A 205675-nucleotide genomic window follows, 5' to 3' on the forward strand; every position below is an offset into this window, starting at 1 on the left:
GGGCGAAGCTAATGTCTTGCAACCAGCGTCACAAGCAGACCATAGGGCTGATATTGCCAATCACTGGATTTCTGTCATCAAGAAAACTCCACCGCCCTGCCCGGCTCCCGCGTTGGCAGCTTATGTCTTGCGCCCTAACTGGTTATTGCCACATCCGCTGGCACTGGACATTCATGAGCATCGCCCTTATTACGGCTCAGAACTCAAACTTGTTTCTCCGGCTGAACGCATAGAAGCAGGCTGGTGGAATGAGCAGATACAAACCCGGGATTATTACATCGCTGTCGATAAACGCCATGTGCGCTACTGGATTTATCGTGAACGTGCCAATGATCCTGACAGTGAAGAAGCTGTCTGGTTCTTACACGGCATTTTTGGATAGCATTTTGAATAGATCGACATGAGTGCCTTCTTGCCCGAATATGCCGAATTATTTTGCATGAGCAATTTCAGCTTCCTGCATGGAGCATCGCATTCAGAAGAATTGGTGGCGCGTGCGATTAAACTCGATTATCGCGCCCTGGCCATTACCGACGAGTGTTCCTTTGCTGGCTTGGCAAGAGCCTATACCGCAGCAAAAAATACCGGCTTGCATCTCATCATCGGTGCCCACTTCAAACTGGAAGATATAGAAGCACCTGAAAATAATGTACATCTGATTGCCCTTGCACAAAACCGCGAAGGCTATGGCAATCTCTCTGAAATGATCACTCTTGGCAGATGCCGGGCAACCAAAGGTAGTTACTTATTAACGCCCAGGGATTTCGTCACACCACCGTCAGGTTTGGAACATTTGTCTGGCTTGCCAGATTGCCTGCTGATACTGGTGCCAACCTACCCCTCAGAGAACAAGGCGCTACTGAAACAGGCCAAATGGATGAAGCAACACTTCCCTGGGCGCGCCTGGATAGGTTTGAATTTGCTGATGCAAATTGCAGATGAATATCAAAAGCAGCAAGTTGATAAGGTAGCTGAAGCCGTGCAATTACCCGTCGTTGCCATAGGCCAGGTCACTATGCATGTACGTTCACGCAAGCCCTTGCAGGACACGATGACTGCGATACGCCTGTGCCAGCCCATCACTGAATGCGGCTATACCCTGGCGATGAATGCAGAACAGCACCTGCGCTCACGCTTGCGGCTGGCGACGATTTATCCGCTGCATACCCTGGCCGAAACTGTGAAAATCGCAGACCTGTGCAGCTTTTCATTGAATGAATTGCGCTATGAGTATCCGCACGAACTGGTGCCTAAGGGATATACGCCTGCCAGTTATTTAAAGTTCCAGGTCTATAAAGGAGCTGATCTGCGCTATCCGCAAGGTTTGCCTTCATCGGTAAAAAATAAAATAGAACATGAGCTGCACCTGATTAATGACCTGGCTTATGAACCTTATTTTCTGACGGTATTTGATATCGTTAATTTCGCCAGACAAAAAGAAATACTCTGTCAGGGACGCGGCTCGGCAGCCAACAGTGTTGTCTGTTATTGCCTGCATATCACTGAAGTCAATCCAGAGACACATACCCTGCTGTTTGAGCGATTCCTTTCCAAAGAGAGGGGTGAGCCGCCAGACATCGATGTCGATTTTGAGCATCAGCGCCGCGAAGAAGTCATGCAGTATATCTATGATAAATACGGACGTGACCGTGCGGCGCTGGCTGCGGCTGTGCACACTTACCACCCGCGCGGCGCTTTGCGTGATGTGGGTAAAGCCCTGGGTGTAGACCTGGCGATTGTCGATGCCGTGGCAAAATCGCATCGCTGGTTTGATAGCAAACAAGAGTTATTCAAGCGATTCACAGAATGCGGCCTGGACACCAATTCCCCCATCGCCCAGCAATGGGCATTGTTGACAGGAAAATTATTGCGTTTCCCACGTCACCTATCCCAGCATAGCGGTGGCTTCGTCATCGCACGCGGCAAATTATCCAGGCTGGTGCCCATAGAAAATGCGGCGATGGAAAAGCGCAATGTGATTCAATGGGATAAGGATGATCTGGAATCCCTGGGTCTGCTCAAGGTTGATGTGCTGGCCCTTGGCATGCTGTCGGCATTGCGACGGGCTTTTGATTTGATGGCTAGCTTGCCAGGCAAACCTAAGTGTATGCAGGATGTTCCACGCGAAGATACTCTGACCTATGACATGATCTGCAAGGCAGATACCGTCGGTGTTTTTCAGATAGAATCCCGGGCGCAGATGAGCATGTTGCCGCGCTTGAGACCCAGAGAATTCTATGATCTGGTGATACAAATTGCCATTGTGCGGCCCGGCCCGATACAAGGCGGTATGGTGCACCCTTATTTACAAAGGCGTCAGGGCAAGCAGCCTGTAGAAATACACAAAAACCCGGGTATGCGGGCCGCATTGCAACGCACTCTCGGGATACCTATTTTCCAGGAACAAGTCATGCAAATTGCCATGCATGCGGCAGACTTTACGGCGGGAGAAGCGGATGGTTTGCGCCGTGCAATGGCTGCCTGGAAACGCAAAGGCGGCCTGGAAGGCTATGAAACCAGAATAGTAGAAACCATGGTCAAAAATGGTTATGAACGTGAATTCGCTCAAGGAATCTATGAGCAAATGAAAGGTTTTGGTGATTACGGATTTCCTGAAAGCCATTCAGCCAGCTTTGCCATCCTCGCGTATTTCAGTAGCTGGATCAAGCGCCATGAGCCTGCAGTGTTTTTATGCTCGCTATTGAATTCTCAGCCCTTAGGTTTTTATTCGCCTTCCCAATTGATACAGGATGCCCGTCGCCATGATGTGCAAGTCAGTGCGATTGATGTAACTTGCAGTAACTGGGATTCTTCACTTGAGGCAGAAACGCAGCTCAATCAATTTACCGAAACCCTGCAACCTACCGTGCGCATGGGTTTTTCCCTGCTGCATGGCATGTCCGAGGATGCCGCCTTGCGTATCATGCAGGCACGCCAGCAGCAGGCTTTTATTGATGTGCATGATCTGGCAAAGCGCGCACAATTGAACCAGCATGATTTGCATGTGCTGGCAGCTGGCAATGCCTTGTCATCGCTGGCGGGGCACAGAAGACAGGCATTATGGCAGGCTGTAGGGGCAATGCCGGACAAGGATTTGTTGCGTGTCACCAGCATACAGGAGCAAGCGCCGCAATTGAAAGCTCCTTCAGAGGCACAGGAAATTTATAGCGACTACCATGCAACCGGATTCAGTCTACAGCGCCATCCTCTTGCCTTGCTGCGACCACAATTGCTGGCCAAACGCTTTTTACCCGCAGAAATGTTGAATACTTTCCAGCAAGGGCAATTTGCGCGTGGCTGTGGCCTGGTCACAGTAAGACAAAGGCCGCAGACGGCCAAGGGTGTCATCTTCATCACCATAGAAGATGAAACCGGCCCGGTAAATGTGATTATCTGGCCAAATGTACTGGAAAAACAGCGTAGCGAAGTTTTGAGTGCGCCTCTGCTGGGCGTATATGGCATCTGGCAATGTGAAGCCGAAGTCAGGCATCTGGTTGCCAAACGACTGGTGGATATGTCACATCTTCTGGGACAACTGGAAGTGGGCAGCAGAAACTTTTGCTAAGCTCCTCTGCCCTGCTCTATATAGAAATATGCAGCAATTATTCCTGATTACCCTCAGGCAAAGTCAGGCGACCAGTATGATAATCATATTCGTAGACCTCGCCATAGCGCCCCCACTCGATGGCGACTTCGAGTACACGTTTTGCTTCATCAGATTTCAAAAACTCTTCCAGCAAATCTATCAGCGGTTCTTCAGACAGGCTGCCACTGGTTTCCGATTCCAGATTACGACGTATATGTGCCGCCAATGGAACATGAGTCAGCAATTGTTGACCAAACAATTCCTGCTTTTGCGCCTGCTCTGCTTCTACATATTTTTTACCCAGCGGCGTCAGCATGATGTCGCCTTTTTCCAGCACGGCAAAACCCAACAGGCTCAGGGCTTCATAGGTCGGGAATAATTCTTCATCCGACAATTCAGCTTCTTCTGCCAGTTGGGGCAAGTCGGCGCGGCCATTGAATGGTGCCTCTGCCAGCAGATCGAGAATACCTTCGATGCGGCTGACATCCGTCTCTGGCAATCGATAACCCAGGTGGCGGGTATTGGGTGTATCCGCTGCTGCTTCATGCGTCGCGCGCATGGTCATCAAGCCATACACTTCATCAATCAAGGCACGGACTTCCAGCGAATCCACATCACGCGGCCTGGGCAGGTCTATCTTGATTTCACATCTGACCGAGCCTGGATCACTAGACAATATGATGATGCGATCCGCCATCATGACGGCTTCTTCAATATTATGAGAAACGATCAAAATACCTTTAGTGGATATGCGGTCTTCTTCCCACAGCTCCAGCATGTCATTACGCAGGGTTTCACCTGTCAACACATCCAGGGCAGAAAAAGCTTCATCCATGAGCAGTACATCAGGATTGGTGACCAGTGCCCTGGCTATACCAACACGCTGTTTCATGCCGCCAGAAAGTTCACGTGGCAAGGCACCGCCAAAGCCTGCCAGACCGATCAATTCGAGAACAGCATCGGCTCTTTGTTCACGCTCTGCCGCTGGCACACCCTGGGCCTCAAGCCCCAGTTCTACATTCTGTTGCACAGTCAGCCAGGGGAATAAGGCAAAGGACTGGAACACCATCGCGATGCCTGCGACTGGCCCACCAATCGCTTTGTCGCGGTACGCCACTTTGCCTGCATCTGCCGGTATCAAACCAGCCATGATGCGTAATAAAGTGGATTTACCTGAGCCAGATTTGCCCAGCAAGGCGACGATTTCGCCATCTTTGAGTTGAAAATCAACCTTGTCCAGTATCAGGCGAGATTTACCATCTGCGGCTTTAAAGGATTTGGCGACTTGATTCAGATCGAGTAATAAATTTTGAGTCATCTTGAATTCCTTGATGAGTAATCCAGGTGTAAGCGCTATGGCTCAACGCAGATGGTCTTCGGCCAGCAAATATAATTTGCGCCAGAAAAAACGGTTCAGCAGCATGACGAATACGCACATCACGCCTATGCCCAAAGCGATACGATGAAAGTCACCCGTCTCGGTCATTTGCTTGATATAACTACCCAAGCCATCAGCCACCAGCGTGGTTTTACCCCAGGTGACATATTCAGCCACAATACTGGCATTCCATGAGCCGCCACTGGCAGTGATTGCGCCCGTAATATAGCTGGGGAACACGGCAGGCAAATATACGCGCTTCCATTTCAACCAACCTTTCAAACCCAGATTATCTGCAGCAAGACGCAATTCATTGGGAATGGTGGCAGCACCAGCCACGACATTGAACAGGATGTACCACTGCGTACCAAACACCATCAAGGGGCTGAGCCAGATATTTGGCGTCAGTTTAAACGTCACCATGGCAAACACCACCAGGGGGAACATCAGATTGACAGGAAACGCGGCCAAAAACTGCGCCATTGCCTGCACTTTTTGTGAATACTGTGGGCGCAAACCTATCCAGACTGCCACTGGCACCCAAAACAAGGAAGCCAGGGCGATCAATAACATGACGCGCACCAGGGTAATCAATCCCAGACCCAGCACATGTGCCACTTCAGCCCAGCCCACCACACTGTGTATAAAAATGAAAAGGCTGTACATGGCAGAAATTGAAGCCAGCAACAAAACTGCATCCAGAATCTTAGGCCAGGCTGGATGGCTAAAGCGCTGATTTACCTGCACAGTAGTACCATCACCTTGCACGCTAAACCATGACAAGCCACGTCCAAGAAAAAGCCAGAACCTGGCTATCCATGCACGGAATAAACGGCTGTTACGCATCCAGTCCAGCAACCATGATTGCTGTGCAGTGTCGCCTTGGGTTTCTTCAAAACGGAATTTATCAGCCCATGCCAACAAGGGGCGGAAAAATAATTGGTCATACAGCAATATCCCGATGAGCATGGCAGCAATCGCCCAGGTAATGGCCATGCCGTCCCTGGCTTCAATCGCTACTGCGATGTAAGAACCTATGCCGGGCAATTTAATGTCTTGCCCTGCCACAGAAATAGCCTCTGCCGCCACCAGGAAAAACCAGCCACCGGACATGGACATCATCATATTCCATAGCAGTCCTGGCATGGCGAATGGCAGTTCCAATCGCCAGAAACGCTGCCAGCCAGACAATCTAAAAATCTGTGCCGCTTCTTTTAATTCTGGTGGCACATTTCGTATCGATTGATACAGGCTAAATGCCATATTCCATGCCTGAGATGTGAAAATCGCAAAAATGGCTGCACATTCCACCCCCAGTAAATTACCAGGGAACAAGGCAATAAAAGGCGCAATAGCAATCGCCTGAAAGCCAAGAATAGGCACGGATTGCAAGATATCCAGCGCCGGTATCATGACTTTTTCAGCCGCGGCATATTTGGCTGCAACAGCTGCAAATATCAAACTAAAGATCAGGGAAAAAGCCAGTGCCGTAAACATGCGCAGGATAGTGCGCAATAAATAATAAGGCAGATAAGAGGGATCAAGACTGATTTGCAAAGCCTCGCCTACCGCAAAAGGACGGCTCATCTGCATGGCGGCAAATGCAAAAATACCCAGCAGCGCCAAAACCAAAGGGAGCAAAGCCCAATCCCAGCGATTTGGACCTTTGTCCCCGGTGACAACATCACGCCCTTGTTGGCGGAACAATTCAAACATGAATGCCCCTCAACACAATGAAAGCAATAGTAAAAAAACGGCACATAGCATACCTCCTGTCACAAACATCAAGTCTGGACAAAGATGAACTGCGCGGCTGCACACATGCATACTGACAATAGCCAGCGCCACGCAAAATTTAAAACAGGGGTAAAAGTAGAGAGCAGCAAGACTGCCGCGAAAGACTACTACCCGCCAGATGGCAAGGTAGCAAGAGAAAATCTGTGCTTACATTGCCAAGTTGAGTGATGATCGACAACTATAACTGTCCACAGATGTGCTCCGAAAATGAGATGCGCGAACTTTAACATAAACTTTGTTTTGCAGGCAAGATGTTGCAACGCAAAAAGACTATTTTTTAAGCGCTTGCATACGTTCTTTGAGCAAGGTAGCAATTTCCTTTTGCTCAAGCTCAGTTGCAAAATCGAGAGCTGTTAAACCCAATTCATTTTTCAAATGAGGGTCGGCCCCCTCATCAAGCAATAAGCTGACAATAAGCTCCTTGTTTGAGCGTGCTGCCATCATTAAAGGCGTAGTCTTGTTGGGCGACTCTGCATCGATATAGGCAGAATGTTCGAGTAGCAAGGCAACAATATCCTTGTTGCCGCCAGCCGCTGCATAGTGCAAGGCACACCATCCGACTTGATTAACTTCTGCATCATGTGCAAGCAAGGCTTTAACAGCAGGGAGATTGCCAAGATAACTGGCCAGCATCAAGACGGTGTCACCATTCCTGGCCCTTGCTTCCAGTTTGATATCCTTGCGCTCTAGCAAAGCTAAAAAAACTTTCTTTGAATTTTCTCGCAAGGCGATCATGAGCAAGGTCTCGCCACGGCTCGCTTCAGTGGCATTCACATTCATGCCTTGCTGTAGTAACTCTGTTACCTTATCCATGGCATCAAAGCGCACGGCAAAAATCAAATCATCGTTATCATCTGCAAAAGCGCAAGAGGAAGACAGCCACAATAGCAAACAAGCCAGCCCATGCAAAAAGGCTTTTTGATAACCATAAATTGCAAATGACTTACTTGTTCGCATATCAGTCCTCAATGGGCAAATTGAAACAATTGAAAGAAATTTTTGGTCGTGGTTTCCTGCACTTCTTTGACAGAGATTCCTTTTAAATCTGCCAGGAACTCCCCCACATGCCTTACGAATCCAGGCTCATTCATTTTGCCACGATGTGGGGCTGGTGCCAGATAAGGGGAATCAGTCTCTATCAAAATCCGCTCCAGCGGCAAGGCTTTGGCTACTGCCTGCAAATCCTTGGCGCTCTTGAAGGTCAGTATGCCTGAGAAGGAAATATAAAATCCCAGGTCCACTGCCGCTTGCGCTACTTCCAGCGACTCAGTAAAACAATGCATGACACCGGCAACCCCGCCCTGCGCTGTGCCAGCACCCTCTTCTTTCATGATGCGTATGGTGTCTTCAGCTGCTGCCCGGGTGTGGATGATCAGGGGTTTGCGACATATGCGCGAGGCACGGATATGCTGCCTGAATCGCTCACGCTGCCATTCCAGATCACCTTTCAAGCGAAAGTAGTCAAGCCCTGTTTCACCAATGGCAATGATTTTATCGTGATCTGCCAGCCTCACCAATTGCTCTGCGCTTGGCTCTTCTGTTTCTTCATAATCTGGATGCACGCCTACGGAGGCATAGATATGCGGGTATTGCTCTGCCAACGCCAGCACTTGCGGAAAATCAGGTAAATCAACAGAGACACACAGTGCGTGGGTCACCCCATTCTCTTGCATTTTGCTTAAAATTTCAGGCAAACGCTCAGCCAGTTCGGGGAAATTGATATGACAATGAGAATCAACGTACATGCTTGCTACTCTTTAGGAAATATGGCGCAATGGCCGACAGCAAACACCTGAGGCAAACCGCCTCAGGTTGCTGAGATCAATTGTAATACGGCTTGCGCCGAGACGTTGGCAGTGTCACGCAAGAGGGAATGGTGCATATCGACGAAGCGCTGCTTGAGGCGCTCCTGCAAAGCGTTGTCGCTTAACTGCTGCCACAAGGCATCAGCCATGGCATCTGGCCTGGCGGCTGATTGTAAAAATTCTGGCACCAAGAATTCACGCGCCAATATGTTTGGCAAACCTATCCAGGGCTGGTAACCCATGTGCCGCAAAATCTGCCATGAAGCTTCCATCATCTTGTAGGCAATCACCATGGGTTTCTTGAACAGCGCCACTTCCAGCGATGCAGTGCCCGATGCAACCAATACTGCATCTGCTGCTGCAATGGCAGTATGTGAGCGACCATCAATCAGCAAGACTGGGACATTATCCAACTTTGCATCAACTACTAGCTTGATGTAATAACTGCGCTGTTTTTCACCTGCCATAGGTACGACAATTTGCAAGTGTGGGTCACGCTGACAGAGTATTTTTGCTGTCTGGATAAATGCTTCAGTATTGTATTTGATCTCAGACATGCGGCTGCCCGGCAAGATCGTGACCACTCTGGCGTTTTTGTCCAGACCCAGTTCATCCCTGGCTGCAGCCATGTCAGTTTCCATGGGAATGACTTGTGCGAGTGGGTGACCTACGTAAGTCACTGGTATGCCAGCTTTGCGGTAAATCTCTTCTTCAAAGGGAAACACCACCAGCATGTGGGAAACTGCTTCAGCTATCTTTTTGATGCGGCCACCGCGCCAGGCCCAGATTGATGGACTGATGTAGTGCATGGTAGGAATGCCCGCACGCTTTAACTGGATTTCCAGATCCAGATTGAAGTCGGGTGCATCAACACCAATGAAGATATCCGGTTTTTCCAGCAATAACTGTTCACGTAATTGCTTGCGTATGCCACTGATTTCACGGTAATGCGCCAGTACTTCAAACAGGCCACGTACAGACAGCTTGTCCATTGACCAGTCATTGATGAAGCCATGCTCCGCCATACGCGGGCCACCTATGCCATGCATATGAGCATCAGGCAAGGCCGGGCGCAAGCCTGACAAGAGACGGTTGGCCAGCATGTCGCCGGAGGTTTCTCCGGCGACCATGGCTATAATTGGTCGATTTGTCACAATATTATTAGCGGACTATGCCACGGGTAGCAGCGTCCAGGAAGTGGCGCATGGATTGCACATGCAGAGCCACATCGGCTTCCAGCTCGGCGATCTGTTCATCAATAGCTGCTTTGGCTTCTTCCAAGGTCAGACCGGACTTGTAGATCAGCTTGTAAGTCTGGCGTATCGCCGAAATCTGCTCGCGGCTGAAACCACGGCGTTTCAATCCTTCGACATTGATACCATGGGCCGCAGCAGGATTGCCATTCAACATGACGAATGGCGGCACGTCTTGCAATAAGGATGTACCCATGCCACACATCGCATGTGCACCTATCTTGCAGAACTGGTGCACATTGGTAAAACCACCCAAAATAACCCAGTCACCGACATGTACATGGCCAGCCAAAGCAGCATTATTGGCAAATATAACATTATTGCCAACCTGGCAGTCATGCGCCAAATGCACATAGGCCATGATCCAGTTATCGTTACCCAGGCGCGTTACGCCATTATCCTGAACCGTGCCCAGATTGAAGGTGCAAAATTCGCGAATGACGTTATTGTCACCAATTTCCAGACGGGTAGGTTCGCCCGCATACTTCTTGTCCTGTGGTGCCGCACCTATGGAGGAAAACTGATAGAAGGTATTATTCCGACCTATCGTCGTATGTCCTTCTATGACTACATGCGGACCTATCTTGGTACCTTCGGCTATCCTCACATTGGGACCAATGATGGAATAGGCACCTACTTCAACGGTACTGTCCAGTTGGGCCTTGGGGTCTATCAGTGCGCTTGGGTGGATATGCATTTTGCTCTCCTAGGCTTCATCTTTCGTGCGCATGGTGCACATCAATTCGCCTTCTACCGCCAATTGGCCATCTACTGTGGCTTTGGCTTTGTATTTCCAGATGCCACGTGCAACCTTGATGATTTCTACTTCCATCTTCAACTGGTCACCAGGCTCAACCGGGCGCTTGAAACGTGCGCCATCAATGCCAAGGAAATACACGATGGTATTTTCATCCGGCTTTTTACCCATAGTTAAAAATGAGAGTATGGCAGCAGTTTGTGCCAATGCCTCTATCATCAATACACCAGGCATGACAGGTTTATTGGGGAAATGGCCATTAAAAAATTCTTCATTCGCCGTAACATTCTTGATGGCCGTAATGGTCTTGCCATCTTCCCAGTTCAGTACACGATCGACCAGCAGCATTGGGTAGCGATGCGGCAAATATTCTTTGATTTGATTGATGTCCAGGCTATTCATGATCTTTTTCAGTCAGTGTTTTCATTGTTTTTTCTAGGTAACGCATTTTTTCGCGCATACCCGATAAGTTGCGTACGATGGCAGCAGTTTTTTCCCAGTCAGCATTTTTTGCCAGAGGGTAGAAGCCCGTATATTGGCCTGCTTCCAGGATGGAGCGTGACACCATGCTGGCAGAAGAAATGTGGACATTATCCACGATGGTCAGATGCCCTAAAACCATCGCTGCACCGCCAAAGGTGCAATATTTACCTATCTTGGCACTACCTGCCACACCTACGCAGCCAGCCATGGCCGTATGCGCGCCTATGTGACAGTTATGGCCTATTTGTATCTGGTTATCGAGCTTTACGCCCTCTTCTATGATGGTATCAGCCAGGGCGCCACGGTCTATACTGGTATTGGCACCGATTTCTACATCGTCACCGATCAACACCCTGCCCGTTTGCGGGATCTTTATCCATTGGCCTTTTTCATTGGCGAAGCCAAAACCGTCCGCACCTATTACGGCGCCAGAATGAATGATGCAACGTTGCCCCAGCACGCAATAGTCGTAAATACTGACATTGGCATGTATCAGGCTATTGTCACCAATCACCACGCCACGGCCTATCACGGCACCTGGTTTGATGACGACATGCTCACCTATCACTGCCTCGGCGTCTATGCTGACATTGGCACCTATGCTGGCAGTGGCAGCGACAACAGCATGCGGGCTGACCCAGGCAGCGGGATGTACACCGATCAATGCAGGTATCGCATTGAGAGCAGCAAAATATTGCGCAGCCCTGGCAAAATACACATAAGGCTGCGGAACAATCAGACAGATACCGACATAGTCTTTACCGATTTGTTCAAAATCGGCCTGCGTCAGTATTAATGCAGCAGCTTGGGTAGTTGCAGCCTGATGACGTAATTTGGGATTGGATAAAAAGGTAATATGCTGCTCACTGGCTTCGCTCAGGGGAGCAATGCCAGTGACAGTAATATCAGGTGAACCAGTCAATTGACCACCGAAGCGATCGACCAATTCACCTAGCCGAATGCTTGCGGTCATAGGAATTATTTGGAGAGTGCTTTGAGAACTTTGTCAGTAATGTCAATACGAGCGCTGTGATAGACAGAGTCTTGCAAGACCAGATCAATTTTCTCGGCCTCTGCAATTTGCTTGATCACTTTTTGCGCGCGCTCTACCAGGGCAGCGATTTCCTCATTCTGACGCTGATTCACATCTTCATTGTAAGAGCGTTGCTTGCGCTTGAAAGTCTGGTCCAGTTCAGTGATTTCACGCTGACGAATAACGCGATCCGCTTCTGATAATAAAGGCGCATCTTTTTCATACTTCTCTGCTGTCGCCTTTAATTTTTTTGCCAGATTTTCCAGTTCTTCGCCACGCTTTTGAAACTCAACTTTCAGCTTGGCTTCTGCTGCCTTGGCTGGCAAAGATTCACGCATCACCCTTTGTGAATCAAAAATCGCTATTTTCGTGTCTTGCGCCTGGGCTTGAGCAACGCTAAAAACGCAAGCCGCACAAACCATCAAGCGTTGCAACAATTTGGTCGGGGTAGTAAGTTGACTCAAAATAATCTCCGTAACACGTACTAAAACAAATATAGCCTGCTCAAGCAATTAGAAGCCCGTTCCCATCTGGAACTGGAATGTTTGCTTTTTGTCTTCTGGCTTGGCATTCAAAGCCTTACCAAAGCTCAACTTCAAAGGACCGACAGGCGATATCCAGCTTATACCTATACCTGCAGAAAAACGTAAGTCTTTTGGTCTGATTTTTTGCCCCTCATCAAAAACATTGCCGCCATCCACAAACGTGAACCAGCGCAAGGACTTATCAGCACCAGGGAAAGGAATTTGTAATTCTACATTAGCCAGCACCCTGGTTGAACCACCCAGTGCATCACCATTTGGATCTCTGGTACCCAAAGAAGATGGTTCATAGCCACGTACAGAACCTATACCACCTGCATAGAAGTTTTTGAACAAAGGATAAGCCTTGCCGCCCAATCCATGACCATAATCAAATTCGCCATTCAATGCCAGAACGATGGAACGATAAACTGGCTGGAACAATTGCGCATTATAAATCGCACGGTAGTATTTAAAACTACCAAAAGCAGCAAGCTCCAGATTGGCGCGCTGATAGCGACCTATGGTAGGAGTCAAGACACTATCCCTGCTATCCCTTTGCCAGGCAGCAGTCAAAGGGTAGGAATTGGTCACTGCCTCGCCGATACCATAAAACGGATCACTGATATCTTTGCTGCCATTGCCATAGTCAGCAACGTATTTCAAATAGCGCGGCGGGCTCAAATAATAAGTCTCTACCTTGGTACGCTCAAAGCCCATACCAAAGAAAACAGTATCAACCTCAGAGAATGGCACGCCAAACCGCAAGGCACCGCCTGTAGTTTGAATTTTATAATCGCCAGCACTACCTATGATAGGGCGTGTAGTCCGTAAAAACATCTCGATACTTCTACTAACGCCATCGTCAGTGAAATAAGGATCAGTATGAGCAACCGCAATAGTACGATTTTGGCGACTGGTGTTAATGTCCAGACCTATCGTATCACCACTACCAAAAGCATTGGCTTGCTGGATAGAACCCGTCAAGGTCAGTTTTTCTGCGCTGGAGTAACCGGCACCAAACAGCAAGTTACCAGTAGGTTTTTCAGTTACAGTCAGATTCACATCCACCTGATCAACACTGGTTGGCACTTCTGGTGTTTCTATCGTGACATCTTTAAAGTAACCCAGACGTTCTACACGATCACGTGAAGTCTTGATTTTTTCACCGTCGTACCAGGAACTCTCAAATTGACGGAATTCGCGGCGAATGACTTCATCACGAGTACGTGTATTACCCGCCAGATTAATGCGGCGTACATACACGCGCTTACCAGGATCAACAAAGATAGTGAACGCAACTTCTTTTTTCTCTTTGTTCAGAATAGGATTGGCGTTCACATTAGCAAAGGCATAACCAAAGTTACCCATACGCTCAGAAATGCGCTTGGTGCTCTCGGTCAGACGGGCTGCATTGTAAATATTGCCGCTCTTCAACAGCAAAAGGGAAGCCAGCTCTTCTTCACGGCCCAAAGTATCGCCTTCGAGCTTGATGTCGGAAACCGTGTATTTATCACCCTCTTCCAGATTGATAGTGATGTAGATATCTTTTTTATCCGGGGTGATGGAAATCTGCGTGGACAAGATTTGCATTTCCAGATAGCCGCGGTTTTGATAAAAAGAACGCAGAGTTTCTATATCGCCCGACAGCTTTTGCTTGGAATACTGATCTGCCTTGGTGTACCAGGTAAACCAGCCTGGTGTCGTCAAGGTCAGCAAATCGCGGATTTCACCGTCAGAAAACGCCTTATTACCAATAATATTGATTTGCGCGATTTTAGCGATTTCGCCTTCTTCAACCGCGAAAGTGACATTCACACGATTACGCTCTATAGGTGTGATCGTGGTTGTGATTTGCATGCCATACAAGCCCTTGGACAGGTATTGGCGTTTCAATTCCTGTTCGGCGCGATCTACGGTCGCTTTATCAAAAATGCGTGATTCGCCAACGCCGATGTCTTTCAAGGCCTTGACCAGCGCATCTTTTTCAAATTCCTTGGTGCCGGTGAACTCCACGCCAGCAATGGTTGGACGCTCTTCCAGCAAAACGATCAGAATGCCATCTTGCACTTCTATCTGAACATCCTTGAAAAACCCCGTTGCATACAGGGATTTAATCGCAGTTGTACTTTTTGCGTCATCAAATTGCTCGCCAACTTTGACAGGCAAATAGCTAAATACAGTACCGGCCTCCGTCCGTTGCAAGCCTTCTACACGTATATCCTTGACGGTGAAGGGCTCAATCGCGAGCGCATTTCCGGTGCAGAGTGCAAATGCAGCCAAAGATAATGCATGACGACGAAAATGGGCTAAAGTGAACTGCTCGATATGTAATTTCATTGGGTATAAATTTCTTTCAATACTCTCAATATTGCTATCTGAAATGAGTTTCTGTCATCAAGCCGACTATTATGACATTAGTCGGGCAATGTCATTAAAAAAAGCTATTGCCATCATCATCAATAGCAAAAAAACTCCGGCACGCTGCCCCATTTCGACGTAACGGTCTTGCAAAGGTTTCCCGGTTAAAACTTCCAGCGAATAATACAACAAATGCCCCCCATCCAAAACTGGTATGGGTAGCAAATTCATCACTCCCAAACTAATACTGATTACGGCAATGAAGCCAAGGTAAGTAATAAAACCTGCTCTGGCAGTCTGTTCTGCATAATCAGCGATAGTCAGTGGTCCGGTTATATTCTTTAAAGAAACACTACCAGTCAGCATTTTCCCTATCATTTTCAGGTAAAAGATGCTGCTGTCCCAGGTTTTCTCTACCGATTTGACGAATGCCTCTACAGGATTTGCCTGAAGTACGGTCATTTCCGGTGCCATCGCTTGCAATTCCACCTTCAGCATGCCTATTGTCTTGCCACTCACTTCCTTGCTTGCGGGAATTACTTCTACTTCAAACTTCTCCTGCTTTCTTTGCACCAATAGCTTCAACGGCTTACCAGGATTGGCGTTGACGACTTGTATGAAATCTATGACATCCAGCAAAGGCTTTTGCCCAACTTCAAGAACGCGGTCGCCAGCTTGCAAACCTGCACCTAACGCCGGGCTTTCAGGCAAGAAGCCCTTCAAAACTACTTCCGTACTACGTGCAAGATTCAGGCCCAGGTAATTGAGAATGTCATTCTCAGTATCTTTAGGGTTAAATTGCCGCAAGGGTATTTCGATAGAAACTGGGCTTCCGCTATCACGCCCTACTTCGTCAAAGTGTTGCACCTCTAGAACAGGATTGCCTTCGGTCATACCCTTCTGCATCATTTTCCAACGGAATTCTGTCCAGCCCTGTACCCGTTCGCCATTAACGCTGGTAACCAAGTCACCATAACGCAAGCCCGCCTGATAGGCGATCGAATTGCCAGGCACAACCCTTAATTTTGCTGCAGGCTCAGGCACGCCGTGTACAAATAAAATCGTATAAAGGAAGATAGCCAATAGAAAATTGGCGATGGGGCCAGCAGCGACGATGGCGATGCGCTTCCATACTGACTGTTGGCAGAATTCGCGAGACAGTTCATTTGGGTCAATATTTTCTGCACCTAACTCACGTGCATCCAGCATTTTGACGTAGCCGCCCAGTGGCAGCATAGAGATGGCCCATTCAGTCTGGTCTTTACCCAGTCGTTTTGAATAAATGACTTTGCCCATACCTAAAGAAAAGCGCAAAACCTTTACGCCGCACCAGCGCGCGACAATATAGTGCCCCAATTCATGGATAGTGACCAATATGCCCAGGGTCACAAGGAAAGCCAGAGTTTTCTGTAAGACAATCATGAGGAAATCATTGCACTAGCAACCCGGCGTGCTTCAGCGTCGCAAGTGAGTATGCTCTCCAGGTCTGTTGTCTCACTCGCAGCAAGTTTGCTCAGCGTATGCTCTATGATCTGATTGATCATGCGGAAACCAATTCTCTTATCCAAAAAAGCTTGGACAGCAACTTCATTACTTGCGTTCAATATGGTTGCCGCAGATTTCCCTTCTTTCAGGGCGTCATAGGCCAATTGCAGACAAGGAAAGCGCTGAAAATCCGGTTTGATGAAATTCAAACTGGCCACTTTCAGCAAATCCAGTGGCTCGACACCGGAGGCTATACGCTCAGGATAAGCCATGCCATAGGCAATCGGTATGCGCATATCGGGATTGCCCATTTGCGCCAACACAGTACCATCGGTATAAGACACCATGGAATGAATCACACTCTGCGGATGTATGATGACTTCTATCTGTTCTGCCGGGGTAGCAAACAACCAGTGCGCCTCTATGACTTCAAGCCCTTTATTCATCATCGTCGCGGAATCGACAGAGATTTTGCGCCCCATGACCCAATTGGGATGGGCTACTGCCTGCTCGGGAGTAACATCGTCAAGTGTGCTCACATCACGGTGTAAAAAGGGGCCACCGGAGGCTGTCAGCAAAATCTTATGTATGCCATGCTCGCCAGGCTGGCGATTATAATTGCCAGGCAAACACTGGAAAATAGCGTTGTGCTCACTATCAATAGGCAGTAAAGCAGCACCACTGTCCCTGATGGCATCAATAAAAAGCTGACCAGACATGACCAGTGCTTCTTTATTTGCCAACAAGACTTTCTTGCCTGCTTTAGCGGCCGCCAGGGAAGCTGGCAAGCCAGCTGCACCAACGATGGCGGCCATCACGCTATCACACTCACTTGCACTCGCAACAGCGCACAAAGCCTCAGGACCAAACTGTATCTGGATTTGAGGCAAATGTTTTTCTTTTAATAATATAGACAGCTCGTCTGCTGCTTGCGCCGTACCAACAACAGCGACCTGTGGCAAGAACTGTGCACATTGCTCGGCCAGTTTTTTGACCTGCGTATGCGCAGTAAGCGCAAAAATACCATAGCGCTCAGGGTGACGCGCCACCACATCCAAAGTAGAAACACCTATGGAGCCCGTAGACCCCAATATACAAAGTTGCTGTTTTTTTTGCATGTAATTTATCGCCACAAGTCCACTAATGCAGCCAATGGCAGGACTGGGATCAGCGCATCTATCCTGTCCAGCACACCACCATGTCCAGGCAAGAGATTGCTACTATCTTTCATGCCAACACGACGCTTCAGGGATGACTCAAACAAATCCCCCACTACACTGGCAGCAGTGATCAAAGTCATGGCAGCAACAAAAATGAGCCAGCCTTTTCTGGCCAATAATTGCGCGGTAAACGTATTTTGCAAAGCAGGAACAAAACTGGTCGCTGTCGCCAGTATCAATACAAAAATCCAGCCACCAATGGCTCCCTCCCAGGATTTACCTGGGGAGATGGTAGGTGCGAGCTTGTGTTTGCCAAAGGCTTTGCCAGAAAAATAAGCAGCAATGTCAGCAATCCAGACGATCGCCATGACAGAGAACAAATACATGGGGGACTGCTGAAAGAAAACAGCAATTGCTACAAAGCAGGCAAAAATACTGATGCCATACAAGGTACTCAGTATACCGCTGGAAAAATTATGCGCTTGCGGCAAGCCCCGCGCCAAAGTCGGGACCAGTCTGAGCGCCCAGAAGGCAGTGCTTAGTGCGAATAGCAACTGATAGGAAAAATCCTTTAAATGGAACAGGCAATATGCCAGCAAGCCTGTCCAAAGTGTTGCCATGATGATGGTGCCTGGCTTCTTGAACAAGCGTTGGCACTCCCACATGGCTGCCGCAAAAAATGCCAGTGCCAGCCCAGTAAAGGCATAAAAATTCGCCGAATACAGCACTGGCAGCAAGATCGCCAATAGAACCAGGGCAGTCAATACACGGGTTTTCAGCATTACTTGCTTTCTTGTGTGGAAGTTTGTTCGGTCACCTGCGCACTGGTCCTGCCAAAACGACGTTCACGGTTTTGATAAGATAGTATGGATGTATCCAGTGCTGCCGCATCAAAATCTGGCCAAAAGGTATCCGTGAAATAGAATTCGCTATACGCAAGTTGCCACAGCAGGAAATTCGAAATGCGAGTTTCCCCACCGGTACGGATAAACAGATCTGGCTCAGGTGCATAAGCCATGGACAGATAATCAGCAAGCTGATCTTCCGTCACCTCCTGCTCCGCCTGCCCTTTGGCAAGCCGATCTTTTTGCAACCGGTTCATGGCCTGGATGATGTCCCAGCGGCCACCATAATTGGCGCAAATAGTTACCGTCAGCCCCTGATTATTTGCTGTTTTTTCCTCAGCAGCAATAATCATGTTTTGCAACTGCACATCAAAGCGAGTGAGATCACCCACCACTTTCAAGCGTATATTATTGGCGTGCATCTTTGCCACCTCTTTTTCAAGAGCCGTGACAAACAAGCGCATCAATAAGGATACTTCTTCAGCGGGACGACGCCAGTTTTCTGAACTGAAGGCAAACAAAGTCAGGTAAGAAACACCGCGCTTGGCACAGGCCTCAACCATACCTCTGACCGCCTCCACGCCTTTGACATGTCCTGCGACACGCGGCAAGAAACGCTTGGTTGCCCAGCGTCCGTTGCCGTCCATGATAATTGCTATATGTTTAGGAATTGCGCCAACTGCCGGAATTTCCTTGGTGGAACTTGTATGGGTCATGTAAATCCAGAATGTGTTGATACGCGGGCGACGACTTAAACTGTCAACACTTCTTTTTCTTTGTCAGCCAGCAGCTTATCTACTTCAGCGACAAACTTGTCTGTCAATTTCTGGATATCGTCTTGTGCACGACGCTCATCATCTTCCGAGCATTCTTTTTCTTTCAGCAACTTCTTCAGCGATTCATTGGAATCACGGCGGATATTGCGAATGGCGATCTTGGCGCTCTCACCTTCGGTCTTGACCAGTTTGACCATTTCCTTGCGGCGCTCTTCAGTCAATGGTGGTGTTGGTACGCGTATCAGCTCACCTTGCGAGGATGGGTTCAAACCCAGATCGGCATCACGGATTGCTTTTTCAATCGCGCTCAGCATCTTCTTTTCCCAAGGCTGCACACCGATGGTGCGGGCATCGATCAAAGTGACATTGGCAACTTGAGTAATATGGGTAGGGGTGCCGTAATAATCAACCTGAACATGGTCCAGAATGCCGGTGTGGGCACGGCCGGTACGGACTTTAGATAAATCAGCCTTCAAAGTCTCGATAGACTTTTGCATACGCTGGTCAGAACTTTTTTTAATCTCTGCTACGCTCATAGCGTTCTCCTGTACATCTGGACAAGAGCGACGGGCCTGGCCGCGCTCCTTGCCGAATTAATATGAAACAATCCGAAGTGCAGGATTATACGTGCACTAAGGTGCCTTCGTCTCCCCCCAGAATGACATTCTTCAATGCACCCGGTTTAATAATGGAAAATACCTTGATAGGCAGTTTCTGGTCGCGGCAAAGGGCGAAAGCAGTTGCATCCATGACTTGCAGATGACGGGCAATGGCTTCATCAAATGAAATCGTCGTATAGCGCGTTGCAGTAGGATCTTTTTTAGGATCTGCTGTATAGACACCATCAACCTTGGTTGCTTTCAAGACGATTTCGGCGCCAATTTCTGAACCGCGCAGAGCTGCTGCAGTGTCGGTAGTAAAGAAAGGATTGCCGGTACCGGCAGCGAATACAATAACTTTACCCTCTTCCAGGTACTGCAAGGCCTTAGGGCGTACATAAGGCTCGACAACCTGATCAATCGCGATAGCGGACATGACACGTGATGTCAGGCCAACCTGGCGCATGGCATCTGACAATGCCAGGGCATTCATGACTGTTGCCAGCATACCCATGTAATCAGCAGTTGCCCTGTCCATACCTTGCGCACCAGGTGCTACACCACGGAAGATATTGCCACCGCCGATAACGATGGCCAACTCCACACCCATTCTTGATACTTCGGCCACATCGGCCACCATGCGCTCTATCGTCGCACGGTTAATGCCAAACGGATCATCACCCATCAGGGCTTCGCCAGAGAGCTTCAAGAGCACACGCTTGTAAGCAGGTTTTGTCATGATAGGACTCCTTCTGGTAGTTTAAATAGTTTAAAAGAAATGCATACTGGATGAAACAGCCTTGATAAGACTCTTCAATAACCATTTGATTTGCAGACTAGCCCAGTCAGGCAATACACAAAGCAAATGGAGCACCACTCACTTATCACACACTCATATTTACACCTGAACACATCAATGTGATGCTCAGACACAAATACTTACAATCGCCGGGTTTAAAAAAACGGGCCTTTCGGCCCGTTTTTTTATTCCGCCAATTACGCTTGTTTTGCTGCAGCCACTTGCGCGGCCACTTCTGCGGCGAAGTCATCTTGCTTCTTCTCAATACCTTCACCAACTACGAACATAGTGAAAGCTTTGACAGTTGTATTAACAGATTTCAACATCTGTTCAACTGTTTGCTTATCATTCTTAACGAATGTTTGATTCAGCAAAGAAACTTCCTTCAGGAATTTCTGTACGGAACCTTCAACCATTTTTTCAGCGATATCTGCTGGCTTGCCGGATTCTGCTGCTTTCAGAGCTGCTACTGAGCGCTCTTTTTCGATCAGTTCAGCAGGCACCTGGTCAGAAGACAGGGATACTGGTTTCATAGCAGCGATGTGCATCGCTACGTCTTTACCAACTTGCTCATCGGCGCCATCAAATTCAACAACCACGCCGATACGTGTGCCATGCAGATAAGAAACCAGCTTGGCAGTTGTATCAAAGCGAACAAAACGACGGAAAGACATGTTTTCGCCGATTTTACCAACCAGTGCTGCGCGCACTTCTTCAACTGTCTTGCCATCCAATGGCAATGCGCCCAAAGCTGCGATGTCAGCAGGATTGTGTTCAGCGATCAGTTTTGCGCAAGTATTAGCCAGCGCCAGGAAATCATCATTCTTGGTCACGAAGTCTGTTTCGCAGTTAACTTCGATCAGGGAGCCGACGTTACCAGCGATATAGGAGGCAACAACGCCTTCTGCAGTAATACGGGAAGATGCTTTAGAAGCTTTGCTACCCAGTTTTACACGCAGAATCTCTTCCGCACGATCCATATCGCCTTCTGCTTCTGTCAGCGCTTTTTTGCATTCCATCATTGGCGCATCTGTTTTTGCGCGCAGTGCACCTACCAAAGCTGCTGTAATCGCCGCCATGTCATTCTCCTAGTTCAAGGGTGTTTAAAGAAACACCGATATCAAATTTTGTTTAAAAAAAAGGGCGAACGACTGTTGCCCCATTTTTTGTTACAAGCTGCCTAAGACAGCTTGTAACCATGTGCCAGAACAGGCAATTAAGCTTGTTCTACTTCTACAAACTCATCAGAACCTGGCTTAACAGCTTCCAAAACTTCGTTCACTGCGTTTGCACGGCCTTCCAGGATGGAGTCGGCAACACCGCGAGCATACAAAGCGATTGCTTTGGAGGAGTCATCATTACCAGGGATGATGTATGCAACACCTTCTGGGGAATGGTTAGTATCAACCACGCCGATAACCGGGATGCCCAGTTTCGCTGCTTCAGTGATAGCACCTTTGTGGTAGCCAACGTCGACTACGAAAATTGCGTCAGGAATGCCGCCCATATCCTTGATACCACCGATGGATTTTTGCAGCTTGATCATTTCGCGCTGGAACATCAGTGCTTCTTTTTTGGACAGTTTTTCAACGGAACCGTCTTCGATGGAAGCTTCCATGTCTTTCAAACGCTTGATGGATGTTTTGACTGTTTTGAAGTTAGTCAACATACCGCCCAACCAGCGTTGATCAACGAAAGGCATGCCAGCACGTTGTGCTTCTGCCGCGATGATGTCACGTGATTGACGCTTGGTACCAACCAGCAACACTGTGCCGCGATTGGAAGACAATTGACGGATATACTTCATCGCGTCCTGGTACATTGCCAGAGTTTTTTCCAGGTTAACGATATGAATCTTGTTGCGATGACCGAAGATGTACGGTGCCATTTTTGGATTCCAAAAACGGGTTTGGTGACCAAAGTGCACACCGGCTTCCAGCATTTCACGCATTGTTACAGACATAATAACTCCAGGGTTAGGTCTTGAATCCAGCCAGTGATCTGAGCGAATTAATAGTTACCACCATTAATTAAGCGCTGCAAGACACCCTTTTCGACCGGATTCGATTGATAAAAAATTAATTAGCCAGCATCGTATTTCTATACATCTACAAGCTAACCATCTATTCTACTATGAAAACCGCATTTCCCTCAAGTGCCGCGTTCAAGGAGGAAGTATAAGGGGCATACCAGGGCCATGCGACACTGCCTTTCATAGACTATAATTCCGGTTCTGCAACACTTTCGCAATTTTACTCAGATCAAGGCTCAGCCACTAAGCAAATCTGACCCCGCCAGGCAAAAATGCCGGGGCAAAGTCGGCACTGCATTATGCAAGCCTTGGCAAACGACAAGAAACGTATGGAAGCTATCACTATAAAGACGCCGGAAGATATCGCCGGCATGCGCATCGCCGGCAAACTGGCTTCGGAAGTCCTTGATTACATCACGCCATTTGTCAAAGTTGGCATCAGCACAGGTGAACTTGATCGCTTGTGCCATGAATTCATGGTTAACGTGCAAGGCACCATCCCTGCCCCGCTGAATTACTGCCCGCCAGGCTATACACCTTATCCAAAAGCCATTTGCACATCGGTCAATGATGTCATTTGCCACGGCATACCGGGCGATAAAGTGTTGAAAGATGGCGACTCTGTTAATCTGGATATTACTGTCATTAAAAATGGTTATCATGGCGATACCAGTCGCATGTTCCTGCTGGGCGAACCATCCATATTATCCAAGCGTCTGAATGCCATCACTTATGAATGCATGTGGCTGGGCATCGATAAAATCAAGCCGGGCGCGCATCTGGGTGACATCGGGCATGTCATACAACAGCACGCGGAAAGAGCTGGCTATAGCATAGTGCGTGAATTTTGCGGTCACGGCATAGGCAAGATTTTCCATGAGGCGCCACAAGTCATGCATTACGGCAAACCAGGCACCATGGAAAAACTGTTGCCAGGCATGATTTTTACGGTAGAGCCCATGGTTAATGCTGGCCGCCGTGATATCAAGGAAATGCCAGATGGCTGGACCATTAAAACCAAAGACCGTAGCCTGTCTGCCCAATGGGAGCATACAGTTTTGGTCACGGAAACCGGTTATGAAGTGCTGACATTGTCGGCAGGTTACCCGCCTATTCCTGATTTCATCAAACTCGCTTAAGATCCTGGCCACATGCAGACACCGGCACTCTCTTTTAAGGAAGAACTGAAATCAGCGCAACTGATCGTCATTAACGCCTTCAAGGACCATCATAAAGCAGAGCATTTGCTGCATGATTTGTGCCGCAATGTCGATCAGCAACTCAGCAAGATTTGGCGCCATTTTGACTTTCCGAAAGAGGCTGCCCTGGTAGCAGTCGGTGGCTATGGTCGTGGCGAGTTGTTTCCCTATTCTGATGTTGATGTGCTGATACTGTTGCAGCAAAGACCTGATGCTGCCTTGCGTGACAAGCTGGAAAAATTGGTGCAATTATTCTGGGACATAGGCCTGGATATCGGCCATAGCATACGCACGATAGAAGAATGCCTGCAAGAATCTGCCGCTGATATAACCGTACAAACCAGCTTGCTGGAGGCGCGCCTAGTCACAGGCAGTCGCAAGTTATTCAAAGACATGCAGCAGCAATATGCGGAAGCCATGAATCCGCAAAATTTCTTCCAGGAAAAACTACTGGAACTGCAGCAGCGCCATGTCAAATATGAAGATACGCCCTACAGCCTGGAACCCAACTGCAAAGAGAGCCCAGGCGGACTCAGGGACTTGCAAGTCATACTCTGGGTTGCCAAGGCGGCAAATCTGGGCAATTCCTGGCGTGAACTGGCCGAGCGTGGCCTGATTACGGATATTGAAGCGCGCCAGCTAAAGCGCAATGAGCGTGCATTCAAGGATATACGCATACGTCTGCATATTCATGCGGGCCGCCGTGAGGATCGCCTGATTTTCGACGTGCAGACCCCAATAGCAGAAACCTTTGGCTTCAAAACCACAGAGTCCAGACGTGCCAGCGAATACCTGATGCAACGCTATTACTGGGCAGCCAAAGCGGTGACACAGCTCAACACCGTGCTACTGCAAAACATCGAAGCCGTACTATTCCCCCAGCCGTCGGTACCACGCCCCATCAATGAGCATTTCAATGAGGTCAATGGCTTTATCGACATCGCCAGGGACGATACTTTTGAAGCCAATCCATCGACTATCCTAGGTGTATTTCTGGCCCTGGCCAAGCATGGTGAACTAAAAGGGATGACAGCCAGGACGCTGCGCGCACTCTGGCATGCTCGCCTGCTGATTGATGTTGAATTCAGGCATGATATCTTCAATCGCTCATTGTTCCTGCAGATTCTGCAATCGCCACAAGGGATTACCCATGCCTTGCGACGCATGAATCAAATGAGCATACTGGGCCGCTATCTGCCGAATTTCCGCCGCATCATAGGCCAGATGCAACATGATCTGTTTCATGCCTATACGGTAGACCAGCACATCCTTATGGTAGTGCGCAATTTGCGTCGCTTTACCATGCCTGAGCATGCGCATGAATATCCATTCTGCAGCCAGTTAATGGCGAATTTCAATCAACCCTGGGTTTTGTATATCGCGGCTTTGTTCCACGACATCGCCAAGGGGCGCGGTGGCGATCACTCATTGCTGGGTATGGCGGACGCCAAAAAATTCTGCTACGACCACGGCCTAAGCAAAGCCAATACCGAGTTGATTATCTTTTTGGTGGAAAAGCATCTGACCATGTCACATGTGGCGCAAAAACAGGATTTGTCCGATCCTGACGTTGTGCAGAATTTTGCCAATCTGGTCAAGGATGAGCGTCATTTGACCGCACTGTATTTACTGACAGTATCTGATATTCGCGGCACCAGTCCCAAGGTCTGGAATGCCTGGAAAGGCAAGCTACTGGAAGACTTGTACCGCATGACCTTGCGTGTACTGGGTGGCGAAACACCTAGCAAGGACAGGGAGCTAAAAAATCGCCAGGAAGAAGCATTAAAAGCCTTGCGGCTGTATGGCCTGGCACCTGATGCGCATGAAAAATTCTGGCAGCAACTGGATGTCGCTTATTTCCTGCGTCATGATGCATCCGATATTGCCTGGCAAACGCGTGCTCTGCATGATCGCATAGACAGCCAGACACCGGTGGTGAAATGCCGCCTCTCACCGATTGGTGAAGGCTTGCAGATTACTGTCTACGTCAAAGATCAGCCCGACTTGTTTGCCCGTATCTGCAATTATTTTGACGGCAAGAATTTTGGCATTCTGGATGCCAAAATTCACACCAGCAAAAAAGGCTATGCTCTTGATACTTTCCTGGTCATAGAACCGGCTTTTGCGAATAATTATCGTGACATCATTAATTTGATAGAGCACGAATTAACAGAAATCCTGACGCGCCAGACGCCACTTTCTCCACCTAATCGTGGGCGTTTATCGCGCATGTCGCGCACCTTCCCTATTGTACCCACCGTCGATTTGCGACCGGATGACCGTGGCCAGTATTATTTATTATCCATCTCCGCCAATGACAGAAATGGTTTGTTATATGCAGTAGCGAATATCCTGACCAAGTATAAAATCAATTTGCATACAGCCAAGATCATGACCCTGGGCGAAAGAGTGGAAGACGTTTTCATCGTCGATGGCCAGGCCCTGCAAGGTGCCCGCAGCCAGATACAGTTTGAAACCGACTTGCTGGACGCATTAAGAATTTAAGCACTGACTACGTACTACCACGACCGAATAATCAACACCCTCGCCTGATCTGTAAGCAAGCACAGACGAGATTACCATTTAAAAGCATCATGACTGAACTTGTAAGACTCTCCAAACGCATGTCCGAACTTGGCCTTTGCTCCCGCCGCGAGGCTGACGAATGGATAGCGCGCGGCTGGGTCCGGGTAGATGGCAAAGTCATCTCCGAACTGGGCAGCAAGGTATTGCCCCATCAAAAAGTGACGGTTGAGAGGCAGGCCGCAGCCGAGCAATCCAAACGCGTCACAGTCCTCATCAACAAACCTGTCGGTTTCGTCAGTGGCCAGGCTGAAGATGGCTATACGCCAGCAATCGCCCTGATCAAACCAGAAAACCGCTGGGCCGAAGATGAAGTGGATACCCAGTTCCACCCTACCCAATTACGCAGCCTGGTACCTGCTGGCCGCCTGGATATCGATTCAGTCGGTTTGTTGGTATTGACCCAGGATGGCCGTATCGCCAAGCATTTGATAGGTGAAACCACGGTTGTGGAAAAAGAATATCTGGTACGCGTGGAATATAGCAAACCAGGACGCTTGCCAGATGCTGAGTTGCGTAGACTGAACCATGGCTTGTCACTGGATGGAAAAAAACTATTGCCCGCTAAAGTCACCTGGCAAAATGAAGATCAATTGAATTTCATACTGCGTGAAGGCAAAAAACGCCAGATCAGGCGCATGTGTGAAATGGTAGGGCTGAAAGTTATAGGCCTCAAGCGTGTGCGCATAGGCAAGATCAAGCTGGGTAAATTGCCAGAGGGTCAGTGGCGTTATCTGCGTGAAGACGAGCAGTTTTAATTTGTATCTTACAAAAACAAAAGGGCAAGAATCAAAGTTCTTGCCCTTTTGCTTTGAAATCAATGCACTCAATCGTCGTCATTAGGGTCAAGTTCAGGGAACAAGACTTCAGTAAAACCAAATTGCGTCAGATCGCGTATGCGCATGGGGTACAAAATACCATTCAGGTGATCACATTCATGTTGTACGACGCGTGCGTGAAAACCATCTACATCGCGTGAGATGCGCGTGCCAAACTGATCATAGCCTTCGTAACGCAAGGCGCTCCAACGCGGCACCAGGCCGCGCATGCCTGGCACGGACAAACAGCCTTCCCATGCATCATCCGTCTCTTCAGATAAAGGTGTCAATACTGGATTGATAAGCACAGTCTCTGGCACTACCGGTGCATCAGGATATCGCGGGTTGTTCTTGAAACCAAAGATCACGAGTTGCAAATTCACGCCTATTTGTGGTGCTGCCAGACCAGCACCATTAGCTGCAATCATGGTTTCAAACATGTCCTTGATAAGCTCATGTAATTCTGGTGTATCAAAGGCCGTGACTTGCTCGGCAACTCTCAATAAGCGGGCATCGCCCATTTTCAGGATAGGATGAATCATGGTGCACCAGATTTTGTATAGATGATTTAGTGTATGACTTTATTTAAAAATAAGGCCAGGTGATGCCTGGCCTTATTTCACATTACTTATTTCAAGGACTGCAGGAATTCAGTGAATTCTGCGCTGGTTTCCTTATGTTTCAAACCCAGGGCAACACTGGCCTTCAGATAACCCAGTTTTGAGCCGCAGTCATAACGTGTCGCATTTGGGCGGAAGGCATACACAGGGAAATCTTTCAACATGGCTGCAATACCATCCGTCAACTGAATTTCACCGCCAGAGCCTTTACCCAGAGTTTCCAGGTAAGAGAAAATACGGCCAGACAGGATATAGCGACCAACTACCGCCAGCGTGGACGGGGCAACATCAGGCATAGGTTTTTCAACGATACCCTGCACTCTCTCCAGAGTATCTGTATATGGCGTGCCGCTGACGATACCGTATTGACGGGTGAATTCACGTGGCACGTTTTGCACGGCGACGATGCTACCGCCTTCTGCTTCATACTGACGCGCCATCTGTGCCATGACTGAAGGCTGACCAATGTCGGCATCCATCAAGTCATCTGCCAGCAAGACTGCAAATGGATCGTCGCCAATCACAGGACGGGCACACAAAACTGCGTGACCCAGACCGAGAGCGGCTGTCTGGCGTATATAGATGCAGTTGATATTCTTGGGAATGACGTTCCTGACCAGATCCAGCAAGGCTTCTTTGCCCGCTGCTTCCAGTTCACTTTCCAACTCATAGGCTTTATCAAAATGGTCTTCAATCGCCCGTTTATTTCTACCGGTGATGAATACCATTTCAGTAATGCCCGCCTCTACCGCTTCTTCAACAGCATATTGTATGAGTGGCTTGTCTACGATAGGCAGCATCTCTTTTGGTTGTGCCTTGGTAGCTGGCAAAAAGCGGCTACCCAAGCCTGCCACTGGAAATACGGCTTTTTTAATTTTTCTCATTTCAGCTCCCGGAACAAAGTTGAAGCAATTCTGCTTCTGTCAAAATATTGATACCCAATTCTTGCGCTTTCACCAGCTTGCTGCCTGCATCATCGCCAGCGACCAGATAACTGGTTTTTTTGGAGACTGAGCCAGATACTTTGCCACCCGCTTTTTCTATGACTTCAGTCGCCTGATCGCGACTCAGCGTGGGTAAAGTACCTGTCAGCACCAGCGTCTTGCCTGCCAGGACTTGCTCACCTTTTTCCTGCACTTCAATTGCTGGCCAATGTATGCCTGACGCCAGCAATTGCTCTACCAGTTCCACATTCAATGAATCTGAAAAGAAACGCAAGATGGACTTCGCTACGACCGGGCCCACATCAGACACTTCCAGCAATTGCTCTTCAGTTGCTTTCATTAATGCGTCGGTATTGCCAAAATGTGCAGCCAAATCTTTTGCTGTTGATTCACCCACATGGCGTATGCCCAGCGCATAGATGAAACGGGGCAAACTGGTCAGCTTGGAGGTTTCCAGTGCACTCAATACATTTTGCGCAGACTTTTCTGCCATGCGATCCAGCTCAACTAGCGCGCGCAGACCAAGCTTATACAAATCTGCAGCAGTTGTAACGACATTCTTGTCGACCAACTGATCAATGAGCTGCTCTCCTACACCATCTATATTCATTGCCTTACGTGAAGCAAAGTGTGACAAGCCCCCCTTGCGCTGTGCAGTACATTTTATCCAGCCACCGCTGCAACGGGCAATGGCTTCGTCTTCAGGTTTTTGTATGGGTGAACCACAAATCGGGCATTCCACGGGCATGACAAACTGACGTGAGTCTGCCGGGCGTTTTTCCAAGATGCTGGCAACGACCTCGGGTATCACGTCACCAGCGCGACGTACGGACACCGTGTCGCCTATGCGTATATCCTTGCGCTGTATCTCTTCTTCATTGTGCAGGGTGGCATTGGTTACCGTAACACCGCCAACAAAAACCGGGGCCAATCTGGCAACGGGTGTGATGGCACCAGTCCTGCCCACCTGTACCTCTATATCCAGCACGGTGGTCAAAGCTTCTTGTGCCGGGAATTTGTGAGCGATTGCAAAACGTGGCGCGCGCGATACAAACCCTAGCGACTGCTGGCTGGCAAAGTCATTGACTTTATAGACCACACCATCAATTTCATAATCCAGATTGTCGCGTTTGGTTTGAATTGCTTTATAAAATTCCAGCAAACCAGACGCACCGCTCACTACTGCATTTTCTTCACAAACAGGGATGCCCGCCTGTTTATACCAATCCAGCAAAGCACGATGCGAGGCAGGTACGCTTATACCTTCCAGCAGCCCTATACCATACGCAAAAAACCGCAAAGTGCGATGCGCTGTAATCTTTGAATCCAGTTGACGCAAGCTGCCAGCCGCAGCATTACGCGGATTGGCAAACTCTTTAGCACCAGCATCACGCTGGCGCTGATTGAGTTTTTCAAAGTCGCGCTTGAACATCAAGACTTCACCACGTACATCCAGTATCTTTGGCGGATTTTCTATCTGCAAGCGCAAGGGGATGCTGCGTATGGTGCGGATATTCTCAGTGACGTCTTCACCGGTAAAACCATCACCACGGGTTGCTGCCTGAGTGAAGACACCATCGACATAGCGCAGATTGATGGCCAGGCCATCAAACTTCAAATCGATCGCGTAGACAATTTCACTTTGCACATCCAGGCCTTCACGGGCACGACGGTCAAAATTGATGACATCATCATCTTCAAAGCCATTATTCAGCGACAGCATGGGCACGGCATGCTGAACCTGGCCAAATTCTGGCAAAGGAGCACCACCAACCCTGTTGGTTGGTGAGTCAGCGGTCTTTAATTCGGGATGCGTTTCTTCCAGTCGCTGAAGCTCTGAAAACAATCTGTCATATTCAGCATCGGGTACGCTGGGATTATCCAGCACATAATAAGAGTGTGCGTGCCTATTCAACTCTGCGCGCAGCTGTTCTGCCTGCGCGGCTATTGTTGAAGTGTCTGCCGCCTTGGCGGCAGCATCCAAAAGATCATTCTGCATGTCTACAATAATTAGCTAAATAGTCGTTGTGCACGCAGGGAGCCAGCAGGAATCTGCGCCTCTGCCATTGCCGCATAAAATTCTTGAACCTGGCCGGATATCTCATCCAGTGCCAGCTTGGAAATAGGCTGATTACCATCATCCACGACTGTGCCCCCCAGACGAGTCGCCAAAGAGCGTGCGCAAGCTGCCATGGCGCCGAAGCCATCGCGAGCAGGAGCAACGCAGGGTACGTCCAGCAACAGGGTAAGGCGGGAAGTCATGGTTTCGCTAACGCTGACATTGGTAGACAAGGTGAACAAACTACCACCGTCACCATCGGGCATCATCAGGCGACCATCTGGTCGTTGATCGAAGCCCATTTTCTCCAGCGCGGCAAGTAAAGTATTCAATGCCCAGGGCGCGCCATTGGCCGCGATATTGACACTCAACTGCGCATCATGTTCGGCGACGAATTGATGTAGTTCACGAGCGTGAACCATAACTTTATTCATGTCAGGAATATCAGGGTGTGCACTCAGATTGTCGGCAATTGCACGCAACTTCATAATGAACTCGGAATATTCCAGCTCATTCAAAGGGCCATTGCGACTGACCATTTGCACACCTGCAAACAGGCAAGTGTAAGCACCACCAACAGCAATCACATCACGCTCGCCACTATGGCTTTGGCCGATGAAATGTACCGGCTTTTTACCTACATATTTAAGCTCGGCAATTTCTGCCAGTATTTTCTCGCCACGTATAGGCGTTTCAAACTCCAGAGGAATCACGCAATCGATTAATTCGTCTACCGGCAATTCTTTGTCCTGAACTGCTATTGGGGTTTCCATTTCAGCAGCGACGTCTGCATGCATGGGCGCGTGCACTTGTGGCACTTCCTCAATTGGCTGCACATCGCCATCCAGGCTAGGCTCATGTCTGACGATGGATTCCACAGGTGCATCTGGATTCATGAGTACATCATCATGACCGTCACCAAATGCATTTTCAACGGTTTTCTTGGCTTTGTATTCTTGCCATTTATTAAAAATCAGGACGCCGACCACCAGCGTTCCACCTATTGCTAACAAACTGATTTGTAGATCTGTCATGCTGCTTGAACCTCAGTAGCAAAATTGACGGCAGATTCCATATCTACCGCCACGATTCGTGAAACCCCCTGTTCTTGCATGGTGACACCAATCAATTGTTGTGCCATTTCCATCGCAATCTTGTTATGGGAGATAAATAAAAACTGTGTGTTTGAGGACATGCGTTTCACCATATTACAGAAACGCTCGGTATTTGAGTCATCCAGCGGCGCATCGACCTCATCGAGTAAACAGAAAGGTGCAGGATTGAGCTGGAACATCGAGAAAACCAGTGCAGTCGCAGTCAGGGCTTTTTCACCGCCAGACAGCAAATGTATGGTTGCATTCTTTTTGCCAGGTGGCTGCGCCATGACTTGCACACCAGAATCCAGGATTTCATCACCTGTCATGATCAGTTTCGCCTGACCGCCGCCAAATAAAATAGGGAAAAGTTCAGCAAAATGATGGTTCACCTTGTCAAAGGTGTCTTGCAACAAGTCGCGTGTTTCAATATCAATCTTGTGGATGGCATCCTGCAAGGTCGTGATTGCTTCAGTCAAGTCGGCGTGCTGGGCATCCAGGAAAGTCTTGCGCTCGGTTGCCTGCGCCAGCTCGTCAAGGGCAGCCATATTCACGGCCCCCAAGGCTGCAATCGCATTGGTCAGGCGGGTAACTTCACCCTGTAAATAAGATGGTCTAAGGTCATCATGCAGCTTTTGCGCCAGAACTTCTTCATCGACTTCAAAATTGCGTAATTGTTCCGAAAATTGTTCCTGACTCAGGCGGGCAGCCTGCTCTTTCAATTGCAATTCAACGATACGATCCCGTTGTGGTTGCAGGCTGCGTTCCACCTGCATTTTGGATTCTTCGTGATGGCGCAGTTGCTGCGTCAGTTGATCCAGTTCATGACGGGCATTTGCCAGCGCCACTTCCTGAGAGCTACGGCGGTCCAGCAAATCTTGCAAGCCGGCTTGTGCGGTCTGGTCATCCATGGATTCCAGTTCAAGCTGACCTTGCTGCATACTGGCAAATAATTGTGCCGATTGTTCCAGCGCTGTCGCTATACTGCGGCGTAATTCCTCCATCTTGCTGCGGTGGGATTTTTCTGCAAAAGCGGCTTCTTGCGCAGCCAGCTCCAGATCGCGCAAACGCTGCCTGGCTTCATTCAGTTGCTGTTCTTTTTCCAGGTAAGCGGTCTGACCTTCTTCATGGCTTTCCTGCAACTCTGCCAGATCCATGTCCAGTTGCTCAAATTTTTGCTCGGACTCGGCCCTGATTTGCTGCTGCTCACCCTCTTGCGCTGCGATTTCCGCCAGGTCACTGCCTATTTGTGTGCTGCGCTGATTGAAGCGTTCCTGCACTTCAGACAGTTTCATGAATTCGATTTGCAGGCTATGGGTAGTTTGCGTCAGACTACCTACACGCTGGCGTAAGTCTTGCAATTGCTGGGTAGCCTGAGTATAGGCAGATTCTGCACGTACGGCGCGGGTCTTGGATTCATCCGCCAGCATGTGCTTGGCGCGGCATTGCTTGGTGATGTTTTCTATCTCTTGCTGACGGCCCAGCACACCATCCTGCTCAGAATCAGAGGCATAAAAGCGTACACTGGAACGAGCAATCACATGGCCTTGCTTGGTGATAAAACAGGCACCGGCTGGCAATTTAACCCTGTCCATGAAGGCAGAAGTAATATCTTCAGCGATATATACCTGGTGTAACCAGTCTTGCATCAAACCACGCAAACCTGCGTCATTGAGTTGCAGCAAATCGATAAAGGGCTTAAAACCAGGCAGAGGTACTGCGGTGTCCGCCACAATAGTGGGAGCACAAACAGCCAGTTTGGCAGGCGGCGCATCACCAAAAAAGGCCTTGGCCCACTCCAGGTTAGACATTTCCAAGGCGGCAGTGCGTTCGCGCAGAATAGATTCCAGTGCGGTTTCCCAGCCAGCTTCAATATGCAGTTTTTGCCAGATTTTTGGCAAGCCACTCAATTCGTGTTTTTCCAGCCATGGTTGGACCTTGCCCTGGCTTTGTACTTTTTCCTGCAATTGCTTCAGGGCCAGCAGGCGTGCTTCCAGTTGCGCATATTCAGCACTGTCCTGATTTACTTGCTGCTGCGCCTGTTTGCGCTCATCTTCCAGCAAAGGCAAGCGCTCCTGCGCTTCTTCCAGCTGCATGCTGAGTTCTTCCAGCACCTGCTTTTTCTCTTCCAGCTGCATGGAGAGATTGTCCAGATGTGTCGTATCCGGCAATACCAGGCCCTGCTTTTCCTGCATCAGGCGCTCACGCCTGGTTGTCAGGGTATTCAGAATATTTGAGGCATTGCGCTGATGGGCAGATTCCAGTTCTATCTGCTGTTGCATCTGCATGATCCTGGCGCGTGATTCTGTCGTCTTCAGTTGCGACTCACGCCATATTTGCTCCATCGCTGGCAGCTTGTCTTGCTGCTGCTGGCTGACTTCCAATGCCTGCTCGGCGCGCATGGCCAGCTCTTCGACATGGATTTCGCCTTCAGACAAATCATCCTGGAATTGGCGGCTCTGGTTTTGCCATTGATCGCGCTGTGCAGTCAACGATTGCAATTGCGATTGCAAACGGCTGCGCGATTCGATGACGAATTTAATTTGCGCTTCCAGGCTGCCGATCTCGGCATTGGTCTGATATAAATGACCCTGCGCCTGGTGCATGCGGTCGCCTACAGCATAGTGCGCCTGGCGCATTTGCTCCAGCTCCAGCTCGACATGGCGCAGCTTGGCTGTTTGCTCCTCGAGGTCGGTCTGGGTCTTTTCTATCTCGGCGAAATGCTTTTTTTGTTCGTTTTCTGCTTCTTTTTTACGCAGCAACCACAACAGTTTTTGTTTTTCTTCCTGATCAGTCTGCAATTCGCGGAATTTATTCGCAACAACAGCTTGCGCGCCCAACCTGTCCAGGTTGTTATTCAATTCGCGCAGGATGTCTTCGACACGCACCAGGTTTTCATGGGTGTCATGGATGCGGTTTTCTGTCTCGCGGCGGCGCTCTTTATAGCGGGAAACACCGGCAGCCTCTTCCAGGAAAATCCTTAATTCTTCCGGGCGGGCTTCGATGATGCGGGAAATCATGCCCTGGCCGATAATCGCATAGGCGCGCGGACCTAGACCCGTACCCAGGAAAATATCCTGGATATCGCGGCGGCGCACAGGCTGGCCGTTGATGTAATAAGTGGACGTGCCGTCACGCGTCAAGGTGCGCTTGACGGCAATTTCACCGTATTGGCTCCATTGACCAGCAGCTTTGCCCATGCTGTTATCAAAAACCAGCTCAACTGATGAGCGGCCAGCGGGTTTGCGGTGGGTAGAGCCGTTAAAGATAACATCCTGCATGGATTCGCCACGCAGCTCAGACGCTTTGGATTCACCCAAAACCCAGCGCACAGCATCAATAATATTGGATTTGCCGCAACCATTAGGGCCGACAACACCAACCAGTTGGCCAGGAACCTGAAAATGGGTGGGATCTACAAAAGATTTAAATCCCGACAATTTAATAGAAGTTAAGCGCACTTTATATAATTTTATTATCTTTTGTAGTCAAATCTACCGCGTATCGTATATATGCCGAGGCCGTCACTGCTAGCCGCGTTACTGTATCGCTGCATCATACCATCGTAAGAGCAAAATTTTCAGTTTTCAAACTTATGACACAATTTACATATTAATCAGTATTTCACACAAGTACAGCGGAAAGCCTTTCTCTATAGAATCCTCGGGACGCTATAATACGGATTGTAAATAAGAAGCAGCAAATTCAAGCAGACCAGACAAATAAGCTAAAAAGCCTGTTTAGCGTCGACAACAATTCGAAAAATGACATTTAATCCTTATCTCAGTAAGTTGCAGCCGTATCCGTTCGAGAAACTGAAGCGCCTGTTTGCCGATGTTGTGCCAAATCCCAAGTTTTCAGCGATCAGCCTTGGTATAGGCGAACCCAAGCACCCTACTCCCGCTTTGATCAAGGATGCCATTGTCGACAATATGGCAGGTCTGGCCAGTTATCCATCCACCGCTGGCTCAGACGCTTTGCGTAACTCTATCTCTGCCTGGCTGGGACGCCGCTACAATATACCGGCGCTGGATGCAGCAACTCAGATTTTACCTGTCATCGGCTCACGCGAAGCTCTGTTCGCCCTGGCGCAAACCGTCATTGATACCACCGCCTGCAAGGATGGCTTGCCGCTGGTGGTCTGCCCCAACCCTTTTTATCAAATTTACGAAGGTGCAGCCTATCTGGCCGGGGCTGAGCCCTACTTTGCCAATGCTGACCCTGAGCGTAATTTTGCGCCTGACTACAAAAGTATCCCCGAATCAGTCTGGCAGCGCGTACAACTGCTGTATATCTGTTCACCCGGCAACCCTACTGGCGCGGTACTGAACCTCGACGACTGGAAAGAGCTATTCGCTCTGTCTGACCGTTATGGTTTTATCATTGCAGCCGATGAATGCTATTCCGAGATTTATTTCAAGGCCGAAGCACCGCTGGGTAGCTTGCAAGCAGCACGTGAACTGGGCAGGAACGACTATCAGCGCCTGATTACCCTGTCCAGCCTGTCAAAACGTTCGAATGTGCCTGGCATGCGCTCCGGCTTCGTCGCGGGAGACGCTGAAATCATCAAGAAATTCTTGCTGTACCGGACTTATCATGGCAGTGCCATGAGCCCGAATATACAGGCCGCCTCAGTCGTAGCCTGGAATGACGAAGTGCACGTACAAGAAAATCGCGACAAATACATACGCAAATTTGCCCAGATCACGCCGATTTTGCAAGAAGTGCTGGAAGTAAAGCTGCCTGACGCCGCCTTTTACCTGTGGGCAAAAATTCCTGATGCCATGGGTTTATCAGACACAGAGTTCGCCCGCCGCCTGTACGAGGAATATAATGTAACAGTTCTGCCCGGCAGCTACCTGGCACGCGAAGCCCATGGCATTAACCCTGGGCAAAACCGCATACGCATGGCCTTGGTGGCCGAGCCTGAAGAATGCCTGGAAGCAGCACAGAGGATAGTCAGCTTTTGCAAGAATTTTACTCCGGCAGCAGCCTGACACGACAACTGAGCAGCGGGCACAAGATTATTTCGGTTTTTATTTTTTACATTTTCATTTGAAGACACTCAACATGACTCAACAATTACAGCAAATCATTGATCAAGCCTGGGAAGACCGCACAAATTTCTCGCCAAAATCTGCGCCTGCAGAAATCCGCGAGGCAGTTGCCCATGTCTTGAGCGAACTTGATGCAGGCACTCTGCGCGTTGCCCAAAAGATTGAAGGTAGCTGGCAAGTCAATCAATGGATCAAAAAAGCTGTATTGCTGTCTTTCCGCCTGGAAGACAATATCACTATGCCTTCTGGCGATCATATGCAGTTCTTCGACAAGGTACCGACCAAGTTCGCCAATTACACGGCTGAAGATTTCATCAAAGGCGGCTTCCGCGTGGTGCCGCCTGCAGTTGCACGTCGCGGCAGTTTTATCGCAAAAAACGTGGTGTTGATGCCTTCCTATGTCAACATCGGCGCTTATGTCGATGAAGGCGCTATGGTTGATACCTGGGCGACTGTCGGCTCTTGCGCGCAAATCGGCAAAAACGTGCACTTGTCTGGTGGCGTTGGCATCGGTGGCGTATTGGAACCTATGCAAGCCAATCCGACCATCATTGAAGACAATTGCTTCATTGGCGCTCGTTCAGAAATCGTAGAAGGTGTGATCGTTGAAGAAAATTCCGTGATTTCCATGGGTGTCTACATCGGCCAGTCCACCAAGATTTATGACCGCGCTACTGGCGAAGTCAGCTATGGCCGCGTACCTGCTGGTTCAGTCGTTGTTTCCGGCAATTTGCCATCTGCTGATGGCAAATACAGTCTGTATTGCGCAGTGATCGTGAAACGTGTTGATGCACAGACACGCTCAAAAACCAGTATCAATGAATTGTTGCGCGGCGCTTAAGTATTTTTGCGCCTTTTTTGCATTTTATTTTAATAATTAGCTCAGCTTAGGGACACATCATGGCAGCGATGGAGAGGTTATTTCAACTGATGAAGGAAAAACATGCATCCGACATGTTTTTCGCGATGAATTCGCCCATACATTTGAAAATTAATGGCAATCTGCTCCCTATCAATCAGCAGAAGATGGATCAGGCAAATATCCTCTCGCTGCTCAGCGAGGTGGTAGAGCCTGAACATATGGAGCAACTGGAAGCCGAAAACGAACTCAATGTCGGTATCGGTGCTGCAGGCATAGGTCGCTTCCGTCTTTCGGCCTTCCGCCAGCGCGGCTCGATCTCTGCGGTATTCCGTTATGTGCCTGGTGATATTCCCAAGCTGGATACGCTGCATCTGCCGCCAGTATTGGCTGAGCTGATTATGGAAAAACGTGGTTTGATCTTGCTGGTCGGCTCTACTGGCTCAGGCAAATCAACCACGATAGCATCCATGCTCGATCACAGGAATGAAGTCAAAACCGGCCATATCCTGACACTGGAAGATCCGATAGAATTCTTATTCCGCAGTAAAAAGTCCATCGTCAACCAGCGTGAAATCGGCAGCGATTCTGAAAGCCTGAAAACTGCGCTGAAGAACTCATTGCGTCAGGCACCTGACTGTATCTTGATTGGTGAGATCCGCGATCTCGAAACCATGATGGCAGCGATTGCCTATGCCCAATCCGGCCATTTGGTTTTAGCTACACTGCATGCGAATAATAGTTATCAGGCTTTGAACCGTATCATCAGTTTCTTCCCTATGGAAACGCGCAGCGCATTGCTGCTGGATTTGTCGTCTTCCATACGTGCGATTATCTCGCAGCGTCTGATACGTGCCAAAGATGGTGGCCGTGCACCGGCGGTCGAAATCATGCTCAATACCCGTTACGTGGCAGAGTTGATAGAACAAGGTGATATCTTCCAGATCAAGGAAGCGATCGAGAAAAGTTTGTCGCCTGGCTCGCAAACATTTGAACGCGCCCTCATGCATTTGATACGTGAAGGCCTAATTACGCAGGAAGAAGGCCTGGCCAACTCTGACTCTGCCAATAACTTGTTATGGTTGCTGAACAATGAAGCATCCACTGCAATAGCTGCAAAGCCAGAACCAGAACCAGAAACCAAAGAAGAAGCTTCTTTCACAGAATTTACCCTGAACGTATAAAGTATGACGCGAAGCATTACCCTGTTTGGCATTCCAAACTGTGACACCGTTAAAAAAGCCCGTACCTGGTTGCAAGAACAGGAACTGGCTTTTGAATTCCATGATTTCAAAAAACAAGGCTTGAACCGTGCCGCCATAGAAACATGGCTGGAACATCAGGGCCTGGATGTACTGATCAACCGCAAAGGCACTACCTGGCGCGCACTCAGTGATGTAGAAAAGGCCTCGGCCACCGACACAGAACAGGCAATTGCACTCATGCTGGATAAGCCATCGGTCATCAAACGCCCGGTATTGCTGATCAATAATGATGGTAAATCGCAAGTGAATGTCGGTTTTTCCGTGCCACAGTACCAGTCCATTTTTCATAAGTAAACATGAGTAAAACACTAGCCCTGACCGAACAGCTGATTGCGCTGGATTCAGTCACACCTGAAGACAAAGGCTGTCAAAACACTTTGATCGCCCTGCTGGAGCCTATGGGCTTCCAGTGCGAAACCATACAATCCGGTGATGTGACAAATCTATGGGCCAGGCGTGGCCAGACCCAGCCTTTGCTGGTGTTTGCTGGCCATACTGATGTCGTACCTACCGGCCCTGTCACACAATGGCAGTCTGCCCCATTTACGCCTACTCACAGGGATGGCAAGTTATATGGCCGTGGCGCCGCTGATATGAAAACTTCGATTGCGGCTTTTGTGGTGGCGACAGAAGAATTCATCGCGGCCCACCCAGATCATAAGGGCTCTATCGGCTTCCTCATCACCAGTGATGAAGAAGGTCCGGCTACGGATGGTACAGTCGTTGTTTGCGAAAAACTCAAGGCTCGTGGCGAGCAGCTCGACTACTGCATCGTTGGCGAGCCTACTTCCGTCGACAAACTGGGTGACACTATCAAGAATGGCCGTCGCGGCACCATGTCGGGCAAGTTGATCGTCAAAGGTGTGCAAGGCCATATCGCCTATCCGCAACTGGCAAAAAACCCCATTCACCTGGCAGCCCCTGCCATGGCAGAACTGGTAGCTGAAGTCTGGGATGAAGGCAATGAATATTACTTGCCTACTTCATGGCAAATGTCGAATATCCATGCTGGCACGGGTGCTTCTAATGTCATACCTGGCGAAGCAGTTATCGATTTCAATTTCCGATTTTCCACTGCCAGCACAGCTGAAGGCTTGCAACAACGTGTGCATGCCATACTCGACAAACATGGCCTGGAATATGAGTTGAAGTGGACGGTAGGCGGACATCCTTTCCTGACCCCAAAAGGCAGCCTCAGCGATGCACTGGGTGATGCCATACTTGCTGAAACTGGCATAGAAACCGAGCTATCTACTACTGGTGGTACATCTGACGGCCGCTTCATCGCCAAGATTTGTCCGCAAGTGGTTGAATTTGGCCCGCCAAATGCCAGCATACATAAAATTGATGAACACATAGAGCTGCAATACATAGATCCGCTCAAGAACATTTATCGCCGCACTCTGGAAAACCTGCTGACCTAAGCTTTAGTTCAGCTCACCACTGGCCGATATGGAAACAATATGACTACACCCGCTACTACCTTTCTGACCCTGCGCGATCTGTTGCGCTATGCCGTCACCCGCTTCAACAAAGAAAAACTGTTCTTTGGCCATGGCAGCGCCAATGCCCTGGATGAAGCAGCTTATTTGCTGCTGCATACTTTGCACCTGCCGCTCGACAAGATAGAGCCATTCCTGGATGCGCATTTATTGCCATCAGAAATAGATGCCGTATTGCGTGTGATTGACAGACGTGCAGTGGACCGTGTGCCTGCGTCCTACATCACTAATGAAGCCTGGCTAGGCACTTACAATTTCTATGTGGATGAACGCGTCATCGTGCCGCGCTCTTTCATCGCTGAACTAATCCCTGAGCATTTTTCGCCATGGGTGACAGATCCGGAAGCCATCACCAACATCCTTGAACTGTGCACAGGCTCTGGCTGCCTGCCCATCATGCTGGCAGATATGTTCTCAGAGGCGCATGTGGATGCTGTCGATATCTCCAAAGATGCGCTGGAAGTGGCCAAGCGTAATGTGGCAACCTATGAATTGCAAGACCGTATTACCCTGATCGAGTCCGACCTGTACAGCAATGTACCAGACAAAAAATATGACCTGATCATCACCAACCCACCGTATGTGAATTCTGGTTCCATGTCCAAGCTACCCAAGGAATACACGCACGAGCCGCAAATTGCTCTGGCTGGCGGCGATGATGGCATGGACCTGGTGCGCAAGATAGTCGCAGGTGCTGCACAACGCCTGACTGAAGATGGTTTGCTGATGGTGGAAATTGGCAATGAACGTGCCTTTGCCGAAGCTGCCTTCCCGGAACTGAACCTGACCTGGCTGAGTACCAGTGCTGGTGATGACATGGTATTTTTGGTAGAGGCTGAGCAATTGAGCAATTTCACTGCATAAATCAGTGCATAAGTATATTGAAGACGGGCAAAACCAGTTTTGCCCGTTTTTCCATTTTTTCGCATCAACAATAGCATTACCCATTAATTAAGTTTATATGATACGTCTTCAACAAGTCGTCCTGGCGCGCGGCATCAAACCTTTATTTGACAGCGTCGATGTGACGCTCAATCCCGGCGACAAGATAGGCTTGATCGGTTCCAACGGTGCAGGTAAATCCAGCCTGTTTGCCATGTTGCGCGGTGAATTGCATCCTGACCAAGGCAGCATCGATTTCCCGGCCAAGTGGCAGCTCGCTCACGTCGCACAAGAAACACCACCGCTGGAACGTAGCGCCATTGATTACGCAATAGATGGCGACGTCGCCTTGCGCAAACTCGAAGCACAGCTGGCTGAACTGGAAGCACAGCCAGAAAGCTATGAAAACGGTATTGCCATCGGCAATATGTATGGCGCATTGGCCGATGCCGATGCCTACACCGTGCGCCCTCGTGCAGAACAATTACTGCTGGGCCTGGGCTTCAAGATCAACGAACTCGAACAATCAGTCGCCAGTTTTTCTGGTGGCTGGCGTATGCGTTTGAATCTGGCACAGGCACTGATGTGCAAATCCGATTTGCTGCTGCTTGATGAACCAACCAATCACTTGGATCTGGATGCCATCATCTGGCTGGAAGACTGGCTCAAGCGCTATGAAGGCACGCTGATCATTATCTCCCATGACCGCGACTTCCTCGACGGCGTGGTAAATGTCATCGTGCATATTGATGAGCGCAAGCTCAAGCGCTATGGTGGTAACTATTCCGGTTTTGAACGCCAGCGTGCAGCCCAGTTGGAACTGGCGCAAGGCATGCTGGAGAAACAAAACCGCAAGCGCGCTCATCTGCAATCCTTTATTGACCGCTTCAAAGCCAAGGCATCCAAAGCCAAGCAGGCGCAAAGCCGTATCAAGGCCTTGGCACGCATGGAAGAAATGGCACCTTTGCGGGCAGCTGCCGAGTTCTCTTTTGAATTCCGCGAGCCATTGAGTGCCCCGAACCCCATGCTGGTGATGGAAGATGTGGATTGCGGCTACCGCGTAGAATCAGAAACGGATCACAGTTTCACCGAGAAAAAAATCGTCGGCGATGTCAAGTTCACCCTGCAAATCGGTCAGCGCATTGGCCTCCTGGGTGTCAATGGTGCAGGTAAATCCACACTCATCAAAACCATCGTTGGCGATATCGCACCATTGAACGGTGTCATGCAAACCGGCAAGGGTTTGTCCATAGGTTACTTCGCCCAGCATCAGGTTGAAATGCTGCGTCATGATGAATCACCACTGTGGCACTTGGCTCATATCGCCCCGGATGTACGCGAGCAGGAGTTACGTAACTTCCTCGGCGGCTTCAACTTCCCAGGCACGATGGTGAGCAGCCCTATCAAACCATTCTCCGGTGGTGAAAAAGCTCGCCTGGCATTGGCAATGATAGTCTGGCAGCGCCCTAACCTGCTGCTGCTGGATGAACCAACCAACCATCTGGACCTGGAAACTCGCGAAGCCCTGACCGATGCCCTGGCACAGTTTGAAGGTACCCTCGTCGTTGTTTCACATGACAGGCATTTGCTGCGCGCCACGACGGACCAGTTCATCATCGTTGCCGATGGTAAGCTGCAACCATTTGATGGCGATCTGGACGACTACAAAGACTGGCTGTTCAAAAACAAACTGGAAAAAGCCAACCCTGCCTTACCGGAAAAAACCAAGGCACAGGAAGCGGCTTTGCCACAAGCCAAGCCCATTCCAGTTGCCAAGGTAGATGACAAGGAGCAGCGCAAACGCGATGCCGACGAACGTACGCGCCTCACCAATCTGCGCAAACCGATAGAAACACGCATCAAGCGCCTGGAAGAACAGATGGCCAAGTTGAATCTGAAAAAGAAAGACATCGATGCGCAGTTGGAAGATGGTGATATCTATAACGATGCCAACAAGGAAAAACTGAAAACCTTGTTACTTGACCAGGCATACGTCGTCAAGGAACTGGGGCAGATAGAAGCCGACTGGCTGGAACAGCAAGAGTTTCTGGAAGCGGTAGAATAAAGCAAGAGGGCGCATTTAGCGCCCCTTGTTTTTTTGATTCAAGGATTAAATCCAGTCACATGGATCAACCTGGTAATAAGCCCGCAACTGTTCATACAAGGCAGCGTGATAGTGAGCAAGGTCGCGGCTTTTCTTGAAGAAGGCTTCAGTCACCACAGCAAAAAATTCTGCCGGATTAGTCGCACCATAGGGATCAATGACGGTAGCAATATCATTGGCGATCGCCTGATGCAGTTGCGCATACTCTCTTTCCATGAGAGCCGACCATGCTTTATAAGCTGCGGCAGACTTCAGGACTGGTGCGCCATTGGTCGTTCCCGTTTCACTATCAAGCTGGTGGGCAAATTCATGAATAACCACATCCTGCCCCCGCGCTTCATTGTCGGGATTATGCGCCACCTGATCCCAGGCAAGAATGACACGGCCATCACTCCAGGACTCCCCGCTCAACCCCTGATTGGTATGCGTAACGATGCCATCAGCATTCATTTGAGTTCGGGGTGCCACGAATGCCGATGGATATACCAGGACATGGGTAAGCTGCGGATACACATCGGATTCACGGTTCAACAGTAACAGGCAAGCCTTGCCCGCAATCGTTACCCTGATTTCATCAGTAATAAGCAAACCACCACAGCCAACAAAAGTCTTTTGATAGAGAAACTGGCGTATGCGTTTCTTCAACTGCATTTGCAGATCAGTCGGCATACGCGTATAGCCTGGCAGGTTTTTCCGTAGAATTTTAGAATAATTCAAGGGAAAAGCCTGTGATAACACATGACGCAAACGCAGCCTGGGCAAGACAACGATGCCAAGTACGAGTAAAACAATAATAAGGACTAACCATTCCATGTCGACAACCTAATCAGGATTGCGAATGTGATTTGCATCTGACATTCGTTGATCTGATGCAAATGGGCGCGACGAAGTCAAACTCAATAGCAATTAATATATAAGGTCATAGCACTTGAAAATCAGCTTATCAGAGCACATGACATTCAATAATATGAATAAGATAATTTCGTGAGAAGATGCGTTGCATCGATTTTTCCTTCGCAAGCCTGAACCTTACTATGAAACCCTGGGAAACTTTAAACTCAAAAATACTAATCAAAGATGATTGGATAACACTGAGCTCAGATACATGTAAGCTCCCTAATGGAAGCACAATAGCCCCTTACTATGTGCTTCATGAGCGAGACTGGGTGCATGTGTTTGCCCAGGCAGATGATGGCCGTATATTGACGGTAAAGCAATTTCGTTACGCGGCGAGACAAGTCTGCATAGAATTGCCCGGCGGCGTCATTGATGAAGGTGAGACAGCTCTCCTTGCCGCGCAAAGGGAGTTATTGGAAGAAACAGGCTATACAGCCAATTACTGGCAGACTTTGGGAAGCATGTATGCCAACCCAGCCCGCCAAACCAATAGCATCCACCTGTTCCTCGCCACCGGACTAAATTTAATGGGTAAGCAGCAACTGGATGTATCTGAAGAGATAGAATTCGACTTTCTGACTATTCCGGAAATACAGCAAAAAATAGAAACCAACGAGTTCTCCCAAGCGCTGCACATAGCCTCGTTTTACCGAGGGCTGCACGCATTAACCTGAATATGAATAAATGATGAGAAGCACTCTCCAAAAAAAGATCATCGAAGTATGCAATAACAAGATAGAGCAAAAAGGCAGCAATGTTGGCCTCTCCTTTTACGCCTTCTTTGCCAACAAAAACGATGACCCGCAATTGCTAATGGAAGCTGCCACATGGTGGATTATGGAAAACAAGTTTGATCACTTTGAAAAGGCAGTCAAGATCAAAGCAATCGTTGAAGCACTGGAAGAAAGCTGAAGAATTGGCAGCCCCCTGCAGCAAAAGAAAAGCGCAGGCATAATGAAGAAATCAGATTCTCTTCTCCATTCAGGCATTTTCAAAGACATGAGCGCTCTCTTCTCTCCCATCAAGCTTGGTTCGCTGAGTTTGAAAAATCGCATCATCATTGCCCCCATGTGCCAGTACTCTGCCGAGGATGGCAAGGCAACAGACTGGCATCTGATACATCTAGGTGGGCTGGCCTTGTCAGGGGCCGGCTTATTGATACTGGAAGCCACTGCGGTTGAAGCCATAGGCCGCATTTCTCCTGGTGACCTGGGACTATGGTCAGATGAGACAGAAGCGGCTCTGGCTAAAGTATTGGTATCGATACGCCAGCATTCTGCCATGCCTATTGCCATACAACTAGGCCATGCAGGGCGCAAAGCGTCGAGTCAGGCGCCATGGCATGGTGGTCAATTGATTGCACTGGAGGACGGTGGATGGCAAATGGTTGCCCCATCTGCCCTGCCGCATGCACAAGTTGAACGTGCACCACTGGCATTGGATGACGCTGGCCTGCAACGCGTGAAACAGGCCTTTGTTGATGCTGCGATACGTACACATCGGCTGGGTATTGATGCAATTGAAATCCATGCAGCGCATGGTTATTTGCTGCATCAATTTTTATCTCCCATTGCTAATCAACGTACTGACCAATATGGCGGTTCAGTGGAAAATCGTTTACGGTTTCCACTGGAAGTATTTGATGCGGTGCGGGCGGCAGTTCCTAAAGACAGCATGGCAGTTGGGCTACGTCTATCAGCAACAGACTGGGTAGCAGGTGGCCTCGATATTTCGCAAAGCAAGCTCTTTGTCCAGGCACTTGAGGCAAGAGGCTGCGACTTTATCCATGTGTCCAGCGGCGGCGTCTCACCTGAACAAAAAATCCCACTCGGCCCTGGCTATCAGGTTCATCTTGCTGAGGAAATCAAGCAGCACTGTAGCTTGCCCGTCATTGCAGTTGGCCTGATCACAGATGCTCAACAGGCAGAAGGCATCATTGCCAATGGCCAGGCTGATGCCATCGCCATTGCACGTGGTATTTTGTATGACCCGCACTGGCCCTGGCATGCTGCCGCCCAACTGGGTGCAACTGTAGACGCACCACGACAATACTGGCGCTCACAACCGCGTGATCAGAAAAACCTGTTTGGCGATACCAGGATAGGGCAACGCTAGCACCTCTGCTTACTTTCTGTTTTGGCAGGAAGTGAGCCTGCATCATAGACTAGCCCTGCTCAGGGCTGTCAGATTGTAGTTGCATGAAATTTTCAATTTGCGCGTAATAGCCAGGTAAAACCTTGTATAAGCTTGCCTTACCTTGCGCAGTAAGTCGCAGTAATTTAACGCGTGCATCCGTGTCGCCATCCATGAATTCCAGCAATCCATCCGTTGCCAGGGTTTGCAAGGTACGCGTCATCACCGGGCGTGACACGTCCAGGCGTGCAGCCACTTCGCTAGGCATCAAACCCTTGCGTTCAACTTCACGATCGAGCACGATCAGAATGAGGAATCGCAGTTGAGACAAATCATGACTAGCGAAATAAGCATCCAGTTCACGCATCAACAAGCTGGCTTGCCTGAGCATGCGCAGCGCTGCCTCCACAGTGTCTATTTTCATTTCAGGGAAACGCTGCTGATAGGTCTTCAGCATCTGGCGTGTTGGCAATTCTTTTAAAAAGAACATTTTTCAGGCTTTCAGCAAGCGCACCAGTTCGGCGGCATCAGTCCCACCACCAAAGTGATGCAAGATATGTTCATGGAAGTATTCATCCTGGGCGCGCGTGAACGCGGCACATGCATCGCTCACGACATAGACATTCAAACCAAGATCATGCGCTTCGCGCAAGGTGGACTCTACACAGACATGGGTGGCAAAGCCCATGAGGAAAATAGTATCAATACGATTATTGCGTAAATATGGATCCAGACTGGAATTTTTGAGCACGCTGGCACCCGAACGGCCATGCATAATAAACTCACCCTGTTCTGGTATAAAGGGTGCGACAAATTCTGCGCCAGTACCTGTCCATGTCTGCGCTTTGGGGATCGCTGAACGTAAGCCCAAGACTTGCTTGCCCTTGCCAAACAATTGATATCCAGGGTCGTCACGCAGGTCGAGCCCGGCATGCGCGATTCTTCCATCATGCTCACGGGCGGCTTTCAGGACTAGTGCGGCTTGCGTAACCGCATTTCTGAAAGCGGGCTTATCCTGGACCAGTTTCTCAAATAGTACGCCGCTTTCATCCAGCCATTCAGACTGGAATTCTATGAAGACAAAAGCAGAACGATCTTTATCAAAAGTATCTTTCAACTGTGCAGTCATGACATTCACCTCACTTAGTTATCATGGTAACTATTATCAAAATAAAAAAGAGCAATGTCAAGGTATTTACCTGTATTACGCTGGTAAAACCTTGGCACTTCTCTGGAGGTAAGAGAGTTTGGGAAGATCTAATTCAATTTCTTTAGCGCATCCTTAACATAGCTGGCATTCGGACTATTCGGTGAAAGTTCCAGAAAACTGGTGTAGGCTTTTTGCGCTTTTTCATTCTCGTGCAAAAGTGCCCTGGCATCACCCAGATTCAAGTAGGCAATCGCCCTGGATGGATCTATCTGCAAGGTATTTTCAAACCAGCGGGCTGCCTCGGCATATTTTTGCTGCTTGAAGTAAACAAAGCCCAGGTTATTTGCTGCCAGGCCAAAGTCAGGGCGATATTTCAAAGCCTCGGTAAATGCTGCTTCGGCTTGTGCATATTGTTTTTCTTTGTAGAGTTGCAGCCCATGATCATTAGCTCTTTGCGCCAATTGACGCGATGAGCCATCGACTAATTTTGGCGCAGCAATTTTTTGTTCTCCGCCAGTCAGATTTTTGATAACGATGGGCGTGTCACTACCTGCCTTGACGACTGCACCATCCAGTTTGTTATTGAGCGCAATGGCATCGGCAGATAATTGATTGCTTTTTGCACTGAGGAATTCCCCTTCGCCGCGTATTTCGAACACAAATTCGCCTCCCTCAGAACCTGGCAAGCTACCAAATGCCGGTGTTTGCTGCGACACGCTCGATACTGCTGGTGCTATATAAGCTGCCAACTCTGTTGCTGTAATCATGCCGTCGCCATTCATGTCGGCCTTACCACTCAAGGCTTGCAGCAAAGTCCAGGTAAAGACCGAATGGCCATTCGGGCCACCATCAGCCACCAGTTGGTCGGCACCACCAGCGGTCAACATTTGACGCCCTATGCGCTTGCCATTTTCACGCAAGAATGCGCTGGTGCCACCACCACGCGTCAAGCCGAGACCGCTATAACAGGCATCCATGACAAACAGGATGTGCTTGGCATTGAGGCTCTCGGCAATATTCTGTAAATCCGTCATGGGTATCGCATCTACCGATAATTGCTCGGGATCAGAGTCGACGGGAATGATGTAACCCAGGCTACGGCCAGAACTCAGTTTCCTGGTAGCGCCATGACCGGCGAAGAAGACAAAGACTCTGTCGTCTTTCTTCAGTTGCCCATGTCCCAGTTTGTCATGGAATAAGGCAAGGATATTATTCCGGGTCGCATCTGCATTGGTCAATGTCAATACCTTATCGCCAGCAAAGCCCATGTGATTGATCAAGGTATCGCGAATTGCATTGGCATCCTGCACTGCATATTGCAGCTTGGGCCATTTCGCATAATCATTGATACCAATCACGATAGCCCAGCTGTTTTGATAGTCCGTAGTGATACTGACTTTTTCTGGCGTAGGCTTGCCACCTTTGGCAATCTTGAAGTCTGTGCCATCCCAGGAGGCAAAACTATAGCCATCTGCAATCAATTTATCCAATACCAGAGGCAAGGCCTTGACCGTGCGCTCGTGAATATCATGGAAGAGAATGATGCCACGTTGCTCTTTTTCCAGAGTACCCAATACACGACCAGCAATGGAATTTGGCACAGGATCGGCCCAATCCAGGGAATCTATATTCCAAATGACAGAACGCAAGCCCAGCTTGTTCAGGATTTGCATACCTTCTTTGTTCTTGGCACCATAAGGGAAACGGAAAAGGGATGAGCGCGCCGGGTCTATGGCTTTCAACAGTTTATCTGTCTGCTCGATTTCCGCATTCAAGTTATTACCACTTTGCTTGGACAACAAAGCATGGCTGAAGCTGTGATTGGCCAACACATGGCCTGCACTCAACAGTTTTTTGCTGGTTTCTGCATTCTTATTCAGCAACTCCTTACCTTGTGCATCAATACTGCCAACGTTCTTGCCAACCTGGAAGAATACGCCGGGTACATTGTATTGTTTGAGTATCGCCGCAATTTCATCGGTATAGGTGGCATGCGGACCATCGTCGAAAGTCAGGACCACGGTTTTGGGAGGCAAGCCCTGGCCGAAAATCTCTTTGTCTTTTTCATCCGCTGGCCCTGGCTTTTCTGGGTAAGGCAGGATAATGCCGTAGTCCTTGAGGATTTGTTCACGGTTATATAGCTTGCGCAGTTTGCTAATATAGTCATCCCAGCGCTCACGCTTAAGCTCTATGGAACGTGATTCAAAGCGGGAGAAAATTTCTTTGAGTTCTTTGTCATATTCCTTTTCTATCTCGCTTAAGGCATTCAAGTCTTCGCTTATGCGCTTATGCAATTTTATGGATGGCAAAGTCTGCTCACTGGCGATCAGTTTTTGCATCTTGAGCAAAACTTCACTAAAGGCAAGGCGATCAGCATCATACAAATCTTCGCCAGATTCTATATAAGTCAATATGGTGTCGAAACTGGCTTCACGCTGGGCATTATGCAGTGACTTCAATTTACTGAAATAAGTATCCAGCTCATTGAGTCTGACCAGATTTTCATGAAATAAAGCCTGGCCTACACGGTTTGCTTCATTGCGTTCCTTGGCATTGAGTTTTTTTTCATCGGCTAACAAGATGATGATTTTGCGATAAGCCACCAGTAAGCTATTCAAGTCCTCAGGCAACCTGGCGGGGTCAAATGCCTCTTTTTGTTCTATCTGTGCACTACCAGCTTGACTGCCTGGCGTTTGATTTATCTTTTGTAATACGAAATACGAGCCAATAACCAAGCCAACTACCGCAAGGGCAAACAAAATAATTTTTTGAGGTTTCATCAGGAATAATGCAAACAGCGGAGTAAAAATAAGCCGATATCATATTGCAAATGCCGTATGGCATGGTTGCTCAAGCAAACTACTTAAGTAATAATTGCGTATTTTTTGTAACTAATTCCCAAGTTTATCCAGGTTTTTAGCCGCCTCGCGCAGAGTCAGCCCAGAGAATTTATCTTTATTCTGATGCAGAAAAGCACGAATAGCAGCCGGATCATGCCAGGCATAGTCACGCAAGGCCCAGCCTATGGCCTTACGGATGAAAAACTCTTTTTCATCCGCTAACGCAAGAGCATAGTTAAACAGCCTGTCCACATCTGTTTGTTCACGCCAGCCCAGTTGGTGCAGTATGGCGATACGCTTTACCCAAAAATCTTCATGCTGTAGAGCCTCATCCATACTGACTTGTATCTGCCTGCCCTCTTCTACATTTTTCCGCAGCACATCGCCGATGACGCCAGCCAATCCATCGACGCTATCCCACCAGGATTTTTGCTGCACGAGCTCTAATAGTGCAGGCAAATCTTCAGCCCCCAAGCGACGCCAGTGTTTGGCCAAAATATCAATGGCCAGATATTGATACTCACGCTCCGAGCATTCCCACAGGGCTCTGGCAATTTCCAGTAATTGTGTGGCAGTTGCTGTCTTTAAATCCTTGATGCCTGCAGCGCTAGCTTTGCGTCTTTCTGGTGCGGAAATACCCAAAAATTCAAAATGATTTTTCATATAGGCGCGCATGGCGATGGCGCGTCCGGGATCTGCAATTCGTGACAAGAGGTCTTGAAAATTGATGATTACTTTGCTGATATCCATCGTTGCCCCTATGTTTAAGCATGCAATTAAAAAATCAGTTTTTCAGGGTAAACCCTGAAAAACTGATGCATGCTTCAATAACAGATTTTAATTGGAATTCACGACCACTGATTGATTACCCTTATTCAATAAATCTTTGGCTGCCAGCGCGAGAAAAGCGTCTACTGCAGAACTGCTGCCACTACCACCTGTCTGTATGCTGGGTACCATGGCGATATGGCCTTTTTCTATGGCTTCTGCAAATCGCAGCAGCACAGTTTGCTGGAATTGCAGCTCAGGGCCGCCATAGGCTTCTACATTCAACTCGGTTGCTTTCGCTTGCGCTTCACCTATCTGCTGGATTTGATAAGCCTCGGCATTGGCCAGTGTACGTTTTGCATCGGCAGCACCAGAAGCGACCTGGCGCGCCTCTTCGGCTGCCTTGATGGCTTTTTGCACTGCTGCACTACCCTGGTTCTCTGCAATTTTGACTGCCAATTCTGATTCAGTAATTGCCGTTTGCTGTTTTGCCTTGGCTTCTGCCTCGCGCAAAATACGCTCTTGCACGGCGGCAGTTTCCTTGGTTTTATAGGTTTCCAGCTGCTCTCTTGATACCTGACGTTCACGCAATTGCTTGAGGATGACTTCTATCTGGGTATCGCCATTCTTGGCACGCGGTGTGCCGATCAGGACTTCATTCAGGGTCAGGTTATAACCTTCAAAATTCTTGCGCATTTCTGCTTTGGCGCGCTCTTGTATATCTGAGCGTTCTTGCAGCAATTCAATCAAGGTCTTGCCCTGCCCTATGTTTTTGAAATAGGCAGCCACCATGGGGTCCAGGGTTTGTTCTACCAGTTTTTGGATATCGCCAAATCGCTGTATCACTAGCGGCGCCATCTTATAGTCAATATTGACGACGACCGACAAAGGCAGATCGGGCTCGAATGCATCTTTTGTGATCAGCGATACTTCGCTCAAGTGTTTGTCCAGTTCATGCGAACCGACCTGGCCAGATTGCCATTTCAAAATGAAGTTGGTGGTAGGCACATCGATGACACGTTTGGCATAAGGATTAAGCGCATATTTGCCAGGCAAAAGTGGTGTTACCTGCACACCTTTTTCATCACTGCTGACCAGTTCACCATGGCGATAAGCGTCACCTGTCACATCATTGCCAGCCTTGCCGGTATAAGAGACCACTACGCCAACATAACCAACTGGCACTACACGTTTCTCCACTATTTCGTAGCTGGCGAAACGTGCGTTCAGATAATAAGTACCTTCGACCAGGACTTGCAACTGACGGCCCTTGTAGCCACCCGCTTCAATAAATACTTCCGGATTTTGGAAGTCGTGATGATAACTGCTACTCACATGCGGATCGGCACCAACGACGGGCGCAACGATCGTGCCTTCTGGCAGGGATTGCCCTTCATGTGTAGTAATCACCGCCAGTTTGTCATCCCGTATCACCAAGGGCAGGAAACCATTGCGCAAACGCAGTTCATTCAACATTTCTGCCAGTTGTCCAACTACTACGCCATCATTGCTGACATTGCCATCACCAGGCAAGGGTAATGCATAGACACGGTCAGCAGTCAGCACGACAAATTGTGCCAGATTGATGGCATAAGTACCTTCACGCAAAATTTTGCGCTGCAGACCTTTTTGACCAGCATTGGTGAGAAAGCCGCGGACATCGGTAAAGTCATTTGCAGCCTTATTACAAGCCAGATTTTGTGTGGGCGACATGGCTTGGCCGTCACGGGCAAATACATAGGCCAGGGTACCCTGCTGTATTGTCACCAAATCATGTCTGTGGATGGCGTATTGGAATGGGAAAAACATATGAAAACCACCGCGCAAGACTTCAGGCTGAAAACCTGCTTCACCATTCAGGGCAATAAAACCATGCTGGACAGAACCACTGCCTGACCATTTCTTTTCTACGATACCGATTTTCTCATTCGAGATATAAACCAAGACATTACTGCTATACAACAATAGGATAATGACAGCAATGATGACTGCCAAAATAATTTCAAACATATTTAGCCTCTTTTAAAAATATCCGATTATTCGGAAATGCAGCAGCGCTACTGGCATCTTGTGGATGCCAGCACTACAGCTGGATGGTGTTTATATGGGGTGTTGATGAGGAGTCTGTCACACTCCTCAACTGACTAGACGGGTCGTCGTGGCGACTCGATAACGGTAGGTTTTTGAGATTTGACTACTTGCATGGCAGTTGCGATCAGGCCACTCATATCGCCGAGATTGGCCGGGACGATAATGGAGTTATTGGTTTTAGCCAGGTTGCTGAACGCATTCACATATTGTTCGGCCACTTTCAAATTAACAGCATCTGCACCGCCTGGTGACTGTATCGCCGCGGCAGTTTTACGGAGAGCCTCAGCACTTGCTTCAGCAATCGCCAATATCGCTGCAGCCTGACCTTGCGCACGGTTGATCGATGCCTGTTTTTCACCTTCAGATTTGGCAATCGATGCTTCGCGTTCACCAGTCGCGATATTGATTTGCTCTTGCTTGCGACCTTCAGATGCAGCGATCAGGGCACGCTTTTCACGTTCAGCAGTTATCTGTGCCTGCATCGCATGCAAGATTTCTTTAGGTGGTGTCAGATCCTTGATCTCATAACGCAAGACCTTGACACCCCAGTTGGCTGCAGACTCGTCAATCGCATTCACGATGGTGGTGTTGATGTGATCGCGCTCTTCAAACGTCTTGTCAAGTTCCATTTTGCCGATGACAGAACGCAAGGTGGTTTGTGCCAGTTGTGTTATCGCCGCAATATAGTTTGAAGAACCATATGAGGCGCGCATGGCATCGGTAATCTGGAAATACAAAATACCATCTACTTGCAATTGCGTATTGTCCCTGGTGATACAAACCTGCGGCGGAACATCCAGCGGGATTTCTTTCAATATGTGTTTATAAGCGATGCGATCAACAAAAGGCACCACGATATTTAAGCCTGGCCCCAGCGTGGCATGATATTTACCCAGACGTTCCACTACCCAGGCATGCTGTTGTGGTACGACATTGATGGTCTTGAAAACGAATACCATAGCCAACACTAATAAAACCAGAGCGACGCCACCTATATTTTCCATATCCTTACCTTTATTGTTATTTAGATTGTCTTATATATTTCAATTATTATTTGCACTACTACGACGGTTTTACGATCAAACGACTACCTTGTATTTCTTCAATGATATAAGCACCGGGATAGCCTGCCGAGTGCTGTAATTCCACATCCCACATGGCTCCACGGTACATGGTTCTTGCCGCATATTTGCCATTTCCTATGTCTTTCCATTCATTGACTTGCAGAGTCTGCCCTATATCCATATTCACATTCGGATCACGTGCTGCATTTGCGTTTTCTTTCCAGCCATATTTACTCTTGTGCAAGGCCAGTGTCGCAACAGCACCAACAACAGCTGCAACGATCATTTGGCTTGCTGATCCCAGTTGAAAAATGGCAGCCAAAGCACCCGCTACTAAGCCAATGGAAATCATCAGCAAATAAAAAGTGCCAGTAAACAACTCAAATATCACGACCACACCTGCCAAAATCATCCACATCATCCACGCATTCATATTATTGTTCTCCTTATCAGTTTTATACTTATTGATACTGCTACATAGACATTTTCTACGACAGGCTTATATTTTTCATCGGTAATCGCCGTAGAAATTTACCCACAAAAAAGCCCTCGTTACCGATGCCGGTAACGAGGGCTTTTCCAGGAATTTTGTTGAAGTATTGATTTTCTTTTTCTTAAGTTTCGACACCGGTAGTCTAGTCCTAATTTAAAAAAATACAAGGGGTCGCATTCGATTTATGTTGCGGCGCACCAACAAGAAAAACGGGAACCCTTTTGCAAGGAATTCCCGTTTTCTCACTTCAAGAGCAGACTATTTATTTTCCAACTGCTGCCAGTTTCTGCCATGTATCAATGACTGAATCCGGGTTCAGGGAAATAGACTCTATCCCTTCTTTCATCAGCCATTCAGCAAAGTCTGGATGATCAGAAGGCCCCTGGCCACAGATACCGACATATTTATCAAGCTTGCGACAGGCAGCGATGGCGCGTGACAGTAAAGCGCGTACAGCAGGATCGCGCTCATCAAAATCAGCAGCCAGCAATTCCATACCGGAATCGCGATCCAGGCCCAGGGTCAACTGTGTCAAGTCATTGGAGCCGATAGAGAAACCGTCAAAGAATTGCAAGAACTCTTCTGCCAGAATTGCATTCGATGGTACTTCGCACATCATGATCAGGCGCAAGCCATTTTCACCGCGCTTGAGGCCATTTTTTGCCAGCAGATTCACGACTTTCTCAGCCTGTCCCAGAGTGCGCACGAAAGGCACCATGATTTCCACATTGCTCAGACCCATTTCATTGCGTACGCGCTTCATGGCCTGGCATTCCATTTCGAATGACTCGGCAAAATCAGGGGCCAGATAACGCGCAGCACCACGAAAGCCTAGCATAGGATTTTCTTCATCCGGCTCGTAGCGTGAGCCGCCTATGAGTTTCTTGTATTCATTCGATTTGAAGTCAGACAAGCGCACGATGACTTTCTTGGGCCAGAATGCAGCAGCGATAGTCGCAATACCTTCTGCCAATTTATCGACATAAAACGCTCTTGGGGAAGCATGTCCACGGGCAACGGATTCAACCGCTTTCTTCAAGTCAGCATCAATGTTCGGATATTCCAAAATTGCTTTTGGATGTACGCCTATATTATTGTTGATGATGAATTCCAGACGTGCCAGACCCACACCTTCGTTCGGTACGGACTGGAAGTCAAATGCCAGTTGAGGATTGCCGACATTGAGCATGATCTTCAAAGGCAGCTTGGGCAATTCACCACGCAACTCTTCAGTGATCTCCGTTTCGAGCAAGCCGTCGTAAATCTTGCCTTCGTCACCTTCAGCGCAAGACACTGTGACCAGAGTGCCATCTTTCAGCACATCAGTGGCATCTTCACAACCGACTACAGCGGGCACGCCCAATTCACGCGCGATGATCGCAGCATGGCAGGTACGACCGCCACGATTGGTAACGATGGCCGCAGCACGCTTCATGACGGGTTCCCAGTTAGGGTCGGTCATGTCAGCTACCAGTACGTCGCCTGGCTGCACTCTTTCCATCTCGGATGGGTCATGAATGACGCGTACGCGGCCTGCGCCTATCTTCTGACCTATTGCACGGCCAGATACCAGTACGGTACCACTGCCTTTGAGTTTGAAGCGCTGTTGCGCGTCAGTGGCTTTTTGCTGGGATTTGACAGTCTCTGGACGTGCCTGCAGGATGTACAACTTGCCGTCGCGACCATCTTTGCCCCATTCTATATCCATAGGACGGCCATAATGCTTCTCGATGATGGTCGCATACTTGGCCAGCTCTACTACTTCTGTATCATTCAGCGAATAACGATTGCGCAATTCCACGGGTACATCCACAGTTTTTACCGAGCGACCGGCCTTGGCTTCGCCGGTAAATTCCATCTTGATGAGTTTGGAGCCTATATTGCGGCGAATGACAGGCAATTTGCCTTGCTCCAGCATAGGTTTGTGGACATAGAATTCGTCAGGATTGACTGCACCCTGCACTACCGTTTCACCCAGGCCATAACTGGAGGTAATAAAAACCACATCCTTGAAACCGGATTCGGTATCTATGGTAAACATGACACCGGCAGCACCCAGGTCTGAGCGCACCATACGCTGCACACCGGCAGACAAAGCGACCTCGGCATGCGTAAAACCTTTGTGGACACGGTAAGAAATCGCCCTGTCGTTATATAGTGAGGCAAATACGTGTTTCATTGCCTCCAGAATATTGTCAATTCCGACAACATTTAAGAAAGTTTCTTGCTGACCTGCGAAAGAGGCGTCAGGCAAATCTTCTGCAGTAGCAGAAGAACGCACCGCAAATGACATTTCCGCTGTCGAGTCTGACACCAGCTTGTTGTAGAACTCTTCTATCTCTGTCAGCAAACGTGGCTGGAAAGGTGTGTCTATGATCCATTGACGTATTTCTGCACCCGCTTTTGCCAATTCCTTGACGTCGTCTATATTCAGGTGCTCAAGCCGATCGGCAATGCGTTTTTCCAGAGGCAAGCCGCCATCCACACTATGTGTCAGAAAATCGCGGAAAGCCTGGGCTGTGGTGGCAAAACCACCTGGAACGCGAACACCAGCTGTGGCCAGCTGGCTGATCATTTCGCCTAAAGAAGCATTTTTCCCGCCGACGGATTCAACATCCGTCATGCGTAAATGCTCAAACGAGGCAACATAAGTTGCTTCAGTAATTGCTGCGTTGGACATAACAACCTCTTTTTGATGGTAAGAAATCTTTGCTGTTTAATGCCGTGTTGCTTCGTATCCCGCTGGCTTTTTGTTATTCTTGAGGCGAGCCACGTATGACATGCTGTTGCAGCATTTTACATTGTGTCCTGCAAGATTTATCTAAACGAAATGAGAATTTGCAGTCTTTTTTGTAGCAGAGACTGTAAATATATTTCGACCAGTCTAATGTACTTATTTATATAAAACTATCATGTCAGATACCCCCCAGCAAGCCAGGCCAGCAGCTAACCGTACCGTCTTTTTCGTATCAGACGGCACAGGTATTACTGCAGAAACCTTTGGACATTCGGTATTGACGCAATTTGACCTCAAATTCAAGCAAATTCGCCTGCCATTTATTGACACCCTGGAAAAAGCCCACGACGCTGTGCGCAAGATCAACGATGCCTATACAGCAGAAGGCAGTCGCCCCATCGTATTCTCTACCCTGGTCAAAACTGACCTGGCAGGCGTTGTCTTCAAATCCAAGGGCCTGCACATGGATTTGATACAAACCTTTGTGTCACCACTGGAGCAAGAGCTGGGCGTGAAGTCCACCCATACCATAGGGCGTAGCCATAACATCACCGATTCTGAGGAATATAAAAACAGGATAGAAGCCATCAATTTCTCGCTGGCCCATGACGATGGGCAATCCAATAAAAATTTATCGGCGGCAGATGTGATATTGGTAGGCGTTTCCCGTTCTGGCAAAACTCCTACCACCCTGTATCTGGCGATGCAATATGGTATCAAGGCGGCAAACTACCCTTTGATACCCGATGATTTTGAACGCGGCAAGCTACCTTCAGCATTGCCCGAATTTAAGGGAAAGATTTTTGGCCTCAGCATTGCACCAGAACGTCTGTCAGAAATTCGTAACGAACGTCGTCCAGGCAGCAAATATGCATCCCTGGAAAACTGCCGTTACGAAGTCAACGAGGCAGAGTTAATGATGAAGCGTGAAGGCATACGCTGGCTTTCATCGACAGCCAAATCAATTGAAGAAATATCAACGACGATTTTGCAGGAGATTAAATCCGACGTCAGGATTTATTAAACCTTGCAAGCCAACCGCTGCCGCACCTGCTCAAAGAAGCAGATGGCAGCACTGGCAGCGACATTCAATGACTCTATGGCAGCTTGCTGCGGTATGGTTACTGTATTGCTGGCCATCGCCATCAATTCAGGTGCGACCCCCTGCCCTTCATGACCAAATAACCAGACAACTTCCTGATTCAAATCTGTTTGATAGATGGTTTGCTTGGTGTGCGAACTGGTAGCTAGTACCGGTATGGTGGTCTTGCTCAACAATTCAGCTAAATCGACATTTTCAAAAATATTCAACAAGAAGTGCGCACCCATGCCTGCTCGCATGACTTTGGGCGCCCAGGCGAAGGCTGTGCCAGAGCTGCAAAATACATTTTTAATGCCAGCCGCTGCTGCACTGCGCAAAATGGAGCCCAGATTGCCAGGGTCTTGCAAATTGTCGAGGACTACTGAAGAGCTTGATAAAGCCGCAGGAAAATCTGGAGCTGGTGTAGAGACCACAAACATCAAGCCAACCCCATGCTCGACCTGGCTCAATGCGTTATACAAGGCATCTGGCAAAGTGATGCCTGGTGTGCCCTGCTGCTCACTATGCGCCAAGACATCCGCCACTTCTGGATGATGCAGGCTGCTCTCAGCGACGATGCAATACTCAGGTGCACCAAAATGCTGGGAATATGCTACGCAAAGGTGCACACCATCGAGCAAGGTACGCCCAGCCTTGCGCCTGGCTTGAGAACTGGTGGCAAGAAGCTTGATTTCCTTGTAAAGAGGATTATCGCGGGAGGTAATCGATTTCATTTATTTAAGCAAGGCTTTCACAGGCGCATAAGATTTTCTGTGTATCGGTGATACGCCATGCTCACGCAAGCGTTCCAGATGCAAGGCTGTTGGGTAACCCTTATGCTGATCCAGTGCATATTGTGGATAGGTTTCATGTAACTGCATCAAGACATGGTCACGTGCAGTTTTAGCGAGTATGGAGGCAGCCGATATTGCTGCCACCTTGTCATCCCCCTTGACAATGGCTTCCGAGGCGATGGACATGACCGGGCAACGATTACCATCTATCAATGCCAATGTAGGCTGGACAGACAAACCCTCGACCGCGCGACGCATGGCCAGCATGGTGGCTTGCAGGATATTGAGCTCATCAATTTCCTGTTCAGAACATTCTGCGATGCACCAGGCCAGGGCATGCTCCTTGATTTCCACAGCCAGCAATTCACGTTTTGCTTCGCTGAGTTTTTTTGAGTCTCGCAAGCCAGCTATCGGGCGATTTGGGTCAAGGATTACTGCAGCAGCCATGACAGGGCCTGCCAGTGGGCCCCTGCCAGCTTCATCGACACCACAAATCACTTCATTTTCATAATCAAACAAAGGTAGGCCAGGTATCAGATCATGCATGGAAGAAAGCTTTCAATGCTGCAGGATCAAGGTAGTAATGACAGATTCTTTGCTGGTTTTGACCTGCTTTCTGGCCAACCAGTACTGGCACCAGCTCGTCATAGAGCGCCAGCAATTCGTCATCCTGATCAACATCAGATACCTTGACGGTAAAACCGTATTCAGGGCTATAGGCCTGGAGTTGTTCCAGCATATCATCGCAGAGATGACAATAACTGCGTGAATAAAGTGTAAATTGAATCATCATTTTGCCTAAAGTAATGGGGCGTGGACATCATGTACGTAATCCCTATGCCTGCATTATAAGTCGCTCCCATCGGGCCTACAAAATAAAAAAGGCCACCTGAAAAACAGGTGGCCTTGGCACTACTTGAGATGTTTATTGATTTGTCGGGCGAACTGCCACAAATTTGGACACATCGCCACGCTTGACCAATAACAAAACTGGTTTCTTCTGATCAATTTTTGCCATGGCTGCTGCAAATTCCTTGGCATCCTTGACATCTGTGTTAAAGACGCGTGTGATGATGTCACCAGCTTGCAAGCCTGCTCTGGCCGCACCACCCTCAGCATTTTCAAGTATCACGCCACCAGTGACATGGGCGTCACGTTTTTGTGCCTCAGTAAGATCACTGATGGACAAGCCAAACACATTGGTCGCAGGTTCGGCTTTTTGTTTACCTGTTTTTACCGGTGTTTTTTCTGCATCGGCTTCTGCCACCGTAATCACGATATCCTTGGCACCGCCTTTGCGCCATACGGTTACAGTTGCCTTGCCGCCAGGTTTGATATCGCCAACAATACGATTCAAATCAACAGCCTTTTCTATGACTGTACCATTCACTTTTTGAATCACATCACCAACTTCAATGCCCGCTTTTTCTGCAGGTGAACCTGGCATGACGCGCTGTATCAATGCCCCCTGCGCTTTTGTCAGGCCCAAACCTTCTGCCACCTCTTTAGGCACGTCGATGCGCTCTACACCCAGGTAGCCACGCACCACTTTACCGGCAGACTTCAACTGCTCGACGACACGCATGGCTTCATCTATCGGGATGGCAAATGAGATACCCATATAGCCACCAGAGCGACTATAAATTTGCGAATTCACACCGATCACTTCGCCACGCATATTGATCAGCGGACCACCAGAGTTACCAGGGTTCACTGCCACATCTGTTTGTATCAATGGCAGATAATCGCCCGTATCACGCGCTTTGGCAGAGATAATGCCTGCCGTAACCGTATTGTCGAGATCAAATGGAGAGCCAATGGCGATCACCCATTCACCAGCCTTGATTTTGTCAGAATCACCAATAGTGACGCGAGGCAATTTTGCCCCATCTATTTTCAAGACAGCAACATCGGTGCGACGATCTGCGCCAACCACTTTTGCCTTGAATTCACGCTTGTCTGTCAGCTTGACATAGACTTCGGATGCGCCATCAACTACATGGGCATTCGTCAATATAAAGCCATCCTGAGAAATGATGAAGCCAGAACCTACACCGCGCGGCACTTCTTCCTCTTGCTGCTGCGGAGTTTTACGGCCCTTAGGTGTAGGCTGCTGCTTAGGTACGGGCATAGGAGTACCAAAGAAGCGGCGGAAAAACTCCTGCATCTGCTCATCTTCAGCGCTACTGCCGTTTTGATTTAATTGAACCTTCTCTGTCGTCCTGATATTGACGACGGCAGGCCCGGATTTCTCAACCAATTCCGTAAAATCAGGCAAGCCTACCGTAGACGCGGCCTCAGCCACAGGATTGGCATTGATCGCCGCTGGCGCAATAAAACCTACGCAGGCACTCAAGACCAGGGTAGAAGCAATTTTTTCAATTGGAAAAAGTTTATTTGCTCTCATGATGTCACTCGCTTATTTAGATTTAAATTCAATTGAGTTCATTACTTGCCGGATTGCGCTGGCGGGTACCTCACCTACCACTGTCAACCAGTACTCAGCATGGCGCTTGCCCATAATGGTCATGGCCCCTTGCTGCAAACTACCTTCGGTACGGTTTTCGCTATCTGGTTCAATAAATACGGAAATTGCTGCCAAACCATCAGAAAAAATCATTTGTATGACCTGATGTGATTTGATCGCTGTACCGTCACTGTTTTTCGCATTACCAGCAGCAGGGATCAGGCGTTTCATTTCACGGATTTTTTTGAACCCGGCAGGCAAGGATTTCACAATCCAACCAGAATGAATATTGGATTGCACCGTCAAATTTTCAACCTGCCATTGTGCAGTATTTTGAAAAGTTGGTTTTACTCTCTGTTTATCTACGTCCCCAATAGTCAATTGGGTAAAAGCGATTTGCTCTATGACTTCATTTTTGGTATTGACGGTTTGTGCACGCAACAATAAGCCAGAATTTTTTTCTACGCACAGACGATAACCATAGCGATAACCATCACGCGGATCCAGTAAATACGTCTGGCAATCAATGCCAGCAACGCGACCAAGCTCAGCCTTTTTTATTGCATAAGACTCGGGAAGGGATTGAGCATTCGAGGTCAGCAAGGCGGGAAATACTTCTTGCGTGGCATTTTTTTCCACCTGCAAGGTCTTGCTTTCTGGCAGATAGCAGGTGACCTCTTCGTTTTTTCGTAAATACTCTCTGGGTTGCCCATCTAGAATTTCCAGTTTTTCCAGCTCATTAACTCCATCAAGAACATGGGTAATTCTGGAAGTCCTGATCTGGCTGGCTTGCTGATAAACAAAGGTGCCTGAATAATTCAACTTTTGGGCAGACGCTTGCATTTTACGCAATACACTATGCACCTCACGCTTATCATCTATCGTATCTTGTGCCATTGCTGTTGATAGCAAGCCCAACAGGCAGGCAGATCCGGCCAATGCGATATTAAAACGCCATACGCACATCATATTTATTTTTCCGAAGCAGATGAAACAGCGTTAGCGTGGGTAACGTATTGTGCTCCGTTATTAATAGCAGGAGAAAAGCGCTGATGTGCCATCAAATAACTATCTATCCTTGGGTCGCGCAGCATATCGATTTCTGCAGGCTTTTTGTCATTGCTTTGTGAACTCTGAACAGCTGGATTGCCTGGTGCATTCACAGCCAAAGTATTCATGCCAGCACTTTCAGTATGATTAGCCAACTGTACATTGCCTGCACTCGCGGCTTTGCTACTGATTTGTGTCGCAGCATCAGGGTTAGTCTGGAAAGGCTGCAATTGTGGCAGCATGATAAAAGCAAACGCAGCGGCAGCAGCCATGCTGGCAACAGCGGCATATGCACCCAAAAACTTTTGCTTGCGCTGTGTTCCAGTATCGCTCTTCTTTTGCATTGCAGCAGGTGCGAGAATGACTGGTTCAGCATCAAGCTTTTCAGAAAAACGTCGAGAGAAATCTGCGCTAAAAGTAACCGCCAACTCTTCCGAACGAAGCACGTCACCGATCTGGTGGTAAATTTCCCATGCATCCTTGCTTTCTGCTTCATTCAAGCTCGCAAGCAAGGAATCCAGTTGAGCATCGCTCATTTCGCCATCTGCCATGGCGGAAATGCTCTCATGTTGATTTGTGCTTTTGTTCATAATTTTCACCTTTTACCACTATTTTGAATTCGTTTGTACTGCATTTTTGCCAGGTATCGCTGCTTACCAGCGTTGTTCCAATGTGGTACCCAACAAGGGTCGCAATTTCTCTGCTATTGCTTCGCGTGCCCTGAATATTCTGCTTCTCACCGTCCCTATTGGGCATAACATGACTTCTGCGATTTCATCGTAGCTCAAGCCTTCAATTTCGCGCAGGGTAATTGCATTTCGCAATTCTTCCGGCAAAGTCGACATGGCTGAATTGACTGTTTCCGCTATTTGTTTGCTGGCCAGCAGAGATTCAGGCGTATTGATATCCCGAAGTCCTTCTGCATCCACAAAAGATTCGGCTTCATCCACATCGGCATCCGTCGACGTAGGAGCTCTTCGTCCTTGTGTTACCAGGTGATTTTTAGCAGTATTGACCCCTATCCTGTATAGCCAAGTGTAAAAAGCAGACTCACCACGAAAATTGGGCAAAGCTCTATATGCCTTGATAAACGCTTCCTGTACTACATCTTCCGCCTCAGCATGGTCATAGACGAGCCGGGACACGAGCCGCATCAGTTTCCTTTGATATTTGGAAACCAGAAGCTCGAATGCTTTTTTGTCACCACGCTGGACGCGCTCAACCAATAGCTGATCAATTTCGCGTTCTGTCGTCACTCATTCATTCCTAAGTTTGCAAGGGGGGCAGCAAAGCTCATCCCAAATGCATGTTATTACCGTCAACATACGCGATTTATATAGTGTCAGAGTCCGCATGTTTCCTAAAAGTTCCTGGGAAGAAGTAACATTTCATTTCAAGCTTACCCATGTTGGCTAATCCATATCAGACTAACCCTCAATGAGCGAAATGCAGCAGGGCTCAATGAATCTGGCAGTATAAGCAACTTATGTTCCTTGCCAAGCTCATCGACTAGAAATAGTGATAAAAAGTATGGCCAAATACGACTTTTGTGACTTAAATGCACACTCAGTCCCGTTAACTGCTCCTCTTTCTGACTTTCCAGGCACAAGATCATTTCACCAGTTGCAGAAATACTTAGCTGCTGGCTTTGCTGAATATATTGCCAATATTTGAAACTCAAGTAGAAAGTGCTGAAAAATGAACAAGCGAAAACAATCCCAATCAACATAAGGGAATCCGTACCTAGCCTCAGTAATAACAGAACACTGAGATGCACCAGTAGCAGCATGCAAAAGCCTGCCAGTAACAGCAGGCGCGAGGCACGGGTAACAATATGCAGGGCTATCGTCATGGCAAAAAAAATGGCACTTCATTTCGATTGAAATGAAGTGCCAAGACTAATTTAGAAAAATCAGACTTTTGCAAATATCAGCGTGCCATTCGTTCCGCCAAAGCCGAAGGAATTTTTCACTGCATAATCCATGCGCATATCACGTGCAACATTCGCACAATAATCGAGATCACATGCCGGATCCTGATTAAAGATATTCATGGTAGGTGGTGAAACCTGGTTATGCAGGGCAAGAACTGTAAACAAAGACTCAAGACCGCCAGCACCGCCCAGCAAATGCCCTGTCATCGACTTGGTCGAATTGATGGTCATTTTATATGCGTGGTCAGCAAAAGTAGCCTTGATTGCATCCGTTTCGTTCTGATCACCGATTGATGTAGAGGTACCATGTGCATTCAGATAACTGACTTGCTCAGGATTAATCTCAGCATCTTTCATGGCATTGATCATACTGCGACGCGGACCATCCATGGTAGGTGTAGTGATGTGATAAGCATCACCACTCATGCCAAAGCCGATGACTTCAGCATAAATTTTGGCGCCACGCGCTTTGGCATGTTCATATTCTTCCAGCACCATGACACCTGCACCTTCACCCAGGACAAAACCATCACGGTCTTTATCCCAGGGGCGTGAGGCGGTTGCAGGATCATCATTTCTGGTAGAGAGTGCCCTTGCTGAAGCAAAGCCACCCAGACCCAAAGGAGAAATCGTTGATTCGGCACCGCCGGCAATCATGACATCAGCATCCCCATACTCAATCATACGAGCAGCGGAGCCTATGCAATGGAGGCCGGTAGTACATGCAGTTACTATCGCAAGATTAGGTCCTTTCAGACCGTACTTGATCGACAGATTGCCTGAGATCATATTGATAATCGAGGCAGGAACAAAGAAAGGACTAATGCGACGTGGACCACGTGCTATCAGGGTTTCCTTGGTTTCTTCTATCAATGGCAAGCCACCAATACCCGACCCGACGATGACACCTATGCGCTCGGCATTTTCTTCAGTGACAGTGATACCGCAGTCCTGAAACGCCTGCATCCCTGCGGCAATGCCGTAGTGGATAAAGGTGTCCATATTGCGCGCTTCTTTTGCCGGAATATAATCCTCGACATTGAAGCCTTTCACCTCACCTGCAAAATGCGTGGTGAAAGGAGTTGCATCAAATTTGGTAATCGTTGCAATTCCGGATTTACCTGAAGTGATGGCACTCCAGGCATCTGCAACAGTATTGCCGACTGGCGAAACACAACCCAGCCCGGTTACAACGACTCGACGTTTAAGCGAACGACTCAAGCGCTTCTCCTGGATTTGAAAAAATTCGACTATTAAGCCTTCAGATGGGCTTTAGCGTAGTCAATCGCTTGTTGAACAGTAGTGATTTTCTCAGCTTGTTCGTCAGGGATTTCCATTTCGAATTCGTCTTCGAGTGCCATCACCAGTTCAACTGTGTCCAAAGAGTCTGCACCCAAATCATCTACAAAAGAAGATTCGATTTTGATGTCAGCTTCAGCGACGCCCAGTTGTTCAGCGACGATTTTCTTAACGCGTTGTTCGATATCGGACATGTGTGTCTCCAGTGAAAAAATCAAAAAAATAAGGGCCTACAAAAGGTGCGCGCATTTTAGCAGGTTTGCGGGCAAAAAAAGCAAGCCTCTGAATTTCAGCAATAACTCCCGTCATTTTCACCGAAGTTACTGACAAAAATCAAGAACATGAATTACGCCAGATACATGCCACCATTTACATGAAGGGTAGTACCTGTAATATATCCCGCATCAGGTGACGCTAAAAACACGGTTGCAGCAGCAATATCTTCTGGTCTGCCAAGTTTGGCAAGTGGAATTTGCTGCAAAATGGCTGCTTTTTGCTCATCATTCAAGGCTCTGGTCATATCTGTATCGATAAAACCCGGCGCAACACAGTTAACCGTAATATTGCGGCTACCAATTTCCCTGGCCAGTGCGCGGCTCATACCGGCCACGCCTGCTTTTGCAGCAGCATAGTTCATTTGCCCCGGATTGCCAGATGAGCCGACTACAGAAGTAATATTGATGATGCGTCCATGTTTGGCCTTCATCATGCCTCGCAATACAGCGCGCGACAAACGGGCAACGGAAGTCAGGTTGGTAGAGATAACGCTATCCCACTCCTCTTCTTTCATACGCATGGCCAGTTGGTCTTGGGTAATACCGGCGTTATTGACAAGGATGGACAAGCTGCCAAATTCCTTCTGGATTTCATCTACCAAACTGGCAGTACGCTCCAAGTCATTGACATTGAAAGCAACGCCTTTGCCTGAGCCTGGAGCCAGCTCTTCCAGATAAGCAGTGATCGCCGCCGCACCAGATTCTGTCGTTGCAGTACCGATGACTTTAGCACCAGCCTTAGCCAGGCCAATAGCAATTGCCTTGCCTATACCGCGAGATGCGCCAGTGACCAGTGCCACCTGATTCTCTAATTGTTGTGTCATTTCAAGAGTTCCAATACTTTTTCCAAACTTGCCTGATCAAATACAGTGTCGCCTGTCAATTCAGCCTGAATGCGCTTGGTCAGACCGGTCAAGACCTTGCCTGGGCCGCATTCAATGACATGCGTAATGCCATCGGCATGCATCTTATTGATGGTTTCTACCCAGCGCACCGGACTGGCAGCTTGCCTGACCAATGCATCCTTAATGGCAGCGACATCATTTACAACTGCAACATCAACATTATTGATTAATGGAATTGCCGGCGCAGAAAATGGAATGCCTGCCAGATATTCGCGCAATTTGTCTGATGCAGGTTTGAGCAAGGATGAATGAAAAGGTGCAGAAACAGCTAAGGGCAAAGCGCGCTTGGCACCCTTGGCTTTGGCGATTTCGCAAGCACGGTCCACAGCAGCCTTACTACCCGCAATAACAACTTGCGCGGGCGCATTGAAATTCACGGCCTCAACGACTTCCCCTGGCACAGCTGCCATTGCCTCAACACAAGCCACCTGCACATCTTCATCCGACAAACCTAAAATTGCAGCCATGCCACCCTGCCCCACAGGCACGGCATCTTGCATGGCTTGCGCACGGAAGCGCACCATAGGCACAGCATCCTTAAACGCGATGACACCAGCAGCGACCAGGGCGGAATACTCGCCCAGACTGTGACCAGCCACCAGCTTGGGTGCTGCGCCACCTGCAGCAATCCAGGCGCGATAACAGGCGACAGCCGCTGTCAGCATGACAGGCTGGGTATTCGTGGTCAGATCCAAGGCTTCTTTTGGGCCCTCATTAATCATCTTGCCCAGATCCAGTTGCAGCGCATCGGATGCTTCAACAATGGTTTGCTGCACAACAGGATTATCGGCAAAGCCATTCAACATGCCTATCGCTTGCGAACCCTGCCCTGGGAATACAAATGCAAATTGCGTCATTTCTTATCTCAAATGTTTATTATTGATTGTTTCATTCTTTTTTGCCGAACTACTTACATCTTGACGATGGCCGCACCCCAGGTAAAGCCACCACCCACGCCTTCCAGCATCACTGTATGGCCAGGTTTGACCCGACCATCACGCACAGCCAGGTCCAGTGCCAGCGGTATCGAGGCAGCGGATGTATTGCCATGCTGATCAACCGTGACAACAACCCTGTCCATGGGCATGCGCATTTTTTTTGCCGTGCTTTGCATGATGCGTATGTTTGCCTGGTGCGGTATCAGCCAATCGATTTGATCTGTCGTCAGGCCAGCGATTTCCAGCGCCTCGTTGGCGACCTTTTCCAGCAAATTGACCGCCAGCTTAAATACGGCCTGGCCATCCATATACAAAAATGCGCTACCCTCAACGACGCCACTCTGGACATTGCCCGGAACACATAAAATATTGGCGTAGCTGCCATCTGCATGCAGTTTAGTAGCCAGTACACCGGGCTCTTCCGAACGAGACATCACAATCGCACCAGCGCCATCACCAAACAGGACGCAAGTTGTGCGGTCTTCAAAATTCAAAATCCGGGAAAATACTTCCGCACCGATGACCAATACGTTTTTATGATTGCCTGCCTTGATCATGCTGTCAGCGATAGACATGGCATACATGAAGCCACTGCACACCGCCTGCACATCAACCGCTGCTGCACCATTGGTGATACCCAGTTTGTTTTGCACTACGCAGGCAGTACTGGGGAAACCACCGAGAAAATCGGGGGTTGAGGTTGCCAGCACGATCAGGTCAATGTCATTGCCCTGCATTCTAGCGGCATCCAATGCACGCTTTGCTGCTTCCACCGCCATATCACTGGTTGCAACATTGGGTTCGGCATAGTGACGGAAGGAAATCCCGCTACGGGAAAATATCCACTCATCCGAAGTTTCTATGCCCTTCGCGGCCAGTTGATCCGTTAATTCCTGATTACTTACTTTTTTGGGTGGCAGGTAACTGCCCGTACCGATAATTTTGCTATAGAAAGTCATGCGCTTTTCTGTACCAAGGTTTCATTGTTGTCTGGAGCGACTATTTCGGCAACTGCCTCAGCATCTGCCATCGGCATCAATTTTGCCATTGAAGTCGCAATGCGTGACAATACATCATTTTTAGCGGCATCGAATGCACGCTGTATTGCCCACTCGTAACTATACTTATCTGCGCTACCGTGACTTTTAAATACCAGACCACGCAAGCCCAATAAACTGCCGCCATTGTAGTTGGATGGATTCATGGTGCGCGAGATGGATTTCAAGGCACCGCGTGCCAAGATGGCGCCTAGAATATTCAGGGGATTGCTCTTGAAGGCGGCAGTCAGGGTGGTTTTTACAAAACGTCCCATACCCTCAGCTGCTTTCAGGGTGACATTGCCGACAAAGCCATCACAGACAACGATATCGGTCGTGCCTTCAAAGATATCATTACCTTCAACATTACCATAAAAATTCAGCAAACCACGCTCATGATCGGCACGCAGCAATTGCGCCGTTTTTTTGACGACGTCATTACCCTTGATATCTTCTTCACCTACATTCAATAAACCTATACTTGGCTTATCCTTACCTTCCAATGCGGAAACCAAGGCAGAACCCATGATGGCAAACTGATGCAGATGCAGGGGCTCGCAATCCACGTTCGCGCCCAAGTCCAGCATGTAAGTAGGAAGATTTTTTTGATTTGGCAAGATACTGCAGATCGCAGGACGGTCGACGCCCTGCATGGTTTTGAGCACATAGCGCGACACAGCCATTAGCGCACCAGTATTGCCGGCAGAAACACAGGCTTGGGCAGTACCCTCTTTCACCTGACTAATGGCGACACGCATGGAGGAGTCTTTCTTGCGACGCAAGGCAACTTCTATCGGGTCATCCATCTCCACCACTTCTGTGGCATTAATAATTTTCAAACGTGCATGCGCACCGGCATGCAGTTTCTTCAGCTCGGCTTGAATGATAGATTCAGAGCCCACCAGGAGAAATTCGACATCAGGTTCGCGATTGGCAAAAGCAACAGCTGCTGCCACTGTAACTGCCGGGCCATGATCTCCGCCCATGCAGTCTATAGAAATTTTAATTGTCATGTAGTGATACGAAACTTCAATCTGAAACAATGAGTGTATCAAACCGGAACAGACATCATCCCGAATTAATTTTTTCAAAAACAGGATTATCTCAAAAATTCAAAGACTCACCGACACAATTCAATCAAAAAAACGAATTAAAACCCTACTCAGCTCCACACTCACAAATCCAACAAGCAAACACGGGCAGGTTAACGCAAAAAAGCGGCGCCAAGTCAAAGACTCGTCACGCCGCTTTTTTACCAGGAACAGAGATTACTCGTCGTTCTTGGTTTTCAATACTTTACGACCACGGTAAAAGCCGTTAGGGCTGATGTGGTGACGCAGATGTGTTTCACCAGTTGTTGGCTCGATACCCAGTTGTGGAGCAACCAGGAAATCGTGGGAACGGTGCATGCCACGCTTGGATGGGGATTTTTTATTTTGCTGAACTGCCATGATAACTCCTAATACTTCAAAAAATGTTTCTAAAATTTAACACGCCTGGTTGAAGAATGCGAACATCAGCAACCAAGAATCCCTAACAATACTTCGACCTGAGTGTTTTTTCAGAATAATGCCACTAGGTACGCCCATTAATTTTTCTTCAGCACGGCAAAAGGTGAAGCTTTCTTACCGACTTCCGCGTCAATCGCTGCAGTAGTATCTGCTGAAGCCAACGGTAGATCCGGGCATACTGCATGTTTGGGCGATTGGGGTATTGCCAGTAGCGCCTCATCCTCTATCAAATCCATGACATTGAATGTTTTGCTACCTACTACAACATCGACCTCGTCATCTTCGAGCAATGCCTCAATTTCATCAGCATTTTCTTCGTTTTTGGCGAGTATCAATATGGATTCAGAGTCAATATCAAATGCAAGCGGTGTCAAACAGCGCTGACACATCAACTGCACCGTACCATTCACAGACAATTGCAACTGCGGATGACCCAGCTCGTCTTTCCCACCCCGCAGAGACCAGTCCAACGCACCTTCGGTGCTTGCACTTTCTTCTGACAGACGCGGCAAATCTGCGACTAAAATGCTTCCCGAACGCTGCTCTTCGAGCCGGGAGAACGTGAAAGCGTCAATCACAAATGCTTGCATAGGATTATTTGAACCCAGAAAACCTGCGATAATAACAGGATTACACCTAACTAGTCAAAGAATTGACGCGTTTTTTTCACAGCATAGCTATGAAAATCACGGAAAATGTTTTCACAATGCAAACAAATAAGCAAGCAAACAGATTGATATTGGCATCGAGTTCGGTTTACCGCCGTGAATTACTGGCAAGATTGCAATTCGATTTCGAAAGTATAGCACCCGAACTTGACGAAAGCCCTAGGTCGGGCGAAAGTCCCGAACAAACAGCCCTGCGTCTGGCGCAACAAAAGGCTGAGGCAATAGCAAAAGATCAGCCTGAAGCCATTATCATAGGCTCAGACCAGGTCGCAACGCTGGACGGCTTGCAAATTGGCAAGCCAGGCAATCACGCAGCCGCTTTACAGCAACTGCAATTGATGCGTGGGCGCGAAGTGGCATTTCATACTGCCTTATGCGTTCTGGACAATCGTCAACATGCCCCCTTCCCTGTGCAAATTCAGGATATCTGCACGATGGTCAAGTTCAGGGATTTAAGCGATGTAGAACTGGATGCCTATTTACGTATAGAACAGCCTTATGATTGTGCTGGCAGTGCCAAGAATGAAGGCCTGGGCATCGCCATCATAGCCAGCATTCAAAGTGATGATCCAACCGCATTGACCGGCCTGCCACTTATTGCTCTGACCAGCATGTTACGCAATACCGGGCTAAGTTTCTTCCATCTTTAAATTTATCGTTTTATCCATTTCATAAAATAAAAATCAAAACCATGACAGGCACGCTTTACTTAATTCCCAACACCCTGGGTCTGAACGATGATCAGCAAGTTAATTTGCTTGCCAGCATCATCCCTGATACCGTACAAAAAATGACGGCAGAGCTCAGTCATTTTGTCGCTGAAAATGCCAAGACCACACGCGCTTATCTGAAATACCTGTCGCAGGCCCACCCTCTGCAAAAAGCCATGCAGGACATCCAGATCAGTGAATTGAATATCAACACGCCTGCGCAAGCATTGGAAGGCCTTTTGCAACCGCTGCTGCAAGGCCATGACGTAGGCTTGATATCTGAAGCTGGCGTGCCTGCTGTTGCCGACCCGGGTGCCAATCTGGTCAGGCTCGCTCATCAGCGCAATATCAGGGTGCGCCCACTGGTTGGCCCTTCTTCACTGTTGCTGGCCTTGATGGGCAGTGGCCTGAACGGGCAAAGCTTTGCGTTTCACGGTTATTTGCCGACTGATGCAGCGCTCAGGGCAAAACGCATTAAAGAACTCGAAGAGAGATCAAAAAAAGAAAAGCAAACGCAATTACTCATAGAAACCCCTTATCGCAATGCAGCCATGCTGGAAGCACTAAGCAATCACTGCAATCCAGGGACCCTGATATGCGTAGCAACAGATTTGAGCCTGGAGACAGAATCACTGCAAACAAAAACTGCTACTGAGTGGAAAAACAGTTTAAGCAAACAGCAAGGTCCTGATTTTCATAAAAAACCGACAGTTTTCTTATTCTTAAGTCATTGAAAAGTGCACGACCGGTCGATTTTTTATATTTGCGCTAAGATGTCTTTTTTCTGGAGGAATGCATATGCTGAATTTTGATTTTTACAACCCTACACAAATTCTTTTTGGCAAAGGGCGCATAGCCGACCTGAACAAAGTTATTCCAGCCGAAGCCCATGTGCTGATGCTCTACGGCGGTGGCAGTATCAAACAAAATGGGGTTTATGAGGAAGTCCTTGCTGCACTTGGCACTCGTCAAGTGACAGAATTCACTGGCATAGAACCAAATCCCAGCTACGAAACCCTGATGAATGCTGTTGAACTCATCAAGCAAAACAAGATAGATTTTCTGCTTGCAGTTGGTGGCGGCTCTGTCATTGATGGCACCAAATTCATTGCAGCGGCAGCCTTGTTTGAAGGCGATGATCCCTGGATCATCATGGAAAAGCGTGGTAGCAATGTAACCAAGGCCATGCCATTTGGCAGCGTATTGACCTTGCCAGCCACAGGTTCAGAAATGAATAATGGCGGCGTCGTCACCCGCAAATCCATCAAGGCAAAAATGGCTTTTTCCAGCCGCCATTGCTTCCCACAATTCTCGGTGCTGGACCCGACCAAAACTTTTACCCTGCCAGTACGCCAGATAGGCAATGGTGCCGTTGACGCCTTTGTCCATGTCATGGAACAGTATCTGACCTACCCGGTAAATTCACCAGTACAAGACAGGTTTGCTGAAGGCCTGTTACTGACATTGATAGAAGAAGGCCCGAAAGCCCTGGCCAACCCTGAAGATTATGACGTGCGCGCCAATCTCATGTGGTGTGCCACCATGGCCATGAATGGTCTGATCTCGACTGGCGTGCCTCAAGACTGGGCAACGCATATGATAGGTCATGAACTGACAGCCCTACATAACATCGACCACGCCCAAACCCTGGCTATCGTCCTGCCTAGCATGCTGCGTGTACGCAAGGAAGGCAAACGGGCAAAGTTATTGCAATTTGCCGAACGTGTCTGGGGCCTGCATGAAGGTGATGAAGACAGCCGCATAGAAACAGCCATTAGCCGCATGCAAGATTACTTTGAACAAATGGGCGTCAAAACCCGACTCAGCGACTACCAGCTTGGTAGCAATGATATTGCACCTATCCTGTCAGCACTGGAAACCCATCGCATGGTCAGCCTGGGTGAAAAACGTGACGTGACGCTGGATATCAGTCGCCAGGTATTGGAATTGAGTTTGTAATTAAATTGCGGCCATTTATTCCCCCCGGGATGGAATGGCCGCAGATTTATTTTTTTACCGTTTTCTGGATATGACAATTCGCATCCAGAAAGCGCATGGCTCCTGTGTAATTGGTATCCCAGTCATCCATTAAATAATTACCAGCTTCTTCCACAAAATTATTCCAGTCTTCCAATAAACCTTCCTGCTTTTCATGCGGTGCGGCGGTTTTAATCCAGTCTGTTGCCAATCCTGAATTGAAACCCTCATCACGAAATTTTTTCACCAGACTTTTTGCGGTCTTTTCTGGTAAAGTTGTTTTAGGTGTTATACCACCAACAATACAGACGAACAGGGTCAGGAGTGAATCGATATCTGTTTTACCCTTGGTCAGTTTCGTCCATTCCTTGGATACCAGGGCATCGTATTCCGAAGTATCTTCGACTTCATGGTCGCGCAGGTAATAGCGATCCTTGAGCTCATACACGAGCTTGTCGAGAGATGCGGATTTATCTTGCAATTGTGGCAGATCATGGGATTTGATTTCGCCCAGTACGCGCTCAACAATGACATGAAATTTCTCGGGGATATCCGCCAGATCAATGACAGACAATGCTTTTTTCAACTTCGCCGCGGTATATGCGCGGATAGCGTCAATCAGGCTGGCAAACTCCACCTGATTTTGTAATGTTGCCTCAGGCTTGCCAAACATTTGCAACAACAAGGCTGTGCGGACTACCGACACAGCCTCCACATCTTCTTCTTTGAGGTAACTGGCCGACAGGCCCAGCTCTTCACCAAACCAGTAGCCAGCCTCAATTTCCAGCGCATTCATTTGCCGGTGTTCTAGCGTGTTTCTGTACTCAATCGGCTTTTCCTTGAGTGACCAGGCTTCCAGAAAATCTTCTACCTTGCCCTTGGCTTCATGACCCAGCAAGGCGTATTCGGGCATGGCAAACAAGGCTTTCAGCAAGCCTGAACCACCGCGTGACAAAGTCAAAAAGGTATTATCGCGTATCAACTTGGCGGCCAGCTCAAGGTCACCTTTGGTGGTTTCGATCAGATACAAGCTGGCGAGATTGACAATACGTTTTCGTGCAGCTTCAATTTCAGGGCGCAGATATTTACTGCCAAAAGCATCCGCTATCTGCACCATGCCTTTTGGGGCTTCTGCCTCAATCGCAGCAATCTTGGTGGTGGAGATAATTGCCTTTTGCACACCGTAACGCAACGCCGATTCAAAGTAGGGGCGATTATCAAGCAGGGCAATTTCAAAAGTATTTTCAGGCATAAATACCAGAATAGAGGCAGTCTATAGAAATGAAAGGCAGACAGAAAAACTCCTGCCTGCCCCGCGCATCAAAAAAAATCAACAATTACAAGGCAGACTCTTCGTCATCATCCTTGTCATCGCCATCATCATTGTTTTTAGGACGTTCTTCCTGCTCTTCTTCAGCAACGCCCTCGCCACCTTCCAGCAATTCGTCTTGCGCCAGGCTAGCTTGATAAGCTTTGTAACGTGCGCGCAATTTCATCAACACTTCGCGGAAAATTTCTGGCAATTCATAGCGCAGGATGTAAGTCACCTGCATCCAGTCATGATCTTCCAGATTCGCCATATCCAAAGGCGATGCCAGGCTCTCGGTGTCGCGTGTCAGATTCAGCAAATCATCATCACGTGCCTGGGTTTTGTTATCGTCACCATATTCATACAAGTCGAAAGTCGCATAGCGGTAGAAATGCTCCACCATTTGCGCCCTGTCGAGCAGATAATCGACGAGAGCATCATAGCCCCCCTCCACTTCGGCGATTTCATACAAAAATTCAGCAGGGTCAGCACCTTCACGGAAAATGACGGAATTGACCATGCCACGCAATTGCTCATGGGTCTGGTCGCCATAGCGACGCTCCAAAACCACGGCCTGGGCAAATTGCTCAGGCGTGACCAGCAGGTTCACCAAAGACTCTTTGGATGCGTCGTATTCACGGATAATCGCAAGCAAATCCTTGGCGGGAAATTCATCCAGGGCGGCTACCAGTGCTTTGTCGCCTTCGGTTTCGGCCAGATTGGCCAGTGCATGCTCAGCACCGGCGATATCGCCCGCCTTGACCAGGCTTTGGGCTTCGATTAATGCAGGATAATTCATCTGTACTCCTTATTCTTTGCGGTCAAAACCTTGCTCAGCCAACCAATCTGCACCGGCTTCGCCCAGATCATAATCATCACCATCATCACCATCATCGCGACCATGCCTGCCATATTGGCCATCAAGATCGCCATGTTCTTTCAATTCTTCATTTTCCTCATTGGTTTCTTTATCTTCATCCTCGTCAGCACCAGCCGCATCGCTGGCACCAGCCTTGCGTGTGGTGTTGCTACGGTTCAGATATTCGAGCGCCGCAGCCGTCACCAGGAAAGCTTCGCCATCCGGGTCTTTCAGGACGATGCGACTCAAAGGCTCAGCCCATGGTTCCAGCTTGACTGCTGCCGACAGAGTTTTCCAGGAAGGGAATCTGTCTGCTTCTTTGGTAATCAATGATTCCATCGTCAGCGGGTTCATGAAGATGAAGCCCTCATGAAAAGCCACTGCCAGCATTTCAGGATTACTGGCCATCATAGGCAACAACATAGGCAATTGCTCCGCCTTTTCACGCAACCTGGCCTTGAGCACGTTTTTGCCCTCGGAATCGGATTTCAAATCCTCCAATTCAGCCTTATAGAGCGGAATAATATCTTCAAAAAAACGCGACAATTTCACTGCAATACTCCTGATAAATAATTTTTCCAGATTTCGGTCGCTGTCTCGATAGGAGAGTCCAGCAAATTGCGCCGGCGATTTTCGTCATAGGCAGTACGTGCTGCTTCATCCGACAAAATATCGTAAGCTTCTTTGACCGCATGGAATTTTTCCGGCGCCAGTTCAGAATCATTTCTGTCTGGATGAAACTCTGCAGCCTTTTGACGAAACGCCTTCTTGACGTCTGCCAGACTCGCATTAGTGGCGATACCGAGAATAAAATAATAGTCTTTCATACACACCTTTGGCTTGCACTTGGACTTGAATTGACACTGCAGATCAGCAGCGAAGAACAGGGGGAGCCATCTGCATGGATCCCCTATGCAGGAACAAGCCAGAATTCAGCTATTCCTGTGTATGCATATTAATGATGATGGCCGTGTTCGCCATGCACGTGACCATGCACAACTTCTTCATCAGTAGCTTCACGTACTTCCAGTACTTCTGCATCGAAACGTATGGTCATGCCAGCCAGGGGATGGTTACCATCCACAGTCACCACACCTGCATCGATTGCAGTAACACGGAACTGCATGGTTTCGCCAGTTTCTGGCTCACGTGTTTCAAACATCATGCCAACTTCGATATCCGGCGGGAAAGCGCTGATATCTTCTTCACGCACGAATTCTGGATCAAATTCGCCAAAACCTTCTTCTGGTGCCAAAGTCACAGAGACTTTGTCGCCAACGGCTTTACCATCCAGCGCGGCTTCCACTGCTGGCAAAATATTATCATACCCACCATGCAAATAAACGATAGGCTGCTGATTCTGGTCTATGACCTCGCCCTCAGCACTGAACATAGTGTAATTCAAAGTGACAGCGGTATTTTGTGTGATTTGCATGACAAATAAATAAAGTAATTGCGCATTATTGCGACAAGATTGAAATGAGAAGCCCATGAAAAGCCCTGATACCTAGGCATATATAGCCTACAAGCACCCATTTCAATAGGCTAACCGCGTATTGTAGCAGAGCTGCTCTCTATTTTTTGGAGTTTGCTGCCTTTGTTCTTTTATCTCTTTTGCTTGCAATCCTCATTCTTCATAGATGCCCGGAATTTAGTTTGGTTATAACACAATCTTATTTTCCAATAGGCAATAAAAAACCGCCAGCGGCGGTTTTAAAAGTGAGGCTGGATTGATAGAACCCTCTCAAACTCCAATTTTTTCAAGCATAGTACCTAGTTCACGCAGAGCTGGTTCCAGCTTGGGATGCTGTGCGGCAAATTTTGCTGACAGAGCCTGCGACCTTTCACTTAGCGCGGCGAATACGGGATCATCATGATTTTGCGTGGTTGCCAGGACATGTTGAATATCCTCATTCAATTTCTCCAGCAAGGATTTCAATTCATCATCAACAACCTCCGTGCTTGCCAACTCTTGATGCAAGAGACCTAGCAGATGTTTCAATTGTTCTTGTTTCATATCATATCTCCTTGATGGAACATACTCAGCTTTTTGCAGCTTAGCTTAGTTTGCAGTTTAGTTGCTGACTCGAGGAAAAACCAGTACCACGGCTTCGGCAGCTATCCCCTCTTCCCTACCCAGATAACCAAGGCGCTCATTGGTTTTTGCCTTGATATTGACCTGATTGATATCGACCTGCATATCTTCTGCAATATTTGCCACCATGCTTACAATATGCGCTGCCATCTTGGGAGCCTGGGCGATGATGGTGGCATCCAGATTACCCACTTCATAACCTGCAGCATGAATACGTTTGACTGCTTCGCGCAACAACACGCGCGAATCGGCACCGGCAAAACGGGTGTCGGTATCTGGGAAATGCTTGCCTATATCACCCAGGGCGACTGAACCAAACAGCGCATCGGTAATCGCATGCAATAACACATCCGCATCTGAATGCCCAAGCAAACCAGTGGTATGCGGAATAGTCACCCCACCAATAATCAGTTTGCGACCGGGTACCAATGCATGACAGTCATAACCCTGACCTATTCTGAAAGGTAACATCTTATTTTGCATCAAGCTTCCTTTATTCTTGCTGGCTATTCAAATACTGGGCGATTAATGCCATGTCGCTGGGCAAAGTCAGCTTCATATTGCGAACATGTCCTTCAACCAGTATGGGGGCATGGCCAGCAGCTTCAATAGCGCTGGCTTCGTCAGTAACCTGATCTGCCGCATCCAGGGCGTCGCACAATAACTGATAACGGAACATTTGCGGGGTTTGTGCCAGCCACAAGCCATCACGAGGTATGGTTTGTACTTTGCCGTTTTCTACTCGCTTGACGGTATCCACGACTGGCAGGGCGAGCAAGCCGCCGACTGCATCGTCAGCGACACTATCAATTAAATGTTGTAGCAAACCAGATGTCAAACCCGGCCTGGCTGCATCGTGTACGAGTACCCAGTCCTTACCGGTTAGTTGCCCGGCTATTTTGCTCAAGCCATTTCTGACAGTATCTCTACGACTGGCACCACCACAACGCAAGACTGTCAGGTTTTCTGCTTTTGGTAGATATTCATCAACATAAGCATCATCCGGGCTGACGACGACATAAGTGTGCTGTATTTTGGAAAACTTGAGAAAGGCATCAACAGTGTGCTGCAATACTGATTTGCTACCGACTGACATATATTGTTTCGGCGTCGTGGCTCCCATACGAGAACCCACACCCGCTGCGGGGATCAGCGCAACATAATGAGGCGCAGCTACCACCTTTTCAGTGTCAAAATGATGTTCTTGCAATTTTTTTCCCATGAATGCCACAAGCTCTTGAAGCTGCCCCGATAAGAAAGAGCCCCTTCGTTTATAATTAGGCGCTCATTTTAACCGCGTATCTTGTTCCGTAAGCAGCTTTTACGGCATCCCACATGTATAGCCGCAATGTCATTTGATTTCAGCAAATCCTTAGCAAAACCCGGCCATAAACTGGCACTCCCCAATTTGCATAGTTCTTCCGATGCTTATGCCCTGGCGCAAGCAGCGACGGCGCTCAAGGCTGACAAGCGCATGCTAACCATTTTTGTCGCCAACCCGGGAGATGCCCAGCGCCTGCTGGATGAAATCCCCTGGTTTAATGCAGAACTGCGCTGCCATTTACTGCCAGACTGGGAAACCCTGCCTTACGACGCCTTTTCACCGCATCAGGACCTGGTCTCTGAACGCCTGGCCAGCCTGCATGAAATCCAGAATGGCAATTGCGATGTCTTGCTTGCCCCGGCGACTACGGCCTTATTACGTATGGCCCCGCCCTCTTTTCTGGCAGCCTACACCTTCTTTTTCAAAAAAGGTGACCGTCTTGATGAGGTGAAGCTAAAAACCCAGCTGACACTGGCAGGTTATAGCCATGTCAATCAGGTCATGTCGCCGGGTGAATATTCTGTGCGCGGTGGTTTGATAGACTTGTTCCCCATGGGTTCGGCCCTGCCTTACCGCCTGGATCTGTTTGGCGACACCATAGAAACCATACGCACCTTTGATGCCGATACACAGCGCTCACTCTACCCTGTGCCTGAAGTGCGCTTGCTGCCCGGGCGCGAATTCCCCATGGATGAACCAGCGCGCGCAGCCTTCCGCAGCCGCTGGCGTGAAACCTTTGAGGGTGATCCTTCGCGTTCCAGCATCTATAAGGACATAGGCAATGGCATACCTTCAGCCGGTATAGAATATTATCTGCCACTGTTCTTTGAGCAAACCGCCACCCTGTTTGATTATCTGCCGGAAGCGCCGCATTTTGCATTGATAGGCGATATCGATGATGCGATCAGACGCTTCTGGAACGATACACGATCACGCTACCAGTTTTTAAAGTCTGACCGCGAACGTCCGGTGCTGGCACCGGAAACTGTATTTTTACGCGACGAAGACTTCTTTGCCGCGCTAAAACCGCTGGCACGCTGGACTATCGCAAGCGCAGACAAAACCGCGGCTGCCTCAGAAGTATCCAGTTTTTTACCAGATATCGCCGTCAATCGTCGTGCTGATGATCCGCTGACGAATTTGCGTTCTTTCTTGTTGCAAACAGACAAGCGCGTGATGATCTGTGCCGAGACGCTGGGCCGACGCGAAACCTTGCAGCAGTATTTCACTGAATATGATATCCGCCTGAGCCTGTGCGAAGGCTATACCGACTTTGCCACGGCAGACGCCAAGCTGATGCTGGGCGTTGCCCCCCTGCATGCTGGCTTTGTACTGGCAGATGGTCTGGCTTTCATTACCGAAGCCGAGCTTTATGCCGGCAGTGGCAAACGCATAGGCCGTAAAAAGCAGGAAGCAGTCACCCAGGTTGAGCACATGGTGCGCGACCTGTCGGAACTGAAAATTGGTGATCCTGTCGTCCATAGCAACCATGGTATAGGCCGCTACATGGGCCTGATCAGCATGGACCTGGGCGAAGGTGAGACCGAATTCCTGCATCTGGAATACGCCAAAGACACCAAGCTGTACGTGCCAGTATCGCAACTGCATGTCATTTCTCGCTATTCCGGTGCTTCGCCAGATGATGCTCCCTTGCACAGCCTGGGTTCTGGCCAGTGGGAAAAAGCCAAGAAGAAAGCTGCGCAGCAAATTCGCGATACTGCCGCCGAACTGCTGAACCTGTATGCCCGCCGCGCTGCGCGCCAGGGCCATGCCTTTGAATATTCTGCGCGCGACTATGAAGCCTTTGCCGACAGCTTTGGCTTTGATGAAACACCGGACCAGGCAGCCGCTATTACCGCTGTCATTGGCGATATGACCTCAGGCAAGCCCATGGACAGGCTGATTTGCGGAGACGTTGGCTTTGGTAAGACAGAAGTAGCCTTGCGTGCCGCCTTTGTAGCCGTCATGGGTGGCAAGCAAGTCGCCATCCTGGCACCTACCACCCTGCTGGCCGAACAACATGCCCAGACCTTTGCTGATCGCTTTGCCGCCTGGCCAGTGAAAATTGCCGAATTATCGCGCTTCCGTTCCGGCAAGGAAATCAGCATCGCCATGAAGGGCATGGGCGACGGCACTGTTGATATCGTCATCGGCACGCACAAACTGCTGTCTGGCGATGTCAAGTTCTCACGCCTTGGTTTGGTCATCATTGATGAAGAACACCGCTTTGGTGTACGCCAAAAAGAAGCCCTGAAGGCCTTGCGTGCAGAAGTTGATGTATTGACGCTGACAGCAACACCGATACCACGTACTCTTGGCATGGCACTGGAAGGCTTACGTGACTTTTCTATCATCGCGACAGCGCCGCAAAAGCGTCTGGCGATCAAAACCTTTGTACGCGGCGAAGATGATTCTGTCATCCGCGAAGCCTGCTTGCGTGAATTGAAGCGTGGTGGTCAGGTTTATTTCCTGCACAATGAAGTCGAGACCATAGAAAACCGCAAGGCCATGCTGGAAGCCCTGCTACCAGAAGCACGTGTGGTCGTAGCACATGGCCAGATGCATGAACGTGACCTGGAAAAAGTCATGCGTGACTTTGTGGCCCAGCGCCATAATATTTTGCTGTGTACCACGATTATCGAAACCGGTATCGACGTACCGACCGCGAATACCATCATCATGCATAGGGCAGACAAATTCGGCCTGGCGCAATTGCACCAATTGCGTGGCCGCGTCGGTCGCTCTCATCACCAGGCTTATGCCTATTTGCTGGTGCATGATGTACAAAGCCTGACCAAACAGGCGAATCGTCGTCTGGAAGCCATCCAGCAAATGGAAGAGCTGGGCAGCGGCTTTTACCTGGCCATGCATGATCTGGAAATTCGTGGTGCTGGTGAAGTGCTGGGCGATAATCAGTCTGGCGAAATGCATGAGATAGGTTTTCAGATGTATTCCGACATGCTTAGCGAGGCAGTACGCTCACTGAAAAATGGCAAGGAACCTGATCTGGCCGCACCATTATCGACTACGACAGAAATCAACCTGCACATCCCCGCTCTGCTGCCAAATGAATTCTGTGGTGACGTACATGAACGCCTGTCCATCTACAAGCGCCTCGCCAATTGCAATAGCGCCAATGGTATTGATGACATGCAGGAAGAAATGATAGACCGCTTTGGTAAATTGCCAGAACCCGTTAAATCACTGCTGGAAACGCATAGATTGCGCGTCGCAGCCAAACCCCTGGGCATCATCAAGATAGATGCGCATAGCGAAGCTGCGACTTTGCAGTTTGAACCCAAGCCACCAATAGACGGCATGCGCATCATAGAGCTAGTGCAAAAGAACAAGCACATCAAACTCAATGGTCAAGACAAGTTGCGCATCACAGCCGCCATGCCCGACCTGGCCAGCCGCGTAGCCCAGATCAAGGCTACCATCAAGGCACTGCACTAATTAATTGAATAAAATAAGTGAATAAAAAGAGATCACCATGCATTTGACCATACAAGGCCTGAACGACACGCTCGGCAATAACACTGCACTCATTGAGGATATCGCCAACCAAACCAGGGCAAAATTGGTGCAGCTAAACGCCCAGGCAGTGCGTCTCGACGATGCAGAATGCGATGAGCAGAACTTGAGTGCAATACGAGAACGCTGCTTCACTGTCCAACTGGATGTCACGGCACTGGACCAGCAACTTGCCATGGCAGATTTCAAGCTGGTGGCCATGGACATGGATTCGACGCTGATCACCATAGAGTGCATTGATGAAATCGCGGACATGCAGGGCTTAAAACCGCAAGTGGCAGAAATTACCGAGGCCGCCATGCGTGGTGAGCTGGAATTTCAGGAAAGCCTGATCCGTCGCGTCGCCCTGCTCAAAGGCCTGGACGCCAGTGCGCTGCAGCGCGTGTATGACGAGCGTCTGCAGCTGTCATTGGGCGCAGAGCAGATGCTGAAGGCCATACAGCAAGCTGGCCTCAAGACTTTGCTGGTATCCGGTGGTTTTACTTTCTTCACAGACCGCATGAAGTCGCGACTGACTCTGGACTACACCCACTCCAATGTACTTGAAATCCAGAATGGCAAACTGACTGGCAAAGTCATAGGCACCATCGTTGATGCGGATGAAAAACAAAGGACCGTGGAACGCGTCTGTTCTGAGATGGGTATTTCCACCAGCCAGGCTATCGTCATGGGTGACGGCGCGAATGACTTGAAGATGATGAAGATCTCTGGCCTCTCAGTCGCCTTCAGGGCCAAGCCTGTAGTGCGTGCGCAAGCCGATGTGGCTTTGAATTTTGTCGGACTGGATGGGGTGTTGAACTTGCTTTAAACCCACGGCAAACCAAGCTTGCATTTGCTTAACGGCCAATACCCCACTGAACAGCAAATGCAACTGCAATGCCAACCAGAATACCAGCTGCGATTTCAGTGCGTGTATGCCCCATACGCTCACGCAATTTCTGATGGTCAGTAGAGGCCGCTGCCAATTTATTGATAGCTTCAGCATGTTTGCCGACCTGGCGGCGCAGGCTATTGGCATCCAGCACTACGATAAAGGCCACGGTTACCGCTACGCCAAAAGCCGGGTGAGCTATGCCTTCCTTCAAGGCGATCAGTGCTGCCATGCTACTAACGATGGCACTGTGGTTGCTTGGCAAACCACCATAGCCAATCAAACCAAAGGCCAGCTGCCTGGCCTTGATGCTATTGATAGTGAACTTCATGATTCCAGCCACCAGCCAGGCAAGGAAAGGTGTCAGTGCATACGAAAAATCCATCTTCATCCTTGTGCTGGCCACAAAGCCCAAATGCAGGCTGCCACCCACAATACGACGGTTAATAAGAGCTGCCAATCTGTTAGTAAAGCCTCAGTTGGTGACTCTCCACCATCGAGTTCTTCAACGCCATACCAATAACGGAATAAACCAAACAAAACCTGGGGTACAGTGATAATCAACTGGGGTTTGCTCGACATCACAAACATACCATAAAAAACCAGCGCACAAATTGCAGACATTTCAGCATATCTATCTATCAGTGCCACCGAGTATTTTTTAAGCACTTTGCGGCCTTCAGTGCCGCTTTGCATTAACTCTTGCCGGCGCTTTATTGCAGCCAGGTAAAGAGCGAGACAAAGTGTGGTGACAAACATCCATGCCGATACTGGAACGGCCAAAGCCACGGCACCTGCATACACACGCAACACAAAACAAATGGCAATCGTAAAAATATCCACGACTGGCTGATGTTTCAACACAAAAGTATAAGCGACATTTAATACCATGTAAGCTGCAATAACCAGCACCACCTTAGGCGCGATAAACCAGCCCCATATGACGCTTGCATAAAGTACCGCAAGCAAAACCAAAGCCATGGGAATGCTGACTGTGCCTGCCGCGAGAGGCCGCGTCCTGGATTTTTTTGGATGAAGGCGATCTTGCTCTATGTCGTGTATATCGTTGATGATATAGGTCGCAGAAGAACCAAGGCAAAAAAGCAGCATCGCAAACAAGGCATGCCCCACTGCAGCGACATTCAAAAATTCGCCAGAAAACATCAGTGGCGCAAGGACGAAACCATTTTTGATCCATTGCCTGGGCCGCATCAACTTGAGCAAGCCCAGCAAGCGTACTGGTGTCGTGTGAGTTATTAAGTTATCATGCATGAATTTATCCTACTTAAATTCATGGTAATGTTTCCCTCATGAACTTGACAATAATGTACTCAATTTTCGCATTAATTGCGACGATAGTAAACATCGCGACACAAGATATTGTTATACGTCATTACAATGGCATGTTTGCTATCCTTGCCTCTCTCATCATTGGCACAGGTGCTGGTTTGGTCGTCAAATACGTTCTAGATAAACGGTATATTTTTCGCTTTCGCGCCGACAGTGCAGCCCATGACGGCAAGACCTTTGTCCTTTACACGCTAATGGGCGTGATCACAACAGTAGTTTTTTGGGGATTTGAGTTTGGTTTTGACTTTTTTTTCAAGACCAAGGAAATGCGCTATGTAGGGGGCGCCCTCGGCCTGGCAATAGGCTATCTGTGTAAATACAAACTGGACAAACGCTATGTTTTTCGCACGGAGCCTGCATGACACAGGTCAGCTCCTGGGGACGTCTTAGTGCAGATACCCATCATTTGCTGAGTCTCAATGATCCCGATAAAACCAGGGATTTGATCTGCCACTCCCAATTCCCTGGCCTGGCTCATGGGATGGGGCGCAGCTATGGTGACGCCTGTCTTAATCCTGGTGGCTCGCTTTGGCTCACCACAGGTTTGGATCACCTCATCCATTTTGATGAGGCTTCTGGCTGCCTGACTTGCGAAGCGGGTGTACAACTCAGAGACATACAACAGTTAATGATACCGCGTGGCTGGATCTTGCCAGTTAGCCCTGGAACCCAAATGGTGACGGTTGGTGGTGCCATCGCCAATGACGTGCACGGCAAGAATCATCACATGCTTGGTACTTTTGGCGATCATGTCAGACGCATCAAGTTGCTGCGCACGGATGGAGAAATCATCGTTTGTAGCCCGACAGAAAAATCCGACTGGTTTGCAGCCACAGTAGGAGGTCTGGGCCTGACAGGTCTGATCATCGAAGCAGAGTTACAGTTACGTCCGGTAATTGGCCCGTGGTTAGATACTGAAACTATCCCCTACAATAGTCTGGAAGAATTCTTTCATCTTGCGGATGAGTCTGAGGCAAATTGGGAACATACTGTTTCCTGGGTGGATTGCATGTCCGGTGCTGCCAGTCGGGGAATATTCATGCGCGCCAATCCGGGGGCAAGCGTGATACGCCCTGAACCCAAGGGTGGCAAACGTAGCATGCCATTCCCCCCCCCGTTCTCCCTGGTAAATCGTCTGTCACTACGACCTTTTAATTTTGCCTATTACTATCTAAAAAACTGGCAAGCAGGTAAGGGCTTGGCTCATTATCAGTCATTCTTTTATCCACTGGACAATCTGCTGGAATGGAACCGTATGTATGGGCCCAAAGGCTTCTTCCAGTATCAAAGTGTAGTACCCCGCGACGTTGGCCAAGCAGCTATTCAGGACATGCTAAAAGAAATTGCCCGTTCTGGTGATGGCTCTTTTCTCGCCGTACTAAAAACCTTTGGTAACCGCCAGGCTGTGGGCATGCTGAGCTTTGCGCAAGCAGGCGTGACCCTGGCGCTGGATTTCCCCAATCACGGAGAACGAACGCATCAATTATTTGAAAGACTGGATGCTATCGTCCGTGAAGCAGGTGGTCGAATTTATCCGGCCAAAGATGCACGCATGCCGCGTGAACTTTTCGAGGCAGGCTATCCACGTCTGCATGAATTTTTAAAATACCGTGATCCTGGCATCAGTTCCGGGCTTTCACGCCGTTTGATGGGAAGCTGAATTGAATAGCAAAAAAAGAATCGTCATTGTAGGGGCAAGCTCCGCCATGGCCGAGCATTGCGCCAGAATATGGCTGCAGACACAAGCCGCACACCTTACATTAATAGGACGCAATGCCGCCCGCATACAGCGTGTAGCAGATGACCTGAAAGTGCGTAGCCCTGAGTCAGACTTTGACATAGTAGAAGCAGATTTTATCGATCCCGCTGCCATTCAATCCCTAGTGGATGGCATTGTAATCAAGGGAACGGTGGACATCGTCTTGATAGCGCATGGCTCACTGCCAGAGCAAGCCGATTGTCAAAACAATTTGCATGCCTGCAAAGAGGCACTGGAAATCAATGGTATTTCACCAGTCTTGTATGCAGAAGCATTTGTAAAACATATGCTACAAGCACAACATGGAAATATTGGAGTGATAGGTTCTGTCGCCGGCGATAAAGGCAGAAAATCCAACTATGTGTATGGCGCAGCAAAAGGCCTGGTGACTCGTTATGTACAGGGACTGCAGCATCGTCTCGCTGGTACTGCAGTAAAAGTGACCTTGATCAAACCAGGTCCAACTGACACCCCGATGACCAGTCACTTGAAGAGCCAGGGCGCGAAGCTGGCATCGGTTGAAGATGTAGCGAGACAGATAGTAAAAGCCATCGAATCAGGGAAGCCTCTTATCTATGCCCCTGGCAAATGGATGCTCATCATGATGGTCATTCGCCATTTGCCCAGATTCATATTTAACAAGATGGATATATAAGCAATGAGAGTATCCCCATTAGCAAAAATTCTCTTCGTTTATTTACTGCTCTCCTTGCTGACCTTCATGAATTGGGAAAGAAAGGATGCCAATTATGTTACTGGTGATGAGCCACATTACCTGGTCATGGCCAATGGACTTGTGAAGTACGGCGCTCTGGAACAAACAGAAATATACAAAGAAGAATTCGCAAGCAAGAAAATATTCAGGTATGGCCTGGCTCCGGCAGGCTCTGAGCTGACACCCGCCAACTCCCATACAGTGTCGGGTCCGAACGGCATATTTAATGCTCATAATATCGGGCTTCCTATATTGTTAGGCATCCCATTTCTACTTGGAGGGACGTTAGGCGCCAAGCTGTTCATGATTTTTAGCAGTGCAATCATCATCATCCTGGGATGGAAGTTCAGCGGTCTGTTCTCTAAAAACGAAAAACATAGATTCTGGACGGTCTTCGCTGTTGGGATAGCGATGCCTTTTATTTCTGGATCCAGTCAGGTATATCCAGATATGATGGCTGGCCTGATCTCCCTGACTGGCCTTTACTGGTTTATCACAAGCCAGCAAAAACGCTCCAGCATTCATGAATTGCTACTGGCAATTGCCATCGTATTCTTGCCGTGGCTACAGGTGAAATTTGCAGCAAGCTGCATGTTATTGGTAATTGCAATAGCAAGTAAAATCTATCTTGAATCCAAAGACGTCCCCAGGATTTTGAGGCTAATGTTCGTCGCCGGAGTCTCTTGTATTTTGCTGGCGACCTACAATTACTATGCTTTTGGAAAAATATCTGGACCTTACCAATCCGGTGCACTGGAGATCAGCAAAACCAGTCTGATGGTCTTATTCGGCCTCCACTTTGACCAGAATCAAGGTTTTTTACTACAAAATCCTCTCAATTTGATCGGCATACTTGCTATCGCCTGGCTGTACCGATTCAATCGCCAATTTGCTGTCCTTTGGGGTCTGGTTTTCCTGTCCTTGATAGTTCCCAATGCACTACACCCAAACTGGTATGGAGGATGGAGTTTTTCCGGTAGATTTGCCTGGGCCGCCACAATAGTGTTTGTCGTTCCGACGATTTATGGCTTGATCAGATTTGCAGAAGTGAAAGAGAAATTATTTCGAATAGTCGTCGGGCTATCGATGCTGCTGCAGTTAAGTTTCTTTTATTTTTATGCGGCACGGTGCATTAACTCTTATAACAAAGCAGTCGATACCTGGTTTGATAGTTATTCAATCTACTATTTGCCGATTAAATCCTGGCTGCCCATGCTATATGACTCGAAGTGGGCATTTAGTTACACACCCAATTATGTCTGGCTAAGCATAATCACCGTCCTTTTTATGATGGGTTTTTTACAGAAAAGAAAACTACTTGCCATATCAATGTATGCAAGCATCATTTTTAGTGCCAGCATTGCAGTTGGCGGAGTCTTTAACAATTACCCTAAAAATGAGATCCTGTACCACGCAAATGACTTGCCATCTGATTCTGGCAGAGTGGCAGGTACAGAACGCTACGCAGAGCAAGGAATTGATCATCCAGGTTTTCTGACTTATGGCCCGTTCTTGAACCTGGGCAAAGGTGAATATGAGATCGTCATTCAATACAGCAGTCCAGGTACAGCGAAGCAATCCGTAGGATGGCTCGATGTGTACGATGCAACAACTGGCAAGCAAAATTCATTGGTTCCTTTGTATGGGACAGAGGGCAATATCAAGGAATTGAAACTGGAATTCACTAGCAAGTTCTGGCGTCCGCATACTTATGAATTCAGGAATCAGTGGGACGGCATATCAAATCTGAAAATTCAAACCATACATTTGCGAAGAATTTGAATTTAAATGCTTGCCAGGATAGCAATTTCGTCGTGGCAAGCCCTTCCTTAAATCCCACTCCGTATTGCGCAAAATGCGTGCTTTGACATGGCAGGTATAGCGCCTCATAAATAATAGTACGAACGTTCTATTATTTGAGTTAGAATTGTTTTAAGCGAGCAGGCATATTCATCCATGCCAAGGGTAAGATGATACTAAAACCTAAACGATGGGGAGACAGGGATGTTTGAAGAATTCATGGGCACCATGCCAGTGGCCGAGCGTCAAAAATTTGATGTAGCGGCACTGGCAGACTACATGCGTCAGCATGTTGAGGGGTTTGACGCATCATTGGCAGACAAGCTGGTAGTTGAGCAATTCAAAGGGGGCCAGTCAAATCCCACTTTCAAACTCAGTGCAGGTCAGCAACGCTATGTCCTGCGTGCCAAACCTGGCCCGGTCGCAAAACTCTTGCCTTCGGCCCACGCCATAGAACGTGAATTCAAGGTTATGAATGCCTTGAACAAGGCAGGCTTCCCCGCTGCACGTCAATATGCCCTTTGTACCGATGAGGATGTCATAGGCCGCGCCTTTTACATCATGGAATTTGTCGATGGTCGTGTGTTGTGGGATCAATCCCTGCCTGGTATGACACCAGCTCAGCGCGGCGAAATCTATGACGAAATGAGCCGCGTCATCGCCCAATTGCACACTATCGATTATGCTGCCATCGGCCTGGCAGACTACGGCAAGCCCGGCAATTATTTTGCCAGGCAGATAGACCGCTGGACCAAACAGTATCGTGCCTCCGAAACTGAAAAAATAGAGGCTATGGATAATCTTATTGAATGGTTGCCGCACAATATCCCACCTGGTGACGACACCAGTATCGTGCATGGGGACTACCGCCTCGACAATATGATGTTCCACCCCACTGAGCCGCGCATCATGGCGATACTGGATTGGGAGCTATCCACTCTCGGTCATCCTCTGGCTGATTTTTCCTATCACTGCATGAGCTGGCACGTCACCCCTGGCCAGTTCCGTGGCATTGCCGGCCTCGATCACCAGGCCCTGGGCATACCCGGTGAGCAGGAATATATTGCCAAGTATTGTGAGCGTACTGGTAAAACCATACGTCCTGAAGATTTCAATTTCTACCTCGCTTACAACCTGTTCCGTATGGCGGGGATTTTGCAAGGCATCATGAAGCGTTATGTTGATGGCACTGCATCCAGCGCACAAGCCAAGAAATCTGGTGAAGCCGCACGCCCCATGGCAGAACTGGGTTGGAGTTATGCTCAGAAGTAATCGTCGACGCAGGTAGCAAATTCTTGCAGTTCCAAAGTAGCGCAAAACAAACAAACTCATTGGAGACAATATGGAATTCGAATACTCAAATCGCTGCAAAGACTTGCAAGGCCGACTTTTGCGTTTCATGGATGAGCACATCTACCCAAATGAAAAAGCCTATAAGGAAGAAATCGACCGCAATGGTCTGGAAAAAGGCAATCGCTGGATCGCCACCCAAATCATTGAAGACTTAAAGCCCAAAGCACGCGCACAAGGTTTGTGGAATTTATTCTTGCCAAAATCAGTACGTGCACCAGAAGGCTTGTCGAATCTGGATTACGCCCCGCTATGCGAAATCATGGGGCGGGTGAGCTGGGCGCCGGAAGTATTCAACTGTTCTGCGCCAGACACCGGCAATATGGAAACCATAGAACGTTATGGTAGAGAGGAACACAAGAAGCAATGGCTGGAACCACTCTTACGCGGTGAAATCCGTTCTGCTTTTGCCATGACAGAACCTGGAGTCGCCTCATCAGATGCCACCAATATAGAAACCCGTATAGACCGCGATGGTGATGACTATGTCATCAATGGTCATAAGTGGTGGATATCTGGCGCTGGTGATCCGCGTTGTGCTGTATACATCCTGATGGGCAAGACTGATTTCAATGCCGCCCGCCACTCGCAACAATCGATGATACTGGTGGATGCCAAAACCCCTGGCATCACCGTGGTCCGCCCTCTTCCTGTCTTTGGTTATGACGATGCGCCACATGGTCATTGCGAAATTCTGTTTGAGAACGTACGTGTCCCATCGTCGAATATTCTTTTAGGTGAGGGCCGAGGTTTTGAAATTGCCCAGGGCCGTCTTGGCCCTGGGCGCATCCATCACTGCATGCGCGCCATAGGTGTGGCAGAACGTGCACTGGAATTGATGTGCAAACGTCTCAATAGCCGCACTGCCTTTGGCAAAAAAATCTCAGAGCAAAGCATCTGGCGTGAACGCATTGCCGAATCACGCATACAAATCGATACTGCGCGTCTGCTCACGCTAAAGGCTGCCTATATGATGGACACCGTAGGCAACAAACATGCGCAGGCAGAAATTGCCATGATCAAGGTCTTGGCACCCAACGTCACCCAGCAAGTATTGGATTGGGCCATACAAGCCCATGGTGCTGGTGGTGTTTCTGGCGATTTTCCGCTGGCGGCGCAATGGGCTGGCAATCGCACCCTGCGCCTGGCAGATGGCCCGGACGAAGTGCATAGAAACGCGATCGCAAAACTGGAACTGGCCAAGCACATCAGTCTGACGGAGGATTTGGGTTTGCCGATTACCCGCTCTTGAACAAACAAGACCAGTGTGAAAACCGTGCACAAATCAATGACTTCATGATTTGTGTACGCTTACCGGTACTCTACTTGCACCTTTACTTGCCTTCAGTATTACCTGGTGCGAAAAATCACATTGACGGTTTTTTTGTACATCAATACGCCAGGTAAAGACAAATCACTCATGGTAGGCTTATCACTGGCAGTCGCATTCGTTTGAACGATTTTAGCCCCATCTAGCCCGAGCTCGCTTTCCACCCGGCTCAAAGCCTGTTCCGACACTGCCGTTGGCCCTAGCAGTTTGACAGAGAAACCGGCCGCTAATTCCTTTGCCCTGTCTCTGGCATTTTCAGCCGCTTTGAATGTCAGATCGGTTTCAATTTGTGCATAATCCGTGCGCCCAAAGCGCATAGAGAAATTGCCCAGGCCAGGCCTGGAAAGCAAGAATTGCGTCAAGACATTCCAGTCATCAAAATTTTTCACATACACGTGAAAAGCTCTGATCAGACGATAGCGCTGCAAACTCATATTTGAATTAGCCATTTCATCCCCACTGACCATCTTTTTGGTATCGTGGGCAGCAATGTCAGTGCCTGCAATTTTATGATCGAGTAAAAATGCAAGTACCAGCTCTGATTGCGTATTCAGTAATGCCAGTGATTCATCCGCATTCGACGTCAGCGCAGTCAATTCAAAATCCAGCTCAGCCATGTTGGTTGGCAAAACAATGCTAGCACTACCATTGACATGAATAAAAGGATAGGCAGGCAAGGTCCCTGCTTCTCCGTACATGGGAATGAGAGCGAAAATCAACATCAGCAAACAATGACGCATCATGGTTTCTTATTTTTTATGGACATCATGCCCAGGATTAAAAACGGGCGTTGGTCAAACCAATGCCCGTATATTTTTTATTCCAACACCCAGACGAACTGCACCTTCGCCCAGAGATCCGTTTTTTTTCCATTCACTTGCCCGGGCATCGCCTTGGCCTTGCAATTTTCAAGTGCATCAACCACGGCATTATCCAAGTCAGGAAACCCTGCCGACCGATCAACTTTAGCCTTTAATATCTTGCCATTTGCGGCAACCAGAGCCGAGGCATAGACGACACCAGCCTCTGCACGCTGCAATGAGGCTTTGGGATATACAGGTCTGCACTTATTAAAATCGATAAGCGGATTCTTATCTCCGTTTCTTTCATTGACAACCAGGGCGTTTTCTATCGCCTGCCTCTTGGCATCAGCTGCTGCAATTGGTGCATTTGCCTGGGCATACAAGGCAAGACAGCTGGTCGTCAGACCCACAATGGCGAGCGCCGCCTTCCAATTCACTGATTTCACTTCGGGTTTGACCAGACGTTTGATACGAGACATAAGATTTCCTCCATGTGCCGCTTGGGCTAGTTGAGGGGTGATGAATTGGAAGTTGGCCAATTCAGAAAGTGCAAGAGCAAGACGCCGCGGTTCGCCTGTTACTCTTGCGGCAAGTTCATCCGCAATTTCTTCTCTGTCATTACGGATTTGTTTTGATATCCACCATACTGCCGGGTGATAGAACAGCAGCGTTTCTATGGCAGACTGAATCAGGTTCAACAAATAATCATGCCGTTTAATGTGCGCCATTTCATGCGCCAGCAGCATTTCCAGCAAATCAGCTGGCATGCCACTTAGCATGGCTGTAGGCAGTAAAATCATGGGGCGAAAAATGCCTACCGTGACAGGGCCAGCCAATTTATCGGCAAGTCTGAATAAGACCCTGCCACGGACATGAAATTGCTGACTTAATTGATCTATACGCATTTGCCAGCGCAGGTCTGACTTGTTATGCCCGACATTCGCATAAGTACCTATCCAGAATAAACCTCCCACCATGCGCATTGCGAGTAAAACCACACAGCTCAACCATACCAAAACAATCGTACTCAAGTGCATTTCCAACCAAGCTGACAAATTTATCCAGCTGGACTGGTTCAAAACCAGCCCCGGTAACATAGTACTCACTCCCTCAGTCTCAATACCTGAATGAGTAGTGGTCTTACGCAGAGAAAATTCCCTGACAAATACCAGCAAACAAACAAGTAGCGCCATATAACTAGCCGCATAACGAGCTCTGACCTTGGTAGCACCGATAAAGCTCAAGAACAAGGCCAAAAACAGGGCGACCACCAACCCCTGCCATAAGAAATGCAATAAAGCCCAACCCAGGGCATTGATAATGGACGGAAAGAGTTGGCTCATTTTTTTTCCTCATTCAGCAATTTCTGTATCTCGTCCCTCTCCTCCTTGCTAACGTGTCCACGCAAAGCCGCCATGACCAGGTCTTTGGCAGAACCGGAAAAAGCTTTATGGATCAAATCCTTCAAAAGATTGGTCTGCAAGGAATCTTGCGCCTGCGCTGCCGCATACACATGCGAACGCTGGGTCTCATCCCTGCCGAGCAAGCCCTTAGTGTGCATGACTTGCATGAGCCGCAAGACCGTCGCATAAGACAAATCGGGTCTGTCCTGTACGGCTGCCTGATGGACGTCTTTGACAGTGGATGGTCCTAGCTGCCACATCAGCCGCAATAAATCCAATTCTGCAGTGGTGGGCTTGCGCGAACTAATTTTGCTCATATTTTGCTCTCGTAGATAATTGCTTAGAATGTAGATTATATTGTCTAGATCAATTTGTCTAGATTATTTTGTCTACTTCTTTATGCAGTTAAAACGAGTGCTAAAAAGCTACAAATTAAAGTTGAGATGGAAAAGCCAAAGACAGGATAAGACTGCTAACAAGTCAGTGCCCTTGATGTTGATAACTGGCATAAGCAATAGCCGCCAATATGATGAAAGCACCACTTAATTCACATAGGCCAGGTGTTTCATGTAAAAGCAGACAGGCCAGCAACATGCCATACACTGGCTCCAGCGAGGTCATGATGCTGGCAAAACTCGTTGATAATTTTTTCAGGCTGAACATGAACAAGCCATGTGACAGCGCGGTAAATACAACACCAAGCAAGATCAATCCCGACCAGGTTTGCATGCTTTTCCCTACCATATCGCCCGTCAGCAACACTAAGGGCAAGAGCAATACGGCTGCCACACCATTTTGCAGACATGCCTGTTTGAATGGAGACATTTGAGCGCCCTGCCAGCGATTCATCATTGCCAGCAAAGCGAAACTGAAGCCGGATAAAATTCCCAGGCCCAATGCATAGATCGCGCCGTCACCCCAAGACGTTGCGCTAACCATGGTTAGCATACCTATGACGACAAATAAAGCAGCCCAGGCATCATGTGCTTTTCTTGGCTCCTTAAAAAACCATGGTTCCAGCAAGGCGACAAACAAAGGAAAACTGGCGAAGCCCATCAGGCCAAAAGCAACTGGTGCAAAATTGAGCGAGGCGAAAAAAGTCAGCCAATGCATGGCCAACAAAAAACCGCACAGGACAACGCTCTTTGATACATCGCGAAAATGCAATTGTCTCTGGTACGCCAGCACAGGTATCAGGCACAAGGCGGCAAACAGAGTGCGCCCAAATACCAGCAATAAAGAGCTGACTGCCAGCATCTTGCCCAGTACACCGGCAGCGCCAAATAAAAATACGGCAATATGCAGGGCAAACAGGGAAGACAAGGCGGTTTTTTTCATATTGTGCTTATGCTTGAAGAGCGTCAAGTATACAGCCGAAGTATAAAGTCGTTGATGCAACATGTCGGATGAGGGTGTGCACATTTATTTTGGATTAAAGCGCAAACGCATTAATCTATGCATAATAGATACCTGCTGTTTTCATCAACCCATTGAAGAGGGAAGCAATGATAGACGTTTATTCCTGGCCGACACCAAACGGACACAAAGTACACATCATGCTGGAAGAATGCGGCTTGCCTTACCGCGTTATTCCTGTGGACATCGGTGCTGGCGATCAATTCAAAGTCGATTTCCTGGCGATTTCACCCAACAACAAGATACCTGCCATCGTCGATGCAGATGGTCCTGACGGCAAACCTATCGCCCTGTTTGAATCGGGTGCGATTTTGATTTACCTGGCTGGTAAAACTGGCTTATTCCTTGGGAAGACAGACAGGGAAAAATATGAAGCATTGCAATGGCTGATGTTCCAGATGGGCAGTGTTGGTCCTATGTTAGGTCAGGCCCATCATTTCAGGATCTATGCACCTGAAAAGATAGAATATGCCGTTGACCGCTACACCAATGAAACCAGGCGCATCTACGGTGTTATCGACAAACAACTGGAGAAAACCACTTATCTGGCTGGTGAAGAATATGGCATTGCAGATATCGCCACTTTCCCATGGACACGCTCATTTGCCAATCAGGGTGTAGACTGGGCAGAGTTCCCGCATGCCAAACGCTGGTTTGATGCCATCAGCCAACGACCTGCCGTACAGCGCGGCGTGCAAGTTTTGGCAGATGCACGCAAGCCACTGGACAACGACAAGGCAAGAGAAGTTTTGTTTGGAAAAACACAATACGCAAAGAAATAAACTCATTTACCGGGGGTGAAGCCAATTGCCGTTACAATGGGCTTACCCCCTCTACTCTATTTCAGTATGCGTCGCCCTATAAAAAGAAACCGTCTTAAACTCGCCGCTGAGAGCCAGCGCGTTGCCAACCTTGCGCTTGCAGTTGCGCAGTCGGCCAGCCGTGTGGAAGATCTTGACTGGCAAGCCAAACTGGATGCACTTGTCACCAAGAGTCTCAGGCAACATCATCAGGACATGCTGGAAGCTGCAACTGAACACTTGTTCCAGACCCACCCCAATGGCTATGAAGTATTGACCGAAACCCTGGAGTCCGTCAGTACCAGTACCCAGTTTGAATACGAAAATCAGACCTATGTCAGCTTGCTGATCGCTGCCCCCATATTGGCCTGGACCCGCTTTGAAATTGCTTCTGGCAGCATACCAACAGAAGCACTGGCAATATTGCATACCCAATTAAGCGCGCATTTACTCGCTGACCAGGCACAACTGCGCTTGTTGCCTGGCCTGTATTCGATAGACCAGTTACCGCGCAACCATGTAGAAACCTATGCCTTGCTTGAACGGCATGGTCTTGCCATGTTGAAAAATCTTCCGTCGCCTACAGAAGCGGAACGTGCACACACCATTCCTTTTCTGGCAGATATCCGTTATGTGCTGGGCGTCATCCTGGTCAAAAAAGATGCTCCACTTTTCCAATGGCAAACCATAGATGCGCCTTATGACAGCGTAGAAGCCAAAAACCAGGCATTACTTCAGTGGCAACAGCAAACAGACGCCACGATCAAGCGCCTGGTGCCCGGGTGCGGTATAGAACTTTTATTGCCTGAAGCTTATTACACAGCTTGCCGTGAAGCTGATATCAAGATACGCCCGGCCACCATACGTTCTGCGATGTTCTACCTGACCCAGAGCCTGGGCAAGGAAGCAGATCAGTTCAGCGTCATCATCGCCTCTTTTGGTGAGCAGGAAAATCCTGGGCAAGTCGATGAATACCGTATCAGTTTTTGCTTGCGCGATGCCCCTGAAGTTATTTATGGCGTGGTCTGGCCCTTATATCAGGCAGAAGATCAAATCATTGCTATCAATCTGGATGAGAATGAGCAACTTGCAGGAGAGATTCCTGGCATATTGCAAGAATGTGGCGTGACTGAAATCATTCAACTCGAAGAAATTTTTGCCATGGAATTCTGCGATGACTGTGGCACACCACTGTTTGCAGACCGTGACAGTGATCTGGTACACACTGAAATGCCAGATGATGCACCAACGCCGGGTGCCACGCATTTTCACTGAGTTTTCACTGATTATTAAGCTCGATTTAGACATGGCTCCGACTACTTTTCACTTCCGCACAGCGACTGATGGCGATGCATTCGCCATCAGTGCTTTAATTGCTGACTTTACGCAAGATTTTTTTGTGCATGCCGACGGTGCAGGAACTGAAATTTTTTTAGAGTCGGTCTCAGAAAAAGCAGAGCAAGTTTATATCCAGGACCCACGCTACCATTTCATCCTGGCCCTAGAGGATGAAAAACTGGCAGGCTTCATTGCCATGCGCGACCTCAGCCATCTATACCACCTATTCATTGCAACAGAATTCCAGGGCTTAGGACTAGCCCGCGAACTTTGGCAAAGGGCGCAGGCTTTTTCCACATCCAGTGGGCATACTGGACCATTTACGGTCAATTCCTCCGTCAAGGCCATACCTGTTTATCAGCGTTTTGGCTTTGTCGCGACTGGCGATCTCATAGAAATGCATGGCATCGCTTTCCTGCCCATGCGGTTCTGCGAAGATATCTAAAGCTTACGCCACATTGATGGCATGAAGCTTTTATTGTAATCAATAGATAAAAGGAATCATGCGCCAGGTTTTTTGTGCGTAATCTGCATAAGTCTTGCCAAAAGCATCCTGGAGCACTGTCTCTTCAATACGAATCCGGTAACGCAAAGCCAGGAAAACCGGCAGCAACACCAGTAATAAAGAAAAAGCATTCGCAGAGCAAATACCCATCCCCAAGAACATCAAAAGCAAACCAGTATAGGAAGGATGACGAAGATAACGGTAAGGGCCATGATCGACAATTTTGTGGCCACTCTCTATCGCCACTTCCACTGTGAAAAACCGACCCAAATAGGCAATGGCAAGCCAGCGCAAACTTATTCCGGCAAAAAATAGAGCTACACCTGGCCACGCAAGCTGTTTCAAAATATCGAATTCCATTTGAGGGAAAATCAGTTTAGCCAGGCTGGCGAGCGCGATGCTCAGAAAAACTACACGTATCAGCACAGTTAAACTCCCGCCATCCCGGTCTGCCGTATGGCCAGAAGAATGATTCAGGCGTATCACAAAAAATTCTGAAATACTATAAATAGTGACTAAAAATGCAGGAGAATAGAGTATGGAAATCATGTGGATCCAGCTTTCTGTAAGTGTTTAACACGATCAGAGTATTGACCATAGCCTTACATGATGTATTGAACAAATGCGACATCCAGTAGCTATTGAATTCAATTTATGACGCTTGCCCCAGCAAAAACAAATGTAGCCAATAGCAGCATCAGTAGCGATACGCTGACTAGCCTGCATGCGCCCAGCCTTTCACTATGTCATGTCATTCGTGCCTATATCACGCGCAATACTATCAATGCCGACACGCTCACGGAACAGCAGCGTCTGAATCATTTCCCTGTTGCTGCCGTCTGTATCGTCACCTGGTATTTACAAGGGCAGGCTGAAATCGTGCAAGTCGGTGATACCAAGTGCAAACAAGCACTGCCTTGCCCTATTGTCTTCAGCGGGCCGCGCAGCGAACCTGTCACCACCAGCAACCCGGGGCCGGTCGACATTTTCATCCTGGTTTTATCGCCAGAGACTCTGCATCTCTTAACTGATATTGACGTCGCTTTTCACAATAATCGAAGCTCGGCGTTTTCAGCTGTATTCGATACTGAATGGCAAGCCATGGCACAAGCGGTGTTACATGCAGCAAATCATGAGCAGCGCATAGAATTGCTGGAAGATTTTTTTGAACGCAAATGGCAAAGCCATGCTCCGCGCAGACATCTGAGTATGCATCTGTTCACCGATCTCATACAGGGCATGGCAGTGCAAATGCTTGCTTCAAAGTGGCTGCGCAGTGTGAGGCAAATAGAACGCCAGATAAAAAGCCTCAGCGGCATGTCTTTCCAGCGCCAGCATGTCTTGCGCAGAGCCGAAAGACGATTCATTACAACCCGCGACATGGTATTAAATAGCAAAAAGTCATGGGCGGATATTGCTGCAGAAACGGGTTATGCAGATCAAGCCCATTTATGCCGTGAAACACGTAAAAGCACGGGTTTATCGCCTGAAGAACTCAAAATCCGCATCATGAACGATGAAAGCTATTGGCTATACCGGATTTGGCTATAAAAAATCTGAATATCACACAAGAGAAAATCCGTTGTACAATTGGTTTTGAACGGTCGTGCTTTTTTCTGCTTTTTTTCATTGCATTGCTGCGGCCATCATAAAACAGGAGACAACATGGATTTGAACTACACGGCAGAAGACCTTGCCTTCCGGGATCAGGTGCGTACCTATCTGGAAGCCAATCTTCCACAAGACCTGCAGCAAAAAGTACTGAATCATAAACGCCTGTCCAGGGAAGACTTTGTCCGCTGGCACAAGATATTGGCCAAACAGGGCTGGGTCGCCACAGGCTGGCCTATAGAATATGGTGGCACAGGCTGGACAGCAACCCAACGCCATATCTTTGAAGAAGAATGCGCCCGCGCTGGCACACCTGCCATCCTGCCATTTGGCGTAAATATGGTAGCCCCCGTCATCATGGCCTTTGGCAACCAGGCACAAAAAGACTATTACCTGCCGCGCATACTGAGCTGCGAAGACTGGTGGTGCCAGGGTTACTCAGAACCAGGCTCAGGCTCTGACCTTGCATCCCTGAAGACCCGCGCTGAGCGCGAAGGTGACCACTACATTGTCAATGGCCAAAAAACCTGGACCACCCTCGCCCAGCATGCCGACATGATTTTCTGCCTGGTGCGCACTGACACTGGCGTACGCAAGCAGCAAGGCATCTCCTTCTTGCTGATCGACATGAAGACACCAGGCATTACCGTGCGCCCAATCATCATGCTGGATGAAGAGCATGAAGTGAATGAAGTCTTCTTCGACAATGTCAAAGTCCCGGTAGAGAACCTGATAGGCGAAGAAAACAAGGGCTGGACTTATGCCAAATACCTGCTAGGCCACGAGCGCACGAATATTGCTGCCGTAGGCCGTGCCAAGCGCGAATTGCAATTCCTCAAGCGTATCGCTGCCAAACATCAAAAGAATGGCTTGCCGCTGATTGATGATGCAGTGTATGCCAGCAAGGTCGCCAGCCTGGAAGTGGAATTGATGGCGCTGGAAATCACTGTACTGCGCGTCATTTCCCAAGATAGTGGCCGCCCTGGCCCGGAAGCATCCCTGCTCAAGATCAAGGGCACGGAAATCCAGCAAAGGCTGACGGAGTTGATGGTAGAAGCAGTTGGCCCTTACGGCCTGCCATTTGACCCTGCTTTCCTCGAAGGTGAGACTGAACATAGCATAGTCGGTGACGATGATGCTGCGCCTTTGGCACCGTATTACTTCAATTTCCGCAAGACTTCCATTTATGGCGGTTCCAACGAAATTCAAAAAAATATCATCACTCAGATGATTCTGGGTCTGTGAGGAGAGCACAATGGATTTCAACTTAACACAAGAACAAACACAGTTTGCTGATGCCTTGCGTCGCTGGGTAGAAAAAGACTATGGCTTTGAACAGCGTAAACAAATCATAGAATCGGCTGAAGGTATTTCTTCAAAAGCCTGGGCTGGCCTGGCAGAGCTGGGTGCACTGGCCTTGCCTGTGCCGGAAGAACAAGGTGGCTTCGATGGTTCTGCCATCGACATGCTGGTCATCATGCAGGAGCTGGGGCGCGGCATTGTTATCGAGCCTTACTTCGCTACGGTTATGGGTGCAGAGTTTTTGAAAAAATCTGACAAACACGCAGATGTACTTGAGCAAATCTCTGCTGGTGAAGTCAAGCTGGCGAATGCACTGGGCGAAAGACAATCACGTCACGACCTGTTTGACATTGCCACCACCGCCAGCAAAAGTGGCGATGGTTTTGTACTCAATGGCAGCAAAACCGTGGTACTGCACGGTGCCCAGGCAGACAAACTGATCGTCTCTGCACGCAGTAGTGGCGCACAACGCGATACGTATGGCATCAGCCTGTTTGTCGTTGATGCCAATGCAGAAGGCGTCAGCCATCGCGATTACCGCACCATCGATGGTTATCGTGCCGCCGATATCAGTTTCAGCAATGTACAAGTCGGCGCAGATACGCTGTTAAGCGCAGTAGATGGTGGCTGGGAATTGCTCGATGCGGTGGCCGATTACGGTGTGACACTGCTGTGTGCAGAATCGATAGGCATCATGGAAGCAATTACCGCAGCCACACTCGATTATCTGAAAACCCGCCAGCAGTTTGGTGTGCCTATCGGCAAATTCCAGGTCTTGCAACATCGCATGGCAGAAATGTTCATGGAAATGGAACAGGCGCGCTCAATGGCGACGCTGGCTGCCGTCAAGATAGCCTCTGATAATGTAGAAGAACGCCGCCGTACGGTATCCGCCGCCAAGGCAAGGATAGGCCAAGCCGCCAAGTACATAGGCCAGCAAGCAGTGCAATTGCATGGCGGCATGGGCGTCACCAATGAGCTGCCGGTTGCCCACATGTTCAAACGCCTGACCACGATAGAGCTGACACTGGGTGACACTGATCATCACCTGGCCAGATTTGTCGCACAACCCGGCTTTAAAAACGCAGCCTGATTGCTGTCAAAAAATCCCGACTGTGTTCGGGATTTTTTTTGCCTTTTGAAACAATAAGGAAACAACGAGGACACACTATGAGCATCAAAACAGACCGCTGGTATTTTGAAGACTTCATTCCTGGCACAGTCATAGAACTTGGGCAACGTACAGTAACAGAAGAAGAAATCATCAATTTCGCCACACAATTTGATCCGCAATCTTTTCATGTCGATAAAGAAGTCGCCAGTCATTCCATCTATGGTGGTGTCATCGCCAGTGGCTGGCACACTTGCGGCATTATTATGCGTCTGGTGGTTGATGGCTTCCTGGCTAATTCTTCTGGCATGGGATCTCCAGGCACAGATGAAATCCGTTGGATATTGCCGGTGCGCCCAGGTGACACACTAAGAGTCACGGCAGAAACTACAGGCAGCAAAGTGTCTACATCAAAGCCGGACAGAGGCGTCGTGAACACCCTCTGGAAAGCCTATAACCAGGAAGGCAAGCTGGTCTGCACGATTACTGGCATGGGCATGTTTGGTCGCCGTCCTGTCTGATTAAAAAACTAGGGGGCATGATGAGAGAATTTAATAGCCTTGCAGAATTAAAAGACTTGATAGGCCAGGAAGTTGCGCATTCAGAATGGGTAGAAATCAGCCAGGAAAGGGTGAACACTTTTGCTGATGCCACAGGTGACCATCAGTGGATACATATTGATGTAGAAAGAGCCAAGCGTGAATCCCCGTTTGGCGGACCGATTGCGCATGGCTTTTTGACTTTGTCCCTGCTACCCATGCTGGTTGCCAATGCCATCAAGCTTACTTACGTCAAAATGGGTGTCAATTATGGGCTCAATAAAGTACGCTTCCCCTCTCCTGTTCCTGTCGGCAGCAGGGTACGCGCCCGCTTGAAACTGCTGGAAATCGAAGACATCAAGGATGGCGCGCAATTCACCTGGGAAGTGACGATAGAACGTGAAGACCAGGATAAGCCGGTATGCGTAGCAGAATCAATTTCACGCGCCTACTAGTTCTGCTAAACCTCATCTTTCAGAGACCAAGTTCATGCCCAGCCAAGACACATTAAAACGCTTCATCGCCAAGGTAGAAGCAAACCAGCATGCCGCAGCATGTGAAGAGTTTTATACTGAAAATTCCAGCATGCAGGAAAACCAGGCCAAGCCCAGGATAGGCCGCGCGGCACATGTGTACGCCGAACATGCCGTCATGTCGCGCGCCAGGTCAGTCACATCTACCTGCGTGCATCCGGTATTGGTGAATGGCGACCATATCGTTATTCGCTGGATTTTCAGATTTGAGTGGCTGGATGGCAGTGTCACGCAGATGGAAGAACTTGCTTACCAGCGCTGGGAAGGTGAATGCATAGCGGAAGAAACTTTCTTTTATGATCCAGCGCAGCGCATCCCACAAAGACCCAGTGTCTGAAATGCAATAAGGCCAAAGTACATACTCTGGCCTTATTGCCTCATGTGGAGCAGATTAGTAAAATTTAACGGCGTAAATCGGCGGCAGATTAGCTGATATCTGATACCAGTCATCTCCCTCATTCTCACTCGCCCATAAATTGCCGGTAGTCGACGCCATCAGCAAGTTTTTGCCATTTTCTGACACAGCCAGACCATGGCGATACACCAGGTCATAGCAATCCTGTTGTGGCAAACCATTTCTCAACGACTCAAAGGACTTGCCGCCATCCCGTGTACGCGTGACACTCATGGCACCATGCAAGGGCACACGTTTTTGGTCCGCCAAGGCTGGCACAAACCAGGCAATATCGGGGTTGCGCGGGTGAGCGGCTACAGCAAAACCAAAGTCTGGAATACCTTCGGGCAAATGCAATTGCTGCCAGCTTGCTGCATCATCTTCACTGCGCCAGATGCCATTATGATGCTGGCACCATAGAACATGGCTGGCGAATTTGCTACGCGCGATCAGGTGTGGGTCCTGGATATTTTGTTTGTCTGCCAGATCAGGTGGCATATAAGCGGCATGCATACCAGATGCGGACAATACCCAATTCTTGCCGCCATCCTCTGTTTTCCAGGCACCGCCACAGGAGATACCCAACAAGATATGCTGAGCGTTACGCGGGTTGATGCATATCGAATGTATGCCAGGCGTGTCATAACCACCGCCCATCCATTCCTTACGCTCTTCCCTGTCCCATAAACTACGCACCAATTCCCAGCTATTGCCACGATCTGCTGAGCGGAACAAGCCACCCGGCAAGGTTCCGGCCCATAGCACACCAGGCTCGTCACCACCACCCGCTTCCATAGACCAGATGGCCTTGAGCTTCCATTCGACGTCGTCTTCAGTCTTGGCATGTTCAGGGTAGGCTGGCACGGCAATCTCAGTCCAGTCGTCACGGCCTTCATCGCGTCTGTGCAGCTTTACCCCAAAGTGCCCCAGGTTCAATGCCGCATAAACAGCACCATCGCGCTTGTCATGCAGGCACATGCTCAAGGGCTCCCCCAGAAAACTGATCTGATCCAGCTTCCAGCTGCCATCCATATGGATCAATTCAAACAAACCCTTGCGGGTCGCTACCATTGCTTTCATTATTAGCCTCCTGAAAGAGCTTGCAAGACATAGATCTGGCTATTTGAACCTAAAGGGTCGCGCAAGCCACTGCGCTGCATGACGCGCTTGCCATCGATAAAAACAACTACATGAAAACGCAGATCACCCTGCTCATCCAGGATATAGCCGCGTAAAGTGGGGTTGAGCTCGAATGCTGCTTCCAGCGCATCGTGCAAATTGTCAGCCACAGTTTCCACCTCAGGAACTTCAGTAAAGCGACTGAGTTGCTGGGTGAAAATCAGCCTGGCCATGATTATGCCCAGTCCTTGTAGGGGTGCTTGAGCAAATTCGCATTTGCATAACGCCGGTCATGACTGACTTCTTCACCTAGCCACGCCGGGTGTTCAAATTGCTGCTGCTCGGATTCAAGCTCAACCTCAGCCACGATGAGGCCCAGATTATCGCCAATGAACTCATCCACTTCCCAGATCAAACCTGCGAGAGGAATGCGGTAACGTGTTTTTTCTATGAGAGGTTGCTGGCAGACTGTATCCAGCAAGATTTGTGCGTCAGCCAGTGGAATGGGGTATTCCCACTCGCCACAACTGATGCCAGTTGACATACCCTTGATGGTCAGCATCGCACTTTCTGCTTCTATGCGTACTCTTACGATGCGACCAGGGTCAGAACATATATAACCCTGGCGCAGAAATGTACCCTGCCCCTGCTGTTTAAAATCCTGATTCACAACAAGGAACTTGCGTTCGATTTCTACGCCCATTACTACTCCGATCAATAAATATCGGAATTATGCACTCAATGTAGCCAAAATCGGTTGCAACATTGCTTCACCGAGTTTGATACTGCGTGAACCGTCCCAGCCCACTTCTGCATCTGGCAAATTGGCATTATCCTTGAATGGCAGTTCCAAAGTCAGTGAAACGCATTTGAAGGTGTGACCAATATACTTGGACGCCAGTTTCAACACATCTTCATTGTATTTGGATGCTTCGTAACCGTATTTGGTCTGGAAGTCTGGGCTGGCCAGGCAGAAGCTATTCACAAAATGCTGCTGCTCCTGCATCTGCTTCTCGCTAAAACCTGCCAGCATTTCACTGCCAGCCACGAAAATATAAGGCAAGGCTTCATCACCATGAATATCCAGGAACAGGTCGCAGCCAGTTTCATGGATTTTGTTCTTGACGTAATACACTTCTGGACTGGTTTCCAGTGATGGTGTCATCCATTCACGGTTCAGGTTGGCACCTGCTGCATTGGTACGCAGGTTGCCGCGTACAGAACCATCCGGGTTCATGTTCGGCACAATATAGACAACCGCTTTTTCCAGGATGCTGCGGGCAATTGGATTGGATGGGTCCAGCAAGGCATTCAAAGTCCCTTCCACCAGCCATTCAGCCATGGTTTCACCCGGATGCTGACGCGCAATGATCCAGACTTTCTTTTCAGCCGCGGGGTCACCGACGACGATCAGGTTCAGGTCACGGCCATCAACGGTATTACCCAGGTCTTCAACGCGGGCAACGGAGGAATTCTCTACCCCGCCCAGCAAAGCCAGGTGACGCTCCCAGGTGTAAGGCTCAAAATAAGCGTAGTACACGCTGTCACGCTCAGGTGTGTGGCGTATGGTCATGACCTTGCCATCAAACTCGGTATCCACGCGGAACCAGTTGGCCCGGTCATAACTTGCTACTGCGCGATAGCCTTCCCAGCCCTTGGCATAGGTGGCATCACCCGCATTCAGGATACGCATGACGGTCTCTTGACCACGTGCGCCCTGCAAGCGAAAGTGAAACCATTGCCAGATAGCGGCATGGCTATCCTTGCGTAAATTTAAATCGATGGCCCCCGCCTGTTCCGCCTTGACGACTTCGATCGCTCCCGCGTCGAAGTTCTGACTGATTTTAATTGTCATGTTGTATTTATTCAGAAATGTTTTTAAGCACCGTAGTAATACGGCGACCTAGGACTGGTATTTTCACAGTTTTTCCCGAATTATGAAAATATTTCAGTCAAATTAATGCCTAAAATCGTACAAATATTTTCACCACGGCAAGCATTTAAGAAGTTTCTGGTCAAACATAGCAATATTCGCCACGATATACTATAATCTTTCGCTCAGTGTCGGGGCGTAGCGCAGCCTGGTAGCGTACGTGCATGGGGTGCACGGGGTCGGAGGTTCGAATCCTCTCGCCCCGACCAAAAATTTGATTTAACATTTAAAGGTTACAGTATTTATACTGTAACCTTTTTTTGTTTGTGGTCAAGTTTGCGTTTGAAATTTCTGAGATTTCCACATTTCCATTTTTGACTGTTTCTCTTAACATCTACCGTATGTCAGTGATTTGTCGTTATATTACTTAGCATAAAGTTCTTTTTCATTTCCAGCTACATCCCCTGCAGCTGCAAGTTTTTCTGGTTTTTCTCTCAGTTGCCCCTCAACGCAAGGAGTTATCCATGAAGATTTTAACCGCACCCACACCTAGCATACCGTTCCTGCCAAGCTCGCTGATTTGTTGCATCTTGTTGAGTTCCCCCTTGATTGCAGTATCGCAAAGCAAGCCAGCTGCAAGCGCACCAGCGAAAGCTGCGCCAATCAAACCTGGTGCTACAGGAACGCAAATTACCAAGCCCCCAATTGCATTAGCCTATATAGACCTGGCAACCAATGCCAGCGATATGCCCAGCGGGATGGCGGGTGCCCAGTCTGGTGGTTTCCTAGGTGCACTGGGTGGTATGGCGCGCAGCGACAGTGGTGGCAACAACCGGGGCAATGTGTTTGGCAATACCCATTCCATGGGTTTTACCAGCGGGCGATTTATGGATGTGTCGGTATTTACCGGCAAAAATACATCTCTGACCGATGCCAGCCAAATGCTGCCGCCAGGCATGAACCTGGGCGATAGCTTGAAGCTGATTGCCCCTTTGTCAGACAAGCCAGTAAGCTACACACCAACAGAAGAAAGCCCTTCTGATCCCAGCTATGAAAAACCGAAAGGCAAGATTTCGATTTACTGGGGTTGCGGCGAAACAGTGAGACCCGGCCAGCCTAGAACTCTGGATGCCGCCAAGGCCACGCCAGAAGATTATGCAAAATTTTTTGTCATGCGTGGCAAACTCACCAAGGGTGCGCGCTCGCAAGCAGGTAATCCAGCCTGGCCAAACAAGACGGATGACAGGAAAGTGCCGGTCAACGCCTCATTAGTGGGTCAACACCAGTTTGTCGGCAATGGCATACCTGAAAGCTTTAAATTGAACCTGGGCCCTGGTCATGATTTGATGGCTGCAATCGAACTGCTGCAAAGCCGGAAAAATGGTGGTGTTAGCCTGGAGTGGAAAACCATACCCAATGCGCGAGGTTATTTCATCAGTGTCATGGGTGGCCAATCTGGTAAAGGCGATAGTACTGAAGTCATCGTGTGGACATCCAGTGAATTACCGGATTTTGGTTTTGGTCTGGTGGAGTACCAGGCAAATGCCGATGTCGATAAGTGGCTGAATGAAAAAGTCATTTTGCCTGCCACTACAAGCAAATGCGATGTTCCCAAGGGTATTTTTGGTGAGCAAGGTGCAGGCATCTTGCGCATGATCGCCTATGGATCTGATGCTTATTTTGCCTATCCGCCGCGCCCTGCTGATAGTAAAGTCGCCTGGGAACCAGACTGGCAAACCAAACTACGCATGAAATCCACTTATAGTTCCATTCTGGGTGGCATGGGCGATATGGCTGACATGGGAGGACGCAGGAATGACAATACTACGCAAACAGAACCACAACAAAGGCCAGAGCAAAAAGAAGAGCCCAAAGTGAAAGCCACTGATGTGCTGAAAGGCTTGCTAGGCTTTTAATTGTCAAACCCATCAATTAAAGTTCATGTCAGTAAAGCGGTGGGAGTTTCAATACTCCCACCTGCAATCAATAGAAGTAAGTGGTAATCGCTGGTTTATTATCGCTGGCTTATTTATAGACACCACAAGCAAACATGACATCATCCACGATTTCGTTATACATGGATTTTTGTGTCATTTCCTTGGTCAATGGATGTGGCCATTTATAATTCACCCATCCGGCATTCTTGCCTTTCGCAGCCGCCAATTGTTCTTTCATGATCATGACGCCATCAGAGTCCTTGAGGTCAATGATGTTCTTGCCTATCAACTTCTTGTTAGCGCCATGTGCGACCACCGTGCCTGTGAGGTCATAGGCGACAACATACAAGTCGCGTTCATTGAAGGGGCCTGCAGCATCGTTGACGGCTTCCAAAGTCTTCTCTTTTCCATTGGTTTTGTAATAGGCGATCGCTTTTTTCACCATTGCTTTTGCCTGATCGGTACTGCTATTTTCTGCTGCTAACAACAGTGCTGGTTGCGACAAAGAAAAGATGGCAAACAAAATCAGTGAAAAGAATTTCTTCATGATGCGTCTCCTGGAAGTACAAATATTATTGAAACCATAGGAACTGCAAACCTGAGCCAGTATATTGCTGAGTGGAAAAGCTGTCCAGAATAGTCTTGATCAACAATTCATCAATAACCTCTTGTAATATCCACAGTCTTTGGTAACTCGCCACTGAGGCGATATAACCGTATGTTTTCTGCGACGATAGCCGAGGCAGTTTTTCTATCCGTAGGTGCTGAACAATGTGGCAAGACCGACACATGTGGATGATGCCATTGCCAATCTGACACAGGCAAAGGTTCAATATCAAACACATCCAGGACTGCATGAGAAATGTGCTCACTCTCCAGGGCGGCATGCAGATCATCATCATTGACGATGGCACCACGGGCAAAATTGATCAGGGAGGCACCTTGCGGCAATTGTGCCAGTATGCGTGCATTGATCAGGCCCCTGGTGTCCGGTGTTAAGGGGAGCAGACACACCAGGATATCGGTCTTTGCCAGCATTGCAGGCAACTCATTTTCGCCGTTAAAACATTCGACCCCGGCGATCAATTTCGGGCTGCGGCTCCAGCCACAAACAGTAAATCCTGCCTGCAGCAAACTTTGCGCTGCCGCTTCGCCCAAGGCCCCCAACCCTAGCAGACTAACCGTTCTTTGACTGGCTGCAACATATTCCCGCGGCTGCCATTTTTTTTGCACCTGCTGCCGGGCATAAACTGGTATCTCTCGATGTAGGTAAAGTACCCAGGTCAGTACGGCTTCTGCCATAGTGCTTGCCAGCTGCGGGTCAACCAGGCGCACGATTTCCAGGTCAGTTTTGCCCAAATCCGCGACCAGGCGCTCTACTCCGGCCCAGACACTATGCACCCATTGCAGTTGCGGCAATTGCTGCAACTCTGCCGGGTTGGGATTGGCGACGATGGCGACTTTACATGCGGCTTTTGCGGCATCGCTCATGTCACCAAAGGCAACTAACTGCTCTTCAGGCATGGCTGTCTGCAGAGCCTGTACCCAGGCTTGTGTGTGGGCATAGCCAGGCGCGGCCAAAAAGGGAATGACATTCGGGATCAGATTCGATTTCATTTATCGTAAACGCTATCAAGATGATTAAAACCCTTGATTTCTATGGGATTACCAGAAGGATCAAGAAAAAACATGGTGGCCTGCTCACCAGACTGCCCGGCAAAGCGTATTGCTGGTGCCATTACAAATTCAATTTGCTGAGCCAGTAAGCGATCTGCCAATGCCTGCCAGTCTGACATGGCAAGTATCACGCCCAGGTGCGGCATAGGCACCATGTGCTCGCCTACCCTGCCAGTGTTAGTTGTGGCAAATGGCTGGCCCAGGTGCAAGGATATCTGATGTCCAAAAAAATCAAAATCTACCCAGGTAGCCGTGCTGCGTCCTTCTGCGCAACCCAGCACGCCAGTATAAAACTGCCTGGCTTCATCAAGGTCTCGCACATGGTAGGCGAGGTGAAATAAGGCTTTCATGACATATATCTCCTGATCGTCAAAGTGCTATAGCAATGGTCATACGGCAATAGTGATGCAGTACAGGTAGATGCTAGCGCCTACCATCCAAAAGAGATAGCATATAATTTTTAATGCATTCAAAAGAAATTTTTATGGATAGCCGTTATTTGCAAAGCCTGATCGCTACCATAGACCATGGGTCCATCGCCGAGGCTGCACGTGCTGAAAACCTGACTGCCGCCGCCATCAGCCAACGCATCCAGGCTCTGGAAAGGGAATTCGGCCTCCCCCTGCTTTCCAGGTTAGCGCATACGGCAAAGCCAACGGAGGCTTGTTTGCACTTGTTGCCACGGGCGCGTCATATAGTCCGTGAAGTGGCTTTACTAGCCGGTGACACTGATATTAACGGCTTGATTGGCACGATCAGGATAGGTGCCATTTCAACTGCCATGACAGGTATGCTCCCCCAGGTATTGCGGCATTTGACACAAAACGCCCCCAATTTAAAACCTGGCATCGTCCCCGGCACTTCGCGCTCTTTATATCAGGCCTTAGTCAATGACGAGATAGATGCAGCGATTTTGGTGGCTCCTGTTTTTGAGTTACCTAAAAGCCTGCAAATGTACAAGATCAGGAGTGAAGCTTTGGTTTTGCTATCCAGACGCGCGCCGCAAGATGGCATACCGACCGCATTGCAGTCCCGGCCTTATCTGCGCTATGACCCCAGTGCCTGGGGTGGGCGATATGCTGAAAAGTACCTGAAAGATCAAGGTTTAACACTGGAAGCCATGTGTGACCTGGATGCGCTGGAAACCATCGCCATGCTGGTTGCCGATGATGTCGGCGTCAGCCTGGTACCACATTGGTCAGGGCTGGAAAAACTGGCGCAGGATTGCATACTCACACCCATCTCAGACCCCGGCTATGCACGCGATCTGGTCTTGATGAGCAAGCTCCAGCATCCGCGGCCCAGCATGCTGACACTCTTGTCGCAGGCATTGGGAATCAAGCTGTAGAATGCGAGCCCATTTGCGTCAAGGCATCTGCCATTTGATTTTTGTGGCGCGGCACCCAGCACACCTGCAATTGCTCAAAGGCTGCGGCCAGAGTCTGGGCCTGTTGGCGATACTCCAGCAGGCGGGCCAGTTTGCTAGCCTTTCTCTGATTAAAATCGTCAATCACCACCTGGCTGTCACCATGTACGAGCAAGTGCCGCACCTGATGCTGTCGCGCCTGCTCCAATACCAGTAACAAGCTGCTATATTCTGCGTCGCAACTATCGCCATATTCGAAATTCCTGACATATTTAAAACTATGGCCATCCGGCGAGGTCAGTACACAGGCGATCTGGCACTTGCCTGGATTCGGCAAAGCTGAACCATCAAACCATGCCAGCCATGTGTCTGCTGTTTTATGCGCGGACTGCTGCGAAGATTGCTGAGTCAATCTTTGCTGTAGCTTCTCTGACTTTCTTGCCAGCTTTTGGGCCTGGTCCACACTTTTTATCTCACTGCGTTGCTCAGCCAATTGCGATATGTCTTGCAAGCCTGCATGCTGCATGCTTTGCTCCAGACATATCAGCAAGGCTTGTTCAATGGGGAACTTTTGTAGTTTTACCAATCGTCGGCTTCGCACTTGCTCCTTGCGGGTGGCGATTGCTTTCAATTGCTGGTAGGTGAAAATGACTGGCATAGCGCTTCTAAAATTGGAGTATATTGATGTCCTGATGTGACCGCCACTGGTCGCAATCATGGCTGGCGTCAGGTATTCAAACTGGTATTCTGCATGATATTGACTTACTACATAAAGGAAATACATCATGCTTGAATTAAGACCCAATTGTGAACGCTGCGACTGTGACTTGCCACCAGATTCTGCCAGGGCACGCATCTGTACTTTTGAATGCACCTTCTGCGCTGATTGTGTGGATGGCCCCCTGCAAGGAATATGTCCGAATTGTGGCGGAAACTTTGTTCCGCGTCCGATTCGGCCCCAGAACAAGCTGACCAACAATCCCGCATCCACCAAACGCGTGCATGCAAAGACGAATTAAAATTTATAACGCGAAACCTTCACCATGTCCAAATCTGTCCTTAGTCCACGTCATATTTTGATTGCTGCCATCGTCATCCTGCTGTGGGGGATGAATTTCGTGGTCATCAAGATAGGCTTGAAAGGTATACCACCTTTTTTGATGGGGGCTTTGCGTTTCCTTTTGGTGGCGTTTCCGGCAATTTTCTTTTTACCGCGCCCCAAAGTATCTTTCAAATTACTGGTGGCCTATGCCATGTTCATCAGTCTGGGGCAGTTTGCTTTTCTGTTTTCTGCCATGGCGGTTGGCATGCCCGCTGGATTGGCTTCACTGGTCTTGCAGGCACAGGCTTTCTTCACGGTAGGCTTGTCTGCCATGGTGTTTGGTGACAAGTTGCGACCCAGCAATTTGCTAGGCATGCTGGTCGCCAGCACAGGCTTGATACTGCTGGGTAGCGCCAGCATTGCCAGTTCAGCCAGCCAGGTGACGCTGGCTGGTTTTGCCCTGACTTTATGTGCGGCATTTTCCTGGGCCAGCGGGAATGTCATCAATAAAAAAATAGGTGTGACCAATGCATTGAGCCTGGTGTCCTGGAGCGCCTTGATCCCTATATTGCCCTTCTTTTTGCTTTCTTACCTGTTCGAAGGTGGCGATGTTATCTTGCATAGCTTGCGCAATATGAGCTTGTCATCCGGTCTGACGATAGTGTATCTGGCTGTCGCAGCGACCCTGATAGGCTATACCTTATGGGGCAAACTCCTGGCCAGCTTACCCACTCACCTGGTGGCACCGCTGACCTTGATGGTGCCTGTAGTGGGCCTGACTGCGGCATGGGTATTACTGGATGAAGCATTAAATCAAACACAATTATTAGGGGCTGCTACGGTGATGCTGGGTTTAGTTGTCAATGTCTTTGGCAGCAAACTTGCGTATGGCGTGCGCCGCATATTTGCCTGATTCATCCCGATATCATGCCTCGCACACAAGCAGTTTACTTTTTATTACTACCGGATACCTTGTTGCTGGACATAGCCGGGCCAGCGGATGCGCTTTTATTCGCCAACCGTTATCAGGATGAAGTAGGTTTTGAGCTGCATTTCATCAGTCCGCAACAAAATATCAATTCATCCGTGGGCTTGCAGCTTGGACCTCTGCAAGCTTTGCCAGCACAATTTGACGCAGATGCGATTCTGGTTTTACCTGGCCTGATTGGCGGCAATGAAGTGTATGCACTACCCGATGCACAAGTCGCCATCAAATGGCTGGCGCAACACGTGCAGACCAGCCACAGACTGGTTTGTATTTGCTCTGGTGCCTTGCTGGCAGCGCACGCAGGCTTATTGCGCGGACATAAGGCGACTACCCATCACAATCATTGCCACGAACTGGCCAGCATAGACAGCTCTATCAAGGTAGAAGAAAACCGTATTTTTGTTGAAGATGGTCGTATTAGTAGCAGTGCCGGTGTCACTGCGGGCATAGACCTGGTACTGCATCTGGTCAGTGAGCTGACCGGGCCACTGACAGCCAGCGCCGTTGCCCGCAACCTGGTGGTGTATATGCGCCGCTCCGGGAATGATCCGCAATTATCCCCCTGGCTGAAACACCGTAGCCACCTGCATCCTGCCGTGCATAAAATGCAAGATGCGATGGTGAAAGACCCGGCACATTCATGGAATTTAACTGAGCTGGCCAATATTGCCTGCAGCAGTAGTCGCCATGCCACACGTGTCTTCAAGCTACATACTGAAGTATCAATACAAGCCTATCTGACTTCACTTCGTTTATCATTGGCGAGTAAATTCTTAAGCAATACGGATTGGTCGATAGAACGCATCGCTGAGGCATCTGGTTTTGGTTCTGCAAGGCAATTCAGGCGCATTTGGAATATGCACTTCCCTGCCCCGCCTTCAGCTTCGCAATTCAGATAAACTGTCGCGTTGACGATTTATCCGGGCCAGACTTGGATTATTAATTTACCCGGATTAATTTTTATAGATAGATAGTATGCTGCGCATCTGCCCAAAATGTAGTTATATACGCAAGGAAACCGACGATTGTCCTGAGTGGCAATGTCCATCCTGCCAGGTCGCCTACAATAAAGCGGGCGACCTGCCTGGAGCCCATAACAGAAGTCCCGCCCGCAGCAACAGGAATAGTCAGGTAAATGAAGCTTCGTCTTCCAGTGCCGGAAAATGGCTGATCGCACTGGTCATTTTTAGTGGCATTAGCTTGCAGGGCTATATCAGTTACAAGAAAACCAAAAAACAAGAGGCAATTGCGGCACAAAATCTGGCGGAAGCAAGAAACGCAAGGGCATCCAAAACTACCGGGCAAACCCTGCAACAGCCAGTCGTCACATTGTATGGCACTGGCTGGTGTGGTTATTGCATTGCAGCCAGAAGCTTTTTCAAAGCGAACGGCATAGCATATACAGACCTGGATGTGGAAAAAAGTAAGGAAGACTACAATTCTTACAGTAAATTTGGTAAAAAAGGTATCCCGGTCATCACCATAGATAATGATGTTATTGAGGGATTTGAAGAGAGCGAAATCCGTAAAAAACTGGACCAGTGGTTAAACAAAGCTTGATACCCTGATTGGAGGCTATATGCGACTGAAATCCATGCTGTTCTTAAGCATCGGTATGTTATCTTGCAGTACCAGTTGGGCAGGAAATAGCATACAAGATGTGCAATGGTTACAAGGCTGCTGGCAAGCTGCGGGGGCTGAAACGGGCTCTGAAGAACATTGGCTGGCCCCTGCCGGTGGCAGCATGCTGGGCATGGGGCGTACAGTGCGCAAAGGCAAAACAGTCGCCTGGGAATTCATGCGCATACTGGAAAATGCCGACAGCCTGACATTCACGGCTATCCCTTCTGGCAAGCCGGAAGCCAGTTTTCAATTATTGTCACTCGACAAACAAAGAGTGGTCTTTGAAAACCCCAGACCAGAATTCCCGCAGCGCGTCATTTATCAGTTGAATGCAGATGGCAGCCTGCTGGGACGCATAGAAGGGAAAATCAAAGACCAGGAAAAAGGCATAGACTTCCCCATGCAAAAAATACCTTGCAGCAGATAAGCTCTCATCGAATACATCTGGCAATAAAAAACCGCATCTCTGCGGTTTTTTATTGCCATTCAAACGGGAGAAGTGACAATCACAGCCCGGTATGTTTTGCGATAAAGGCTTTCATCGCAGTCACATCAGCAGTCATGACTTCAAAGCGTTGCGGCAAAGCTTCGATATTCTCAAAGCCTGCTGGGCGCTCCGCGTCGCGACCTAAAGCTTCCTTGATGGTTTCATTGAATTTTGCAGGTAAAGCAGTTTCCAGCACGACCATGGGGACGCCTTCTTGCAAATGTTCAAGGGCAACCTTGATGCCATCTGCGGTATGGGTGTCAATGGTGATGTTAAATTCTTTTTCTACCTGGCGTATGGTTTGCAAGCGGTCTGCATGCACTGATTTGCCAGAAACAAAACCAAACTTGGCGATCTTGCCAAACTCGTTACCGTCGCTGCCTGGTTTGCCAGACAAATCAAAACCGCCTTCGGTTTCGACTTTTTTGAACAAAGCCGCAACGCGGCTAGCATCCCTATCCAGTAAATCATAGATAAAGCGCTCAAAATTCGAAGCCTTGGAGATATCCATGGATGGGCTGGTGGTATGCCAGGTTTCAGCCGATTTACGTACACGGTAAATACCTGTGCGGAAAAATTCATCCAGCACATCATTTTCATTAGTCGCCACGACCAGCTTATCAATAGGCAAACCCATCATGCGGGCAATGTGGCCAGCGCAGATATTGCCGAAATTACCAGAGGGTACAGTGAACGAAACTTTTTGTTCATTGCTGGTCGTTGCACTCAGATAGCCACGGAAATAATACACAACCTGTGCCACCACACGCGCCCAGTTGATGGAATTGACGGTGCCTATTTTTTGGCGGTTTTTGAATTCCAGATCATTTGAGACTGCCTTGACCATGTCCTGGCAATCATCAAAGACGCCTTCGACAGCGATATTGAAAATGTTCGGATCTTGCAGGCTGAACATTTGTGCAGTCTGGAAGGCGCTCATTTTCTTGTGCGGGGACAACATGAAAACACGTATGCCTTTTTTGCCGCGCATTGCATATTCAGCAGCGCTGCCAGTGTCACCAGAGGTTGCACCAAAAATATTCAGTTCTGCGCCATTCTTTGCCAGGGTGTATTCAAACAAATTACCCAGCAATTGCATGGCCATGTCTTTAAATGCAAGGGTCGGGCCGTTGGACAGGGCTTGCAATACCAGCTTGCGGCCATTCTTGTCCTGCAATACACGCAAGGGCGTGATTTGCGCAGCGGATTCATCGCTACGTGCATTTTTATACACATCCGAGGTATAAGTCTGTTCTGCCAGTGCTCTCAAATCTGCTTCCGGAATATCCGTTGCAAATTTTTTCAAGACTTCAAATGCCAGCCCGGCATAAGACAACTTGCGCCAGGCATCCAGCTCGACATCAGTGACTTGCGGGTAGCTTGTTGGCAGGTAAAGGCCGCCATCAGGAGCCAGACCACCTAAGAGTATTTCCGAGAAATTTTGTGCTGCGGTATGCCCGCGTGTTGAAGCGTATTGCATAAGTCGACAGGATGAGGGAAAGATTGATGGGAAGAATAAAGCGAATATTCTTCCTATTATAACTTTCCTAGGTTCTTGAAACCTCTGTAAATTTGGCAAAAATCCATTTTCATGCCTGCTTCATTCGGCCTGCAGTCTTTCCGGGTGAGAATAGACCACAAAACCATGCTCGCGGACAAAGCCTAACAGGCAAATGCCCGCTTGCCCGGCGAGATCAATCGCTAACGAGGTGGGTGCAGACAATGCAGCCAGAATGGCAATATTGGCGCGTGCTGCTTTTTGCACCAGTTCATAGCTGATACGGCTACTCATCAAGAGAAAGCCTGGATCAGATGCTTTAGGAGCAGTTTTGGCGTTTGCCAAAGCGCCAAGCAATTTATCCAGGGCATTATGTCGCCCCACGTCTTCGCGTAAGGCCAGTATCTCACCTTGCATGTCTACCCAGGCAGCAGCATGGACTGCGCCTGTTTGTGAATTAATAACTTGTCGTGCATTCAACGCCTGCAAGGCCTTGTATAAGCTGGCTGATGATAATTGTTCGACAAGTGCAGTCTTGATCGCCGGTAGTTGCATGGGCAAAGCCTGCAAGCTGTCTTTCCCACACAGGCCGCAACCAGTATTGCCCGCCAGACTGCGCCGCCGCTCTTTCAGGGTCGCAAAGCGTGCTGCCGAGATACGCATTTGTACTTCTATGCCAGGCACATCTGGATTGGAAATGCATTCAATCTCATAAATCTCACTGGTATCGTCAACAATCGCTTCAGATAAGCTAAAGCCCAAAGCAAAGTCTTCCAGATCCAAAGGTGTAGTCAGCATGACTGCGTGGGAAATACCGTTGTAAATTAGGGCAACCGGCACTTCTACTGCCACCTGATCCAGCAGCGTCATGCTTGCCTGGCCATGAAAACTGACTCTTTGCACCTGATGTTGCCTGACGCCCGTCGAGACGGCTTCATCCTCTGCAGGCGCGGCAATTTCCTGGCATACCTGCCGACCAGCTTCTGTCAGGCTCAGCATACTGCGCTCACCATCTTGTTCCAGCTTTACCCAGCCAGCCCCCTGATGCTGCCCCACACTTTGCTCACCAAGATAGGCGATACAGCGTAACAAGGAGCTCTGCCTCACCCCCAGACGCTTGCACAGGCGAGGCAAGGACACTGCCTCAGTATGATTGCTTAACTCAGCCATGAGTTCAAGGCCGAGTTTATCTTGCAAATTATCCAGTGAATTCATTTAACCCCGCATTAAACCTGGGCGTGATGGGTATGTATGATCACAGGTATCGATTTCGAGGTAGGTGTACGTGCATGATCGGCAAAACTGGACAAGGGCACCAGGCCATTGGTTTCCGGGAAATAGGCGGCCAGACAGCCCTGGGGAATATTGTATTCAACCAGCATGAAGCGCTTTGCCCGTCGTTGCACGCCATCATCGCACAGGCTTTCCATATCTATCCAGTCACCTGCTTGCATGCCCAGTGCCTTGATATCATCTTTATTGATGAACAAAACACGACGCTCACCAAATACACCGCGATACCTGTCATTCATACCATAGATGGTGGTATTGAATTGATCATGTGAACGCATGGTCGCCAGATTGAAGACTGGCGATTGTCTTTTCCTGCGCGCCTGATGTATGGGCAAATCAACAGGTACAGCATGAGTATTGAAATTGGCCTTGCCTGTAGCCGTCATCCATACGCGCTCAGATGCAGTATTACGCAAATGAAAACCACCTGGTACTTGGACGCGCTCATTGAAATTGGCAAAATCATCGAACACAGCAGCGATTTTGTCGCGTATGCGGCTATAGTCGGCCTGCAACCAAGCCCACTGCGTTTTGCTGCGATCTTTGAGTGTCGCCTGCGCCAGACGAGCAACCACCGCCACTTCAGACAACAAGTCTGCCGATGCGGGTGGGTTAATGCCAGACGACAGATGCACCATGCTCATGGAATCTTCAACCGTCACGGTTTGCGGCCCGGTTTCCTGGATATCGATTTCAGTACGTCCCAGGCAAGGCAAGATAATGGCACTCTCGCCGCAGATCAAATGGCTGCGATTGAGCTTGGTTGTCACATGCACTGTCAATACACAGTTTCTCAAGGCCTTGTGCGTCACTTCAGTATCCGGGGTGGCCGTTGCGAAATTGCCGCCCATGCCAAAAAACACCTTACCACTTTCATTGAGCATGGCCTGTATGGCGCCTACGGTATCGTAGCCATGTTTTTGCGGTGGCTGGAAATCAAATACCTGGCCCAGACGCTCAAGGAAGGCTGGCTTCGGTTTTTCCACTATGCCCATGGTACGATCACCCTGCACATTACTATGGCCCCGGACAGGACAAGGCCCAGCCCCAGGACGGCCAATATTGCCGCGCAAGAGTAAAAGGTTGACGATCATCTGTATAGTTGCTACGGAATGCTTGTGCTGGGTTATGCCCATGCCCCAGCAAGCGATGACCTTGCCAGCGCTCATATAGGTATCTGCAGCGCGTTGTATCTGCGCCCTGTCGAGGCCAGACTCCCTGACAATCACGTCCCAGGGTTCTGCAAGTGCTTGAGCAGCAAATTGCTCAAAATTGGCGGTATGTTCGGCGATGAATTCGACATCGATAATTCTGTGTCGCCCTTCAGCTTGCGCCAGTTGATCTGCTTCCAGCACACATTTGATCATGCCCTTGACTGTCGCCAGGTCACCACCAATTTTCAATTGAAAATAGTCAGACGAAATAGTGGATGCCTGATCTGTCAGCATATCCAGCGCATTTTGCGGGTTCTGGAATTTCTCCAGGCCACGCTCGCGCAAGGGATTGAAAGAGACAATGGCAGCACCACGCTTGGACGCAGCGCGCAACTCACCCAGCATGCGCGGATGATTGGTCCCTGGATTTTGTCCAAAAATCAAAATCGCATCAGCCTGCTGGAAATCTGACAGCAATACCGTGCCCTTGCCTATGCCGATAGCTTCACGCATGGCAAAGCCTGATGGTTCGTGACACATATTCGAACAATCAGGGAAATTATTAGTACCAAATTCACGTACAAACAATTGATACAGGAAAGCTGCTTCATTACTGGTGCGACCTGAAGTATAAAAAATCGCATCGTCAGGCTTGGGCAAGGCATTGAGATGCCTGGCAATGGTGTCAAAAGCCTGGTCCCAGTTAATGACCTGATATCTGTCGCTGGTGCGGTCATAGAGCATGGGATGAGTCAGGCGGCCCTGGGATTCCAGCCAATAATCTGACTTTTCTGACAATTCACTGACGGTATAGCTGGAAATCACTTCCGGCGTGGCACGCCTGGCGGTCGACTCAGCAGCAACTGCCTTGGCGCCGTTTTCGCAAAACTCAAAGGTAGAAGTGTGATCCGCATCTGGCCAGGCACAGCCCGGACAATCAAAGCCATCGGGCTGGTTGGCGGACAACAGAGTCAAAGCGCCCTTCTTGGGTATGCCTTGCTCAAATATCTGTTGAGCTACACTTTTTAACGCGCCCCAGCCACCTGCTGGCCTGTTATACACTTGAATTGTTTTATTCTTGCTCATACTTGCTTATTATCTCCACACAACAAAGGCTATTACCACAAGCATAATTGCAGCCCTGCGGCAAAATATTATGTGGCAAACAAGATTACAGGCTAAATCTTACCAGAATCCGCATAAGAGTATGACTATGGCTATTAGCGATGAATGACGACGAGCAAGGCTTTGGCTTCAGTTTTACCGAGATTGCGGATAGCATGATTTTTGTCTGCTTCATAACGTGCCGTAGCACCCAGCTTGAGTTTCTTGCGCGTGCCTTCCACTTCAACCTCGACACTGCCATTGAGCAAAGTCAAGTGCTCTGAAGCACCCGGATCATGCGAATTTGACACCAGGGCGCCGCCAGGTGCGAGGGTCAGTTCATACCATTCATATTTACCCGCCAGCTCCATAGGTCCCAGTATGCGCAGCACATAGCCAGCATGCTCACCTGGCAATGTCGGTGTTTCGTGTGCTTCCAATACTCGGATGGGGTCAAGTTTGGGTGACTCAGATGACAATAGTTCCGCAATGCTGACACCCAAAGCATTTGCCAATCTCCATGCAACAGCTATAGTGGGATTAGCCTTTTCCCTTTCTATCTGCGACAACATGGACTTCGACACGCCAGCCGTACGCGATAAATCTTCCAGCGTCAAACCACGCTCCAGACGCATTTTTTGCAAAGTCGCGCCAACTTCTGGCGGCGTATTAGGTAGAACTTTTTTCATAAAGGCTCTTGCATCAAGTGTATAAGCTAGCTTAATATTCGATATATCGAACTTTAGTTCTAGATATTGAATTATTCAAATATTTTAGGAATTTCCAACAATAGTGTAACAGTGCCTTTGATCTATAGATAAGGAATTGCCAGCATTTCATCAAAAACTGGCAAACAAAGATCAAAGTGCACAGCAACACACCAGATACACGGGGGACACCACCATGAGTCAAACCACTTCCAGAACAAACTTCATCAACGGCTTGGCCAGCAATCTCGACAATTTGCGCGAGCAAGGCTTGTACAAGCCAGAACGCGTGATTGCTTCCCGTCAGGGTTCTGAAGTCACTTGTGATGATGGCCGCAAACTCATTAATTTATGCGCGAACAATTATCTGGGTCTGTCTGGTGATGAATCCATGGTACAGGCATCTATAGCCGCTACTGAGCAATATGGTTATGGCCTGTCCTCAGTACGTTTTATTTGCGGTACGCAAACCGTGCACAAACAACTGGAAACAGCCTTATCTGCCTTCCTGGGCACGGAAGACTGCATCCTTTATGCTGCCGCATTTGATGCCAATGGTGGTGTATTTGAACCCTTGTTCGATGAAAATGACGCCATCATCTCAGATGCACTGAATCATGCATCCATCATAGATGGCATACGCCTGTGCAAGGCAGCTCGCTTCCGTTATGCCCATAATGATATGGCTGACCTGGAAAAACAATTGATAGCTGCTGCTGAGAAGCGCCACCGCATCATCGTCACTGATGGCGTGTTCTCCATGGATGGCACTATCGCCCAGCTCGACAAGATCTGTGATCTGGCTGATAAATATGATGCACTGGTCATGATCGATGAATGCCATGCATCCGGCTTCATGGGCGCGACTGGGCGTGGCACCCATGAACACCACAATGTTCTGGGCCGCATAGATATTATTACTGGTACTTTGGGAAAAGCACTGGGTGGTGCCATGGGTGGTTTCACGGCCGCACGCAAGGAAGTCATCGACACACTGCGTCAAAAATCCCGCCCTTACCTGTTTTCCAATACCCTGGCACCCTCGATAGCTGGTGCCTCCCTTTCTGTACTGGAGCGTTTGTCCAGCTCGACTGAATTGCGTGACCGCCTGCATGCCAACACTGCGCACTTCCGTCGTGAAATCGAAGCACTGGGCTTTACCATCAAGCCGGGTACCCATCCTGTCGTCCCCGTCATGCTGTTCGATGCACCGGTTGCGCAAAAATTTGCCGCGCGCCTGTATGAACTGGGCGTGCTGGTGACTGGCTTCTTTTATCCGGTCGTTCCCATGGGGCAAGCCCGTGTGCGTGTACAACTGTCCGCTGCCCATACGACTGAACAATTGAATACTGCCCTGGCTGCATTTGCCCAGGCTGGTCGCGAATTAAACATCATTAAGTAAGGGATATCCATGGAACGTATTTTAGTGATCGGTGCCAACGGCCAGATCGGCAGTGAGTTGGTGGAAGCATTGGCAAACCAGCATGGCGCAGACAATGTAGTCGCCGCCGATATCAGGCCTGAAAGCCTGTATGGCGCAAAAATCTATGAAGTCATTGATGTCTTGAACCCTGAGAGACTGGCGCAAGTCGTGGTGCAATACGATATCACCCAGGTGTATCAACTGGCAGCCATGCTGTCCGCCACTGGCGAACAAGCACCGCTGAAAGCCTGGACACTGAACATGGATGGCTTGCTCAACATCCTGGAACTGGCACGCACCCGCAATGAAGCCGGCAAACCACTGAAAGTATTCTGGCCATCATCGATTGCCGCATTTGGCCCAAATACGCCAGCAGTCAATACGCCGCAATATACGATAATGGATCCCAGCACTATCTACGGCATCAGCAAACTGGCTGGCGAACGCCTGTGCGAATATTATTTCCAGAAATATGGCGTCGACGTGCGCAGCATACGTTACCCTGGCATCATCAGCTATAAATCACCTCCGGGTGGTGGCACTACGGATTATGCGATCGCCATTTTCCACTCGGCACTGCTGGGCAAGACATATGAGTGCTTCCTGGAGTCAGAAACCACCCTGCCCATGATTTATATGCCGGATGCCATACGCGCCACGATCTCATTGATGGATGCACCGGCTGCCAAACTTTCTATACGTTCATCCTACAATGTTGCAGGTTTAAGCTTTAATCCACGGGAATTAGCGTTTGCAATCAAACAAAATTTGCCCGCATTTGACATACACTACGCGCCTGACAGCCGTCAGGCCATCGCCGCCTCCTGGCCACAAAGCCTGGATGACAGCGTAGCGACCGCCGACTGGGGCTGGCAAGCACAAGTAGGCCTGCAACAACTGGTGGAAGACATGCTGAAAAACATTCGTGTCGATCAAAAGGCGTTGAAGGAGTTGGGCCAGGCGGCATAAATAATTAACAGAGACAAGTAAAGAGGTGAATTGATGGACATGCGTGTATTCGAATTATTTAAAATAGGCGTGGGCCCATCAAGCTCCCATACGGTCGGCCCCATGCTGGCAGCCCGCAGGTTTTTACTTGAATCTGCCGATTTGTATAAGGCGTCCAAAGTACAGGTCGCCTTATATGGTTCTCTCGCACTGACTGGCCATGGCCATGCAACAGACAAGGCCGTTTTACTGGGTTTGATGGGTGAGACACCGCAGGACCTCGTTCCTGAAAGCGTGGATGAAAAGCTGGCAGCCCTGGCCAGTTCAGGCAAAATGAATTTATTGGGTGAATACCCGGTCAAATTTGATGTTGCCGCAGATATACTCTGGTTCAAGCAAGAAGTATTGCCCGGCCACCCGAATGGCATGAAATTCATACTGACGCGCAATGATGGCAGCAGTTTTGAAAAAATATATTATTCCACAGGCGGCGGCTTTATCTATTCGGCAGAAGAACTGGCAAATCCTGACTCTGACGAGAGTGGCGAAAGAAAACCCCTGCCCTACCCCTTTGGCACCATGGCTGAATTGCTGGCCCATGGCAAACGCACAGGCTTGTCCATCACCGACATGTTGCGCGCCAATGAAAACGTACACTGTAGCGACGAAGAACTCGATGCTGGCCTGGATAAAATCTGGTCAGTCATGAAGGGTTGCATCTCTCGTGGCTTACAAACGTCTGGCGAATTGCCAGGTGGCTTGCATGTCAAGCGTCGCGCTGCCAAATTATGGCGTGCGGCTAATGAAACGGCTGATGTATTGCCACATGATGGCCTGCACCGCGTGAGTCTGTATGCCATGGCCGTCAATGAAGAAAATGCCGCTGGCGGCCGCGTGGTCACTGCGCCCACCAATGGTGCTGCTGGCATTATCCCGGCTGTGTTGCGCTATTACGCAGAAGACTGCAAACCCAGTCATCCTGAGCAAGGCATACGTAATTTCATGCTGGCAGCGTCTGCCATAGGTATGCTGTGCAAAAAGAATGCCTCGATCTCCGGTGCTGAAATTGGTTGCCAGGGCGAAGTCGGCGTCGCCTGCGCCATGGCGGCGGCCGGTTTGACAGCTGCCCTTGGTGGTAGCAACGAGCAAATTGAATCGGCAGCAGAAATCGGCATAGAACACCATCTGGGTATGACTTGTGACCCTATCGGTGGCCTGGTGCAAATCCCCTGCATAGAGCGCAATGGCATGGGCGCAGTCAAGGCAATTACTGCAGCATCATTATCCTTGCGTAGTGATGGCACGCATCATGTCAGTCTGGATGATGTAATAGAAACCATGCGTGCGACAGGTTTTGACATGCAAGCCAAGTACAAGGAAACCTCCCTGGGTGGCCTGGCTGTGCATGTAGTCACCGTCAATTACGCAGCTTGCTGACAAATAAGAAATCATACTGAAGCACTGCAAAGTGCTTCAGTCTTTTTCTGTCCCGCCAAAACTATAACGCAAACCCAGCCAGATCATGCGCGGTGCGCTGGGCGTGTAAAAAGTCGTCCCTTTCACATCAGAATTACTGTATCCGCCATTCGGCGTAACAGCATATGGCCCGAGTTGACCCGCCGTGTAGTAGTGCCGATCAAACACGTTGCTGACATTGATGGAAAATTTCAAGCCTGGAACAGGTCGGTAGCTGGCAGACAGGTTAATTACTGCATACGCAGGCAGAGTTCCGGTGCCAAAACCTCTTAGACCATCAGATACATGAGCATTGTTCTCATTGCCTCGCACAAAACTCTTGCCAACTGCTAGCATCTCCATCCCCGTAGAAATGTGAGTATTGAATTCATAATCGGCATGCGCTTTAAAAACCTGTTGCGGGATCAGCGGTATCAAGTCGCCTGGCTTGACTGAGATGCTGCCATTAACATTTGCAGCGCTATTGTTTTGCGCACCTAAGATGTCTGCGCTCTGGTAACTCGCCTTCATCCAGGTGTAATTCAATCCGTAATTGAAATTATCTTGTTCACCGGAAATGCCCAGCTCCAGCCCTTGACGTCTGGTTTGCCCGAAGTTCTTGAAATAACCAGTCGCGGCAGAATTAGCGACGAAAAGTATATCGTCCTGATTCTGCCCCCAAAATATTCCTGCATTCCATGAAATCTTTCCTGGCAACTTGCCGCGCAAGCCAGCTTCCCAGGTTTTGGAAATCACTTGCTTCAGCGCCGGGTCACCTGCCATGGAATTCGGCAGCCTGCATCCAAAATCAGGATCAGCGCAACCCAGCTCTATGGAAGTGGGTGCTCTGCTGCTTTCACTATAACCAGCATAAAGATTCATGGAAGGATTTGGCACATAGCTGAGGCCAACAGCCGGATTGAAACGCCGGAAACTATGTTCACCATCGAGAGAACCGCGCTGGCTACCCTTGGTCGTGGCATTATTATAGGGATAAAGTTTGTCAGTATTTTTCAGACTGGTTTTATTATAGCGAGCCGAAAGCGTCAAATGCCAGGCATCTGCCACAGATAAAGTATCGCTACCAAACAAGCTCCAGGTAGTTGTTTGCCCATCCAGAGCTACACGCTGGTCAAAAGCATTTTCAGAGTTCTGTGTGCCGTCAGCATAAGCATTGACAGTGGTAATGCTACGATCAGGATTGAGGTAGCCAAACTGGCTGGCCTGATTAAAACTGGTACGACTGGCATCATAGCCAGCGCCAACGACTACCTGATTGCCATATCCAGCAACTTTACTCACTGAACTAAGCTGAGCACTCAGACCATAGTTTTGCTGACGGGTATTAGTGTTGGTCACAATACCCGTACACTTTTCATTTGGCTCAGCACTCGTGCCCGCCTGGGCAATACAGCGTAAACGAGGGAAAGCAAAAGTCGCACTGGTCCTGCTATTACTGCTTTCATTCACTGGGCTATAGCCATGCGCCAGCAACCAGTTTTTATCGGCCGCCTGTCCCGTGTAATACACGGACTCTCCCAGGGCATCTTCATTCAGGTCACCATTCGTGGTCGCTGTGCGGGTATTACGGTAGTAGGCATTGCCAGACAATAGTAGTTTGTCGCTAAGATTGCTTCTGGCTTCCAGGTTCACAAAACTGGCCCGGTTTTTTGTCACGTCAGGCAGGGTAAATACGCTAGCATAGCGTTCATTCAGCAACTGCTGCTCCTGCGAGCCATTGCCTGTCATCTGGGTGTTGGCCCAGGCATAACTTAACTTGAGTTCAGTTTTTTCATTGTGCCAGCCCAGCATGCCAAAGAATTGCTGCAGCCGCGAAGGCGAGGCATCGCGCCAGCCATCTTCCTGATATTGGTTCGCGGCAAAGTACCAATCCCAGCCCTGCTGATTAGCCCCACCGTGTTCCATGCTGATCATTCTGCGCGCATAAGACCCTGCACCTGCTTCCAAAGATGTTCCAGCATCATGTCTGCCATCCTTGGTTTGCAGGGAAAGCGCGCCACCCAGTGTGTTCAATCCAAATAGTGGATTTGATCCTGACATCAGGGTTACAGAAGAAATCGCTGCCTTGGGAATCAAATCCCACATAACAACATCTCCAAATGGCTGGTTCAGGCGCACTCCATCAAGATAGACTGACAAACCCTGAGGCGTACCCAGCAAAGGAGATGCGGTATAACCGCGGTAATTTACATCATTCATGTAGGGATTACCCTGAACATCATTGACATGCACGCTACCCAGGTAGCGATTGAAGAAATCCGAAATATTCAGTGCGCCGCTTTTATCCAGGTCTTTACTGGTGGCCGTTTGTATCGCAGATGGAATTTGTTCCTTGCTTAAGCCCATTCCCGGTAAAACAGTAACGCCTATGATTTCAACTGTAGGGCTGACTATGGTTTCATTTGCGGCTCGCGCAAGCTGGGTGAAGCTGCCAAGAAATACAGCAAGGGCCATCAGGGGCCAGGTAATGTGCCTGGGAATAAATAAGGAATTCATAGCCTCACATATTTGCTATTTTCATAATTTAATTATAGATAATACAATAAATATGAAATAAGCAAAAAGATATCATCGCTAGTGTGGCCCCGGGATGACATTAGTGAATCACGGGCAATCTGCCCGCGAATACTACAGCTACATGATTAGATGGCCGTTCAGGGCTGGATAGCGTATCCCTTATGCCCAGTTTGCCACAGCAAAAATGCCCAATTATCTGCCTGCTCAGCTAATGCATCGTATTTCCAGCTATTGGCGAAGTCCGTACGAAACAATGCTGGCCTGGTTTTTTTAGCATTTGCTGTCTGTAGGCGCGCAATGAACTTGCTGCTCATCCAGATTGGCGTATCAGCCTGACCGAAACGCGCAGATAACAACGTGGCGGGATAAGCCTGTCCATCACGCAAACTCAAGTAGGGGCTGGCATTTATCAATCTGGCCTTGTCAGCCACAGTCGACTTGCGAGACTTACTCATGCCCGAAGATTCAGATTGCATGGATGCACTTTGCACTGCTGCAAATAATTCCGGGCGCTGACTGATGGCCTGTACCAGCCAGCGTTTGCCTGGGTTAGGTTCTTGCGCTACCAATTTACTGGGGCTGGTATAGCCTTCATTCACGAGGTAATCAGCCACGACAAGGAACTCATCAAGACCATCACCAGAGGTTTTCTGCTTGGAATTTTCACTTGTGGGAAGAGAAATGATGCCCATTACCGCATCCTGCTCCAGCCAGGCAAGGCGTAAGGCATCAAACCTGGCCAGCTTGGATAAACCACTGCCAGTTTCGATTGTCAGCAACAGAGGTCGTTTACCATCGAGTTCCATGCCTTGCGGATATAAAAGCGTCAGCGCTATTGGTTGGTTGCTGCCCGGTTTTGCAATACTCAAATTCTTGCTGGCAATACGATGAAAACCGACTTGCGGCGAACGAAACACTTCCACGTTCTTGATTTGTCCGCCAGCCAGGGCACGATAAGATAAAGCTGCGGAATTGGCAGCCTCCAGCACAAAAAGTACGCCTTCATTCTCACCATCCGCATTTAATTCAGTAACGCGCCCTGCATATGGCAAGTTCAGCTCTTCCCTTTTCGTGCCATCCAGCTCAGTTTTCATGAGTTTGCTATAGCCAGCCTCTGCTGCATGGATGTATAAACCGTTTTTTGCGACTGCCATATCCAGCAATTCATCACTACTGGCTGGCAATATTTCCTTGGCGGCACTCAATTGCGGCGTTTTCAAATCCAGTTTGAGTATGGCTCCTGTGTTTTTTTTCTTCCTCGATAACAGGTATAGCTGCTCACCTGCCAGCCAAAAATTTCTGACTTTGTCAGTAGGACTGGCTAGCCTTTGCCATGCAGTTGCAGCGCCTTTTAACTGATCTTGCTTGACAATGTAGAGGCTACGATCCTGGTTCTGCCCATGCTGTACCTCAGCCAATAGATAAGGAGAATTTGCGCTGGCTTTCATCGCCACGACATCGCTGACAGTAAAGCGCCTGCTCTTGCTCACTCCAGGGCCAATGACAGGCAAGTCCGTTTCCAGCTTACTTCCCAGCAGGTGCTGCCAGATTGCGCCGCGATCACTAACTGGCTTTGCTGAAGATTTGCGATAATAAATGGTACTGGAGTCAGGCTTCCAGGCGATGTCTTTACTGTCTGCCGCAATATTGTCCAGACTATCCTTGAGCATGCTCGCATCGCTGGTCTTGATAATGCGCAAGCCATGCCTTTGACGCCCTGCGCTCACCAAATCAACGGCAACATAAGCAGCATCAAGCGAAGGTGTAAAAAACCCCAGGCTTTGCCCCGGCTCTGTCAATATCAGCAAACGCTCGGCATTGGTTGCTGCATTGCGCATGAATAACTGCTGTCGGTTATCTGCAGTGGTGCGAGCAAAGAACTGCATACCACGCACCTCCAGCAAACGGCCGGCTCCAAATTCCGTTGCTTGCAAGGCTTTGAGTCGCTTCAGCAAGGCATCGCGCCCACTGATACGGGTCAGTGTCGAGTTTGCGAAATCCGTTTGCCTTTTCATCCAGGTGCGCACTTGTGGATCACTGAGTGACTCCAGGAAGCGATAAGGATCAGCGTCTGCTTCGTTTTGTCCTGTAGGAACCAGCTTGGGTAAAGCGGGGTAATCACCCCAGGCTGGCAATTGCGCATGAACTAGCGCGGGCCAAGCCCCAAGTAGCAAAAAAAATTGTTTTATCTTTCTTTTCCCCAGCATGCGCACTCCTAGCCTTCAATTTCTGACAAGCTGACAGTATCCATCAGCAACGCCTCAAATAGCAAAAATCACCAGTCTTTTTTAAGGAAAGCGCTACTGTTCATGTTCCATTTTTTGAATCTCATCACATAGTTTCTGCATTTCGTCGCATTGCTCTAGCTGATATGGAGCCACTTGCTTAAAGTGTCTACATTGCAAGACCACATGAAACTCTCAGGAGAGACGGCATGAATAGCATCAAGAAAACTAATTTAACACTCTTAACCATTTGTGTATTTGCTGCTACCATAGTGTCAGTGGCTACCTATATCAATAAACTTGCTTCGAAAACAAGTCTACTTACAGTCACGATAACAGCGCAAAGACTGACAGAACAGCAAAAAATTGCTTTTGATGTCGAACAAGCTGGCAATACGATGCAAACGGTCTTCATTGCGGCGAAACGCCTGACGATTGAAGAAAAGCTTGCTCTTGACCAGCACGACAGACAGATACAGCAAGCAAAAGTACGGGTACATAAGAAACCACAATTGCTTGTTTAATATCAACCATTCAAAAATCTACTTTTTGCACAATTTGCATCATTGAATTGTCGTGTAGCTACTCAAGGTAGTTACTCTTGATACTCGCAATACTTAGTCGCAGCACTCATTATTTTGCAGGCAATCATGTTAAAAAAATCTATATTCTTGTGTTTACTGTCGTCAAGCCTGCTGGCGGGCATTGCATTTTCACAAGATTTCATGTTCGCGGCTTCCGTCCCCACTCAGAATGAAGCTCAAGATAAAACGACAGAAGTAATACAAGAAGCACCGATACAAACAGCAAACACCCCAGCCCCCTTACAACTCGACAGGAGTGGCGTTGATCGTGCGTCTGTGCACCTGCAAATATTGCAGCAATCCAATCAACGATTTTCTGATAATGCACAGCCAGCACCAGTAGCACCAGCCGCGTCCAAAAAAACGGCTTCAGACGATAAGAAATCTCACGCCAAATCGGCTAGCAGCACTTAATTGCATTAGGCTATCCCCGAATGTCCTGAAATTCGGGGCCATGCTTAGTTTATAAGGCGCCTCGGTCGATTCTCTTACTGAGGATGATCGAAGTCGAAGTCTGCCTGACGCCATCCAGCGCCCCTATTTGATCCAGTAACTTGTCCAGTGTTTCCGTGTTGCTGCAACGCAAGGTCAACATATAGTCAATTGCGCCACTGACTGCGCATAGGGTCTCAGTCTCTGGCAATTGCTGCAAATACTTGATCAATCCAGCAGCGTAGCGCGCCTCTACCGACAAACCCACGTAAGCCCGCACAGCAGGTTGCACCATTTTCTGGTTCAGCTTCAAGCCATAACCGGCGATGACACCACGCTTTTCTAAAGCCGCGATACGGGCAATCACCGTTGTTCGCGCTATGCCCACCAATTTCGCAATTGTAGTCACAGGCAGGCGCGCATTATCCATAAGCATAGCCAGGATTTTGTCATCTATCTCATCAAGATCAGGTTTCATTTCGTCATTTTGTCTGAATATTTAGACATATTATCTCGCAAATACACAATATGACGATAACTTTGCTGCTATTAACTGACAAAACTAAGGCCTAGACTTCAGTATCAATCTTACATTTCCTTTCATAACATAAACATACACTGGAGACAGACATGGCAACTAAATTAATCCTCCTGGGCGCAGGCAAAATTGGCGATGCGATACTCAATTTGCTGTCCCACACTGGCGACTATCACATCACCGTAGCAGACCGTGACCCTGAACGCCTGAAATATGTAGAACAGGCTGGCTTCCCAAATACCCGCATCGTCCAGGCTGACCTGGGCGACAAAGCAGCAGTGACAGAGTTAATCCGTGGCCATAAAGTCACGATGTCTGCGTGCCCTTACTTTTTGACGCCTATCATCGCAGGCGCAGCGCGCGAAGCCAATTCCCATTATTTTGATTTGACTGAAGACGTGGAAAGCACACGTATCGTCAAACAATTGGCTGAAGGCGCAGATTGTGCCTTTGTTCCGCAATGCGGTCTGGCACCAGGCTTTATCTCCATCGTGGCCAATGATGTAGCCAAGCGTTTTGAAACCCTGCGTGATGTCAGCATGCGCGTCGGCGCCCTGCCTACCTTCCCTAACAATGCATTGAAATACAACCTGACCTGGAGCACTGATGGTCTGATCAATGAGTATTGCAATCCTTGCGAAGCGATTGTTGATGGCCAATTGCGCGAAACTGCTGCCCTGGAAGAAATCGAGCATTTCTCTTTGGATGGTATTGATTACGAAGCCTTCAATACTTCTGGTGGCCTGGGTACTTTGTGTGAAAGCCTGGAAGGCAAAGTACAAAACCTGAACTACAAAACCGTGCGTTATCCTGGTCACCGCGATATCGTCAAAGTATTGATACGCGACCTGCAACTGGGCAAACTGGAACGCCGCCCTATCTTGAAAGAAGTCATGGAAACCGCCATTCCTATGACTAAACAGGACGTAGTATTGGTGTTTGTCAGCGTCGTCGGCATGCGTGATGGCCGTCTGGAGCAAGAATCCTATGCCAAGAAAATCTATGCGCAAAAAGTCAATGGTCAATTATTGTCTGCCATACAATTGACGACTGCATCTGGCATTTGCGCCATGGTTGATCTGGTAGTTACTGGTAAATTGCCACAACATGGTCTGGTACGTCAGGAACAAGCTGTTTTGGCTGACTTTTTGGCCAACCGCTTTGGTCAATACTACGCCGCGTAATCAAGCAGTAATGCTGAGCTGGGCATAAAATCGCTGCCAGAGCTACAATACACCGAAGGCATTGCGCCCACCTAATAAACTGAACAAAGGCAGACTTTCCAAAAGAAAGCCTGCCTTTATAAAAACGTACCGAGGCAAACAAGATGGAAAACACCACTTTGCAAGCAATCCTGAAAGAGCTTGATATCAATTTGAGCGACTATCAGGGTAGCGACATCCACAGCATCTCCCCCATAGATGGCAAGAACCTGGCCAGCCTGCGCGCTGACACAGCCACTGAAGTCAAACAGCGCGTAGACCGCGCCCATGCTGCATTTTTGCAATGGCGCAATGTGCCAGCGCCGCGCCGCGGCGAACTGGTACGCCTGTTTGGTGAAGAGCTGCGTACGCATAAAATGGCACTGGGCCAGTTAGTGACCCTGGAAGCAGGCAAAATCTTGCAAGAAGGCTTGGGCGAAGTACAGGAAATGATCGATATCTGCGATTTCGCCGTTGGTCTGTCACGCCAGTTGTATGGCCTGACGATCGCCTCTGAGCGCCCTGGTCACCGCATGATGGAACAATGGCATCCAATAGGTGTCGTTGGCGTGATCTCCGCCTTCAATTTCCCGGTTGCCGTCTGGGCCTGGAATGCTGCGCTGGCTTTTGTCTGCGGCAATAGCGTAACCTGGAAACCATCTGAAAAAACGCCATTGACAGCCATTGCTACTCACGCTCTGTTCATGAAGGCAGTCGCCCGCTTTGGTAGCGATGCCCCGGCTGGCCTGGCCGAATTGATCATAGGTGCACGCGATACTGGCGCGCAAATGGTAGAAGACAAGCGCATTGCCCTGGTCAGCGCCACCGGTAGCACCCGCATGGGGCGCCAGGTTGCTGAAGTCTGCGCCAAGCGTCTGACACGCACTATCCTTGAACTGGGCGGCAATAACGCGATGATCGTTGCTCCTAGTGCCGATCTGGAAATGGCCGTTCGTGCCATCACTTTCTCTGCAGTAGGCACTGCCGGACAGCGTTGCACTACCCTGCGTCGCCTGTTCGTGCATGACAGTATTTATGACACCCTGGTACCACGCCTGAAGAAAATCTATGCAGGCCTGCCGGTCGGCAATCCTCTGGAAAAGACGACACTGGTCGGCCCATTGATTGATGCAGGCTCTTTTGATGCCATGCAAAGCGCATTGGCAATTGCCAAATCCGAGCAGGGCCAGGTATTTGGCGGTGATCGCATAGTCGTTGCTGGCAATGAAAACGGCTTTTACGTCAGTCCGGCCCTGGTAGAAATGCCAAGTCAGACTGCATCCATGCACCATGAAACCTTTGCGCCTATTATGTATATCGTGCGTTATAGCGATTTGCAGCAAGCTATCAGCTTGAATAATGAAGTGCCACAAGGCTTGTCATCTTCTATCTTCACGACAGATCTACGTGAAGCCGAGACTTTTGTCTCAGCTGCAGGCAGTGACTGCGGTATTGCCAATGTCAATATCGGCCCTTCTGGCGCAGAAATCGGTGGTGCATTTGGCGGTGAAAAAGAAACTGGCGGTGGCCGTGAATCTGGTTCTGACGCATGGAAAGCTTACATGCGTCGGACGACCAATACCTTCAACTACAGTAATTCATTACCGTTGGCACAAGGCATCAGCTTTGATATTTGATACAGATCAAATTAATTAGGGGTAGTTAGCATTAAGAAGACCGCCTATTGGCGGTCTTTGACTTTATAGGAGTAGAAATTAGTCTTAGAATTTCATATTCAGCGAACCGACCAGTCAGGGCAACAAAAGACTTATGAAAAAAGCACTCACATGCAAGGACATCAAGCGCTTGGAGCAACTGCCAAATGTAGGCAAGGCAACGGTTGCCGACTTGCACCTGCTGGGTATTACTGCACCACAGCAACTAATAGGGCGCAATCCCTACCAGATGTATGACGAGCTTTGTGCTGTGACCAAGGTCAGGCATGACCCCTGCGTCTACGACGTTTTCATTTCCATAGTAAAATTCATGGATGGTGAACCACCTCAGGCATGGTGGCATTACACCGCAGAACGCAAAGCCCATCTGGCATCTCCCTCTTCACTATAAGCCTATTCCTGACAAGATTACTCAAGTTTGCTATACTTGACTAAAATGCTCAACAACTCAGGGCATTCAGCTTTTTCTAGCGTGGAGTATCCCCGGAGTAATATATGCGACTGACCACCAAAGGACGTTTTGCCGTGACGGCCATGATAGACCTGGCCCTGCGTCAGGATAAGGGACCTGTGACCTTGGCTGCCATCAGCCAGCGCCAGGACATTTCCCTGTCCTATCTTGAGCAATTGTTTGGAAAACTGCGTCGTCATGAAATCGTTGAATCCGTGCGCGGCCCCGGTGGCGGCTATAATCTTGCCCGCAAGGCACAGAATGTCACCGTTGCCGATATTATCATTGCTGTTGATGAGCCTCTTGATGCAACGCAATGTGGTGGTAAAGGCAATTGCCATGGTAGCGACCATGAAAATGGCTTGCATTGCATGACGCATGACCTATGGGCGACGCTGAACGCCAAAATGGTCGATTACCTGGATTCTGTTTCACTCCAGGATCTGGTCAATCAGCAAAGACAGAAAGCATCAGAAAACCATGTAGTCGTCATGCACCATACGCATGCCAGCCACATTGCCTCTTGAATATTTGGAGTTTTGAATGAACGCCCCCTTGGAAAAAAGCCTGCTCGACACGCTGAAGTCACCGCATTTCCCTATTTACATGGATTACTCGGCGACAACGCCGGTCGATCCTCGTGTTGCTGACAAGATGATCCCTTTCTTGCGCGCACAATACGGCAACCCTGCCTCGCGCAGCCATATGTATGGCTGGGATGCAGAAAAAGCGGTGGAAGATGCACGTGCGCAAGTGGCTGACCTGGTCAATGCTGATCCGCGTGAAATCATCTGGACTTCTGGCGCGACAGAGAGCAATAACCTGGCACTCAAGGGTGCGGCTAACTTTTACAAAGCCAAGGGCAAACACATTATCACGGTCAAGACCGAGCACAAAGCTGTTCTCGATACCGTGCGTGAACTGGAACGCCAGGGCTTTGAAGCCACCTACCTGCAACCTGGTGACAATGGCCTGATTACAGTAGAACAGTTGAAAGAGGCTATCCGCCCTGACACCATCCTGGTATCCGTGATGTGGGTCAATAATGAAATTGGCGTCATCCAGCCTATCGCTGAAATTGGCGAACTGTGCCGTGAAAAAGGTATAGTATTCCACTCCGATGCAGCACAGGCAACTGGCAAAGTGCATATCGATCTGGAAAATACCAAGGTTGATCTGGTATCTTTCTCTGCCCACAAATCCTACGGCCCGAAAGGCATAGGCGCGCTGTATATCCGCCGCAAACCACGTGTACGCCTGGAAGCTCAGATGCACGGTGGCGGTCATGAACGTGGTTTCCGTTCCGGCACACTGGCAACTCATCAAATTGCTGGCATGGGTGAAGCCTTCCGTATCGCTAAAGAAGAAATGGAAAGCGAACTGGCACACGTACGCGCCATGCGTGACCGCCTGGCAAAAGGCTTGCAAGAAATTGAAGAAACCTATGTCAATGGCGACATGGAACACCGTGTACCGCACAACCTGAATGTCAGCTTCAACTATGTTGAAGGCGAATCCCTGATCATGGCGATCAAGGATATTGCAGTATCTTCCGGTTCAGCATGCACCTCTGCCAGCCTGGAACCGTCCTACGTCCTGCGCGCACTGGGCCGCAGCGATGAGCTGGCGCATAGCTCCATACGTTTTACCATAGGCCGCTTCACGACAGAAGAGGACATCGACTTTACGATAGATCTGCTGAAGACCAAGGTTGCCAAGTTGCGTGAATTGTCACCCCTCTGGGATATGTACAAGGACGGTATCGATATCTCCACTATCCAGTGGGCTGCACATTAATTCAATATTGAATGCGTATTTAAAAAACGCATTTGAGAAACACATGCAAGAAACGCACGTAAGAAAATAAGGAGCATCAAAATGGCTTATTCTGAAAAAGTTTTGGATCACTATGAAAACCCACGCAATGTCGGCGCTTTTGAAAAAGGCGATGACACAGTAGGTACAGGCATGGTCGGCGCACCTGCTTGCGGCGACGTGATGAAATTGCAAATCAAGGTAGGCGCTGATGGCGTTATCCAGGATGCAAAGTTCAAGACTTATGGCTGCGGTTCGGCGATTGCCTCTTCTTCCCTGGTGACTGAGTGGGTCAAGGGCAAGACACTGGATCAAGCCCTGGAAATCAAGAACACGGCGATTGCTGAAGAACTGGCACTGCCTCCGGTGAAGATCCACTGCTCCATCCTGGCGGAAGATGCGATCAAAGCTGCTGTGCTGGATTACAAAAACAAGCATAGCGCTGAACAAAGCGCCTGAAATTAGTTTCAAGATTCGCTTCAAGAAAACCGGCAACAAAAGTTTAGTAGCAAAAAACTGGAATAAATATGGCTATCACACTCACAGAAAAAGCGGCAAAACATGTGACCCGTTATATGGAGCGTCGCGGCAAGGGCATAGGCCTGCGCTTTGGTGTACGTACAACTGGCTGCTCAGGCATGGCTTACAAGCTTGAGTATGTGGATGAAATTGGCAGTGATGACCAAATTTTTGAATCGCACGGCGTCAAGGTATTTGTAGACCCCAAGAGCTTGCCTTACATCGACGGCACTGAGCTGGACTTTGCCCGCGAAGGCTTGAATGAAGGCTTTAAATTCTACAACCCCAACGTCAAGGACGAATGCGGTTGTGGCGAAAGCTTCAGGATTTAAGGCTGGCGCAGATGCAGAATCATTTTGAGCTGTTTCAGTTACCGCAGCAGTTTGCACTTGATCAGGGACAATTGGATGCAGCTTACCGTGAGGTGCAAAATCAGGTGCATCCCGATAAGTTTGTGCAAGCCAGCGAAGCTGAAAAACGCGTTGCCATGCAATGGGCAACCAGGGCCAATGAAGCTTATCAAACCCTCAAGAAGCCACTGAAGCGCGCACGCTACCTGTGTGAATTGCAAGGCGTGGATTTACAGACAGAATCCAATACTTCCATGCCCGGCGCATTTTTGATGCAGCAGATGGAATGGCGCGAAGCTTTTGATGAGGCGCGTCAGGATAATAACGAAGCTACCTTGCTACGTCTTGAGCGTGAACTGAATAGCGCCTTAAGAACGCAATTGCATGCGGTTGGCAACTCGATAGACCTGGGTAATTTTGAAGAGGCTGCATTGCAAATCCGCACTTGCATGTTTCTGGAAAAATTTATTGCCGATATCGCTGCGCTCGAAGAGTAATTTCGAATAACCCGGCAAATCTGCCATTGCTGATTTGCCCTTTTTGGATGCTTAGCCATCCCCTCTCACCATGGCACTACTGCAGATTTCTGAACCTGGCATGTCCACCGCTCCACACCAGCACAGGTTGGCAGTAGGCATAGATCTGGGCACTACCAACTCACTGGTTGCGACTGTACGCAATAGCATTCCCGAAGTGTTGAATGATGAGGAGGGGCGCCCTCTGCTGCCGTCAGTAGTGCGCTATTTGCCAAATGGCCATGCCCATATCGGTTTCAAGGCCCAGACTGAACAAAGCAATGACCCCAGGAATACCATAGCCTCGGTCAAACGCTTCATGGGCCGCGGCTTGAAAGACATCGCCTATGCCGAGAATTTACCCTATGATTTTCATGATGAGCCAGGCATGGTGCAGATCAAGACTGTGGCTGGCATCAAAAGCCCGGTAGAAGTATCCGCACAAATTCTGGCTACGCTGCGCCAGCAGGCAGAAGATGCCCTGGGTGATGATCTGGTTGGCGCTGTCATTACCGTTCCAGCCTATTTCGATGATGCACAAAGACAGGCAACCAAAGATGCCGCCAAGCTGGCAGGCCTGAATGTCCTGCGTTTGCTCAATGAGCCTACCGCTGCAGCAATTGCCTATGGCCTGGACAATTCTTCAGAAGGTATCTATGCCGTCTATGATCTGGGTGGCGGCACCTTTGACATCTCCATCTTAAAAATGAGCAAAGGCGTATTTGAAGTTCTGGCTACTGGTGGCGATTCTGCCCTGGGTGGTGATGACTTTGATCACCGTCTGTTTTGCTGGATCTTGCAGGAATCCAAACTCGCACCTTTGTCTGACGAGGATACCAGCGCCCTGATGATCAAGGCACGTGAAGCCAAAGAAATCTTGTCTAACAAGCCCTCTACCTTTATTGATGCAAAACTCAATTCTGGCGAATCTGTCCACTTGCAGATCAGTGCAGCGGCATTTGCCGAGATGACACAAAACCTGGTAGTAAAAACCACCACTCCTTGCCGCAAAGCCCTGCGCGATACTGGCCTGACTGTGGACGATATTGATGGCGTCGTGTTGGTAGGTGGTGCAACACGCATGCCACATGTACGCAAGGCTGTCGGCGAATTTTTCCAGACCACGCCATTGGCCAATATTGACCCTGACAAAGTCGTGGCACTGGGCGCCGCAATACAAGCCAATCTGCTGGCAGGCAATCGCGCTCCTGGCGATGACTGGCTACTGCTGGACGTCATCCCGCTGTCACTGGGCGTGGAGACCATGGGTGGTCTGGCTGAAAAAGTCATCCCACGCAATTCCACCATCCCCTGTGCGCGTGCGCAAGAATTTACCACTTTCAAGGATGGTCAGACTGCCATGGCCATTCATGTCGTGCAAGGCGAACGTGAACTGGTGAGCGAGTGCCGTTCGCTGGCACGCTTTGAACTGCGCGGCATACCTCCCATGGCTGCCGGTGCTGCCCGCATACGCATCACTTATCAGGTGGATGCCGATGGGCTGCTGTCAGTGTCAGCGCGCGAACTACGCTCTGGCGTAGAAGCCGCAATCACGGTCAAACCATCATATGGCCTGGCCGATGATGAAATCACACGCATGCTGCAAGATTCTTTCACATCAGCAGATGCCGACATGCAAGAGCGCGCCTTGCGCGAAGAAGTCGTCGAAGCTGAACGTATTTTGCTGGCGACCCAGTCCGCCTTGAGTGGCGATGCCCAGTTACTAAGCAGTACGGAGCAAGAACAGATCAAGGCATTGATGGACCAGGTCGCCGGGTTAAAAAATGGCAAAGATCATCAATTACTTCATGCCGCCATCACCGCTCTTGCCGATGGCACGGAAGAATTTGCCGCGCGCCGTATGGATCAAAGTGTGCGCAGTGCACTGGCCGGAAAAAAACTGGATGAAATAGTCTGACCGCTCACAGCGGCGCACCTACATCTTCAAATAGCTAGATTACGAGAACAACATGCCACAAATTATTGTCTTGCCTCACCCCCAGCTTTGCCCAGAAGGAACTGTCATTGATGCGCCTGAAGGCAAATCGCTGTGCGAAGCCCTGGTTGAAAGCGATGTCGAAATCGAACACGCCTGTGAAATGTCTTGCGCTTGCACCACCTGTCATGTGGTAATACGTGAAGGCTTTAATTCATTGAATGAATCTACTGATGACGAAGAAGACTTGCTGGATGCAGCCTGGGGACTGGAAGCGACTTCACGCCTGTCATGCCAGGTTAAGCTGGGCAAGCAGGATATCACGATAGAAATCCCGAAATACACGATCAACCACGCACGCGAAAATCATTAATACTGGTTTGTTATGCGCTTGCTTTTAAGTGAGGCTCAGGATGAAATGGACAGACACCTTCAGAATCGCCGAAGCTCTCAGCGATAAATTCCCTGATGTTGACCCATTGAAAGTACGCTTCACTGACTTGCACAACTGGATCGTCGACCTGGAAGAGTTTGATGACGATCATGCACGGGGTGGTGAAAAGATACTCGAAGCCATACAAATGGCCTGGATAGAAGAGAATAAATAAATCTGTCCTTTTTTATAAACACATACCAGTTCATTCAGGGTCCCGGCAATCATTTCATTGTTTTTGGACATTTGGATACACAGAGCAAACACGCAAGAATCATAACTTGCTGAAACGCAAAAAACCTTTTAGTATTTTAGAATTGTTTGTGCGATCATTAAACTGTGTATCCGTGTCTGATCTGTAAATGAATGTCTGGCGAGAAATAACACTTAAATTCGCCGGCTATACCTACCGGGAAGTGTTGCACAAGGACCTTGCAATGCAGTTTCGACATCTTTTATCTGCGCTACGCAGTCGAATTACGCTGAGACTGGCGATTATTCTGGCTGTCGTATTCGGATTGACCGTCCCGGCTGCCATACTCATCCCTTACCATCTGCACACCATAGAAACTGCGGCCCAACTCAGAAACGCAGAAGATCATAATCGCCTGGTCGAAATTCTCTCTGTGATCTTGAGTGAACCCCTGTGGCAGATCACGCCTGAGATTGCCAATATCTCCAGTGAAGTCGTGTACTCTGACCCCAGGGTAGCCACCATCGAAGTCATTACCCTGCCCGACCGCAAGGAATTCATCAAGAACGATACACGAAAAAAGACCCAGAAAGGCCCGTTCACCAGCATGGTCAGAGAGATCAAGCATGGCGGGCAAGTCATAGGCCAGGTCAGGCTGACTTTGGCGGAAGACTTGCTGCAAGAAAGTCTTGCTTCTGACTTCCGCCGTTATGTGACGACTGCCGTCTTATCGCTGATACTGGCCATCCTGTTTATCCTCGTTGTCCTGCAATGGCGCTTGGTGCAACCAGTAAGAATATTGATGGGCCAGTCTGATCGCCTGGCCAATGGCGAGTTGAATGATCCTATCGCACTGAATCGCGAAGATGAATTGGGTCATTTGGCCACCAGCCTGGAAGCAACGCGCCAAGCGCTGCAAAGATCTTTTGGTGAACTGGAAATCAAGAATCAGCAATTGCTGGAATATTCGGGCACCCTGGAGTCCAAGGTCAGGCAACGCACGCAAGAGCTGGAAACAGTTAATCAAAATCTGGAAGCCGCCTTAACCAATGTCAATTCTGCGCAAGCAGAATTGGCCAGGGTAGAACGTATGGCGGCGCTGGGCTCCATGGTGGCTGGCGTTGCTCACGAACTCAATACTCCCCTGGGCAATTGCCTGCTTGTCGCCAGTACACTGGAAGAAGAAACCCGCAATCTGGTCAGGATGGTAGAAGAAGGCAAGATGAAACGATCTGACCTGACGCGTTATGCGACGACCGCCGTTGATTCAACAAAATTGCTATTGCGCGGCCTCCAGCAATCCGCGCATCTGGTGGGTGACTTCAAGCAGGTTGCAGTCGACCAGTCCAGCGCCCAGCGCAGGCAGTTTGCCTTGCTGGTTATGTTGCAGGAACTCACAGCCCTGCTCCACTCCAGCTTGCGCAAGACGCCCTTCACACTGGAACTTGATATTCCATCAGAAATACAGCTCGACAGTTATCCAGGCTTGCTGGGTCAGGTTTTCACCAATCTGGTCAATAATGCAGTCGCGCATGGTCTCGAAGGTCGTGAAGAAGGTCATATGCGTTGCACTGCCGAACAACAAGGCGACCATGTCACCATCATCTTTGAAGACAATGGCAAGGGAATTTCGGCAGAAATTATTAACAGAATTTTTGAGCCCTTCTTCACCACCAAATTTGGCCAGGGTGGCAGTGGCCTGGGCTTGAGCATCACCTTCAATATCATTTCCAATGTACTTGGCGGCAGCATCCACGCGACCAGTGTAGTCGGACAAGGCACACGGTTTGAAATCAAGCTACCACTGGTGGCGCCAGGTGAGCCTGAATCCAGCAATCCCCTGTTGAGCAAGCGCTAGTCCAAATAGCCTTCTTTGCACTAGCTGGCTCCGCCAGGAGCCAGACTATTAATGATCTCCGAGTGTTTTTTCTTGCCCTAAGGTATACTAGCGCCTTGGATAAGATAGCAATTCAACATAATAATTAATTAAGCACCATGCACCAATACCTTGATTTCATGCGCCATGTGAAAGAACACGGCACTCAAAAAACTGACAGAACCGGCACAGGTACTGTGTCCGTATTTGGCTATCAGATGCGTTTTGACTTGAGCCAGGGTTTCCCTTTGGTGACGACCAAAAAACTGCACCTCAAATCCATCGTCCATGAACTCATCTGGTTTTTGGCAGGTTCAACCAATATCAAATACCTGACTGACAATGGCGTCTCGATCTGGAATGAATGGGCAGATGCAAATGGTGACCTTGGCCCTGTATACGGCTCCCAATGGCGCAATTGGCCTACACCCTCTGGCGAACACATAGACCAGATCAAGCAAGTTGTAGAGCAGATACGCAGCAACCCAGACTCGCGCCGCCTCATCGTCTCTGCCTGGAATGTCGCAGACATACCGCAGATGAAGCTACCACCTTGCCACATGATGTTCCAGTTTTATGTTGCTGACGGCAAATTATCTTGCCAGCTATATCAGCGCAGTGCCGATATCTTTTTGGGCGTACCCTTCAATATAGCGTCGTATGCCCTGCTGACCCATATGGTGGCGCAACAAACTGGCCTGGAAGTGGGTGATTTCATCTGGACAGGCGGGGACTGCCACTTGTATTCGAATCACATGGACCAAGTTAACGAACAATTATCACGTAGCACTTTGCCATTGGCTCAATTAGTGATCAAGCGCAAACCAGAATCCCTGTTTGACTATCAATTTGATGATTTTGAGTTTGCCAATTACCAATTCCACCCCGCAATCAAAGCACCTGTTGCAGTGTAAACCCTGGATTCATGAGCATGTCATCTTTAAGTATTATTGTTGCAACGGATAGCAAACAAGGCATAGGCATCAATAACAAATTGCCATGGCATTTGCCTGAGGATCTCGCCCATTTCAAGCGTACCACCAGCGGCCACGCCATCGTCATGGGCAGAAAGACCTTTGAATCCATAGGTCGGCCATTGCCTAACAGGCGCAATATTGTCGTTACGCGCAATCCTGACTGGCAACATGCGGGGGTTGAAGTTGTTGCCTCTTTGGATGAAGCCCGTGCTTTGTTAAGCAATGAATTGGCCTTCATCATTGGTGGCGCACAGATTTATCAGCAAAGCATGGATCTGGCTGCCGAGATGATCGTGACTGAGATACAACAGGAATTTGCATGTGATGCTTTTTTCCCAGTAATCAATCCGCTAATATGGAAAGAGACGGGAAGAGAAAAACATTACTCCCAAGAAAATAATTTGCACTTCGCATTTGTCACTTATAAAAAGATTTAGGATTACTATGTCAGGACATGGATTTCACGTACACGGCCCGCATGACCACGAACTGGAACATGCAGCCCACGGCAATGATGATTTTGCCAGTAAAATTGCGGTAATGACTGCCATTATGGCAACTGTAGGTGCCTTGTTTGGCTACGAGGGTGGTGCGACACAGAATGATGCCGCCATGTACAAAAATGATTCTGCCATTAAAAAGACAGAAGCATCGAACCAATGGAATTATTACCAGTCCAAGTCCAGTAAGCAAAATCTGGCAGAATTGGCAATGGTTATCCCTGGCTCGGATGCGACAAAGTACAAAGCTGAAGTTGAACGCTACAAATTAGAAAAAGAAGACATCAAGAAAAAAGCAGAGGCACTGGAAAAAGAAAGCCTGGCATTTGAAGAGAAGTCTGAACAAGCTTTGCACCAGCACCATCGTTGGGCCCAGGCAATGACAGCCGTGCAAATTGCCATTTCCCTGGCAGCAATCACTTTGCTGACCAAGAAAAAATGGCTGCAATATGCCTCCTATGGCGTGGCTGGCGTGGGTGTGGTATTAGCTGGGCTTGCCTCGCTGCATATATAGAAATAGTAGAATAGTAGAGTGAGAAAAAAATAATGAAAAAACTACTGGGTATCACATTATTGGCGGTGGCTTGCTCTGCAGGAGCGCAGACCGCACAATTTGTGCAACTGGTTCCTTCTAGCTACTTACCCAAGGATGTGAATTTCTCCCTGGGTGCGGCGGCACTTAGCTTACCTAAGTACACTGGCTCTGATGAGCGCCGTCTGGCCGCCTATCCCATGTTCGATGCGCAATGGAAAAATGGTGCCTTCTTCAGTGCAGTGAATGGCCTGGGCTATAATTTTTCCAAAGATGCCAGTGTGCAGTATGGCTTGCGCATGTCACTGGAGGCCCCTCGCGACGAATCACGCTCAGTCAAGCTTCGCGGCCTGGGTGATGTCAATACCACAATCGAACCTGGCGCATTCCTGAATTTCAACCTCGATCAGAATTTCTCTTTAGCTTCATCGATACGATATGGATCAGGGGTTGACCACAACGGCGTGCAAGTCAGTTTCGGCGCACGTGCAACCACCTTGATAAGCCCGCAACACCGCTTATCTGCCAGCATAGGCGCAAACTGGGTTAATAGCGCCTATATGCAATCTTATTTTGGCGTAAATGCAGCACAATCTGCAGCCAGTGGCTATGCGCAATTCACTCCATCGTCAGGCATCTCAGACATTAAACTGGGCGCAAGCTGGCATTGGACGATAGACAATAACTGGTCATTGACCACAGGCGCATCGGTAAGCCGTCTCAATGGCGATGCAGGCAGAAGCCCTTTTGTCTTCCAGAAGAACCCAGTTACGATCTTTTCTGCAGCCAGCTATCGCTTCTGACAAGCTATACGGAATATGTTGTGAAAAAGAGTGCTCGGCGATGAACTGAGTACTCTTTTTTATTGCACACTTTGTTCATGCAACTATCTGGGTTTATTGAATAAAATTTATCTCCATGCGCTTTTTACTAAGCAAGATATGGCGCAATTCCTGATTTGATGACAATCAGATGAAATTTTACATTTCCAGCCAAAAACCTGCGATTTTTTCACATTAGCCAGCCCATATCTGAGAGAATTCGCTTCTTTGAATTTTTCGGCGCGCAAGCGGTTGATTTAACTTGCCCAGGCGTCTCCCTTGTAACAAGCTTTTTTGGAGACCTCCATGAAATTCCGCTTCCCCATCGTCATCATTGACGAAGACTTCCGTTCTGAAAACACCTCTGGTCTTGGCATACGCGCACTTGCTGATGCCATAGAGTCAGAGGGCATGGAAGTATTGGGTGTCACCAGCTATGGTGACTTATCCCAGTTTGCCCAACAACAATCACGTGCTTCCGCTTTTATCCTCTCGATTGACGATGAGGAATTTGGTGATGGCACCGATGAAGAGACAGATTACGCATTGAAATCCCTGCGTGCCTTTGTAGAAGAAATTCGCTACAAGAATGCGGACATCCCGATTTACCTGTATGGTGAAACCCGCACTTCTCGCCACATCCCAAATGACATCCTGCGCGAATTGCATGGTTTCATTCACATGTTTGAAGACACGCCAGAATTCGTGGCGCGCCATATCATCCGCGAAGCCCGCTCTTACCTGGATGGTCTGGCACCGCCGTTCTTCCGTGCGCTGGTGCACTATGCCAATGATGGCTCTTACTCCTGGCATTGCCCCGGTCACTCCGGTGGCGTAGCCTTCCTGAAGTCACCTATAGGCCAGATGTTCCACCAGTTTTTTGGTGAAAACATGCTGCGCGCCGACGTGTGCAATGCGGTAGAAGAACTGGGCCAATTGCTTGATCATACTGGCCCGGTCGCCGCGTCCGAACGCAATGCAGCGCGCATTTTCAATGCAGATCATTGCTACTTCGTGACCAACGGTACTTCAACGTCCAACAAAATGGTCTGGCATTCCACGGTAGCTCCGGGCGATATCGTCGTGGTGGATCGTAACTGCCATAAATCTATCCTGCATTCCATCATCATGTGTGGTGCGATACCAGTTTTCCTGATGCCTACACGGAATCATCTAGGTATTATCGGTCCTATCCCGCTGGAAGAATTCAGCATGGAAAGCATACAAAGGAAGATAGAAGCCAATCCTTTTGCGCGTGAAGCCAAAAACAAGAAACCGCGCATCCTGACCATTACGCAATCCACTTACGACGGCGTGCTGTACAACGTCGAAGTATTGAAAGACTTGCTGGATGGCGAAATCGACACCCTGCATTTCGATGAAGCCTGGTTGCCACATGCGACTTTCCATGACTTTTATAAAGACATGCATGCCATAGGCAAAGACCGACCACGTGCCAAAAAATCGATGATTTTCTCTACCCAGTCCACGCATAAATTGCTGGCTGGTATTTCGCAGGCATCACAAATCCTGGTGCGCGAATCCGAGACACGCAAACTCGATCGCGACAGCTTCAATGAAGCTTATCTGATGCACACCTCGACATCGCCGCAATATTCGATTATTGCCTCTTGCGATATCGCCGCAGCGATGATGGAAGCACCGGGCGGTACAGCACTGGTAGAAGAATCCATACTTGAAGCACTGGACTTCCGCCGCGCCATGCGCAAAGTGGATCAGGAATGGGGCAAGGACTGGTGGTTCCAGGTTTGGGGGCCTGAGGAATTTGCGGCAGACGGTATAGGTTCACGCGAAGACTGGATGATACGTGCCGAAGATGACTGGCATGGCTTTGGCAAACTGGCGGCAGGCTTCAACATGCTCGACCCGATCAAGGCTACCATCGTGACACCTGGTTTGTCACTGGAAGGCAAGTTTGGCGAAACGGGCATCCCCGCTTCTATCGTCACCAAATACCTGGCTGAGCATGGCGTTATCGTTGAAAAATGCGGCCTGTATTCCTTCTTTATCATGTTCACCATCGGCATTACCAAGGGCCGCTGGAATACTTTGCTGACTGCTTTGCAACAGTTCAAGGACGACTATGACAAGAACCAGCCTATGTGGCGCATCTTGCCAGAGTTTGCTGCTGCAAATCCCCGCTATGAAGGTGTGGGCTTGAAGGATCTGTGCCAAGGTATACATGAAGCCTATAAAGGGCATGATGTGGCACGCCTGACAACAGAAATGTATTTGTCCGACATGCAGCCAGCGATGAAACCATCCGATGCTTTTGCCATGATGGCGCACCGCGAAACTGAGCGGGTATCGATTGATGAGCTAGAAGGCCGCGTTACTGCCATTTTGCTGACGCCGTATCCACCTGGTATTCCACTGTTGATTCCTGGTGAACGCTTCAATCAGACTATTGTTGATTACTTGCGTTTCGTGCGCGACTTTAATGAACGCTTCCCTGGCTTCGAAACCGATTGCCATGGCCTGGTCAAAGCAGAAATTGACGGCAAACGTGGTTACTTTGTTGATTGCGTCAAATCCACGGCTGAAACAGGCAAATGAAGCGGCTTTAGTCATTTAATCGTCAGATCTAGCTCCTTAAAAAGCACTTATTGTCAGAGAAAGGCAATAAGTGCTTTTTATTATACAAACGAGCAACATCGCACTTAATTTGCTCTGACTTTCGATATACAATCAAATCAGTACGTTACATTACGGATACAAGACATGGGTGGTGCAACAGGACTAATGCCAATCAAGCACGCTGAGATCAGCGTGGGTCAGGCCGTACCCTGGCCTATCTATGACGAGCAAGGCCATTTGTTGATGGCTTCTGGTGTCAAGGTAGAAAGCCAGCATCAATTGGACGGCTTGCTGGAGCACGGCTATTGCAATCCAGACGCCATGTGGGACACTATACCGTCCAAGATGACGCCAATTTCCAAGCCCGTTTCATCGCAGTCAGGCTCTCCAGGCAGTAGCACCCCCTCCCCGCAAGATGCCCATAAAGATATCTTGATGGAGCTTGATAGCGTGCGCTGGAATGTGGGCGAAACACTCTACCTGCAAGTCCATGACCATACTGCCATGCGTTACACAGTCAGACTGATAGGTTTTGTCAAAAACATGTCCATCATGGTCACGGCACCAAGCATGGATGGCAAGGCAGTCATCATTCGAGACGGTCAGACTTTTATCGTACGTGCTTTTCCTGGCAAGAAAGCCTATGCATTCACAGCCTCGGCCATCAAATCCGTCTATTCACCTCACCCTTACCTGCATATTTCTTACCCTAAACAGGTACGGTGCACGACGATACGCCAGGGCTCACGGGCAACTGTGAAAATTATCGCCTCCCTGACCATAGGAGATCCTGAGCAAATGGCGGCCGCCACGATAGGCGACCTTAGCATGGGTGGTGCTGCCGGCGTCATCAAAAAAGCGGTAGGCAAGAAAGGTGATGTGGGAACACTGAAATTTAAGGTTAGCGCAGCAGGTAATGATGAATACCTCAGCCTGAATGTCATTTTGCGATCGCAGGCCCCTACCGAAAATGGCCTGGAATACAGGCATGGTTTTGAATTCATCGATGTTTCTGCCCAATCAAAACTGATACTTTCAGCATTCGTTCACCAAACCCTGGCTGAAATGGATTAAACCAATCGACCAGATGCCTCAAAAAATTACCATTTAAGCAAATTACAGTTAAGAGAAATAGCAATCATTCCGGGTCATTACATCTTCTTACTTCCTATGCACAAATTAAGCTGGGCCTAACCGTTTGTTACACTTTATGGCGATTGCTGTCATAGGCATGGATTAGAATTGACTTTCCGGGATGAAATTTTCTGGGAATGGACAATAGGAGTTACCATGCCAACAATCAGGCTTACCACATTCAAGCGTTGCTTGATCGTTATCGCTGTTTTCGCCCTAAGCTCCTGCGGTGGCGACCAAAAGACTGCCTCGTCTGGTGCAAGCACGCCAGCGCCTGCACCAGCGCCGCTTTCATCACTGCAGCAATTGTTTGCGCCGGCCCCAGCTGGAAACAACACGGTGGCCAATTTTAATGGCAGCCGCTCCAACTACACAATCAGCCTGAACAGTAGCGGTTACTCAGTCAAAGACAACGTCGGAACTGATGGTGCCGTTGGCATTCCCCCCGGTGTCCAGCAACTGGTTTTCAAGGACGTTTCTGTTAATCTGCAAATTTCCGATCTGGCCTCCAGCATTTCTGCAAATGACTTGAATGCCATTGTCGAACTATACATTGCCTATTTCAATCGCATCCCGGATGCAAATGGACTGGCATACTGGATTACCCAGTTCAAAAATGGCATGCCTATCAACAAGATCAGTGATTCTTTCTACACTGCAGCCATACAAGACTCGGCATTGACAGGCTATGCGCCCAATGCAAACAATGTCGATTTCGTCACCAATGTTTATCGCAATGTATTAAGCCGTACACCCGATCAGCCTGGCCTGGATTACTGGACCAGCAACCTCGCCAGTGGCGCAGTAAACCGTGACATCGTCGTGCGCTCCATGCTCATTGCCGCACACGGTTATGCAGGCGACCCTGTGTATGGCTGGGTAAGTAGTTTGCTGGACAACAGGACCAGTGTCGCCAAGAACTTCGCCATACAGCAAGGCCTGACTTATCTCAGCAGTGCAGATTCCATTACCAAAGGCATGGCACTGTCCTCTACAGTGACGCCTACAGACACCAGTGTCGCCAACGGTTTGATACAAGCCTTGGTGGGTTTTCAAACCAACAGCAATGCACCAACTCCGGCACAGGCATCCCGCTTCCTTGCGCAAGCCAGTTTTGGTGCTAACAATGCCGACATCAATAGCCTGACCGGCAGTAGCTACAGTGCCTGGATAGACAAGCAATTTGCCATGCCACAGAAATTGCACCGCAGCTATATGGATGCCCAGGCTGCTGGCTTTATCAACGGTTTGAAAGATCTCAGTCAAAACAATTTCTTTGAGTCTTACTGGCAGCAAGCAATTAAAGGGGATGATCAGTTAAGGCAGCGTGTCACCTTTGCACTGTCTCAAATTATGGTGGTCTCCTTCCAGGATAGTAATGTCGCCAACTATCCGCGCGGCGTCGCAGGATATTACGATACGCTGGCAGCAAACTCTTTTGGCAATTTCCGCAACCTTCTTGAAGCCGTCAGCCTGCACCCCATGATGGGCACTTACCTGACCTCCTTGCGCAATCAGAAGGAATCTGGAACCCAGGTACCAGATGAAAACTATGCGCGCGAAGTCATGCAGCTTTTCACCATAGGTCTGTATCAACTGAACCAGGATGGCAGTAATGTTATCAATGGCGGCAAACCAGTAGAGACTTATACCAGCTCGGACATTGGCGGCCTTGCCAAAGTATTTACAGGCTGGAGCTGGGCTGGGCCGGACAAGAGTGACACGCGCTTTTTTGGCGGCAATGCTGATGCCAACCGCGATTGGTTGCCTATGCAAAGTTATCCCAAATATCATTCTGTCTCGGCTAAAACCTTTCTGGGTGTGACTATCCCTGCACAATCACCGGCCAATCCAGAGGCCAGTTTGAAAATTGCGCTGGATACCTTATTCAATCACCCCAATGTCGGTCCCTTTATAGGCAAGCAACTGATACAACGCCTGGTCACCAGCAATCCTAGTCCGCAATACATATCCAGAGTGGCTGCTGCCTTCAATAATAATGGCTCAGGTGTCAGAGGTGATATGCGTGCCGTCATCAAGGCCATTTTGCTGGACAATGAAGCCCGCACCGATACCACTTTGGCTTATGCCAATACTGGCAAGTTGAGGGAACCTGTCTTGAGATTGGCTAACTGGATGCGTGCATTTAACGTCAACTCCACATCCGGTCGCTTCCTGATGACTAGTATGGATGATCCATTGAGTGGCTTGTCTGAAACACCGATGCGCTCACCCTCCGTATTCAACTATTATCGCCCGGGTTATGTACCGCCAAATTCAGGTATTGCCAATGCTGGCCTGGTATCACCAGAAATGCAGATTACTGGCGAGACTTCGGTAGTTGGTTATCTGAACTTCATGCGCGACGTCATTCCAAATGGCACAGGCTCCTCACGCGATGTCAAAGCCGATTACACCAGCCTGATCGCGCTGGCAGCAACACCGGATTTATTGCTGGATCAATTGAGCCTGAACTTGATGGCCAATCAAATGAGCAGCAACTTGCGTAGCCAGATTTTGACGGCAGTGAATTCTGTCGCCATCCCAACCAACAATGCAGCCAATGCAGATACGGCGAAAAAGAATCGTGTTTACCTGGCAATTTTCCTGACTATGGCTTCACCTGAATACCTGGTCCAAAAATGAAGGGGATACATCATGACTAAAGTTAACGCTTCACGCCGCCAGTTTTTGCGTGTCTCTACCGCCTTGGGCGCTGCGGGTGCCGCAGGTAGTGCCAGTCTGCCATTTGCGCTTAATTTAGCAACCATGGGGTCTGCTGCTGCACAAACCTCGCCTGGTGGCTACAAGGCGCTGGTCTGCCTGTTTCTATACGGTGCCAATGACCATGCCAATACCATCCTGGCAACAGACAGTGGCTCCTGGAGTCAATACACCACGGTGCGCACCACCAATGAGGCTGGCTCGATTGCTTTGCCCCCAGTAGGTAGCAGCGGCGGCGTCATCGCAATTAACCCCAGCACGACACAAGCAGGCCGCAGCTTTGCCCTGCATCCGCAACTGGGTCCTTTGAAAACCTTGTTTGATAATGGCCGCGCAGCCATACTGAGCAACGTCGGCCCATTGATAGTGCCTACGACACTGGCACAATACAAAGCCGCCAGCGTACCCTTGCCACCAAAACTGTTTTCGCATAATGACCAGCAATCCTTATGGCAAGCGTATGCACCTGAAGGAGCCACCTATGGCTGGGGTGGTCGTATGGGTGACATGCTGGCATCAACCAATGCTTATCCGGTATTTACGGCGATATCAGCATCGGGCAATGCCGTGTTTCTGGCTGGCCGCTCTGTCAATCAATACCAGGTCAGTGCCTCTGGTGCAGTGCCCATCAATAGCTTGAGCGGCAGCTTGTTTGGCTCCAGTGCTGCTGGCAATCCCCTGAAAAATATCATTTCTGCAGATAGCGCCAATTTGTTCCAGAAAGAGCATGCTGCAGTCACCAATCGTTCCATCAATGCACAAACCTTGCTCAGCCCGGCTATGGCTGCGGCTGGTGGCAATGGCGTGCCCAATCCTACTCAGTACACCAATCCCAATACAGGCAATCTTGCTAACAATGCCCTGGCTTCACAATTGCAAACTGTGGCGAGAATTATTGCTGGACGCAGCACCCTGGGCGCACAACGACAAGTATTCTTTGTCAGCCTGAGCGGATTTGACACCCATGATTTTCAACGCACCAATCATGCCGACCTGATGGCAAGACTGGCGCATGCCATCAGTTATTTCGATGGCGTACTTGGCAATTTACAGGGCAGCGACCTGCGCAAGCAAGTGACCCTGTTCACTGCCTCTGATTTTGGCCGCACCTTTACCAGCAACGGCGATGGCACGGACCATGGCTGGGGATCGCACCATTTCATCGTTGGTGGTGCAGTCAAGGGCAATAATATTTATGGTGAATTCCCAGTCACAGGCCTGAAGCACAGCCTGGATGTAGGTTCGGGCAGCCTGCTGCCGCAGATTTCGGTTGATCAGTATGGCGCTACCCTGGCCAACTGGTTTGGACTTAGCACGACACAAATTAATGATATCTTCCCAAATATCACTAATTTTTCCAATCGCAATTTGGGATTTCTTGCCTGATTAGTGATTGCAACTGCTGTAATGGCGACTGCTGTCCGGTCTTGAAAACCGGACAGACAGTGCCCACACCAGGCAATCAAAATATCGATCTGGCGGTCAGCGTCGTGAAACGTTCCAGCGCATAAGTACCCGCCAGCGAATTGCCGGTTGCATCCAGGCCCGGCGACCATACAGCCACAGCCAGCTCGCCTGGTACCAAGGCTAAAATACCGCCGCCCACCCCGCTCTTGGCTGGCAAACCCACGCGATATGCAAAATCGCCTGCCGCATCATAAGTGCCGCAAGTCAGCATCAGTGCATTCAAGCGTTTGGATGAACTGGCATCCAGAATTTGTTGCCCGCTCCAGGGTATGGAGCCATGATTGGCGAGAAAACTGCCTGCCTTGGCCAATTCAGCACAAGTCATGGTCAATGAGCATTGTCTGCAATAACTGTCGATGACGGTTTTGACTGGGTTATGCAAATTGCCAAAATCTTTCATCAAATGAGCGATGGCATAATTGCGGTGCGCAGTCTGGCGCTCAGACTGGGCAACTGCCATATCAAAATCGATAGCAGGTTCGCCAGAAATAGTTCGGGCAAACTGCTGGACTGCAATATCCGACTGTACAAAGCGCGCCGACAAAATATCCGCAATGACCAGCGCACCTGCGTTGATAAAAGGATTGCGCGGCTTGCCACGTTCATATTCCAGCTGCACCAGGGAATTGAAAGGGTTACCAGACGGTTCACGCCCTACCCGCTCCCAAATTGCATCGCCTTCACGGGAAAATGCCAGCGCCAGGGCGAACAATTTGGTGACGCTTTGCAGTGAGAACTTTTGCTGGCTGTCACCTATGTTGTAAGTGCTGCCATCCAGACAATACACAGCCATACCAAAATGCTGGGCTGACACTTTGGATAACTCAGGGATATAGGAAGCCACTTTCCCTTGTGCCAATAAAGGCTGGACTTCTGCAAAAATTGTCTGAAGTATGGCTGCGTAATCCGGCTGCATCGTTTGTTAAATTCAAGTCTTTGGAAGAGTCACGCCAACCTGGCCCTGATATTTGCCGCCGCGGTCTTTGTAGGATGTTTCGCAAACTTCATCACTCTCAAAGAATAATACCTGGGCACAACCTTCACCTGCATAAATCTTGGCTGGCAACGGTGTGGTGTTAGAAAATTCCAGCGTCACATAACCTTCCCATTCAGGCTCAAACGGCGTGACATTGACGATAATGCCGCAACGCGCATATGTGGATTTACCCAGGCATATTGTCAATACACTACGTGGAATGCGAAAATACTCCATCGTGCGTGCCAGCGCAAATGAGTTTGGAGGAATAATGCAAACATCGCCCTTGAAATCAACAAAGGATTTTTCATCGAAATTTTTTGGGTCAACGATGGTGCTATTGATATTAGTAAAAATCTTGAATTCGTCGGCGCAACGTATATCGTAACCATAAGAAGAAGTGCCGTAGCTGACGATGCGATTACCATCACGCTCACGCACCTGACCAGGCTCAAACGGCTCTATCATGCCGGTTTGCTCTGCCATGCGGCGTATCCACTTGTCTGATTTGATACTCATATGCTTCTCCTGCCAAATTAATATTGGCGCGATTTTACGCGAAAACAGCTATATCTAATATGGAAATAGCTCTTGAAAGTGCAAACAAATTCGAGGAAATTTCTGTGTGCGAGCACTCATGGCAGGCATCAAGCATTTTACTGCCCTGTCAGGTCTGCTATCCAAAATCGAAAATCATTAATTAAAAAACCATATCATTTTCATGCAAGCTTTTGATTTTTCAGAAGAATTTCCTCGTCATCGCGCAAAACCAGCAGCTTTCCGGTACAATTCCGCCAATGAACGCTCAGCCTAAAAATCTATTCTCTTTCCCTCGTTTCCGCCCAGAAGTTGGCGGAAAAAATACTGCCGCTTTTCTCCCCATGTCACGCGCCGAAATGGATGTGCTGGGCTGGGATAGTTGCGACGTTATTCTTGTCACCGGCGATGCTTATATCGACCACCCCAGCTTTGGCATGGCTCTGATAGGCCGCCTGTTGGAACATCACGGTTTCCGTGTTGGCATCATCAGCCAGCCAGACTGGCAATCTGCCGACGCATTCCGTGCACTGGGCAAACCAAATCTGTATTTTGGCGTCACTGCAGGCAATATGGATTCCATGGTGAACCGTTACACTGCTGACCGCAAGATACGCTCTGAAGATGCCTATACGCCAGATGGCGACCGCACCAAGCGCCCTGACCGTGCCCTGGTGGTTTATGCCCAGCGCGCCCGTGAAGCTTACCCGGACGCCAATGTCGTCGCAGGCAGTATAGAAGCCAGTCTGCGCCGTATTGCCCATTATGATTATTGGTCTGACAAGGTAAGACGCTCCGTCCTGCCAGATTCCAAGGCCGACATACTCTTGTTTGGCAACGCCGAACGCGCATTGATTGATCTGACGCATAGACTGGCACAGGGCGAAGCCATCAAGGATATCCGCGATCTGCGCGGCACTGCCTTCATGACACCAAAAGGCTGGCTGCCAGATGAAGAATGGACAGAAATCAACTCTGTCAAAATTGATACGCCGGGCAAGATAGAAGCGCATACCGATCCATATGCCATGGTGCCAGAGAAAGAAGCCAAATGCGCCACGGGTGATGCACCTGCGACCACCGCAATCTCTGCTGAAGCCAAGCCTGAAGTCAAAGTCGAAACCAAGGCCGACGTTGTGCAGTTACAAGCCATACGCATTATGAGCCGTGAAGAACGCCAGCTCATGCTACGCAACAAGCAACACAAATCCGTGATACGCCTGCCTTCCTTTGATGAAGTCAAGGGAGATGCTGTTCTGTATGCCCATGCCTCGCGCGTATTCCATCTGGAAGCCAACCCCGGCAATGCCAAGGCATTGGTGCAAGGTCATGGTGATCGTGACGTCTGGTTGAACCCGCCACCGCTGCCGCTGGCTATGGACGAAATGGATGGCGTATACGACCGCGCCTATGCACGTGCACCGCATCCAGCCTACGGCAAAGCACGCATACCAGCCTGGGAAATGATACGTTTCTCGGTCAATATCATGCGCGGCTGCTTTGGTGGCTGTACTTTCTGCTCGATTACCGAGCATGAAGGTCGCATCATACAAAGCCGCTCTGAACCTTCAATTTTGCGCGAGATAGAAGAAATACGCGACAAGGTCAAAGGCTTTACCGGCACTATCTCTGATCTGGGTGGCCCTACAGCCAACATGTACCGCCTGGCCTGCAAAGACAAGAAGATAGAAGAATCCTGTCGCCGCCTGTCTTGCGTCTACCCAAGCATATGCTCAAACCTGGGTACCGATCATAGCAAGCTGATTTCGATTTATCGTAAGGCACGCGCACTTCCTGGCATCAAGAAAATACTGGTCAGCTCCGGCCTGCGCTATGACCTGGCAGTACGCTCACCAGAGTATGTAAAAGAACTGGTCACCCATCACGTGGGCGGCTTGCTGAAGATCGCGCCTGAGCATACTGAGGCTGACACTTTATCCAAAATGATGAAGCCCGGCATAGGCAGCTATGATGAGTTCAAGGCGATGTTCCAAAAGTATTCGAAAGAAGCTGGCAAGGAACAATACCTGATCCCTTACTTCATCGCGGCCCATCCAGGCTCTACCGATGAAGACATGGTCAACCTGGCTGTCTGGCTCAAGAAAAATGATTTCAAGCTCGATCAGGTGCAAACCTTCATGCCCACACCCATGGCGCTGGCAACCACCATGTACCATACCCGCAAGAATCCGCTCAAGAAAGTCACGGCTGATTCTGAAGTGGTAGAGACGGCTCGCTCAGGCAAGATACGCAAGCTACACAAGGCACTGTTGCGCTATCACGCTCCGGAAAACTGGGAAATCATCCATGAAGCCCTGGTACGCATGGGCAGGCGCGACTTGATAGGTAGCGGGCCAAGGCACTTGATCCCACTGCGCCAGCCACATATCGCGATTACCATCGATGAAAGTGGCGTCGCCAATGGCAAACGGGTAGCGGCACCAAAAATTGATACTTTTGGCAAAAAGTCATATGCACGTGCTGCTGCAAGTGCAAAAACAACACCAGGCAAACCTGCATCCACAAGTCCGGCGCGGCCTGGACTGGCATACAAGTCGGCCAAACCCAAAGCAGCACCTAGCAAGACTGGCAGACGTTAAGAAATTAGGAATAAGATTAGAAATAAGCAACAATAATCTTGAAAAAATGAAAGCTGTGTAGCCCTGCATCGGTCGACACAGCTTTTTTTTGCGCTTGCCCTTTTCATGTCCTGCCACTGATGTAGAATCAAATCATCACTTACCACCAAGTCCAGCTTATCAACACTACAGGGAGGAAGTATGAAACACATGAAAACAGTATTAATACTTGAGCATACTGAAGAGGTTTTCGACAAGCTCACCTGTGATGTGTGTGGCGCAGAATCAAAATGGGATGAAAACTGGGCAAGCAAAGAACACGAAAAATCCATCACTACCCTGCAACTGGAAGAGGAAGAATCTTTCCCCCACGGTGGCCAGTCTACTCAAACGCAGTACCATATTTGCCCATCCTGCTTCAAAACTCACCTGGCAAAGTGGATGGAAAGCCACAGAGAATCGAAACCCACCATCACCAACTCAGTCTGGTAAAGGCGCGCACCATATTCAATGCCAACTTTGGCAAGTGATCAATAAACCCAGGCAAATCTTCCAGGGTTTATTATCATTTAAGCATATCCAAGTGAGCAATTTATATCAAGTGCGCTACAGCAAGCGCGTCACAGCAAGGTATAATGCAAGGTTTGATTGCATTAGAAAAGTATAAAATCATGGAAGCTGAACGCCTCAATAGCCTGTCTGCCCTGCTCGCCGATCTGACCGTCCGCGAAGCCGAACTTCGGAGGTATCTTTGACTTCGATATCAAGTCAGAGAAACTGGAACAAGTCAACGCCGAACTAGAAGACCCTGCCGTCTGGAATGATCCCAAACGCGCCCAGGAACTAGGCAAAGAAAAAAAATCCCTGGAAAACGTCGTCAACACGCTAGTCAAAGCGGATAGCGGCCTGCGCGATGCGAATGATCTGTTCGCCATGGCGCGCGAAGAAAATGACGACGATACCCTGGAAGCCATAGAAGTTGACGCACAAGGCTTGCGTGAACTGGTTGAAGGCATGGAATTCCGTCGCATGTTCAACAACCCCATGGACCCGAATAACTGCTTTATCGACATCCAGGCTGGTGCTGGCGGTACTGAGGCGCAGGATTGGGCGTCAATGCTATTGCGTCAATATCTGCGGTATTGCGAACGCAAGGGTTTCAAAGTCGAAATCATGGAACAGTCTGACGGCGACATCGCTGGTATCAAGACTGCCACTTTGAAAGTCGAAGGCGAATACGCCTATGGCTTCCTGCGTACAGAAACTGGCGTACACCGTCTGGTACGCAAGTCACCATTCGATTCCAACAATGGTCGCCATACTTCTTTCTCCAGCCTGTTTGTCTACCCTGAAGTAGATGACTCGTTCGAGATCGACATTAACCCAGCGGATGTACGTACCGATACTTACCGCGCCTCGGGTGCTGGTGGTCAGCATATTAATAAAACCGATTCCGCTGTTCGTTTGACGCACGGCCCTTCGGGCATCGTCGTGCAATGTCAGAATGACCGCAGCCAGCACAGGAACCGTGCTGAAGCCTGGGAAATGTTGAAGGCCAAGCTGTTTGAACTCGAACTGCGCAAGCGCATGAGTGAAAAGCAAAATCTGGAAGATTCCAAGACCGACGTAGGCTGGGGTCACCAGATCCGCTCCTATGTACTGGATCAATCCCGCATTAAGGATTTACGCACGAATTTTGAATCTGGCAACACCAAGGCAATTCTGGATGGTGACCTGGATGAATTCATCGCGGCATCCTTAAAGCAAGGCGTTTAAGTTTAATACCGTGCGCAGGCGACCGCCTGCGCAGCCTTAAAGAATCAAAACCCGCAGGCCCGATGCCTGCCCTCCCTTAGGGAAAATTATGTCTGATATCAATAACACGACAGCAGGTGAATTGCCTGTTGATGAAAATTCCATCATCGCCGAACGTCGCGCCAAACTCGATGCTATTCGCGCTAAAGGCGTCGCTTTTCCCAATGACTTCCGCCCACAACACAAGGCTGCGGAACTGGCAGAGAAATACGGCTCAATGAGCCGCGAAGAACTGGAGGCACTGAGTGTTGAAGTCAGTGTCGCTGGTCGTATGATGTTGAAACGTGAAGCCGGCAAAAAAGCTGCATTCGCGACCTTGCAAGATGCATCCGGCCTCAAAGCTGATGGCCGCATACAGTTGTACGTCACCACAGACAAAACCGGCGAAGCTGAGATGGAAGCCTTCCGTCATTATGACCTGGGCGATATCCTGGGCATAGAAGGCGTCCTGTTCAAAACCAAAACGGATGAGTTGACAGTCAAGGTCACCACCTTGCGCATGCTGACCAAGTCTCTGCGCCCTTTGCCTGACAAATTCCACGGCCTGGCCAATCAGGAAACCAAATACCGCCAGCGTTATGTCGACCTCATCATGAGCGAAGACACACGCCGCACTTTCAAGGCGCGCACCGCCGCCATGAACTCTATCCGTACATTCATGAACAGCAATGATTTCATGGAAGTGGAAACACCGATGCTGCACGTGATACCTGGCGGCGCAGCAGCCAAGCCTTTCATCACCCACCACAATGCGCTGGACATGCAAATGTATCTGCGTATCGCGCCTGAACTGTATCTGAAGCGCCTGGTGGTTGGTGGTTTTGACCGCGTGTTTGAAGTGAACCGCAACTTCCGCAATGAAGGTGTATCACCACGCCACAATCCAGAATTCACGATGATGGAATTCTATGCAGCCTATGTCGATTACAAATGGCTCATGGACTTTACTGAACAAGTCATACGCAAAGCCGCTGAAGATGCGCATGGCACAGCCGTATTGACTTACCAGGGTCGCGAACTGGATTTGAGCAAGCCTTTCCAGCGTCTGACCATCGTTGGCGCCATCAATAAATATGCGCCGGGTTACACTGACGAGCAATTAAATGATGCTGAATTCATCAAAAAAGAATTGGTGAAATTTGGCGTCAAACCTTTTGCTACAGCTGGTCTGGGTGCATTGCAACTGGCTTTGTTTGAAGAAACGGCAGAAGCACAATTGTGGGATCCGACCTATATCATCGATTATCCGGTCGAAGTCTCGCCACTGGCACGTGCATCCGACACCGTTGCAGGCATCACTGAGCGTTTCGAGCTGTTCATGACAGGCCGTGAAATCGCCAATGGCTTCTCGGAATTGAATGATGCAGAAGACCAGGCAGCGCGCTTCCAGGCACAGGTCGCAGCAAAAGATGCTGGCGATGAAGAAGCCATGTACTACGACGCTGATTATATCCGCGCCCTGGAATATGGCCTGCCACCGACTGGCGGCTGCGGCATAGGCATAGACCGTTTGATGATGTTGATTACAGATTCGCCTAACATCCGTGATGTGATTTTGTTCCCGCATTTGCGCAGGGAAGATTAATAATTGACATAGTCAAGCATAAATAACGAAGGGACTGTAAAATTTACAGTCCCTTTTGCTTTATATCGCATCCCTCTTTTACATTTACCCATGTCACCTGTTCATCCACTTAAGAAACTATTCCAGTATGCCAAGGCCTATCGCAGTGATTTTCGTCTGGCGACTATTTATTCCATATTAAATAAATTCTTTGATGTTTTGCCGGAAGTCTTGATTGGCGTCGCGGTTGACATCGTTATCAATGGCGACAAGAGTTTTTTGGCAAAGCGGGTACTCGGTAGTTTTGGTATTACAGACACCTGGCATCAGCTGATGTTGCTTGGTGCTGTGAATGTATTGATCTGGGGTGGCGAATCCTGGTTTGAATATCTGCTGTCCATCAAATGGCGCAAGCTGGCGCAAAACCTGCAACATGATTTGCGCCTGGATACCTATGATCATGTGCAAAAACTGGAGATGGCTTATTTTGAAAACCAGCGCACTGGTAATCTGATGTCCATCCTGAATGAAGATATCAACCAGATGGAACGTTTTCTGAATGGCGGTGCAAACCAGATCATCCAGGTCATCTGCTCTTCTATCATGGTCAGCGCCGTCTTTTTCGCCTTACAGCCATCGCTGGCCGTGATCTCTTTACTGCCAGTACCATTGATATTAATAGGCGCTTTCTGGTTTCAAAAACGCCTGGCACCACGTTATTCTGAAGTACGTGAAGCTGCTGGCGATGTCAGTGCTCGCTTGAATAATAATTTGCTGGGCCTGGCCACGATCAAGGCTTTTGCCACAGAAAGCTTTGAGAAAAATCACATCGCAGAAGCCAGCAATGCCTATCGTCAGGCAAACAGCCAGGCGATTGCCATCAGCTCCGCCATCACCCCCGTCATCCGCATGGCGATTCTGGCTGGCTTTACCGCTACCCTGGTGTACGGCGGCTGGTTGACCTTGCAAGGTCAACTCGCAGTTGGTGCTTATTCGGTACTGGTCTACCTGACGCAACGCCTGCTATGGCCTATGACAGGCCTGGCTGAAGTGGCGGATATGTATCAGCGTTCGATGTCCGCCATAGACCGTGCCATGGGCTTGCTGGATACCAAAATCAATATCCCTTACGAGGGCAAACATATTGCACCAGCACAGGTCAAAGGTGATTTGTACTTCAATCAAGTCGATTTTGCTTACGGAGACCAAAAGACCTTGCAGCAAATCAGCTTGCATATACCTGCGGGCAAGACTGTGGCCTTTGTTGGTTCTACTGGCTCCGGCAAATCGACCCTGGTGAAACTGCTTTTGCGTTTCTATTCTGCGCAAGCTGGAAAAATCACACTGGATGGCATAGAGATCAATGACATCAATCTGCAAGACCTGCGTCGCTGCATAGGCTATGTTGCGCAAGACAGCTTTCTGACCGATGGCACGATAGCGGACAATATTGCCTATGGCATGCAAGATGCTGATGAAGTCGCGATCAGGGATGCAGCGCAGGCGGCAGAAGCCATGGAATTCATTACCAAACTGCCATTGGGCTTTGCCACCCGTATCGGCGAACGCGGGCAAAAGCTCTCTGGCGGCCAGCGTCAGCGCCTGGCATTGGCCAGGGCAATCTTAAAAAATCCGCCGATACTGATATTGGATGAAGCCACCAGCGCCGTCGACAATGAAACTGAAGCAGCAATCCAGCGCAGCCTGGATGTCGTCAGCCGCAACCGCACCACGATAGTCATTGCGCACCGTCTATCCACCGTCCGTCAGGCAGATTGCATACATTTGCTGGAAGCTGGCAAGATTATAGAGAGCGGCACACATGACGAGTTGCTGGCTCTCAATGCTGGCTATGCCGCCTTGTGGCGCTTGCAAACTGGTGAGCGGACTCATGTATAATCTTTATTAACACAACTACCACATGCTAAGCTATAGCAAGCATGTGCTGCCGAATAGTTGCGTGTCATTTAACTTTGTTTTTCATCGTGTATGTAAGCTCAGTGTTACTCTTATAACATGGAGAGTATAAAGCATGAAAAAATCACTAACGATAGGCCTGGCAGCAACTTTACTTACCTTGCTGGGCGTAACGTCTTATCAAGCCATAGCCTATGTGACGCAAGTACAGCCTGCCAGCACAGCAGCCTTGCATTCGCCCGTCAAACCTTTTGAAGTTGATCCCAGCTGGATCAAGGAAGGCACGCCGAATTTCAGGGCGACCGAATTCTTTAAGTCACATGATGGCAAGACCAGTTCAGGTATTTTTGAATGTGATGGTCCATCCACCTTTGAATGGCAGTATCAGTTCGATGAAACCATTTATGTGCTCGATGGTGGTGTGGACATTGAGTATCAGGGCAAGAAGTTTTCCCTGAAACCAGGTGAAACCGCATTATTTCGCGCTGGCACGACAGCCTTGTGGCATGTCCCCAAAGGCATACGCAAGGCCTGGACCCTGCATGATGCTGGCAAACCCGCACGCGGGCTGGCCAGCATACTTAACTGATCAGGATATTGCCTTTGCCAGTGCCAGCGCACTGAGAAAGGCATTTTCCACCTTGCCAGCACCTTCAAGGCCCGCCGCAAACCAGTCGCCACAGACACCTATTCCCTGCTTGCCATTCCATAAGAAATCAGAATCCACTGGCTTTACTGCTTCAGCATAACGCCAGCGGTGTACCACGGCATGGATAGGTTGTATCCATGAGCCCGTAGCTTCGTGGAAAGCCTTGGTCAATTTTTCTTTGACCCTCTCATCATCATCTTCGAGATGCTCAATACTCCATGCCTGGGTTGCGTGACAAACCCAGCGCTCACCGGCTCTATGCAAAGGTTTGGCATCGTCATGCGCAATCCAGCCAAGACGGGAATTGTTAACCCAGGCACCGTCATAAGCCAGGTCCAGCGAAGTCTGGAAACCCAGCATCAGTGTCCAGCATGGTGCCAGGTGTGCCTGCCTGGCCTGTTTGGCCAGCGCGGGTGCAACACTCAACAAAGGCTCAGCCTGGTCTGCAGGTACCGCCAGTATCACTGCATCAAATGGACCAGCAGTCGCAGCTATTGGCACCGTTGCTGAACGGATGGACAGGAGCCACTGCTTGCCATGCGCCTCAAGCGCAGTTACCTGTTGCTCTGCACGCACATCAAGACCATGGGCAAGCTGCTTACCCAGGGAGCTCATACCAGGTACGGCAATATATCGCGTCGCACTGCGCCCTGCCGGTTTGCTGTTACCAGCTTCCAGCGTAGCCAGCTTGGCAGTCCAGGGAACTACCCAGCCAAATTTTTTCCAGTCTGCAATTTCTTTTTTGAAGCGGTCTGAGCTGGCAGTGAAATATTGCGCGCCGTGATCAAAACCACCTAATTCCGTATGTCTGGTACTCATGCGGCCACTGACGCCCATGCTTTTTTCATACACAGTGACATGATGACCTTGCGCCTGCAATTGACGCGCAACTGTCAAACCTGCTAATCCGGCACCAACAACAGCGATATGCATATTATTTCCCTTATCTAGCGTCCAAACAGACAATAAAAAACGCCCGCTATACAAGCTTGCGGGCGTCGATTTGGTTTAGTGCATATCGATATCTACTTTAGGAACAGCGTTTTCGCGGCCATGCAGGCTGGCGCGGCGTGCAGTGCAATCAGGAACACTACCCCTGACCAGACGCAACATCCTGCAAGCACTGGAATCCAGTTCGCGCGGCATGGCCTTCATACAGCGGGAGCCGTATAAGTCTGGCTTTGCTACACAACTATCTGGTTTCATTCGCTATCCTGAAATAGAGATCAACGTACTGTATTTAATCCATTACCTCGTTCATTACCTCAATCACTTCAGTCAGTGGTATTGAGACTGAGGATCACTGCTCGTTTTCTTCAACTGGCCAGTCACGGATATAGGCTTTCAACATCTTGTTTTCAAAGCTTTGCGCTTCCAGCACGGCTCTGGCCACGTCATAGAACGAGATCACGCCCAGCAAGGTCTTTGCATCCATGACAGGCAGATAACGGGAATGTTTTTCCAGCATCATGCGGCGCACTTCATTGACTTCGGTTTCCGGCGTCACGGTGAGTGGATGGTCATCCATGTATTTGCGCACCGTACCATTACCAAGTGAGCCCTGGTTTTTATGGATCGCGCGTATGACTTCACGGAAAGTCAGTATGCCAACCAGGTCGCCATATTCCATCACGACCAGAGAACCGATATCTTTCTCTTCCATGACGCTGACGGCTTCGGTAATAGGGATATCAGGTGTGATCGTGAAAAGGATGTTGCCCTTCACTTGAAGTATCTCTGAAACTTTCATGATGTCCCTCCTCTTATACATTTATATGAACCTTCTTTGCAATGTATCGCAAGCCTTGCAAAAAATCCAGCATGTAAAATATTTTATTCATTAATTCACCTGCATTTCGTCTGTCCTTTGCACCATCAGCATCAGCGATGGTAGCATTGCTGCCTCACAATATGGAGACTCTCACCAATGAGCGGCCCTAAATACCACGGCTTTGACACCCTGTCCCTGCATGCTGGCGCTGTGCCTGATCCAGCCACAGGTGCACGTGCCACCCCTATTTACCTGACATCCTCTTTTGTGTTCAAGGATTCAGATCATGCCGCGTCGCTCTTCAATATGGAAAGAGCGGGCCACATTTATTCGCGCATATCCAACCCCACCAATGCTGTACTGGAAGAAAGAATTGCCGCACTTGAGGGCGGCGTGGCAGGCATCGCCGTTGCCAGCGGGCAAGCTGCCATGCATCTGGGTCTGACCACCATAGCCGGAGCTGGTTCCCACGTCGTCGCTTCGCGTGCTTTGTACGGTGGCTCGCAAAATTTGCTGGCCTATACCATGAAGCGTTTTGGTATAGAAACCAGCTTTGTTGATCCTCGCGATCTGGATGCCTGGCGCGCTGCCATAAGACCAAACACCAAAGTTTTGTTTGCGGAAACCCTGGGTAACCCGGGACTGGATGTATTGAACATCCCCGCAGTTGCAGAAATTGCGCATGAGCATCATTTACCGTTAATGCTGGATTCGACCTTCACTACCCCCTATCTGCTAAAACCATTTGATCATGGTGCTGACCTGGTCTTTCATTCAGCGACCAAGTTCCTGTGCGGCCATGGCACTGCCATAGGCGGTTTACTGGTTGATGGCGGCACGTTTGACTGGCAGGCAGCCTATGAAAAGACCGGGCACTTTGCCGAACTCTGCGAGCCTTATGATGGCTTCCAAGGCATGGTATTTAGCGAAGAATCAACTGTTGCGGCATTTTCACTCAGGGCCAGACGAGAAGGCCTGCGTGACTTTGGTGCCTGTATGAGCCCGCACAATGCCTTCACTATCTTGCAAGGCATAGAAACCCTGGGTATGCGTATGGACAGGCATGTGGCAAACACCCGCAAAGTGGTCGAATTTTTGGTATCGCATCCAGCGGTCGAGTCAGTCTCTTATCCTGAACTGGAAAATCATCCTGATTATGAGCTGGCAAAGACACTGCTACCCAAAGGTTGCGGTGCAGTATTTTCATTCAACATCAAGGGTAACCGCGCAGCCGGGCAACGCTTTATTGAATCTCTCAATATCTTTTCGCATCTGGCCAATGTCGGCGATGCCAAGTCCTTAGCCATACATCCTGCTTCGACCACCCATTTCCGCGTGCCTGCGGAGCAATTGCTGGCATCTGGGATTAGCGAGGGAACCATGCGCTTATCCATAGGTCTGGAAAATATCGAGGACCTGATCGAAGACTTGTCACGTGGCCTCAAAGCTGCACAGAAAGGAGCCTGAGATGTTATTTGAAGTCTATGGCCATGCAGCCTATTGCTATACCGGTGGCAAGCCCTACAACCCTGCCCTGCCCACACTCGTATTCATCCACGGCGCACAAAACGATCACTCGGTCTGGGGTTTGCAGACCCGCTATCTGGCGCATCACGGCTTCAACGTACTGGCAGTCGATTTGCCCGGCCATGGCCGTAGCAAAGGCCAGGCGCTGAGCAGCGTAGAACAAATGGCAGACTGGCTGCTGGCTTTGCTGGATATAGCAGGCATAGCGCAAGCCACGCTGATCGGACATAGCATGGGCTCACTGATCGCACTGGAGACTTGCTTCAAAGCGAACTCACGTATCAGCAAACTCATCATGGTTGGTACAGCCTATCCCATGAAAGTATCAGACACCCTGCTCAATGCCGCCCGTGATGAAGAGCAGGCAGCAATCGACATGGTGAATATCTGGTCACATACCTCCATCGCACACAAACCATCCTGTCCTGGACCAGGGTTTTATGTCATGGGAGTCAGCCAGCGCCTCATGCAGCGTATTTCTGCCATCAATCCTGATAAGGTTTTTTACACAGACTTTGCTGCGTGCAATGCGTATGTCAATGGAGAAGCGGCCGCGCAATCAGTGAGCTGCCCCAGCCTGTTCATACTAGCAAAAAAAGACATGATGACACCAGCAAAAGCTGGCTTAGCGTTGAGCAAAGCCATCGTGAATAGCCAGCAAAAGATCATAGACAATTGCGGCCATTCACTGATGTCTGAACAAGCTGGCCAGGTTCTGACAGCCATCCATGATTTTGTGAAGGTATAAGCAGCGATGGCAATGAATCTGGAAAGCTGGGCCTTGTTTACGGCAACCGAAGCAGCCTTGTCACTGTCACCCGGTCCTGCAGTGATGATGGTGGTTGCCTATGGCATAGCAAGAGGGTGGCGTACATCTCTGTTTGTCACGCTGGGTATCTTGACGGGTAATGCGATTTACTTTGCAGTATCGGCAACTGGTATAGGTTCGCTGATACTGGCCTCGCCCAAAGTATTTATGGCGATCAAATACCTGGGGGCGGCTTACCTGGTCTATCTTGGATTGTCAGCCATCTTCGGCAAACCCTCACCGTTGACGATTTCCAAGCTGGATGGCGTAGCACTCAGTGGCAGGAAGATATTCAGCAGCGCACTGATGTTGCAATTGATGAACCCTAAAACCCTGTTGATGTTTGTGGCGATACTGCCGCAATTCATAGACCCCAAGGAACCAGTAGGCGTGCAGATGCTGATACTGGCAGCCGGCTCTATCATTCCTGAATTTTTTATCCTGCTGGGATATGGCATGCTGGCCAGCAAAGCCAGTCACTGGGCGACACAGGAAAGATATGCGGTGATCACTGAAAGAATAGCCGGCACACTGGTGACAGGCGCCGGCATCATGGTTGCATTAGTATAGCAATCAGCCTCTAAGCATGTGTGGGCAGGCGCTGGTTCAGGCCAGCGAGGTAATCTGCCCTGAAGCGACGCAAGACATAATCCTTGTAATTGTCATGCTTCAGGCTGTCCCAGGCTTCTACCCTGCCCTTGCTGGATTTGTCCTTGGCCGCTGCCAGCACTTCGGGGCTCAATTCCAGACTGGCATCGGTCATCATTTCATAACCATACAATTGCATGAATTCCTTGGTCAGGCTTTCTATGACTTCAATTTCCTGCATGCTCAGTTGCTGCTTGAACTTGTCCTTGTTCGCCATAACAGGCGGGAAACGGTTGCTTGCCCACAATGCCGACATCTGGGAAATTTGCTGCGCTTCGCTGGAATGAGTGACATCCAGCATCTCGGGCAAGAACTGCATGCCAAAGAAGTCACAAATCGCCCTCAGCACGGTTTCCTGGTTACTCAGGAAATCTTCATAGCGTATGGTCAGCACCCTGTCCGGATGGCGATTGATGATGTCGCGCGATAACTGATGCGCCTCCAGCCAGGCCATGGCGTTCAGTGTGGAATCATAATCATGAATAATGGCCTTGTTCATTGAGGCAACCTGCGCCCTGGGGTCTCTGACTACATTCAGGAACAGCATATTCGGAAATAACTGCAAAAGCTCTTCAGCATAGTGCACGCTATCGAGCGATTTATCCATGACGATGCTGGCATGATGATGTTCGCCCGTGCGTAACAGTAACTCCCACAATATCCTGTGCACGCTGCGTTGATCGTTCTTGATGGATTCAAACACATCCACAGGATCAAACACCATACCCTTCCACTTCACCATGCTGGCTGCCTGCAAGCCTACGACATCGACGACCAGTCTGAAATAAGATTCATCATCATTCAGATCGCCATAGCGTGGTACCAGAGGCATGAAGTCTACGATATGCAAGGGATAGGGTGAATAGAATTCCTTGCTATTATTTAAACGCAAACGCAGGGCATGGCTACCGCAGCGGCGCAGGGGTATCATCAGCACGGGAGTCGGTCGTTTATTCCTGGCAGCCACTTTTTGTACGCTGGTCACACTATCGGATTCTGCCATGATGCTCTCCCCATGCTTGAAGGTATGAATCTGGAAGACCGCCTGACCTGTCAGGTCATGACAGGCTGAATTGCGGTTTTTCCATTTTCTCAAAATAAGCTATAAAAGCTTGCACAAAATGATCCACTTCAGTTGCTGCCAAATTATTAATGCCACCAGCACCGCGCCTCCCACCACCAGTAGAAAATGCAGTGCAAAATTGACTTGCCGGGCAATTATCTGCATCACCGGAACGCACACTGACAACATAACTGCCATCTGGCTTTGCGGTCAGCACTGCAAAGGATTTTCCTGGCTGCTCTTGCGTTAATTGATTTGCCAGAATGCCTGAGATGCGCCTGGCCCATGCCTGGGCAGGCAAGATATAAATGGACGTTAATTCACTTTGACGGTAGGCGCGCAAACCCTGCATGAAAGCCATATCACTGGCATAGGCATTATGCAGTACTACAAATTGTGCGGCACTATTCAAAAAATCAAAGGGATCGACATAGTCATGTACAGCCTGATACAAGGCCGCAGGATGAAAATGCAAGTCATCCACTGATTCACCGTAGGCGTTGTAGTTGAGCAAAGTGCCCAGTTCTTGCAATTGCTTGCACTGTATTCCGTTCAGGCCAGCTTGCATGCCCATAGTACTTGCGACTTCAGGCAAGTTATCGCCATACGCTGCCACTACTGCCCATTGCCAGTATTGGCCGTTTAAATAGCGATTAACCAAGATACTGCTACATACATCCGCTGCCATATCGCAATGCAAGTTCAGATGCACATGCTCAAAGGCTTGCGCGGCATTGTGATGATCGAAATAAATAATCTCTGCACCCGCGGCAAGGTGTTTGCGCAGAGCTACAATATTGCTGTCCAGTGAGATATCCAGGACAGTCAATTTATCCCCCTGTCGGGAGGCAAAACGGCCTAGCAAATCAATATCCCGTTTGGCACCGGTCACCAGAACTGCTTTGCGCGGATCTGCCAATCTAAGTTGATGCAAGGCGCAAATACCATCAGCGTCGCCATTGAACACATCATAGGCTTGCACTACATTATTGATCTCTGCTGACATGATATTTTCGCTATTTGATATAGCATAATCCTATCAGGTGTTTATACAGTTTCTCTGCGGCTTCCTCTATGGTATGTTGCTCGGAATTGATTTCCAGGTCAGGGTCCAATGGCATCTCATAAGGTGCTGAAACACCGGTGAATTCAGGTATTTCACCCCTGCGTGCTTTCGCATACAGGCCTTTGGGGTCACGCCTTTCACAGGTCACGCCGGGCGTGCTCACATGCACTTCAACAAAACGCTCTTCGCCTATGATCTCTTTTGCCATCGCTCTGTCGTCCCTGAATGGCGAAATAAAAGCGGTAATGGCGATTATCCCCGCTTCATTCATGAGGTGGGCAACCTCGGCCGCCCGGCGTATATTTTCGCGCCTGTCATTAGCAGAGAAACCAAGATCACTATTTAAATGATGGCGTAAATTGTCGCCATCCACGACAAAACAGCAATGGCCGCGTTCCAATAAAATCTTTTCAAGGGCATAGGCCAAGGTAGACTTGCCTGCGCCACTTAAACCCGTCAACCACATCGTGGCTGGGCTTTGCCGCATCAAGCGTTCCCGCGCATTGGAATTGACGACGCCATAATGCCATTTGATATCCACCCCACTCGTATGTGGATTTTGCACAAAACGTCCAAATTGTGTTCTGCGCTCTACCCTGACTGCGGGTTGCTCGGCCTGGGCTTGCTCGACTTGAGGCTGCTTTTCCAATATGCTCGTGCTCGCTTGCATACGACGCTCCTGATTTTACTGCTGGTATCAAAAAATTGATTTTGCGAATTTAACTCATTAAAACTCTTCCCAATCAGCATTGCCGGGCTGAGGATTATTGCTGGCATTTGCCACCCGCCTGATCTGTTTTACGGGGGCTTTATTTTTATCCTGTGCCGTGACTTTCTTTATCAGCGGGACAATTTTTTTATCAAGCATTGCTGGTTCGCGCCAGTTGGGTTCTGCAAATTTTTCTGTAGCGATCTGGAAGGTGCTCACCAGCTCAGACAAGTCATCTGCCTGGTTTTGAAGTGCCGCGGCTGCGGCTGCGGCTTCTTCCACCAGGGCAGCATTTTGCTGAGTGACATCATCCATCTGTACGATGGCTTCATTGATCTGCTCTATGCCTGCAGTCTGCTCCTGGCTGGCCAACATGATTTCACTCATGATATTGGTAACCTTCTTGATGCTCACCACGATTTCATCCATGGTGACACCCGCCTGATCAACCAGTTTTGCACCAATATCTACCTTGGTCACCGAATCATCGATCAAGTGCTTGATCTCACGCGCTGCTTCGGCAGAGCGTTGCGCCAGGTTTCTGACTTCCGTCGCCACTACTGCAAAACCCCGGCCTTGTTCACCAGCGCGAGCAGCCTCAACTGCAGCATTCAGTGCAAGTATATTGGTTTGGAAAGCAATGCCATCAATGACGCCAATAATATCGACAATTTTGCGTGAAGAAGTATTGATGGAACCCATGGTCTGAACAACTTCAGAAACCACAGTGCCGCCTTTGACAGCCACATCAGAAGCGGATTTGGCCAGCACATTGGCTTGCCTGGCACTATCTGCATTTTGCTTGACGGTAGAAGTCAACTCTTCCATGGATGAAGCAGTTTCTTCCAGAGAGCCTGCCTGTGCCTCAGTACGTGAAGATAAATCCATGTTACCTGAAGCAATTTGTCTTGATGCAGTAGCAATCGTATCTGTGCCGGAACGTACCATACCAACGATGCTTGCCAGACCTTTTTGCATTTCATCCATGGCATGCATCAGACTATGTGTGTCTTTTTCAGCCAAACGGATAGGAACAGACAAATCACCTGCTGCAATTCTTTCCGCAATTTGCACGGCATAGCGTGGTTCGCCGCCTAGCTGTTTCAGCAAACTCTTAACGATGAGCCAGGCTGCCAGCACGCCTACAAATAGGGCGGCAGCACCAAACATAAACATGAGTTTTTTTGCGCTGACATAGTCTTGTTCGGCCTGGATAATTGCTTCGGCATTTTGTTTATCTTCATCAGAGATAAATTCGTTCAGCAAATCCCACCATTTCTTTTGCACAGGTCGGAATTCGAAACGTAGTAATTTATACGCTTCATCCCCTTTTTTCTGTACACCCAGATCTGCCCCTTTGGCGATAAATGGCTCAGCCAATCTGGCCTGATCCCGGATTCTTCCCAGCAAGGCAATTTGTTCAGCTGAAGCATTTGGGTCCGCTTTGAGCATTTGCGTCAGCTTGTCTTCGGCTTCAGTATATTTTTTTGTTTGCGCCGCTATCCTTTTTACTTCAATCTGGATTTCAGCTTCGTCAGACAAGAGGATGAGATTGCGTAAAGCCAGTGCTCGTTCAGTCACTGTCAAATACATGGTGGAAGCGAGTTTGGACTGCACATTATTGACGTTGGCAATTTCTTCCAGACGTTCATGCATCTTCGCCATATAGGTAGTCCCCAATAGGAGGACAACTAGCAACAAACCCAAAACCAGGCCAAAACCAGTGATAAGACGGGTTGAGACTTTCGAATTCTCGATGTTCATGATTCCCCCAAAACATTGTCAGTTATAAGATTTTTGACGTGGTTTGAATAATCAGGGCTTGCATAAGTTTGTTCGACAAACTCATATTGCCACACAGATTTTAATGCCACAAGGAAATTATTAAAGATTGTGTCTTTTGAATAAAGCTTTTAATATCAAATACTTATCTCATTAAATATAACTATCACCAAACTGTAATCAGTAGCAAAAATCACATATAGTTATTTATTTAATGTATATCAACTTGAATAATAGTAGCTATTTTTACAATGTCAATATTGTAAATTATCACTATTTCTTGCAGGATCTGTCCCTTCTACAGATATTTTGATAAATCATTTGAAGATTTCAAAATTTACCGGCACAAGACCCAGCACATGACCTAATATGGCAAAAATAAAACTATTTGTTCAATGACAGAGATAGAAATCGGATGGAGACAAACATGGCAGAGAAATACAATGATTTTTCAGCATTTTATGTTTTTTATCTGAGCGAACATGGCAACAAGACTTGCAGGCAATTGCATTTCCTGGGAAGCAGTCTGGTTATCCTGTGCATGGCGACGTTCATCTTCACAGGCCAGCTTGCTTATTTGCTCGCCGCACCTATCTGCGGCTATGGCTTTGCCTGGCTAGGCCATTTTGTGTTTGAAAAGAACCGCCCCGCCTCGTTCAAGCAGCCTTTGTTTTCTTTCATGGGGGACTGGGTCATGTACTGGCAATTACTGAGCGGAAAAATCAGTTTTTCTCAGCAAAATAAAGCGCGCAAAGCTTAAAGGCCTGCACACACGCAAATTAAGACACAGCCCAGGCATAGGGCTGGCCGTGTTTACAACAAATCAGGCAAAGTGATAGATCATGCTGACATGGGGAATACCAGCTTCTTCAAAAATCTCACCATCACGGGTATAACCTTCTTTAAGATAGAAATTCTCTGCCGACTGTTGCGCATTCAAACGCACGGCTACCTCGCCCCTCGCCTGCGCCTCTTGCATCAGAGCACGTAAAATCTTTGCACCTACACCCAGACCACGCGCCGTTGCCAGTACAGCCATGCGGCCAATATGTGCATCTGGCAAAAGGCGGCCGGTGCCCACGGCCTTGCCATCGCCATCATAAGCAACTGCATGCAGGCATAGTGCATCAGCAGCATCCCACTCCAGTTCGGCTGGAATTTTTTGCTCAATGACAAAAACATCATAGCGTATTGCCTGGGCATCTTTTTGCAGCGTGGCCCAGTCAGCAATGACCAGGCGGAGATTTTCAGTATTCATGTTCGGGTATCAGCAGGTAAATGCGTTTCAAAGGCTGAAATTATCGCACGCCAAGCATCGGTGACGGCAACAGCCTTGCGTTTTTCTGTATCAGCATAGACATACACAAGTTCACCAGATATCAAATGCTCTTCACCAAGATAAATTTCGAGGATGAACTGCAAGGAAGACCTACCTATGCTGGCACAACGCACACCGATATCCAGTTCATCATCAAACCTGGCTGGTGCCATATATTCTATCGCCGATTTGCGGGCAAACAACTCCTTGCCTTCGGTTGCCTGAGCAATCACATTCGGCAAACCAGTGGCGCGCCAGTATTCGGTAAACGCCACATCAAAATAATTGAGGTAGTTCCCATTAAAGACTATGGCTTGCATATCAACCTCTGACCAGCGCACTCGCAAGCGGTGAAAGAAAGCAAAATCTGCTTTGGCCATAATCCTTAACTCTGCAAAAATTGACGGATGAGGCGGTTAACACGCTCAGGCTGTTCATGGATGACCCAGTGAGAACCTTCAGGAATGCGCTGTATCTGGATATCATCGACAAAATTCTCCAGACCATCCAGCAAGGTCTTGGGCAAGGCTTTATCGTTCTCGCCCCAGATGACACGGGTAGGCACTTTCACCTGGAAGTCAGCCGGGTTCAGATTCAATTGCAGCGGTCCCGGATTTTTCTCTGTCGGTGGATGTAATGGCGAAGCGCGGTAGTAATTGACGCCACCGGCCAGGCCACGCGCCCAGCAAGCATGATAAGCCGCCTGGGTCTCAGCATCAAACCATGTAGCTTCGCCCTGCCCCATGCCATTGAAGAAGCCATCCATGAGCGCGAAGTTATCTTTGACCAGTGCTTCTTCAGACCCTGGATTGCGCAACCAGTTCATGTATTCGCTGGAAGCCTTTTGTGCAGGGTCAGTCGCCAGCGCCTGCATGAACAAGTAAGGATGAGGAGAATTGATGATGATCAGTTTTTCAAACAAAGCTGGCAGGGCAATCGCCATATTCCAGCATACCGCCCCACCCCAGTCATGCGCGACGACCGTGGCTTGCTGATAACCGAGGTGAGCGATCAACAAACGCAGGTCATCGACAATATGCCTGGCTTTGTAGGCAGCAACATCTGCCGGCATGTCTGACAGATTGAAGCCGCGTAAATCCGGTGCGACAGCAAAATAATCCTGTCCAAACTCAGCCAGTTGTGCCGACCATTCATACCAGAACTCTGGAAAGCCATGGACGAACAAGATCAATGGCCTGCCGCGCTCACCCGCACTGGCGAAATGAAGGCGAGTTCCATTGGCCAATGTGGCAAACTGATTACTTAGTATTTCTGCTGTCATCTGTGCTTCTCCCTGATGCTTGAAAGTGGTAATCAGGCCTTGAGCTTAGCTCTGAGCATGTCACGGATATGTGGCGCAGCCTTGTAGGGGTCACCTGGGTTGCGTTGCAGGACAATGTCTTCCATGCGTTCCTGCACATTACCCAGGGCGCCGGGATGAGAGAAGATGTAGAACTGTTCATCAGCAATTGCCTTGAAGGTGTTTTCAGCAACTTCCTCGGCTGTCACCTTGCCAGAATTCACAGCCTTGTCTGACATGGCCTGTGCAGCTCTTTGGCTGGCAGTTGGTGCAGAACCTGGGACATCTTCAGGGCGGTTTCTATGCGATTGTGAAATACCGGTAGGCACGAAATAAGGGCACAGGACAGAAGCGCCTATCGGCGCTTCTACCAATTTCAAATCCTGGTACAGGGATTCGGAAAGAGACACTACCGCATGCTTGGAGACGTTATATACACCCATGGTTGGCGCATTAAGCAAACCCGCCATGGACGCTGTATTGACGATATGGCCCTCAAATTGCGGATCTTTCTTTGCGCATTCCAGCATGAGGTTGGTGAAGATGCGCACGCCGTGAATGACACCCCAGAGATTAACGCCTATTACCCAATCCCAGTCAGCCTGGGTGTTTTCCCAGATCAAGCCACCGGAACCGACACCAGCATTATTGAATACCAGATGCACAGCACCAAATTTCTCCGTGGTGGCATCCGCCAGGGCCTGCACTTCTTCTGCATGGCGTACATCGCAGCGCATTGCCAGCACCTGGGCACCTTGCGCTTCCAGCTCGGCTTTGGTTTTATCCAGGGCATCTTGCTGCACATCAGCCAGCACCAGCTTCATGCCCAGACGTGCGCCAATAATCGCAAATTCGCGACCAAAACCGCTGGCACCACCGGTAATCACGACTACTCTGTCTTTGAATACTTTCATGTTGTCTCCTGTAATAATTTATTAAATTTATTTATTTTGCACGTTTCATCTGGAAGCCTACTCGTGGGAAATGCACGACCACAGTTCCAGCTCGTTGGTCTTCACGACGTACTGCCAATTCATTTTCACTGGCGATGACAAGTTCGCCCACCACTGGGTCGAGTGCATAGTCGGTCGGCATGATGGCGACCTGCTCACCCAGCGCTATGCCATGGCTGTCAACGAAGTTACGGCCATTCGTGTCAAAATTTGGTGCATTTCTAGCGATATCCAGTGCTTCTGCACTACTCATGGCTTCAGACTGGTGATGGCCAAAAGCAGCGACCCGGCCCATCCATTCCAGCAGCTTTGGATAAGCATCGAAGATAGGATTGATTGCTGGAGCTAGTCGTATCAGCCATAAAGCCTGATAGACAGAAAAATCAGCAATACTGGCTTGCGTGCCCAATAGAAATGGCGCATCACCACTGAGCATGTTTTCCAGACGCCTTAAATATTCGCAAAGCTGGCCCTTGGCTTCGCCCATGCTGGTCCGTGGCATATTGCCACGCATGGTGGCACGGTCTGCGCTGAAGGCTTGCATCTCTTCTGCTGTGATATTGCCGAATATGGATGGAATGGCGGCTGGCTGAAATGCATAGGGAATTGCTGTCCAGAACAAGGTAGTATCCGCCCATTGCGCCAGGTTGCGCGCAAGGCCATTGATGGCAGCCGGGTATAGCGTAGGCGCAGGCGATCGTTTTTCCAGCACCTCGGCAATCAGGTGTGTGTCGCAATAAATATCCCCACCAATTTGCAATATGGGCGTACGCCTGTAACCACCCGTCAATGCCGTTACATCTGGCTTGGGCATGATGATGGGTACTGTGACCGACTTCCAGCTCAATTGCTTAAAACCGAAAATCAAGCGTATTTTTTCTGAAAATGGAGAAATCGCAAAATTATGAAAGATAAGATCGGACATGGCTGCTCTGCGCTCTTTAGGTTTATACGATTAACTCAAATCAGCTTCACTAACTGCTTGCCAAAGTTTTTGCCTTTGAGCAGGCCGATAAATGCTTCTGGCGCAGCAGCAATGCCTTCAGCAACAGATTCACGGAACTTCAATTTACCAGTCGCAACCAGGCCCCCCAGCTCTTTCAAACCTTGCGGCCATAAATCCATGTGTTCAGAGACGATAAAGCCACGCATAGTCAGACGCATGGTCAAAAATACGCGGGCATTCTTGATGTTCAGTTGCTCACCGTTATAACCAGCGATCAAACCGCACAGTGCGATACGGCCAAAAGCATTCATGCGTGCCAGGCTGGCGTCAAAGATGTCACCACCGACGTTTTCAAACACGGCATCAATACCATCCGGCGTCGCTGCGGCCAGATCGGCTTCCAGATTACCTGCCTTGTAATCGATACAGGCATCAAAGCCCAGTTCATTGACGACATAAGCGCATTTGTCTGCGCCGCCGGCTATACCAACCACGCGGCAACCCAGTTGCTTGCCCAACTGACCAACCACACTACCCACTGCACCGCTGGCAGCAGACACCACGATAGTTTCACCAGCCTTGGGTTGCATGATCTGGGTCAGGCCATACCAGGCTGTCAGACCGGGCATGCCGACTGAGCCCAGGTAGGCTGACAATGGAATATGAGTCGTATCGACTTTGCGCAGCAACAAGCCATCAGACACGCCCATTTCTGACCAGCCCAGCATGCCTATGACTTTGTCACCGACATTGAATTTAGCATTTTTGCTGGCGACCACTTCACCTACCGTGCCACCTATCATGGTTTCCCCTATGACTTGCGGGGCGGCATAACTTTTTGCATCTTCCATGCGACCACGCATGTAAGGGTCCAGCGACATGTAGTGATTGCGCACCAGCAGCTCGCCATCCTTGAGTTCTGGCACCGGCAGGGATTCAAGGCGGAAATTTTCTGGCACAACCTGACCTTTAGGACGAGAGGCCAGCACGATACGTTGGTAAGAAAGTTGAGAATTAATAGTCATGATTTGCTCATTTCATCAGGTGATTTGCCAAAGCCTGGAAGGCGCGGTAAGTGACAGGGTCAGTCGCACCATTGGCAGCAATGGGATGGGAGGAAAATTTAACGATGACCATTTCGGCCACCGGGTCTATATAAATGCGTTGTCCATGTATGCCACGGGCTTCAAATGTCTGGTGGCTGTTATGCCCTACCCACCACATATTGCGGTAGGAGTAACCGGGTAAAGTCGCATAACCAGCTTTAGCAAACTTGGCTGGGTCGGCACCCTTGCGTATATCTTCTACTGCAGCGGCGGGAATGATTTGCTGCCCATTGAACTTGCCATTCAGGCGCATCATTTCACCAAAGCGTGCCATGTCGCGCAAGGTCAGGTTCAGGCCACCACCGCCCTGTTCTGTGCCTACGCTATCTACAGAAAAATAGGCATCGTTCTCTGTGCCCAGTTTTTGCCAGAGACGTTCAGACAAGAGATCAGACAGATTTTGTCCGGTAGCGCGCCTGACTACCCAGGCCAGCACTTCAGCATTCACGGTCTTGTAGGCAAAGGCTTCGTCATGCTTGCCTTCTTTTTTCAATTTCACCAGGAAATCATAAAAGGTTTTAGGCCCGTCATAAGTCGGCGCTGTCGGTAGCAAGCCGCCTGATCTGGCGTAATCCCAGATTTCAGCTTTAGGGTCCGCATAATTTTCAGAATACTGCACACCTATAGTCATATCCATGACCTGGCGCACCGTGGCATCGCCATAAGCGGTGTCTTTGAGCTCAGGGATATACTGGGTGACAGCAGCACCGGGATCAAGCTTACCCTCTGCTGCCAATGTTGCCGCCAGCGTGCCTACAAAAGACTTGGTGACCGACATGGCAATATGCGGTAAATAGGTTTTAGTAATACCCAAGTAGCGCTCATAGACTATTTTGCCCTTGTGCAGTACCAGTATGCTGTCGGTATAAGTGCGGGCTTGCATATCGGCCCAGCCTATCTCATTGCCTTTTTCATCTGCAAACCGCAATTTATCGAGGTCACGCAAAGCCACTGGCAAAGCTGACACAGGGCCTGCACCATGCCAGACATTGCTGGTCGGCCCCAGTTCACGCCCATGCGAAAACGACCAGCGAGTACGGGGGAATTGATAATTGCTGCCATTGGCAAATTTGATGAGCTTGTCATGCGCGGGTGGAAAACCCTGCATCCAGCCCAATTTTTGTGGATCACTTGCCTCAGCATCAGGCAAGGCAGTTTGTGCCAAAGACGTACTCATGTATGGTCCACCGAGTAAAGCTAAGAAAAGAATTGCAAAGCGGGTCTGCTGCATGTTGGTCTCCATTTATTTTTTATAGGACTTGCAGAAACGACGTCAATTTTTAATCAGTCACTACCGTAAAGCTTTTTCATATTTTCGCCAGACTTCAAACGTCGCAGATATTTGAATGTGCCCATGGCTTTGGCAATGAGCTTGTCGCCATTCCAGACTTCGCCTTCGCAAAAGCACATGGTGGTGGATTGATGAAAAGCCTTGCCGCGCGCTTCCATACGGCCACCTGGTACGCCGCCAGGCTGCAGGAAGGTCGTTTTCATTTCTACTGTGACAACGCCCTTGAGATCACTGCTCATTGACCTGCCAGCCATGGCCATGACCACATCCAGCATGGTCATGATCACGCCGCCATGGGCGATTTGCCAGCTGTTCATGTGACGCGTCGTCAAATCCAGTGTCAGACGTGCCTGACCATTTTCCATTTCCAGGAATTCAACACCCAGGTCATGCAAAAAGGGATTCAATACAGGAGTTGGTTGCGCAATAGGAAGCGCAGGAGCCGACATGTTGTCCTCTGTCATACCGCAGATACCCCGCCATCCACTGCCAGGGTTTGGCCAGTAATATGTTTGCCTGCATCGCTGGCAAACAACATGGCCACGCCCTTCAAATCTTCATCATCACCTATGCGTTGCAAAGGAGCTTCTTTGGCGAGTTTTTCTTCGCCCAGGTTTTCCAGTATGCCCTTGGTCATTTTGGAGGGAAAAAATCCCGGTGCAATCGCATTGACTGTGATGCCATGCACGCCCCACTCGCCAGCCAGGGTGCGGGTGAAGTTGATGACAGCAGCCTTGGAGGTGTTATAAGCGATGGTTTGCATGGTGCCCGGTGCATTACCAGCCAAGCCAGCGATAGAAGCAATATTGATGATGCGGCCATACTTGCGCGGTATCATGGAGCGCTTGCCGACCGCCTGCGAGATCATGAATATGCTGCGGATATTCAGATTCATGACCTTGTCCCAGGCATCGACAGGATAATCTTCCGCCGGGGCACCCCAGGTAGCACCCGCATTGTTGATGAGGATGTCGATATGGCCGAGTCGAGCCAGCGCTTCATCTACCAGTGACTGCACCGCCGCTTCTTTAGACAGGTCAGCAGCAATGGCGCTGGCATCTATGCCCCGGCTTTTTAAGTGAGCAACGGCTTCATCCAGGTCAGATTGCTTGCGTGAAGACAGCAGCACTTTGGCACCCTGCTCACCCAGCGCTTCTGCCATTTGCAAACCCAGGCCACGTGAGCCGCCAGTAACCAGGGCAGTCTTGCCATGCAAATCAAATAATTGTTGTACTGTGCGAATTGCTTTGCTCATTTTTTGTCTCCAGTATACGCGGCCACAGCCTGTCTGCGAGCAGACAGGAAGGGCATCGTTTGTTATGTGTTTTTGATTATTTAAAGACTATGGTTCAGAACCAGGCATCCTGCATCTCGAAAGTCGTCATATCGATATTCGAGAGCAAATCCAGCTGAGGATGGACACGTGGCAATTCCCAGTGGAAGAAGTATTTACAAGCCTGTAGTTTGCCTGCGTAGAAATCAGCATCATGGTGATTTTCTTTGTTCAGGCATAAAGTAGCTTGTTCCAGCCACATCCAGGCAATCACCGCATGACCAAATACTTCAAGATAAGCCGAGGCATTCGCCAGGGTTTTGTTGGTATCTCCCACGCCGTGCAATTGCTGGGTAACGCTGGCCAGTCTTTGCAGCACACGTGCCAATGATTTGGTATATGCCAGCAATTCAGGATGAGCAGCAGCTCTGGCCAGGGTTTTGTGCATGATTTCGCCCAAGGCTTCCAGCGCCGCACCGTCCTGCATAACAACCTTGCGGCCCAATAAATCCAGCCCCTGTATGCCATGTGTACCTTCATGGATGGGATTGAGGCGGTTATCGCGGTAAAACTGTTCTACATTGTATTCACGGGTATAGCCATAGCCGCCATGCACCTGTATCGCCAGGTTATTCGCTTCCAGGCACCATTGCGAAGGCCAGGATTTGGCGATGGGCGTCAATATCTCCAGCATCTGCGCGGCATGGGTACGTGCTTCTGGCGATGGGGCGGTACGCTCTTCATCAACCAGGCGGGCGCAGAATAAATTCAATGCCAGGCCACCTTCGACATAGGCTTTTTGTGCCAGCAACATGCGCTTAACATCGGTATGTTCAATGATGGGTACTTGCGGTGCAGCCGGGTCCTTGTTCAACGGTGCTCGTCCCTGTGGACGGTTGCGGGCATAATCCAGCGCATGCAGATAACCGGTGTAGCCCAACATAACGGCCCCCAGACCGACGCCTATGCGTGCCTCATTCATCATATGGAACATGTTTGCCATGCCACGATGCAAAGTACCCACGAGATAGCCTATCGCACCCGCCTTGCCTCCCGGTTTGAATTTACCTTCACCAAAGTTCAGCAGGCAATTGGTGGTGCCGCGATAACCCATTTTGTGATTCAGGCCAGCCAGCACTACGTCATTGCGTTCACCCAGGCTGCCATCATCATTCACCAGTTTTTTTGGCACGATAAAAAGCGAGATACCTTTGACACCAGGTATCAGCTTGCCGTTTGCGTCCGGCACTTTGGCCAATACCAGGTGCACAATATTCTCGGCCAGCTCATGTTCGCCAGCCGATATCCACATCTTGTTGCCGGTCAGCCGGTAAGTACCATCTTCTTGCGGCTCAGCCCTGGTGACTATATCAGACAGACTGGAACCAGCCTGAGGTTCAGACAAACACATGGTGCCAAAGAAGCGGCCTTCCAGCATGGGTTTGACGAAAGTTTCTATCTGCTCAGGCGTACCGCATTTGAGCAAGGTATTGGCATTGCCTATGGTCAGGAAAGGATAAGATGCCGTCCCTACATTCGCCCCTTTGAAATAGGCAAAGCCAGCTTTTTCAACAACGCAGGGTAATTGCATGCCACCGACATCAAAGTCCTGCCCTGCTGCCATCAGGCCAGCTTCACAAAATGCTTTCAGGGCCGTCTTCACTTCAGGAATCATGTGCACTTCTTCGCCATCGAAGTGTGGCTCCTGCTGGTCATTTTTTTTATTATGAGTAGCGAACAGGTCTGTCGCTATTTGTTCGCAGGTATCAAGAGCAGCATTGAAAGTTTCGCGGCTATGGTCGGCGAAACGTGGCCTTTGATTCAGTGATTCTACATTCAGCCATTCATACAGCATGAATTCGAGATCACGGCGGGAAAGAATTTTAGATTGCATGGCTTTATCTGGACAAAAAGATGAAACACCCATTTTACCCACACCGCACGAAGCGGCATGGGCACCCAACATGCATCCAGCTTAAACTACTTCAAACAAGCCTGCAGCGCCCTGGCCACCACCAATACACATGGTGACAACCACATATTTAGCACCACGGCGTTTACCTTCTATCAAAGCATGGCCAGTCAGACGGGCACCTGAGACGCCGTAAGGATGACCGACTGCAATCGCGCCACCGTTGACATTCAATTTATCCATAGGGATACCGAGTTTGTCTGCGCAATACAAGACTTGCACGGCAAATGCCTCATTCAATTCCCACAAACCGATATCTTCAACCTTGAGGCCAGCTTTTTTCAGCAGTTTTGGAATAGCAAAGACCGGGCCTATACCCATTTCATCTGGCTCGCATCCTGCAACCGCAAAACCACGGAAAATACCCAGTGGTTGCAGGCCCCGGGCTTCAGCCAGTTTGCTGTTCATCAGGATGGCAACCGAGGCGCCATCAGAGAACTGGCTGGCATTACCAGCAGTAATGACACCACCTGGCACTGCGGTACGGATTTTGGATACGCCTTCGAGCGTAGTATCTGCACGTATGCCTTCATCAGCAGAGATAGTGACTTCTTTGGTGATCAGCATGCCAGTCGCTTTATCGGCGACGCCCATGACAGTCGTCATCGGCACGATCTCGGCATCAAACAAACCAGCAGCCTGGGCGGCAGCAGCGCGCAACTGGCTTTGTACGCCGTACTCATCCTGACGTTCGCGCGGGATACCATAACGCTTGGCAACGGTTTCTGCGGTTTGCAGCATGGGCCAATAGACTTCTGGCTTATGTTGCTTCAACCAGGTTTCGACGATCATGTGGCTATTTGCCTCGTTTTGTACGCAAGAAATCGATTCAACACCGCCAGCCGCATAGACATCGCCTTCACCAGCAATAATTCTTTGTGCTGCCAGGGCGATGGTCTGCAAACCGGAAGAGCAAAAACGATTGACCGTCATACCAGCAGTAGTTACCGGACAACCTGCGCGCAAAGCGATCTGACGGGCGATATTGCTGCCAGTCGCGCCTTCTGGTGTGGCGCAACCCATGATGACATCTTCCACCTCACCCGCTTCTATCTTTGCGCGAGCAATGGCTGCATTCAGTACATGGCCACCCATGGTGGCACCATGCGTCATGTTGAAAGCCCCTTTCCAGGATTTTGCCAGGCCGGTGCGTGCGGTGGATACGATAACTGCGTCAGACATGTAGATCTCCTAATTTATATAAGTATGTTTTACAGGCTGGAATTGCTTACCATCATAAGAAGTAAATTACTCTCTTGCTTGAATTAAAAGTACACATCCTCAAGCTCAAAAACTAGAATATCACATTTTAGTACGACCGTTCGTAAATTTATCTTCTTCAATTTTACTCTTGAATATTGCTCTTCTTTATATATCCAGGATAGCTCTTTCGTAAGTTTCTGTAAGTTTCGAGCAAGCAAGCCGTAAGTTTCGACTTGCACACTTTGCATGCCATAAAAATTATGTCTACAATGCGTCTTTGCATTTTTGACCATTTTTTAGCAAACTTAATATACTTAAAACAGGAGACAAGCATGGCGACAGCACCTATCGCAACGTCAGGCGGCATGACGGCAGAAGAACGCAAGGTTATTTTTGCGTCTTCGCTGGGCACCGTTTTTGAATGGTATGACTTTTATCTATATGGAGCACTTGCGTCCATCATAGGACAACAATTTTTTAAAGGTACAGACCCAAATACGGGCTTTATTCTTGCGCTGCTCGCCTTCGCTGCAGGGTTTATTGTCCGTCCTTTTGGGGCATTGGTATTTGGTCGGCTGGGTGACATGATAGGCCGCAAGTACACCTTCCTGGTGACTATCCTGATCATGGGTGGCTCTACATTTTTTGTAGGTTTATTGCCCAATTTTGAAAGAATCGGTGTTGCTGCACCCATCATTCTGGTGTTGCTGCGCGTACTGCAAGGTCTGGCCCTGGGTGGCGAATACGGCGGCGCCGCCACCTATGTTGCTGAACATGCACCCAACGGTAAACGTGGTGCCTACACAGCATGGATACAGACGACGGCTACATTGGGCTTGTTCTTGTCTTTAGTGGTCATCCTGAGCATTCGTAAGATGATGGGTGAAGCAGACTTTGCTGCATTCGGATGGCGCTTCCCGTTCCTGGTGTCGGTTTTCCTGCTGGCAATTTCAGTATGGATACGTTTATCGATGAATGAATCGCCTGCCTTCGCAAAAATGAAAGCCGAAGGTAAGACTTCAAAAGCCCCACTGACCGAATCCTTTGGTCAATGGAAAAACTTGAAGATAGTCATCTTGGCTTTGCTTGGCCTTACTGCAGGACAGGCAGTTGTCTGGTATACCGGACAATTCTACGCACTGATATTTTTGGAAAAAGTATTGAAAGTTGATGGTGCATTGGCAAATATGATGGTTGGCGGGGCATTATTAATAGGCACACCATTCTTCATCTTTTTCGGAACACTTTCTGACAAGATAGGCAGAAAACCTATTATCCTGGCAGGCTGCGTTATCGCAGCGGCGACCTATTTCCCTCTTTTTGGTGCCATCACACATTTTGCCAATCCAACTCTGGAAAAAGCACTTAAAAACTCTCCGGTTGTTGTCACTGCAGATCCTGCAGATTGCCAATTCCAATTCAATCCTACAGGCACCAAGAAATTCACTTCTTCTTGCGACATCGTCAAAGCAAAATTGGCAGCCTCATCAGTCAACTATACCAATATTGAAGCACCGGCTGGCACAGTCGCATCCGTCAAGGTTGGTGATACTCTCATTGAATCCTTTGTATCCAAAGGCTTACCACCAGCAGAAGCAACAGCAAAAGACAAGGCTTTCTCTAAAGATCTGGCTGCTGCGATTAAAGCTGCAGGCTACCCTGAAAAAGCCGACAGTGAACAAATCAATTATGTCATGGTAGTGATATTGCTGACTATTTTGGTTATCTACGTGACGATGGTATACGGACCAATTGCCGCCATGCTGGTGGAAATGTTCCCGACACGTATCAGGTACACATCCATGTCCCTTCCCTACCATATCGGGAACGGCTGGTTCGGCGGCCTGCTGCCATTCTTCGCAGTGGCTATGGTGGCGTCTAAAGGTGATATTTATTATGGCCTGTGGTATCCGATCGCCATCGCGAGCGTAACAGCAGTGATTGGCTTCTTCTTTGTTAAAGAAACCAAAGATAATGATATCTATGCTGCCGATTAAGTATTAAGCACTAAGAAACAAGAATGAAAAAGCCCACCCGTCAAATTGGCGGGTGGGCTTTTTTATATATGAAGATTACAAGCCGTAGCTCATTGTCAAACGTGCCTGTCTCGCCCCCACATCCAGTTGTGCATCACTACCAACCACCAGACTGGCACGGGTTGAGATATGACCAAATGGCAGACCAGTGATGACCGGCACGTCAATCAGACTACGAATGTAAGCAAGCATGGCATTGAAGTCATAGCCATTATCATGCTCAGCCAGTTTATAGGCAGAAAAATTGCCAAGTACAATAGCTTTTTGCTTGCTCAACACGCCAGCAAAATGCAATTGCAATAGCATGCGCTCTACCCGATATGGGTGTTCGCCTATGTCCTCCAGGAACAGTATGCCCTCGTCCACTTCTGTCCAGTAAGGCGTACCAATAGCATGCGTCAGCATGGCCAGGTTACCGCCCCACAACTTGCCTCGCACATGCAGCTCTTGCGCAGCTTCAGTTTCAAATTCAACCAAGTGCGTGGTATTGGCGACACATGCCTTGAATTGCTGCAGCGTATATTCAACAGGCTGCTCACGTATGTAATCATCACACAGCATGGGGCCAGCAATACTGCTACGACCACGCGCCAGCATAGCCAGGTGTATCAGAGTGAAATCACTATAGCCAACAAAGCATTTGCCGCTGTTTGCCAGTAAATCAAAGTCCAGCAATGGCATCAAGCGCGACATGCCGTAGCTGCCACGCAGAGCCATGACTATATGTACATCTGGATTTTGCGCTGCTTCATGCATTTGCCTGGCACGTTCTACATCAGTTCCACCAAAGCGCTGGAATTTGGCTGCAGGTTCATAGTAGCTGTGCACCTTAAATCCTTGCCCAGCCAGGCACTGCAAGCCGCGCTCTATGAGACTGTCATCCAAAGGTGCGCCACTAGGGGCGACGATGGCAATTCCGGTTTGTTTGCTTTGTTCAGACATCATGAATATGGTCTTTTCAGTCTTCTAGAGGGGATGCGCTATCGCTGGCGGCCAGCTTCTTTTGCACAGCTGCCGCACGCCTGTGAGCAAAAAAATCCTTGAGCATGCCACTGCATTCGCCTGCCAGTATGCCGCCTGTAACTTGGGTATGGTGATTCAATTGCCCATGCTCAAACACATTCAACAAAGAACCTGCAACGCCGGTCTTGGAATCACTGGCAGCATATATCACACGTGCGAGCCTGGCATGCATCATTGCTCCAGCGCACATCATGCAAGGTTCAAGGGTAACGTAGAGTTCACATCCAGGCAGGCGATAATTGCCGAGTAGCTCGGCCGCTGCGCGCAGGGCCATGATTTCGGCATGAGCTGTAGGATCATGTTTGCCTATAGGGCGATTGTAGCCAGTGGCGATGATCACGCCATCTTTGACGACTACTGCACCAACCGGCACTTCGCCTTCATTCCAGGCCAGCTGGGCTTGCTGGTAAGCGGCCTGCATGAATTGGATATCACGCAGGCTCTGCTGGTTCTGCCCACCTTGCGGTGGCAGATTTTGCTCGTCAGCCATTATCCGTCTATCTCTGCCCAGCAATTTGGTGTTTCATAGAGGGTGACCTTGGTCAATTCCAGGGTGCGACCAAATCTGCCGTGATAAACCACCTTCAGGATATCAAAAGCGATCTTGGCAAGATTTTCTACTGTAGGTACGCGATCAATAATCACCGTCTTGTGTCCTGGCAGCTTCTCCAGGAAATTCTTGATGATGTAATCCTTCTCATAGACGATGAAGGAATGGTCCCACAGATTCACCAGATGCTCATTGGCGAGCGCTTTGATGTCACCAAAATCCATGATCATACCGTTATCCGACTCGCCGTCTTTTTGGACAACATCACCGGTCAGTGTAATTTGCAGGGTATAGCGGTGACCGTGCAAATTGCGACACTGGCTGCCATGGTCAGGAATACGATGACCAGCATCGAATTCCATTTTTCGGGTAATCGTTAACATGAAAACTCAAGGAATCTGTAATAGTTTATGGGTTTGCAAACTCAGCTTCCATTGCGGATGCTGTTTGCAGTATTCAATTGCAAGACGCAAATTATCGTCTCTTAAAGGGCCATCCATGGCTTGTACAAAGTAATGTTCAAAATCAAGATTTGCATATGCCGCCATATCCTGACCAAACTGCGGGATCACCACTTTGAGCTCACTACCTTTGCGCACGACCAGCTCCGAGCCCATTTTAGGACTAACACAAATCCAGTCTACACCTTCAGGCACTGGCAAAGTACCATTGGTTTCTATGGCAATCTCAAAACCCACGGCATGCATGGCATCAATCAGCGCAGCATCGAGTTGCAACAAAGGCTCACCGCCAGTAAACACCACATACTTGCTGGCACTATAGGATACTGGCCACAAAGCATTGATGGTCGCTGCCAGTTCTGCAGCCTGCTTGAACTTGCCACCGCCCTCACCGTTTGTGCCAACAAAATCGGTATCGCAGAACTGACAAACCGCAGTCGCCCTGTCTTCCTCCCGCCCCGACCACAAATTGCAGCCAGAAAAACGGCAAAACACAGCCGGACGCCCGGCATGATTGCCCTCGCCCTGTAGAGTATAAAAAATTTCTTTGACGCTATAAGTCACGTCTGATTCCCGCATGATTGTCAGCAGCGACTTCGAAGGCTGCACAGGCAAGGCTTTTGACAAAGCCGCTCTCTTTTACACTGCATGAAAAATGCAGTATATGAAATTTAATGCGTTTTTGGAACGCAAAAGGGAGATATGATACCACGGAGTGACTTATTGGCCTTGTGAGTTCGATAAAGCCTTCAATCTATCTACTTAATTTGGCAATATCTTATAAGAAAATCATGGGGCCATGCCAGAAGCGAAAAAAGCCCGCAATGACGCGGGCTTTCAGATGTTTCTTGCTGTCAGTTGCCTGACGTTGCCAGATCTAAAATCATTCCCACTCGATGATCAATAACGGCGAAAAGTGCTATAAAATTAATCACTTGCCGTGACTAGGCCAGGTCAATACCATGCAGAATACCATTTACAGAAAACTTTGCAGTTGTACTGCCTGTGTCACCTAACACGTGGCGCTTTTCGACCGACCGCTGACGCCCCTTCTCGGACTTTCGAACCTATTATTGAACTCGCCAAATTTTTCTGATCAAGTTACTTGCGCGCGGAACTAAAAATAATGAAATTCAATTGCTAGCTTCGGTTAAATAAGCTGTGCATAAGAGGCATGCATAGGCCACATTTATTTTTAAGACGCCGTCGGAAATACGATCGCAATGCGCTAACCGAGAAGAAAAAACGCGATGGGGCCACAACAGAGGGCCACGCCGGTATAGGAAGTCACCTTTAGCCATTTCCTTTGTTTTTCAGGCGGCATTTTTCGCTCTTTCAAAATAGCATTCGCACCCAGCGCGGCGCCAAAGATCGGAAGGATCAGCGGCAAGGGAGTGAGATAAACGCAAATGCCCACTAGCAGGGAAAAAATCATTGAAAACAATATTCGTCCTCCTACACTTCAAAATAGCGCGCAATGTCGGCTGGTGGCCGTAAGCGGACATAAACGGCATCAGCACAAGTATTGTTATGCACTTGGTGGTCGATACCGTGGCATCTGCCGATTCGCTCCCATGGCATCTGCTACATTTACGATTCAGCGTCGGCACCATACCATGAAAAATGCCATTGATTAAGCAATCAAAATCATCAATGGCACCGATTTAATTCAATAAAACCAAGGAGTGATGAAACGACCTCACTCCCACTCTATCGTCGCAGGTGGCTTGCCCGATATGTCATAGACGACGCGATTGATACCTCGCACTTCATTGATGATCCTGTTAGAGACCTTGCCCAGCAGCTCATGTGGCAAGTGTGCCCAGTGAGCTGTCATGAAATCCTGCGTTTGTACTGCGCGCAGGGCAACTACATATTCGTAGGTACGACCATCGCCCATGACGCCTACGGATTTAACCGGCAAGAATACGGCAAAGGCCTGACTCGTCGCGTCGTACCAGCTTTGCGGCTTTTCTGCGGCTGGATCAACCAGAGTATTGCGTAATTCTTCAATGAAGATAGCGTCAGCACGGCGCAATAGGTCGGCGAATTCTTTTTTGACTTCACCGAGTATGCGTACACCCAGGCCAGGGCCAGGGAAAGGATGGCGGTAGACCATGCTGTGCGGCAGACCCAGGGCTACACCCAGTTTGCGCACTTCATCCTTGAATAATTCGCGCAATGGCTCCAGCAGCTTCAAGTTCAAGGTATCTGGCAAGCCGCCGACATTGTGATGGCTCTTGATGGTGTGCGAGCCTTTTTTGCCTTTGCCAGCACTTTCAATGACGTCAGGATAAATCGTGCCCTGTGCCAGCCATTTGGCATTACTGAGTTTGCCGGATTCAACCTGGAAGACTTCGACAAATTCACGGCCTATGATTTTGCGTTTGGCTTCTGGGTCAGTCACGCCTGCCAGATGCCCCATGAATTGGTCGGCTGCATCAACATGGATGACTTTAACACCCAGGTTGTTGGCAAACATTTCCATGACCATTTTGCCTTCGTCGAGGCGCAGCAAGCCATGATCAACGAATACGCAAGTCAGCTTATCGCCAATGGCGCGGTGTATCAGGGCTGCGGCAACACTGCTATCGACACCACCAGACAAACCAAGGATGACTTCATCATCGCCCACCTGGGCGCGGATGGAAGCAACGGCCTCGGAGATGTAGTCAGGCATGTTCCAGTCAGACTGGCAGCCACAAATTTCGTGGACGAAGCGGCTGAGGATGGCTTCACCCTTCAGTGTATGTGTGACTTCCGGGTGGAATTGCACGGCGTAGAAATGACGCTCTTCATCGGCCATGGCGGCGATCGGGCAATTATCTGTGGATGCCATCAATTTAAAGCCTGGTGGCATTTCATTGACTTTATCGCCGTGGCTCATCCATACCTTGAGCATGCCATGACCTTCTGGCGTGACAAAGTCATTGATGTCTTTGAACAGCGCTGTATGGCCACGGGCGCGGACTTCGGCATAACCAAATTCACGGAGCAAGCCATTTTCCACCTTGCCGCCGAGTTGTTCAGCCATGGTTTGCATGCCGTAGCAAATACCCAGTACGGGCACGCCAGCTTCATACACGGCCATAGGAGCACGCGGTGTATCGCCTTCAGTGACGCTATTTGGTCCACCGGATAAAATAATCCCGGCAGCGCCATAGTTTTTGATGAATTCATCACTGACATCATAAGGATGGACTTCAGAAAAAACACCTGCATCACGAACGCGGCGAGCGATCAATTGCGTGACTTGGGAACCAAAATCAAGGATAAGAATTTTTGAGTGCATAAATCAAATTATCATGTCAGGTTGTGCAGGCGTAGCCTGAACAACACAATTGTTTCCTGCATTTCTGGCTGAAAGCAGGGCTTTTTCTGCAAGGCTAACTAAGGTTTCTGGCTCAGCATCCGGGAAGATATCGGTCGATGCCGTACCCGCGCTGATGGTTAAAGCAGTATCGATTTCATCTATTTTTTCTGGATGCATGAGGACTGAGGCACGGATACGCTCGCCCACTGCGGTAGCCACAAGATGCGAGGCACCCGGCAACACCACCAGCAGCAAGTCTGTACCAAAGCGCCCCAGGGCATCGAATGGACGCACGCATGAGCGGATGCGGCTGACGGTCTTGATCAATATCATGTCCGTCGCCGCAACCCCATGCAGGTCGCGCAAGTGTTCCATCTGATCTACGCTGGCAATCAGCAAAGCCAATGGCTTCATGGCCTTGCTACAACGCTCCATCTCCAGCTTGAGTGAACGCACAATGGCAGACTTGTTCCAGGTCCCCAGCAAGGGGTCGATCAGCGAATCGCGCTTCAAATTACGATTTTGCTTGATGACTTCCAGTTGACTCTGGTACAAGGCGCCGAAAGCCATTTCACGCTCGGCCATGGAAGCTAGATCAGCAAGAGATTGCCTTCCTTCATCATCCAGGTCACGGGGCTGATAGTCGATCAGGATCACACTGCCTATCAGTTGATTGCCATGATCAAAGATAGGATGAGAGGCAAAGAAGCGTATATGAGGCTCGCCGACAACTAAAGGGTGCTTGCCCAGATGCTGATGCAAGCTTAAGTCTGGTATGACCAGGATTTCGTCAAAAACAGGAATCGAGTCACAAAATGCCGCCTCCATATTGGTAATGGAGTGCACCAGATATTCAAATCTGGGCGCAAGCTTGCCCAGACTGACAAAGCAGTTGGCAACGTCAAACAGTTTGATGCCAAGGCGTTCAAAACGCCCCAGCCTCAACTCCATTCGTTCCGATACCAGACGTTCAAAACCCGAACTGACAGGTGTCGTTGTAGCTGGGCTGGAACGATCTAAGTTCGTTGACATACCACTCTCCGGGCATCCTCAATTCGGGCCATGCATCACGCTTTAGTCAGCACGGTAATTAGGTGCTTCTTTAGTGATCTGCACGTCATGGACATGTGATTCACGCATGCCGGCAGAAGTGATTTCAACGAATTCAGATTTGGTATGCAAATCATCTATCGTGGCGCAACCGCAATATCCCATGGAAGAGCGCACACCGCCCACCAGTTGATACAAGATAGCCAGTACGCTACCTTTATAAGGTACGCGTCCTTCTATACCTTCTGGCACCAGTTTGTCTGCATTATTGGCAGCATCCTGGAAATAACGATCAGCAGAACCATCGGCCATTGCGCCCAGACTGCCCATGCCACGATAAGATTTATAGCTGCGTCCCTGGAACAAGATGACTTCACCTGGTGCTTCTTCAGTACCGGCAAACATACTGCCCATCATGACGGTCGATGCGCCTGCGGCCAGGGCCTTGGAGACGTCACCAGAAAAACGTACGCCACCGTCAGCGATACATGGAACACCAGTACCTTTGAGTGCATTGGCGACATTGGCAATCGCTGTAATTTGCGGAACACCAACACCAGCCACAATACGGGTAGTACAAATAGAACCAGGGCCTATGCCAACCTTGACCGCATCCGCACCATGTTCAACCAGGGCCAGCGCAGCAGCTGCCGTCGCAATATTGCCACCGATGACTTCTATATGCGGATAATTGGTTTTTACCCAACGCACACGATCCAGCACACCTTTGGAGTGTCCATGGGCGGTATCGACGACAATGACGTCGACGCCAGCTTTTGCCAGCAAATCAATGCGTTCTTCATTGTCAGGGCCGACACCAACAGCTGCGCCTACGCGCAATTTACCTTGTTCATCTTTGGATGCAAAAGGATGCTCTGTTGATTTTTGGATATCTTTTACAGTAATCAGGCCGCGCAACTCAAATGCCTCGTTGACAACCAACACACGCTCTAGGCGGTGCTTGTTCATCAGGCGCTTGGCTTCTGCCAGATCAGCAGTTTCATTGACATACACGAGCTTGTCGCGCGGTGTCATTTTGGCACTTGCTTCAGCATCCAGCTCTTCTTCAAAGCGCAAATCGCGGTTGGTAATGATACCAACGACTGTCTTGCCTTCCACCACAGGAAAACCGCTGATGCCATACTGCTGAGACAGTGCAATCACTTCACGGATTTTTGTGGTAGGCGGGATAGTGATAGGGTCACGTAGTACACCAGACTCAAAACGCTTGACCTTGGCGACTTCGCGGGCTTGCTCTTTCGCGGTCAAGTTTTTATGAATGATGCCGATACCACCTTCTTGCGCCATGGCAATTGCCAAGCGTGCTTCAGTGACTGTATCCATCGCAGCTGATACCAAAGGGATATTCAGATTGATGTTGCGAGTCAATTTAGTCGCAAGCGAAGTATCTTTAGGGAGTATGTTCGAGTATGCAGGGACGAGTAGCACGTCATCGAACGTGAGTGCTTTTTGGAGTAAACGCATAGTATTTCCTATAGGCGCAAAACCGAATTATACAGAAAACTTGCGAAGTCGTCTTGCTCCGTGTAAAACTCTTGCATAATCCTATGTTTTTTTGAAAGCACACCATGTTGATCTCACGTCTTGCCTGCTCCCTTTTATTGACTACGATTTTCTGCGCCAGCGCTCAGGCTCAATATGTCTGGGTAGATGACAAAGGCAATAAACAATATTCTGACATGCCACCACCAAAGTCTGTTCCCAAAGACAAAATACTGAAGGCACCGGGTGGAGTAGCCAAACCAGCGGCAGCCGTAGCAGAAGATAAACCTGCCTCATCAGCCAGTGATTCAGCGGCAAAACTGGAAAAACCAGTGACCACGGCCAGCAAAAACGAAGATTTCAATAAGCGCAAAGCCGAACAAGCTGAAAAAGATAAAAAAGCGGAAGAAGAAAAGACAGCGGCTGCGGATAAGGCAAAAAATTGCGACAGAGCACGCAACTATCAGCAAACCCTGAATTCTGGAATTAGAATAAGCCGTACCGACAAAAACGGTGAAAAGAGCTTCTTATCTGATGCCCAGCGTGAACAGGAAGCGGCTGATGTGAAAAAAGCGCTGGCAGGCTGTTAATAAGTAACGGATATGCTCAGGGCAAACTCTGCTAAGCCTGAGCCTGTTTTTTAGCCCTGCGCCTGCGCGACTCCATGGGGTCCGCAATCAAGGGGCGGTAGATTTCCACCCTATCGCCCGCATGCAATTTTGCATCTAGCGGCTTAAGTTTGCCGAACACGCCAGATTTGAGGGTAAAGGCATCAATTTCGGGATGCATCTGTATAATGCCACTTTGCTGTATAACTTGCAGTATTGTTGCATCAACTGCAACCTGCAGATCCAGTAAACTCGTTTTCTCCAGTCCTACATAACAAAGCTGAACAGGCATGGTAGTTGGCACTGCCATGTCAAGCACGTCAGCCATACAAGGCCTCTGCCCTGGCACAGAAAGAATCAACAAAACTATTGGCTATTTTGGAAAAAACTGGTCCTATGAGATGTTCCAGAAGTTTGCTGGAAAATTCATAGTTGAGATCAAACTCAATTTTGCAAGCGTCTGGCCTGAGTTCGGTAAACTTCCAACAACCCGACAATTGCTTGAAAGGCCCTTCAACCAAATTCATTTGCATGGAATGTGGCCGCTGATTGATGTTTCGGGTCGTAAAATGTTGCTTTAAACCATGATAATTAATGGACAATGTAGCAACCAGATCATGTTCTGAGCGTTCAGCTACCTTGACCTCACCACACCAGGGCAGGAATTGAGGGTAATTTTCAACTTGTTCAACCAGAGCAAACATTTGCTCTGTGCTGTAAGCTACAAAAACTGTTTTATGCACAACTGCCATCAAGAAGAACCATTTGGTAGAATCACAGGTTCGCATTTTAACCGAGTCGCAGGCAGTACCAAAATGCATTCATGCATTTCCTTACTTTAAATTGACTAATTTTCATCCTACATGAGCATCGCTGATAATAAAAAAGCATTCCACGATTATTTTATCGAGGAACAATACGAAGCTGGTATCGTCCTGCAAGGCTGGGAAGTCAAAGCCATACGCGCAGGCCGCGCGCAGCTGAAAGAATCCTATGTCATTGTCAAAAATGGCGAAATATTCTTGTTCGGCGCCCATATTGGCGCCTTGCCGACCGCATCCACCCACATCCACCCTGACTCTGTACGCACACGTAAATTATTGTTAAATGCGGCAGAAATCAGCAAGTTGATCGGCAAGGTCGAGCGTTCTGGTTACACCATGGTTGCATTAAACATGCATTTCAGCAAAGGCCGCGTTAAATGTCAGATTGGCCTGGCCAAGGGTAAAAAGCAGCACGACAAGCGGGATACTGAAAAAGAGAAGGACTGGCAGCGTGAGCAACAAAAAATCATGAAGCAAAATCGCCGCTGATATTGAAGGCCACGTGGAGCGAGGCTCTAGCGAGCCGGACGATACAGTTCGTGCCCGACATCCTGGATTTGGCGGCGCAATGCGCGCCGCTCTTCTGGTGTCATGCGATTACGTTTTTGATTATCATCCCCGCCACCACAGGCACGTTCACCGATATGACGAGCGTCATTGCAGCGCTCCAGCAAACTATTTTTCTCAGCCTGCCTGGCGATTTGTCGCTCATGCTGTTTTTCTTGCTTCTGGATATTCGCGTCTTTTTTCTGGACATTCGCATTATTAAAACGCCCCCAAAGACCAGCACCGGCACTGCCATGATTACCGTCAGCCATTGCATTGCCCGCCAACACCAGCGACAACATCAGGACAGAAATTTTTTTGTACGGTATATTCATCAAATTGAAAACGAATGGTCTTGCACGAACGAAACGGATGATGCAAGCTAAACAAATAAATGAATTGAAGAGGATTGCAATTCTATGCGTAAAAGCACTGTGCTTGCTAGCTCCAAATACAGATAATTTAGTTTACGATAGCCAGATAAAATGCGCAGTCCCATTCAGTAAAGTGTGTAACAGTTTGTAATCCAGATTACTAAATTTGTTTGCAAGCTCAGCCTATGACAGTACTATTAAGCCCATGAACACTACGCCCCCCACACCAGACTCCACAAACACCAACTCCAGCAGCCCTAAGGCTAAAATCCTGGTTGTCGACGACGATCTGCGCTTGCGCGATTTGCTGCGTCGCTACCTGACAGAACAAGGTTTTCAAGTTGTCAGCGCTGAGAACGCCCAAGCCATGAACAAACTATGGATCAGGGAGCGCTATGACATGCTGGTACTTGACCTGATGCTGCCAGGTGAAGATGGGCTTGCTATTTGCCGCCGCCTGCGTGGCGCTGGCGACAAAACTCCCATCATCATGCTGACGGCCAAGGGCGAAGAAGTAGATCGCATCATAGGCCTGGAAATGGGTGCCGATGATTATCTGCCTAAACCATTCAGCCCCCGAGAACTGGTGGCCCGTATCAATGCCGTCCTGAGGCGTAAAGCGCCGGATGAATTGCCAGGTGCGCCATCCGATGGTCCGCAAACTTTTGCTTTTGGCGATTTTGTCCTCGATCTGGGCACACGCACGCTGAAAAAGAATGACGACAATATTTCCCTGACGACCGGTGAATTTTCAGTATTAAAAGTTTTTGCCCGCCATGCCCGCCAACCCCTGTCCAGGGAAAAACTGATGGAACTGGCACGTGGCCGCGAATACGAAGTATTTGACCGCAGCCTGGATGTGCAAATTTCTCGTTTGCGCAAACTGATAGAGCCTGATCCTAGCAATCCACTGTATATACAAACGGTATGGGGATTGGGCTATGTATTCATTCCCGATGGTCAATCACATTGATTTCTTATTTTTTATATCATTTTTGTAGATTCTCCCCAATTTTGAATGCGTAACTACCTGAACAGTCTGGAATGGCTCAAAAGCGGACTGTTTTGGCGCACCTTCTTCATGCTGGCCGTGCTCGTCACCGCCAGCATGCTGGCCTGGATGTCAAACTTCCGCACGCTCGAGACGGCACCAAGAGCACAGCAAATTGCTTCGCAGATCGTCTCCATCGTGACCATCACGCGCGCCGCCCTTACCCATTCTGCCCCGGAAAAACGCAAGGAACTTTTGCGTGACCTGGCCAATAAAGAAGGCGTGCAAATCTACTTGCTGGAAGACACTGACCGCATAGAAGAACCCGAAGCCACGCCATTCTTCCTGGAATCCCGCTCCATCATGCTGCGTGGGCTAGGCAATAACACCCGTTTTGCCAGCAAATTAAATGACATCAGTGGCTTCTGGATCAGTTTTGATATCGAAGACGATCATTACTGGCTACGACTGGAACAAGACCGGCTGGACCCGCCCATAGGTCAGCAATTGTTCAGCTGGGCTATCCTCACCCTGTTTTTGACATTACTGGGTGCGGCCATTATCTCCAAGCTCATTAATGATCCCTTGTCGCGTCTCAGCAACGCCGCCCGCGCCGTCGCCAAGGGTAAGCAGCCACCACCCTTGCCACAAAAAGGCCCGAAAGAAATTCGCGAAACCAATGTCAGCTTCAACACCATGATGGAAGATCTGGTCAGGATAGAAACCGACCGCTCCATCATTCTGGCCGGTATTTCACATGATTTACGCACCCCGCTGGCCCGCATGCAATTAGAAGTCGAAATGGCCAGCCTCAGCGATGATGCCAGAACTGGCATGCAATCCGATCTGCAGCAAATGGATGACATCATCAGCCAGTTCCTCGATTATGCAAAACCACTGGACAAGGTCGAATTTGAACGCATTAACGTCAGCGAAGTCATGCAGCAAGTCATGGATGAAGCCTTTCGCTTTCAAAACCTGCGCCTGCGCACCGCCATCACCCCGGATATCTATGTCAATGGCAATCTGACAGAACTCAAACGGCTGTTCACCAATATCGTAGAAAATGCCTGTCGCTACGGTAAAACACCAGGCTCGCCCGTCATCACACTGGACGTACAATGCTCACGCAAAAATAAAGAAAGAAAGCTCTCCATACAGATCAGCTTTCGCGATCATGGGCAAGGTGTAGAAGAACAAGATCTGGTGCGCCTGCTGCGCCCCTTCACCCGCGGTGACGCTTCTCGCAGCCAGGCCAATGGTTCCGGCCTGGGTTTGGCCATTGTTGACCGTATCGTCAAAAGCCATGGCGGCAAATTGCGCATCTATAACCATCTGGAAGGTGGCTTTGTGATCGTTATCGCCTTGCAGGAAGCAAAAGAAGCCTGAATCAAGTTAATCGGTCTGTGGGCCCCCGACCAGCTGCCTCTTTTTTTGCAGCTTACCTGCAAGTCCTCTATCCTTGTTTGGCTGCAGTAGACTAGTTGCTCAAATAGCAGCCTACTACTATCGTCTTAAATGTTACAATTGCTGCCATTTTTTCAGGCTCTTGAGAACAAATAGACCCATGCTCACCCAATTAAAAACGCTGTTCGCTGCCAGCCTTTTCCTCTGCCTGCCCGCATTGGCAGAAACCTACCCACCATCAGCTTATAAAGAAGGCGCCATCAAATGCATGCGCGCACGCAGCTATGACTGTGCAGAAAAGAACTGGAATCAATACATCAAGATGCGCCCCACTGATGCCCAGGCCGTTGCCAGTTTGGCCATCGTCTACCATTGGGCTGACAAGCCTGAAGCCAGCATCATACAGGCGGAAAAAGCCATCAGCATGGGCGAAGGTACTTATGACCTGTTCGCGGCGTACTCAGAAAGCCTGGCCAAAACCGGGCGCGTAGATGAAGCAATAGACTGGGGTTATAAAACACTGGCTGTCGTACCCACGCTCGTTAATGTACGAGGAGATGTCGCCAAATACCTGGTGTTGCGCAAGCGAGAATTTGAAGCCTTGGCTTTGCTCGCCTCTTTTGATGCATCGCTGGAAGCCCAGGGTCATGGCCATTATTTTGAAGGTCAGCGCATAGCAATAGAATCATCGCTGGAACGCCAGGGGCAAGCTGTCGCCTCAACACAAAAAAGCATACGCCTGCCCCGAACCAAAGAACATTTCTACGCCCCAGTCAAACTCGGCGACTCCAGAATAGTCGCCTTCATGGTGGATACCGGCGCCACGAAAACCTCGCTCAGTGAAGACATGCTGACCAGCTCCAAGACCACTTATAAAGTGGTCAAGCCAAATATCAATCTGCAATTGGCAGACGGCAGAAATGTTTCCGGCCGCATGGTCACGCTTGACACCATGAAAGTCGGACCATTTGAACTCCACAAGGTGACTGCCTTTGTTTGCAAAACCTGCGTATCCTTGCTTGGACAGGCTTCTTTATCTCAATTCAATATGGTGTCATCCAAAATCCAGGGCGTAGAATTTCTGACGCTGGAATTGCGCTAATTAGGGCACCAAGATAAGACACCGAGATAAGGCACCAGGATCGCAAACGAGTCATCAAATATTCATCAAATCGGTGCCTCTTCGTGACAGGGCAGCATGGCCATGATGCTGCCCTAAAAAAAATGAGGCCTGCTTAATGAAAAATGGTCTCATTTGCTACAGTTGATCCATGAGGCTGATGGGTTGGATGAATTTGGCTCTTGCACAGAATAGCGCGGGACTTGCACCACAGCACCTTGATCCTGCACTGCTTTTGAAGCCAGCAAATGACTGATGTTTTGCGACAGCCTTTCGCGGTGGTGATCCTTCAACCATGACACCAGCTTGGTGCTTGAATCTGTGTCGCCAGTCATCAAGACCCGTGCCGCTTCAAAAAGAGAATTTTGTATCGGCAATTCTTCGCAACGCCCAGGACCATTCAACGCCAGCTTGTAATTGGTTTGTATGGAATTGACGAACCTGTCGAGCTTGATCAACTGATTGTCCCTATGCGTTTCATCACGGTATTCATCGGCACTGCTTTGCTGGAGAAATGCATTGCGCTTGCGCGGACTACCTTTTTTGGTGAGTTCGAGTAAACGGTCCAGCCCTATATGCCAGACAGCACAGTGGGCGCTATTGATGGACCTGCCAACGGTCAATATACCCGCTTCGTCACCACCCACACCCTGGCCGCGAACCAATCCATACCCGGCCCTGGAAACAGCATAATTCTTTAAAGGTATATTCACGCCAGGATTAAATCTATAAGGCTGATCAGAAGCAAGCGACACACCCAGAACATCCAGCTGCCCTTCCCTGCGCTGCTCCAGCAGAGAATCAAATGCCCGATAGATAGACGGGCTGATGACATAGTCAATCATGCTGTTTCTGGTATCGGCCAGTGAACCACTCAAATCCCCCCTGTCGCTGACATGGGCATCAACCAGTATCAGCAAACAAGACAGGTCCTGGGTGCCGACCAGGATCTCAGAATAAGCGCGTATCAAGGCATCCACGCCTAGATTATCAGACGAGCCAGCATCATATAAATGCAAGAACTTGGGGCTGGCAGGTTGGTAAATATCACTGTCTGCATTAAAATTCTTCAGTGCCAGCGGTACAAATATCCCGGGATAAGCTGCCGAGGCCGCCACCGCATCTGCCAGGCGCAGTTGATTCAAGTCCGAGCCCATTTCCTTGAATGCTGCATCAGTAAAGGTAAAACCCTGCAAGCTTGCCTCTGATGAATTCAGCCCCCTGGTCGTCAGGGTATCTGCCCCGACAAAACGGTGCGCATGCGAGCTATTGATATACAACGATGGCCGGCCAGGCTTCTTCTCACCCAAGTCCCCATAGACTGCACCTTTATAAATACCCGCGTCAAAGACATCGGCCAAGGTCCGCGTAGCATTTTTCCCAGACGTCAGGGTCGGGACCAAGTTCATGGGGTTCGCCGAACGGTATACCCATGACGTCAAATAATCCCTGCGCAGCTGTGTGGATAGCAAATCAAAATCCGCATCATTTTGCAAAGGCTTCAAACTAATCGCAGCAGCGGTCAGCGAGCCGCCTGACACCGATGAAAGTGCAGTAACTTCATCAAACAAACCAAAATTACGCAATTGCGCAATCACCCCCAAACCAAAATTTGCCGCCCGTGAACCACCGCCAGAAATCGCCACCCCGACAAACATGGGGTGAGTACAGGGATCATTTTCTACAGCACTGGTACAACCCAGTTTGGAAGGATAACTCGCTCGCGGCACACTGACATCCGCGCTCATCGCTTTCACATTGATATAAGGATTTCTTTCATCTATGTGCAGAGTAGCACACCCTGACAAAAGCATCGTCGCCCAGATCGAAGAGCCAACAAAGGCATTTTTTATCGGGGAAATATTCAGCAATTCACACTCCATGACTCACAAAAAAACGCGAACTTTCAAGTCAACGCAAGGCACGCTGACTGTATAAAGTTCAACAACAAGATTGATAGACTATTAATTTTTGCAGAGGTTCCTGAATATCTCACGATACGACTACAAGCAAATGACCAGACCTGATGCTAACAGCATTTCAGAACCAGCTTGTCATTATAATCATCATCGACTAAATCCCATGGCAGCGTTGCGCTGAACACGTCCAAAACCTTATATCCGATCAATATCAGCAAAACCCTGATAGACCAATGGTTCGGCCAGGTCGCCTCGCAACACCTGCGAAGCATCTACCTGCCTTTTTTTAGATCCCCCCATTGCTTGTGCCTGGACTTAGCCACTGGCAAGCCTGGCAGCACTAAACCGAGCGCCCAATGCAAACAAGCCCTTGATCATCAAGGGCTTGTTTGCATTGGACCAGAATAAAAATCAATGTCCGAATAATTTTTGTCTTTGTTCATGACGTTGCTGCGCCTCCAGCGATAGCGTAGCGGTAGGTCGTGCCAGCAGGCGCTCAACACCTATAGGTTCACCAGAATCTTCGCACCAACCATAATCCCCCTCGTCTATACGCGCAATAGCTGCACGCACTTTCTTAAGCAATTTTCTTTCACGATCACGTGTACGTAATTCAAGCGCGTGTTCTTCCTCTATCGTGGCACGATCAACAGGGTCAGCAATGATTTCATTCTCCTGCAGATGCGCCGAGGTCTCGTTGGCATTTTGCACCAGGCCCAGCTCGATATCCTGCAGGCGCGACCTAAAAAATGCCAGCTGCGCATCATTCATATACTCCATCTCACTCATGTGCAGAATTGTCTCTTCCGTCAGCTTGGATTTTGAAATACGCAAATTGGATCTGATTACTGCTTTCTTTGGTGCATAGGCTTGTATGGTAGTCATCGTAAAACTCCTGAATTATGTAATTGCTCGATTGCGCGAGTTGATATTTCCCAAAAGCATATGGCAACAACCCGGCAAATCCCTTGAATTGCCCAGACTTTGCCTGCTGAAGAAATATTTAAAACGTATGGCAAGATACCAATCAATTCACGCCACATCTACAAGACCACGACCACAAAACTTGTCAGCGAGTTCCTACACAGGCTTAGAAATCAATAGCACATCGGTTTTGCCAAGCATGAAGACGACCCTACCGCGCCGTCAATATAGGGTGGCAACATGCAGACCACATTCGACCATGCCAGCAATCGCGTGACCTCTCACAAGTTTAGATAGGTATTAATGTTGATCTGGGCCCGTGCCGTGTTTTTTTCGTTACCCTTCTCTCTCTTGACCTTGGCTACAGCACGCGAGCGAATTCGGCGAACTAAAGAGTATGCCTCTTTAAGCCACGCATTTTGCCAGTCAGGCAAAGTCGAAAAATCTTGCGTTGCGAACCGTGTAAGCATGGATGCCACACAGCACTGCCTGTTGTCTGACAAAACGCCTACGTCCCCACTGACTGAACGCAATGACACATCTATTTAAGATGGCGCTGCTGGTTATTTCAAACCACTACGTCAAACCACCACGACAAATTGGCGACCTTGGGTCGAATCTATTGAGGAGAAAGTAATGTCATCAAATTCCATCAGCAACAACCAAGTTTCTTCCAAACGCTTTGCGTCCATCATGAATACAACTATCAACTCTGTCATTCAAGATGCAGCCAACAAAAAAGCACAGTCATCGTTCAATGACAATATCCAAAGAAATGGCATATTTGCTGACGAGGAACATGATTTTCTTGAGAGCTCCACAAAATTAAAAGAATTAACAACCAGCCTCACACACAATGCTGCAAAAAAAGAAGCGAAAAAATCAAAAGAAGAATTTGATGACGACGACCTGTATGTCTTTATGGATGAAGACTACCAGGACGACCTGCGTTTATCCGACGCCATGATTTTTGATGACATGGCCAGATCATCCATGTCAGATTTCTAAAGCGCAACTTTGGAAATACAAGCGCGGGAATAAGGGAAGGATGGGCAGAAATTTCTCTCTTCACCCTGCCGTCAATATCTACAACTGAATTTTAAGAAAATCAAAAAATGACTACGTCCAGAAATATTTTTACCAATAAAGAAAGCGACTTCCCCATCACTGCAGGCATCTTCTTTGGTTTAGGCTTTGGCGGCCTTCTGGACACAGTCATACTCCCCCGCATCTTTAGCTGGCACAACATACCAAGCAATGTGCACCCTATCACATCCATTAAAAATCTCCCCGTCAGCAACTTTACGAGCAGCATGACAGGGAGCCTCACATATACCCTCACCTACGTGTTTTTTATCACTGCATTCATCCTGTTTTGGCAGGCAAGCAGGACATATAGCATGGAGCCTTCATCACCATTATTAAAAGGAAGCCTGCTCACCGGCTGGGGCATTTTTAATATGATAGAAGGCATCATCGGCCACTGTCTCCTGAGCACTCACCGTGCAGAGGGATCAGTCGCGATAGCACATGCGATGTATTGGGACATCTGCTTCCTGGTAACTGGCGTGATCATGCTGGTCGCGGGAATAAAATTGATACAGCAAAAGGACATGAAGCAAATGACTTATTTTGTTTGGCGTAAATACCGCCCGAAAAAATCAAATTGCTTGAAATAGCAGAGAAGCTTATTTAGCTAAAGACATTTTCGTGGGAATGAAAGTAGGAAGCTAGGGGCAATTATCAGCGAGAAGCGCCCAGCGGGTCGAAAATTCAGACTTAACCCCGCGCCCGGCAGCCCCTGGCAATGGTTGCAAATGAAGCAAAATGCGAGAAATAATAGGCGGCAAGCTTGTTCGGGGAAGGTACTCTGTGCGTTTGCTAGCTGAATTGACCCTGTCAGTTTGATCCACCTTCCACTTCCTGGCGAAGGCGGCCACCCGGTCATACGACCCTTCAAATCCCAGTTCTTTCAGATCCAGATGAAGTTGTTTCAAG

General features: G+C 49.1%; 197 protein-coding genes, 1 tRNA gene and 1 pseudogene (1 of these 199 running past the window's edge). 87 read left to right on the plus strand and 112 right to left on the minus strand.

What is annotated here, in order from left to right:
* Both ACO0LF_RS20775 and ACO0LF_RS20780 read left to right on the plus strand, forming a co-directional pair.
* On the plus strand, positions 1-382 hold the final stretch of the coding sequence (locus ACO0LF_RS20775) for a Y-family DNA polymerase (protein ID WP_423017471.1). The gene continues 1130 nt to the left of window position 1, outside the view; only the last 382 of its 1512 coding nucleotides appear in the window; its start codon lies off the left edge, out of view; its stop codon occupies positions 380-382.
* Positions 383-400: 18 nt separating this feature from the next.
* Complete coding sequence (locus ACO0LF_RS20780) at positions 401-3565, plus strand: error-prone DNA polymerase (protein ID WP_423017473.1); 3165 nt, start codon at positions 401-403, stop codon at positions 3563-3565.
* Positions 3566-3602: 37 nt separating this feature from the next.
* On the opposite strand, the gene ACO0LF_RS20785 is transcribed toward ACO0LF_RS20780, so the two are convergent.
* The 18 genes from ACO0LF_RS20785 to rpsB all read right to left on the minus strand — a co-directional run bounded on the left by ACO0LF_RS20785 (position 3603) and on the right by rpsB (position 22601).
* Positions 3603-4904 (minus strand): AAA-associated domain-containing protein, encoded by a 1302-nt coding sequence (locus ACO0LF_RS20785; protein WP_423017475.1) that lies wholly within the window; start codon positions 4902-4904, stop codon positions 3603-3605.
* 42 nt (positions 4905-4946) lie between these two features.
* The gene (locus ACO0LF_RS20790; protein WP_423017477.1) at positions 4947-6680 is read right to left on the minus strand and encodes an ABC transporter permease; all 1734 of its coding nucleotides are present in this window, start codon (positions 6678-6680) and stop codon (positions 4947-4949) included.
* A gap of 351 nt (positions 6681-7031) precedes the next feature.
* The gene (locus ACO0LF_RS20795; protein ID WP_423017479.1) at positions 7032-7718 is read right to left on the minus strand and encodes an ankyrin repeat domain-containing protein; all 687 of its coding nucleotides are present in this window, start codon (positions 7716-7718) and stop codon (positions 7032-7034) included.
* An 8-nt stretch (positions 7719-7726) separates the two neighbouring features.
* Complete coding sequence (locus ACO0LF_RS20800) at positions 7727-8506, minus strand: TatD family hydrolase (protein ID WP_423017481.1); 780 nt, start codon at positions 8504-8506, stop codon at positions 7727-7729.
* Between the two features lie 62 nt (positions 8507-8568).
* The gene (gene lpxB, locus ACO0LF_RS20805) at positions 8569-9720 is read right to left on the minus strand and encodes a lipid-A-disaccharide synthase (RefSeq protein ID WP_423017483.1); all 1152 of its coding nucleotides are present in this window, start codon (positions 9718-9720) and stop codon (positions 8569-8571) included.
* 7 nt (positions 9721-9727) lie between these two features.
* On the minus strand, positions 9728-10516 hold the full coding sequence (gene lpxA / locus ACO0LF_RS20810; RefSeq protein WP_423017485.1) for an acyl-ACP--UDP-N-acetylglucosamine O-acyltransferase: 789 nt from the start codon (positions 10514-10516) through the stop codon (positions 9728-9730).
* A gap of 9 nt (positions 10517-10525) precedes the next feature.
* Positions 10526-10978 carry a 3-hydroxyacyl-ACP dehydratase FabZ gene (gene fabZ, locus ACO0LF_RS20815; protein WP_423004310.1) on the minus strand — a complete coding sequence of 151 codons (453 nt, stop codon included), beginning with the start codon at positions 10976-10978 and terminating at the stop codon, positions 10526-10528.
* Entirely contained in the window at positions 10971-12032 is a 1062-nt protein-coding gene (lpxD, locus tag ACO0LF_RS20820) for a UDP-3-O-(3-hydroxymyristoyl)glucosamine N-acyltransferase (RefSeq protein WP_423017487.1), read from the minus strand. Before lpxD ends, fabZ begins: the two co-directional genes overlap by 8 nt.
* 5 nt (positions 12033-12037) lie before the next feature.
* Entirely contained in the window at positions 12038-12514 is a 477-nt protein-coding gene (locus tag ACO0LF_RS20825; protein WP_423017824.1) for an OmpH family outer membrane protein, read from the minus strand.
* Positions 12515-12604: 90 nt separating this feature from the next.
* Positions 12605-14953 (minus strand): outer membrane protein assembly factor BamA, encoded by a 2349-nt coding sequence (gene bamA / locus ACO0LF_RS20830; RefSeq protein WP_423017489.1) that lies wholly within the window; start codon positions 14951-14953, stop codon positions 12605-12607.
* 69 nt (positions 14954-15022) lie between these two features.
* Positions 15023-16396 (minus strand): RIP metalloprotease RseP, encoded by a 1374-nt coding sequence (gene rseP / locus ACO0LF_RS20835; RefSeq protein ID WP_423017491.1) that lies wholly within the window; start codon positions 16394-16396, stop codon positions 15023-15025.
* The gene (gene ispC, locus ACO0LF_RS20840; RefSeq protein WP_423017493.1) at positions 16393-17577 is read right to left on the minus strand and encodes a 1-deoxy-D-xylulose-5-phosphate reductoisomerase; all 1185 of its coding nucleotides are present in this window, start codon (positions 17575-17577) and stop codon (positions 16393-16395) included. Before ispC ends, rseP begins: the two co-directional genes overlap by 4 nt.
* Positions 17578-17582: 5 nt before the next feature.
* Positions 17583-18401, minus strand: a complete 819-nt coding sequence (locus ACO0LF_RS20845; protein ID WP_423017495.1) for a phosphatidate cytidylyltransferase — start codon at positions 18399-18401, stop codon at positions 17583-17585.
* Complete coding sequence (locus ACO0LF_RS20850) at positions 18401-19180, minus strand: isoprenyl transferase (RefSeq protein ID WP_423017497.1); 780 nt, start codon at positions 19178-19180, stop codon at positions 18401-18403. The genes ACO0LF_RS20845 and ACO0LF_RS20850 overlap by 1 nt, the downstream gene beginning before the upstream one ends.
* 35 nt (positions 19181-19215) lie before the next feature.
* Complete coding sequence (gene frr / locus ACO0LF_RS20855) at positions 19216-19776, minus strand: ribosome recycling factor (protein ID WP_423004324.1); 561 nt, start codon at positions 19774-19776, stop codon at positions 19216-19218.
* A gap of 85 nt (positions 19777-19861) precedes the next feature.
* Positions 19862-20578 carry a UMP kinase gene (pyrH, locus tag ACO0LF_RS20860; RefSeq protein WP_423004326.1) on the minus strand — a complete coding sequence of 239 codons (717 nt, stop codon included), beginning with the start codon at positions 20576-20578 and terminating at the stop codon, positions 19862-19864.
* Between the two features lie 257 nt (positions 20579-20835).
* On the minus strand, positions 20836-21717 hold the full coding sequence (tsf, locus tag ACO0LF_RS20865; RefSeq protein WP_423004328.1) for a translation elongation factor Ts: 882 nt from the start codon (positions 21715-21717) through the stop codon (positions 20836-20838).
* A gap of 137 nt (positions 21718-21854) precedes the next feature.
* A complete protein-coding gene (gene rpsB / locus ACO0LF_RS20870) occupies positions 21855-22601 on the minus strand; it encodes a 30S ribosomal protein S2 (RefSeq protein ID WP_186951390.1) in 747 nt (248 codons plus the stop codon).
* A gap of 398 nt (positions 22602-22999) precedes the next feature.
* Here rpsB and map point away from each other — a divergent pair, with 398 nt between their 5' ends.
* The 3 genes from map (at position 23000) to ACO0LF_RS20885 (ending at position 27210) form a co-directional block, all read left to right on the plus strand.
* Entirely contained in the window at positions 23000-23809 is an 810-nt protein-coding gene (gene map, locus ACO0LF_RS20875; RefSeq protein WP_305259967.1) for a type I methionyl aminopeptidase, read from the plus strand.
* 12 nt (positions 23810-23821) lie between these two features.
* Positions 23822-26374 carry a [protein-PII] uridylyltransferase gene (locus ACO0LF_RS20880; protein ID WP_423017499.1) on the plus strand — a complete coding sequence of 851 codons (2553 nt, stop codon included), beginning with the start codon at positions 23822-23824 and terminating at the stop codon, positions 26372-26374.
* Positions 26375-26463: 89 nt separating this feature from the next.
* The gene (locus ACO0LF_RS20885; RefSeq protein ID WP_423017500.1) at positions 26464-27210 is read left to right on the plus strand and encodes a pseudouridine synthase; all 747 of its coding nucleotides are present in this window, start codon (positions 26464-26466) and stop codon (positions 27208-27210) included.
* Positions 27211-27278: 68 nt separating this feature from the next.
* Here ACO0LF_RS20885 and def read toward each other — a convergent pair whose 3' ends face one another.
* The 5 genes from def to smc all read right to left on the minus strand — a co-directional run bounded on the left by def (position 27279) and on the right by smc (position 35448).
* Positions 27279-27812 carry a peptide deformylase gene (def, locus tag ACO0LF_RS20890; RefSeq protein ID WP_423017501.1) on the minus strand — a complete coding sequence of 178 codons (534 nt, stop codon included), beginning with the start codon at positions 27810-27812 and terminating at the stop codon, positions 27279-27281.
* Positions 27813-27898: 86 nt separating this feature from the next.
* Positions 27899-28774, minus strand: coding sequence for a UTP--glucose-1-phosphate uridylyltransferase GalU (galU, locus tag ACO0LF_RS20895; RefSeq protein WP_423017502.1), 876 nt, complete (start codon positions 28772-28774; stop codon positions 27899-27901).
* 1 nt (position 28775) lies between these two features.
* Positions 28776-30833 (minus strand): NAD-dependent DNA ligase LigA, encoded by a 2058-nt coding sequence (gene ligA / locus ACO0LF_RS20900; protein WP_423017504.1) that lies wholly within the window; start codon positions 30831-30833, stop codon positions 28776-28778.
* A gap of 11 nt (positions 30834-30844) precedes the next feature.
* Positions 30845-31927, minus strand: a complete 1083-nt coding sequence (locus ACO0LF_RS20905; protein ID WP_423017506.1) for a cell division protein ZipA C-terminal FtsZ-binding domain-containing protein — start codon at positions 31925-31927, stop codon at positions 30845-30847.
* Complete coding sequence (gene smc, locus ACO0LF_RS20910) at positions 31924-35448, minus strand: chromosome segregation protein SMC (protein ID WP_423017508.1); 3525 nt, start codon at positions 35446-35448, stop codon at positions 31924-31926. Before smc ends, ACO0LF_RS20905 begins: the two co-directional genes overlap by 4 nt.
* A gap of 303 nt (positions 35449-35751) precedes the next feature.
* Between smc and dapC the strand changes: the two genes are divergently transcribed.
* The 7 genes from dapC to ACO0LF_RS20945 all read left to right on the plus strand — a co-directional run bounded on the left by dapC (position 35752) and on the right by ACO0LF_RS20945 (position 43617).
* Positions 35752-36984, plus strand: a complete 1233-nt coding sequence (dapC, locus tag ACO0LF_RS20915; RefSeq protein ID WP_423017510.1) for a succinyldiaminopimelate transaminase — start codon at positions 35752-35754, stop codon at positions 36982-36984.
* Positions 36985-37057: 73 nt separating this feature from the next.
* Positions 37058-37885, plus strand: coding sequence for a 2,3,4,5-tetrahydropyridine-2,6-dicarboxylate N-succinyltransferase (gene dapD, locus ACO0LF_RS20920; RefSeq protein WP_423017512.1), 828 nt, complete (start codon positions 37058-37060; stop codon positions 37883-37885).
* A gap of 59 nt (positions 37886-37944) precedes the next feature.
* Positions 37945-39087, plus strand: coding sequence for a PilT/PilU family type 4a pilus ATPase (locus ACO0LF_RS20925; protein ID WP_423017514.1), 1143 nt, complete (start codon positions 37945-37947; stop codon positions 39085-39087).
* 3 nt (positions 39088-39090) lie between these two features.
* Entirely contained in the window at positions 39091-39462 is a 372-nt protein-coding gene (locus ACO0LF_RS20930; RefSeq protein WP_423017516.1) for an ArsC family reductase, read from the plus strand.
* A gap of 2 nt (positions 39463-39464) precedes the next feature.
* A complete protein-coding gene (gene dapE, locus ACO0LF_RS20935) occupies positions 39465-40592 on the plus strand; it encodes a succinyl-diaminopimelate desuccinylase (protein WP_423017518.1) in 1128 nt (375 codons plus the stop codon).
* Between the two features lie 39 nt (positions 40593-40631).
* The gene (gene prmB, locus ACO0LF_RS20940; RefSeq protein ID WP_423017520.1) at positions 40632-41534 is read left to right on the plus strand and encodes a 50S ribosomal protein L3 N(5)-glutamine methyltransferase; all 903 of its coding nucleotides are present in this window, start codon (positions 40632-40634) and stop codon (positions 41532-41534) included.
* Positions 41535-41631: 97 nt separating this feature from the next.
* The gene (locus tag ACO0LF_RS20945) at positions 41632-43617 is read left to right on the plus strand and encodes an ATP-binding cassette domain-containing protein (protein ID WP_423017522.1); all 1986 of its coding nucleotides are present in this window, start codon (positions 41632-41634) and stop codon (positions 43615-43617) included.
* A 45-nt stretch (positions 43618-43662) separates the two neighbouring features.
* Here ACO0LF_RS20945 and ACO0LF_RS20950 read toward each other — a convergent pair whose 3' ends face one another.
* The gene (locus tag ACO0LF_RS20950; RefSeq protein WP_423017524.1) at positions 43663-44469 is read right to left on the minus strand and encodes a zinc-dependent peptidase; all 807 of its coding nucleotides are present in this window, start codon (positions 44467-44469) and stop codon (positions 43663-43665) included.
* A gap of 221 nt (positions 44470-44690) precedes the next feature.
* Between ACO0LF_RS20950 and ACO0LF_RS20955 the strand changes: the two genes are divergently transcribed.
* The 3 genes from ACO0LF_RS20955 (at position 44691) to ACO0LF_RS20965 (ending at position 46668) form a co-directional block, all read left to right on the plus strand.
* Positions 44691-45227, plus strand: coding sequence for an NUDIX hydrolase (locus ACO0LF_RS20955; RefSeq protein ID WP_423017526.1), 537 nt, complete (start codon positions 44691-44693; stop codon positions 45225-45227).
* A 10-nt stretch (positions 45228-45237) separates the two neighbouring features.
* Positions 45238-45465: a DUF6500 family protein gene (locus ACO0LF_RS20960; protein ID WP_423017528.1), complete on the plus strand. Its 228-nt coding sequence runs from the start codon at positions 45238-45240 to the stop codon at positions 45463-45465.
* An 87-nt stretch (positions 45466-45552) separates the two neighbouring features.
* A complete protein-coding gene (locus ACO0LF_RS20965; protein WP_423017530.1) occupies positions 45553-46668 on the plus strand; it encodes an NADH:flavin oxidoreductase/NADH oxidase in 1116 nt (371 codons plus the stop codon).
* Positions 46669-46717: 49 nt separating this feature from the next.
* Here the strand turns inward: ACO0LF_RS20965 and ACO0LF_RS20970 are convergent, their stop codons facing one another.
* The 8 genes from ACO0LF_RS20970 to ppsA form a co-directional block, all read right to left on the minus strand.
* A complete protein-coding gene (locus ACO0LF_RS20970) occupies positions 46718-47176 on the minus strand; it encodes a MarR family winged helix-turn-helix transcriptional regulator (protein ID WP_423017532.1) in 459 nt (152 codons plus the stop codon).
* A gap of 3 nt (positions 47177-47179) precedes the next feature.
* On the minus strand, positions 47180-47815 hold the full coding sequence (locus ACO0LF_RS20975; RefSeq protein WP_423017534.1) for a cysteine hydrolase: 636 nt from the start codon (positions 47813-47815) through the stop codon (positions 47180-47182).
* 128 nt (positions 47816-47943) lie between these two features.
* The gene (locus ACO0LF_RS20980) at positions 47944-50616 is read right to left on the minus strand and encodes a polysaccharide deacetylase family protein (RefSeq protein WP_423017536.1); all 2673 of its coding nucleotides are present in this window, start codon (positions 50614-50616) and stop codon (positions 47944-47946) included.
* Between the two features lie 111 nt (positions 50617-50727).
* On the minus strand, positions 50728-51426 hold the full coding sequence (locus ACO0LF_RS20985; RefSeq protein WP_423017538.1) for a DNA alkylation repair protein: 699 nt from the start codon (positions 51424-51426) through the stop codon (positions 50728-50730).
* 87 nt (positions 51427-51513) lie between these two features.
* Positions 51514-53454: an SPFH domain-containing protein gene (locus ACO0LF_RS20990; protein ID WP_423017540.1), complete on the minus strand. Its 1941-nt coding sequence runs from the start codon at positions 53452-53454 to the stop codon at positions 51514-51516.
* A gap of 134 nt (positions 53455-53588) precedes the next feature.
* The gene (locus tag ACO0LF_RS20995) at positions 53589-54539 is read right to left on the minus strand and encodes an SPFH domain-containing protein (protein ID WP_423017542.1); all 951 of its coding nucleotides are present in this window, start codon (positions 54537-54539) and stop codon (positions 53589-53591) included.
* A gap of 58 nt (positions 54540-54597) precedes the next feature.
* Positions 54598-55032 (minus strand): NfeD family protein, encoded by a 435-nt coding sequence (locus tag ACO0LF_RS21000; protein ID WP_423017544.1) that lies wholly within the window; start codon positions 55030-55032, stop codon positions 54598-54600.
* A gap of 322 nt (positions 55033-55354) precedes the next feature.
* Entirely contained in the window at positions 55355-57772 is a 2418-nt protein-coding gene (gene ppsA, locus ACO0LF_RS21005; RefSeq protein WP_423017546.1) for a phosphoenolpyruvate synthase, read from the minus strand.
* A gap of 232 nt (positions 57773-58004) precedes the next feature.
* Here ppsA and ppsR point away from each other — a divergent pair, with 232 nt between their 5' ends.
* On the plus strand, positions 58005-58853 hold the full coding sequence (gene ppsR / locus ACO0LF_RS21010) for a posphoenolpyruvate synthetase regulatory kinase/phosphorylase PpsR (protein ID WP_423017548.1): 849 nt from the start codon (positions 58005-58007) through the stop codon (positions 58851-58853).
* Here ppsR and ACO0LF_RS21015 read toward each other — a convergent pair.
* From ACO0LF_RS21015 to ACO0LF_RS21090, 16 genes are all read right to left on the minus strand, one after another.
* On the minus strand, positions 58850-59644 hold the full coding sequence (locus tag ACO0LF_RS21015; protein ID WP_423017550.1) for a TrmH family RNA methyltransferase: 795 nt from the start codon (positions 59642-59644) through the stop codon (positions 58850-58852). The two genes, ppsR and ACO0LF_RS21015, sit on opposite strands and share 4 nt — an antisense overlap.
* Positions 59645-60250 (minus strand): ribonuclease HII, encoded by a 606-nt coding sequence (rnhB, locus tag ACO0LF_RS21020; protein ID WP_423017552.1) that lies wholly within the window; start codon positions 60248-60250, stop codon positions 59645-59647.
* On the minus strand, positions 60243-60497 hold the full coding sequence (locus ACO0LF_RS21025; protein WP_423017554.1) for a glutaredoxin family protein: 255 nt from the start codon (positions 60495-60497) through the stop codon (positions 60243-60245). The genes rnhB and ACO0LF_RS21025 overlap by 8 nt, the downstream gene beginning before the upstream one ends.
* Before the next feature lie 132 nt (positions 60498-60629).
* Complete coding sequence (locus tag ACO0LF_RS21030) at positions 60630-62111, minus strand: DegQ family serine endoprotease (protein ID WP_423017556.1); 1482 nt, start codon at positions 62109-62111, stop codon at positions 60630-60632.
* 12 nt (positions 62112-62123) lie between these two features.
* On the minus strand, positions 62124-63140 hold the full coding sequence (locus tag ACO0LF_RS21035) for a MucB/RseB C-terminal domain-containing protein (RefSeq protein ID WP_423017558.1): 1017 nt from the start codon (positions 63138-63140) through the stop codon (positions 62124-62126).
* A 2-nt stretch (positions 63141-63142) separates the two neighbouring features.
* Entirely contained in the window at positions 63143-63811 is a 669-nt protein-coding gene (locus ACO0LF_RS21040; RefSeq protein WP_423017560.1) for a sigma-E factor negative regulatory protein, read from the minus strand.
* 63 nt (positions 63812-63874) lie between these two features.
* Positions 63875-64477: an RNA polymerase sigma factor RpoE gene (rpoE, locus tag ACO0LF_RS21045; protein ID WP_423017562.1), complete on the minus strand. Its 603-nt coding sequence runs from the start codon at positions 64475-64477 to the stop codon at positions 63875-63877.
* Between the two features lie 143 nt (positions 64478-64620).
* Positions 64621-65073 (minus strand): protein YgfX, encoded by a 453-nt coding sequence (locus tag ACO0LF_RS21050; RefSeq protein ID WP_423017564.1) that lies wholly within the window; start codon positions 65071-65073, stop codon positions 64621-64623.
* 60 nt (positions 65074-65133) lie between these two features.
* Positions 65134-66375, minus strand: a complete 1242-nt coding sequence (fabF, locus tag ACO0LF_RS21055; RefSeq protein WP_423017566.1) for a beta-ketoacyl-ACP synthase II — start codon at positions 66373-66375, stop codon at positions 65134-65136.
* 32 nt (positions 66376-66407) lie between these two features.
* Positions 66408-66647 carry an acyl carrier protein gene (acpP, locus tag ACO0LF_RS21060; RefSeq protein WP_110253556.1) on the minus strand — a complete coding sequence of 80 codons (240 nt, stop codon included), beginning with the start codon at positions 66645-66647 and terminating at the stop codon, positions 66408-66410.
* 152 nt (positions 66648-66799) lie between these two features.
* Positions 66800-67552, minus strand: a complete 753-nt coding sequence (fabG, locus tag ACO0LF_RS21065) for a 3-oxoacyl-ACP reductase FabG (RefSeq protein WP_423017567.1) — start codon at positions 67550-67552, stop codon at positions 66800-66802.
* On the minus strand, positions 67549-68490 hold the full coding sequence (gene fabD, locus ACO0LF_RS21070) for an ACP S-malonyltransferase (RefSeq protein ID WP_423017569.1): 942 nt from the start codon (positions 68488-68490) through the stop codon (positions 67549-67551). The genes fabG and fabD overlap by 4 nt, the downstream gene beginning before the upstream one ends.
* 53 nt (positions 68491-68543) lie before the next feature.
* Positions 68544-69530 (minus strand): beta-ketoacyl-ACP synthase III, encoded by a 987-nt coding sequence (locus ACO0LF_RS21075; RefSeq protein WP_423017571.1) that lies wholly within the window; start codon positions 69528-69530, stop codon positions 68544-68546.
* On the minus strand, positions 69527-70621 hold the full coding sequence (gene plsX, locus ACO0LF_RS21080; protein WP_423017573.1) for a phosphate acyltransferase PlsX: 1095 nt from the start codon (positions 70619-70621) through the stop codon (positions 69527-69529). The genes ACO0LF_RS21075 and plsX overlap by 4 nt, the downstream gene beginning before the upstream one ends.
* Positions 70622-70876: 255 nt before the next feature.
* Positions 70877-71059, minus strand: coding sequence for a 50S ribosomal protein L32 (gene rpmF, locus ACO0LF_RS21085; RefSeq protein ID WP_008449924.1), 183 nt, complete (start codon positions 71057-71059; stop codon positions 70877-70879).
* Between the two features lie 137 nt (positions 71060-71196).
* Entirely contained in the window at positions 71197-71709 is a 513-nt protein-coding gene (locus ACO0LF_RS21090; RefSeq protein WP_423017575.1) for a YceD family protein, read from the minus strand.
* A 116-nt stretch (positions 71710-71825) separates the two neighbouring features.
* Here ACO0LF_RS21090 and ACO0LF_RS21095 point away from each other — a divergent pair, with 116 nt between their 5' ends.
* The 3 genes from ACO0LF_RS21095 (at position 71826) to ACO0LF_RS21105 (ending at position 74456) form a co-directional block, all read left to right on the plus strand.
* On the plus strand, positions 71826-72437 hold the full coding sequence (locus ACO0LF_RS21095) for a Maf-like protein (protein WP_423017577.1): 612 nt from the start codon (positions 71826-71828) through the stop codon (positions 72435-72437).
* Positions 72438-72478: 41 nt separating this feature from the next.
* The gene (locus ACO0LF_RS21100) at positions 72479-73231 is read left to right on the plus strand and encodes an SAM-dependent methyltransferase (protein ID WP_423017579.1); all 753 of its coding nucleotides are present in this window, start codon (positions 72479-72481) and stop codon (positions 73229-73231) included.
* A gap of 64 nt (positions 73232-73295) precedes the next feature.
* Positions 73296-74456: an iron-containing alcohol dehydrogenase gene (locus tag ACO0LF_RS21105; RefSeq protein WP_423017581.1), complete on the plus strand. Its 1161-nt coding sequence runs from the start codon at positions 73296-73298 to the stop codon at positions 74454-74456.
* Between the two features lie 46 nt (positions 74457-74502).
* On the opposite strand, the gene ACO0LF_RS21110 is transcribed toward ACO0LF_RS21105, so the two are convergent.
* The 8 genes from ACO0LF_RS21110 to ispD all read right to left on the minus strand — a co-directional run bounded on the left by ACO0LF_RS21110 (position 74503) and on the right by ispD (position 79959).
* Complete coding sequence (locus ACO0LF_RS21110; protein ID WP_423017583.1) at positions 74503-75726, minus strand: hypothetical protein; 1224 nt, start codon at positions 75724-75726, stop codon at positions 74503-74505.
* An 85-nt stretch (positions 75727-75811) separates the two neighbouring features.
* Positions 75812-76582, minus strand: coding sequence for a hypothetical protein (locus tag ACO0LF_RS21115; RefSeq protein WP_423004422.1), 771 nt, complete (start codon positions 76580-76582; stop codon positions 75812-75814).
* Positions 76583-76591: 9 nt separating this feature from the next.
* Positions 76592-77194 carry a hypothetical protein gene (locus tag ACO0LF_RS21120; RefSeq protein WP_423017585.1) on the minus strand — a complete coding sequence of 201 codons (603 nt, stop codon included), beginning with the start codon at positions 77192-77194 and terminating at the stop codon, positions 76592-76594.
* The gene (locus ACO0LF_RS21125) at positions 77191-77469 is read right to left on the minus strand and encodes a DnaJ domain-containing protein (RefSeq protein ID WP_110253570.1); all 279 of its coding nucleotides are present in this window, start codon (positions 77467-77469) and stop codon (positions 77191-77193) included. Before ACO0LF_RS21125 ends, ACO0LF_RS21120 begins: the two co-directional genes overlap by 4 nt.
* A gap of 128 nt (positions 77470-77597) precedes the next feature.
* A complete protein-coding gene (locus ACO0LF_RS21130) occupies positions 77598-78077 on the minus strand; it encodes an FKBP-type peptidyl-prolyl cis-trans isomerase (RefSeq protein ID WP_110253571.1) in 480 nt (159 codons plus the stop codon).
* A gap of 309 nt (positions 78078-78386) precedes the next feature.
* A complete protein-coding gene (locus tag ACO0LF_RS21135; RefSeq protein WP_423017588.1) occupies positions 78387-78659 on the minus strand; it encodes a DUF4404 family protein in 273 nt (90 codons plus the stop codon).
* 57 nt (positions 78660-78716) lie between these two features.
* Positions 78717-79208, minus strand: a complete 492-nt coding sequence (gene ispF / locus ACO0LF_RS21140; RefSeq protein ID WP_423017590.1) for a 2-C-methyl-D-erythritol 2,4-cyclodiphosphate synthase — start codon at positions 79206-79208, stop codon at positions 78717-78719.
* 22 nt (positions 79209-79230) lie between these two features.
* Positions 79231-79959 (minus strand): 2-C-methyl-D-erythritol 4-phosphate cytidylyltransferase, encoded by a 729-nt coding sequence (ispD, locus tag ACO0LF_RS21145; protein ID WP_423017592.1) that lies wholly within the window; start codon positions 79957-79959, stop codon positions 79231-79233.
* Between the two features lie 126 nt (positions 79960-80085).
* On the opposite strand from ispD, the gene mfd reads away from it, so the two are divergent.
* A complete protein-coding gene (gene mfd, locus ACO0LF_RS21150; protein ID WP_423017594.1) occupies positions 80086-83517 on the plus strand; it encodes a transcription-repair coupling factor in 3432 nt (1143 codons plus the stop codon).
* A 37-nt stretch (positions 83518-83554) separates the two neighbouring features.
* Positions 83555-84403: a phosphoserine phosphatase SerB gene (gene serB, locus ACO0LF_RS21155; protein ID WP_423017596.1), complete on the plus strand. Its 849-nt coding sequence runs from the start codon at positions 83555-83557 to the stop codon at positions 84401-84403.
* Positions 84404-84431: 28 nt separating this feature from the next.
* Here serB and ACO0LF_RS21160 read toward each other — a convergent pair whose 3' ends face one another.
* Both ACO0LF_RS21160 and ACO0LF_RS21165 read right to left on the minus strand, forming a co-directional pair.
* Positions 84432-84851, minus strand: a complete 420-nt coding sequence (locus tag ACO0LF_RS21160) for a divergent PAP2 family protein (RefSeq protein WP_423017598.1) — start codon at positions 84849-84851, stop codon at positions 84432-84434.
* Between the two features lie 2 nt (positions 84852-84853).
* On the minus strand, positions 84854-85738 hold the full coding sequence (locus ACO0LF_RS21165) for a decaprenyl-phosphate phosphoribosyltransferase (RefSeq protein ID WP_423017600.1): 885 nt from the start codon (positions 85736-85738) through the stop codon (positions 84854-84856).
* Positions 85739-85776: 38 nt separating this feature from the next.
* Between ACO0LF_RS21165 and ACO0LF_RS21170 the strand changes: the two genes are divergently transcribed.
* From ACO0LF_RS21170 to ACO0LF_RS21195, 6 genes are all read left to right on the plus strand, one after another.
* Positions 85777-86178, plus strand: coding sequence for a GtrA family protein (locus ACO0LF_RS21170; protein WP_423017602.1), 402 nt, complete (start codon positions 85777-85779; stop codon positions 86176-86178).
* A complete protein-coding gene (locus tag ACO0LF_RS21175) occupies positions 86175-87476 on the plus strand; it encodes an FAD-binding protein (RefSeq protein WP_423017604.1) in 1302 nt (433 codons plus the stop codon). Before ACO0LF_RS21170 ends, ACO0LF_RS21175 begins: the two co-directional genes overlap by 4 nt.
* Position 87477: 1 nt before the next feature.
* A complete protein-coding gene (locus ACO0LF_RS21180; RefSeq protein WP_423017606.1) occupies positions 87478-88230 on the plus strand; it encodes an SDR family NAD(P)-dependent oxidoreductase in 753 nt (250 codons plus the stop codon).
* A 3-nt stretch (positions 88231-88233) separates the two neighbouring features.
* Positions 88234-90072, plus strand: coding sequence for a hypothetical protein (locus ACO0LF_RS21185; protein WP_423017608.1), 1839 nt, complete (start codon positions 88234-88236; stop codon positions 90070-90072).
* Positions 90073-90294: 222 nt separating this feature from the next.
* Positions 90295-91362 carry a phosphotransferase gene (locus ACO0LF_RS21190; protein ID WP_423017610.1) on the plus strand — a complete coding sequence of 356 codons (1068 nt, stop codon included), beginning with the start codon at positions 90295-90297 and terminating at the stop codon, positions 91360-91362.
* A gap of 70 nt (positions 91363-91432) precedes the next feature.
* On the plus strand, positions 91433-92692 hold the full coding sequence (locus ACO0LF_RS21195) for an acyl-CoA dehydrogenase family protein (RefSeq protein ID WP_423017612.1): 1260 nt from the start codon (positions 91433-91435) through the stop codon (positions 92690-92692).
* 98 nt (positions 92693-92790) lie between these two features.
* Here ACO0LF_RS21195 and ACO0LF_RS21200 read toward each other — a convergent pair whose 3' ends face one another.
* The 4 genes from ACO0LF_RS21200 to ACO0LF_RS21215 form a co-directional block, all read right to left on the minus strand.
* Positions 92791-93513, minus strand: a complete 723-nt coding sequence (locus ACO0LF_RS21200) for an SIMPL domain-containing protein (protein WP_423017615.1) — start codon at positions 93511-93513, stop codon at positions 92791-92793.
* 74 nt (positions 93514-93587) lie between these two features.
* Positions 93588-94817 carry a M56 family metallopeptidase gene (locus ACO0LF_RS21205; RefSeq protein ID WP_423017618.1) on the minus strand — a complete coding sequence of 410 codons (1230 nt, stop codon included), beginning with the start codon at positions 94815-94817 and terminating at the stop codon, positions 93588-93590.
* A 95-nt stretch (positions 94818-94912) separates the two neighbouring features.
* Positions 94913-95293 carry a BlaI/MecI/CopY family transcriptional regulator gene (locus ACO0LF_RS21210; RefSeq protein ID WP_423017620.1) on the minus strand — a complete coding sequence of 127 codons (381 nt, stop codon included), beginning with the start codon at positions 95291-95293 and terminating at the stop codon, positions 94913-94915.
* A 163-nt stretch (positions 95294-95456) separates the two neighbouring features.
* Positions 95457-96314 (minus strand): DMT family transporter, encoded by an 858-nt coding sequence (locus tag ACO0LF_RS21215; protein WP_423017622.1) that lies wholly within the window; start codon positions 96312-96314, stop codon positions 95457-95459.
* A 167-nt stretch (positions 96315-96481) separates the two neighbouring features.
* On the opposite strand from ACO0LF_RS21215, the gene ACO0LF_RS21220 reads away from it, so the two are divergent.
* From ACO0LF_RS21220 to ACO0LF_RS21230, 3 genes are read left to right on the plus strand one after another with little or no spacing between them, the layout of a single operon-like run.
* Positions 96482-97174: a glutathione binding-like protein gene (locus ACO0LF_RS21220; RefSeq protein ID WP_423017624.1), complete on the plus strand. Its 693-nt coding sequence runs from the start codon at positions 96482-96484 to the stop codon at positions 97172-97174.
* Positions 97175-97210: 36 nt separating this feature from the next.
* The gene (locus tag ACO0LF_RS21225; RefSeq protein ID WP_423017626.1) at positions 97211-98467 is read left to right on the plus strand and encodes a DUF2863 family protein; all 1257 of its coding nucleotides are present in this window, start codon (positions 97211-97213) and stop codon (positions 98465-98467) included.
* A gap of 31 nt (positions 98468-98498) precedes the next feature.
* Entirely contained in the window at positions 98499-98975 is a 477-nt protein-coding gene (locus tag ACO0LF_RS21230) for a GNAT family N-acetyltransferase (protein ID WP_423017628.1), read from the plus strand.
* A 39-nt stretch (positions 98976-99014) separates the two neighbouring features.
* Here ACO0LF_RS21230 and ACO0LF_RS21235 read toward each other — a convergent pair whose 3' ends face one another.
* A complete protein-coding gene (locus ACO0LF_RS21235; RefSeq protein ID WP_423017630.1) occupies positions 99015-99461 on the minus strand; it encodes a methyltransferase family protein in 447 nt (148 codons plus the stop codon).
* A gap of 228 nt (positions 99462-99689) precedes the next feature.
* Here ACO0LF_RS21235 and ACO0LF_RS21240 point away from each other — a divergent pair, with 228 nt between their 5' ends.
* From ACO0LF_RS21240 to ACO0LF_RS21265, 6 genes are all read left to right on the plus strand, one after another.
* Complete coding sequence (locus ACO0LF_RS21240) at positions 99690-100586, plus strand: helix-turn-helix domain-containing protein (protein ID WP_423017632.1); 897 nt, start codon at positions 99690-99692, stop codon at positions 100584-100586.
* A gap of 114 nt (positions 100587-100700) precedes the next feature.
* The gene (locus tag ACO0LF_RS21245) at positions 100701-101891 is read left to right on the plus strand and encodes an acyl-CoA dehydrogenase family protein (RefSeq protein ID WP_423017634.1); all 1191 of its coding nucleotides are present in this window, start codon (positions 100701-100703) and stop codon (positions 101889-101891) included.
* Between the two features lie 10 nt (positions 101892-101901).
* A complete protein-coding gene (locus ACO0LF_RS21250) occupies positions 101902-103041 on the plus strand; it encodes an acyl-CoA dehydrogenase family protein (RefSeq protein WP_423017637.1) in 1140 nt (379 codons plus the stop codon).
* Positions 103042-103118: 77 nt separating this feature from the next.
* A complete protein-coding gene (locus tag ACO0LF_RS21255) occupies positions 103119-103580 on the plus strand; it encodes a MaoC family dehydratase (protein ID WP_423017639.1) in 462 nt (153 codons plus the stop codon).
* A 20-nt stretch (positions 103581-103600) separates the two neighbouring features.
* Positions 103601-104053, plus strand: a complete 453-nt coding sequence (locus ACO0LF_RS21260) for a MaoC family dehydratase (protein ID WP_423017826.1) — start codon at positions 103601-103603, stop codon at positions 104051-104053.
* A 34-nt stretch (positions 104054-104087) separates the two neighbouring features.
* On the plus strand, positions 104088-104468 hold the full coding sequence (locus ACO0LF_RS21265) for a nuclear transport factor 2 family protein (protein WP_423017641.1): 381 nt from the start codon (positions 104088-104090) through the stop codon (positions 104466-104468).
* Positions 104469-104522: 54 nt separating this feature from the next.
* Here the strand turns inward: ACO0LF_RS21265 and ACO0LF_RS21270 are convergent, their stop codons facing one another.
* The 4 genes from ACO0LF_RS21270 to ACO0LF_RS21285 are packed head-to-tail and all read right to left on the minus strand — an operon-like array spanning position 104523 to position 107499.
* On the minus strand, positions 104523-105605 hold the full coding sequence (locus ACO0LF_RS21270) for a WD40/YVTN/BNR-like repeat-containing protein (RefSeq protein ID WP_423017643.1): 1083 nt from the start codon (positions 105603-105605) through the stop codon (positions 104523-104525).
* 2 nt (positions 105606-105607) lie between these two features.
* Entirely contained in the window at positions 105608-105877 is a 270-nt protein-coding gene (locus ACO0LF_RS21275) for a MoaD/ThiS family protein (RefSeq protein WP_423017645.1), read from the minus strand.
* Positions 105878-105879: 2 nt separating this feature from the next.
* A complete protein-coding gene (locus ACO0LF_RS21280; protein WP_423017647.1) occupies positions 105880-106347 on the minus strand; it encodes a CYTH domain-containing protein in 468 nt (155 codons plus the stop codon).
* Between the two features lie 27 nt (positions 106348-106374).
* The gene (locus ACO0LF_RS21285; RefSeq protein WP_423017649.1) at positions 106375-107499 is read right to left on the minus strand and encodes a M14 family metallopeptidase; all 1125 of its coding nucleotides are present in this window, start codon (positions 107497-107499) and stop codon (positions 106375-106377) included.
* Positions 107500-107709: 210 nt separating this feature from the next.
* On the opposite strand from ACO0LF_RS21285, the gene ACO0LF_RS21290 reads away from it, so the two are divergent.
* Both ACO0LF_RS21290 and ACO0LF_RS21295 read left to right on the plus strand, forming a co-directional pair.
* A tRNA-Pro gene (locus ACO0LF_RS21290) sits at positions 107710-107786 on the plus strand.
* A gap of 255 nt (positions 107787-108041) precedes the next feature.
* Positions 108042-109433 (plus strand): hypothetical protein, encoded by a 1392-nt coding sequence (locus ACO0LF_RS21295; protein WP_423017651.1) that lies wholly within the window; start codon positions 108042-108044, stop codon positions 109431-109433.
* A 109-nt stretch (positions 109434-109542) separates the two neighbouring features.
* Here ACO0LF_RS21295 and ACO0LF_RS21300 read toward each other — a convergent pair whose 3' ends face one another.
* From ACO0LF_RS21300 to ACO0LF_RS21310, 3 genes are all read right to left on the minus strand, one after another.
* The gene (locus ACO0LF_RS21300; protein ID WP_423017653.1) at positions 109543-110001 is read right to left on the minus strand and encodes a cache domain-containing protein; all 459 of its coding nucleotides are present in this window, start codon (positions 109999-110001) and stop codon (positions 109543-109545) included.
* A 110-nt stretch (positions 110002-110111) separates the two neighbouring features.
* The gene (locus tag ACO0LF_RS21305; protein ID WP_423017655.1) at positions 110112-111071 is read right to left on the minus strand and encodes a 2-hydroxyacid dehydrogenase; all 960 of its coding nucleotides are present in this window, start codon (positions 111069-111071) and stop codon (positions 110112-110114) included.
* Positions 111068-111481, minus strand: coding sequence for a VOC family protein (locus tag ACO0LF_RS21310; RefSeq protein ID WP_423017657.1), 414 nt, complete (start codon positions 111479-111481; stop codon positions 111068-111070). The genes ACO0LF_RS21305 and ACO0LF_RS21310 overlap by 4 nt, the downstream gene beginning before the upstream one ends.
* Positions 111482-111615: 134 nt before the next feature.
* On the opposite strand from ACO0LF_RS21310, the gene ACO0LF_RS21315 reads away from it, so the two are divergent.
* Positions 111616-112479, plus strand: coding sequence for a LysR substrate-binding domain-containing protein (locus tag ACO0LF_RS21315; RefSeq protein WP_423017659.1), 864 nt, complete (start codon positions 111616-111618; stop codon positions 112477-112479).
* Here ACO0LF_RS21315 and ACO0LF_RS21320 read toward each other — a convergent pair.
* Positions 112469-113371: a ribonuclease HI family protein gene (locus ACO0LF_RS21320; protein ID WP_423017661.1), complete on the minus strand. Its 903-nt coding sequence runs from the start codon at positions 113369-113371 to the stop codon at positions 112469-112471. The two genes, ACO0LF_RS21315 and ACO0LF_RS21320, sit on opposite strands and share 11 nt — an antisense overlap.
* Between ACO0LF_RS21320 and ACO0LF_RS21325 the strand changes: the two genes are divergently transcribed.
* From ACO0LF_RS21325 to ACO0LF_RS21345, 5 genes are all read left to right on the plus strand, one after another.
* The gene (locus ACO0LF_RS21325) at positions 113283-113516 is read left to right on the plus strand and encodes a DUF1272 domain-containing protein (RefSeq protein WP_423017663.1); all 234 of its coding nucleotides are present in this window, start codon (positions 113283-113285) and stop codon (positions 113514-113516) included. The two genes, ACO0LF_RS21320 and ACO0LF_RS21325, sit on opposite strands and share 89 nt — an antisense overlap.
* Positions 113517-113540: 24 nt before the next feature.
* Positions 113541-114452: an EamA family transporter gene (locus ACO0LF_RS21330; RefSeq protein ID WP_423017665.1), complete on the plus strand. Its 912-nt coding sequence runs from the start codon at positions 113541-113543 to the stop codon at positions 114450-114452.
* A 14-nt stretch (positions 114453-114466) separates the two neighbouring features.
* Positions 114467-115426 carry a GlxA family transcriptional regulator gene (locus ACO0LF_RS21335; protein WP_423017667.1) on the plus strand — a complete coding sequence of 320 codons (960 nt, stop codon included), beginning with the start codon at positions 114467-114469 and terminating at the stop codon, positions 115424-115426.
* 76 nt (positions 115427-115502) lie between these two features.
* On the plus strand, positions 115503-116087 hold the full coding sequence (locus ACO0LF_RS21340; protein ID WP_423017670.1) for a glutaredoxin family protein: 585 nt from the start codon (positions 115503-115505) through the stop codon (positions 116085-116087).
* Positions 116088-116106: 19 nt separating this feature from the next.
* Positions 116107-116577 carry a DUF6265 family protein gene (locus ACO0LF_RS21345; RefSeq protein ID WP_423017672.1) on the plus strand — a complete coding sequence of 157 codons (471 nt, stop codon included), beginning with the start codon at positions 116107-116109 and terminating at the stop codon, positions 116575-116577.
* A 79-nt stretch (positions 116578-116656) separates the two neighbouring features.
* On the opposite strand, the gene thrC is transcribed toward ACO0LF_RS21345, so the two are convergent.
* The 4 genes from thrC to ACO0LF_RS21365 form a co-directional block, all read right to left on the minus strand.
* Entirely contained in the window at positions 116657-118117 is a 1461-nt protein-coding gene (gene thrC, locus ACO0LF_RS21350; RefSeq protein ID WP_423017674.1) for a threonine synthase, read from the minus strand.
* A 120-nt stretch (positions 118118-118237) separates the two neighbouring features.
* Complete coding sequence (gene fdhD, locus ACO0LF_RS21355; protein ID WP_423017676.1) at positions 118238-119350, minus strand: formate dehydrogenase accessory sulfurtransferase FdhD; 1113 nt, start codon at positions 119348-119350, stop codon at positions 118238-118240.
* Positions 119351-119361: 11 nt separating this feature from the next.
* Positions 119362-121668 (minus strand): FdhF/YdeP family oxidoreductase, encoded by a 2307-nt coding sequence (locus ACO0LF_RS21360; protein ID WP_423017678.1) that lies wholly within the window; start codon positions 121666-121668, stop codon positions 119362-119364.
* 134 nt (positions 121669-121802) lie between these two features.
* Complete coding sequence (locus tag ACO0LF_RS21365) at positions 121803-122375, minus strand: helix-turn-helix domain-containing protein (RefSeq protein WP_423017680.1); 573 nt, start codon at positions 122373-122375, stop codon at positions 121803-121805.
* 214 nt (positions 122376-122589) lie between these two features.
* On the opposite strand from ACO0LF_RS21365, the gene kbl reads away from it, so the two are divergent.
* The 3 genes from kbl to ACO0LF_RS21380 are packed head-to-tail and all read left to right on the plus strand — an operon-like array spanning position 122590 to position 126201.
* Positions 122590-123795 carry a glycine C-acetyltransferase gene (gene kbl, locus ACO0LF_RS21370; RefSeq protein ID WP_423017683.1) on the plus strand — a complete coding sequence of 402 codons (1206 nt, stop codon included), beginning with the start codon at positions 122590-122592 and terminating at the stop codon, positions 123793-123795.
* A 9-nt stretch (positions 123796-123804) separates the two neighbouring features.
* Complete coding sequence (locus ACO0LF_RS21375; RefSeq protein WP_423017685.1) at positions 123805-124785, plus strand: NAD-dependent epimerase/dehydratase family protein; 981 nt, start codon at positions 123805-123807, stop codon at positions 124783-124785.
* 33 nt (positions 124786-124818) lie between these two features.
* Positions 124819-126201, plus strand: coding sequence for an L-serine ammonia-lyase (locus ACO0LF_RS21380; RefSeq protein WP_423017687.1), 1383 nt, complete (start codon positions 124819-124821; stop codon positions 126199-126201).
* 36 nt (positions 126202-126237) lie between these two features.
* Here the strand turns inward: ACO0LF_RS21380 and ACO0LF_RS21385 are convergent, their stop codons facing one another.
* Complete coding sequence (locus ACO0LF_RS21385) at positions 126238-128736, minus strand: TonB-dependent receptor (RefSeq protein WP_423017689.1); 2499 nt, start codon at positions 128734-128736, stop codon at positions 126238-126240.
* Between the two features lie 158 nt (positions 128737-128894).
* On the minus strand, positions 128895-130964 hold the full coding sequence (locus ACO0LF_RS21390; protein WP_423017691.1) for a hypothetical protein: 2070 nt from the start codon (positions 130962-130964) through the stop codon (positions 128895-128897).
* 227 nt (positions 130965-131191) lie between these two features.
* Here ACO0LF_RS21390 and ACO0LF_RS21395 point away from each other — a divergent pair, with 227 nt between their 5' ends.
* Positions 131192-131506: a hypothetical protein gene (locus ACO0LF_RS21395; RefSeq protein WP_423017693.1), complete on the plus strand. Its 315-nt coding sequence runs from the start codon at positions 131192-131194 to the stop codon at positions 131504-131506.
* 126 nt (positions 131507-131632) lie between these two features.
* On the plus strand, positions 131633-131980 hold the full coding sequence (locus tag ACO0LF_RS21400) for a hypothetical protein (protein ID WP_423017695.1): 348 nt from the start codon (positions 131633-131635) through the stop codon (positions 131978-131980).
* Positions 131981-132029: 49 nt separating this feature from the next.
* Here ACO0LF_RS21400 and ACO0LF_RS21405 read toward each other — a convergent pair whose 3' ends face one another.
* Complete coding sequence (locus ACO0LF_RS21405) at positions 132030-132476, minus strand: Lrp/AsnC family transcriptional regulator (RefSeq protein WP_423004535.1); 447 nt, start codon at positions 132474-132476, stop codon at positions 132030-132032.
* 152 nt (positions 132477-132628) lie between these two features.
* Here ACO0LF_RS21405 and ACO0LF_RS21410 point away from each other — a divergent pair, with 152 nt between their 5' ends.
* The 20 genes from ACO0LF_RS21410 to ACO0LF_RS21505 all read left to right on the plus strand — a co-directional run bounded on the left by ACO0LF_RS21410 (position 132629) and on the right by ACO0LF_RS21505 (position 154174).
* The gene (locus ACO0LF_RS21410; protein ID WP_423017697.1) at positions 132629-133720 is read left to right on the plus strand and encodes a saccharopine dehydrogenase C-terminal domain-containing protein; all 1092 of its coding nucleotides are present in this window, start codon (positions 132629-132631) and stop codon (positions 133718-133720) included.
* A gap of 143 nt (positions 133721-133863) precedes the next feature.
* Entirely contained in the window at positions 133864-135375 is a 1512-nt protein-coding gene (locus ACO0LF_RS21415) for an aldehyde dehydrogenase family protein (protein ID WP_423017699.1), read from the plus strand.
* A gap of 133 nt (positions 135376-135508) precedes the next feature.
* Positions 135509-135805: a helix-hairpin-helix domain-containing protein gene (locus ACO0LF_RS21420; protein WP_423017701.1), complete on the plus strand. Its 297-nt coding sequence runs from the start codon at positions 135509-135511 to the stop codon at positions 135803-135805.
* Between the two features lie 104 nt (positions 135806-135909).
* Positions 135910-136392, plus strand: coding sequence for a Fe-S cluster assembly transcriptional regulator IscR (gene iscR / locus ACO0LF_RS21425; RefSeq protein ID WP_423017703.1), 483 nt, complete (start codon positions 135910-135912; stop codon positions 136390-136392).
* 16 nt (positions 136393-136408) lie between these two features.
* On the plus strand, positions 136409-137662 hold the full coding sequence (locus ACO0LF_RS21430; RefSeq protein WP_423017705.1) for an IscS subfamily cysteine desulfurase: 1254 nt from the start codon (positions 136409-136411) through the stop codon (positions 137660-137662).
* An 81-nt stretch (positions 137663-137743) separates the two neighbouring features.
* Positions 137744-138139, plus strand: coding sequence for a Fe-S cluster assembly scaffold IscU (iscU, locus tag ACO0LF_RS21435; protein WP_186951509.1), 396 nt, complete (start codon positions 137744-137746; stop codon positions 138137-138139).
* 68 nt (positions 138140-138207) lie between these two features.
* Positions 138208-138531 carry an iron-sulfur cluster assembly protein IscA gene (iscA, locus tag ACO0LF_RS21440; protein ID WP_241454373.1) on the plus strand — a complete coding sequence of 108 codons (324 nt, stop codon included), beginning with the start codon at positions 138208-138210 and terminating at the stop codon, positions 138529-138531.
* A gap of 11 nt (positions 138532-138542) precedes the next feature.
* The gene (hscB, locus tag ACO0LF_RS21445; RefSeq protein WP_423017708.1) at positions 138543-139046 is read left to right on the plus strand and encodes a Fe-S protein assembly co-chaperone HscB; all 504 of its coding nucleotides are present in this window, start codon (positions 138543-138545) and stop codon (positions 139044-139046) included.
* Positions 139047-139116: 70 nt separating this feature from the next.
* Entirely contained in the window at positions 139117-140982 is a 1866-nt protein-coding gene (gene hscA / locus ACO0LF_RS21450) for a Fe-S protein assembly chaperone HscA (RefSeq protein ID WP_423017711.1), read from the plus strand.
* A 52-nt stretch (positions 140983-141034) separates the two neighbouring features.
* Positions 141035-141373, plus strand: a complete 339-nt coding sequence (fdx, locus tag ACO0LF_RS21455; RefSeq protein WP_162041509.1) for an ISC system 2Fe-2S type ferredoxin — start codon at positions 141035-141037, stop codon at positions 141371-141373.
* 40 nt (positions 141374-141413) lie between these two features.
* A complete protein-coding gene (iscX, locus tag ACO0LF_RS21460; protein WP_423004551.1) occupies positions 141414-141608 on the plus strand; it encodes a Fe-S cluster assembly protein IscX in 195 nt (64 codons plus the stop codon).
* Between the two features lie 262 nt (positions 141609-141870).
* Positions 141871-143484: a sensor histidine kinase gene (locus ACO0LF_RS21465; protein WP_423017713.1), complete on the plus strand. Its 1614-nt coding sequence runs from the start codon at positions 141871-141873 to the stop codon at positions 143482-143484.
* A 137-nt stretch (positions 143485-143621) separates the two neighbouring features.
* The gene (locus ACO0LF_RS21470; protein WP_423017716.1) at positions 143622-144416 is read left to right on the plus strand and encodes a thymidylate synthase; all 795 of its coding nucleotides are present in this window, start codon (positions 143622-143624) and stop codon (positions 144414-144416) included.
* A gap of 17 nt (positions 144417-144433) precedes the next feature.
* Positions 144434-144916 (plus strand): dihydrofolate reductase, encoded by a 483-nt coding sequence (locus ACO0LF_RS21475; protein WP_423017718.1) that lies wholly within the window; start codon positions 144434-144436, stop codon positions 144914-144916.
* 7 nt (positions 144917-144923) lie between these two features.
* Positions 144924-145493, plus strand: a complete 570-nt coding sequence (locus ACO0LF_RS21480) for a DUF4337 domain-containing protein (protein ID WP_423017720.1) — start codon at positions 144924-144926, stop codon at positions 145491-145493.
* A 32-nt stretch (positions 145494-145525) separates the two neighbouring features.
* Positions 145526-146314: a MipA/OmpV family protein gene (locus ACO0LF_RS21485; RefSeq protein ID WP_423017722.1), complete on the plus strand. Its 789-nt coding sequence runs from the start codon at positions 145526-145528 to the stop codon at positions 146312-146314.
* Between the two features lie 324 nt (positions 146315-146638).
* Entirely contained in the window at positions 146639-148909 is a 2271-nt protein-coding gene (locus ACO0LF_RS21490) for an Orn/Lys/Arg decarboxylase N-terminal domain-containing protein (RefSeq protein ID WP_423017724.1), read from the plus strand.
* Positions 148910-149095: 186 nt separating this feature from the next.
* Entirely contained in the window at positions 149096-150004 is a 909-nt protein-coding gene (locus ACO0LF_RS21495) for a flagellar brake protein (RefSeq protein WP_423017726.1), read from the plus strand.
* Positions 150005-150220: 216 nt separating this feature from the next.
* A complete protein-coding gene (locus ACO0LF_RS21500; protein ID WP_423017728.1) occupies positions 150221-152710 on the plus strand; it encodes a DUF1800 family protein in 2490 nt (829 codons plus the stop codon).
* Between the two features lie 12 nt (positions 152711-152722).
* Complete coding sequence (locus ACO0LF_RS21505; RefSeq protein WP_423017730.1) at positions 152723-154174, plus strand: DUF1501 domain-containing protein; 1452 nt, start codon at positions 152723-152725, stop codon at positions 154172-154174.
* A gap of 76 nt (positions 154175-154250) precedes the next feature.
* Here the strand turns inward: ACO0LF_RS21505 and ACO0LF_RS21510 are convergent, their stop codons facing one another.
* Together ACO0LF_RS21510 and dcd are read right to left on the minus strand one after the other, a co-directional pair.
* A complete protein-coding gene (locus tag ACO0LF_RS21510) occupies positions 154251-155171 on the minus strand; it encodes a glutaminase (RefSeq protein ID WP_423017732.1) in 921 nt (306 codons plus the stop codon).
* A gap of 12 nt (positions 155172-155183) precedes the next feature.
* Positions 155184-155750: a dCTP deaminase gene (gene dcd, locus ACO0LF_RS21515; protein ID WP_186945400.1), complete on the minus strand. Its 567-nt coding sequence runs from the start codon at positions 155748-155750 to the stop codon at positions 155184-155186.
* A gap of 278 nt (positions 155751-156028) precedes the next feature.
* On the opposite strand from dcd, the gene ACO0LF_RS21520 reads away from it, so the two are divergent.
* From ACO0LF_RS21520 to ACO0LF_RS21545, 6 genes are all read left to right on the plus strand, one after another.
* A complete protein-coding gene (locus ACO0LF_RS21520) occupies positions 156029-158368 on the plus strand; it encodes a YgiQ family radical SAM protein (RefSeq protein WP_423017734.1) in 2340 nt (779 codons plus the stop codon).
* Between the two features lie 189 nt (positions 158369-158557).
* Positions 158558-158839 carry a hypothetical protein gene (locus ACO0LF_RS21525; RefSeq protein WP_423017736.1) on the plus strand — a complete coding sequence of 94 codons (282 nt, stop codon included), beginning with the start codon at positions 158558-158560 and terminating at the stop codon, positions 158837-158839.
* A gap of 179 nt (positions 158840-159018) precedes the next feature.
* Positions 159019-160123, plus strand: a protein-coding gene (gene prfB, locus ACO0LF_RS21530; RefSeq protein WP_186945403.1) for a peptide chain release factor 2 whose coding sequence is annotated in 2 segments (ribosomal slippage) — positions 159019-159099 and positions 159101-160123 — 1104 coding nt in all. Because the reading frame shifts where the segments join, the coding sequence is not laid out codon by codon here.
* 88 nt (positions 160124-160211) lie between these two features.
* Entirely contained in the window at positions 160212-161747 is a 1536-nt protein-coding gene (gene lysS, locus ACO0LF_RS21535) for a lysine--tRNA ligase (protein ID WP_423017738.1), read from the plus strand.
* Positions 161748-161837: 90 nt separating this feature from the next.
* Positions 161838-163625, plus strand: coding sequence for an ABC transporter ATP-binding protein (locus tag ACO0LF_RS21540; RefSeq protein ID WP_423017740.1), 1788 nt, complete (start codon positions 161838-161840; stop codon positions 163623-163625).
* Positions 163626-163758: 133 nt separating this feature from the next.
* Positions 163759-164232, plus strand: coding sequence for a cupin domain-containing protein (locus tag ACO0LF_RS21545; protein ID WP_423017742.1), 474 nt, complete (start codon positions 163759-163761; stop codon positions 164230-164232).
* On the opposite strand, the gene ACO0LF_RS21550 is transcribed toward ACO0LF_RS21545, so the two are convergent.
* The 3 genes from ACO0LF_RS21550 to ACO0LF_RS21560 all read right to left on the minus strand — a co-directional run bounded on the left by ACO0LF_RS21550 (position 164233) and on the right by ACO0LF_RS21560 (position 166042).
* Positions 164233-165225: an NAD(P)/FAD-dependent oxidoreductase gene (locus tag ACO0LF_RS21550; protein WP_423004584.1), complete on the minus strand. Its 993-nt coding sequence runs from the start codon at positions 165223-165225 to the stop codon at positions 164233-164235. It abuts the gene before it with no gap.
* A 75-nt stretch (positions 165226-165300) separates the two neighbouring features.
* Positions 165301-165498, minus strand: a complete 198-nt coding sequence (locus ACO0LF_RS21555; RefSeq protein WP_423017744.1) for a hypothetical protein — start codon at positions 165496-165498, stop codon at positions 165301-165303.
* Between the two features lie 94 nt (positions 165499-165592).
* The gene (locus tag ACO0LF_RS21560; RefSeq protein ID WP_162041529.1) at positions 165593-166042 is read right to left on the minus strand and encodes a CBS domain-containing protein; all 450 of its coding nucleotides are present in this window, start codon (positions 166040-166042) and stop codon (positions 165593-165595) included.
* 177 nt (positions 166043-166219) lie between these two features.
* On the opposite strand from ACO0LF_RS21560, the gene ACO0LF_RS21565 reads away from it, so the two are divergent.
* The 3 genes from ACO0LF_RS21565 to ACO0LF_RS21575 are packed head-to-tail and all read left to right on the plus strand — an operon-like array spanning position 166220 to position 168968.
* The gene (locus tag ACO0LF_RS21565) at positions 166220-167530 is read left to right on the plus strand and encodes an O-acetylhomoserine aminocarboxypropyltransferase (RefSeq protein WP_423017746.1); all 1311 of its coding nucleotides are present in this window, start codon (positions 166220-166222) and stop codon (positions 167528-167530) included.
* A 1-nt stretch (position 167531) separates the two neighbouring features.
* Positions 167532-168338: an alpha/beta fold hydrolase gene (locus ACO0LF_RS21570; protein ID WP_423017748.1), complete on the plus strand. Its 807-nt coding sequence runs from the start codon at positions 167532-167534 to the stop codon at positions 168336-168338.
* A 12-nt stretch (positions 168339-168350) separates the two neighbouring features.
* Positions 168351-168968, plus strand: a complete 618-nt coding sequence (locus ACO0LF_RS21575) for a LysE family translocator (protein ID WP_423017750.1) — start codon at positions 168351-168353, stop codon at positions 168966-168968.
* A 10-nt stretch (positions 168969-168978) separates the two neighbouring features.
* Here ACO0LF_RS21575 and ACO0LF_RS21580 read toward each other — a convergent pair whose 3' ends face one another.
* Genes ACO0LF_RS21580 through ACO0LF_RS21595 form a run of 4 tightly spaced genes read right to left on the minus strand, consistent with a single transcriptional unit; the run spans position 168979 to position 173648 of the window.
* Positions 168979-170049: a sulfotransferase family protein gene (locus ACO0LF_RS21580; protein ID WP_423017752.1), complete on the minus strand. Its 1071-nt coding sequence runs from the start codon at positions 170047-170049 to the stop codon at positions 168979-168981.
* A 55-nt stretch (positions 170050-170104) separates the two neighbouring features.
* The gene (locus tag ACO0LF_RS21585) at positions 170105-171115 is read right to left on the minus strand and encodes a hypothetical protein (RefSeq protein ID WP_423017754.1); all 1011 of its coding nucleotides are present in this window, start codon (positions 171113-171115) and stop codon (positions 170105-170107) included.
* 10 nt (positions 171116-171125) lie between these two features.
* A complete protein-coding gene (gene cysC, locus ACO0LF_RS21590; protein ID WP_423017756.1) occupies positions 171126-171845 on the minus strand; it encodes an adenylyl-sulfate kinase in 720 nt (239 codons plus the stop codon).
* A gap of 57 nt (positions 171846-171902) precedes the next feature.
* Positions 171903-173648 (minus strand): methyl-accepting chemotaxis protein, encoded by a 1746-nt coding sequence (locus ACO0LF_RS21595; RefSeq protein WP_423017758.1) that lies wholly within the window; start codon positions 173646-173648, stop codon positions 171903-171905.
* A gap of 445 nt (positions 173649-174093) precedes the next feature.
* Here ACO0LF_RS21595 and ACO0LF_RS21600 point away from each other — a divergent pair, with 445 nt between their 5' ends.
* Complete coding sequence (locus tag ACO0LF_RS21600) at positions 174094-174426, plus strand: Mpo1-like protein (RefSeq protein WP_423017760.1); 333 nt, start codon at positions 174094-174096, stop codon at positions 174424-174426.
* A gap of 63 nt (positions 174427-174489) precedes the next feature.
* Here ACO0LF_RS21600 and ACO0LF_RS21605 read toward each other — a convergent pair whose 3' ends face one another.
* The 11 genes from ACO0LF_RS21605 to ACO0LF_RS21655 all read right to left on the minus strand — a co-directional run bounded on the left by ACO0LF_RS21605 (position 174490) and on the right by ACO0LF_RS21655 (position 185007).
* Positions 174490-174924 carry a GNAT family N-acetyltransferase gene (locus ACO0LF_RS21605; RefSeq protein WP_423017762.1) on the minus strand — a complete coding sequence of 145 codons (435 nt, stop codon included), beginning with the start codon at positions 174922-174924 and terminating at the stop codon, positions 174490-174492.
* Positions 174921-175364 (minus strand): acyl-CoA thioesterase, encoded by a 444-nt coding sequence (locus tag ACO0LF_RS21610; RefSeq protein ID WP_423017764.1) that lies wholly within the window; start codon positions 175362-175364, stop codon positions 174921-174923. The genes ACO0LF_RS21605 and ACO0LF_RS21610 overlap by 4 nt, the downstream gene beginning before the upstream one ends.
* Positions 175365-175369: 5 nt before the next feature.
* On the minus strand, positions 175370-176266 hold the full coding sequence (locus ACO0LF_RS21615) for an alpha/beta fold hydrolase (protein WP_423017766.1): 897 nt from the start codon (positions 176264-176266) through the stop codon (positions 175370-175372).
* Positions 176267-176298: 32 nt separating this feature from the next.
* Complete coding sequence (locus ACO0LF_RS21620; RefSeq protein ID WP_423017768.1) at positions 176299-177198, minus strand: SDR family oxidoreductase; 900 nt, start codon at positions 177196-177198, stop codon at positions 176299-176301.
* 31 nt (positions 177199-177229) lie between these two features.
* Positions 177230-178162 carry a glutathione S-transferase family protein gene (locus ACO0LF_RS21625; RefSeq protein ID WP_423017770.1) on the minus strand — a complete coding sequence of 311 codons (933 nt, stop codon included), beginning with the start codon at positions 178160-178162 and terminating at the stop codon, positions 177230-177232.
* A gap of 35 nt (positions 178163-178197) precedes the next feature.
* Positions 178198-179208: an NADP-dependent oxidoreductase gene (locus ACO0LF_RS21630; protein ID WP_423017772.1), complete on the minus strand. Its 1011-nt coding sequence runs from the start codon at positions 179206-179208 to the stop codon at positions 178198-178200.
* Between the two features lie 7 nt (positions 179209-179215).
* Positions 179216-180466 carry a serine hydrolase domain-containing protein gene (locus ACO0LF_RS21635; RefSeq protein WP_423017774.1) on the minus strand — a complete coding sequence of 417 codons (1251 nt, stop codon included), beginning with the start codon at positions 180464-180466 and terminating at the stop codon, positions 179216-179218.
* A gap of 107 nt (positions 180467-180573) precedes the next feature.
* Positions 180574-181029, minus strand: a complete 456-nt coding sequence (locus tag ACO0LF_RS21640; RefSeq protein ID WP_423017776.1) for a PaaI family thioesterase — start codon at positions 181027-181029, stop codon at positions 180574-180576.
* Positions 181030-181040: 11 nt separating this feature from the next.
* Positions 181041-181823: an SDR family oxidoreductase gene (locus tag ACO0LF_RS21645; RefSeq protein WP_423017828.1), complete on the minus strand. Its 783-nt coding sequence runs from the start codon at positions 181821-181823 to the stop codon at positions 181041-181043.
* 106 nt (positions 181824-181929) lie between these two features.
* Positions 181930-183747, minus strand: a complete 1818-nt coding sequence (locus ACO0LF_RS21650) for an acyl-CoA dehydrogenase (protein WP_423017778.1) — start codon at positions 183745-183747, stop codon at positions 181930-181932.
* 81 nt (positions 183748-183828) lie between these two features.
* A complete protein-coding gene (locus ACO0LF_RS21655; protein ID WP_423017780.1) occupies positions 183829-185007 on the minus strand; it encodes an acetyl-CoA C-acyltransferase in 1179 nt (392 codons plus the stop codon).
* 353 nt (positions 185008-185360) lie between these two features.
* On the opposite strand from ACO0LF_RS21655, the gene ACO0LF_RS21660 reads away from it, so the two are divergent.
* Complete coding sequence (locus ACO0LF_RS21660) at positions 185361-187025, plus strand: MFS transporter (RefSeq protein WP_423017830.1); 1665 nt, start codon at positions 185361-185363, stop codon at positions 187023-187025.
* A 75-nt stretch (positions 187026-187100) separates the two neighbouring features.
* Here ACO0LF_RS21660 and ACO0LF_RS21665 read toward each other — a convergent pair whose 3' ends face one another.
* The 8 genes from ACO0LF_RS21665 to guaB form a co-directional block, all read right to left on the minus strand.
* The gene (locus ACO0LF_RS21665) at positions 187101-188009 is read right to left on the minus strand and encodes an LD-carboxypeptidase (RefSeq protein ID WP_423017782.1); all 909 of its coding nucleotides are present in this window, start codon (positions 188007-188009) and stop codon (positions 187101-187103) included.
* Positions 188010-188022: 13 nt separating this feature from the next.
* A complete protein-coding gene (gene tadA, locus ACO0LF_RS21670) occupies positions 188023-188577 on the minus strand; it encodes a tRNA adenosine(34) deaminase TadA (RefSeq protein ID WP_423017784.1) in 555 nt (184 codons plus the stop codon).
* The gene (gene queD, locus ACO0LF_RS21675) at positions 188577-189020 is read right to left on the minus strand and encodes a 6-carboxytetrahydropterin synthase QueD (RefSeq protein WP_423017786.1); all 444 of its coding nucleotides are present in this window, start codon (positions 189018-189020) and stop codon (positions 188577-188579) included. Before queD ends, tadA begins: the two co-directional genes overlap by 1 nt.
* A 6-nt stretch (positions 189021-189026) precedes the next feature.
* On the minus strand, positions 189027-189662 hold the full coding sequence (gene queE / locus ACO0LF_RS21680) for a 7-carboxy-7-deazaguanine synthase (RefSeq protein WP_423017832.1): 636 nt from the start codon (positions 189660-189662) through the stop codon (positions 189027-189029).
* 664 nt (positions 189663-190326) lie between these two features.
* On the minus strand, positions 190327-190542 hold the full coding sequence (locus ACO0LF_RS21685; protein WP_423017788.1) for a hypothetical protein: 216 nt from the start codon (positions 190540-190542) through the stop codon (positions 190327-190329).
* Positions 190543-190797: 255 nt separating this feature from the next.
* On the minus strand, positions 190798-192390 hold the full coding sequence (gene guaA, locus ACO0LF_RS21690) for a glutamine-hydrolyzing GMP synthase (protein ID WP_423017791.1): 1593 nt from the start codon (positions 192388-192390) through the stop codon (positions 190798-190800).
* Positions 192391-192393: 3 nt separating this feature from the next.
* Complete coding sequence (locus ACO0LF_RS21695; protein WP_423017793.1) at positions 192394-193443, minus strand: GGDEF domain-containing protein; 1050 nt, start codon at positions 193441-193443, stop codon at positions 192394-192396.
* 42 nt (positions 193444-193485) lie between these two features.
* Entirely contained in the window at positions 193486-194946 is a 1461-nt protein-coding gene (guaB, locus tag ACO0LF_RS21700; RefSeq protein ID WP_423017795.1) for an IMP dehydrogenase, read from the minus strand.
* Between the two features lie 104 nt (positions 194947-195050).
* Here guaB and ACO0LF_RS21705 point away from each other — a divergent pair, with 104 nt between their 5' ends.
* Positions 195051-195554, plus strand: coding sequence for a DUF4124 domain-containing protein (locus ACO0LF_RS21705; protein WP_423017797.1), 504 nt, complete (start codon positions 195051-195053; stop codon positions 195552-195554).
* Positions 195555-195585: 31 nt separating this feature from the next.
* Here the strand turns inward: ACO0LF_RS21705 and ACO0LF_RS21710 are convergent, their stop codons facing one another.
* Positions 195586-195900, minus strand: a complete 315-nt coding sequence (locus ACO0LF_RS21710; protein ID WP_423017799.1) for an RnfH family protein — start codon at positions 195898-195900, stop codon at positions 195586-195588.
* Positions 195893-196324, minus strand: a complete 432-nt coding sequence (locus ACO0LF_RS21715) for a type II toxin-antitoxin system RatA family toxin (RefSeq protein WP_423017834.1) — start codon at positions 196322-196324, stop codon at positions 195893-195895. Before ACO0LF_RS21715 ends, ACO0LF_RS21710 begins: the two co-directional genes overlap by 8 nt.
* A gap of 111 nt (positions 196325-196435) precedes the next feature.
* Between ACO0LF_RS21715 and smpB the strand changes: the two genes are divergently transcribed.
* Positions 196436-196885 carry an SsrA-binding protein SmpB gene (gene smpB, locus ACO0LF_RS21720; protein WP_423017801.1) on the plus strand — a complete coding sequence of 150 codons (450 nt, stop codon included), beginning with the start codon at positions 196436-196438 and terminating at the stop codon, positions 196883-196885.
* Positions 196886-196911: 26 nt separating this feature from the next.
* On the opposite strand, the gene ACO0LF_RS21725 is transcribed toward smpB, so the two are convergent.
* On the minus strand, positions 196912-197277 hold the full coding sequence (locus tag ACO0LF_RS21725) for a hypothetical protein (RefSeq protein ID WP_423017803.1): 366 nt from the start codon (positions 197275-197277) through the stop codon (positions 196912-196914).
* A 244-nt stretch (positions 197278-197521) separates the two neighbouring features.
* Between ACO0LF_RS21725 and ompR the strand changes: the two genes are divergently transcribed.
* The 3 genes from ompR (at position 197522) to ACO0LF_RS21740 (ending at position 200816) form a co-directional block, all read left to right on the plus strand.
* The gene (ompR, locus tag ACO0LF_RS21730) at positions 197522-198289 is read left to right on the plus strand and encodes a two-component system response regulator OmpR (RefSeq protein WP_423017805.1); all 768 of its coding nucleotides are present in this window, start codon (positions 197522-197524) and stop codon (positions 198287-198289) included.
* Between the two features lie 45 nt (positions 198290-198334).
* Positions 198335-199696, plus strand: coding sequence for an ATP-binding protein (locus tag ACO0LF_RS21735; protein WP_423017808.1), 1362 nt, complete (start codon positions 198335-198337; stop codon positions 199694-199696).
* A gap of 178 nt (positions 199697-199874) precedes the next feature.
* A complete protein-coding gene (locus ACO0LF_RS21740) occupies positions 199875-200816 on the plus strand; it encodes a retroviral-like aspartic protease family protein (protein WP_423017810.1) in 942 nt (313 codons plus the stop codon).
* Between the two features lie 149 nt (positions 200817-200965).
* Here the strand turns inward: ACO0LF_RS21740 and ACO0LF_RS21745 are convergent, their stop codons facing one another.
* Positions 200966-202705: a patatin-like phospholipase family protein gene (locus ACO0LF_RS21745; protein ID WP_423017812.1), complete on the minus strand. Its 1740-nt coding sequence runs from the start codon at positions 202703-202705 to the stop codon at positions 200966-200968.
* A gap of 459 nt (positions 202706-203164) precedes the next feature.
* Positions 203165-203638: an RNA polymerase-binding protein DksA gene (gene dksA / locus ACO0LF_RS21750; protein ID WP_423017814.1), complete on the minus strand. Its 474-nt coding sequence runs from the start codon at positions 203636-203638 to the stop codon at positions 203165-203167.
* A gap of 675 nt (positions 203639-204313) precedes the next feature.
* Here dksA and ACO0LF_RS21755 point away from each other — a divergent pair.
* Both ACO0LF_RS21755 and ACO0LF_RS21760 read left to right on the plus strand, forming a co-directional pair.
* Positions 204314-204685 (plus strand): hypothetical protein, encoded by a 372-nt coding sequence (locus ACO0LF_RS21755; protein ID WP_423017816.1) that lies wholly within the window; start codon positions 204314-204316, stop codon positions 204683-204685.
* Positions 204686-204792: 107 nt separating this feature from the next.
* The gene (locus ACO0LF_RS21760; protein ID WP_423017818.1) at positions 204793-205356 is read left to right on the plus strand and encodes a DUF2243 domain-containing protein; all 564 of its coding nucleotides are present in this window, start codon (positions 204793-204795) and stop codon (positions 205354-205356) included.
* 51 nt (positions 205357-205407) lie between these two features.
* On the opposite strand, the pseudogene ACO0LF_RS21765 reads toward ACO0LF_RS21760, so the two are convergent.
* Positions 205408-205675 (minus strand): annotated as a pseudogene (locus ACO0LF_RS21765) (hypothetical protein); the annotation flags it as partial.

Origin of the sequence: Undibacterium sp. Di27W (genome assembly GCF_049340345.1) — a bacterium.
In the GTDB taxonomy this organism is placed as follows: Bacteria; Pseudomonadota; Gammaproteobacteria; order Burkholderiales; family Burkholderiaceae_D; genus Undibacterium.

Excerpts from the sequence above, each read along its gene's own strand:
- ACO0LF_RS20780 (WP_423017473.1), top strand. The coding sequence starts at position 401 with ATGAGTGCCTTCTTGCCCGAATATGCCGAATTATTTTGCATGAGCAAT.
- ACO0LF_RS20785 (WP_423017475.1), bottom strand. The coding sequence starts at position 4,904 with ATGACTCAAAATTTATTACTCGATCTGAATCAAGTCGCCAAATCCTTT.
- ACO0LF_RS20790 (WP_423017477.1), bottom strand. The coding sequence starts at position 6,680 with ATGTTTGAATTGTTCCGCCAACAAGGGCGTGATGTTGTCACCGGGGAC.
- ACO0LF_RS20795 (WP_423017479.1), bottom strand. The coding sequence starts at position 7,718 with ATGCGAACAAGTAAGTCATTTGCAATTTATGGTTATCAAAAAGCCTTT.
- ACO0LF_RS20800 (WP_423017481.1), bottom strand. The coding sequence starts at position 8,506 with ATGTACGTTGATTCTCATTGTCATATCAATTTCCCCGAACTGGCTGAG.
- lpxA (WP_423017485.1), bottom strand. The coding sequence starts at position 10,516 with ATGCATATCCACCCAAGCGCACTGATAGACCCCAAGGCCCAACTGGAC.
- fabZ (WP_423004310.1), bottom strand. The coding sequence starts at position 10,978 with ATGAATAGCCTGGACATCAATCAAATCAAAGAATATTTGCCGCATCGC.
- lpxD (WP_423017487.1), bottom strand. The coding sequence starts at position 12,032 with ATGACCGCAAGCATTCGGCTAGGTGAATTGGTCGATCGCTTCGGTGGT.
- ACO0LF_RS20825 (WP_423017824.1), bottom strand. The coding sequence starts at position 12,514 with ATGGTTTGTGCGGCTTGCGTTTTTAGCGTTGCTCAAGCCCAGGCGCAA.
- bamA (WP_423017489.1), bottom strand. The coding sequence starts at position 14,953 with ATGAAATTACATATCGAGCAGTTCACTTTAGCCCATTTTCGTCGTCAT.
- rseP (WP_423017491.1), bottom strand. The coding sequence starts at position 16,396 with ATGATTGTCTTACAGAAAACTCTGGCTTTCCTTGTGACCCTGGGCATA.
- ispC (WP_423017493.1), bottom strand. The coding sequence starts at position 17,577 with ATGCAAAAAAAACAGCAACTTTGTATATTGGGGTCTACGGGCTCCATA.
- ACO0LF_RS20845 (WP_423017495.1), bottom strand. The coding sequence starts at position 18,401 with ATGCTGAAAACCCGTGTATTGACTGCCCTGGTTCTATTGGCGATCTTG.
- ACO0LF_RS20850 (WP_423017497.1), bottom strand. The coding sequence starts at position 19,180 with ATGACCCATACAAGTTCCACCAAGGAAATTCCGGCAGTTGGCGCAATT.
- frr (WP_423004324.1), bottom strand. The coding sequence starts at position 19,776 with ATGAGCGTAGCAGAGATTAAAAAAAGTTCTGACCAGCGTATGCAAAAG.
- pyrH (WP_423004326.1), bottom strand. The coding sequence starts at position 20,578 with ATGACAAAACCTGCTTACAAGCGTGTGCTCTTGAAGCTCTCTGGCGAA.
- tsf (WP_423004328.1), bottom strand. The coding sequence starts at position 21,717 with ATGGCGGCGATTACAGCAGCTTTGGTAGGTGCACTGCGCGCAAAAACA.
- rpsB (WP_186951390.1), bottom strand. The coding sequence starts at position 22,601 with ATGTCTGTAACAATGCGTGAAATGCTGGAAGCCGGTGTGCACTTTGGT.
- map (WP_305259967.1), top strand. The coding sequence starts at position 23,000 with ATGGAAGCTATCACTATAAAGACGCCGGAAGATATCGCCGGCATGCGC.
- ACO0LF_RS20880 (WP_423017499.1), top strand. The coding sequence starts at position 23,822 with ATGCAGACACCGGCACTCTCTTTTAAGGAAGAACTGAAATCAGCGCAA.
- ACO0LF_RS20885 (WP_423017500.1), top strand. The coding sequence starts at position 26,464 with ATGACTGAACTTGTAAGACTCTCCAAACGCATGTCCGAACTTGGCCTT.
- def (WP_423017501.1), bottom strand. The coding sequence starts at position 27,812 with ATGATTCATCCTATCCTGAAAATGGGCGATGCCCGCTTATTGAGAGTT.
- galU (WP_423017502.1), bottom strand. The coding sequence starts at position 28,774 with ATGAGAAAAATTAAAAAAGCCGTATTTCCAGTGGCAGGCTTGGGTAGC.
- ligA (WP_423017504.1), bottom strand. The coding sequence starts at position 30,833 with ATGCAGAATGATCTTTTGGATGCTGCCGCCAAGGCGGCAGACACTTCA.
- ACO0LF_RS20905 (WP_423017506.1), bottom strand. The coding sequence starts at position 31,927 with ATGACAGATCTACAAATCAGTTTGTTAGCAATAGGTGGAACGCTGGTG.
- dapC (WP_423017510.1), top strand. The coding sequence starts at position 35,752 with ATGACATTTAATCCTTATCTCAGTAAGTTGCAGCCGTATCCGTTCGAG.
- dapD (WP_423017512.1), top strand. The coding sequence starts at position 37,058 with ATGACTCAACAATTACAGCAAATCATTGATCAAGCCTGGGAAGACCGC.
- ACO0LF_RS20925 (WP_423017514.1), top strand. The coding sequence starts at position 37,945 with ATGGCAGCGATGGAGAGGTTATTTCAACTGATGAAGGAAAAACATGCA.
- ACO0LF_RS20930 (WP_423017516.1), top strand. The coding sequence starts at position 39,091 with ATGACGCGAAGCATTACCCTGTTTGGCATTCCAAACTGTGACACCGTT.
- dapE (WP_423017518.1), top strand. The coding sequence starts at position 39,465 with ATGAGTAAAACACTAGCCCTGACCGAACAGCTGATTGCGCTGGATTCA.
- prmB (WP_423017520.1), top strand. The coding sequence starts at position 40,632 with ATGACTACACCCGCTACTACCTTTCTGACCCTGCGCGATCTGTTGCGC.
- ACO0LF_RS20945 (WP_423017522.1), top strand. The coding sequence starts at position 41,632 with ATGATACGTCTTCAACAAGTCGTCCTGGCGCGCGGCATCAAACCTTTA.
- ACO0LF_RS20950 (WP_423017524.1), bottom strand. The coding sequence starts at position 44,469 with ATGGAATGGTTAGTCCTTATTATTGTTTTACTCGTACTTGGCATCGTT.
- ACO0LF_RS20955 (WP_423017526.1), top strand. The coding sequence starts at position 44,691 with ATGAAACCCTGGGAAACTTTAAACTCAAAAATACTAATCAAAGATGAT.
- ACO0LF_RS20960 (WP_423017528.1), top strand. The coding sequence starts at position 45,238 with ATGATGAGAAGCACTCTCCAAAAAAAGATCATCGAAGTATGCAATAAC.
- ACO0LF_RS20965 (WP_423017530.1), top strand. The coding sequence starts at position 45,553 with ATGAGCGCTCTCTTCTCTCCCATCAAGCTTGGTTCGCTGAGTTTGAAA.
- ACO0LF_RS20970 (WP_423017532.1), bottom strand. The coding sequence starts at position 47,176 with ATGTTCTTTTTAAAAGAATTGCCAACACGCCAGATGCTGAAGACCTAT.
- ACO0LF_RS20975 (WP_423017534.1), bottom strand. The coding sequence starts at position 47,815 with ATGACTGCACAGTTGAAAGATACTTTTGATAAAGATCGTTCTGCTTTT.
- ACO0LF_RS20980 (WP_423017536.1), bottom strand. The coding sequence starts at position 50,616 with ATGAAACCTCAAAAAATTATTTTGTTTGCCCTTGCGGTAGTTGGCTTG.
- ACO0LF_RS20985 (WP_423017538.1), bottom strand. The coding sequence starts at position 51,426 with ATGGATATCAGCAAAGTAATCATCAATTTTCAAGACCTCTTGTCACGA.
- ACO0LF_RS20990 (WP_423017540.1), bottom strand. The coding sequence starts at position 53,454 with ATGTTTGAAATTATTTTGGCAGTCATCATTGCTGTCATTATCCTATTG.
- ACO0LF_RS20995 (WP_423017542.1), bottom strand. The coding sequence starts at position 54,539 with ATGGAAAATATAGGTGGCGTCGCTCTGGTTTTATTAGTGTTGGCTATG.
- ACO0LF_RS21000 (WP_423017544.1), bottom strand. The coding sequence starts at position 55,032 with ATGAATGCGTGGATGATGTGGATGATTTTGGCAGGTGTGGTCGTGATA.
- ppsA (WP_423017546.1), bottom strand. The coding sequence starts at position 57,772 with ATGTCCAACGCAGCAATTACTGAAGCAACTTATGTTGCCTCGTTTGAG.
- ppsR (WP_423017548.1), top strand. The coding sequence starts at position 58,005 with ATGTCAGATACCCCCCAGCAAGCCAGGCCAGCAGCTAACCGTACCGTC.
- ACO0LF_RS21015 (WP_423017550.1), bottom strand. The coding sequence starts at position 59,644 with ATGAAATCGATTACCTCCCGCGATAATCCTCTTTACAAGGAAATCAAG.
- rnhB (WP_423017552.1), bottom strand. The coding sequence starts at position 60,250 with ATGCATGATCTGATACCTGGCCTACCTTTGTTTGATTATGAAAATGAA.
- ACO0LF_RS21025 (WP_423017554.1), bottom strand. The coding sequence starts at position 60,497 with ATGATGATTCAATTTACACTTTATTCACGCAGTTATTGTCATCTCTGC.
- ACO0LF_RS21030 (WP_423017556.1), bottom strand. The coding sequence starts at position 62,111 with ATGAGAGCAAATAAACTTTTTCCAATTGAAAAAATTGCTTCTACCCTG.
- ACO0LF_RS21035 (WP_423017558.1), bottom strand. The coding sequence starts at position 63,140 with ATGATGTGCGTATGGCGTTTTAATATCGCATTGGCCGGATCTGCCTGC.
- ACO0LF_RS21040 (WP_423017560.1), bottom strand. The coding sequence starts at position 63,811 with ATGAACAAAAGCACAAATCAACATGAGAGCATTTCCGCCATGGCAGAT.
- ACO0LF_RS21050 (WP_423017564.1), bottom strand. The coding sequence starts at position 65,073 with ATGACGATAGCCCTGCATATTGTTACCCGTGCCTCGCGCCTGCTGTTA.
- acpP (WP_110253556.1), bottom strand. The coding sequence starts at position 66,647 with ATGTCCGATATCGAACAACGCGTTAAGAAAATCGTCGCTGAACAACTG.
- fabG (WP_423017567.1), bottom strand. The coding sequence starts at position 67,552 with ATGACACAACAATTAGAGAATCAGGTGGCACTGGTCACTGGCGCATCT.
- fabD (WP_423017569.1), bottom strand. The coding sequence starts at position 68,490 with ATGACGCAATTTGCATTTGTATTCCCAGGGCAGGGTTCGCAAGCGATA.
- ACO0LF_RS21075 (WP_423017571.1), bottom strand. The coding sequence starts at position 69,530 with ATGACTTTCTATAGCAAAATTATCGGTACGGGCAGTTACCTGCCACCC.
- plsX (WP_423017573.1), bottom strand. The coding sequence starts at position 70,621 with ATGACAATTAAAATTTCTATAGACTGCATGGGCGGAGATCATGGCCCG.
- rpmF (WP_008449924.1), bottom strand. The coding sequence starts at position 71,059 with ATGGCAGTTCAGCAAAATAAAAAATCCCCATCCAAGCGTGGCATGCAC.
- ACO0LF_RS21090 (WP_423017575.1), bottom strand. The coding sequence starts at position 71,709 with ATGCAAGCATTTGTGATTGACGCTTTCACGTTCTCCCGGCTCGAAGAG.
- ACO0LF_RS21095 (WP_423017577.1), top strand. The coding sequence starts at position 71,826 with ATGCAAACAAATAAGCAAGCAAACAGATTGATATTGGCATCGAGTTCG.
- ACO0LF_RS21100 (WP_423017579.1), top strand. The coding sequence starts at position 72,479 with ATGACAGGCACGCTTTACTTAATTCCCAACACCCTGGGTCTGAACGAT.
- ACO0LF_RS21105 (WP_423017581.1), top strand. The coding sequence starts at position 73,296 with ATGCTGAATTTTGATTTTTACAACCCTACACAAATTCTTTTTGGCAAA.
- ACO0LF_RS21110 (WP_423017583.1), bottom strand. The coding sequence starts at position 75,726 with ATGCCTGAAAATACTTTTGAAATTGCCCTGCTTGATAATCGCCCCTAC.
- ACO0LF_RS21115 (WP_423004422.1), bottom strand. The coding sequence starts at position 76,582 with ATGAATTATCCTGCATTAATCGAAGCCCAAAGCCTGGTCAAGGCGGGC.
- ACO0LF_RS21125 (WP_110253570.1), bottom strand. The coding sequence starts at position 77,469 with ATGAAAGACTATTATTTTATTCTCGGTATCGCCACTAATGCGAGTCTG.
- ACO0LF_RS21130 (WP_110253571.1), bottom strand. The coding sequence starts at position 78,077 with ATGCAAATCACACAAAATACCGCTGTCACTTTGAATTACACTATGTTC.
- ACO0LF_RS21135 (WP_423017588.1), bottom strand. The coding sequence starts at position 78,659 with ATGAAACAAGAACAATTGAAACATCTGCTAGGTCTCTTGCATCAAGAG.
- ispF (WP_423017590.1), bottom strand. The coding sequence starts at position 79,208 with ATGTTACCTTTCAGAATAGGTCAGGGTTATGACTGTCATGCATTGGTA.
- ispD (WP_423017592.1), bottom strand. The coding sequence starts at position 79,959 with ATGGGAAAAAAATTGCAAGAACATCATTTTGACACTGAAAAGGTGGTA.
- mfd (WP_423017594.1), top strand. The coding sequence starts at position 80,086 with ATGTCATTTGATTTCAGCAAATCCTTAGCAAAACCCGGCCATAAACTG.
- serB (WP_423017596.1), top strand. The coding sequence starts at position 83,555 with ATGCATTTGACCATACAAGGCCTGAACGACACGCTCGGCAATAACACT.
- ACO0LF_RS21160 (WP_423017598.1), bottom strand. The coding sequence starts at position 84,851 with ATGGATTTTTCGTATGCACTGACACCTTTCCTTGCCTGGCTGGTGGCT.
- ACO0LF_RS21165 (WP_423017600.1), bottom strand. The coding sequence starts at position 85,738 with ATGCATGATAACTTAATAACTCACACGACACCAGTACGCTTGCTGGGC.
- ACO0LF_RS21170 (WP_423017602.1), top strand. The coding sequence starts at position 85,777 with ATGAACTTGACAATAATGTACTCAATTTTCGCATTAATTGCGACGATA.
- ACO0LF_RS21175 (WP_423017604.1), top strand. The coding sequence starts at position 86,175 with ATGACACAGGTCAGCTCCTGGGGACGTCTTAGTGCAGATACCCATCAT.
- ACO0LF_RS21185 (WP_423017608.1), top strand. The coding sequence starts at position 88,234 with ATGAGAGTATCCCCATTAGCAAAAATTCTCTTCGTTTATTTACTGCTC.
- ACO0LF_RS21190 (WP_423017610.1), top strand. The coding sequence starts at position 90,295 with ATGTTTGAAGAATTCATGGGCACCATGCCAGTGGCCGAGCGTCAAAAA.
- ACO0LF_RS21195 (WP_423017612.1), top strand. The coding sequence starts at position 91,433 with ATGGAATTCGAATACTCAAATCGCTGCAAAGACTTGCAAGGCCGACTT.
- ACO0LF_RS21200 (WP_423017615.1), bottom strand. The coding sequence starts at position 93,513 with ATGATGCGTCATTGTTTGCTGATGTTGATTTTCGCTCTCATTCCCATG.
- ACO0LF_RS21210 (WP_423017620.1), bottom strand. The coding sequence starts at position 95,293 with ATGAGCAAAATTAGTTCGCGCAAGCCCACCACTGCAGAATTGGATTTA.
- ACO0LF_RS21215 (WP_423017622.1), bottom strand. The coding sequence starts at position 96,314 with ATGAAAAAAACCGCCTTGTCTTCCCTGTTTGCCCTGCATATTGCCGTA.
- ACO0LF_RS21220 (WP_423017624.1), top strand. The coding sequence starts at position 96,482 with ATGATAGACGTTTATTCCTGGCCGACACCAAACGGACACAAAGTACAC.
- ACO0LF_RS21225 (WP_423017626.1), top strand. The coding sequence starts at position 97,211 with ATGGGCTTACCCCCTCTACTCTATTTCAGTATGCGTCGCCCTATAAAA.
- ACO0LF_RS21230 (WP_423017628.1), top strand. The coding sequence starts at position 98,499 with ATGGCTCCGACTACTTTTCACTTCCGCACAGCGACTGATGGCGATGCA.
- ACO0LF_RS21240 (WP_423017632.1), top strand. The coding sequence starts at position 99,690 with ATGACGCTTGCCCCAGCAAAAACAAATGTAGCCAATAGCAGCATCAGT.
- ACO0LF_RS21245 (WP_423017634.1), top strand. The coding sequence starts at position 100,701 with ATGGATTTGAACTACACGGCAGAAGACCTTGCCTTCCGGGATCAGGTG.
- ACO0LF_RS21250 (WP_423017637.1), top strand. The coding sequence starts at position 101,902 with ATGGATTTCAACTTAACACAAGAACAAACACAGTTTGCTGATGCCTTG.
- ACO0LF_RS21255 (WP_423017639.1), top strand. The coding sequence starts at position 103,119 with ATGAGCATCAAAACAGACCGCTGGTATTTTGAAGACTTCATTCCTGGC.
- ACO0LF_RS21260 (WP_423017826.1), top strand. The coding sequence starts at position 103,601 with ATGAGAGAATTTAATAGCCTTGCAGAATTAAAAGACTTGATAGGCCAG.
- ACO0LF_RS21265 (WP_423017641.1), top strand. The coding sequence starts at position 104,088 with ATGCCCAGCCAAGACACATTAAAACGCTTCATCGCCAAGGTAGAAGCA.
- ACO0LF_RS21270 (WP_423017643.1), bottom strand. The coding sequence starts at position 105,605 with ATGAAAGCAATGGTAGCGACCCGCAAGGGTTTGTTTGAATTGATCCAT.
- ACO0LF_RS21275 (WP_423017645.1), bottom strand. The coding sequence starts at position 105,877 with ATGGCCAGGCTGATTTTCACCCAGCAACTCAGTCGCTTTACTGAAGTT.
- ACO0LF_RS21280 (WP_423017647.1), bottom strand. The coding sequence starts at position 106,347 with ATGGGCGTAGAAATCGAACGCAAGTTCCTTGTTGTGAATCAGGATTTT.
- ACO0LF_RS21285 (WP_423017649.1), bottom strand. The coding sequence starts at position 107,499 with ATGACAATTAAAATCAGTCAGAACTTCGACGCGGGAGCGATCGAAGTC.
- ACO0LF_RS21295 (WP_423017651.1), top strand. The coding sequence starts at position 108,042 with ATGAAGATTTTAACCGCACCCACACCTAGCATACCGTTCCTGCCAAGC.
- ACO0LF_RS21300 (WP_423017653.1), bottom strand. The coding sequence starts at position 110,001 with ATGAAGAAATTCTTTTCACTGATTTTGTTTGCCATCTTTTCTTTGTCG.
- ACO0LF_RS21305 (WP_423017655.1), bottom strand. The coding sequence starts at position 111,071 with ATGAAATCGAATCTGATCCCGAATGTCATTCCCTTTTTGGCCGCGCCT.
- ACO0LF_RS21310 (WP_423017657.1), bottom strand. The coding sequence starts at position 111,481 with ATGAAAGCCTTATTTCACCTCGCCTACCATGTGCGAGACCTTGATGAA.
- ACO0LF_RS21315 (WP_423017659.1), top strand. The coding sequence starts at position 111,616 with ATGGATAGCCGTTATTTGCAAAGCCTGATCGCTACCATAGACCATGGG.
- ACO0LF_RS21325 (WP_423017663.1), top strand. The coding sequence starts at position 113,283 with ATGCTTGAATTAAGACCCAATTGTGAACGCTGCGACTGTGACTTGCCA.
- ACO0LF_RS21330 (WP_423017665.1), top strand. The coding sequence starts at position 113,541 with ATGTCCAAATCTGTCCTTAGTCCACGTCATATTTTGATTGCTGCCATC.
- ACO0LF_RS21335 (WP_423017667.1), top strand. The coding sequence starts at position 114,467 with ATGCCTCGCACACAAGCAGTTTACTTTTTATTACTACCGGATACCTTG.
- ACO0LF_RS21340 (WP_423017670.1), top strand. The coding sequence starts at position 115,503 with ATGCTGCGCATCTGCCCAAAATGTAGTTATATACGCAAGGAAACCGAC.
- ACO0LF_RS21345 (WP_423017672.1), top strand. The coding sequence starts at position 116,107 with ATGCGACTGAAATCCATGCTGTTCTTAAGCATCGGTATGTTATCTTGC.
- thrC (WP_423017674.1), bottom strand. The coding sequence starts at position 118,117 with ATGCAATACGCTTCAACACGCGGGCATACCGCAGCACAAAATTTCTCG.
- fdhD (WP_423017676.1), bottom strand. The coding sequence starts at position 119,350 with ATGAATTCACTGGATAATTTGCAAGATAAACTCGGCCTTGAACTCATG.
- ACO0LF_RS21360 (WP_423017678.1), bottom strand. The coding sequence starts at position 121,668 with ATGAGCAAGAATAAAACAATTCAAGTGTATAACAGGCCAGCAGGTGGC.
- ACO0LF_RS21365 (WP_423017680.1), bottom strand. The coding sequence starts at position 122,375 with ATGAAAAAAGTTCTACCTAATACGCCGCCAGAAGTTGGCGCGACTTTG.
- kbl (WP_423017683.1), top strand. The coding sequence starts at position 122,590 with ATGAGTCAAACCACTTCCAGAACAAACTTCATCAACGGCTTGGCCAGC.
- ACO0LF_RS21375 (WP_423017685.1), top strand. The coding sequence starts at position 123,805 with ATGGAACGTATTTTAGTGATCGGTGCCAACGGCCAGATCGGCAGTGAG.
- ACO0LF_RS21380 (WP_423017687.1), top strand. The coding sequence starts at position 124,819 with ATGGACATGCGTGTATTCGAATTATTTAAAATAGGCGTGGGCCCATCA.
- ACO0LF_RS21385 (WP_423017689.1), bottom strand. The coding sequence starts at position 128,736 with ATGAATTCCTTATTTATTCCCAGGCACATTACCTGGCCCCTGATGGCC.
- ACO0LF_RS21390 (WP_423017691.1), bottom strand. The coding sequence starts at position 130,964 with ATGCTGGGGAAAAGAAAGATAAAACAATTTTTTTTGCTACTTGGGGCT.
- ACO0LF_RS21395 (WP_423017693.1), top strand. The coding sequence starts at position 131,192 with ATGAATAGCATCAAGAAAACTAATTTAACACTCTTAACCATTTGTGTA.
- ACO0LF_RS21400 (WP_423017695.1), top strand. The coding sequence starts at position 131,633 with ATGTTAAAAAAATCTATATTCTTGTGTTTACTGTCGTCAAGCCTGCTG.
- ACO0LF_RS21405 (WP_423004535.1), bottom strand. The coding sequence starts at position 132,476 with ATGAAACCTGATCTTGATGAGATAGATGACAAAATCCTGGCTATGCTT.
- ACO0LF_RS21410 (WP_423017697.1), top strand. The coding sequence starts at position 132,629 with ATGGCAACTAAATTAATCCTCCTGGGCGCAGGCAAAATTGGCGATGCG.
- ACO0LF_RS21415 (WP_423017699.1), top strand. The coding sequence starts at position 133,864 with ATGGAAAACACCACTTTGCAAGCAATCCTGAAAGAGCTTGATATCAAT.
- ACO0LF_RS21420 (WP_423017701.1), top strand. The coding sequence starts at position 135,509 with ATGAAAAAAGCACTCACATGCAAGGACATCAAGCGCTTGGAGCAACTG.
- iscR (WP_423017703.1), top strand. The coding sequence starts at position 135,910 with ATGCGACTGACCACCAAAGGACGTTTTGCCGTGACGGCCATGATAGAC.
- ACO0LF_RS21430 (WP_423017705.1), top strand. The coding sequence starts at position 136,409 with ATGAACGCCCCCTTGGAAAAAAGCCTGCTCGACACGCTGAAGTCACCG.
- iscU (WP_186951509.1), top strand. The coding sequence starts at position 137,744 with ATGGCTTATTCTGAAAAAGTTTTGGATCACTATGAAAACCCACGCAAT.
- iscA (WP_241454373.1), top strand. The coding sequence starts at position 138,208 with ATGGCTATCACACTCACAGAAAAAGCGGCAAAACATGTGACCCGTTAT.
- hscB (WP_423017708.1), top strand. The coding sequence starts at position 138,543 with ATGCAGAATCATTTTGAGCTGTTTCAGTTACCGCAGCAGTTTGCACTT.
- hscA (WP_423017711.1), top strand. The coding sequence starts at position 139,117 with ATGGCACTACTGCAGATTTCTGAACCTGGCATGTCCACCGCTCCACAC.
- fdx (WP_162041509.1), top strand. The coding sequence starts at position 141,035 with ATGCCACAAATTATTGTCTTGCCTCACCCCCAGCTTTGCCCAGAAGGA.
- iscX (WP_423004551.1), top strand. The coding sequence starts at position 141,414 with ATGAAATGGACAGACACCTTCAGAATCGCCGAAGCTCTCAGCGATAAA.
- ACO0LF_RS21465 (WP_423017713.1), top strand. The coding sequence starts at position 141,871 with ATGCAGTTTCGACATCTTTTATCTGCGCTACGCAGTCGAATTACGCTG.
- ACO0LF_RS21470 (WP_423017716.1), top strand. The coding sequence starts at position 143,622 with ATGCACCAATACCTTGATTTCATGCGCCATGTGAAAGAACACGGCACT.
- ACO0LF_RS21475 (WP_423017718.1), top strand. The coding sequence starts at position 144,434 with ATGTCATCTTTAAGTATTATTGTTGCAACGGATAGCAAACAAGGCATA.
- ACO0LF_RS21480 (WP_423017720.1), top strand. The coding sequence starts at position 144,924 with ATGTCAGGACATGGATTTCACGTACACGGCCCGCATGACCACGAACTG.
- ACO0LF_RS21485 (WP_423017722.1), top strand. The coding sequence starts at position 145,526 with ATGAAAAAACTACTGGGTATCACATTATTGGCGGTGGCTTGCTCTGCA.
- ACO0LF_RS21490 (WP_423017724.1), top strand. The coding sequence starts at position 146,639 with ATGAAATTCCGCTTCCCCATCGTCATCATTGACGAAGACTTCCGTTCT.
- ACO0LF_RS21495 (WP_423017726.1), top strand. The coding sequence starts at position 149,096 with ATGCCAATCAAGCACGCTGAGATCAGCGTGGGTCAGGCCGTACCCTGG.
- ACO0LF_RS21500 (WP_423017728.1), top strand. The coding sequence starts at position 150,221 with ATGCCAACAATCAGGCTTACCACATTCAAGCGTTGCTTGATCGTTATC.
- ACO0LF_RS21505 (WP_423017730.1), top strand. The coding sequence starts at position 152,723 with ATGACTAAAGTTAACGCTTCACGCCGCCAGTTTTTGCGTGTCTCTACC.
- ACO0LF_RS21510 (WP_423017732.1), bottom strand. The coding sequence starts at position 155,171 with ATGCAGCCGGATTACGCAGCCATACTTCAGACAATTTTTGCAGAAGTC.
- dcd (WP_186945400.1), bottom strand. The coding sequence starts at position 155,750 with ATGAGTATCAAATCAGACAAGTGGATACGCCGCATGGCAGAGCAAACC.
- ACO0LF_RS21520 (WP_423017734.1), top strand. The coding sequence starts at position 156,029 with ATGAACGCTCAGCCTAAAAATCTATTCTCTTTCCCTCGTTTCCGCCCA.
- ACO0LF_RS21525 (WP_423017736.1), top strand. The coding sequence starts at position 158,558 with ATGAAAACAGTATTAATACTTGAGCATACTGAAGAGGTTTTCGACAAG.
- lysS (WP_423017738.1), top strand. The coding sequence starts at position 160,212 with ATGTCTGATATCAATAACACGACAGCAGGTGAATTGCCTGTTGATGAA.
- ACO0LF_RS21540 (WP_423017740.1), top strand. The coding sequence starts at position 161,838 with ATGTCACCTGTTCATCCACTTAAGAAACTATTCCAGTATGCCAAGGCC.
- ACO0LF_RS21545 (WP_423017742.1), top strand. The coding sequence starts at position 163,759 with ATGAAAAAATCACTAACGATAGGCCTGGCAGCAACTTTACTTACCTTG.
- ACO0LF_RS21550 (WP_423004584.1), bottom strand. The coding sequence starts at position 165,225 with ATGCATATCGCTGTTGTTGGTGCCGGATTAGCAGGTTTGACAGTTGCG.
- ACO0LF_RS21555 (WP_423017744.1), bottom strand. The coding sequence starts at position 165,498 with ATGAAACCAGATAGTTGTGTAGCAAAGCCAGACTTATACGGCTCCCGC.
- ACO0LF_RS21560 (WP_162041529.1), bottom strand. The coding sequence starts at position 166,042 with ATGAAAGTTTCAGAGATACTTCAAGTGAAGGGCAACATCCTTTTCACG.
- ACO0LF_RS21565 (WP_423017746.1), top strand. The coding sequence starts at position 166,220 with ATGAGCGGCCCTAAATACCACGGCTTTGACACCCTGTCCCTGCATGCT.
- ACO0LF_RS21570 (WP_423017748.1), top strand. The coding sequence starts at position 167,532 with ATGTTATTTGAAGTCTATGGCCATGCAGCCTATTGCTATACCGGTGGC.
- ACO0LF_RS21575 (WP_423017750.1), top strand. The coding sequence starts at position 168,351 with ATGAATCTGGAAAGCTGGGCCTTGTTTACGGCAACCGAAGCAGCCTTG.
- ACO0LF_RS21580 (WP_423017752.1), bottom strand. The coding sequence starts at position 170,049 with ATGGCAGAATCCGATAGTGTGACCAGCGTACAAAAAGTGGCTGCCAGG.
- ACO0LF_RS21585 (WP_423017754.1), bottom strand. The coding sequence starts at position 171,115 with ATGTCAGCAGAGATCAATAATGTAGTGCAAGCCTATGATGTGTTCAAT.
- cysC (WP_423017756.1), bottom strand. The coding sequence starts at position 171,845 with ATGCAAGCGAGCACGAGCATATTGGAAAAGCAGCCTCAAGTCGAGCAA.
- ACO0LF_RS21595 (WP_423017758.1), bottom strand. The coding sequence starts at position 173,648 with ATGAACATCGAGAATTCGAAAGTCTCAACCCGTCTTATCACTGGTTTT.
- ACO0LF_RS21600 (WP_423017760.1), top strand. The coding sequence starts at position 174,094 with ATGGCAGAGAAATACAATGATTTTTCAGCATTTTATGTTTTTTATCTG.
- ACO0LF_RS21605 (WP_423017762.1), bottom strand. The coding sequence starts at position 174,924 with ATGAATACTGAAAATCTCCGCCTGGTCATTGCTGACTGGGCCACGCTG.
- ACO0LF_RS21610 (WP_423017764.1), bottom strand. The coding sequence starts at position 175,364 with ATGGCCAAAGCAGATTTTGCTTTCTTTCACCGCTTGCGAGTGCGCTGG.
- ACO0LF_RS21615 (WP_423017766.1), bottom strand. The coding sequence starts at position 176,266 with ATGACAGCAGAAATACTAAGTAATCAGTTTGCCACATTGGCCAATGGA.
- ACO0LF_RS21620 (WP_423017768.1), bottom strand. The coding sequence starts at position 177,198 with ATGAAAGTATTCAAAGACAGAGTAGTCGTGATTACCGGTGGTGCCAGC.
- ACO0LF_RS21625 (WP_423017770.1), bottom strand. The coding sequence starts at position 178,162 with ATGTCCGATCTTATCTTTCATAATTTTGCGATTTCTCCATTTTCAGAA.
- ACO0LF_RS21630 (WP_423017772.1), bottom strand. The coding sequence starts at position 179,208 with ATGACTATTAATTCTCAACTTTCTTACCAACGTATCGTGCTGGCCTCT.
- ACO0LF_RS21635 (WP_423017774.1), bottom strand. The coding sequence starts at position 180,466 with ATGAGTACGTCTTTGGCACAAACTGCCTTGCCTGATGCTGAGGCAAGT.
- ACO0LF_RS21640 (WP_423017776.1), bottom strand. The coding sequence starts at position 181,029 with ATGTCGGCTCCTGCGCTTCCTATTGCGCAACCAACTCCTGTATTGAAT.
- ACO0LF_RS21650 (WP_423017778.1), bottom strand. The coding sequence starts at position 183,747 with ATGCAATCTAAAATTCTTTCCCGCCGTGATCTCGAATTCATGCTGTAT.
- ACO0LF_RS21655 (WP_423017780.1), bottom strand. The coding sequence starts at position 185,007 with ATGTCTGACGCAGTTATCGTATCCACCGCACGCACCGGCCTGGCAAAA.
- ACO0LF_RS21660 (WP_423017830.1), top strand. The coding sequence starts at position 185,361 with ATGGCGACAGCACCTATCGCAACGTCAGGCGGCATGACGGCAGAAGAA.
- ACO0LF_RS21665 (WP_423017782.1), bottom strand. The coding sequence starts at position 188,009 with ATGATGTCTGAACAAAGCAAACAAACCGGAATTGCCATCGTCGCCCCT.
- tadA (WP_423017784.1), bottom strand. The coding sequence starts at position 188,577 with ATGGCTGACGAGCAAAATCTGCCACCGCAAGGTGGGCAGAACCAGCAG.
- queD (WP_423017786.1), bottom strand. The coding sequence starts at position 189,020 with ATGTTAACGATTACCCGAAAAATGGAATTCGATGCTGGTCATCGTATT.
- guaA (WP_423017791.1), bottom strand. The coding sequence starts at position 192,390 with ATGCACTCAAAAATTCTTATCCTTGATTTTGGTTCCCAAGTCACGCAA.
- ACO0LF_RS21695 (WP_423017793.1), bottom strand. The coding sequence starts at position 193,443 with ATGTCAACGAACTTAGATCGTTCCAGCCCAGCTACAACGACACCTGTC.
- guaB (WP_423017795.1), bottom strand. The coding sequence starts at position 194,946 with ATGCGTTTACTCCAAAAAGCACTCACGTTCGATGACGTGCTACTCGTC.
- ACO0LF_RS21705 (WP_423017797.1), top strand. The coding sequence starts at position 195,051 with ATGTTGATCTCACGTCTTGCCTGCTCCCTTTTATTGACTACGATTTTC.
- ACO0LF_RS21710 (WP_423017799.1), bottom strand. The coding sequence starts at position 195,900 with ATGGCTGACGTGCTTGACATGGCAGTGCCAACTACCATGCCTGTTCAG.
- ACO0LF_RS21715 (WP_423017834.1), bottom strand. The coding sequence starts at position 196,324 with ATGGCAGTTGTGCATAAAACAGTTTTTGTAGCTTACAGCACAGAGCAA.
- smpB (WP_423017801.1), top strand. The coding sequence starts at position 196,436 with ATGAGCATCGCTGATAATAAAAAAGCATTCCACGATTATTTTATCGAG.
- ACO0LF_RS21725 (WP_423017803.1), bottom strand. The coding sequence starts at position 197,277 with ATGAATATACCGTACAAAAAAATTTCTGTCCTGATGTTGTCGCTGGTG.
- ompR (WP_423017805.1), top strand. The coding sequence starts at position 197,522 with ATGAACACTACGCCCCCCACACCAGACTCCACAAACACCAACTCCAGC.
- ACO0LF_RS21735 (WP_423017808.1), top strand. The coding sequence starts at position 198,335 with ATGCGTAACTACCTGAACAGTCTGGAATGGCTCAAAAGCGGACTGTTT.
- ACO0LF_RS21740 (WP_423017810.1), top strand. The coding sequence starts at position 199,875 with ATGCTCACCCAATTAAAAACGCTGTTCGCTGCCAGCCTTTTCCTCTGC.
- dksA (WP_423017814.1), bottom strand. The coding sequence starts at position 203,638 with ATGACTACCATACAAGCCTATGCACCAAAGAAAGCAGTAATCAGATCC.
- ACO0LF_RS21755 (WP_423017816.1), top strand. The coding sequence starts at position 204,314 with ATGTCATCAAATTCCATCAGCAACAACCAAGTTTCTTCCAAACGCTTT.
- ACO0LF_RS21760 (WP_423017818.1), top strand. The coding sequence starts at position 204,793 with ATGACTACGTCCAGAAATATTTTTACCAATAAAGAAAGCGACTTCCCC.